Source organism: Paenibacillus cookii, from assembly GCF_018333375.1.
Classification (GTDB): domain Bacteria; phylum Bacillota; class Bacilli; order Paenibacillales; family Paenibacillaceae; genus Paenibacillus_AQ; species Paenibacillus_AQ cookii.
The window spans coordinates 227,947-458,632 of record NZ_BORW01000001.1 but is presented as its reverse complement, the minus strand read 5'-3'; the positions used below and the strand labels follow the sequence as shown (position 1 = coordinate 458,632).

Here is a 230,686-nt window from a genome sequence, read left to right as displayed (position 1 = left end):
GAAAAATCCGTTTGAAGTCGGCGCCAAGGTGGTCGTCCCCCTGCTCAAGCAGCGGGGAATCCACCGTTTGGATGCGGTGATCGTCACGCACGGAGACCAGGACCATGCGGGGGGCTTGCAGGCGGTTTTGGATCAAATCCCGGTAAAGGCCTTTCTGTTCAACGGAACGCTTTCAGGAACGAAGTCCTTCGACAAGCTGATCGGTACGGCCCTGGAGCGGCGCATTCCCGTGTATGCCGTCCATCAGGGCATGAAGCTGAAGCCGGACAAGCATACGGAGCTTGCCTTCATTTCGCCGATGCTGGACGGCGCGGAGCAGGAAGAGGTTCCGGTGGAAAAAAGCCAAAACCATCTATCGGTGGCGTTTGTGCTGACCATGAACGAAAGGAAGCTGCTGTTTACGGGCGATATGGACCAGGCTGCCGAAGAGGACGTGCTCGGTTGGGCCGGCAGCGGCGTTCAAGCGGCATCGGACCCGCGCTCGTCCGGTGATGCCGGCGGGGCCGATCGGCCCGGCGAAGGCATCGATGTCATCAAAATCGCCCATCACGGCAGCAAGTCGTCCACCGGCGAGGAATGGCTCCGGCATTGGCGGCCGAAAGCCGCGGTCATATCGGCGGGCGTGAACAACTTATACGGCCATCCGCATGCCGATGTCGTGCGGCGGATCGAACGCGATGGGGCCCGCTTGTTCCGGACGGACCAAAACGGCGAAGTCCAAATGCGGATCCGTGCCGAAGGCATACAAATCCGAAGCAAATTCGGTCCTTTCCGCCAATGAATTCCAGCAGGGCGTACAAGGCCCGGACACATGACGGAATTGACACCAATACGTCAGGAAATCGTTCCGATTCTGACAAAATCTTAAAGAATTAAAAGGGAAAAACTCGTAAAATGGATGAGTTGCGTAAGCGATCATGTTTCTTGGTGACGGGCTCACTAGAATTTGGTATCCTTAATTGGGGTTTGCCATCTTCTTTTTCCGAAGAAACGAGACCCGACACCTTCTTACGTACATAAGATATATCGGCCTTATCCATGTATAGAAAAAAGTTGGTTACAAATTGCAACAATTTGACACACTTGCACGTCTGTTAGATTGCAGGGAGAGGGGGATCCTTTGTGGTAGAGCAGGGACTCATAAGAGCCGCTCAATCGGGCGATCGCGACGCTCTAATCACCCTATTAAGAGAAATTGAGCATCAAGTGTACCGCACAGCCTACTATATTTTAAACGACGAACAGGATGCGATGGACGCTTCCCAGGAAGCGCTCATCCGCATCTACACGAAAATCGGCTCCTATGAAGAAAAGGCGCAGTTCAAAACCTGGGTTCAACGGATCGTGACCAACATTTGCATCGACAAATTCAGGCGCACGAAACCGACGGTTTCCATCGATGAGCATGAACTGGTTTTTCAGGACAAACAGAACGTGGAACGCACCGTCATGTCTTCGTACCTGGCCCAGGATATCAAGGAAGCCATCGACCAGCTGCCGGATCATCATAGAAGCGTGATCGTGCTAAGGTATTTGCAGGATTTTTCTTACAATGAAATTGCCGACTGCCTGAACCTTCCGCTGAACACGGTGAAGTCTTACCTGTTCAGGGCCAGGCAGCAGCTCCAGAATATGCTTCAAGAGCATCAGAAAGGTGGTGTATCAGGATGAAATGTCCAGAGGTGGTGGAGTGGATGCACCGTTATTTGGATTATGATTTAAGCGAGGAAGAAACCGTGCAGCTGTATGAGCATTTGAAACATTGTCCTGAATGTACGGAAACCTTTCGGATGCTGAAATCATTGTCCCGGGATCTTGAGGATTTGCCGAAGGTAACGCCCAAATTCAGCATTGTCGACGCCATCATGCCGCAACTGGAAGCCATCGACCAGGCCCGTCAGGAAAAAAGCGCTTCCCGCGAAGAGGAGCCTGCCGAGATGGTACCGGTACCCGCGCGTCCGGCGCGCAAAAGCAAATTCCGCAATTCGATCGTCGGACGTACGGCCATGGGGGCCGTAGCCGCGGTGATCATTTTGGGAGTGGCGATCTATAATTATTCTCCGAAACATCTGTCGACCGCGGAAGAGCCTGCTTTCAAAGAAGCGGGGCAAAAAACGGCCGAAAGCGCGACTTCGTCTGCCGATTCCACGACGGGCAGCGGCGGCGAGCGGCAGGATGTCGAGCCTAAACAGGAAATGCTCTACAGAAGCGACGGCGGCAGCGAGCCTGCGCAAGAAGATGCCGGCGCAGGCGATAGCGGCATGACGGAAATGAAAGCGCAGGACGCTTCCCCTCCGGAAGAGCCTGCGAAGGAACAGCCCGCCCGGTCCGAAACGCCTGCGGATCAGCAGAATTCCAAGGATGCCCGCAGCGCGGGCACGGAAACCGAAGCGACTGCTCCGAAAGACGATGCGGCGGCTAAAAAGCAAGTTCCCCCGGGAGACCTGAAGCCGAAACAAAACTACGCGCAGAAACCTGCCGAAGACGCGGCCAACCAGGATAAAACGGCGGCGAATCAAGATAAAGCCGCGGCGAATCAGGATCAGACCGCCGAGGATCAGGGAAAAGCGACCGCTTCGGGAAATGCGGGCGGCGACGGCGGGGCCAGCGGGGCCAGCGGGGCCAGCCAAGATTCAGCGCAAGGCCAAGCGGTCGCGCCGGATCATCCGGACCAGGAGAAGTCCCTCGCCGATGAAAAAATAACCATGGGCATCAGCTCGATCAAAACCGCGGCGGTCCAGATCAATTCTCCGGACGGCAAATACGCGGCTTCCGTCGAAGACCGCAAGCTGGTCATTTATGCCCTTTCGGATCAGGACGGCCAGAAGAAGGCCGTCAAGACCATCGACCTGCCGGGCAACTGGGTAACCGGGGTCTGGTCTGCGGACAGCACGGTGTTTACTTACCAAACGGCCGATGACCAAGGAACGACGACGAGCAAAACCTATCGCGTCGACGACTCGAAGGTTTCGAATCCTTGACGAGGAATCCATGGGAGACCAAAAATTAGAGATACAAACATGCACCAATACAAGAGATATGGAATAGGATATACCGACAGCATTGAACCAGGATCGTCGTGTAACCACTGGCGGCGGGGTTTCTAGAGCCCTGCCAAGCCGGTGTTTATCATAGATGAGCTGGGACAGGGGGGCCTTCCTGCGGAGGGCCCCTCTGCTGTTTTCCCGGGCCTGGATTTTTGTTAATATAGTTAAGCAGGCCAAAACTTAAGCAGAGTTACATAGATGAAAGGGGGCTTAAGTATGGATGTGAAAACCGCGGTAAAGGCCGTGAAGCAGGGGGATATCTCTCCCGTGTACCTGTTGTACGGAACGGAAAAATACCAGATGAACGAATTTGTGTCTTTTCTCGTGGAGCAGACGATTTCCAAAGAAGAACGCGACTTTGCGCTTGTCCATTACGATTTGGCGGATACGCCCCTGCAGCAGGTGGTCGAAGAGGCGGAGATGGTGCCTTTTATGGTGCCGCGCAAGGTGATCCTCGTGCAGGATGCCTCCGTTTTTACGGCGGGCAAAGATCAGGGCAAAGTGGAGCATCGTCCGGAATCGCTCCTTGAATATATGAACAACCCGGCGGAATACAGCATCCTCGTTTTTATCGTAAACCAGGAGAAGCTTGACGAGCGCAAAAAGATCGTGAAATCCGTCAAAAGCAGCGGCGCGCTTTTATCGTTTATGCCGCTTGGCAGCGAAGATTTGCTGAAATGGGTCGGCAAAAAAGCGAAGGAGCAGGACTGCACGTTTGAAGAAGGGGCCGCGGAGCTCGTCATCCGCAATGCGGGTACCCAGCTGCAGACGCTCGCCGCCGAGATCGACAAGCTCTGCTTGTACGCGGGCAAAGGCGGGATCATCCGCACCGACATGGTAGACCAATTGATCGCGCGCAGCACGGAACAAAACGTGTTTGCCCTTGTGGAGGATATCGCCAACCTAAGGGTAGACCGGGCGCTTTCGATCTTTTACGAGCTGCTGAAGCAGAAGGAAGAGCCGATCAAAATCGCCGCGCTGATCGCAAGGCAGTTTCGCATCATTCTTCAGGTCAAGGACCTGGCAGGGCAAAGTTTTTCCCAGCAGCAAATCGCTTCCCAGCTTGGCCTCCATCCCTACGCCGTCAAAATCGCCGGGGAGCAGGCACGGAAGTTTCAGGCGGCCCAGCTGAAGCAGATTTTGAGCCGTCTCGGCACGCTGGATTACCAAATGAAAACCGGAGCCGTCGACAAGGTGCTGGGCTTGGAATTGTTTTTGCTCAGATTGGCGGCATAAAAACGAAAGCGCAAAAAGGCTGAGGCCGATCGGTTACGGAAACCGGGACGGCTGACCGGCCTTTTTCGCGTTTGCTTAAGAAAAGTCGCGGCCGCCCATCCTTCCGCCTAAACGGCTATGGGCTTGCCGGCTGTTTCAAGGTAATGATCGTGCACTCGGGCACGCTGTCCAGGCGGGACGGCAGGCGGGTGGTGCCGATGCCCCGGTTGACGTACAGCTGCAAGGGCCTGCGGCTGTCGGCATGGAACGTATATAGCCCTTCGGTATACTTGCGGGCAAGCGGCGGAGTATATAGCGGGCCGTATCCCGGCAGCTGAACCTGGCCTCCGTGGCTGTGGCCGGACAACTGAAGGTCTACCGGATATTTGCCCAGCCGGTCGGCCACGTCAGGCTCATGGGCAAGCAGTAGGACGAAGGCATTCCGGTCGATCCCGCTTAACGTCTTGGTTAGATCGGGGGAGCCGAGCAGAAAATCGTCGACCCCTGCCACGACAAGCTTGCTGCGGCCGATGGACAGCGTTTGATGTTCGTTTACGAGCAGCTTGAAGCCGCTGTATGCCATGATGCGGGCGTAAGGACGTTTGGCGCCGCCTCCCTGGTCATGGTTCCCGTATACGGCAAATTTGCCAAGCGGGGCGTTCATTTGCGATAATATCGGAGCGATAGCGCCGGAAACGGGATCGTTTGCGAAGTTGTCGATGAGGTCGCCCGTGAATACGATCATGTCCGGCTTCAGTCCATTGATGCGGGTGACCAGGCTTTGCAGCTTGTCCGGCGAATAGAAGCGGCCCAGATGGATGTCGCTAATCTGAACGATGCGGATCCCGTCCAGGTCGGGGGTAACGGACGCTGCGCCGATGCTTACGTTCTGGAGGCGGAGTAGATTGGGTTCCGTATATCTTGCATAATAGAAGACGGATGCGGCCGCCAGAAGCAGCAAAGCGGCGATCCCATGGAACCATGCGAAGGTTGCGGTTTTTTTAGGTTGATGTTTCATAGGAATCCTTCCTTTCGACGACCAATATACCGGAGCCGCGTTACATGAATGTGACGGAGAAGGCGGCTCCCCTGAAAGGAGATTGCTATGCGGATTTTGATTGCGGACGACAACCGGGATATGCTGCGGATTTTGAGGGCATATTTCGAAAAGGAAGGTTACGAGGTGCAAACGGCCGAAGACGGGGAAGAGGCCTTGGCGGTTTTTTACCGCAAGAGAATCGATCTTGCCGTTTTGGACTGGATGATGCCGAAGTGGAGCGGGCTGGACGTATGCCGGGAAATCAAAGCCCGGTCGGATAAAAAAGTGTTGATCTTAACCGCCAAAAGCGAGGAAGAAGATGAGCTGAAGGCGCTCAGCATCGGAGCGGACGAATACATCCGCAAGCCGTTTCACCCGAAAATTCTCGTTCTCCGTGCCAAAAAGCTGCTGGGAGACGAAAAGGGAATGCGCTACAGGTCGCTTCGAATCGATCTTGAGGGCAGCAAAATATATAAAGATGGCGCGGATTTGCAGGTCACCAAAACCGAATTCGAGCTGATGTGCTGCTTGGTGCGCCATAAAGGCAGGATATTGTCGAGGGACCAACTGCTTGATCTGGTGTGGGGGTTCGATTATTTCGGCGACGCGCGAACGGTGGACACCCATGTCCGCAGGCTGCGGGAGAAGGTCGGCGATCATCTGATCCAAACGCACCGGGGACTCGGCTACAGCGTGGAGGCCGACGATGAATAAGCTTGGCCGCAAGCTGTTTTTGAGCATCGCGTCCGCCGTCCTGCTTATTTTTGTCTTGTTTGTGCTGCTGGCGAACCTGTTCATGCCCAAATATTATATATACAAAACGAAGGAACAGCTCGGGGAAGCCGTGAGTGCGATTTCCGGGCTGCCGGGGCCGCAGTGGACCGAGGCGATTCCGCAGCTGGAGCGGCAGTACCGCGTGACGATCGTCTATGACGACTGGCGGAAGCGGGAAAACGACTTGAACGAATCGCTGCAGCAGCAGCTGACGAAAAAGAAAGTGACGCTGAGCAAGTTTTGGGTGACGGACGCCTCGCTGAAGAAGGCGATCGCCGGAAGCCGGGTCAACAAAATATACGATCAGGGCAAGCTGAAATCCAGCTTTTACGCCGGCTTGATCCGCAAGGACGACTCCATCGTCCTGGTCGGGTCGTCGATGGCTTACGTCAGCGAGGCGATCGGGATGATCAACGAATTCATTTTGATCCTGGCGGTCGGTTCGGTCCTGATCATCGTCCTGACGGTTTGGCTTTTGTCGTACCGCATGACAAAACCGCTGAAGGAGCTGGGGCAGGTCGCGAAGGATATCTCGGAGCTCCGCTTCCGGAAAGCCCGGGTCGGCGCCCGGGACGAAATCGGCGAGCTGGCGGAAAGCATCAACGCCATGAGCGACAAGCTGAAGGCGGCGCATGCCGATTTGTCCCGAAAAAACGCGAGCCTGAAACGGTTTATGGCCGGCATGACGCATGAGCTCAAAACGCCGGTTTCGCTCATTCAGGCTTATGCCGAAGGCATGCAGGACGGGCTGGACGACGGCAGCTACGCCGCCACCATTTTGCGCCAAAACGAGGGGCTGGCGAAGCTCATCGACGAGTTTTTGGACTTTGCGAAAATCGAAAGGGACGAGCTAGAACGGCGGCCGGTGGCGGTAAAGGAACTGTTCCGCGAATGCGCCGAAACGTTCTCCATCGAGCTTGCGGCGAAACGTTTGAAGCTGGCCCTGCGCGACGATTTGCCGGGAAACCCGTGCATCGAGGCGGACCCGGATCAAATGCGGATGGTATTTCGGAATTTGATCGGCAATGCGGTAAAATACGCGGCGGGCGAACGGATCGACGTATCGTTCGGAAAGCTTGGGGATGAAATCGAACTGCGGATCAGCAACCGCTTTGCGGGAGAGATCGCCGACGCCTCCCGGCTGTGGGAGCCCTTTTACGTGGAGGAAAGCTCGCGGCATAAAGAGTTGTCGGGAACGGGCCTCGGGCTTGCGATCGTCAAAACCGTTTTGGACCGGCACGGCTTCCGCTGCCATGCGGAGACGGAGGATCAAACGATCCGTTTTTATATCGGTTTCAAGGAAAAAAGCCCTCGTTCCGCTTAAAGCGGGCGAGGGCTTTCCAAGCCTCATACCGGGCAGCCAAGGAAAGCGCTTTAGTGATTTATCGCCCTAGAGGACGAAGGCGTTTCCGTTTGGCGGCTGAATCGTCCGGACCACAAGGCAAGGCCCATCGTCAGCAGCAGCAAAATGCCGGTCAGCAAAAAGACGGTATGGATGCTGAACACGCCGCTGATGGCGCCGCCCGCAAGCGGGCCGAGCATGCCGCCCAGCTGGTTCGACGTCTGGCTCAAACTGAAGGCCCTGCCGCGGAATTCGGCCGAAGTCGCCCGTACCACCAGGCCGTTGAGGGCCGGGAATACCGCGCAGAAAAAACATCCGTACAAAAACCGGACGACCGAAAACGCCCAAATGTTATGGAAAGGAATTTGCAGCAGCGAGCCGACGCCTCCCGCAAACAATCCGATCAAAAGCACCTTCTGAAAGCCGATTTTATCCGCAAGTTTCCCCCAGCGGGAAGCGAACAGGATGCTGGCGATGCCGACCAGGGAAAAAATGATGCCGGCCAGAATCGAGGCGTCGGAAGCCGAATGGCCGATCTCCACGATATAAAGCGGGAGCACCGGTTCGATGGTCATGACCGAAAACTGCGTAAACATCGTCAGCAGCAGCACGACCAGAAGCAGCTTGTTATCGGCGGCCAGCTTGATCGTGCTCAGCACGGACACGCGTCCTTTGCCGGGAACGAATTTTTCTTCCTTGACGTAAAAGATGACGAGCAAAGTGGCAAGAAAACAAAGCACCCCTGCGCTGGCGAACGCCAAGCGGTTATCGAACAGCTTCGACAGCACGCCGCCCAACAGCGGCCCCATGATGCTGCCCGTCGCCGTCGCGGTCGACATCGTGGAAAGGGCGTAGCCGACTTTATGTTCGGGCGTGTTGGTGCCGACGATGGCGATCGCCCCGGGGATGAAGCCGGAAAGCAGGCCCTGCAGAATCCGCAAGATGAGCAGCTGCACCGGGCTGGTCACGAACGAAGTCAGGATATAAATGACGCACAGGACGAAACCGGCGCGAACGATCATCGCCTTGCGGCCGTATTTGTCGCCGACGGCGCCCCAGAACGGGGAGGATAGCGCCCCTGCCAAAAACGCGCTGCTGAACAGCAAGCCGGACCACATTTCAACGTTTTCGGTCGTGCCGATTTGGATGAGAAAGATCGGGAGAAACGGAACCACCATGGAGAAGCTTGAAGAGACGATAAAAGAACCGAACCATAACACCCATAAGTTTTTCTTCCAGATTTCCATTGCTCGTCAACCTCCTGACTTGATGAGTGGGCTTGATTGCAAGAAAAATGTATGTACGGGATATTGAATCAAAAAGTCCTGACCAGCTGGGTTGGCTGTTCAGGACTTTTCATTTTCATCGTATGGATAGCGCACCTTATGCTTGTGCAGTCAGGGCGTTCAGTTTTTGCGCCAAGCGGGATTTCTTGCGGCTTGCAGCATTTTTGTGGATGAGACCTTTTGTCACAGCCTTGTCCAGCTTCTGGGAAGCGGCTTGAACTGCAGCTTTAGCAGCTTCAACTTCGTTATTAGCCAGCGCGGCATCAGCGGCTTTCACGGCTGTGCGGAGCGCGGATTTTTGGGAAGCATTAAGCGCACGGCGTTTTTCGTTCGTTTTTACGCGTTTAACGGCGGATTTAATGTTTGGCATTGCATTCACCTCCTGTAAGGCATTCGAGAACTTCAAATGGTTCACAACTTAAAATAGTTTAGCATGGGGTACCGCAAAAAGCAATACTAAGGCTTGCATAATCGGAGGCCGCCTCCCGCACACTATAACGAAAAAGGCAAAGGAGGATGATTTTGAGATGGAATTGGATCTGCAAAAATACAACGTGCGCACCGATCTGGCGGTGGACGCCAGAGAGCTTGCCGCGAAGCAATATCCGGATTCGATCCCGGGCGTGGATGAAGAGGTATCGGAAAAGGACGGGATCAAGGTGACCCGGCTGAACGTGCTGACGGACGAAGGTTCGCAAGCGATCGGCCGCATCAAAGGCCATTACGTGACGCTGGAGGTACCTGGACTTCGGAACGGCGATACCGGTTTGCAGGAACGGGTGACGGAGGCTTTTGCCAGGGAGTTCGAGGACTTTCTGACGCTGATCGGCATTCAAAAGAAAGACACCGTGCTTATCGTCGGCCTGGGAAACTGGAATGTCACGCCGGACTCGCTCGGCCCGCTCGTGGTGGAGAACGTGCTGGTGACCCGCCAATATTTTGAGCTGATGCCGGATCAGGTCGCGCCGGGTTACCGCCAAATCAGCGCGATCGCGCCGGGCGTGCTCGGCATTACGGGCATCGAATCGAGCGAAATCGTTCAGGGCATCGTCGACCGGACGAAGCCGGACCTGATCATCGCCATCGACGCGCTGGCCTCCCGTTCGCTGGAACGGGTGAACACGACGATCCAAATCGCCGATATCGGCATCCACCCGGGTTCGGGCATCGGCAACAAGCGGCGCGGCTTGACCAAAGAGGTGCTCGGCGTTCCCTGCATCGCCATCGGCGTGCCGACGGTATGTTATGCTTCGACGATCGTCAACAACGTGATGGAAATGATGAAAAAGCATTTTGGCGGGAACCAGAACCAGACGCGCGAAATCATGGGGCTGCTCGACAGCATCTCCGAAAACGAGCGGCTGGCCCTGGTCAAAGAGGTGCTGGAGCCGCTTGGCCATGACCTGATCGTCACGCCGAAAGAAATCGACGAATTCATCGAGGATATCGCCAACATCGTGGCCAGCGGATTAAACGCCTCGCTGCACGAGGCCGTGGATCCGGGCAATTCGGGGGCCTACACCCACTAAGGCCGGTCGGCCGTTTGTCCGTTACGAACGAATCAGGAAGCCTGCGAATCTATCGCGGCTTCTTTTTTTTCTCGCAAATATATCATTTTTGGTTCTAGCGAATCTTCCGGGCTCATAGTTTTGAAGTATAAGAGAGTTCAGGAGGACGACACAATGAGAAATGGATTTCGACTGTGGAATATCCGCAAATGGAGAACGAAGATGCTGCATATGCTGTCGATGGGGCGGACGTTTTTGCTGCTGATGCTCGGGTCGTTTCTATTTTTTGTCATGCTGGGGCTGGGCGGGATGGCGGAAAACAAATTGAACACCTCCCCCGTTTCGTCCATGAAAGGTTTTGCGGGATCGCTGTCCAGCGGGTTTTTTATGGACATGCTGGGGATGGAGGTGCCGCATCTGGATAAGGAAAAGGGAACGTCGGCGTTTTCGGGCGAAAAAATGACCACCTTCGTGTTTCAAATGCTGACGAGCGTGAATCCCCGCGATCCGAAAAGCCTGCTGGCCAAGGAAATGCCGGGCATGGGGACGACCGATCCGGTGCTGCTGAGAAGCGCCTCCGGCAACCAGAACTTAGACCCGCCCGAAGATTTCCATCTGCCGCCCGAACCCGAAACGGAGGGCAAAAGCGAGCAGCCGTCCAAAGCAGAGGAACCCAAAGAGGCGGAGAAGCCGCCGGCGAAAGAGCCCGAGCCCGGCGCCAAAAAAGAGCCCGGAAATCCGGGAGCGGCCAAGCAGGAGCCGAAAGGGCAGGACAAAGCGCAGACGCCGCCCGCCGCAAACGCAGGCAAAAAGGTCGTGATGATCTACCACTCGCACCCGAGAGAGGCGTATAACCCGCTGCTGGGCAAAACCAGCGACAACCCGAGCTCCACGTCGCCCGACAAAAACGTCATGCTGGTCGGGAAATACGTGGCCGACAAGCTGGATAAGATGGGGGTAGGGGCGATCCATTCGCAGAAGGATTATATGTCGGCCGTTGATAATTACAATTATAACTATTCATATAAATATTCCCGTCAAACGGTTAAAGAGGCCATGGCGCAAAACAGCGGGCTTGCCTACTTGATCGACATCCACCGGGATTCCCAAAAACACGGGAAAACGACAACGTCCATTCATGGAAAAAATTATGCCCAGGTGTTTTTCATCATCGGCCACGCCAACAAAAACTGGCGGAAAAACGAGGCGTTCGCCAATGCCATCCACGAGCGTTTGGAGAAATCGTATCCGGGAATATCGCGCGGAGTTTGGGGCAAAACTTCATCTCAAGGCAACGGCGAATATAACCAATCCCTGTCGGAGCACAGCATTTTGATCGAAGTCGGCGGCATCGACAGCACCGAGGAAGAATTGAAGAGAACCGCGGACGTCCTGGCGCAAATGATCGCCGAAGTGTATTTCAAGGAACAGAAAGCGGAGAAAGCCAGCGCCGACAAGTCGGGTTCCGCGCAAAAAGCAGGGTCCGGCAGTTAATCCAAAGCGAAGACGGAAATGGATGGAAGGAGAGACCGGTCATGTCGAAATGGGCGAAAAGAATTTGGATGGTGGGCGTTTGGGCCGGCATCGGCGTGCTGGTCGGCATGCAGCTCGCAAGCTCCGGCGGGCCCGCCCCCGACTCCGGGAAAAACCCGGCATACGCAAGCACCCAAGCCGCGGCGGCGGGCAATGGACAAGCCCCTGCGCCCAAAAGCTCGAACCGTTTCAAGGTCGAGGAAAAAGAGCCCGAGCAGGTCGAAGCGAAGGAAGACGGCCCGCAAACGCCGGAGCAAATTCTGTCGCCGGAGACGGGCAAACCGACGGTGGACGTTCTGGCGGACAAAACGGCCGGGCTGCTGCAAAATCTATCGCAAAAAGGCATCCGGCTGGTCGTCTCCGTCTTCGATTCCATCACCGAGTAATTCCGGCCCGCCAGTGGGATTGCCCGCCTTTATTTCAACTGCTATAATGAATTGATTGACACATCAGGCTGTTTTGGGGGTAGGGCATGACAGACGTACAAGCAAGGCAAAAAAATATTCGGAATTTCTGCATCATTGCACATATAGACCACGGCAAATCGACGCTCGCCGACCGGATTTTGGAGTACACCGGCGCGCTGACGTCCCGTGAAATGCAGGATCAGGTGCTCGATCAGATGGATTTGGAACGCGAACGCGGCATTACGATCAAGCTGCAGGCCGTACATCTTACATACAAGGCGGATGACGGCCAGGAATATTTGCTCAATTTGATCGACACGCCGGGACACGTCGATTTTACCTATGAAGTGTCGCGAAGCCTCGCCGCATGCGAAGGCGCGCTGCTCGTCGTGGACGCCGCGCAGGGAATCGAAGCCCAGACGCTGGCCAACGTGTATTTGGCTTTGGACAACAATTTGGAGATCATTCCGGTCATCAACAAAATCGACCTGCCGAGCGCCGATCCGGACCGCGTCAAGCAGGAAATCGAAGACGTCATCGGCCTCGACGCCAGCGAAGCCGTGCTTGCTTCGGCCAAGGCGGGAATCGGGATCAAGGAAATTTTGGAGCAGATCGTCAAGCAGGTTCCGCCGCCGTCCGGCGAAGCGGATGAGCCGCTGAAGGCCCTCATTTTCGACTCGCATTACGACCCGTACAAAGGCGTCATCGTTTATGTCCGCGTCGTCAACGGCAGCATTAAAGCCGGCTCCAAAATCAAAATGATGGCGACGAACAAAACGTTCGAGGTCATCGAAGTCGGGGCGTTCAAGCCGCGGATGACGATCGTGGACGAACTCAAGGTCGGCGACGTCGGCTTCATCGTGGCCGGCATCAAGCATGTCGGGGATACCCGGGTCGGCGATACCGTCACGGACGCGAAAAACCCGACGCCGGAGCCGCTGCCGGGCTACCGCAAAATCAATCCGATGGTGTACTGCGGTTTGTACCCGATCGAAACGTCGGAATACAACGATTTGCGCGAAGCGCTGGAGAAGCTCCAGCTGAACGACGCGTCGCTCAGCTTCGAGCCGGAAACCTCGAGCGCCCTCGGCTTCGGCTTCCGCTGCGGATTCCTCGGACTCCTTCATATGGAGATCATCCAGGAGCGCATCGAGCGGGAGTTCAACATTCCGCTCATCACGACGGCGCCGAGCGTTATTTACCGCGTTACGCTGACGAACGGCGACGTCATCGAGATCGACAACCCGTCGAACTATCCGGAAATCGGCAAAATCGATTCGGTGGAAGAGCCTTACGTCAAAGCGGCGATCATCGTGCCGAACGATTACGTCGGTACGGTCATGGAGCTGTGCCAGGGCAAACGCGGCGAATTCGTGAACATGGAGTACCTGGATACGACCCGGGTCACGATCACGTACGAAATCCCGCTGTCGGAAATCGTATACGATTTCTTCGACCAGCTGAAATCCGGAACCAAAGGGTACGCCTCGTTCGACTATGAAATGTCGGGGTACCGGAAATCCAATCTCGTGAAAATGGACATTTTGCTGAACGGCGAGCAGGTGGACGCTTTGTCGTTTATCGTGCACCGCGACCGGGCTTACCAGCGCGGGCGGGTCATTTGCGAAAAGCTGCGCGAGCTGATTCCGCGCCAAATGTTCGAGGTGCCGATCCAGGCCTCCGTCGGAACGAAGGTCGTGGCCCGCGAAACCGTCAAAGCGATGCGCAAAAACGTCCTTGCCAAATGTTACGGCGGCGACATTTCGCGGAAGCGGAAGCTGCTGGAGAAACAAAAGGAAGGCAAAAAACGCATGAAGCAGGTCGGCTCCGTCGAAGTGCCGCAGGAAGCGTTCATGGCCGTCCTGAAAATCGACGACAACTAAGTTCAATGTGACGGAAGAGCCGCTGGAGCGGCTTTTCCCATGATTATAGGGCGTATTCGTTTTCATTCCCGAAAAAGGATGCGCCGGTTTCGGAGCTTTAGCCCTACGGGGTTGGGGCTTTTTTAAAATGTACAGAACAAGGAGGGAATTGAACCATGACAGCATTACAGCCGCAAACGGCGAGCGACCGATCCCAAGGAACACCGAAACCGCAGGCGGTCTATCTTCACATTCCCTTTTGCACGAACAAGTGCTTTTATTGCGATTTCAATTCCTACGTGCTGAAAAATCAGCCGGTCATGGAATATTTGCAGGGGCTTGAACGCGAAATGGAACGGACGGTCAAGGAGGTTCCGCCGGGCGTCATCCGGTCCGTTTTCGTCGGCGGCGGCACGCCGACCGTGCTGAAGCCGGACGAGATGGCCTACTTCCTGAAGACGGTCCGCACCTATTTTCCGGATTGGGCCGAAGACATCGAGTTTTCGATGGAGGCAAACCCGGGTACGACGGACCTCGAAAAGCTGTCGGTCATGCGCGAAGGCGGCGTCAACCGCGTCAGCTTCGGCGTGCAATCGTTCCAGAACGAGCTGCTTCAGGGCATCGGGCGCATCCATGATACGGACGACGTGTACCAAAGCCTCGAAAACGCCCGCAAAGCCGGCTTCGAAAACCTGTCGATCGACCTGATGTTCGGCCTGCCGAACCAGACGGTGGACATGCTTGCCGAAAGCGTGGAGAAAGCGCTGGCGCTCGACCTGCCGCATTATTCCATTTACAGCCTGAAGGTCGAGGAAAACACGCTTTTCCATACGATGTACAAAAAAAACCAGCTGCCGCTCCCAAGCGAAGACGAAGAGCTGAAAATGTACCTTCTATTAATGGAGCGGATGAAAAAAGCCGGCTACGTGCAATATGAGATCAGCAATTTTGCCAAACCCGGTTATCACAGCCGCCACAACATGGCGTATTGGCTGAACGAAGATTATTACGGGCTTGGGGCGGGGGCCCACGGCTATGTCGGGCGCCGGCGCCACATGAACATTAAAGGCGTCAACCCGTATACGGAAGCGACGAAGGAAGGGCTGCCGCGGCTGGAGTCGTTCGAGGTTTCCCGCGAGGAAGCGATGGAGGATTTCATGATGGTCGGCCTGCGCGTGCTGAGCGGGGTGTCGAACCGCCATTTCGAGGAGCAGTTCGGAGTCCGGATCGAAGACGTGTTTGCGGAGCCGCTGCATAAAATGCTGGATGCGGGTCTGCTCGAACCGACGGATGCGGGATACCGCCTCAGCGAAAAGGGGCTCTTGTTCGGAAACGACGTATTCGGCGAATTTATCGGGTATTTGACGGTCGAAGAATAGGCTTGCGCTTCTATACGCGATGTTGTATATTTATTCATATTATAAAACAGCGACGCGTAGAGGATGCGCAAAAGTCCCCGGGCCCTAGCCTGCTTTGCTCCATCCTCGAATAGGAGGAGAAGTAGGATGCCGGCTGTAGTGACGTGCAGGGTTGCGGTCCCGAAGGATATCGAGCCGCTTTTTCAGATGATCGATGGATATGCGAAAAAAGGGATTATGCTGCCCCGGTCCCGCAAGGTGCTGGAGAAGCAGCTCGACCAGTTCGTCGTGGCGGAAGTGGACGGCACCGTCATCGGCTGCGGCTCGTTATGCCGCCTCGGAAACGACTTGGTCGAAATCCGGTCCTTGGGGATCATGGACGGGTACAAGGGACTCGGCATCGGTTCGATGCTCGTAAACAAGCTGACCGAGGAAGCCAGACGGCAGGGCATTCCGAAAATCATGGCGTTGACGTACGAGGTATCCTTTTTCGTGAAAAACGGCTTTTCGGTCGTGGAGAAGGAGATCTTTCCGGAAAAGGTGTGGACCGACTGCGTGAACTGCAGCAAGCAGTCCTGCTGCGACGAGATCGCCGTGCTGAAGATGCTGGATTAATACCGTTTATGGAGATCAAACGTGGACCGCTTTCAAGCAAACCCGGTGTTCAGGGTTGCGAGGAAGCGGTTTTGTTTCAGGTGCGGGACTTGACCGTGAAGAATGGAGACCAGGGCGCCTTAAACCGCCAATCGTGACGCAAGCACAGAATCCCCCGCACATGCCGAACCGACTTGACAATGCTCAGGTCAGTTTGGTATTTTTGTAGTAGTGGTTAGCACTCGTTAGAGTCGAGTGCTAACGATGCAAAATGAACGACCAAAGGGAGGGGAAGACATGCTAACCGAACGCCAAAGATTAATCCTGAATGCCATCGTGGACGATTACATCCGTTCTGCGGAACCTGTCGGCTCGCGCAGCATATCGAAACGGGGAGATGTCGGCTTTAGTCCTGCGACCATACGGAACGAAATGGCTGATTTGGAGGAGCTTGGTTTTTTGGAGCAGCCACATACATCGGCCGGGCGCATCCCTTCTCATAAAGGTTATCGATATTACGTGGACCACCTTGATCCGACGTACCAGAATTTTTCCGCCGAGCTGCGCACGCTGCGCGCTTTTTTCGCGGAAAAGCTGAACGCCACGGAGCAGGTGATCCAGCATGCGGCCATGATTCTTTCCAATATCACCAACTACACTTCCATCCTGCTTGGGCCGGAAGTTTTTCATACGTCATTGCGTCATTTTCAGCTGCTTTCCTTAAACGAAACGACCGCAGTGGCGATTATCGTGACCAGCACGGGCCAGGTCGAAAGCAAAACGGTGTCCGTGCCGCCAGGCGTTTCCGTTTCGGAGATGGAAAAAGTGGTGAACCTGCTGAACAGCAAACTGGTGAACGTTCCGCTCTACAAGCTGAAAACGAGGCTCTATCGCGAGCTCGGCCAGGAAATGCAGCGTCATTTGACCAATTTCGAAGAGATCATGAGCATCCTGGACAACATATTCGTCGAAGAAGAGTCCGACCAGCGCGTGTATTTGAGCGGCGCGACGAATATGCTTACGCAGCCCGAGTTCAAAGACGTCGAGAAAGTGAAGGATATTTTGGATCTTCTTGAAGAGACGCCGACGCTGACGAAAATGATGGCTTCGATGCAGGGGGCGGCCGGGGTTCAGGTGCGGATCGGCACCGAAAACGACCACGAGGCGTTTGCCAACTGCAGCCTGATCACGGCGACTTATTCGCTGGACGGGGAAGCGCTTGGAACGATCGGCATTTTGGGCCCTACGCGGATGGAATACGCCAAGGTGATGAGCCTGCTCGGCATTTTGTCCAAGGATCTGACCGCGATGCTGTCGAAGCTGAATAAATAAGGGAGGCTGGAAGACGGATGAGTCAAGGTCAGCAGCCGGTGCGTGAAGGCGAGGAACGTTACGCTTCGCTGCTTAACAACAGCAACGCCGTTCGCGCCGTCACCTCGGCGGTCGAAGGAACCCTCGGACCCAAAGGGCTTGACGTCATGCTGGTGGGAGACCGCGGGGAAGTGATCATTACCAACGACGGGGTAACCATCCTCGATAAAATGGACGTCAGCCATCCTGCGGCCAGGCTCCTGATCCAGGTGGCCCGGTCGCAGCAGCAAAAAGTCGGAGACGGCACGACGACGGCCACCGTCCTGGCCGGAGCGCTCGTTCAGGAAGGCGTCGCCCAAATCGTCAAAGGGGTGCCTGCATCCAAAGTCGTGGCCGGCATGCAGCAGGGCGTCCGCATGGCGGCCGATTCCCTCCGGAGCAGGGCGAGGGAGATCGGCGACCTGGACGATCCTTTGCTCGCCAAAGCCGTCTATGTTGCCGGCAGGGAACGGGAGGAGATCGTCTCGCTTGTCATGGAAGCAGCCGGGATCGTCGGGCTGCGCAAGCTGAGAGATCCTTCCTATTCCCTCGCCGAGGCGGTTACGGCCCACGAAAAAGGCAATAATGAAGTATTTGAAGGACTTCTGCTGAGACAGGCGCCTTTGTATCCGCATGATGCCCCGGATCTTTCCGATACCCGCATCCTTATTTTGCACGATGCGCTCGAGCCGGAAACGTTGGATGAGGAAGTGTTGACGACCGAGGCCGGTTTTGCCCGCTATATGGAGCTGCGGGAACGATTTGCCCGCGATTTGCATGTGCTGGCGGAACTTGGCGTTGGCCTGATTTTGCTTGAAAAGGGAATACATCCGGATGCCGAGCAGTTCTGCATGGACCACGGCATCATGGTGGTTCCCCGGGTAAGCCGGAAGGACCTGGCCCGCGTCAGCCTGATGACGGGAGCCGTGCCGCTGCGGCGGACGGCTTTACATAAGGAGCCGGAGTCGTTGTCAAGACAGCTCGGCTTTACTCCGCAGGCGCGTTACGACGAACAGCTGGAGCGCGTACGGATCCGCAGCGGCGGACAGAAGGAAGACCCTGTCGTCACGCTGATCGTCGGGGCCAGCACGGCCGAGGTCGTCGGCGAAGCGGCCCGGATTGCCGCGGATGCGGCCTCCGCGCTGCAGGCGGCCATCTCCGGCGGGATTCTTCCCGGCGGCGGGACCGCGGAGCTTGCCGTTTCCTACGAGCTGGAGCGCCGACGCGAGGCGGTGAAGGGGATGGAAGCCTACGGCATTGCCGCCGTGGCCGCCGCCCTGCGCAAGCCTATGGCTCAAATTCTATTGAACGCCGGCTACAATCCGCTCGAAAAAATGGAAGAGGCCCGTGCCGCGCAGCTGGCTGAACATTGCGACGGCATGGGCATCGATTGCGATACCGGGCTTGTCATCCATTACGAGGATCAAGGCATCGTCGATCCCGCGCTCGTTAAAATCCATGGACTGCTGACGGCCGGCGAAGTCGCGGCGGCCGTGCTGCGCATTCATAACGTCATCAAGATGAGAGGCAGCCGAAATGAATGAACGTCGCTAAAGAGTCGCTAAAGAAAAGTAAGTTCGACGCCAAAAAAGATAGAGCATATTAAGGAGGTGAAGACATCTTGAAAGAAAACCAGCAATTTCAAGAAAACGAAAACGAATTGAATGAAAACCAAAACATCGAGGAAGCGGCCGAACAAGAAAAAGCGGCTGCCGAGGCGGGCACAGATGCTTCTTCTGCGGAAGAGGAACATGCGGGAGCGGTTGACCCGGCGCAGCTTCAAAGCGAGGTACAGCGTCTTCAATCGCTTGCCGACGAATATCAGCAGCGCGCACTGCGGACCCAAGCGGATTTTGACAACTTCCGCAAACGGACCTTGAAGGAAAAAGAGGATTTTGCTAAATACGCTTCCTCCAAGCTGATTACGGAACTGCTGCCGATCATCGACAATTTTGACCGGGCGATTTCCGCTGCCGGCGACAATGCCGAGATCGAATCTTTCGCCAAGGGCGTGGGCATGATTTTCCGCCAGCTCGAAGGCGTGCTGAAGGCTGAAGGCCTTGAAGCGATGGATTCGGTAGGAAAGCCGTTTAACCCCGAATTCCATCAAGCGATCATGCAGGTGGAAAGCGAAGAATACGAAGAAGGCATCGTCGTTGAGGAAGTCCAAAAGGGCTACATGCTAAAAGATAGAGTGCTGCGACCGGCCATGGTCAAAGTCAGCATGTAATTCGGCGGCTTTTGAATATAAAGCGTCTGATTCATAAATGAAGGAGGATATTTTCTCATGAGTAAAGTTATCGGTATTGACCTTGGAACAACCAACTCCTGCGTAGCCGTGATGGAAGGCGGCGAAGCAGTCGTAATCCCGAACCCGGAAGGCGCGCGCACGACCCCTTCGGTCGTCGGTTTCAAAAAAGACGGCGAGCGCATCGTCGGCGAAACGGCAAAACGCCAGGCCATTACGAACCCTGACCGTACCATCATCTCCATCAAACGCCATATGGGCTCCAACCACAAGGAAGTCATCGACGGCAAAGAATATACGCCGCAAGAAATTTCGGCGATGATTTTGCAGAAGCTGAAATCCGATGCCGAAGCCTATCTGGGACAGCCGGTGACCCAAGCGGTCATTACGGTTCCTGCATACTTTAACGACAGCCAGCGCCAAGCAACGAAAGACGCGGGCAAAATCGCGGGCCTGGAAGTTCTCCGGATCGTCAACGAACCGACGGCGGCAGCGCTGGCCTACGGCCTCGAAAAATCGGAAGACCAAACGATCCTGGTTTATGACCTTGGCGGCGGTACGTTCGACGTATCCATCCTGGAACTGGGCGACGGCTTCTTCGAAGTAAAAGCGACCAGCGGCGACAACCACCTGGGCGGCGACGACTTCGACCAAGTCATCATCGATTACCTCGTCAACGAGTTCAAAAAAGAACAGGGCATCGACCTGAGCAAAGACAAAGCGGCCGTTCAGCGTCTGAAAGACGCGGCGGAAAAAGCGAAAAAAGAACTTTCCGGCGTACTGACCACGACGATCTCCCTGCCGTTCATCACGGTCGTCGACGGCGTTCCTCAGCACTTGGAAGTGAACCTGACCCGGGCCAAATTCGAAGAGATCTCCGCAGACCTCGTCGAACGTACGCTGGGTCCTACCCGTCAAGCGCTCAGCGATGCGGGCATGACTCCGAACGACATCGACAAAGTCGTGCTTGTCGGCGGCTCGACGCGTATTCCTGCCGTTCAGGAAGCGATCAAAAAACTGACGGGCAAAGAGCCTCATAAAGGCGTAAACCCTGACGAAGTCGTCGCGCTGGGCGCAGCGGTGCAAGCCGGCGTGCTGACGGGCGACGTCAAAGACGTCGTATTGCTGGACGTAACTCCGCTGTCCCTCGGTATCGAAACCGCAGGCGGCGTATTCACGAAAATGATCGAGCGCAACACGACGATCCCTACAAGCAAATCGCAGATTTTCTCTACGTACGCCGACAACCAGCCAAGCGTGGAAATCCATGTGCTGCAGGGCGAACGCCAAATGGCGGCCGGCAACAAAACGCTGGGACGCTTTATGCTTGGGGACATCCCTCCGGCACCTCGCGGCGTGCCGCAAATCGAAGTTACGTTCGACATCGACGCGAACGGGATCGTCAACGTGTCCGCTACGGATAAAGGCACGAACAAAACGCAAAAAATCACGATCACTTCTTCCAGCGGCCTCAGCGACGAGGAAGTGGAACGCATGATGAAAGACGCCGAGGCGCATGCCGAGGAAGACCGCAAACGCAAAGAATTGGTTGAAGCGAAAAACAACGCCGACCAGCTCGTATATTCCACCGAAAAAACGATCAAGGACCTCGGCGACAAAGTCGATGCGGCGGAAGTGGAAAAAGCGAACGCAGCCAAAGACAAAGTGAAAGCGGCGATCGAATCCGACGACCTCGAGCAAATCAAAAAAGCAACCGAAGAGTTGACCGAAATCGTGCAGCAGCTTTCCGTGAAGTTGTATGAGCAAGCGGCTCAGGCTCAGCAAGGCGCAGAAGGGGCTCAAGGCGGCCAGGAAGGCGCAGCTAAAAAGGACAACGTCGTCGACGCGGATTACGAGGTTGTTGACGAGGATAAAAAACAAGGTTAACCTTAAGAAAGTTATGTTCAGGAAGGGAAGGTCAAAGCCGGGGCATCCCAGGTGCTTCGGCTTTCCTTTTTCCATGAGCGGCATATTCCAGAGGACACAACGGGGGTGGAAGAGTGGCTGATAAGCGTGATTATTATGAGGTGCTTGGCGTCGGCAAAAACGCTTCGGAAGACGAAATCAAAAAAGCTTACCGCAAGCTGGCCCGCCAATATCACCCGGACGTCAACAAAGCGGCTGACGCCGAAGCCAAGTTCAAGGAAGTCAAGGAAGCTTATGACGTGCTCAGCGACAGCCAAAAACGCGCCACTTATGACCAGTACGGACATATCGATCCGAACCAGGGCATGGGCGGAGGATTCCAGGGAGCGGATTTTGGCGGCTTCGGCGACATTTTCGACATGTTTTTCGGCGGCGGCGGCCGTCGCGACCCGAATGCGCCGCAGCGGGGGAATGACCTTCAATATACGATGACCATCGAATTCAAGGAAGCGGTATTCGGCGTGGAAAAGGATATTACGATTCCGCGCACGGAAAACTGCGACACCTGCCACGGAACCGGCGCCAAGCCGGGCACGAAGCCGCAAACCTGTTCCGTGTGCCACGGCTCCGGCCAGCAGGAAGTGGTACAAAACACGCCGTTCGGGCGCATGGTGAACCGCCGCAGCTGTTCGAACTGTAACGGCACCGGCCAGATCATCAAGGATAAATGCTCGACTTGCGGCGGCAGCGGCAAAGTGAAAAAGCAGCGCAAAATTCATGTCAAAATTCCTGCCGGCGTGGACGACGGCGCCCAGCTCCGCATGACGGGCGAAGGCGAAGGCGGCCTGCGCGGCGGCCCTTCGGGCGACCTTTACATCGTCATTCGGGTCAAATCCCATGATTTCTTCGAACGCGAAGGGGACGACATCTACTGCGAAATTCCGCTGACCTTCGCCCAGGCCGCGCTTGGGGACGAGATCGAAATCCCGACGCTGACGGAAAAAGTGAAGCTGAAAATTCCTGCGGGCACCCAAACGGGAACTTATTTCCGTTTGCGGGGCAAAGGCGTTCCGCGCCTGCGCGGCATCGGGCAAGGCGACCAGCACGTGAAGGTCGTCGTCGTTACGCCAAGCAAGCTGAGCGATGAGCAGAAAGAGCTGCTTCGCCAGTTTGCCGCCCTTGACGGCGAGCAGACGCACGAGCATGAACAATCGTTTTTCGACCGCATGAAACGCGCTTTCCGCGGGGAATAATGGATATATACGCACGACGGGGAACCGGCCATTTGTTGGCCGGTTTTTTTCGTGTCCAAAGCCGGCTAGCCGCGCTTTCGTCGGAATCCGGCGCATATTCGGTCCGCATAAGGCAAAATCTAACCAAAGGCAGGAAAGCCTATGCAACAGCCAAGGAAGACATACGACAGGCAGGTGAGCGTTTTGAGCGAAAAAAATATTTTGGCTTATTTCAAAAGCCCGGAAGAAGCCGAAAGCGTGTCCCGGAAGCTGCAGTCGCTGCGCGTCGTGGACATGTCGATCGACCGCTTCAGCATGTACCCGGGGACCGACCCTTATGGGGACCGGAACCTTACCGGCATGGACAGCCTGAGCTCCGTGACGTTCGGGAACACGATCGGCGGCGATGCCGGGGTGCTGGCCGCCACGAACACGTCGGCCAGCGGCATGAGCGACGGGGGCCAGGGAGGTCCGACCGGACGGGATATTTTGCTGACCGTCGTGGTCGAGGAAGAATCCTTCGATAAAGCGATGAAAATTATCGAAGAAGCGGGCGGATTTGTGTAACTTTTCCTAAGGATGGCTGTCTTGAAGACACGTTTACCAATTCGAAAGAGGTGCGAAATAGTGGCAAGCCGTGATAAAAAGGGACGCATTATGACCAAAACGGAAAAAATCAAGGAACTGATGTCCATGAAAAACGAAGACGTCGAATTTTCCGGGGCGCTTGCCGACGCGGACGACGTGGAAGCGATCCGCCGCAGCGAAGCCGCCGACGAGCGCCAGCTGCGCAAGATGGATGACGGCTGGACCTCCCCCAAACCTTGATGCGGGAATCCGCCTCGATAACCGTGCACAAGCTGACAAAGCCTGGGCGCGGTTATTTTTTTATCAGCTGAATCGAAGGTTAACGGCTAATTTCCTTAAAATTTTGTACTCGGCAGCCCATGTATAGTACAATAAAAGCTATGCACGAGTTGAGGAGGAAGATGAATTACGATGTTATGGCATGAAATGACGATACATACGACAGAGGAAGCCGTGGAGATGATTTCCAATTTCCTGCATGAAGCCGGGGCAGGCGGCGTTTCGATCGAAGAATCCGGTTCGTTGAACAAAAAGCGCGACACGTCTTACGGTCAATGGTACGAGGTGCCGCTTAACGATATTCCTGAAGGACAGGCCGAAATCAAAGGATATTTTTCGGAAGAATCCAAGGTGGAGGACATTTTGGAGGAAGTGAAGCATAGAATCGAAGGGCTGCGCGAGTTTGGGATCGATCCGGGAGATGTCCGTTACGAGATCAAAACGGTCAACGAGGATGATTGGGCGACGGCCTGGAAGCAGTATTTCAAGCCGCTGCGCGTTTCCGACCGGCTGACGATCAAACCGACCTGGGAGGAATACGAGCCGGAGCATGAAGCCGAAAAAATCATCGAGCTGGACCCCGGCATGGCATTCGGCACGGGCACCCATCCGACGACGGCGTTATGCCTGCGGACGCTGGAGAAGGTGATCAAAGGCGGAGAAGAAATCATCGACGTCGGAACGGGTTCGGGCATTTTGTCCATCGGGTCGGTGTTGCTCGGGGCAAAACATGTGCTTGCCCTGGACCTGGACCCCGTGGCGGTATCCAGCGCGCGCGAAAATACGGCCCTGAACGGCATGGAGCGGCAGATTACGGTAAAAGAAAGCGATCTGCTGGGGCTGCTAAGCGGCGGCGACGGAAGCGAACTGGGGATCACGCTGCCGGTCGATATCGTCGTGGCCAACATTTTGGCCGAAATCATTTTGCTGTTCATCGATGACGTGTATCAGGCGCTTAAGCCGGGCGGCGTTTATATCGCGTCGGGCATTTATAAAAATAAAGTGGAAATCGTACAGCAGGCACTTGAGGATTCCGGTTTTGCCATTGAGGACGTATGCCGCGATGAGGACTGGGTCGCATTTGTAGCTAGAAAGAGGTCATGATGGATTTTTTGAACAAAATACTCAGCGTACCGCTCGAACAGCTCCCTTTTTATTTGGTCGTGCTGGTCATCGCCTTTACGGTGCATGAATTTTCGCATGCTTATTTTGCCAATAAATTCGGCGACCCGACGGCGAAGCTGCTGGGCCGGGTTACGTTAAATCCCGCGGTTCACTTCGACCTGCTCGGGATCATTTTGCTCCTGATCGCCGGCTTCGGCTGGGCGAGGCCCGTTCCGGTCAACCGCGACAATTTCAAAAGCCCGCGCTTGATGGGCGTGGTCGTGTCGGCCGCAGGTCCTTTGAGCAACTTTTTCCTGGCGGTCATCGGCACGTTCATCTATTCGCTGCTCATCAGCACGGGCGTGCTGGCGTCGATTTCGAATGAAAAGCTGCTGGAAGCGATCATGATGTTTTTCCAGCTGTTCGGACTGATGAACTTTTTCCTGTTTTTGTTTAACCTTATTCCGCTGCCGCCGCTGGACGGCTACCGGATCGTGGAGGATCTCGTTCCGCGCCGCGTAAGGGGCAAGCTGCAGCAGGTGGAGCAGTGGTCGGTGTTCATCTTTTTGCTTATTTTGTTTATCCCGGTGCTGCAAAGATATACGATTTCGCCTCTCTATCAGTTGGCAAGGGATTTGTATTACCACTTCATGCAGGTCTTTTTGCATATTTTGTCATAGGCCGGGGGCGCCCGACCGGTAAACATGTACTGGTCATCGGGCGGGCAAATGTTGTATGATGAGGATTGTGATTTTTTTAAATTCAGGATTTTTGCAAAATCTTCAATAGGATGTTGATGACATGCAGCGGTATTTCGTATCGCCTGAGCAGTTCAAGGAAAATACAGTGGACATATCCGGCGAGGATGCGCGCCATATTTCGAAGGTCATGCGCGGCAAAAGCGGGGATCAGTTCATCGTCAGCGACGGCGTGTCCCGCGAGGCGCTCGTCGAAATTGCGTCGATCGAATCCGGCACGGTCACGGCGGCCATCGTCCGGCCGCTGGAGATGACGCACGAACCCGCCGTGAAGGTAACGGTTGCGCAGAGCCTGCCGAAAGGGGACAAGATGGAGACCGTCATCCAGAAATGCACCGAAATCGGCGCGGTTTCCTTCGTTCCGTTCATTTCGGAGCGGACGATCGTCCAGTACGATGCCAAAAAGGAATCCAAGCGGCTGGAGCGCTGGAACAAAATCGCGAAAGAAGCGGCCGAGCAAAGCCACCGGAATACGGTTCCGCGGGTGGAGCAGCCGCTTGGCTGGAAGCAGCTTTTGGCGACGTTCCGCAACTACGATGCCGTTTATTTTTGCTATGAGAAGGAAGAAGGCCTCCAACTGCGGGATGCGTTGAAACCGTTCATCGGCGTTATGCCGGCGGACCGTTCGCCGCGCGTGCTGCTCCTCGTGGGTCCCGAAGGCGGGTTCAGCGAGGAGGAATGCCGTCAGGCGGAGGAAACGGGAGCGGCCAGCGTCGGTCTCGGCAAACGGATCCTGCGCTGTGAAACAGCGGGTATGGTTGCCCTTGCATGCATACTTTACGAATCCGGAGAAATGGGGGGAGTTTGAAAATGCCATCCGTTGCATTTTACACATTAGGTTGCAAAGTTAATTTTTACGATACGGAAGCCATCTGGCAGCTGTTCAAAAAAGAAGGCTACGAGCAGGTGGATTTCGAACAGACCGCAGACGTTTATTTGATCAATACATGCACCGTAACGAACACCGGTGACAAGAAGAGCCGGCAGATCATCCGCCGTGCCGTGCGCCGCAATCCCGAAGCGATCATCGCGGTAACGGGCTGCTACGCGCAAACGTCTCCGGCCGAAATTATGGACATTCCGGGCGTCGATCTCGTCATCGGCAACCAGGACCGCGACAAAATCATTCCGTTCGTGAATGAAATCCGCGAAAAACGCGAGCCGATCAACGCCGTGCGCAACATCATGAAAAACCGCGTGTTCGAGGACATGGACGTTCCGAGTTTTGCGGACCGGACCCGCGCTTTCCTGAAAATCCAGGACGGCTGCAACAATTTCTGCACGTTTTGCATCATTCCGTGGTCCCGCGGTCTGTCGCGCAGCCGGGATCCGAAAAGCATCATCACCCAGGCGCATCAGCTGGTCGAAGCGGGCTACAAAGAAATCGTGCTGACCGGCATTCATACGGGAGGTTTCGGCGACGACCTCGAAAACTACCGTTTATCGGACCTGCTGTGGGATTTGGACAAGGTGGACGGGCTGGAGCGGATCCGCATCAGTTCGATCGAAGCCAGCCAAATCGACGACAACATGCTGGACGTGCTGAACCGCTCGTCCAAAATGTGCCGTCATCTGCATATCCCGCTGCAGGCGGGAGACGATACCGTCCTGAAACGGATGCGCCGGAAGTACACGACCGAGGAGTTCTACAATAAAATGCAGATGATCCGCCAGGCGATGCCGGACGTCGGCATTACGACGGACGTCATCGTCGGTTTCCCGGGGGAAACGGATGAAATGTTCCGGAACGGTTACAATTTCATGAAGGAGATCAATTTCTCCGAGATGCACGTGTTCCCGTATTCCCAACGGAACGGCACGCCCGCTTCGCGGATGCAGGACCAGGTCGACGAGGAAATCAAACACGAGCGCGTGCGCGAGCTGATCAGCCTTTCGGAGAGCATGCAGCTCGCCTATGCGGAAAAATTCGTCGGCCAAGTGCTGGACGTCATTCCGGAAGGCTCGAAAGAATCGCATGGCCCGGGCAAAATGCACGGCTTCAGCGACAACTACCTGCAGCTTGTTTTTGACGGCTCCGAGGATCTTCAAGGCCAGGTCTGCCGGGTGAAAGTCACCAAAGCAGGCGTGCATGAATGCGAAGGCCAGCTTGTCCGCGTTTTGGACGGAGCTACCGGCGCAGCGATGTAAACCAGGAACCAAATGGATTGAAAAACAAGGATTTCATTTCCGGTGCAAACAAGGAGGTGGAATCCTTGTTGCACTATGGCTTCGGCAAGGGAGGAATCGGGATGGCCAGAACGGAGATTTCGGCGGGCGGCGTCGTATACCGCTGCGAAGGAGACCGGCTGATGGTGCAGCTCATCACGGATCGTTACGGCAAAATTTCGCTCCCGAAAGGGAAAATGGAGCCCGGCGAGACCGTGGAGCAGACCGCGCTGCGGGAAATCGAAGAAGAAACGGGAATCAGGGGAGAAATCGTTGCTCCCGTGGATATCATTAAATATAAATACATTCACCCGGTCCATGGCGAAGTGGACAAGGAAGTCCATTATTATCTCGTCGAAGCCAAAAGCGGCATCTTGCGCCCGCAGGTGGAGGAAATCAGCGGCGTCTCCTGGTACGATCCGAAGGAAGCGTGGAGCAGGCAGGAACAAGGCGGTTACGACAACAACGACGTCATCGTCCGCAAGGCGCTTGCCCGCCTCGGCATTCAGGTCTAAAGGGCATCAAGGGCAGGCCGCCTTTTTGGAGGATCCTCGGGGACTATCCGTGAAAACGGATTTTTTTCCACGCCGGCAAATAACATAACGGGAGCGCGACGAGCGAACAAAGGATGTTGAACAGCGTTTGGGCATGGGCAATCTGGGCGCCGCTCTCGGCGGACAGCCAGGACACCGCAAGCTGCAGCTGCGGGATGAAGGGCATAAACAGCAGCGCGCCGCCCACGTTGAGCACGACATGCGTCCAGGCGACGAATTGGCCGGATTTCGTGCTTCCGACCGCTGCAATGACGGCGGTTACGCAAGTGCCTACGTTCGCGCCGAGCACGATGCCGATCCCGACGGCCACCGGAAGCGTTCCGGACGCCGCCAGCACGATCGCCAGGCCGATGACGGCGGCGCTGCTGTGCATAAGCGCGGTTAAAGCCGCGCCCGCAGCGAGGCTCCACCACAGGTTATGCGTGGATTGGGCGATAAACCATCCGAACAGTCCGGATGTTTCGAGGGAAGGCCCGATCATCTGCATGACGCGGATGCCGAGCATGACCATGGCAAAACCGGCGGCGGCCAGCGCCATCAGCTGTATCGGCATAAAGCGCCCCGTTTTGCCGCTTTTCCCAAAAAGCCCGTACTCGTCGAACAGGACCGCGGCCGCCCACACGACGATGGAGACGCCAAGCAGCGGCAGCGCGATTTGGCCGATCTGCAGGCCGATCAGCTCGGTCGTGATGCATGTGCCGATATTGCTGCCGAGAATGATGCCCAGCGTCCGGTCGAATGAAAGCAAGCCGGCATTGACGAGTCCCATCGTGAGCACGGTCACGGCCGTGCTGCTTTGGAGCACCGCCGTAATGCCGGTGCTGAACAGCATGCCTTTGAGCGGGGAGGCGGTCGCTTTTTGCAGGAAGGACGAAAGCAGCGGTCCGGCCCAGCTGCCCAGCGCGGCTTCCATCACTTTCATCCCGGCCAGGAAAATGATCAGCCCGTACACGACGGGGAAAATCATCGTATGAAACATGGGTAAGGTTCTCCTTTGCGAATTCTTGTCCATGTATTACGTATATGTCGCTGCCTGGACAACCATGACACGGGAGGCCGGGGAGCAAACCTTTAGGATCAAGAAATAGACATGAGTAGGAGTGGACATGTTGGCAACTGTCGTTCTTCATAAAAACCGCAAAAAAAGGCTGGAGCAGGGTCATCCCTGGATTTTCAAAAACGAAATCGAGTCGGTTCAAGGCGATCCGCAGCCGGGGGACCTGGTCCAAGTCGTGAACCATCAAGGCCGCTATTTGGCGACCGGTTATTACAACCCGGCATCGCAGATTACCGTGCGCGCCGTTTCCTACCGCGAGATCGAAGCGATGGACGAGGACTTTTTCGCCGAGCGGTTCCTTGGCTGCCTGAAGCACCGGGAGCGCTTCCTGGACGAAGGAAATGCTTATCGCCTGGTGTACGGGGAGGCCGATTTCCTCCCGGGACTCATCGTGGACCGGTTCGATGACGTGCTGGTCATTCAGCTCTTGACGCTGGGCATGGATATCCGGCGCAAGGAAATCGTCGGCGCCTTGGCTAAGGTGATGAACCCGCGCGGCATCTATGAACGGAGCGATGTACCGATCCGGGAGCTCGAAGGGTTGGAGCAGACGAAGGGGCCCCTCTACGGGGAATGCCCGAGATACGTTACGGTCCGGGAAAACGGGCTGCTGATCCGCGTCGATATCGAAGAAGGGCAAAAAACCGGCTACTTTTTCGACCAGCGGGAAAACCGCGCGTCCATCGAGCCGCTGATGACCGGCTGGGGCGAACGCAGCGGGATCGAGGTTCGGGAAGTCGAAGAAAACGGGCAACGGGTCCGGCGTCCGGTCAACAAAAGCGGCAAGGTCGTCACGTTCCCTTACTGGGACGGCGCGACGGTGCTGGAATGTTTTTCGCATACCGGCAGCTTTACGCTTCATGCCTGCAAATACGGGGCCAAAAAAGTGACCTGCCTGGACATCTCCCAGCATGCGATCGACAGCGCGCGGGAAAACGTGGAGCTGAACGGCTTCGGCGACCGCGTGGAGTTCGTCGTGGATGACGCGTTCCAGTATCTCCGGTCGCAGGTCAAAGGGCTGGAGGAAAGACAGATCCGTTCCGCCGGCGCAGGGAAGATCGACACCTCGCAAAAAATGACCGCGGGGGGCGGCAGAACATGGGACGTCGTCATTTTGGACCCGCCAGCCTTCGCGAAAACGAAAAGCGCCGTAAAAGGCGCCTGCAGAGGATACAAGGACATCAACCTGCACGGCATGAAGCTGGTGAACGAAGGCGGGTACCTGGTCACGGCAAGCTGCTCGTACCATATGCGCCCCGATTTGTTCCTGGAAACGATCCGGGAGGCTGCGGCGGATGCAGGGAAGATTCTGCGTTTGATCGAATGGCGCGCCGCCGGGAAAGACCATCCGCAAATTTTGGGCGTCGATGAAGGACACTACCTGAAGTTTGCGATTTTCGAAGTGAGAAGCAAAACCTTTTAATCGGGAAGATACCGGACTGCCGTTTTGAATCCGAGAGGATTCGGCGGCGGTTCTTTCTTTTTTTGCAAGAAAATAGGAGCTTCGAAAAAATGCGGCCTGCAGCGCTTTTTTGCAAATACTGGACGTTCAACCTTGGCGGAAATTTAGTGGTAAAATAGGAGAAGCGCTCTGCACGGCAGAGCTAACGGCTGCAGGGCTACCGGCGTGGATGTGATCTTTGCAAACATACGTTCTATTTTGAGCTGTGTATGATATACTGGAAGGTAGATTTGGAGCAAAATCCATAGTTTTTTATTTTACATAGATGAAGGGGGAGGAACATGCCGGTTCATTTTCTGATCGGACGATCGGGCAGCGGCAAAACGACGGCCATATTGGATCAAATTTCCGCCAAACTGGAGGCCGAGCCGCAAGGGAATGCGATCATTTTGCTCGTTCCGGAGCAGGGTTCGTTCCAGGCCGAACACGGGCTGGTTACGTCGGGGCGGATCAAGGGGAGCGTCAGGGCCCAAGTGCTCAGCTTCCGCCGCCTCGCGTACCGCGTCATGCAGGAGACCGGGGGAACGGCGCGCGTCGGCATCAGCGACGAAGGCAAAAAAATGCTGCTGTACAAAATCATACAGCGCCGCAAGGACGAGCTGAAACTGTTTGGGGCCTCGGGCGAGCAGCTCGGGTTCGTCGGCAAGCTCGGCGACGCGTATACCGAGATGAAGCGGTATTGCGTCGATGCGTCCGCCGTCGGGCAGCTGCTGGAGCAACTGCCGCCGCAAGGCGTCACGCCGATCCTTCGCAGCAAGCTTGAAGATTTGTGGACGGTATACAAAGATTTCGAGCAGGAAATGTCGCCGCTGTATATCGACGAGGAAGACAATTTGATCCGTTTGACCGAAGCGGTGAAGGACTCCGCCTATTTGCGCGGAGCGGAAATATGGATCGACGGGTTCCACGGCTTTACTCCGCAGGAGCTTTTGGCGGTCGGCCAGTTGATGCTACATGCCCGGTCCGTCACCGTTTCCTTGACGCTGGACAAACCTTACGACGGCGCGCGGATGCCGCATGAGCTCGATTTGTTCCATCCGACCGCCACGACCTATGTCAAGCTGAGGGGCATGGCGGAAGAATTGGGCCTGGACATCGACGATACGGTGCTGGCTCCGCCCGTGCCGCCGCGTTTCGCGGAAAGTCCGATGCTTGCCCATTTGGAGCGGGGGTACGATCGCCGCCTTCGCTACGAGGCGAACGCCGGCCAAAGCGGCGAAGCGATTTCGATCCATCCCGCCTCCAGCCGGCGGGCGGAGGTCGAAGGAGCGCTGCGGGAGATGCTTCGGCTGTCGCGCGAGGAAGGCGTACGCTTCCGCGAAATGGCCGTGTTCGTGCGCAATCTCGCGGATTACGAGCATCTCGTCATGCCGCTTTTCCACGATTACGGCGTTCCGGTATTCCTTGACCAGAAAAGGAGCGAGCTTCACCATCCCCTTGCCGAGTTCATTCGCGCCGCGCTGGATGTGGTCCGGCGGTTCTGGAGGCATGAGGACGTGTTCCGCTGCGTCAAAAGCGACCTGCTTCTCCCGCTTGACGGGTCGCTGACGCGCGAAGACATGGACCGCTTCGAAAACTATGCGCTCGCTTGCGGGCTTCAGGGCTACCGCTGGACGGACGGAAGGCCGCTCAAGGCGGTCCCGAGCCTGTCGCTGGAAGAAGGGGGATCTGCGCGGCCGAAGACAGCCGAAGAGACGCTCGAGCTGATGGAACGCTGCCGGGCGGCGGTTACCGGGCCGCTGGCTGCTTTCGAGAAACGGATGAAACGCGCCAAAACGGCACGGGAGATGTGCACGGCCGTTTACGGGTTGCTTGAGGACGCGGGCGTTCCCCGGAAATTGGACGCGTGGAACCGCGAAGCGCTGCTCGGCGGCCGTCCGGAAGCGGCCAGGGAGCATCGGCAGCTTTGGGGCGAGGTGCTGGATTTGCTGGATCAGATCGTCGAGATGATGGGGCCGGAGAAAATGGCGTTCGACCTGTTCGCGGGCATGCTGGAGACCGGGCTCAGCGAGCTGAAGCTTGGACTCGTTCCCCCTTCGCTTGATCAGGTGCTCGTGGGAACGATGGACCGGACCCGCACGAGCGGCGTCAAATACGCTTTTTTGCTCGGGGTGAACGACGGGGTCATTCCGGCGGTGTTCCAGGAGGACGGCGTCCTTACCGAACAGGAAAGGTCCGTGCTTGCGGATGCGGGCATGGAACTGGCCCCCGGCATTTCGCGCCGCCTGCTGGATGAACGCTTCCTGATCTATAACGCCTTGACTTCCGCCAGCCGGCATGTCTGGATCAGTTATCCGGCGGCGGACGACGAAGGGAAGGAGCTGCTTCCTTCGGAAGTCGTCCGCCATTTGGCGAAAATGTTTCCGCACCTTCAGGCACGGCCGCTTTTGGCCCAGCCGGGAGCGGAACAGCCCGCTTCGGAGCATGAAGCCTTCATCGAACATCCCCGCCAGACGCTGAAACATCTGATCGTGCAGCTGCGGCGATGGAAACAGGGCATGAACATGCCGGAGATATGGTGGAACGCCTACAACTGGTATTTAACCGATCCGCAGTGGCGCGGACCGCTCGACATGCTGCTCCGTTCGCTGTTTTACCGCAACGGGACGAAGCCGCTTTCGGCCGGCACCAGCCGCCGGCTGTACGGCAGCAAGGTCCGCACGAGCGTGTCGCGGATGGAGAGGTTCGTGGCGTGCCCGTTTTCGCATTTTGCCTCCCATGGGCTAAAGCTGAGGGAGCGCCAGCTGTACCGGCTGAAGGCGCCGGACATCGGTCAGCTTTTTCATGCCGCGCTAAGCGAAATGGCCGTCCGGCTGAAGGAGCAGAACCGCAGCTGGGGAAGCCTGACGGCGGAGGAATGCCGAAGGGAAGCGGAACTGACGGTGGAACGGCTCGCTCCGATGCTTCAGGGCGAAATTTTGCTCAGCTCGAAGCGCTACGGCTACATTTCAAGGAAGCTGAAAAACATCGTCGGCAGAGCCTCCGTCATTTTGGGCGAGCATGCCCGCCGCGGCAGCTTCGAGCCCGTGGGGCTGGAGCTTGATTTCGGGCCGGGGAAACCGCTGCCGCCGCTGACCTTCAAGCTGGAGAACGGTTCCGTGATGGAAGTCGTCGGCCGAATCGACCGCGTGGACCTGGCCCATGGGGAAAACGGGCTTTTGCTGCGGGTCATCGACTACAAATCCGGGCATAAGGACCTGAAGCTGCATGAAGTGTATTACGGACTTGCGCTGCAAATGCTGACGTATTTGGACGTGCTGCTGACCTATGCGGAGCAGTGGCTCGGCAGCAAGGCGCTGCCGGCAGGGACGCTGTATTTTCACGTGCATGACCCGATCCTGCAGTCGGCCAACAGCATGACGATGGAGCAGGCGGCGGAAGAGCTTCTCAAACGGTTCAAAATGAAAGGGCTGCTGCTTGCCGACCGGGAGACGGTGTCCTTGATGGACGCTTCCTTGGACAAGGGGCATTCGTCCATTCTGCCGGTGGCCGTCAAAGCGGACGGCAGCTTCTACAGCAGCGCGTCCGTGGCAACGCCGGAGCAGTGGGACGATTTGCTGGCTTCGGTCCGCCGCAGCATTGAAAGCATCGGAACGAGGATTACGGAGGGCGACGTGCGGATCGAACCGTACCGCATCCAGCAGGAAACCGCCTGCACGTTTTGCCCGTTCAAGCCGGTATGCCAATTTGACGAGACCGTCGAAGGCAACCACTACCATCTGCTGGGCAAACCGGATAAAACGCAGGTATGGGAACTGTTGTCCGAGCATAAAGGAGGAGAAACGTCTTGAGCTTAAAACCGAAACCCGAAGGCAGCATATGGAGCGACGACCAATGGAAGGCGATCGCCGAAACGGGCGACGACATCCTTGTGGCCGCTGCGGCCGGTTCCGGCAAAACCGCCGTGCTCGTGGAACGGATCATCCGTAAAATAACGGACGAGGAGCAGGGATTCAGCGTGGACCGCCTGCTCGTGGCAACCTTCACGAAGGCGGCTGCCGCGGAGATGCGGGACCGGATTCGCGAAGCGCTGGACAAGGAGCTGGAGAAGGAGCCGGACAACGTGCATTTGCGCCGTCAGCTTTCCCTTCTGGGCCGGGCGTCGATCACGACGCTCCACTCCTTTTGCCTCGAGGTCATCCGGCGTTACTACCAGATGATTCCCTTGGACCCGAATTTCCGGATCATCAACGAAAACGAAGCGGAGCTGATGCGCCAGGAGCTGCTCGAGGAGCTTTTCGAGGAAAAATACGGCGAGGAAGCGGACGGCAGCGATTTTATCCGTCTGGTGGATTGGTTCAGCGGGGAGCGCAGCGACGACGCGATGCATCTGCTGGTGCAAAAGCTCTACGATTTTTCCCGCAGCCATGCCTGGCCGGATCAGTGGCTGCGAAGCATGGCCGAAGCCTTTGCGGTTTCGGATGCCGCCAGCCTCGGAGAAACCGCCTGGGTGCGCAGCATTTTGCAGGATGCCCGCCTGGCGCTGGCCGGCGCGGAAGGCCTCCTGCGGCAAGCGCGCGGACTGGCGTTGGCTTCCGGAGGACCGGCCCCGTACGCGGATAACCTGGACGCCGATCTGGACATGGTCCGCGGCCTGCAAGAAGCGTTGGATCATCGTCCTTGGGAAGAACTGTACGGGGTGTTTCAGGGGATTTCCTTCGGCAAGCTGAAAAGCGTGCGCAAGGACGATACCGATCCCCGGCTGCAGGAGCGCGTGAAGGAACTGCGGGATACCGTCAAAAAAACGCTGACCGATCTGCGGGGCGCGTTGTTTGGCCGCCCGGCCGAATCCTTTTTGGCGGAAATGAACGAAGCGGCCCCGCTGATGCGGGAGCTTGCGGAGCTTGTGATTCAGTTCGGCAACCGGTTCGAAGCGGAAAAACGGAAGCGGGGGGCCGTGGATTTCAGCGATCTGGAGCACTATTGCCTGCGGATTTTGCTGCATCCCGATTCGACGCCGGAGCGTCCGATGCCTTCCGATGCGGCGGTTGAATACCGCGAGCAGTTTGACGAAGTGCTGCTTGACGAATATCAGGATACCAACAGCGTGCAGGAGACGATCGTCGGGCTGATTTCAAGGGAACAACCGGGAAACCGATTTATGGTCGGCGACGTGAAGCAGAGCATCTACCGTTTCCGACTGGCCGAGCCGGGGCTGTTCCTGGATAAATACCGAAGCTACGGCAGCGAAGGCGGAAGCGGAATCCGCATCGACCTGGCGCGGAACTTCCGCAGCCGGATGGAAGTGGTTGACGCGGTCAACGTCATCTTCCGCCAGATCATGAACGAAACCGTGGCCGAGATCGGCTACGACGAGCGGGCCGAGCTTGTATACGGGGCTTCGTTTCCCGAGCCGGAGGAAGCGGCGGCGGATCCGTATGCGCCCGAGCTTCTGCTGATCGACCGTGCCGGCAGCGGGCCGTCCGAGCAGGAAGAGGCGCAGGCCGGCGAGCAGGACGGGTTGATGCAGGAAAGCGAAGTGCAGGAAATGGAGACGGCCCAGCTTGAAGCAAGGGCCATTGCCAAAAAGATCAGGCAGCTGATGGGCGACACGTCCGCCAAGCCGCTGCTCGTTTACGACAAGGGCCTTAAAGAAATGCGGCCGGTGCGTTACGGCGATATGGTCATTCTCCTGCGTTCCGCCTATATTTGGGGGCCGCTGATGATGGAGGAGCTGAAGCAGCTCGGGATTCCCGCCGACGGCGAGCAGGCCCGCGGTTATTTTCAGGCGACGGAAGTGGAAGTGATGTTGTCCCTTCTGCAGGTCATCGACAATCCCATGCAGGATATTCCGCTCGCCGGCGTACTCCGTTCCCCGATCGTCGGCTTGACGGAGGAAGAACTTGCGCAGATCCGGCTGGTTCGAGGCGGATCGTTCTACGATGCGCTGACGGCTGCCGCTTGGCCCGGTACGGCGTCCGCCGGAGACGAGGCCCGTAGGGAGCTCCTGCTTGCGGAAGCGGAGGCGGCTGCATCCTCGGAAGCCGCGCCTTTCCCTGCGGATCGCGCGGAGGCCAAGGGGGACGCCGGAGCGATCGGAGCCGAAGCCGCTGACGGCATCCCGGCTGCTTTGCAGCAAAAAATCCAAGGGTTCGCGGAGCAGCTGCAAAACTGGCGCGACGCCGCGCGCAGAATCAGCCTCGGGGATTTGATCTGGCAGGTTTACCGGGAGACCGGATACCTCGATTGGGTCGGGGGACTCCCGGGAGGCGCCGAGCGCCAGAACAACCTGAAAGCATTGCACGACCGGGCCGTCCAATTCGAACAGACGACGGCATCCCGGGGATTGTTCCGGTTCCTGACCTTCGTGTCCCGGCTGCGCGACCGGGGCGGCGACCTCGGCGGCGGCAGCGGCACCGAGCAGCGGGACAACGCCGTACGGATCATGACCATCCACAAAAGCAAAGGGCTCGAGTTTCCCGTCGTGTTTTTGGCGGGCATGTCCAAAACCTTCAACCAACAGGATTTGAACGCTCCGTTCCTGATGCATAAGGAACTGGGTTTCGGGCCCAAATTCGTGGACGAGGAGAAGCGGGTCAGCTTCCCGACGCTCCCGAACCTCGCGATCCGCCGCCGCTCCCAACTGGAGCTGCTGGCGGAGGAAATGCGCGTGCTGTATGTCGGGCTGACGCGCCCGAAGGAGAAGCTGTACCTGATCGGGACGATCAAGGACGTCGGCAAAAAGGCGTCATCCTGGGCCCAGGTGCTTGAGCAGCGCGAATATACGCTTCCGGATTATTTGCTCGCCAGGGGGCGCAGCTACATCGACTGGGTGGGTCCGGCGCTCATCAGGCATCCGGGAGCCGGCAAGCTTCGGGAGCTGGCGGAAACGGACGCCGCTCCCCCGCCGGTCCTCGCTTCCGATCCCTCCAGGTGGAGCGTATCGGTGCTTTCTGCGGACGAGCTTTCGCTGGCGGCGCTCGGCGGCTGGGAAGAGGAGGAGGCATCCTCTCCCGACAGGAAACAGCGGCTGCAAGCCATGATGGAACGCCGGCCGGTGGAAGCCGCGGAGAGCGGGGAGGCCCGCGGCGAGTCCTGGGTATCGGAACGCTTGACCTGGCGGTATCCTTACGAAACCGTGACCCGGCTGTCCGCCAAAACCTCGGTGTCCGAAATGAAGAAGCTGTTGACGCTGCAGGACCAGCCGTCCGAAAATTGGATGGAGGACGAGATGCTTCGCCGGGAAATCTCGGACGGTCCGGAACTTGTTGCGGCGGCCACGCTTCCGCTCAGACGGCCGAAATTCATGGAACAAACGGCGCTGACGCCGGCGGAGCGCGGCACGGTGTACCACACGCTGATGCAGCATATACCGCTGGACCGGGGCCATGTCGACGCCGAGACCGTCAGGGAAACCGTAAGCCGTTTGGTCGAACACGAGCTGCTGACGCGCGAGCAGGCGGAGGTCATCCGGCCGGAAGAAGCGGGCATGTTTTTTGCCGCGGAGGTCGGAAAGCGGCTGCTGGCCGCCGAATGGACGGCCCGGGAAATGCCGTTCAGCTACGGCATGCCCGCGGAGGAAGCCCATCAAGGGCTGTTCACGCAGCAGGCGGGCCTGCATCCGGACGAGCCCGACTTGTTCGAGGCCTCCGCTTTAAACGGAGAAACGGTGCTGATCCAAGGCGTGGTCGATTGCCTGTTCCGCCATGACGGCAAGCTGGTGCTGGTCGATTATAAAACGGACAGGGTGCTCGAGCATCGGGGGGGAATCGACGGGCTCACCGAACGGTATCGATTCCAGCTGAACCTGTACGCCAGAGCGCTGGAAGACATTTTGCACGAGGAAATCGCCGAGAAATGGCTGTACTTTTTTGACGGCGGACATGCCGTCCGCTTGTAGGATCAAGTTTGCGCATGCCCAATTTGATAGATGTCAAGTTTTGCACATGGGAAAGGGGAGAACGCCGCATGCGGATACTGCATACCGGAGACTGGCATTTCGGAAAAACGCTCGAAGGCCGCAGCAGGCTGAAGGAGCAGGAGAATTTCGTGGACGAGCTCGTCCGCATCGCCAATTGGCAGCAGGCGGATTTGATCTTGATGGCGGGAGACGTCTACGATTCCGTCAATCCGCCCGCGGCCGCGGAGCAGCTTTTTTACGAGGCTTGCGCGAAGCTGACGGAAAACGGGCGGCCTTTGGTCGTCATCTCCGGGAATCACGACCAGCCTGAACGCGTTTCTTCGGTATCGCCTTTGGTGGCGCGCCAGGGGATTACGCTGATCGGGCTGCCCGTGGCCGAGGCGGTGACGGTGGGCGTTTCCCGGACGGGGGAAATCGCCAAAATCGCCGCGCTGCCTTATCCTTCCGAAGCCAGGCTGAACGAACTGCTTTCGGCGGAAGGCGGGGAAGAAGAGCTGCGCAAGGCGTACAGCGCCCGCGTAGGCACGCTCATGAAGAAGCTTGCCGGACAGTTTACGCCCGAAACCGTCAATCTGGCCATGAGCCACATTTACGTGCTGGGCGGCTTGGAATGCGATTCCGAACGCCCGATCCAGGTAGGCGGCGCGTATACGGTCGACCCGTCGGCTTTGTCGATCGGGGCCCAGTACACGGCGCTCGGTCATCTTCACCGCCCGCAGGCGGTGAAAGGGGAGGGCATCATCCGGTACAGCGGCTCTCCGCTTGCTTACAGCTTTTCGGAAGCGGGTCAGGCCAAGTCGGTCATGATGATCGACGTTGCGCCTGGAGGCGCGCCTGCGCTGGAGGAGGTGCATCTGTCCTGCGGCCGCCCGCTTGTGCGGTGGAAAGCCAAGGGAGGGCTCGAAGAAGTGCACCGGTGGCTGGATGAAGGCAGGGATGCCGACGCTTTTATCGATCTTGAAATATCCCTTAACGAGTCGTTGTCGCTCGGAGAGATCCAGCGCCTGCGCAGAAGCCGGGACGGCTTCGTACATATCCGTCCGATCTATCCGGAAATGGAGCGGGAAGAGCTTCGGCAGGAACGTTCCGGGCTCCCGGTGTCCGAGCTGTTCCGCAGGTTTTACCAGCGGCAGACCGGCGGGGCCGAGCCGGAGGACGAATTGGTGCAGATGTTTCTCGAGCTCGTGGCGGAGGACGGGAACGCGAAGGAAGGTGAGGCCGAATGAAGCCGATTCAATTGAAGCTGTCCGGGCTGCAGAGTTACAGGGAGATGCAGCAGATCGATTTCGAGGATTTATGCGACATGGGGCTGTTCGGCATCTTCGGGCCGACGGGAAGCGGCAAATCCACGCTGCTTGACGCGATGACCCTCGCACTGTACGGCAAAGTCGAACGGGCGGCGAACGGGACGCAGGGGATCATGAACCATTCGGAGGATTCCCTGTTCGTTTCCTTTTGTTTCGAACTGGCTTCCGCCGAAGGCAAGCGGCGCTTCCGGGTCGAACGCAGGTTCAAAAGGACGGGCGACCTTTCCGTCAGCAACACGCTCAGCAGGTTTATCGAGGTCACGGAGGAAGGCGAGCAAGTCATTGCCGACAAATTGGCCGAAGTCACGCGCTGCGTGGAAGAGAGAATCGGACTGAAAATGGACGATTTCACGCGGGCCGTCGTGCTGCCGCAGGGCAAATTCGCGGAGTTTCTTTCCTTGAAAGGCAGCGAACGCCGGCAAATGCTGCAGCGGCTTTTTCACCTGGAGCAGTACGGGGACCAGCTGGGCATGAAGCTGAGCCGCCGGATCAAGGAAAACGACGGCGCGCTGAAAGCCGTGGAAGCGGAGCAGCAGGGGCTTGGCGAAGCGGGGGAAGAAGCCCTTCAAGCGGCGGAAGACCGTTTGGGCGAGGCCGTAAGGCATGCGGGAGCGACCCGGATCAAACTACAGGAGCTGAACGCGGAAGCCGAAAAAAAAGGGAAAATCCGCGAGCGTCAGCTCGAAAAAGAACGGAAGCAGGCCAAGCTGGAGCAATTGCAGGCTCTGGAACCGGAAATGCAGCGGCTCGAACAAAAGCTGGCGAAATCGGCCGCGTCGTCGTCCATGATGCCGTCGCTCGCTTTATGGAGGGAAAGCCTGCAGGATTGGAAGCAAAAAGAGGCGCTTGCGGCGGAGCTGGAAAGGGCGGCCGCCGAGGCGCAGCGGGAAGCGGAGCAGGCCGGCGCATCCGACGATGCGGCCCAGCAAGCGCTGGCAGCCGGGGAACCGAAGCTGCTGCAGCGGAAGGAACAATTGGAGCAGGCAGTTCTGCTTCAGAAGGAAAGGGACGAGCTCAAGTCGCTGTACGAGCGGCTCCATCGCCAGCGGAAGGAAGCGCAGGACGGAATGCTGGAGCTCCGCCAGCTGCTATCCAAGGAGCAGGAGCTGTTGAAACGGGGCGAACAGAAGCAGGCGGATCTCCAGGAAAAGCTGGGCGAGTTGGAAGTGACCGCCCAAGAACGCTCCTTGCTGCATAAGGCGCTGGAGCTCCGGCAATTGCTCCGTTCCGCCGAAGACCGGTTGATGAAAGCCCGCCGTGAATACGGGGAGCAGCAAACTAAGGCGGCATCGGCAAACGAGCAGCGGCGTCAGGCGGAACGCGAGCTCGTTATGCTGCAGGAGCGCGAACGGCAGTTGTCGGCCGGCATGTCCTCGCTGCTGTCGCAGGCGGAGCAGGCGAGCCGGCAGACGGAGCAATCGCTGCGCGATGCGGAACATGCCGAGCATCGGCTCCGGGAGGAGTTGAAGCATCGCCAGCTCCGAAGCCTGTCGGCCGCGCTCGCGGCGGAATTGCATGATGGACGGCCCTGCCCGGTATGCGGTTCCTTGGAGCATCCGGCGCCCGTTTTGGCGGAGGACGCCGATGCTGCACAAGAGGAGCATTCGCTGCAGCTGCTTCAAGAAGCAAAAAGCCGGCTGCAGGAGGTAAGGTATGCCCTGCGGCAGCTGATTCACGAAGTTTCAAGCCTTCCGGGCGCTTCCGCCTCTTCCCTGGCAGACTCTGGCACGGCTCTCGCCGCGGCTGCAACGGAAGAGGGGACGGCTGAAGCCGCAGATGATTTCGCCGCCGTTACCGCCTGGGCCGAGCGCGCAGACGAACTGGAACGTGCACGGGAATCGCTTGGCGCGGCGCTGCTCCGCGTAAAACAAGAGACGTCCGAGCTTAGCGAAAAACGCGAAACGCTGCGCCGGCAAACGCTGAAGCAAGAAGCCGCGGCCGAAGCGGACGCCGCCTTGCTGAAGCGGCTGGAAGACAACGTGAACCAGCTGTCGGACGAGATCGGCGAGCTGAACGCAAGATGGTCGGAGGAACTGCCGGAGCTGCCGATCGGCGAGGTCGAAAGCCGTTGGTCGCTTCTGCAGCAGAAAGACCGCGAGGCGGAGGACGTGAAAGAGCGCCTGCGCCGCAGCGTTCCGTTCCTCGACGAGAAAAAGCAGGCGGTCCAGTCGCTCGAACGGAATTTGCTTGAGGCCGAGAAGCGGCATATTCAGCTCGATGCCGAGCTCCGGGGCAAAGAGGAGCTGCTCGCGGAAAAAGAGGAGCGCCTTCAAGCCTGGATCGGAGACCGTCGGGCCGAAGCCCTTTTGGAGGCCTGCCTGGGCGAACTGAAAGCTTTGCGGGAAACGGCTGCCGAGGCGAAGCGGCTGAGACAATCGGCAGAGCAGGCGAAACACGAAAGCGCAAAGGCTTTTGCCATGGCCAAGCAGGCCGCGGAATCGGCCGCGGCGCATCATGAAGCTGCCGGGCGGCGCTGGGAAGCGCTGCTGCAGGATTCCCCGTTCGCCACGGCGGCCGAAGTGGAAGAGTCTTACCTCTCTCCTTCGGAGGCCGAAGAGCTTGCCGCGAAGGTAAGGCAGCATCGGGAAGGAGAACGCGATTTGCTGGCGGCGATCCGCCATATCGAAGAGCAGCTGGCGGGCAGCTCCTTGACGGAAGAAGAGTGGCTGCAGGTGAGCGGCGAGCTCGCGGCGGCCCGGGAGGCCGACGAAGAAGCCCTTCGGATGAAGGCGCGGGCCGAGCGCGATCTGGAGGACGTCAAAAAGCGTCACCTCCGTTGGACGGAGCTCGAAAAGCTGCGCATGCAGCGCCAACATGAGGCCGAAAAGCTTGCCAAACTGCAATCCTGCCTGCGCGGCAACGCTTTTGTCGAATATATCGCCGAGGAGCAGCTGATGCAGGTCAGCCAGTCCGCATCCCAGCGCCTGGCGTTTTTGACCAAGCAGCGGTACGCGCTTGAAGTCGATTCCGGCGGAGGTTTCCTGATCCGGGACGACGCGAACGGAGGCGTCCGCAGGCCGGTATCCACGTTATCGGGAGGCGAGACCTTCTTGACGTCGTTGTCGCTGGCTCTGGCCTTGTCGGCCCAAATCCAGCTTCGCGGCCAATATCCGCTTCAATTCTTTTTCCTGGACGAAGGTTTCGGCACGTTGGACCCGGAGCTGCTCGAGACGGTCATTACGTCGCTGGAGCGGCTGCATAACGACCATCTTTCCGTGGGCGTCATCAGCCACGTTCCGGAGCTGCGGGCCCGCCTTCCGCGCAAGCTTGTGGTCATCCCGGCCGACCAGGCCGGCGGAGGCTCCAGAATTGCCCTGGAGCAGCTGTAGTGATCCATTTCACAGCGGCTCCTGCGAATGGCTGTTAATATCGGTTGTGGACAAGCCGACCTTCTCTTTTTCCTGGAAGCCCCTTTCCGGATTCGCGCGAATCGTTTGCTCCGGCACACGGACGACATTCCGCATGTTTTCGGTGCGGGGTTTCTTTTTTTATTTTTTTGGTTGTCCGCTATTCGTAGGCAGTAGCCGTTCGCCCAGTCGTGAATATGATGATCCTGTAAATCGCTGACTGGGGAGGATCATGAAAGTGGAGAAACTTGAGGCCAAAGAAGTATGCAAAAAACATATGTACCGGTATGTCAGAGCCACGATGTCGGACGGAAGCGTCCACGACGGTTTTATCGAGCATGTGGACGAAGAAAAGGTGTACCTTGCGGTTCCGATCGGCCATGAAAACATGCCTTACCATCATGGATATGCGAGTCCTTACGCGGACTGCTGGGATCCCTGTTACCGTGTTCCCGAACAGGAAGCCCGGGCGTTCTTCCCGTATTTTCCCTATGGCTATGGCTTCGGATATCCTTTCTATGGTTATCCGTACGGACGCCGTTTTCGGCGCCTGGCGTTGCCGCTGTTCGCCCTGACGGCGCTTTCCCTGCTGCCGTTTTATTGAGAACAGGCCGGGGGCTAAGCTCCAGGAATACATCCGGATAGCTCAAGTCAAAATGCCTTGCTTCAAGGGGCCGGGTTTCAAAGCAGGTGCTTGGACGGAGGCTTCATGCCGGACGACGTTCCGAAAAATGCTGCAGTCAAAAGGAACGCGGGTAAAAAAGCCCTCCACGATGGAGGCTTTTTTGGCAGGCATCGGCAGCAGCGAACCGTGCGGAACCTGCCGGGCCGAAGGCGGCATTTTTTGCCTGCGATGGACGGGTTCCCCCAAAATCCGGTATGATAGGAGTAAATCAAACAATACATAACGGAGGCGAAAAACGATGGACTGTCTCTTTTGCAAAATCGTCGAAGGCAGCATTCCTTCCCAAAAGGTTTTTGAAAACGAACAAATTTTGGCGTTCAAGGACATTCAACCCGCGGCGCCCGTGCATGTGCTCATCATTCCGAAAAAACATATCGCGACGATGAACGACGTGGCGGAGGAAGACCTTCCGCTGGTCGCGGAAATGCACAAGGCGGCGCAGCAGATCGCCAAGGAGCTCGGCGTGGCGGACACCGGCTACCGTCTCATCAACAACTGCGGGCCGGACAGCGGACAAGCGGTGTACCACATCCATTACCATCTGCTCGGAGGGGCCAAATTGGGCGCTTTGACGGGCATTTCGGACTCGCACGCCTAAACGGAAGGTTTCTTGAACCGTGCGGCAGGCTGACCCAAATGGAGGTTCGGTTTCGGCCGGACCGGGCCGTTTTTTTGTTGCGGGGGAAATGCCCGGCTGCCTGCGGTTGCGGATGGATGAAAGCGGCGTGAAAGGGTTTTTCTGAAAAAATGGGCGTCAAGGTTGACACCCTATTTCTATTTCACCTATAATTAAATTTGATGAACCGTGTTATTGCTCTTGGACGGTCTGGTCGGAGGGAGGGAAAACTGGTGTCTGAAACTAAAGTTCGCAAAAACGAGTCTATTGATGCTGCACTTCGCCGCTTTAAGCGTTCCATCGCTAAGGATGGTGTATTGGCTGAGGTGAAGAAACGCAAGCATTATGAGAAGCCAAGCGTAAAGCGCAAGAAAAAGTCCGAGGCTGCTCGTAAGAGAAAGTTTTAGGAGGAACTGAACTATCATGAGTCTTAGCGAACGATTGAACGAAGATATGATACAAGCGATGAAGAGCAAAGACAAGTTCAAGCTCTCCACTATTCGAATGGTTCGTTCAACGATCAAGAATCTTGAAATAGATTTGAAAAGAACTTTGGATGACAACGAAGTGCTTGATATCCTCAGTCGTGAAATTAAACAGCGCAAAGATGCCCTCCAAGAATTTAAAAAAGCGGATCGAGACGATCTTGCAGCAAATGTCGAAGCAGAAATTGAGATTATCGGTCAGTATCTTCCCGCACAGCTTTCCGAAGAAGAAATAAAAGTTATTGTACAGCAGACCATCCAGGAAACCGGTGCTTCTTCGAAAGCCGACATGGGTAAAGTGATGAGCGCGCTAATGCCGAAAGTCAAAGGCCGCTCCGACGGAAAAGTTGTGAACCAAGTGGTTCAGCAATTTCTGCAATAAAACATAACGCAAAGCACCCCTTTTTTAAGGGGTGTTTTTTCGTGTTTGGAGGATGCCGGCGGCAAAGGACCGTTCGATGGTCGAAAAAGCGCCGCGGATCCCGCAAGCAGTCTTTATGACTCCATGGTTTGGCGGGCATTTTTGTTCATAAACTGAAACGTTAAGCCTTCTGCTGCGTAATAAGTACCATATGCTGGACAGTATATTATAATCATGGTGAAAGGGGGGAACTTGGTTGGAACGATCCGAATACGGGAACAGGTTTCACAGGTGGCTGCTTCTTTTAATCATGCTGGTTTTGGGAATGGCTGCATCGTTTCCGAGCCAGGCAGGGGCCGAATCGGCGAAAATCGCGCCCGTTTACGTGATTCCGGTGGACCAAAAAATCGAAACCGGGCTCGAAAAATTCATGAAACGCGGATTTAAGGAAGCCGAAAAAATGAATGCGGGGCTGATCGTTCTCGATATCAATACGCCCGGCGGGCTGGTATCGACGGCGCAGAACATCGGAAAAATGATCCGCGAAAGCAAAATCGAAACGGTTGCATACATACGCGGAAATGCAGCTTCCGCCGGAAGTTACATCGCCTTGAACGCCGACAAAATCGCGATGTCCCCGGGAAGCATGATCGGCGCCGCCGCGATGGTGGACGGCACGGGCAAACGGGTGGAGGACCCGAAGCTGGTGGCCGCCTGGAAGTCGGAAATGGCGGCAGCCGCCGAATCAAGCGGCAGAAACGCCAAAATCGCGGCTGGCATGGCGGACATCAACATGGTGGTCGACATGCCGGAGATCGGGGAAACGAAAGAAAAAGGCGAAATTATCGCATTATCCAGCGAGCAGGCGCTAAAGGTCGGATACGCCGACAAAATTGCTTCATCGCCGGAGGAGGTCGTCTCATGGATGGGATACGCGAACGATGACCTGATCCAGGTAGAGCGTACGGGCGCCGAAAAAATCGCGGCGTTTTTGACCCATCCCGTCGTGATGACGATTTTGCTGTTCCTCGGCATCGCCGGCATCGTGATCGAACTGATCGTTCCGGGATTCGGCGTCCCGGGCATCGTCGGAGTCGCGGCTTTCGTGTTGTATTTCTTCGGGAATTACGTCGCGGGTTTCGCCGGCAACGAAACTTGGCTGCTCTTTATCGTGGGCCTGATCTTGATGATCTTGGAAATGTTCGTTCCAAGCTTCGGCATTTTGGGCGTGCTGGGCGCCATCAGCCTGGTCGCCGGCGTGGTCCGGGCCGCCTACGACACGAGCCATGCCATGGTATCGCTCGGGATCGCCTTCATTGCGGCCTTGATCGTCGTGGTGATCGTAGCGTTCATCTTCAAAGAGCGCGGCATCTGGAACCGCTTTATCCTGAAAGAATCCCTGACCAAAGAACAGGGATACGTGCCTACCGAAGCCCGGGAGTTTCTGGTCGGCAAGGAAGGCGTCAGCGTCACGCCGCTGCGTCCGGCGGGAACGGTCCTGATCGACGGCGAACGGGTGGACGTGGTGACGGAAGGGGAGTTCGTGCCGACGGATACCGCCGTGACCGTGATTCATGTCGAAGGCGCGCGCATTGTCGTAAAACCGAAATAAATCCCTTCGTTTGCGACGAATGGTGTAACATGGTAACTGCAGGAAAATCGCGGTGTCAAACCTGATCACCGCAAAAACAATGGGAGGATTCTATGTTATGACAAGTTCTTTGATCCCGATTCTGCTGATCGCAGTCGTGGCAATCATCGTATTAAGCGTATTTTTCAGCTTCTTTCCGCTTACGCTGTGGATTTCGGCCTTGGCCGCGGGCGTCCGCATCAGCATCATCACCTTGGTGGCCATGAGGCTCCGCCGGGTAACGCCAAGCCGGATCGTCAATCCGCTGATCAAAGCAACGAAAGCGGGGCTTGGGTTGAATATCAATCAATTGGAAAGCCACTATCTGGCCGGCGGTAACGTAGACCGGGTAGTCAACGCCCTGATCGCCGCGCAGCGCGCGAACATTCCGCTGGAGTTCACCCGTGCGGCAGCGATCGATTTGGCGGGCCGCGACGTGCTGCAGGCCGTGCAAATGAGCGTCAACCCGCGCGTGATCGAAACGCCGGTCGTCGCCGCCGTGGCGAAAAACGGCATCGAAGTGAAAGTTAAAGCGCGTGTAACGGTCCGCGCCAACATCGACCGCCTTGTCGGCGGCGCGGGGGAGGAAACGATTATTGCCCGCGTCGGCGAAGGGATCGTAACGACCGTCGGTTCCAGCGACGCGCATAAGGACGTGCTGGAGAACCCGGACAGCATTTCCCGCACCGTGCTTGCCAAGGGGCTGGATGCGGGAACGGCGTTCGAGATTTTGTCCATCGATATCGCGGACGTGGACGTAGGCAAAAACATCGGCGCCTATCTGCAGACCGAGCAGGCTGAAGCCGATAAGCGCATCGCCCAGGCGAAAGCGGAGGAACGCCGCGCCATGGCCGTTGCGCAGGAGCAGGAAATGAAAGCCCGCGTCGTCGAGATGAGGGCGCGCGTCGTCGAATCCGAATCCGAAGTTCCGCTGGCGATGGCCGAAGCGCTCCGGTCGGGCAAAATCGGCGTGATGGATTACATGAACCTGAAAAATATCGAGGCGGATACGCAAATGAGAGGCTCGCTCGGCAAGCTGGGCGAGGGAGATCAGAACGGCTCCCAAAATAACAAGTAGGGAATGATGCATCCATGTGGATCTTGGAAAATTTCTATTGGATCCTGATTATCTTATTTGCGGTCGTCTCCGCTTTAAGCAAAAGCGGCAAATCCAAGCAAAAACAAAATCCGCGGGGCATGCCGACGTTCGGCGGAGGCAACGGCAGGGATCGCAGGGACGCCCGGAAGGAGCCAAGGGGATTTTCGGGCTCCCCTGACGCTGCGGGCACCCGCGAAGCGGCCGATTCCCGCGGAACTGCCGCGGGCGACGCAAACCTTTCGCGTCGGCGGCATGCGGAGGCGTCCGGCCGGACTTCGCCGTTCGGCGATGCTCCGGCGGCCGGCCCGGATGATGACACCGGCGAGGGCGTGTCCGAAATGTGGCAGGACGGTCGGCCGGAAACGCTCGAAGATTCCAATGCGGCCATGCAGATGCACCTGGATCGGGTCAACGCCTCGCTGGACCGGATTGAGCAGACGGAGCCAGCGCCGTCTTTAGACCGGCAGGCGGAACAGCCGAGGCCGGTCTCGCGCCTGGCGAAGGAAGCCCGGAACGGCGTGGTCTGGGTCGAAATTCTCGGCCCGCCCCGGTCGAAACGGCCCTACGGCGGGCCAAAGTAAACCTTAGGGGCATCGAGCCTAAACCTTTCATTTAAAAAGCCTTTTCTGTTTATCGGCATCCGATCAGCAATCGGATCCGGGGCGGAAAAGGCTTTTTTCGTGCATGCGTACGAATCTTGTCCGTTTCCGTGAAACAGCCTGAAAACTCTCATAAATCGGCCGGACCGGGCATAAGTTGTAAAGTACAGGAAGGGGGAAGCCTTCGTATGACCCGGATCAGCCGCAGGCTGCGGAAATGGACAAATGAAGTGCTGGATTTGCCGCAGGACGTGTTGCTTGACCTGCCGCGGATTACCCTGGTTGGAAACAAGGAGTTGACCGTCGAGAATCACCAGGGCGTGCGTCATTTTTCGGAGAACAAAATGATTCTTTCCTTAAATCAGGGCGTGCTCGAAATCGAAGGCGCCGAACTCATGATCCGGGCGATATTGCCGCAGGAGGTCATGATCGAAGGGATCATCCGCAATATAAAATATACAGGAATGGGGGAGAGCTCATGAAAATACCTACACTTTCCGGCGTGCGCGGATGCGTACAGATCACGGTCAGGGGAGAAGGGATCAATCGCTTGATCAACGCTTTGGCGGAAGCGGGCATTCCCGTCTGGGATATCCGGCCCGCCAGCAACAACCAAACGGCAGACATGAAGCTGCTCCTGAGGGATTTTCATGCTCTTCGCCCCTTGCTGAAGCGGACAGGCTGCAGGATGCATGTGGCCCGCCGGATCGGTCTGCCTTTCCGTTTGGCCAAGCTGTACAAGCGTAAATTTTTCGCGGCCGGCATCGGCGCGTTTTTCCTGCTGCTGTTCGTTCTTTCTTCCCTGGTATGGAACATCAACGTGGTAGGCAACGAGAAAATTCCGACCGAAGATATTTTGAAGGCGGCGAAAGAGGAAGGCGTCCGGCCGTACCAGTGGATTTTCCGTTTGAAGGAACCGGACAAGCTGTCGCGCGCGCTCAGCCTCAAGCTGCCTGAAACGTCCTGGATCGGGGTGGAAAGAAAAGGAACGACGATCACCATCCAGGTCGTGGAAGCCGAAAAGCCGGAGAAGGAGCCGCTTGCCAGCCCGCGCCATTTGGTGAGCAAGTCGGATGCGGTGATCACGAGCATTTATGCCGAGCAGGGGCGTCCGCTCGTTCAAAAAAACACGCGCGTCAAAAAAGGACAAGTGCTGATATCCGGCATTTTGGGCGACGGGGAGGCCCGTTCGCAGGTCGTGGTAGCCAAAGGCGAAGTGAAAGGCCTCGTATGGCATGAATATCAGCTGGAGGTACCGCTCGTCCAGAAACGGAAAATATATACGGGAGAAAGGAAAGACAAAAGTTACCTCGTCCTCGGAAACCGCGCCATCCAGCTGTGGGGTTACGGGAAAGAGCCGTTTGCGAAATCCGAGACGCTCACCGAACGCGATCCGCTCACTTGGCGTTCCATCGCCCTTCCGATCGGTTGGATGACGGAAAAGGTCATGGAGGTTACGGAAACGCAGGAGACGCTGCAGCCCGAAGAGGCGAAAAAGTTGGGGCTTGAAGCGGCAATACGCGATATTTTGGCGAAATACGGCAACGATTCGCAGATCATCAGCCAAAAAATTTTGCATGAGAAGAGAGAGAATGGTAAAGTTTATATGAAAGTGCTTTTTGAGGTGGAAGAAAAGATTGCCGAAGAACTTCCCATAGTTCAAAGTCAAGGAGAATGAGGCTATTTGTCAGAAAAAAACCACAGCGCGCAAATTTCATTGCATAGTGCAGGCGAAGGCCTGTCCATTTTCGGACCTCAGGATATGTTTTTGAAGATGATCGAAGCGCAGATCCCGGCCCAGATCGTCTCCCGGGAGGCGGAAATCACGATCCGCGGGGAACTGCGGGACGTGCAGGTGGTCGAGCATCTGTTCGAAGTTCTGCTTGAGCTCGTCCGGAACGGTTATATCCTTTCGGAACGGGACGTCGCCTATGCCATCGACCTTGCCAAGGATTTTCGGGCCGACCAGCTGCTCGATCTGTTCAAGGGAGAAATCACGACCACGTTTCGCGGCAAGCCGATCCGGGTCAAAACCATCGGCCAGAAGCACTATGTAACGACCATCCGCAAGCGGGACATCGTGTTCGGAATCGGGCCTGCCGGTACGGGGAAAACCTATCTGGCGGTCGTGTTGGCCGTTGCCGCTTTGAAGGAAGGCGCCGTCAAACGCATCGTGCTCACGCGTCCGGCCGTCGAGGCGGGAGAAAGCCTCGGATTTCTGCCGGGGGATTTACAGGAAAAGGTCGACCCGTATTTGCGTCCGCTTTATGATGCCCTGTACGACGTGATGGGCCCGGAGCAGACGGCCAAAGCGCTCGAAAGAGGACTGATCGAAATCGCGCCGCTCGCCTATATGCGCGGCCGTACGCTGGACGACTCCTTCATCATTTTGGACGAAGCCCAGAACACCACCCCTGAACAAATGAAAATGTTTTTGACCCGTCTCGGCTTTGGCTCGAAAATGGTCATCACCGGCGACGCGACGCAAATCGACCTGCCGCGGGGCAAAAAATCCGGGCTTATCGAGGCGAAACATATACTGGAAGGCATCGAGGAGATCGGCTTCGTTCATTTCGCCGAGCAGGATGTCGTCCGTCACTCTCTCGTTCAAAAAATAATCACTGCTTACGACAAAGCTGCAGAAAATCAAGATTAGAGGGGATTATCTTTATGACTTCGAAAGAAACGTCATCAGGCAAATCTTTCTCAATGAAACATGTCGGCTGGAAACATAGCGCAGGGACCCGCTATGTTCTCTTTTTATGTCTGGCTGTGCTGTTTTATGTCAGTCTGGCTCCGAATCTGCTCCCGGAACGGTACAACATTCAAGTAGGGGCGCGCAGCGAGAAAGAAATCCGGGCGCCGATGCAAATCCCGAACAATAAGGCGACGCTGAAGGCGCAGGAGCAGGAAGCGGAACGCGTGCAGCCGATTTATACGATCGTGACGGTGCCGAACGAAAATCTGGTCGTGTCCATTTTGGATCGGATCGACCGGCTGAACCAGGATGACCAGGTATCCCGCGAAGATAAAATCGCCATCTACAAGCTTGAAATCCCGCAGCGGGCCAAGGACTTTATTCAAAATTTCGTCAATTCCAACCGGTCGTCGGCGAACTACTCGGACAAGCTGCTGGATGAAATGCTGAAGGTGACCAACCAGCAGAGCTATAAAATTCCGGAAGAGACGTTCATCAAAATTCCGCGGCTCACTTCCCAGGACATCGCCGAAATGAAACCCGTCGCCCGGGAGATCGTATCCCGCCTGACCAACGACCAGGTCGTCGAGGCGCAGGCGGCCCGCGCGAAAGTGGCGGAGCTCGTCAGCGCCAGCACGCTCAACCAGCGGACGGCCAGGGAGGTCGTGCAGGAGCTGTCCAAGCTTGCCATCACGGCGAACAAATTCTACGATGAGGAAGCGACCAAGGAAGCCAAGGTGCAAGCGAGGGAAAACACCCAGCCGGTGTACATCAAGCAGGGCGACGTGCTGGTCGCGAAAGGGCAGCTGATCACGGAAGATTTGTACAATCTGCTCGACGACAACGGTTTGCTTAAAAACGAAGTCAATTATTGGCCTCAGCTGGGGCTGCTCCTGCTGTCTTTGCTGATGTCCGGGGGCCTGCTGCTGTTTATCCGGCAGACGGACCCGAACAAATTCAAGTACAACAACTCGCAGCTTCTGATGCTTGTACTGATCTTTATTATTACCGTCATCACCATGCATTTGGCCGGCATCCTGCAAAGCACGGAAAGGCCTTACATCGGATACGTCGCTCCCGTGGCGATCGGAGCTACGCTCGTGACGCTGCTGCTGGACATGACGCTGGCGTATTTTTGCTCGATGTTGTTCTGCATTTTGGCCAGCGTCATTTTGAACGTGCATCAGGGACAAATGTTCGACTTTACCTTCGGATTTTTTTCGCTGGTCGCATCGGTGGTGGCGATCTTTTCGATCCACCGCGCGAGCCAGCGGTCCACGCTGCTCAAGGGCGGCATTATGGTCTGCCTGTTCGGTTCGCTGTCGGTATTCATCATGACCGTGATCGGAAGCGGCGGCCAATGGAATCAGATCCAGACGCTTTACGCGATCGGTTTCGCTTTTGCCGGCGGCCTGCTCACCGCCATTTTGGCGATCGGGCTGATGCCGTTTTTCGAAGTCACGTTCGGCATTTTGTCGGCGCTGAAGCTGGTCGAGCTGTCCAACCCCAACCATCCGCTGCTGCGGAAGCTGCTGACGGAGACGCCGGGCACCTATCACCACAGCGTGATGGTCGGCAATCTGTCCGAAGCCGCCGCGGAGGCGATCGGAGCGGACGGGCTGCTCTGCCGCGTGGGTTCGTATTACCACGATATCGGGAAAACCAAACGGCCGAGTTATTTCATCGAAAACCAGAACAATATGGGGAACCCGCATGATAACCTGGACCCGAAAATGAGCAAATCGATCATCATCGCCCATGCGCGGGACGGGGTGGAAATGCTGAAGGAATATAAAATTCCGAAGCCGATCCGGGATATCGCCGAGCAGCACCACGGCACGACGTTCCTCCAGTATTTCTACCACAAGGCGCTCCGCCTGGCGGAAGAGCAGGGCAAGGAGCCCGATTTTACCGAGGAGGATTTCCGTTATCCCGGCCCGAAAGCCCAGTCCAAGGAATCGGCCGTCATCGGCATTGCCGACAGCGTGGAAGCGGCGGTGCGTTCCTTGCGGAACCCGACCGTGGATCAGGTGGAATCGATGATCGAAAAAATCATCAAAAGCCGGCTGGACGATCACCAATTCAATGACTGCGACTTGACGATGAAGGAACTGGACATTATCGCCAAAACGCTAAAAGAAAGCGTCATGGGGATCTTCCATTCCAGGATCGAATATCCGGAAGAAATCAAAAAGAACAAAACGACTGAAGAAACGAGAAGGAGCGGTTAGAACATGGGACTGCAGCTAGCATGGACGAACGAGCAGCAGGAGCTTGCGATCGGCGACGAACTGATCGCGACGCTCGAGCTGCTGCTGCAAAAAGCGGGGGAGGCCGAAGGCATCCGGGAAGGCGAAGTGGCGCTGACGTTCGTCGATGACCAACAAATTCATGAACTGAATAAGGAGTACCGCGGCATCGACCGCCCCACGGACGTGCTTTCCTTTGCCATGAACGAACATACGGACGAAGAGCTGGACATCGTTTACGAGCTGGAAGAGGGAGAAGAGCTCGCGGATCTGCCCGAAATGCTCGGGGATATTATCATTTCCGTGAATCGCGCGCAGGCGCAAAGCGAAGAATATGGACATTCCCTGGAACGTGAAATCGGATTTCTGTTCGTTCACGGATTCCTGCACCTGCTGGGCTACGACCATCAGGACAAAGAAAGCGAAGCCGAAATGATGGGCAAACAGGAAGCGGTCCTGGCCGAAGTGGGGCTTACGCGTTAATGCCGAAAAGGACGTTTTGGGCCGCGTTCGGATATGCGGCGCAAGGGATTGTTTACGCGCTGCGGACGCAGCGCAACATGAAAATCCATGCGGCGGCGGCCGTGGCCGTCATAGCGGCGGCAGCGCTGCTGCATGTATCGTGGGAAAGATGGGTCGCGCTTTTGTTTGCGATTGCGCTCGTCATGGCCCTGGAACTGGTCAACACGGCGCTGGAATCGGTGGTGGATTTGGCGTCGCCCGAACTCCATCCGCTGGCCAAAGCGGCCAAAGATACGGCTGCCGGCGCAGTGCTGCTGGCAGCTGTTTTTGCCGCCATCACCGGGGTGATCGTGTTTTATCATCCGGTGGTAGGGCTTTTAGGCTGGGGCGGAACCCATCAATAGTTTTTCGGAATTCGAAGGAGGATCATCCATGGAATCAGCATTGTTATTGCAAGAAGCGATTAAAGCGCGCATGAACGCCTATACGCCGTATTCCCATTTTGGCGTCGGCGCTGCGCTGCTCGATCAGGAAGGACATGTCCACCATGGCTGCAACGTCGAAAACGCGGCGTTCGGGCCTACCAACTGCGCGGAACGTACGGCATTGTTCCGTGCGATCGCCGACGGGCACAAAGCGGGAAGCTTTCAGGCGATTGCCGTCGTCGGAGATACCGAAGGGCCGATTTCCCCTTGCGGCGTGTGCCGGCAGGTGCTGCTCGAACTGTGCAAGCCGGACATGAAAGTCATCTTGGGGAACCTGAAAGGCGACATGATGGAAACGACGGTAAGCGAGCTGCTTCCGGGGGCTTTTGGTCCTTCGGATCTGGATCGTGCCAAGAAGTGATATAAGCAACATTCTTTTTTTGGGGCCCGTTTCCGCGGCCGGGTTCGGTTCGTCCGTCCCGGCATTCGCGGATTCAGGGCCCCGGACGGTCTTTCGCGAAATGCGGATCATTGAAGGAGGTCATGTGTCAATATGGCGAAACCGGTATTCAAATCCGGCTTTGTGGCAATCGTGGGCCGGCCGAACGTAGGCAAATCCACGCTGATGAATCAGGTCATCGGACAAAAAATCGCGATCATGTCCGACAAGCCGCAAACGACGCGCAATAAAATCCACGGGGTATACACGACCGAGGAAACCCAGATCGTATTTCTCGATACGCCCGGCATTCATAAGCGCCAATCGAAGCTTGGCGATTACATGAACCAAACCGCGCTCAATACGCTGAAGGAAGTGGAGGCCGTATTATTCCTGGCCGACGTTTCGGAAGGATTGGGCGGCGGGGACCGGTTTATTATCGAACAGCTGAAGGGTGTAAAGACGCCGGTCATTCTCGTGCTGAACAAAATCGACAAAATCGAGCCGGATGCGCTGCTTCCGATCATCGACGAATACAGCAAGCTGCATGAGTTTGCGGAAATCGTGCCGATTTCGGCTTTGAGCGGCAACAACGTGAACCGCCTGCTTGAACAGGTGGAAAAGTACTTGCCCGAAGGCCCGCAGTATTATCCGGCCGACCAGGTAACGGACCATCCGGAGCAATTTGTTTGCGCCGAGCTGATCCGCGAAAAAATTCTGCATATGACCCGCGAGGAAGTGCCGCATTCGATTGCGGTAACGATCGAGGACATGCGCGTGCAGGAGAACGGGGTCGTATACATTTCGGCCGTCATTTTCGTCGAAAGGGATTCCCAAAAAGGCATTATCATCGGGAAGCAAGGCGCCCTGCTCAAGGAAGTCGGCAAACAAGCCCGGCAGGACATTCAAAATTTGCTGGGTTCGAAGATATTTTTGGAATTGTGGGTCAAAGTAAAAAAAGACTGGCGCAACCAGGAACGCGTGCTTCGTGACCTCGGCTTCCACCGCGACGCCTAACCGGCGGCGCCCGCCCTCATCTGGCAGGAATTGCTTTACATAGATCCGGTTCGTTCGCCGCATCCTATTTTTGAAGATGCAGACGCCATTTCCAAAGAAAGGATGAATACGAATGCGAGACTTTTCGTGGAAGTATTTTGCGATGACTGGAGATGTGGATGCTTACCTGCTCTATAAGGAATACGCGGGCATGTCGGTAGAGGAAGCGGCCGCGGCGCCGGAGATGGCGGCAGCGGAAGAGACGGGGAATTATGAAGAAAACGAATGATTTGTGGCTGCTCCGGGAATGGCTGGGGGAAGAGGCATGCTATACAGGGTGGAAGGGATCGTCATCCGCAGCATGGACTACGGCGAAGGGAACAAAATCATTACGATTTGCACCGAAAACTCGGGCAAAGTAGGCGTGCTGGTCCGCGGGGCCAAAAAAGTCAAAAGCCGCCACGCTGCTTTAACGCAGCTGTTTACGGAAGCGGAATACGTCTTTTTCAGGAACGGAACGGGCCTTGGAACGCTAAATTCCGGCGAAATCATGAACTCGCATCACGGCCTGAGGCAGGATTTGATTTTGGCGGCGTATGCGTCCTATGCCTGCGAGCTTCTTGACAAGGTCCTGCAGGACGAGGAAACGGGAAGCTTTTGGTATCAGCAGTTAAAGGCTTGCCTGAATGCGCTGGAGGAAGGCAAAGATCCCGGAATTATCATCAATCTGTACGAAATGAAAATTCTTCAGACGGCGGGATACGGACCCGAGCTCCTTTCCTGCATTTCTTGCGGCAAGGATTTGAGCGAAGACGACCATGCGTCCGTAAGCCCGAGATTGGGCGGCGTATTGTGCCGGTCCTGCAGGCATCTGGATCCGCCGGCGATGAGCCTGTCGCCCAAGAGCTTGAAGCTGCTGCGGCTGTTCGCCAGGCTCGACCTTCGGAGACTGGGCCACGTCGACGTCAAAGACGAAACGAAAGCCGAGCTTAAAGCCGTTATGCGCGCTTTTATGGACATGCAGCTCGGACTTAAACTGAAGTCGCAAAGCTTTTTGGATCAGATGGAAAAGTACGGACTGTAACGATGTTGACTTCTCTTTGGGAATCCGGTAATATATATAAAGTTTCTATTCATTGTCTGACATGCGTTGAACGGAAGAGTAGTGGATTTCGGATTCCCAGCAGCGAACCGGGGACGGTGCGAGCCCGGTGGAACGGATTCATGAAAGGCAGCCGGGAGCATGAGATGAAATCGGCTAAAAAGTGGATTGCGGTTCTCCGGTAACGGGAACGGCAGTCAAGTAGGGTGGAACCGCGGGAATGACAGCTCTCGTCCCTATGTCTGTGTTTGCAGGCATGGGCGGGAGCTTTTTGATGTCCCGGTGATGGCCTGCAGCGGATGAAGCAAGCTGACAACCATTGCAATGCCATGATTAGTAAAGGAGAGGCTCATATGAACTTTCAGCAGATGATTTTGACCCTGCAGCAGTTTTGGGCAGCACAGAATTGCATTATCGTGAATCCTTACGACACGGAAAAAGGCGCCGGCACGATGAACCCGATGACCTTTTTGCGGTCGCTGGGACCTGAACCGTGGAAGGTGGCATACGTCGAGCCTTCGCGCCGTCCTTCCGACGGACGTTACGGCGAAAACCCGAACCGTTTGTACCAGCACCACCAGTTCCAGGTCATCATCAAACCTTCGCCGGATAACATCCAGGAACTGTACCTGGAAAGCTTGAAGGCGCTGGGCGTGGATGCGCTGCACCATGACATCCGCTTTGTCGAGGATAACTGGGAGAACCCGTCGCTCGGCTGCGCCGGCCTTGGCTGGGAAGTATGGCTTGACGGGATGGAAATTACCCAGTTTACGTACTTCCAGCAGGTGGGCGGGATCGAGACGCATCCGGTATCCGTCGAAATCACGTACGGCATGGAACGCCTCGCGTCCTACATTCAGGAAAAAGAAAATGTGTTCGATCTGGAATGGGTGGACGGCATCACTTACGGGGATGTGTTCCATCAGCCGGAATACGAGCATTCGAAATACACGTTCGAAGTGTCCGACGTCAAAATGCTGTTTACCCTTTTCAACATGTACGAACAAGAAGCCAAAAAAGCGATGGATCAAAACCTCGTGTTCCCGGCTTACGATTACGTGCTGAAATGCTCGCACACCTTTAACCTTCTCGATGCCCGCGGCGCCATCAGCGTTACCGAGCGAACCGGCTATATTACCCGGGTGCGCAACCTGGCCCGCCAGGTCGCGGCGACGTACGTGGAGGAACGCGAGAAGCTCGGCTTCCCGCTGCTGAAGAAAGGAGGCGACCTGTAATGGCTAAGGATCTGTTGTTTGAAATCGGTCTGGAGGAAGTGCCTGCGCGCTTTTTACGGGCCGCAATGGAGCAGTTGAAGGAAAAAACGGTTCAATGGCTGGAACAATCCCGTTTGTCCCACGGTGCCGTAGAGGCTTCTGCCACCCCGCGCCGTTTGTCGGTGCTCGTGCAGGACGTGGCCGAGAAACAGGACGACGTGGAGGAAGAAGTCAAGGGCCCTTCCCGCAAAATCGCCCAGGACGAAAACGGAAACTGGAGCAAAGCGGCGCTAGGCTTCGCGCGCGGGCAAGGCGTGGATCCGGAACAGTTTACCTTTAAGGAACTGAACGGCGTCGAATACATCTACGTGACCAAAAGCAGCACGGGCGTCGATACGGCATCCATTTTGGCCGAAGGATTGCTTGGCATTTTGTCTTCGATGAACTTCCCGAAAAACATGCGTTGGGGAAGCTACGACTATAAATTCGTCCGTCCGATCCGCTGGCTCGTCGCCATGTTCGGCTCCGACGTCATCGATTTGGAAGTGACCGGCGTAAAATCCGGCAACGTGACGCGCGGGCACCGTTTCCTCGGAACCGAAGCCGTGCTTTCCGATGCTTCCGAATACCGGGAAGCCCTCCGTTCCCAGCATGTCATCGTGGACGTGAAGGAACGCGAAAACATGATCCTGGAACAAATCGGAAAACTCGCGCAGGAGAAAAACTGGAAAATCGCCATCAAGGACGATTTGCTCGAGGAAGTTCTTTTCCTGGTCGAAACGCCGACCGTATTGTTCGGAACGTTCGATCCGTCGTTCCTGAACATTCCGCAGGAAGTGTTGATTACTTCCATGCGGGAGCATCAGCGTTATTTCCCGGTGCTTGACGAACAGGGCAAGCTGCTGCCGTTTTTCGTGACGGTGCGCAACGGCGACGACCGTTCGCTCGACGTCATTGCCAAAGGAAACGAAAAGGTGCTGCGCGCACGGCTGTCCGATGCGAAATTTTTCTACGACGAAGACCAAAAGCTTGAAATCAAGGATGCGCTGTCCAAGCTGGAAAGCATCGTCTTCCACGAAGAGCTCGGCACGGTGGGCGACAAAGTCCGCCGCATTCGCAAAATCGCCGACCAGCTGGGCGAAGCGCTGCAAATCTCCGGAACGGAGCAGGAATACGTCAGCCGCGCAGCGGACATCTGCAAATTCGACCTCGTGACGCAAATGGTATACGAGTTTCCGGAACTGCAGGGGGTTATGGGCGAAGACTACGCGCGCAAGGCCGGAGAAAACGAAGCGGTCGCCAAAGCGGTTTTCGAGCATTACCAGCCGCGTTCCGCGTCGGACGATTTGCCTGCTTCCCTGGTAGGTTCGATCATCAGCATCGCGGATAAAATCGACACGATCGTGGGCTGCTTCTCGATCGGCATCATCCCGACGGGATCCCAGGATCCGTACGCCCTGCGCCGCCAATCCCAAGGGATCGTTCAAATTCTGCTCGCGAAGCAAATGCCGCTGACGCTTTCGCAAATTTTCGGCATCGCCATCGACGTTCATGCCCAATTCCGGGAGATGAAACGCCAGGGCAGCGAAATCCGCAAGGACCTTGAGGAATTTTTCGGCCTGCGCGTGAAAAAGCTGCTGTCCGAAAACCTCCGTTACGACGTCGTTGACGCCGTCATTGCCGCAGGATTCGACGACGTGATGTCCATCGTGTCCCGCGGGGATGCGCTGATGAACGCCGTTGAAGGCGGAGACGAGTTCAAAACGACGGTCGAGTCCTTCAACCGGGTAAGCAATCTCGCCGCGAAGGCTTCCAAGGCTGCGGTCAGCGAAAGCTTGCTTCAGGAAGAGGCGGAAAAGGAACTGCACGCCGCTTGGCTGCAAGTGCAGAAGCCGTACTCCACCGCTCTTGAACAGCGGGACGGGGCCAAGGCGCTGGGCATTTTGGGCGAACTGAAACCGGCCATCACGAATTTCTTCGATGCCGTCATGGTCATGGCCGAAGACGAAAAAGTCCGGGCCAACCGCTTGGGACTTCTCGCGCAGATCGATCAGGGCTTAAAGCAGTTTGCCGATTTTAACAAGCTTGTCTGGTAGGATATAGATTCGCCGAACGTACGGAACGGGAAAGCACCCAGTGCTGGCCTGTTCCGTATTTTCGGAAAGCTGTCAGAAGTTGTTATTGGGCCGCAAGAAGGATTTTGGCATCCATTGGGCGTATATTACGTATATACGAGTATGGCAAACCATGATTACAGGGTGATATATTCTGGCTGATATGCATACGATCCACATCGTCGTCGACGGGGACGCCTGTCCCGTAAAGCGTGAAATTGGCGAGACAGCTAGAGCCTTCCGCATTCCTGTGCTGATGGTTTCTTCTTATGACCATTTTATCGAGGCCGAAGAGGGCGTCCAAACGATCCAGGTCGACCGCAGCGACCAAAGCGCGGACCTGTACATCGCCAACCACATCCAAGCCGGGGACGTCGTCGCCACGCAGGACTACGGTTTGGCCGCGCTTGCCCTTGCGAAAGGCTGCCATGCGATATCGTTCCGGGGGCAAAGCTATACGCGGGAAAATATCGAATTCATGCTCGATCGGCGCCATCATCAGGCCAAGGCCAGGCGAAGAGGCAGCTACGGCAAAGGCCCTAAACCGATGACGCAGGCGGACAAATTGCTTTTTCAACAGAAACTGACAAAACTTTTGCGCAGATTGCAGGAGAATGTTTAACAGTAGCGAATAATATTTTACGTGCCAAAAAGAGATGAAGGTGGTTTGGATGAATGCCGGACATGGCAATATACCGGAAAAAGTGATCGATGCGGTGCTGGACAAGCATGATATCGTCGATACGGTAAGCAGGTACGTTCATCTGACCAAGCAGGGGAAATACATGAAAGGCCTCTGCCCGTTTCATTCGGAGAAAACCCCCTCTTTTACGGTGACGCCGGATCGGCAGATTTTCTACTGCTATGGCTGCGGCAAGGGTGGAAATGCCATCAAATTCAGGATGGAAATCGAAGGGTTATCCTTTCCCGAGGCCGTCAAACTCATGGCGGAAGAAAGTCATATCGAACTGCCGGAAGGACCAGGGGCTGTCGTGATTCCTCCGAATCCGGAGCGAGACCGTCTGCTACAGGCCTACGAGTGGACTGCCAAATTTTATCACTATTTGCTCAAAAACACGGAGCATGGCAAAGCGGCGATGGACTATTTGCGTTCGCGCGGCTTTAACGACAAAATCATCGATCAGTTTCAGATCGGCTATGCCCCGGACCGTTGGAATACGATTGTTCAGTTTCTGACCAATCGATCCTTCGATTTGCAGGAGATGGAAAAAGGCGGGCTGTTGTCCAAGCGAAGCGACGGGGAAGATTATATCGACCGCTTTCGGGGCCGCGTCATGTTTCCGATCTGCGACCGCAACGGCAAAGTCATCGCTTTTGCGGGCAGGGTGCTCGGCGACGGACAGCCGAAATATTTGAATTCGCCCGAAAGCAAGCTGTTCAACAAAAGCCGGATTTTGTACAATCTTCATCAGGCCAAACCGTCCATCCGCAAGCTGCGGCAAATCGTATTGTTCGAAGGATACGGCGACGTGATTTCGGCTTGGGAAGCAGGCGTGCAAAACGGCGTGGCCACCATGGGCACCTCGCTCACGGAAAGCCATGCGGCCATGATGAAAACGATGGCGGAGGAGGTCGTCGTTTGTTACGACGGGGACCGGGCCGGACAAGCTGCTGCGATGAAGGCCATTCCTCTTCTGGAGGGAGTCGGTCTGAGGGTGAAAATCGCCGTCATTAACGAAGGCCTCGATCCGGACGAATTCATCCGGAAATACGGCGGGGACCGCTTTCAACGCCAGATCATCGACGGAGCGGTTTCAACGACGAAATTTAAGCTTATACATCTGAAAAAAAACCATATACTGCTAGAAGAAGACGGGAAAATCGCGTATACGAAGGAAGTGCTTCCGATTATCGCGGGACTGCCTTCATCGACCGAGCGGGAAGTTTATTTAAAGGAGCTTGCCGCGGAGCTTGAGCTTTCCTTCGAAAGCCTGAAGCAGGATTGCAACGAGATCCGCCAATCCATGTTAAAAAACGCGCCGGATGGGGATAATAACGACAAAAGGTGGAATAATGGTAGGCATAAAAAAGGTCAGGTGTCCGCACCTGTTTTACTGCCGGCATACCATACTGGAGAACGGCGCCTTTTGGCCATGATGCTGCAGGATGCCGAAGCCGCGAGCTACGTGCAAAAAAGGCTCGGCGACGCATTTAACATTGATGATCATGCAGCGATTGCTGCTTATCTATATGCCTATTACGCACAGGGCAAACCCCCGGATATCAGCCGCTTCATGTCGTTTTTGCACGATGACCGCCTGGAGAAGACCGTTAGCTCCATCTCTATGATGGATACTCCGCCGGAGTGGAACGTGCAGGAGCTTGAGGATTGCATCCGGGAAGTACAGAAAGTTCCGCAGAAAAAACAGATCGACAAGAAAAGAGAAGAAATGATCATTGCCGAGCGTTCAGGGGACTTTTTGCGTGCTGCACAAATTGCAAGTGAGATTATAGCCCTAGAGAGACAATAAAGAACAGGCTTGAATGTTTCTAGGGAGGAGGGAGTCGAGTTATGGCGAATGATCAGCATACTGAACTAGAGACAGAGTTTACGCTTGATCAGGTAAAAGACCAGCTGATTGAACAGGGTAAAAAAAGATCTTCTTTGAACTACAAAGACATTATGGAGAAACTCTCTCCATTTGATCAGGACGCTGAACAGATTGACGAATTTTATGAACAGCTCGGCGATCTGGGCATTGAAGTGGTCAACGAAAGTGATGAAGACGACAACCCTCTTCACCATCCGTCCGATGATCACGAGGGCGGAGACAGTGACGATTTCAACTTTGACGACGACCTGTCCTTGCCGCCAGGCATCAAAATCAACGACCCCGTCCGGATGTATCTGAAGGAAATCGGCCGCGTGCCGCTCCTTTCGGCAGACGACGAGGTGGAACTGGCGAAACGGATCATGAACGGGGACGAAGAAGCGAAACGCCGGCTTGCGGAAGCGAACCTGCGTTTGGTGGTCAGCATCGCGAAACGTTACGTCGGCCGCGGCATGCTGTTCCTCGATTTGATTCAGGAAGGCAATATGGGCCTGATCAAAGCGGTCGAGAAGTTCGACCATAATAAAGGATTCAAATTCAGTACGTATGCAACCTGGTGGATCCGTCAGGCGATCACCCGCGCGATTGCGGACCAGGCGAGAACGATCCGGATTCCGGTTCATATGGTGGAAACGATCAATAAGCTGATCCGGGTATCCCGTCAGCTGCTGCAGGAATTGGGGCGCGAACCGACGCCGGAAGAAATCGCGGCCGAAATGGAGCTCAGCGTAGAGAAGGTTCGGGAAATCATGAAAATCGCCCAAGAGCCGGTATCGCTTGAAACGCCGATCGGCGAAGAAGACGATTCGCATCTTGGCGATTTTATCGAGGATCAGGAAGCGCTCGCTCCAGCGGACGCTGCAGCTTACGAGCTTCTGAAGGAACAGCTGGAGGACGTGCTCGATACGTTGACGGAACGCGAGGAAAACGTTCTTCGTCTCCGCTTCGGCCTCGATGACGGCCGGACGAGAACGCTGGAGGAAGTGGGCAAAGTGTTTGGCGTCACGCGCGAACGCATCCGCCAAATCGAAGCCAAGGCGCTGCGCAAACTGCGCCATCCTAGCCGCAGCAAACGGCTGAAAGATTTTCTCGAATAAGTCCATGTTCAGACCTTCTGCCGCATGCGCAGACAGGTCTTTTTTTTCGCCTTTTTGCCGATAAAGGAAAATAGGATTCGCGGTTTTTCTTGCTTTTAGAACTATTTCCTTTATTTGTTGTTTTTATTTTAGCGCTTTTTCCAAGCCAATGCAAATGAGATGACCCGATGACTCTGGGCCATCCCTACTAGAGCCGATCCTTTCGGCTTCGTGCATTTGCAGGATGCGCACGGGTTTGATACGGTATAAAAAGGATATAAAAACCAAAAAAAGATGCGTGGGTGCGATATGAAATTATCAAGAAGACTAGAGACGATCATGAAGCTCATACCAAAGGAATGCGCGCTGGCGGACATCGGTTCGGACCATGCGCTGCTGCCCGTGGCCGCGGTGCAATCCGGGCGGGCCGTCCGGGCCGTGGCCGGAGAAGTGAACGACGGGCCGTTGCAAGCCGCCGCCAAACAAGTGGCGGAAGCCGGCCTTACGGACGTCATTTCGGTCCGCAAGGGCGATGGCTTGGCGGTCATCGAAGCGGGTGAGGCCAACGTCGTGACGATTGCGGGCATGGGGGGCAGCCTGATCGCGAACATTCTGGATCGCGGCGAGGACAAGCTCGAACAAGTCGAACTGTTGATCCTGCAGCCGAACGTCGGCGAGGACATTCTCCGCCGGTGGCTCATGGAACATGGCTGGCTGCTGACGTCCGAATGCATTTTGGAAGAAGACGGGAAGATATATGAAATTTTGACCGCGGTTCCCGAACTTTCGGACCAGCGAATCAGCAATCGCCTTTTATATGAAGACCAGGAATGGCCGAAAAGCGGCGGCGAAGGCACCTTTACGGTGACCCGGGACCTTCTGCTGCGCATGGGGCCTTGGCTGCTCAAGGAGCCGACGCCGGTTTTGATCGACAAATGGAACCAAGAGCTGGATAAGCTGCAGGGCATTTTGGACTCGTTGTCCGTCTCGAAACTGGAATCCGCGGCACTAAAAGCAAAACAGGTGCAGATGGAGATGGATCAGATCAAGGAGGTACTCGCATGTTTGCAAAAGGACAGACCGTAATTCAATATATGGAGCAGCTGGCTCCCAAACATTTGGCTTATCCGGACGACAAGGACCGGATCGGGCTCCAGCTTGGAACGCTGCAGAAAGAAATCCGCACGGTTATGGTCGCGCTGGACGTCAACGAAGAGGTCGTCGATGAGGCGATCCAAGCGGGGGCCGATTTGATCATTGCCCACCATGCGATCATTTTCCGTCCTTTAAGGCATATTCAAACCGATTCTCCCGCAGGGAAAGTATATGAGCGGCTCATCAAGCATGATATAGCCGTATACATCGCGCATACCAATCTAGACAACGCCGAATGGGGCATGAACGATTGGATGGCGGAAGCGCTTGGCATCCAAAACCCCGTGCCTGTCGACGAAACCCAGCGGGAACAGCTGTACAAGCTGGTCGTGTTCGTGCCGGCGACCCATGCCGACCAGGTCCGTGAGGCGGTGCTGAATGCAGGTGCCGGATCGATCGGGAACTACAGCCACTGCAGCTTTAACGTCGACGGTACCGGAACCTTTTTGCCGCAGGAGGGTACGAACCCCTTCCTTGGTTCCGCCGGCAACATGGAGCAGGCCGCGGAAGTGCGGATCGAGACGATCGTGCCGCACGGCATCCGCGGCAGCGTCATTCAGGCGATGCTTAAAGCGCATCCTTACGAAGAGGTCGCTTACGACGTGTACCCGCTTGATTTGAAAGGGAAGGCATACGGTCTTGGCCGAACCGGGAAGCTGGAGTCGGAGATGACGCTGGCCGCGTTTGCGCAGGTCGTCAAGGAAAAGCTGGACGTGCCTCATGTCCGCGTTGTCGGCGATCCCGACCGGATCGTCAAAAAGGCGGCCGTTATCGGCGGATCGGGCAGCAGATATTACCAGGCGGCCCGTTTCCGCGGGGCCGACGTGCTCGTCACGGGCGACGTCGACTACCATACGGCGCAGGATGCATTGGCTGCCGGGATCGCTTTGATCGATCCGGGGCACAATGCCGAAAAAATCATGAAGGCAAAGGTTGCGGATTGGCTGCAGGAGCAGCTGGGCAAACATCGGTACGACACGAAAGTGATCGCGTCGGCCGTCAATACCGAGCCGTTCCGCTTCATGTGAATTCGCATCCAGGCGAAATCCTCCAATGCTTCCAGACAGTTGAGGATTGAAACGAATTCGAATTCCTAGTATACTATAATATAGTTGTCCGGAAAGTTTGACAGACAATCGCTGGCGGCGCGTAAGGCGCCGCGAGAGGAAAGTCCGGGCTCCATAGGGCAGGGTGCTGGATAACGTCCAGTCAGCGCGAGTTGAAGGATAGTGCCACAGAAATGGACCGCCGATGGCCGCTCATCCGAGCGGATCAGGCAAGGGTGGAACCGAGGTGTAAGAGACCCCGAGGAACGCTGGTGACATCGTTCCTGGTAAACCCCACCTGGAGCAAGACCTAATGGAACGCAGCTTCTTACTGAAGCAGCCTTTGCCCGAGGCGCGTTCGGGTTGGTCGCTTGAGCCAATCAGCAATGGTTGGCCTAGATAGATGATTGTCGCTTATCTGCGGGAGGGTAGTTCCCGTCCGTACCGCAACGAGCACAGAACCCGGCTTACGTAAAACTTTCCAAACTGCAACAACTGTATCATTCATTTGAACTCGTTTGAAGGCGGCATGTCCGGTTGTACCGGAATGCCGCCTTTTTATGTCCGATGGAATTTTGCAACATTCTGATTTATAACCATTTATCATTTTCGTACCCCCGCGGGGAGCCTGAGTCGGCTAGGAAGCCAAGGGCCCCATTGCGGCGGGTTTTTTATGCTGCTTTCTTTTCCGGGTCTGAAAGACGAGCCTGATTTAGTCAAACACCTCGTAAACAAGGGCATTAGTACAAACAGAGGCGAATCAACCATAATAAACTGTACTAAATCACGAAAGGAGCTGCTTATCCATGTATAACAACTGCTTCCACTGTCCGCCAACGGACCCGGTTTATACAGATCCATCCGTCGTTTACCAGGATTATTATTATCCTCAAATCGTTCCTGTCGTCCACACGGTTCAAATCGTGAAAAGACATCATTGCGTACCCGTACCCAAGCATATTTGCAATTATGTCGTGAAAGACGAATATACGGGCCCTGTGACGACAAGCATGAAACGCAATTCTCGGGGCGGCAGACGTTAACCCCGCACTCCGCATTCGATGGGCTGACCTGGCAAACGGCCGGGCTTGACTTCAAGTTTTGCCACCCGAAACATCGATTTGGTCCGAATAAGATATGAACAAAAAAAGCAATCCGCCGTGAAGGGCTGATTGCTTTTTTTTGAAAGCCGTATAGGCGCATGCGGATTCCGTAACCCGCTTCCAAGCTTACGGGCTCGGTTGAACGACCGACTCCATCTTTTTTTGAACATGCTGCGGCCAGAACTGGAGCGGCGCTTCCGTCGTTCCTGCGGCTTGCAGCGCTTTATAGATGTCGATCAATCCGTAGCCGTAATATTTATCTTTTCCTTTGGGTCCAAGATCCACGGTGCTGCTGCGCATGATGTCCATCACCTGTTTGTTGGTGAGGTCCGGATTCTGGGAACGGATTAAGGCGGCCATGGCAGCGACATGCGGGCTTGCCATCGAAGTTCCCGACAAGGCCGCATACTGGTTCCCCGGATAGGTGCTGGCAATGCTGGTTCCGGGGGCCGCCACATCGATGTAATCCCCGTAGTTCGAGTACGATGCGCGCTTCAGGTTGGAGTCGGTCGCCGCAACGGCGAGCACTTCCGGATAAGCTGCCGGATAGCCCGGACGTTCCGTATTGTCGTTTCCGGAGGCGGCGACGAGCACGACGTCCTTATCGAAGGCGTATTTGACGGCATCGTGCAGAAACTGCGAATCCGCGTAGTTCCCCAGGCTCATGTTGATGACCTTAGCGCCGTTGTCGGCCGCCCAGATGATGCCTTCGGCAACCGAATAGGTCGTGCCTGAACCCGATTTGTCGAGCGCTTTGACCGGAAGCATTTTGTTGTACCAGCTGATGCCTGCAACGCCTTCGTTATTGTTGACCAGCGCGCCGATGATGCCCGAGACATGCGTTCCGTGGCCGACGTCGTCCATCGGGTCGGATGCCGGGTCAATCACGTTGTATCCGGTCATCAGCTGGCCCTGCAGGTCGGGGTGATCCAAATCGACGCCGGTATCCACGATCCCCACGATCACGTCGCTGCTGCCGCGGGACAGATCCCAGGCCTGGTTCGTTTCGATGGCGGGCAGGTTCCATTGGTATTTTGCGAACAGCAGGTCGTTCGGCACGTTGGGCAGGCTGCTTGTTTTCTCCTTGATTTTGTCGTTGGTCATGTACAAATAGTGGGGTTCGACATATAACGGATTCCAGTTTTTCAAAAAGTACGATTTGAGCTGGCTGTAGTCCATCCCGCTGGCATGGAACACATAAGCGTAACCCAGTTTGCGCGAGGATTCCGCGCGAAGCTCACCCATGATACGGTTCATCTCTTGCCGGGTAGGATCCTGGCGGAAACGAACGACGATTTCGTTTTCATAAAAATGGCTCGCTTTTTCGTTGTCGTGCCCCGTACGGACGGTAATGTCCCGCAGCGTATCGGCATGAACCGATTCCACCTTGTATTTTCCCTCTTTCGGGTACGGGATGAGCCGCAGGTTTTTTTTCTGGTGGTTTGCCACTTCGGTCAATATTTTTTGGTTCATCAGGGCGATCACGCCTTGCTTCGGCTTGTTCTTGGAGGGTTCGGCGATCACGAAATATTGTTTTCCGTCCAGTTTGAAGGAAGGCGATTCGTAGGAACGCTGCTGATGGATGCTGCTTTCGGCCTTGCTCAAATATCCCTTCAGCGTTTTCCTGTCATCGGCGCTCCAGTCGTTTTTGGCGGCGTCGTATACGCGCTGTTTGCCGTGTTTGGCTTCCTGCCATATAATCATGGTAAAATGATCATGCGATTTCTGCAGCTTTCGGATATCGTCCGTAATTTGCGCCGGACCCGCATCGCCGAGTCTTTCGATCATCGAAACCAAATGCTGCTTGGCATCCAGGCGGGTTAACCGGTCCGTTGAATCGATGTCTTGCGCCATCAAGCTATGCTTGGACATATGTTCCTGCTTCGGGTTCGGTACGACCGGCTCCGAAGCCTGCTTGCGGGTATGGGTATCGGCGGAATGGGGCACCTGCATCACGAGAAGCAGCGCTGCGGCCGCTGCGGCAATGCCGATGCCCGCCCAAGTGCGACGGGACATAAGATAAACCTCCTGAAAATGAAATTACCTTTATCGTGAGGAAAGAAGGGGCATTTTATTCTTGCGTTCAGGGTAGGCTGTTTTTGTCCGGGCGTTTCCTTCAAAAGGGATACCGCTTTACCATAATTTGTGTTAGGATAGTACATGGAAAAATGATGCTGTAAAGCGGTTTATTTGTATGATGCCAGTATTTGGACTGAAGGAACCATTAAGGGGGAGCAAATTAGCGATGTCAGCAGGTAATGTTCAAAAGTTGTGTGAGACGACGAAGGAGAAGCTGAAGTATGCGATCGAAAAGCTGGAGGTATTTCTGAACGAACATTCGCTTCCGCAGCTGGCCGCAGACGCCAACGAGGAAACGGTTCATTTTTACAAAGGGTTTTTGTCGGATTTGCGCCATCTGCTCGTATTTTGCGAGGTTTCTTCGGAGAAGCTTGGGGTCGCGCTGCGCCGCGCCAATTTCGACGCCGAATTCGCTGAGAAAGCTCTCTATAACGTATATCACCACTGCGTGAATAACTTTTTTTACCCGAAAAGCGAAAGCTATTCCGAGGATGGCCGCTACGCTTACACCGGGCAAGACGCGATCCGTTTCCGCGTGAAACCTGTGCGTCCGGTGCGGGACATTATTCTGGACATTACGAAAGTGTTCGAAGACCTTAGAGACGACCTTACCTATTATGAAAGCGACTATTTGACGGAGCGCAGAATGCAAAACCAGCGTTCCCATGCATAAAACCGCCAATCGAGTGCGAACATGCAAAAGCGAGCCCGGGGAATTCCGAGACTCGCTTTTTTGTATGCCCGACGCTAAGTGCTCAATTATAATACGGCCAGCCGTCCGCATCCCAGTACAAATCGCTGATGAGCAGCTTCGGCGCCCCGTTCTCCGCCGCGCTGTACGCATGCCGGGCGATGACGTTCGTGCCGTTCACGTCTTGTCCACCGGGCCCGATCCAAGCGACGTTGCCGCTGTCGATGACGGTAGCCCCGCCGTTTTTCATATCGACCCCGTTTTTGTCGTAGAACGGTCCAAGCACGCTTTTGGAACGGCCGACCGCCACTTTGTAAGTGCTGTCAAGGCCGGAGCAGCATTTTCCGATCGATACGAACAAGTAATAATAGCCCGTATCGCGGTTGTATACGAGATTCGGCGCTTCGATCCCTCCCGATTTGGTGGCGATCCGGTAGGAATTGCCCGTCGGTTTCATCGTATCCTTATTGATGGCCGTGATGTAAATTCCGTTGCTCCAGGAGCCGAATACCATCCATAGGTTTCCTTTTTCGTCCTGCGTCACGTTGGGGTCGATCGCATTGTAACTGGAAGCGTCATTCGAATACATGACGAGTCCCTGGTCTTTCCATATCCCCCCGGAAATCGAATTTGTCGTGACGAGGCCGATGGCGGATACTTTGGAACCGAACGTGGAGATCGCATAGTACAAATAATACGTCCCGTTGTAATAAAAAATGTCGGGCGCCCAAACGTCCAATCCCGCTTGATTCGGCACATAATTGCTCCACCAGGCCGGCTTTTCCTTGAAGATCGGGAGCGAGCGCTGATAGTTTTTCCCGTCGGTGGAGTAGAGGACCTGAATGCCTGATCCGGTACTGAAAACCCAGTGGGTTCCCGTGCCGTTCTCCACGATGTAGGCCGGGTCGTGAACGTTGGTGTCCCCCGTCAAATTCCAGGTTGAAGCGCTTACAGGAACGATCGTTTGAAGAAGAAGCATGGCAGACAATAACAGAGAGGCAATGATTTTTTTCTTTTTCGGCATGTTGGCAAGACTCCTTTCCGTTTTTAGATACTTTACTAAAATATAAAATGATTTAATCTTTATTGAAATTTACATCAAATTGGAAACGCTGTCAACGAGAAAATGAAGTTCCGTCTTTCCTTGCCATACATGCCCCGGCCATCCTTGATTTATATACTCCGGCCAGCAACTGACAAGGGCTTTGCGGTATATATGACCGTTCGCAAGGAGACAATGGTAGGTGAGGTGACCTAAACATGAATGATCCAAGAACCATTGTCCGATGCAGCGTCAGCAACTGCAGTTATTGGGGCGAGCAAAACGTCTGCAAAGCCGAACAGATTCTGATTGAAATCGACAAACATGCTTCCGCGAAGTACAGCGAAGAGTTCGGGCACGAGCATTTCGCCGAGCATAAGGACTATGCTCCGAATTCTTCCGCTACCTGCTGCCTGACGTTCAAACCGAAATCATCTTAACCGCAGTCCGCATTTTCACCAACCAGTTGCAGGGAGGTATTCCGATGGACGATTTACGCCAACATGAAGAGCAAGAGCAGCCGCAAAAGGAACAAGAGCTTGAGCCGAAACGGGAACGCCAGGATTTTCCGCGCCGCGACAACCACCGGGAGGAATATGCCGCCGAAGTTGCGCCGCCGAAGTCAACCCGTTACGAAATCGACGAGAGCACCGATGGGGAGCAGGAAGATACTTGGGGCAGAACAGCCGGCTACATCAGCGTAGCTTGCGGCGTCGTATCCCTGTTTATGTGGTCCATCGTTCTCGGACCGATTGCCGCGGCAACCGGCTTCTACGCTTACTCCAAAGGAAAAAAAGCGTGGGGAGCCTGGGGCATGGGGCTTGGGATTTTGGCTACGATCAGCTATTTTGTCCTTATTCCGTACGCAAGATAATTTGCCGGCCAAGACCGAAGGCGTCCTTCCTGCTGCAAGCAGCAGAGGGGCGCTTTTTTATGGATGTTGATCCGTTTTCGGATGGAAGAAGGAGAATTGTCAAAATACATAATATTTCGCGGAAATATGGCGTACATCGCCGGTAGCATGATAAAATAACGTAAAGCACTCCATTACATTGATGAAAATGAGGTTATGTTAGCATGCAGATCGATTCGGCAACCGCGAAGCAGCCGTCTTCGCTTCAGGATACCAGCCGTATTCAAAATCGGGACGAGCTTATCCAAGAGATTCTGCAGAGCGGGAGCGGCTCCGGTTTTGACGTCATGTTGAAGCAATACGTGCAGTCGTCTATAGATGGTACATCAAGCAGTGATGCGTCGGTTCACCCCAAGGCGCCCGGCGTGACGTACAGCGACGGATTGTTGTGGCAGCAGCTAAGCCCGTCGGCAAACGCGGAGGCCTCGGACATCCGCCCGGAAAGCCGGCATGCCGTGCAAAAGTCGGGCCCGACGGCCTATGACGACCTGATCCGGGAGGCCAGCCGCAAATACGGCGTCGATGAAGCTTTGATCAAAGCGGTGATCGACACCGAGTCTTCTTTTAATCCGAACGTCGTGTCGTCGGCCGGGGCGAAGGGTCTGATGCAGCTGATGGACGGAACCGCCGCCGGACTCGGCGTCACCGATCCGTTCGATCCCGCCCAAAACATCGATGCGGGCACGCGTTATCTTTCTTATCAGATCAAGCGGTTCGACGGACAGGTGAACATGGCATTGGCCGCATACAACGCCGGGCCGAACCGGCTCGCCAAGCTCGGGGTATCGACCGATGCGCAGCTGATGGACAAACTTGACATGCTTCCGCTGGAGACGAGAAAATATATCCGCAAGGTTGCGGATGCGCGCTTAAAATACGAAGCATAAAACGATAGGCAAACTCAATACGGGATCAAACGGGGGAAAACGGGTTACGGACTTCATTTGGCAAAACGAACCTTCCGTTTGATCTCTTTATATTGTCCGGAAAATACGCATGGGAGGGTGAGTGAACATGGTATATTGGGATCATGCGGCCAGCACGCCGCCATATGACGAGGTCATCCAAACGATGGCCGAGGTCATGAAAAAACATTACGGCAACCCATCCTCCATCCACCGCATGGGGGAAGACGCGGCGAAGCTGATCAAAAGGGCGCGGGAGGTATGCGCGGCGTCCCTCGGCGTGAAACCATCCGAAATCGTTTGGACCTCGGGCGCGACCGAAGGCAACAACATGGCCATCAAAGGGGCGGCGATGCAATACGCGGGCCGCGGCAAACATATCGTCACGACGTCCATCGAGCATCCTTCCGTTTACGACAGCTGCCTTGCGCTGGAGCGTCAGGGATTCGAGGTGACGTTTTTGCCCGTCGACGGCAAGGGAAGGGTCGATCCGGCCGAGGTTGCGTCCGCGGTCAGGAAGGACACGATCCTGGTCAGCGTCATGCATGTGAACAACGAAACGGGAGCCGTTCAACCGCTTGAGGAGATCGGGCGGGCGGTAAAAGAAGCCAACCCTTTGACGGTGTTCCATATCGACGGGGTGCAAGGATTCGGGAAGCTGCCGGTACGGTTGGAGGCGTGGAGAGCCGATCTTTATACGTTATCGGCCCACAAAATCCGCGGTCCGAAAGGAACGGGCATCCTGTACAAGCGGGAAGGGATTTCCCTTCATCCGCTTTTGACGGGAGGTAAACAGGAATCGGGCATGCGGGCCGGGACCGAAAATATCCCCGGCATCGTGGCGACGGCGAAGGCGATGCGGATGGCCTCCGAGCAAACCGAGACGTTTATGGCGCGGGTCGGGGCGTTGCGGGACGAGCTTATGGCTTGGATCCGCACCCAGCCCTGCCTTGAGCTGAACAGCTTCGAGGAAGGGGCTCCGCATATCGTCAATATGTCTTTTCCGGGGATGAAAGGCGAAGTGCTGCTTCACTCGCTGGAGGAGCACGGGGCGCTCGTTTCGACCAAATCCGCCTGCTCGTCGAAAACGGCAGAGCCCAGCAAGGTGCTGCTGGCGATGGGGCGGAGCGCGGATGCCGCTTCGAGCGCCGTCCGGATCAGCATGGGATTGACCAATACGCATGAGGAGCTGCAGCAGCTGATCCGCGCGTTAAGCGATGCGGTAAACCGGCTGCAGCCGTTAAGACAGGAAGGAATGAATTAATTTGAAATACGATATGCTGCTTCTCCGTTTCGGAGAGCTTACGTTAAAAGGAAGAAACCGGAACCGTTTTGAAAATACGGTGTTAAAGCACGTCAAATCGGTGCTTCGCCCGTTTCCGGCCGCAACGATCCAAAAGGAATACGGCAGATTGTACATCGTGATCAACGGCGAGGACTCGGAGTCGATGATCAAGGAGCTGAAAAAAGTGTTCGGCCTTTATTCGGTCAGCCCGGTTATCGTCTGTCCGTCGGAGCTGGACGCCATCGTCGAGACAAGCACCTCCTTTTTGAAGCAAATGCCGCTGAAAGACGGCACGACCTTCAAGGTTTCGGCCCGGCGGGTATGGAAAAAGTTTCCCTACTCCTCGCATGAAATGAACCATTTGGTGGGAGCTCCGCTGCTTCAGGAATTCGAACAGCTCAAAATCAGCATGAAGGATCCCGAATTGGAGCTGCGGATAGAAATCCGCGAGACCGGCACGTATATTTTCTGCGAAGTGATTCCCGCGGCCGGCGGCTTTCCGCGCGGAAGCAACGGCAAAGCCATGCTGCTGCTTTCCGGGGGCATCGACAGCCCCGTCGCCGGTTATTCCGCGATGCGCCGCGGCTTGGAAGTGGAGGCCGTCCATTTCTACAGCTATCCTTTCACGAGCCGGAAGGCCAAAGAAAAAGTGATGGAGCTCGCCAAGGTGCTTTCGGGCTACTCGGGCCGAATCAAAATCCATCTCGTTCCGTTTACCGAAATCCAGACCTCTTTTACGACCGTCGGCCAGGATAATTTGATCATAACGCTGATGCGACGCTCCATGTTGCGGATCGCCACCATGCTGGCAGAACGAGAAGGCGCGCTTGCGATCGTGACCGGCGACAGCCTCGGACAGGTTGCGAGCCAGACGCTGCCGAGCATGAACGTCATCGGCCGCGCGACGGAGCTTCCGCTCTTGCGTCCGCTGGTCACGATGGACAAAAACGAAATCATGGACATCGCCAAGCAAATCGGCACGTATGATCTTTCCATCCTGCCGTATGAAGACTGCTGCACGCTTTTTGTGCCGAAGTCTCCGACGACCAACCCGAACCTGCACGTGGTCGAAAGGATCGAGGCTTCGCTGGAGAATCTGCCGACCATGCTGGAGGATGCGGTACGGCGCACCGAATCGGTCGTGCTGACGCCAAGGTCGGTCATTGAAACGGACCGCGACGAGGAAACCATCCAGGAAGATTGGTTTTAAGCTTCCTATATGCCAAAAGCCGCCCCGGGCGTATGCCTGGGACGGCTTTTTTGCGTCAAACGCGGCTTGCTTTCGCGTACTCAACCGAATGAATTTTCGTTTTTCTTTTTCCGCTGGTCCGACCGTTTTTTCAAAAATCCGGCTGTCAGCACGCCGATAATGACGACCGCCATAAATGCGATCCGGATCGCCGGATGGTCTTCGAAGAAGGGATGGATCCGTTTTTCTTCCGTGATCATTTTGGACGCGGTAAACCCTAACACGGCCGATCCCAGATAGATGATCCAGGTGAAACGTTCGATCAATTTGATGAACAGCGTGCTGCCCCATACGACGATCGGCACGCTGACCAGCAGGCCGAGGATGACGAGCACGATATTTTGGTCAGCTGCACCGGCAACCGCGATGACGTTGTCCAGTCCCATCGCCGCATCCGCCACGATGATCGTCCGTATCGCTCCCCACAGCGTGCGCCCCGCTTTAATATCGGTGTGGTCGTCATCGTCCACCAGCAGCTTGTAGGCGATGCCGATCAGCAGGATGCCGCCGACCAGAAGCAGCCACGGGATTTTGAGCAGCCACACGACCACGATGGTCGCGACGATTCGAAGAAGGACAGCGCCTCCGGTTCCATAAAAAATAGCCTTTTTCTGCGTCGAGGACGGCAGGTTCCTCGCAGCCAGGCCAATGACGATGGCGTTATCGCCAGCTAAAATGAGATCCAAAAACACGATATTGACCAATTTGGCCAAAAAAGGCAGTACAGCTTCCACATCGGGTCACTCCTCGTCATGACTGTAAACGGAGCCTGATAAATCGGATTCATTATAGGATAATTTTTGAACGATAGTCAAGCATAGCTTGGACGCCGAAGGCATAGGAGTAAGTGTGGGGGTGTTGACCGTTGGATTCGATATGGCTGCTTGTCCAAATCCTGATGATCAATTTGGTGCTAAGCGGGGATAACGCCGTCGTCATTGCGCTGGCGAGCAAAAATTTGCCGCCGCGGCAGCGGAAGCAGGCGGTATGGTGGGGCGCGCTCGGCGCGGTCGCCCTCAGATGCGTCCTGACGTTCGTCGCCGTCCTTCTGCTGAAGATTCCGTTCGTTCAGGCAGGAGGAGGCGCGCTTTTGTTCTGGATCGCGTACAAGCTCCTTGCAGACGACAAAGAGGACGTACGGATGGGCGACTCCGCATCGATGTGGAAGGCGGTGCGCAGCATTTTGGCCGCGGATTTCATCATGAGCCTCGATAACGTGCTGGCTCTGGCGGGCGTGGCCAACGGTGATTTGGCCCTGCTCGTCATCGGGATCGCGATCAGCATTCCGATCGTCGTTTTCGGGAGCAATTTGATCGTCGGGATGCTGCACCGTTATCCCGTGCTCGTTTATTTAGGGGCGGGCATCCTGGGCTACACCGCCGGAGAGATGCTGCTGCAGGACTCCCGGACGGGAATGCTGCTTTCGTCCCTCATGCCCGAGCTGCACAAGCTGGTACCCGCGCTGCTGACGGCGCTGATCATAGCCGCCGGAGGGTTCCGGAGGCTGTCGCTCCGCCGTTCATAGCTTACCCGCAAAAGCCGGTTCATACCGGCTTTTTTTGTTTGAGGATTTTTACAATTTCCATCACTTCGGCTGTAAAAAATTTACGGGACGAATATGGTTTTTTCGTTCTATTTCAGATAAACTAATGGTGAAAAGATGTCGTTTGCTGCAGAAACGAAACGCAAAGGTACAGGAGAAAAGAGGGTGGAGAAAATGTCCTCCAAAAACGATGTAAGGCTTGGGCTGTTTATCGTGATTGCCGGGGTTGTCATTTTGTTGGGGAAATTGGGCGTGTTCGGTTTTTTGGGACGCACCTTATGGCCGTTTGCGATCATCATCGTCGGCTTGCTGCTTCATCTGCTGTTTTTCGGCAAAAGGGCGCGGGCGTACGTGCTGATTCCGGGCGGCGCGCTGGTCGTATACGGTTTGCTGTTCGCCATTTGCAATTTTTGGGGGTTCGACCTGCTGTCGTATCTTTGGCCGATGTTTTTGCTCGGCATTGCCGTGGGCGTGTACGAATACCATATGTTCGAGTCGCCCAAACCGGAGGGCGTCCTGCTGATCGCGCTGTTTCTCGGCGTCGTGTCCTTGGTGCTGCTTTTCTTTACTTTGCTGCATACCGGGGCGATTTACGTGCTGGCCGTCCTGCTCATCGCGCTGGGCATATGGTTCATTTCGGGCAAAGGGAGATCCCGCGGCAACAAGTGGAACCGGGGCTGGTAGTAAATACAAAAAGCTTGTTTTTTTCTGAAATTTCACTATAATATAAGGGATATGTTGAAGCGTCGGCATTACCGCCCGGCGCTTCTTTTGGTGAAAGACATTCCGCATTGATTTGAAAGGGAAAGGATCTGGATAAACGTCATGCATTCAAGAGATAAAATCCGCAACATTGCAATTATTGCCCACGTTGACCATGGTAAAACGACGCTGGTAGACCAGCTTCTGCAGCAATCCGGCATTTTCGGGGAGCACGAGCATTTGCAGGAGCGGGCTATGGACTCCAACGATTTGGAGAGGGAACGCGGGATTACCATTTTGGCCAAAAACACGGCGATTACGTATAAAGATTATTTGATTAACATTGTCGATACCCCGGGACACGCCGACTTCGGCGGCGAAGTGGAACGGATCATGAAAATGGTCGACGGCGTGCTTTTGGTGGTTGACGCCTATGAAGGCTGCATGCCTCAGACCAAATTCGTGCTTCGCAAAGCGCTTGAGCAAAACCTGACCCCGATCGTCGTCGTCAACAAAATCGACCGTCCGGCAGCGCGCCCGGCGGAAGTGATCGACGAAGTGCTCGATCTGTTCATCGAACTCGAAGCCAACGACGATCAGCTTAATTTCCCCGTAGTGTACGCTTCCGCCCTGAACGGCACATCAAGCATGGATGCAGAAAAGCAGGATGAAAACATGCTTGCCTTGTACGAAACGATCATCGACCATATTCCGGCTCCGACCGAAAAAGTGGATGAGCCGCTGCAATTTCTCGTGACTTTGATGGACTACAACGAATATCTCGGCCGCATCGCGATCGGACGCGTCAACCGCGGCATCATCAAGCAAGGACAATCCGTGACGGTCATTATGCGCGACGGCAAAAGCAAGACGGCCCGCATCGAGAAGCTGTTCGGCTTCCAGGGCTTGAAAAGGATCGAAATCGAAGAAGCCGGAGGCGGGGACATCGTGGCCATCGCCGGCATCAAAGACATCAACATCGGCGAAACGATTGCCGACCCGCAGCATCCGGAAGCATTGCCGGTGCTTAAAATCGACGAGCCGACGCTGCAAATGACGTTCCTCGTCAACAACAGCCCGTTCGCGGGACGCGAAGGCAAATGGGTCACCTCCCGCAAACTGCGCGAACGTCTGATGAAGGAGCTTGAAACGGACGTCAGCCTGCGCGTGGAAGAAACCGACAGCCCGGATGCGTTCATCGTTTCCGGACGCGGCGAGCTTCACCTCGGCATCTTGATCGAAAACATGCGCCGCGAAGGATACGAGCTGCAGGTATCCAAACCGGAAGTCATCGTGCGCGAAATCGACGGCAAAAAGATGGAGCCGATCGAACGCCTCATGATCGACGTGCCTGAAGAAAGCATGGGCGCGGTCATGGAAAGCCTCGGTTCCCGCAAAGCGGAAATGGTGAACATGGTCAATAGCGGAAACGGACAGGTGCGTTTGGAATTCCTGATCCCTGCCCGCGGCCTGATCGGCTACCGCACCCATTTCCTGACGCTGACGCGCGGATACGGCGTGATGAACCACGCATTCGACAGCTACGGACCTCTGCACAGCGGCCAGGTCGGCGGACGCCACCAAGGCGTGCTCGTATCCAGCGAGACCGGGACAAGCACGTTCTACGGCATGATGAGCGTCGAGGACCGCGGCATCCTGTTCCTGGAGCCGGGCACCGAAATTTACGAAGGCATGATCGTCGGCGAACATAACCGCGATAACGATATCGTCGTCAACATCTGCAAGGAGAAACAGCTCACAAACGTGCGCTCGGCGACAAAAGATGATACAGTAAAAATGAAGACGCCGCGCATTTTCTCGCTAGAGCAGGCGCTGGAGTACCTGAACGACGACGAGTATTGCGAAATTACGCCGAAGTCGGTCCGTCTCCGCAAGAAAATTTTGAACAAAAGCGAACGCGAACGTGCCGAGAAGCATCGCAAAATGGCCGACGCCAATCTGTAATGAACGAATGGGCCGGTCCGCCGGCCCGTTGCCGAAAGGAGTGTACCGCACATGCAAGCCTGGTTTGCATCGCATCCAGTCGTGTCTTACATTATCATTTTCGTGTTGATTACGTACGTCTACAATAAAGTGTTCCGCGTCAAGCAGAAGCTTCCCCTGCTGAAGGAAATATTGCTGTATATCCTGATGGCGCTCGGATCGGGGATGCTGCTCATCTTCCAGCATGACAAGCTTCCGATCATCCAGTGCCTGCTTGTTGCGGTAGCCCTGATGCTTCTGGTGCGCGTCCGGTATTTCGTGGAAGGCCGCCAGAAAAAGAAGGCGGAGGCAGCAGCAAAAAGAGGTTAATCCGCTGCAACCCTTGCGGCTCTTTTGAAACTTTTTTCGCGGCGTCGTCGTTTATAGAGAGAATAACTCAAAATAAATGAAAAAGGTGTTTGAGATGAGTCCCAGCAATAATCATTTACCTCCACGATCTCAAAGTGGCAGCAGACAGAGCAAACAGCCGCCTAAAAAGAGAAAAAAGAAAAGCGGATTAAGAACATTTTTGAAATTGGTGTTGAGCGTGGTCATTTTGGCCGTGCTATCCGTAGGCGGTTACGCCGGTTACCTGTATTTCGAAGCCGAAAACGGCGTGCTCAACACCGGAAACAACAATCCGGTTCCGCCCGAAAAGTCGGCTAAAGTGAAGCCGGTGACGATGCTGCTGCTCGGCACGGATTACCGTCCGAAAACAGGCACGCATCTGTCCGACGTCATCATGGTGACCGCGTTTAATCCGGATACCAAAACGGTAACGGTCGTTTCGCTCCCGCGCGACACGAAGATCGAGCTTAAAGGCTATAAGTCGAATAAGGCGAACGCCTATTATCCGATTTTCCTGTCGAAGGAGAAGGAATCCGGCGTCAAAGCGACAGACGAAATGAAAACGATGATGAGCAAGTATATGGACATTCCGATCGACTACGTGACGGTTTTGAATTTCCAAGGGTTCCGGGATGCCGTGGACGCTTTGGGCGGCGTGGACATCAACGTCGATGCCGACATGTGTTACCGCGACACCGCCGACGGCACGAATATTAACCTGAAAAAAGGCGAGCAGAAGCTTGACGGGACGAAAGCGCTGGATTACGTGCGTTACCGCAAATCCAACTGCCGTCCGAAGACGAAAGCTTCCGACGATTTTGACCGCAACCGCAGGCAAAACGAAGTGCTGCACGCGCTGATCGACAAAATGCAAACCTTCAAGGGCGTAACGAGCCTGGGCGGAGTTCTGAAAGCCATGGACAAAAACATGGAAACCGACATCGAAAACGATCAGCTTAAAAACATGATCGCCACCTACTGGAAGGTGAATAAGGAAGACGTCAAGTTCATGCCGATTACGGGCACGTGGAGAAGTCCTTACGTTTACGTGAACGACGAGGAGCTTGACAAAGCAAAACAGGCGCTGAAAGACGAAATGGCGGGGAAAGGCAAACTTGTCCAGGCGGACGGCGCCGAAAACGCGAATCCCTAAAACTTGGGTGCAATATTTGCGAAGCCACCTAATATAATAGAGTACACTGGAACCTGTACAGGAGGTCGGTAAAGATGTCCGAAGCAGTTGCACGTTGCACTCATCCGTTATATGCCATCCAACCGAAAGCAGCAGCTGCCGGCCTGCCGGTTCATAAGCAGGACGCCGTTGCTTGCGTCCGCATGCGAATAATGAAAAAGCCTAGTGAGCATCTCACTGGGCTTTTTCTTCATTTCGCGCGGAAAATGTTGCGTTTTGCGGAATTTTCCCTCGGGTCATTAGCGGTTAGGCGTCGGAGCAGCCGGTGTAGTTCCGTTGTTCCGCGGCTTGACGTCCTTAGGAAGCTGGGGAACGATTCGTCCGACGATGTCGGCCAGCTCGGAAGCGAAGCCGGAGACGGGTTCGCCTTTCCGGATATGCTCGCCGATCTCTGCGATTCTGTGCGACAAATCCATGTCGGCGGTCACGAGCGCGTTTTTCCCGCGCGGATCCTTGCGGAGCGCTTCGGCAACCGAATATTTGATGTTTCCTACGCGGGAGCGGGTAAGGTTGCCGTCCACGTCGATGCCGACGACCGCCGTGTTGCCGAACACGACCGCATGCGCCTTTTTGACGCCGGCCACGCGTTCGGCCAAAGCTTCCAGATGGTTTTTGATCGACAAATCCGCTGCATGGTCTGTCGTATGATCGGCGGCATTGTCGGTTGATTGCAGCCTAACCCGGTTATCGTTGGCAGAGGCGGCCGCCGGACCTTGTTTATTTTGAGGAGAGGGTGATGCGTTTTTGTTCTGAGCGTTGTTACAGCCGCTAATGACAGCCAATGCCAGCACGACAAGCAGAAGCATTCTCATATGTGATCGTCCTTTCCAGGTCATAGATTCTAATGGCGAATTGTAACTTAGGATGTCCATGACGGAATAATTTATGTGTTCATTATGAGTTTGGTGGAGGGAGAAAGTATGAGAAAAATTTTTGTGCTCGATACCAATGTGCTGCTTCACGACCCCAAAGCGATTTATGCTTTCGACGAGCATGAAGTCGTCATTCCCGCCGTGGTGCTGGAAGAGATCGATTCCAAAAAACGCAATGCGGACGAAATCGGCCGCAATGCGCGGACCGTGTCGCGCTTGCTCGATCAGCTGCGGGAAGTCGGGCATCTGCACAGCGGGGTTGAATTATACAACGGCGGCCGCCTGAAGGTGGAACTGAATCATCGAAGTTTTCTCAAGGTGCAGGAGATGTTCGGGGAAATTACCAACGACAACCGCATACTCGCCGTGGCCTTGAATTATCATATGGAAGAGGGCGAAAAAGAGGATCCCTCCGAAGTCGTGCTCGTCAGCAAGGACGTGCTGGTCCGGATTAAAGCCGACGTGCTGGGCCTCAATACGCAGGATTATTTGTCGGACCGGACGGCGGGACCGGACGATCTTTACGCAGGCAACCTCAAGCTGAAGGTGCATCCGTCGGTGATCGACGAATTTTATTCGTACCGCTTTTTGCCGGTCAAGCCGCTCCAGCTTTCCTATCCGCTTCATCCGCATGAATTCGTCATTCTCAAGGATGAAATGGGCAGCACGAAATCGGCGTTGTTAAAGGTGAATGCCGAGGGCACCCGGCTGGAGCCGCTGTATTTGAGTAACGACCCCGTATGGGGCATATGCGCCCGAAACGCCCAGCAGCGCATGGCCCTGGAGCTGCTGCTGAACGACGACATTCCGCTCGTCACCATCACGGGTAAGGCGGGCACGGGGAAGACGCTGCTGGCGCTGGCGGCGGGGCTGATGAAAGTGGAAGACGAGCACAAGTACAAAAAACTGCTGATCGCCAGGCCCGTCGTGCCGATGGGCAAGGATATCGGATATCTCCCCGGGGAAAAGGACGAGAAGCTGCGTCCATGGATGCAGCCGATTTACGACAACCTGGAGTTTTTGTTCGATACGAAAAAATCGGGCGACATCGACAAAATCCTGATGGGGCTCGGCAGCATCCAAGTCGAGGCGTTGACCTACATCCGCGGCCGGTCCATCCCGGGGCAGTTTATCATCGTGGACGAAGCGCAAAATTTGTCCCGGCATGAAGTCAAAACGATCGTATCCCGGGTCGGGGAAGGAAGCAAAATCATCCTGATGGGCGATCCCGAACAGATCGACCACCCGTATCTGGACGCATCCAGCAATGGCCTGACTTATATCGTCGAAAAGTTCAAAGCCGAAAACATCAGCGGTCATATTACGCTCGAAAAAGGGGAACGCTCCAAACTGGCCCAATTGGCGGCGGATTTGCTGTAGAGGAATGCAAAGCGGCATAAAGTCCTGGATCATCTGCCCGTCATGGAGCATAGGATCCAGGGCTTTTGATCATGTTGAACGGGAAGAGTCAATCATTTCCAACAAAAAGTAGGACAAGCGCCCTACCTTTTTGATAAACTATGAGTGGTGGATGAAGCAATTCTCCGAGGAGGCGGGGCTGATTTGAAGCGGAAAAATTACTGGTTTTTGTTTGCCATCCTGCTGCTGTCATTGACGAGCTTGTCGCAGGGCCAAAATTTGACGTCCGACAGCAGCCGCGGCGAAGAGAGAAAAACGAGCGTCTGGAATCCGCAGCCTGCCTCGCCGGAGGATACGGACCCCAAGCCGATCCGGGTCGTCACCCATGTCAATGAATCCGATTTCAATACATTGCTCGATTTGAACAAGGCTTTCGTCAGCGAAACCGGAATACAGGTCGAACTGAAAAACATGCCGGATGCCGACGCCTACCGACAGCTGACGGCAGCGCTGAAGGTCGGCGAAGGGCCGGATATCATGCTGGTCAACAGTCCGTGGATCCATCCGCTGGCGCTCGGCGGTTACATATTGCCTGCAGAATCCTATCAGAGCAGCACGACGGGGAGCGACGTCATCAGCCCGGTTTCCCAAATGCTTGAATGGAACGGTTATCAGTGGGGCGTGCCGCTGGACATGGACCCTTACGTGCTGGTTTGGCGGAGGCAAGCTGCTTTGCCGGGGAGCGGCGACGCCTTGCCGGGAGACAAGGAATGGAAGGAATTTGCCGCCAAGCTGGAAAGCCGCAAGGATAAACAAACGATCGCCCTTCCTTCGGGGGACGCGTATGCTTTTGCGGCTTTCATGGGGGCTTTCGGGACGGAGAATCCGGTCAATCCTTCGGACGAAGCGATGGAAGCCATCATGAAACTCCGGCCCTCCATCCGGTTCATCCCAAGCGGCGACATGCCAAAAGCCTGGTCGAGCCTCAGCGAAGGGGGACTTGCCTTGATGTCCGTACCTTACTCTGCTGCCTCCCAGGCGAACGTGGATCGTATGGGGTTCCGGGTGCCGGAGCGGCTGTACGCGGCCAATCCGTTTTTGCTGCGCGGGCGGTCCTTCGCCGTATCCTCGCAGATCGAGGATCCCGGCAAAGCCGCCGGCTGGATCGCCTATATGACGTCGGATACGTCCCTGAACCTGTGGACGGATTCCACGGGATATTTGCCGGTCCGTAAAAAAGTGTATGCGCAGGACGGTTTCCCGCCGGCCACACCGCCGCTTTCGCTCGACCGTCTGCTGCAGCCAAGCGAAGGCGGGGCTTTGGACCGTTCGCTGCAGTCGAAATGGAACGATTTTGCGGCTGCCGCGAAGCTTTTCCTTTCCGGCAAAAGCACCGACGTGCAGTACAGGGAGGCCATGGGCGGACGCCCGAATGAAAAAGCTTCGGAATGATGTCTCCGAGGCAATCTACATGGACAGCTTTAAGGTCACATGCAGAACCTGATCCGTACTGCTGACTTCCGTCGCTTTGACGAACGATACGATTTGCTGCGGATAAAAGCCGAGGTCGAATTCGCTTTCGAGCTGGCGGCAGGTCGTGTCGGGCAGCTCCAGTCCGTTGAACACGAGCTTGTCGACATGGAACAGGATCGAGTTTTCGGGTTCGTTTTCGATGCTGTAATGCCCTTCGACCTGCAGGGTCAACGTGCCGCTTTTTCCTTCCGCCACCACTTTGCCGTCCCGGAAACGGAAAGCGAAATTTTTGAAAAGCTCGTTTTTGCTGACCAGAAATTCGTTCAGGTCTTTTTCCTGGACTTCGATCGTATACGTGGTGCCGTTCGTCCGAATGGCGCCTTTTTTGCTCTGGATAAATTCGGGCAAATCGTTCATGGCCGACGCAAGCGCCGAGAAGTAACGCTTCACCTCGTAAATCCCGATGTTTTCCCAATAGGCCGTAAACTCCGAAATCATTTTTTTCATCGCTTCCGGATCGCTGCTGTCGGCCAGATCGCCGTCTAGCTCCTTTTGGAGCGCAAGCACGCGTTCTTTCTGGCGTATGAGATTGTTTTTGATTTGTTCCAGCTGGCGATAGGAATCCTCAAGCCGCCGCTTCGTTTCCTGAATGCCGGCGTACTGGGACCGATAAGCATCCAGCACCGTTTTGTCCTGATCCATGATCATGTCGTAAAAGTCGTATATTTCGAGAAGTTCGCCGATGCTTTGGGCCGACAAAAACATGGCGAGCAGATTGTCCCTTTCGCCCATATAATAAGCCCTGACGACGGCGCCCGCCCGTTCTTGACGGCTTTCGATTTGTTTTTCTTTCTCTTCGAGCTGGATTTGAAGCTCGTCGATTTCTTTTTGCGTTTTTCCCTGCCGGCTTGCGATCCGCTCGATTTCATGGTCGATTTCCACGATCGAAAGCCCTTTTTGCAGCAATTGCTGCTGCTCCGCATCCTCCGGAATTCCGGGGTCAGCTAGTAGCGTCCGCTGCGGATGCAGCAGGGAGAGGAGCAAAATCGGCACGATCAGAACCAACAGCCGTTTTTGCCTCAAGATGCCCTTCACAGATTTTCCCCCCTCCAGGCAAGACCTAAAACAACGTGATTGCCAGTCCCATTGTCAACTATATGCATGGGCAGTCCATTTCATAATCCCGATCGAGGCTTCGACCGGATCAAAAATGAAAGTTGCGCCTTGGCGGCCCGAGTGCAAAAGGACGGGAAGCAAAGAAAAAAGACGGTCCGGCAACGGTGTCGGATCGTCTCTTTTTGGTCATTCTTCATACCGATTGATCGGGAACCGAATTACAGCGGCAGACCCATTTTGAAGACTGTCCAGTAGCTGAAACCGGTGAATGTCACGATCATGTAGGCCCAGAAGAGGTAAATATAGGTTTTTTCCGTAAATTTCAGATAACCCAAAATCATGAAAAAGGCAGTTTGCACGAAAAAGAGCAGCGCCATCTCCACCATGTCTCCGGCATATGCCATCAAACCGATCGCGAGCGTAAAGAAGCCAAGTACTCGAAACATGCGTGCCATGCAGGTATCCCCCTCTCTTATGTACGGTCGTAGCTTTACTACACATCATTATAACGTTATCCCAAAAGGGTGTAAACGAAAAGTCATGAACAATTGTGAACTTTTTTCCTTCCGTCATCCTTATTGTGATCATTGATATGGAAAGTATTCAAGGAGCGGCAAGCAGAGTCGAATTTCCGGCAGAAGGAGTATGAGCCCCTTAAAATTTGGCAATACAATTTAGTATCAAATAGATTCTATGAACTCTATGAGAAGCATAGAAATGGAAATAAGCAGCTGTAATACCTCATCAAACCATACGGAAACCAAGGGGTTTGAGGACGGTTATTTTAGGATGTTGTTAGGAGGGTTTTGTTGCATGACAGCAGTAAGACAAGATGCGTGGAGTGCCGAAGACGATCTTATTTTGGCGGAGGTGACCTTAAGGCATATCCGCGAGGGGAGCACGCAGCTGGCCGCATTTGAAGAGGTCGGCGAAAAAATCGGCAGAACTCCCGCCGCTTGCGGATTCCGCTGGAACAGCTGCGTCCGCAAAAAGTACGAGGAAGCCATCAGCCTGGCGAAATCGCAGCGGCAAAAACGAAGCTATTACAAAAAACAACCCGCCAATACCGGGCTTCAGGTTGCGGGCCTGGGACTCGAAGCCGAAGCCGGTTATTACAAAGTGGAAGGCGCAAGCGAGGAGTCGCTGTCGATTGATGCCGTCATCCGCTTTTTGCGCCAATGGAAGGGGAATTTGCAGGAGAACGGCCGCCAGCTGAAAATGCTCGAGAAGGAGCTTCGCGAAAAAGAAGAAGAAATCGCCCATTTGAGAAGAATCAACGAGCAGCTGAGCAAGGAAGTGAACGAGGTCCAGACGGACTACCGGGTTGTCAATGACGATTACAAGGCGCTGATCCAAATCATGGACCGGGCGCGTCGGCTTGCTTTCTTGACCGAGGAAGAGGAAGAGCTGAAAACCCGCTTTAAAATGGACGCAAACGGCAATCTTGAACGGATTGAATAGGCGTTAACATCATCAAGCCGTCACCCGAAGCACCCGTCCGGAACCGCTGGGGTCAAAACAGCGCCGAACGGGTATTTTCGCGGCAAGGGGAGACCGAAGAAGTCTGTGCTGAAGAAGCATCAGACTTTTTTCTCGTTTCGGGGAGCGGCCATGGGATATAATGACGGTAGCAGGAACGGCATGTTCCCTGCACACACACAAACAGGACAAGCAGGTGGGGTAAACGATGATGATCGATTTGATCGGGGGCGGCTCCCTCGGCCTTTTATACGGCGGAAAACTTGCGGCGGCAGGCGCCGACGTGCGGTTATGGTGCCGGACGCCGGAGCAAGCGGCCAAGCTTGCTTCCCGGGGCATCACGATTCGGGATGCGGACGGAGGGACCGAGAGTCAAGCGAAAGCCGGCTCTTTTTTCGCGGGCCCGTTGGAAGGGTTTGCCGAGGCGTGGACCGCAAGGCCGGGACGCTGGATTTTGCTTATGACCAAACAAAAAGACACCGAAGAAGCGAGCCGGATGTCGGCCGGCAGGCTGGCATCGGGAAAACGGGCGACGGATCATCCGCCGGGCGTGGTTTGTTTCCAAAACGGATACGGGCATATGGAAAAGCTGGAAAAGCTGCTTCCCGGCTGGCCGCTGTATGCGGCGGTGACGACGGAGGGCGCCAAGCGGGCGGACGCCTGCGAAGTGGTGCATGCAGGAGCGGGAACGACATGGCTCGGACCGGCCGGACGGGAGCACGCGCGCCATATGGAGGAACGTCCCGAAGAATTGGTCCAAATGCTGCAAAAAGCAGGATTTTCGGCAGTTTTAGCGAATGACATCGATAGAAGAATTTACCGTAAACTGTTGGTCAATTCGGTCATCAATCCGCTTACCGCGCTGTGGAATGTTCCGAACGGGGAACTGCTCGCTTCATCCGAACGATTGCGGACGATGAGCATGCTGCTTCAAGAGGCGCTCGCCGTTTACGATGCATCCGGAATCGCTTGGGAAGAAGACATTTGGGACCAGATTCTGGAGGTTTGCAGGGCCACGGCCGGCAATATCTCGTCGATGCTGAAGGATGTCAGAAACGGGGCGGAAACCGAAATCGACTGGATCAACGGGGCGGTGATCGGTTTGGCGAACCAGGCCGGCGTGCGGGCTCCGCTTCATGAGCTTATGGTCGGTTTGGTGAAAGGGCTGTCGATTCGAGAGGAGTGATTCATTTGGATTTCCTGAAAAATTCGTTTATCTTTTTGAGCATTCTCCCGTTTTTTCCTTTTTTGCTCGTATACTTTACCCACTACCGGTGGAAACATAACAAAAAAGCTTCCCTGAAAGTGGCCATGGATGTCACGACCCTGTTCCTGATCATCTCGGTTTCGGCGCTCTTTAATTTGACTTTTAATTCCAGCTTCGGTTTTTATCTCATTTTGCTGCTTTTGCTGATTGGCGTCGGCCTTGTGGGCAGCGCGCAGAACCGCCTCAAAGGCCGGGTCGACGTCCAAAAAATGGCAAAGCTGATCTGGCGGATGTCTTTTGTCATCATGAGCTTCAGTTATCTTTTATTTACAATTATTGGGATCGTTAAATACATATTCATAACAATGTCTTAGAAAATATGCAGAAATAAAAATGACCACAACGGCATCATGCTTAGATATTCAAGGTGTTAACTTTGGTGTTGGGTATAGATTTTTTTGACCACTGGTTGTATAATCATTTACCATACACTTAATAACCTTAGGGGGACTACATCATGAGAAGGAAAACACTATTAACCCTACTAACGATGCTCCTTGTTGTGGGAACCGTTCTTGCGGGCTGCGGCTCGAAGAATGCCGGCGGCGGCTCCAAGGAAAACGCCTCCGCTGCCAAAGATCAAATACTCCACATGAACCTCAGCGCAGAACCGCCGACGTTCGATCCGGCGCAAGCGCAAGATTCCCAGGCTCATACCGTGCTCAACATGATGTACGAAGGCCTGGTCCGCTTGGATGAAAACAGCAAACCAGTCCCTGGCGTAGCCGAAAAATGGGATATTTCTTCCGATGGACTGAAGTATGTTTTCCACCTCCGCAAAGATGCGAAATGGAGCAATGGCGACCCGGTAACGGCGAAGGACTTCGTCTTTGCTTGGCAGCGCGTGCTCGATCCGAACACGACTCCAGCTCCGCCTTACGCATATCAGCTGTATTACATTAAAGGTGCCGAAGAGTACAACAACAAAAAAATGACCGATTTCAGCCAGGTAGGCGTCAAAGCGACCGACGACCATACGCTGGAAGTCACGCTGAAAAACCCTACGCCTTATTTCCTGGGCCTGACTTCGTTTTACACGTTCTATCCGGTTCACCAATCCGTGAAGGATAACCCGAAATGGGCCGCGGATCCAAAAACGATGATCTCGAACGGTCCTTTCACGCTCACGACTTGGACAACCGGGCAAAAAATCGAAGTATCGAAAAACGCGAACTACTGGGACAACAAGGACATTAAGCTGAACAAAATCACGATGTCCCTTTCCAACAGCGGCGCGACCGAGCTTTCCAGCTACAGAAGCGGCCAGTTGGATTACGCGGGCATGCCGAACGGCGAGATTCCTACCGACCAAATGCCTGCCGTGAAAAAACAACTGCAAAACGAGCTGAACCTGAAACCGATCGGCAGCGTGTACTACTATCAGTTCAACGTAACCGCGAAGCCGTTCGACAACGCGAAAATCCGCAAAGCTTTTGCCATGGCGATCAGCCGTCAAGAAATCGTCGACAAAGTGACGCAAAGCGAAGAAAAGCCGGCTTTCGGATTCGTTCCTCCGGGCATTGCGGGCGAAAAGGAAGAATTCCGCACGGAGCATAAAGACGACTATTTCACCGAAAACATGGACGAAGCGAAAAAACTGCTGCAGGAAGGCATGAAGGAAGAAGGCTACACGACGCTTCCGCCAGTGACCTTGATCTACAACTCCAGCGAAAAGCATAAAAAAATCGCTCTGGCCGTGGCGGACATGTGGAAGAAAAACCTCGGCGTGACCGTTCAGACGGAAAACCAGGAATGGGGCGTGTTCCTCAAAAACCGCAGAAGCCTGAACTACCAAATTGCACGCGCCGGCTGGAGCCCGGACTACAACGATCCGATGACGTTCTTTGACCTGTGGACTTCGAAGAGCGGCAACAACGACATCGGCTTCAAAAACAAAGAATACGACGCGCTTGTCAGCGATGCTTTGGCTTCCTCCGACAACGCAAAACGCATGGATGATTTCGTCAAAGCTGAAAAACTTTTGATTCAGGATCAACAAGTGCTGTTACCGATTTACTATTACACCAACGTAGCACTGATCAAACCGAACCTTAAAGGTGTAATTATCGATTACGCGGGTGGCGTAGACTTTACGCGCGCTTATTTCGAGTAAATGTTAGTGTAAAATGGGAAGGTAATTCGGGATATATATGTGGATCATCCATATATATCCCGTTTTTTTTGCATGGGATATGCTTGAGGTAGATATTTCTTCAATTAGTAATAAATAGATTGGACAAAAGCGCCTCGGATTCTTTAAAATCGAATTATATCGATAATTGTCGAAAAATGTAGAAAAAAATGCGGGGAGGGTTAAATCGGGCATGGTTCGTTATGTAGCCAACAAGTTCTTTTACATGCTGGTGTCGTTGTTCATTTTGATATCAGCCACCTTTTTTCTGATGAAAGCCATACCTGGGGATCCTTTTATGTCCGAGAAAAAGGTTCCGCCTGAGATCCAAGCCCGTCTCATGGAGCAGTACGGTCTCGATAAACCGGTATATGTGCAATATTTTAAATATTTGGGCGATATTGCCACGGGGGATTTCGGCATATCGATGAAACACCAAAACCAAGAGGTAACGGATATCATTTTGCAGACCTTCTCGGCTTCCCTGAAGCTTGGCCTGATCGCGATCGTCATATCGGTCATCATCGGGATCTTGCTCGGGATGCTCGCGGCCCTGTACCACCGAAAGCTGATTGACAACGTGGCCATGATCCTTGCCGTTTTGGGAATCGCGGTACCAAGCTTCGTGCTTGCGTCCCTCATCCAGTTTATATTCGGCGAAAAGCTCGGATGGTTCCATGTCATGGGCTTCGACGGCCCGCTCGATTATGTGCTGCCCGTCGCCGCTTTGTCTGCGCAACCGATTGCCTTTATCGCGCGTTTGACGCGTTCCAGCATGCTTGAAGTGCTGCATGCCGACTACATCAAGACAGCCAAGGCGAAAGGCCTGAACTGGATGGCGATCATGTTCAGACACGTCATCCGCAACGGCATTTTGCCGGTGGTGACCTACATCGGTCCGATGACCGCCAACATCATTACGGGTTCGGTCGTCATCGAACAAATCTTCGGCATCGGCGGCATCGGCAAAGTGTTCGTCGAGTGCATCACGAACCGGGATTACACGATGATCATGGGCGTGACCATTTTCTACGGCGTGCTGCTCATGCTGGCGCGTTTCATTACGGATATCGTTTATGTGCTGGTTGATCCTCGCATTAAATTGACCGGCGGGAAGGAGGGATAACGGTGGCAGCGAATGAGACAACTTTCACGAGCGTGAGCGCCGAGCTGACGCCGGAGGACTTCCGGAAAATCGGCGTCGACGAAAAACAGGCCGAGATCATTCAACGGGAAAGCATATCGGCATGGAAAGACGCGTGGCAGCGGCTGAGCAAAAACAAATTGGCGATGGCCAGCCTTGTCGTGCTGCTGCTCATCGTCCTGGCGGCGATTTTCGGTCCGATGTTCGCGCATTTCGATTCTTCGACCAACGACCTGCTGAACACGAACCAGCCGCCGTCCAAAGAGCACTGGTTCGGCACCGACGATTTGGGACGCGACATGTTCGTGCGGACCTGGATGGGCACGCGGATTTCCCTCATCGTCGGTCTGGCCGCGGCACTGATCGATTTGCTGATCGGCGTCATCTACGGCGGGATCATGGGTTATTTCGGCGGACGCGTCGATGCTATCATGAATAAATTTTCGGAGGTATTGTACTCCATTCCTTATATGCTCGTAACGATTTTGCTGCTGGTGGTCTTTGAACCAAGCATCGGCACGATCATTTTGGCCCTGACGATTACGGGGTGGATCAACATGTCCTGGATCGTCCGCGGCGAGATCATGCAGCTCAAAAACCGGGAATTCGTGCTTGCTTCCCGTTCCATGGGCGCAGGCTCCGGCCGGCTGCTGTTCCGGCACCTGCTGCCGAACGCGGTGGGACCGATCATCGTTACGCTGACGTTGTCCGTGCCGAACGCGATTTTTTCCGAGGCGTTCCTGAGCTTCCTAGGTCTCGGGGTGCAGGCGCCAAGAGCGTCGCTCGGCTCGATGATCAACGACGCGTTGACCGGCTGGATGTATTATCCTTGGCGGATGCTGTTCCCGGCGATCATTATCAGCTTGACCATGCTTGCGTTTAATATTTTCGGTGATGGCCTCCGCGATGCGCTCGATCCGAAACTGAAATAACAGGAGGTGAGATCATGGATCCGATTTTACAAGTAAAAGACCTGCATGTCTCCTTTAAGGTCAAGGGCGGAGAGGTGAAAGCCGTTCGCGGCATGAACTTCGAAATCGGCAAAGGGGAAACGGTGGCGATCGTGGGCGAATCCGGTAGCGGAAAAAGCGTCACGGCCCAAACGATCATGCGCCTCATTCCGTCCCCGCCGTCCCAAATCAAAAGCGGTGAAATCATTTTTCAGGGCGAAGATATCCTGAAAAAGACAAATAAAGAGATGGAAGCGATCCGCGGCAAAGATATCGGCATGATCTTCCAGGATCCGATGACTTCCCTCAACCCTACGATCAAAGTAGGCAGACAAATCACGGAAGTGCTGATGAAGCACCAGAAAATGACGAAAGCCGAAGCCAAGGAGCGCGGCATCGAAATGCTGAAGCTCGTCGGCATCAAAAACCCGGAGGAACGTTTCGGGCAATACCCGCACGAGTTCTCCGGCGGCATGCGCCAGCGCGTCATGATCGCGATCGCGCTGGCCTGCAATCCGGCGCTGCTGATCGCGGACGAACCGACGACGGCGCTGGACGTGACGATTCAGGCGCAAATCATGGACGTCATGAAGGATATGCAGAAAAAATTCGGCACCTCCATCATTTTGATTACGCACGACCTTGGCGTCGTGGCCGGCATGTGCGACCGCGTCATCGTCATGTACGCCGGCGAAGTGGTGGAGACCGGAACGAAATGGGAGATATTCAAAAACCCGCAGCACCCGTATACGAAAGGGCTGCTTCGTTCCATGCCGCGGCTGGACCAGAAGAAAAACGAGCCGCTCATTCCGATCATCGGCACTCCGCCGGATCTGATCAAGCCGCCGATCGGGTGCGCGTTTTGCGCGCGCTGCGACGAGGCCATGAAGGTCTGCGAGCGCCTCAACCCGGGCGAAACGGTATTCAGCGACACCCAGTCGGCGCGCTGCTGGAATCTGCATGAAATGGCGAAGGAGGTTCGTTCGTCATGAAAGAAAACCATTTGATCGAAGTCGAAGGCTTGAAAAAATATTTTAACGTCGGAAACGGCAAAATCGTCAAAGCGGTCGACGATCTCAACTTCTATATCCGCGAAGGCGAAACGCTCGGGATGGTCGGCGAATCCGGCTGCGGCAAATCGACGGCCGGCCGTACCATTCTCCGCTTGTACGAGCCGACCGCCGGAAGCGTCCGGTTTAACGGCACGGACATTTACAAGCTGTCGCCAAGCAAAATGAAGGCGATGCGCCGCGACATGCAAATGATTTTCCAGGATCCGTACGCATCGCTGAATCCGCGGTTTACCGTATCGGACATCATCGGCGAAGCGCTGGACATCCACAAGATGGCGGGAAGCCGCAAGGAACGGAAGAAGCGGATCGAGGAGCTGCTGGACATGGTCGGTTTGAATCCGGACCACGCGACGCGTTATCCGCATGAATTTTCGGGGGGCCAGCGCCAACGGATCGGCATCGCCCGCGCGCTTGCGGTCAATCCGAAATTCATCATCTGCGACGAGCCGATTTCCGCGCTGGACGTCTCCATCCAGGCCCAGGTGGTCAACCTGCTGCAGGAGCTGCAGGACCGTCTCGGCTTGACGTATTTGTTCATCGCGCACGACCTGTCCATGGTCAAGCATATCAGCGACCGCGTCGCGGTCATGTACCTCGGCAAAATGGTCGAGCTTGCGGACAGCGAAGAGCTGTATGCCAACCCGATCCACCCGTACACCAAAACGCTGCTGTCGGCGATCCCGATTCCGGATCCGGAAATCGAGGAGAACAAAAAGCGGCTCGTGATGAACGACGGATTATCGGGGCCGATCCATTCGGCCAAGGACGGAAATGCAGCGGCGGAGGAAGACACCCGGCTGGTGGAAGTATCCAAAGGCCATTGGGTAGCCGCTCCTTACGCCTAAGCTTCGATGAGGCTGCCGCCGGTTTGAACCGGCGGTTTTTTTTCGTTTGGGCATGGCATACCGGAGAAAGAAGAGTTATAATAATGAAACTGTAACTATTTCGGAAGCATTTGCTCAGGAGGCATGGAAGCTTCCTTCCGATTTCTTTGACGCATGCTGGATCTTTGGTTACAATCAAGGAAGATTTTTGGCAAGGATGCACATATTAAACGAACGATTCAAACAGGTACGATAATAGGAGGCAGACCTCATGAATGTAGTATCGGATTCGCTGAAGAGCGGCTCGGCTCTTGCAGATGATTATATAAACCGCTATGCGCGGGTACAGGATCTGTACGGCGCGGATTTCCGCGACGAAGAGGCCTGGACGCGCCGCGCGGAATGGCTGGATGCATCCGAAGAAACCCGCATCGACAGAAAAGCCCTCGCGGCCTGTCTTCGACAATACAATAAGAAGCATAACGACCATCAAGAGGTACATAAGTCGCTCGATTTGCTGGAGCGGGCGGGTACGCTTGCCGTCGTTGGCGGACAGCAAAGCGGACTGTTTACGGGTTCGCTGCTTGTCGTCTATAAGGCGCTGACCATCGTGCTTGCCGCGAGGGAAGCGGCGGAGCGGCTGCAGCGTCCCGTCGTTCCGGTATTCTGGATTGCAGGCGAAGACCATGACTGGGATGAAGTGAACCATACCCATGTCATGACGCCGGAACTTCAAATCGCCAAAATCAAAATGGACGCGGCTCCAGGTCCGCGCGGGCCGGTGAGCCAGATCCGGGTAACCGGGGAGCAATGGAAACGATCGCTGGACCATTTGGCCAACCTGCTGCCCGACAGCGTCAACAAACCGGCCATCATGGACCTGCTGCATCAAACCGCGGAATCCTCCGGCAATTTGAGCGATGCTTTCGCCAAACTGCTTGGCCGGTTGTTCGGCGAATGGGGCCTGATTTTGCTGGATTCGGCGGATCCGGAGCTGCGCCGGCTGGAGATCCCCGTTTTCGAACGCATCATCCGGCACAATGACGAGCTCGGCGACACGTATCAAGCCGCCGCCGCGAACATAACGGGCAAGGGGTATCCGCTTCAGGCCGACGTCACGGCGGATTGCGCCAATCTTTTTTATGTTTATGAAGGAAACCGGCTGCTGCTGCATAAACATAACGGGACCTTCGCGGACCGCAAAGGCATCGTCAGCTTCACGAAGGAACAACTCGAGCTTGAGCTTGCGAACCACCCGGAACGGTTCAGCAACAACGTTTTGACGCGGCCGCTCATGCAGGAATCCTTGCTTCCGGTGCTGTGTACCGTGCTCGGACAGGGTGAGATTTCGTATTGGGCGATTACGAAAGGAGCCTTTTCCGAGCTGGGATTGCAGATGCCGATTTTGCTCCCGAGAATGTCCTTCACGTTTATTAGCGGATCGGTGCGGAAATACATGGACCATTTCGGCCTGACGTTCCAGGACGTCCAGCACCGTTTTGCCGAGGCGCGCGAGCGCTGGCTGAACGCCCAGGCGGACCTGCATATCGAACCGAGGTTCGAAGAGGCGCGCGCGGCTTTCGAGAAGCTGTATGACCCGCTGATTCAAGAGCTTGGCACGATCCAGTCCGGGCTGCTGCCGCTCGGGGAGAAAAACAAGGACAAAATCCTCGAGCAAATCGCCTATCTCGAACGCAAGACAAAGCAGGCGCTTGAAAAGCGGCATGAGGCGGCGCTCCGCCAGTGGGACTCGATCGCCGCATCCCTGTTCCCGAGCGGCAAACCCCAGGAGCGGGTCTATAACGTTTTCTACTATATAAACCGGTACGGCTTCGGATGGATCCAAGACCTCATGGACAGCTGTACGCGCTACGCGGCGGAACATCAAATCATTGAAATGTAGAAAAACAATTTACGACGAGGAGGTTTTTCATGAGCACGTTGTCCTTGAAAAACAGCATTGTAAAGGATATGTCTTTGGCCCCGGAAGGGCATCTGAAAATCGATTGGGCTTCGGCGCATATGCCGGTATTGAATCAAATCCGCAAACAATTCGAAGCGGAGCAGCCGTTCAAAGGCCTTAAAGTGACGATTGCGCTTCACCTGGAAGCCAAAACCGCCTATTTGGCGAAAGTCGTGCAGGCGGGAGGCGCCGAAGTGACGATCACGGGCAGCAATCCGCTTTCCACGCAGGACGACGTGTGCGCGGCGCTGGTGGAAGACGGCGTGACGGTGCTGGCCAAATACAATCCCGATCCGGACGAATACAAAAGCTTTTTCATTCGCGCCCTGGAAACGAAACCGGATCTGATCATCGACGACGGCGGAGACCTGGTCACGATCCTGCATTCGGAGCGTCCGGACCTGCTCGCGACGATCCGCGGCGGGGCGGAAGAAACGACGACGGGCATCATCCGCCTGAAAGCGCTGGAGAAGGAAGGTTTGCTGAAGCTGCCGATGGTGGCCGTAAATGACGGATACTGCAAATATCTGTTCGACAACCGTTACGGCACGGGGCAATCGGTCTGGGATGCGATCAACCGTACCACCAACCTCGTCGTTGCCGGCAAAACGGCCGTCGTCGTCGGTTACGGCTGGTGCGGCAAAGGGGTGGCGATGCGCGCCAAAGGACTCGGCGCGAAGGTCATCGTGACCGAAGTCGACCCGATCCGCGCCGTGGAGGCCCATATGGACGGCTTTGAAGTGATGCCGATGATCGAAGCGGCAAAACACGGCGATTTCTTCGTGACTGTAACAGGCAACCGCGACGTGATTGCGGGAGAGCATTTCGACGTCATGAAGGACGGGGCGATTTTGTGCAACGCCGGCCACTTCGACGTGGAAGTCAACAAAGTGGACATGGCCAGCCGGGCGGCATCGATCCGGACCGTCCGCCGCAACATTGAGGAATACGAGCTGAAGGACGGGCGCAAGCTGTATCTGCTGGCGGAAGGACGCCTGGTCAATCTGGGCGCGGGAGACGGGCATCCGGCGGAAATCATGGACATGACGTTCTCGCTGCAGGCGATGTCCCTGAAATACGTCAACGACAACTATAAGACGATAGGCAATAAGGTACTGAACGTGCCGCTGGAAATCGATCGGCAGGTAGCTCGCTACAAGCTTGAAAGTTTGGGCATCGGAATCGATGCGTTAACCCAAGGACAGATCGAATACTTGGACAGCTGGACAACGCAAGAGTAAAAGGAAATTTATGGACGGTTTTTCTATTCCCATAAACCCCTTGAATCCTTATGGATCAAGGGGTTTATCCGTTTTTCCGGGAAGGGCTTCTGGTTTTGTATCCAAAAAAAAGCAAGTGCCCGGAAGGATTTTGATTTTGGGTGGCGAATCTAGTATCCTTAAGTGGTGGAAAGTGGTGCAAAGTGGGGATTTGGGGTAAGGAGTTGAGTGGCCGAATGTTTATGGGGGAGTTTCAACATAGCATCGACGATAAGGGCCGTTTGACGATTCCTGCCAAATTCCGCGAGCTTTTGGGCGCATCCTTTGTCATCACCCGCGGCTTGGACCAGTGTCTTTTCGTTTACCCGATGAACGAATGGAGCATCCTCGAGCAGAAGCTCAAATCGCTCCCGCTCATGAAATCCGATGCCCGCGCGTTTACCCGCTTCTTTTTCTCGGGAGCGACGGAATGCGAGTGGGACAAACAGGGAAGGGTAAATTTACCGGGCAATCTGCGCGGGTACGCCGGACTCGAGAAGGAATGCGTGGTCATCGGCGTGTCCAATCGCGTGGAAATTTGGAGCAAGGATACCTGGGAGGCTTATTTTCAGCAGTCCGAGGGCACGTTTAACGAAATTGCTGAAAAGCTGGTCGATTTTAATTTTGAATTGTAATAAGTCTGGAGGGCTGCAGCTTGTTTCATCACATCACGGTGCTTAAAGAAGAAGCGACAGAAGGGCTGCACATTAAACGAGACGGCATTTATGTCGACTGTACGCTTGGCGGGGCGGGGCACAGCTCCCTGATCGCATCCAAGCTTGGAGAATACGGCAGGCTGATTGCGCTGGATCAGGACGACTGGGCGCTGAATAACGCCAGGGAAAGGCTGGCTCCTTACGAGGACAAGGTTTCCTTGGTCAAAACGAACTTCCGCCATTTGGAGGACGCGCTAAAAGAATTGGCGGTGCCGATGAAAGACGGCATACCGCAGGTCGACGGCATTTTGTACGATCTGGGGGTATCCTCGCCGCAGTTTGACGAAGGGGAGCGCGGCTTCAGCTACAATCACGATGCTCCGCTCGACATGCGCATGGACCGATCGTCGGACCTGACGGCCTGGCATATCGTCAATGAATGGCCGGAGCAGGAAATCGCAAGGGTTTTGTACCGGTACGGGGAAGAAAAATTTTCCCGCCGCATCGCGAAGTTCATTATCGAACACCGCAAAGAGGCCCCTATACAAACGACGGGACAGTTGGTCGATATTATTAAAGAAGGAATTCCCGCGGCCGCGCGCAGAACCGGCGGGCATCCGGCGAAGCGGAGCTTTCAGGCGCTGCGGATCGCCGTCAACGACGAACTCGGGGCATTCGAGGAATCGCTCCATCAGGCCGTTCGGTGCCTGGCGCCCGGAGGAAGGGTGTCCGTCATTACGTTCCATTCCTTGGAGGACCGGATTTGCAAGCAAATTTTTAACGGCTATGTCGGCAAATGCACCTGTCCGCCCGATTTTCCGATGTGCGTCTGCGGCGGGAAAGGCGAGCTGAAGCTGGTGAACCGGAAGCCGATCGTTCCCGGCGAAGAGGAGCTCGGACTAAATCCGCGCGCACGTTCGGCGAAGCTGAGGGTGGCCGAAAAACTATGAACGACAGCAAAGGCTTTTTACGATACAGGCTCTATGCTTGCGAAAGCGTAAGACTATGATGAAGGGGAAGAAGACATGGCCTATACCCGTGGTAACTTGGCAGTAAAAGAACAAGCACAGACAAAGCGCAAATCTCCCGGTTACCGGGAAAAGACGATGGTGATCACCCGCCGAACCTATCTTCCGGTCAAAGAGAAACTGCTTTATCTGTTCACGATCGTCGTATGCGTCATGATCGCAAGCCTGGTCATCTGGCAAAACGCGAACATCTACGGGCTGAACAAAGAATACCAGAAGATCGAAAAATCGATCAAGGCGTCGAAACAGGAGATCAGCAGGCTGACGGTCGAAAAGCAGCAGCTGGAAGTGGGAATCCGCGATAAAGCGAAGCAAATGGGCTTCGAGGAAACAAGCGACCAGCAGGTCATCCATGTCGAACGCACGCCGATCTCCGCCAAAAGCGGGGACGCAACAAACGGTTCCGGCACCGACAAAAAACAGGGTTTGTGAGGTTGGATCATGGTTAAAAGAATAAAACTTCGCACTTTGTTACTAGGAGGATTCATCACCCTCCTTTTTGTTGTTTTGTTTATTCGCATGTTTACGCTGCAAATCGTTCAGGGCGCGGACTGGCACGAGAAGGGAGTCGCCAGGTGGGAGAAGCAATCGAAAATCCCGGCGGAGCGGGGCACGATTTCCGACCGGAACGGGGACGTGCTGGCGATTAACGCCCCGGCCTATACGGTCGTGGTCAGCCCGCAAGCGCTCCATGCCAACGGCCTGACGGACATGGTCGTGGACGGGCTTCATCAAATTTTGGGCAAAAACGTGGACGAGCTGAAGGCGCTGGTGAACGCGAAGGACAGCAAAACCGGCGAATACGCCAAAAGCCGCGAGGTCCGCAACGAGGGCTGGAAAATCGACGAAAGCAAAAAAAAGCAAATCGATCAGTTGAACGACAAGCTGAAGGAAGAGCTGAAAAAGAACAAAAAAGGCCAGGAAACGGGCCTGGGCACGATCAAGGAATCCAAGCGCTATTATCCGAAAGGCACGCTCGCCTCCCACATCCTCGGGTATACGGACCGTGAAGGCAAGGCGGTAGCCGGATTTGAATACATGTTCAACAAGGAGTTGGAAGGGAAGCCGGGCAAACTGAAATACGAATCGGACACGTCCGGCGACAAGCTTCCCAACTCGAACGAAATCTATGAACCTGCCGTCAATGGTAAAAATTATAAGCTGACGATCGATAACCAGATCCAGTATTATATCGAAGATGCCATGAAAGAAGCGTTCAATGAATACAAGCCGATCAGCATGACGGTCATTGCCGCCGATCCGAAAACGATGCAGATCTTGGGGATGGCCAATCTGCCGACCTTTGATCCGAACAAGTATTGGAAAACGGAGGACCCGAAAGACTTCTATAACTATGCGGTAAAAGCGACGTACGAGCCGGGTTCCACGTTCAAGATCGTCACGTTGGCCGGGGCAGTGCAGGAAAAGCTGTTTAATCCGAACGCGTTCTACAAATCCGGAACAATCAGGGTGCCGGGCACCCACCAGGACCTGCACGACATTAAGCGTTCAGGCTGGGGAACGATCTCTTATCTGGAAGGGGTTAAACGTTCCAGTAACGTGGCTTTTGTTAAGCTAGGGGAAATGCTGGGCAAGGAACGGCTATTGAAGTATATCAGAGATTTCGGCTTCGGCGAAAAGACGGGCATTGATCTGCCGGGTGAAGTATCAACGAAGATCAATCTGCCGGGTCCCGTCGAAGTGGCCACCGCTTCTTACGGCCACGGCGTATCGGTCACGCCGATCCAGCAGCTTGCGGCGATCAGCGCCGTAGCGAATGGGGGCAAACTGTTAAAACCGCAGATTGTTAAAGAAGAAGCGGATCCGAATACCGGAACCACCAAAACATTTTCGCCTTACACTGTACGCCAGGTCATTTCGCCGGAAGCCGCCAAAGAAACGAGTTATTACCTGGAGCAGGTTGTTGCTGACCGGAAAGACGGCACGGGGAAAAATGCATACATCGACGGTTACCGCGTAGCAGGTAAAACGGGAACGGCTGTCAAAATTGTAAATGGCAAATACGATTATTCCAAATCAGTCGTGTCCTTTATCGGCTTCGCGCCGGTCAACGACCCGAAAATCGCGGTCATCGTCATCATCGACCAACCGAACGATCCGACCGTTGGCGGCGGCAAGGCGGCGGCTCCGGTCTTCAAAAAGATCGTTTCGCAGTCGCTGCAGTACATGGGGGTTCCTAGAAGCGTCGAAAAGAAAGATGAGAAGGACGAAAAAAATAACGCCATTCAAGCGCAAAACCGCCGGCCTGCTCCCGATTTGACGAACAAAAACCTGAAGGACGCGGAAAAGCAGCTCCTCAAAGCGGGCATCGCTTTCGATACGTTGGGCAAAGGGGCGACGGTGGTCAAGCAGTTTCCGGCCAAAGGGACGCCGCTTAGTCCGGAACAACGGATCTACTTGTTTACCCAAACCGACAACGTCATGGAGGTTCCCGACCTTACGGGCGAATCGCTGCGCGATGCCCTGGATGTTCTGACGTTGATGAAAGTACAGGTAAACGTTAGCGGCGAAGGATATGTCGCCAGCCAGAAAGTCACGAACCAGAACGGGAAACGGACGGTGCAGCTGACGTTAAAGCCGGCGGATGCGCTGGACGAAAGCAAGGACGGGGACGACGACAACTCGGATAAGGATGACAAAGATCGGCAAACCGGCAAAAACGAACAGGCCGGCGGGGGGAACCAATCTTCATTGGGAAGAACCAACGGCGTCAACAAAGATAACTGAAAAATTCGGATAAAACCTGTCATTTCAGGGCAGCTTGTTCTATCCCCTGTTTGTCCAGAATACTTATGTTAGGAATAACGGACATGACGATCTGGATAAGCAGGGAGGAATAAGAGTGAAAGTTTCGAACGTGACGCGCAGACGCAGACTTCTCGTAAGCTTGGCCGTTCTTTGCTTGCTGTTTGCTGCTATAATAGTAAGGCTTGCGTATGTCCAACTGGGCAAAGGAGCGGAACTCTCGGCGAAAGCGGAGGAAAACTGGAGAAGGCAAATTCCGTCCGTCGCCAAACGGGGCGAAATCCAGGACCGGAACGGCGTGCCGCTGGCTTACAACATCAGTTCGCCTACGATTATGGCGGTGCCGGTTCAGGTCAAAGATCCGGACAAAACGGCAAGGCTGCTTGCGCCTTTGCTCAGGATGACGGAGGAAAAGATCAAAAGCTTGGTCACAAAAAGATCGATGAGTGTGAAACTTCAACCCGGCGGACGCAAAATTACGATGGAGCTTGCTCAGAAAATTCGTGATTTAAACCTGCCGGGTATCGTTGTTGCCGAGGACAATAAGCGGTATTATCCTTATGGGGATCTTGCGAGCCATATTCTCGGCTTTACCGGAATCGACAACCAGGGCTTGACCGGCGTCGAGCAAAAATACGACAGCAAGCTGAACGGCATCCAGGGCAGCATCTCGTATCTGTCGGACGCCGGCGGCCGCATCATGCCCGGTTCGTCGGAAAAATACGACGCGCCGAAGGACGGGCTGACGTTAAAGCTTACGCTCGAAAAGTCGATCCAATCGATCATGGAGCGGGAGTTGGATCAGGCCATGGTGCAGTATCAGGCCAGGGGCGCCTGGTCCATCGCCATGAATCCGAAAACGGGCGAAATTTATGCGATGGCGAGCAGGCCCGGATACGAGCCGGGAAATTACAAGGAATATGCTTCCGAGGTCATTAACCGCAACCTGCCGATCTGGATGACCTACGAACCGGGTTCGACCTTTAAGATCATCACGTTAGCCGCGGCGCTGCAGGAAAAGAAAGTCGACCTGAAAAACGAACGTTTCTTCGATCCGGGGTACATCAAAGTCGGCGGCGCCACGTTAAAGTGCTGGAAGCGCGGCGGCCACGGCAGCGAAACCTTCCTGCAGGTGGTCGAAAACTCCTGCAACCCGGGCTTCGTCACCTTGGGCAACCGGCTCGGGAAAGACACGCTGTTCAAATACATCCGCGATTTCGGCTTCGGCGCGAAAACGGGCATCGACTTGAACGGCGAGGAAAACGGGATTTTATTCAAGCCTTCCCGCGTCGGACCGGTCGAACTGGCGACCACCGCTTTCGGACAGGGCGTATCCGTCACGCCGATCCAGCAGGTGGCAGCCGTCTCGGCGGCCATAAACGGCGGGTATTTGTATAAACCGTACGTGGCGAAAGCATGGGTCAATCCGGATACGGGCGAGGTCGTCAGCGAAAACAAACCGCAGCTGGTCCGGCAGGTGATCTCCGAGGAAACGTCGAAGCAGGTGCGCGAGGCGCTGGAAAGCGTCGTGGCCAACGGCACCGGACGCCCGGCCTTCATCGACGGCTACCGGGTCGGCGGCAAAACGGGGACCGCGCAGATCGTCGTCAACGGACGGTACTCCGCCACGGAGCACATCGTGTCGTTTATCGCTTTCGCGCCGGCGGACGATCCGCAAATCGTGGTCTACACGGCCGTCGACAATCCGGCGGGCATCCAGTTCGGGGGCGTGGTCGCAGCGCCGATCGTGCAAAACATTTTGCGGGATTCCCTTCAGGTTTTGAAGGTGCCGCCGCGCAAGGATCAGCTGCCGAAAGCATACAAATACGGAGACACGCCGATCGTTACCGTGCCGGATCTGGTCGGGGCGACCGTGCAGGATTTGTACGAAGATCTGAACATGAATTTCGTGCTGTCCAAATCGGGCACCGGCAACACGGTCGTCAGCCAGGCGCCGAAGCCGGGCAGCCGGGTGGAACGCGGGTCGACCATTCGCATATACATGGGGGCCGATCCGGAGCTGAAGGAACAGGACAAAGCTCCCAATTAGAGGTCTTAATCATCGCGGCAATGGACGATAATAGAAACTAGAGCGAGGGATATGTAATGAAACTGAACGAACTGGCTTCAACACTAACAATTGCAAAAATCAAAGGAAGCGGGGACATCACCATCACCGGTCTTCAGACCGACTCGCGCAAAGTGGCGCCCGGGGACGTGTTTATCTGCTTGCCCGGGCATACGGTGGACGGCCATGATTATGCCGGGCAAGCGGCCGAAAAAGGCGCCTCGGCGCTTGTCGTCGAACGCGAGCTGGACATCGACCTTCCGCAGGTCATCGTCAAGGACTGCCGCTACGCGATGGCGGTGATGGCGGACGCGTTTTTCGGCTCCCCAAGCTCCCACATGAAAATGATCGGCGTCACCGGAACGAACGGGAAAACGACGACCACCTACCTGATCGAAAAGATGATGAACGACCACGGAATCCACACCGGCTTGATCGGCACGATCCAAACCCGTTACGGGGGCCGCACGTTCCCGATGTCCGGCACGACGCCGGAGGCGCTGGAGCTGCAGCGATCCTTGGACGACATGTCCGCCAACGGCGTACAATGCTGCGTGATGGAGGTTTCCTCCCATGCGCTGGAGCAAGGGCGGGTAAAAGGAACCGACTTCCGTACGGCCATTTTTACGAACCTGACCCAGGACCATCTGGACTACCATAAAACCATGGAAGAATACAGAGCCGCGAAAGGCCTCTTTTTCTCCCGGCTCGGCAACAAATTCGGCCGTCAAGCCAGCGAGCGGAAATTCGCCGTATTAAACGCCGACGACGAAGCATCGAAATATTTCGCCAAAGTGACCGCCGCCGAGGTCATTACATACGGCTTGGACGAAAAAGCCGACGTGCGCGCTTCCGACATCTCCATCACGGCCCAAGGCACGTCGTTCCATGTGGACACGTTCCGCGGCAGCGCCGACATCCAGCTGAAAATGGTCGGCAAATTCAACGTATACAACGCGCTTGCGGCCATTACGGCAGGGCTGCTCGAGGGGCTCGAGCTGGACGGCATCAAGCGCAGCCTGGAATCCGTGCCGGGCGTCGACGGACGCGTGGAGGCCGTGGACGAAGGCCAGCCGTTTGCGGTCATCGTGGATTACGCGCATACGCCGGACGGCCTGGAGAACGTGCTCAAAACCGTCAAAGAGTTCGCCAAGGGACGGGTCATTACCGTGTTCGGCTGCGGCGGCGACCGCGACCGCACGAAACGCCCGGTGATGGGCAAGCTTGCCGCGAAATACAGCGATTTCGTCATGGTTACTTCGGACAATCCGCGGACCGAAAATCCGGACCTGATCCTGAAGGACATCGAGGCGGGGCTCGCCGAAGATGCCGTGCCTCAGGACAAATACCGGCTGATCGTGGACCGGCGGGAGGCCATACAAAAGGCTATTGAAATGGCAAGCCCGGACGATGTAGTATTGATTGCGGGGAAAGGTCATGAGACCTACCAAATCATTGGACATACGAAATACGATTTTGACGATCGGGTCGTGGCCAAGGAAGCGATAAGGGGTATGAACAAGTGATTACGAAGAAGTTGGGCGAAATAGCGGTCATGTGCGGGGGAACCCTGGCGCATGACCATGATTGTGATATACGGGTTGAGGGGGTCTTTACGGATTCCCGCAAAATCGAAGCCGGCAGGCTGTTCGTGCCGCTGGTGGGCGAAAAATTCGACGGCCATGCCTTTGCCGCGGCAGCGCTTGAAGGCGGCGCATGCGCCGTGTTATGGCAGCGGGACCGGGGCCTTCCGCCGGAAGGTCCCGCCATCGTCGTGGAGGACACGCTTGCCGCGCTGCAGGCATTGGCCAAGGCTTATTTGGCCGAAGTCGGATGCCGCGTCGTCGGCATCACGGGCAGCAACGGAAAAACGACGACGAAGGACATGGTATACGCGCTGCTCGGAACTTCCTTTAAGGTTCATAAAACCGGCGGGAATTTCAACAACCATATCGGGCTGCCGCTGACGATCCTGGAAATGCCGGAGGATACGGAAATCGCCATTCTCGAAATGGGCATGAGCGGCCGCCATGAGATCGAGGCGCTGTCGGCCATCGCCTCCCCCGACGTGGCCGTCATTACGAACATCGGCGAAGCCCATCTCCTTCAGCTCGGATCGAGACACGAAATCGCCCGTGCCAAGGTGGAAATCATCAGCGGCATGAAACCGGGCGGCCTGCTGGTTTACCATGGCGACGAACCGTTGATTCCGCTGGTGCTCGGCGAGCCGGAGACGGTAAAACCCGAAGGGCTGAAAACCTTCACGTTCGGCATGGATCCGGACAAAAACGACGATTATCCGACGGGCATGATGTTCCATGCGAAAGGCGTCATTTTCACTTCCCATCGTCATCCCGAGGAAGGTCTTGACCTGCCGCTGCTGGGACAGCATAACGTCATCAATTGCCTTGCCGCGCTTGCGGTGGCGGATCACTTCGGCATCGGGAAGGAGCAGATTCGCGAGGGATTGTCCGGGCTGCGTTTGACGGGGATGCGGATCGAGCAGATGACGGCGCCGAGCGGTCTTACCGTGCTCAATGACGCCTACAATGCCAGTCCGCTCTCGATGAAGGCGGCCATCGACGTGCTGGACAGCCTTAAAGGCCACCGCAAGAAAATTGCCGTTCTCGGGGACATGCTTGAGCTTGGGCCGAAAGAGCTCGAGTTTCATGCCGAAGTCGGAGAATATGCCGCGGACGGCAAAGTCGACATGCTGTATACGTACGGAACGCTGTCGGCGGAAACCGCAAAAGCCGCCAAAAACAAACGTCAGGATATTCCGGTCTATCATTTTGCCGATAAAAAGGAACTCGCCGCCCATCTTGCCGGGCAGGTACATCCGAAAGACATCGTGCTGATTAAGGCTTCGCGCGGAATGAAATTGGAAGAAATAGTGGATGCTCTTGTCGATCAAGACTTGCATAACTAAACATACGGAGGGGGTGAATCCATGGATTATCAATTGCTGCTGCTGACGATCGGAGTTTCGTTTATTCTCGCAATCATTGCCGCTCCTCTCCTGATTCCGCTGTTGAGGCGGCTGAAGTTTGGACAGCAGGTACGGGACGACGGCCCGCAAAGCCACTTGAAAAAAGCCGGTACCCCGACGATGGGCGGCGTCGTGATCATTTTGGCGTTTACGCTGTCTTTCTTGAAGTTTTCGGTCATAAATACCGATTTTTATGTCATGCTCGTCGCCACGCTAGGTTTTGGCCTCATCGGATTTCTCGATGATTATATCAAAATCGTGTTCAAACGTTCGTTAGGTCTGACGGCGCGCCAGAAGCTGGTCGGCCAGCTGCTGTTTGCGGCCATCATGTGCGTTTTGCTCATTCAAAACGGGCATAGCACCGCGATCCACGTGCCGGGAACTTCCTTTTCGTTCGATTGGGGCGGATGGTTCTATTATCCGTTTATCGTTATCATGATGCTTGCCATCAGCAACGCGGTCAACTTTACGGACGGCGTGGACGGCCTGCTTTCCGGCGTGAGCGCCATCGCGTTTGCGGCTTTTGCCCTGGTGGCGATGCAGGCGACGTCGCTGTCGGCAGCCGTTTGCGCCGCGGCGATGATCGGAGCGGTACTCGGCTTCCTGGTGTTTAACGCGCATCCGGCCAAAGTATTCATGGGCGACACGGGCTCCCTCGGCATCGGCGGAGCGATCGGCGCGATTGCGATCGTGACCAAAACGGAGCTGCTGTTCCTTGTCATCGGCGGCGTGTTCGTCATCGAGATGTTATCCGTGGTGCTGCAGGTCGCATCGTTTAAAACGAGAGGCAAACGCATATTTAAAATGAGTCCGATCCACCACCATTTCGAATTGTCGGGATGGTCGGAATGGCGCGTCGTCATTACGTTCTGGCTGGTGAGCATCGTACTCGCGGGCATCGGACTTTACTTGAACAAGGGGTTGTAGAATATGAAGCATCCAGAATCGTACAGGGATCAGGAAGTCGTCGTGCTCGGCCTTGCCAAAAGCGGTGTACAAGTTGCCAAGGTCATGCACGCTTACGGCGCGAAAGTGACGGTCAACGACCAAAAAGATAGAGATCAATGCCCCGAAGCCGGGGAACTGGAGGCGCTCGGAATTACCGTCATTTGCGGCGGTCATCCGGCCGATCTGGTTCATCCCGGTATTTCTCTGCTTGTCAAAAATCCGGGCATTCCTTATAAAGTAGGTCCGGTGCAAAAAGCGCTCGAGCTCGGCATCGAAATCGTAACCGAAGTCGAGGTCGCCTATCATATTTGCAGCGCGCCTATCATCGGCATCACCGGCTCGAACGGCAAAACGACGACGACGACCTGGGTCGGAAACATGCTGGAAGAAGCCGGCCTGCGCCCGATCGTGGCGGGCAATATCGGAACGCCGCTTTGCGAAGCCGCTCAACATGCGGACAGCGGCAACTGGATGGTAACCGAGTTGAGCAGCTTCCAGCTGAAAGGAACGAAGGCATTCCGTCCGCGTATCGGATGTTTGCTGAATGTGGCGGAAACGCATCTCGACTACCACGGAGATATGGAGGATTATGTCGCCTCCAAAGCGAAAATGTTCGCCAATCAGGGAGAAGGAGATACCGCCGTCCTCAATTGGGATGATTCCACCTGCCGCGAGCTCGTGCCTTATATCAAGGCGAAACTTCTGCCGTTCTCTACGAACGAAGAATTGGCAGAAGGCGTCTATGTCAGCCCGCCGTTTATCCAGGGCGCAGAGGACGATTTGCCGCGGAAGATCGTGTACCGGGATGAACATGGCCGCCTGACGGAGATCATCCCCGTGGAGGAAGTCGGTATTCCGGGCCGTTTCAACGTTGCAAATGCGGCGGCCGCCTGCGCGATCGCCATCGCCGCAGGCGTCCCCGCAAACCGGTTAAGGGGTCCGCTGTCCTCCTTCCGCGGCGTGGAGCACCGCCTGGAATACGTGAAGGATTTGAACGGAGTCGCCTACTACAATAACTCGAAGGCGACCAACTCCAAAGCGACGATGATGGCTTTGACATCCCTTCATCGTCCGATCGTTTTGATCGCCGGGGGGCTCGATCGGGGTTCGGATTACATGGAGCTGGTGCCGGCATTGTCGGAACGCGTCAAAGCGGTCATCGCTTTGGGCGAAACGGCGCGGAAAATCGCCAAGGTATCGGAACTTGCCGGATTAAAGCATATCGTCGTCGTCGATAATGAGGATGACGCCGCCGGCACGCTGCGCGCAGCCGTCAAGGAAGCCGCAGCCGCCGCAGAACCGGGGGATATCGTGCTTTTGTCTCCTGCCTGCGCCAGCTGGGACATGTTTGCTTCCTATGAGGAGCGTGGACGCATTTTTAAAGAGGCGGTGCATAATCTTTAAGTAGGGGGGTGGATAAGCCCCTACTTTTTTGCAAAAGGTGGCCTCTTCATGAACAAGACACGCCCGGCGCCGGACTTGTGGCTGTTTCTATGCATTATGGGACTGCTCGCGATCGGCATCATTATGGTATACAGCGCAGGTTCGGTACTGGCTTTACACGAACACGGAGACTCCTTCTATTTCGTCAAACGGCAGCTGCTTTTTGCCGGACTTGGGCTGGTAGCGATGTTTTTTACGGCCAATATCGATTTTCGGGTCTGGAAAAAATACGCCAAAATCGCCTTGATCGTCTGCTTCGTGCTGCTGGTCATCGTGTTGATACCGGGGATCGGCGTCGTTCGCGGCGGCGCGCGCAGCTGGCTGGGCATCAGCTCGTTCGGGATCCAGCCGTCGGAGTTTATGAAGCTGGGCATGATCCTGTTCCTTTCCAAATGGCTCAGCAGCGACGAATGGGACATTACGAAGTTCGGCAAAGGTCTGATGCCGCCGCTCGGGTTGGTCGGACTGGCCTTCGGCCTGATCATGCTCCAGCCGGATTTGGGGACGGGAACGGTCATGATGGGAGCGGCGATGATGATCATTTTTACGGCCGGAGCGCGTCTTGGCCATTTGGGGATGCTGGGATTGGCCGGAGCCGCAGGCTTCGTCGGCCTCATTCTTGCGGCGCCTTACCGGCTGAAGCGGATTACCGGATTTCTCGACCCTTGGTCCGATCCGCTCGGTACGGGGTATCAAATCATCCAATCTTTGTACGCCATCGGGCCCGGAGGGCTTGGCGGTTTGGGACTTGGCATGAGCCGCCAAAAGTACAGCTACGTTCCGGAACCGCAAACGGACTTTATCTTTTCCATTTTGGCCGAAGAGCTGGGGTTCATCGGCGGATTGATCGTACTTCTGCTCTTTTTGGTTCTGGTGTGGCGGGGCATGCGCATCGCCATGACGATACCGGATCGTTTCGGCAGTTTGTTTGCGGTAGGCATCGTCGGCATGGTTGCCGTACAGGTCATTATCAATATCGGCGTCGTGATCGGGCTGATGCCGGTAACGGGCATTACGCTGCCGCTGATCAGCTATGGCGGCTCGTCGCTGACGCTGATGCTGACCGCTCTCGGCATTTTACTTAATCTATCAAGATACGCGAGGTGATCGGCATGCGCGTCGTGTTAACAGGCGGAGGAACCGGGGGACACATCTACCCGGCTATCGCCGTTGCGAGGCAATGCGAAATCGAAGATCCGGATTCAAAATTTTTATATATCGGCGGTACCAAAGGTTTGGAAAGCACGCTGGTTCCGCAAGAGCAAATCCCGTTCCAATCGATCGAAATTACGGGCTTCCGCCGCAAATTGTCGGCCGAAAACATCAAAACGGTGATCCGATTTTTGAAAGGCGTCAAGGCGTCCAAGCGGATGCTAGCCGAATTCAAGCCGGACGTGGTCATCGGCACGGGCGGTTACGTCTGCGGTCCCGTCGTTTACGCCGCCGCCAAGTTGGGCATCCCGTCGATCATCCATGAACAGAACGCCATCCCGGGGTTGACGAACAAGTTTCTGAGCCGGTACGTCAGCACGGTCGCCGTCAGCTTCGAAGGATCGGAGCGCTCTTTTCCTAAAGCCAAACGGGTAATTTACACGGGGAATCCGCGGGCAACCACCGTGCAGTCCGCCAACAAGGAGCGCGGTTTCGCATCGCTGGGCATTCCGATGGACAGCTCGGTCGTGCTTGTCGTCGGCGGCAGCCGCGGAGCGAAGGCGATCAACGATGCCATGATCGAAATGGCGCCGCAGCTTGAGAAGCTGAAGCATATTCACTTTGTTTATGTGACGGGCGAACATTATTTCGAAAAAACGCGGGAGGAGATCCGAAGCAGGCTCGGCAGCATGCCCAATCATCTGCATGTGCTTCCGTACGTGCACAACATGCCCGAGGTGCTGGCGGCCACGTCTCTCATCGTCAACCGGGCGGGAGCTTCTTTTCTTGCCGAAATAACCTCGCTCGGGATTCCGTCCATCCTGATTCCATCCCCGAACGTGACGAATAACCACCAGGAGGCCAACGCGCGGCAGCTGGAAAAGGCCGGAGCCGCAAAGGTCATTTTGGAAAAGGATTTATCGGGAAAAAGACTCTTTCAATCTATTGAGGATATCATGGGCGATTTTCAGGTGCAGAGGGAGATGTCGGGGCAATCGAGAAAGCTTGGAAAGCCCGACTCCGCGAACTTGATCGTCGAAGAGATGCGCCGGCTCGCATCGGGGCGGTGAAAGGGGCTGGGCGATTGTCACACACTGGTCGCGCGCGACATAAGATACTCTATAATCGTGACAATCACCAACCCGAACGCCGGCCCCGCCCGAACCTGCGCGGAAAAAAGCCGCAGCTTTAGGTCCGAAGCTGGAACGTTGATATAGCGGAAATCCCTTTTGGTCAGGAAGATACCGGCTGGTTGTCATCAAGCCGCACCGCGAAAAACTGTAACCATGCTAAGCCGCCGGAGCTCATGGGTCTGATGTGTCACGCAAAAACAAGTCCGCTGAAAGATTGCACTGGATGTTAGGCCGGTCAATGACAGCAGAGGACGATCTCATCCTGTAGCATTCATTTTACGAAACCGAAATCTCGAAGCAGGCACCATCGGCAAATGCCTGCTAGGGAGAATGCGGCGGTTGAGGGGTAAACTCGGAGGTGATACATTGGACAAATTGGTGATTGAGGGTGGAAAATCCCTGTCAGGAACCATACGTATCCATGGAGCAAAAAATGCCGCATTGCCTATTCTGGCAGCGAGCTTGCTGGCCGCAGGCAAAGTTCAGCTGAGCAATGTCCCCCGTCTGCTGGACATTGACGTGATGCTGGACATCCTGGAACGGATCGGCTGCACGACTTTGCGTGATCAGGAGACGGTTGCCTTGGATACGTCGTCCGCCAATTCGTTTCATGTACCGGAAGATTTAATGAAACAAATGCGCTCCTCTATTTTTTTGATGGGGCCTCTGCTTGCGAGATTCGGGGAGGTTGCCGTCTATCAACCCGGCGGCTGCGCGATCGGAGAGCGCAAAATCGACCTGCATCTCCGGGGACTTCAGGCGCTCGGCGCCGATATCGAGGAACTTGAGCAGAGAATCATTTGCAAGGCCAGCAAACTCAAGGGGGCGGATATCCATCTGGACTTTCCGAGCGTGGGCGCAACCGAAAACATCATGATGGCCGCCGTTCTGGCGGAAGGCACGACGACCATCACGAATGCGGCGCGCGAACCGGAGATCCAGGATCTGCAAAACTTCCTGAACGCGATGGGCGCGAACATTATCGGAGCCGGTACGGATACGATCACGATTCAAGGCGTAAGCAAGCTTACCCCGTGTTCGTATAACATCATTCCCGACCGGATCGTAGCCGGAACCGTGATGATTGCCGCCGCGGCCACGAGGGGCAACGTCACGCTGACCCACTGCAACCCGGCCCATCTGTCGTCCTTGATCCACGTCCTCAAGCGGGCCGGTGTTCAAATCAGCACCTACAATGATATAATAAACGTGAGCAGCATGAGCCGTCCGAAGGCCGTCGAACGCATCGTCACATCGCCTTATCCGTCTTTTCCGACCGACTTGCAATCCCAAGTCATGGTGCTGCTCTCGCTTGCCGACGGCTTCAGCGTCATGAAAGAGACGGTATTCGAAGGCAGGTTCAAGCATGTCGATGAATTGACGAGAATGGGGGCGGACATACACACCGACCTGAACTGCGCATTCATCCGCGGCGTGAAGCGGCTGTACGGCGCCACGGTCGAAGCTACCGACCTGAGGGCAGGAGCGGCGCTGGTCATTGCCGGACTGGCCGCCCAAGGCAAAACCATCGTCGAGCAGGTGCATCATATCGACAGAGGATATGAACATATCGAGCAGCTCTTTCAAAAGCTGGGAGCTGATATCCATCGGTTTTCGCCGGTGCCCAAATCGCTAGATTTAGCAAATTAACACCAAGCTTATCCCCTCCCTCCCGCGAGAGGGGATAAGAGGTATTTTGTGGAGAGAATCCTATGCCCAAAGCTCATATTCCCGTTTTAAAAGAGAACAAGCCCAAAAAAAGAGCAAGCCGGAAAATCATAGCCATTTTGCTGCTTTTGTTTATCGCGATCCTGGTTATCTTGTTCTTCCGTTCGCCGGTAAGCCAGGTGACGGAGATCCAATTTACGGGAAGCACGTTTTCCTCGAGGGAGCAGCTTTTGCAGGCCAGCGGCCTGAAGGAGGGCAGCCAATATTTCGGCGTTTCGCCTTCCGAGGTCGAACAGCGGCTGCTGAAAATCACATCGATTCAAAAAGCCGTGGTGGACAAGCAATATCCCGGCAAAATCAACGTCAGGATCGAAGAATATCCCACCGTCGCTTATGAACTGGGCGAGGGGGGACGTTTGGAAGCCATTCTTGCGAACGGTTCGAAATTGGCCGTGAACAGCATCGGCATCGCCGTGGAAAAGCCGATCTTAACGAAATGGAGCCCAAACGATCCGAACAAGGCGGAACTGTGCAAAGTGCTGGGGAAAATTCCAAGCGAGCTGACGTCGGACATTTCGGAGATCATCCCGTCGCCGACGGCTTCCTTTCCGGATCGGATCAAGATGTATACGCGGTCCCGTTTTGTCGTGATTACGGCCGTCTCTCTTTTGAGCGACAAAATCGAATATTTGAACCAGGTCATCGAAACGGCTGAGCCGGGAACGATCACGATGCTCGAAGCCGACACGTATACGCCTTTCGAGCCTCCGGCCGATGCGGACCCGGACGAAAATGACACTACTCACGGCCAATAAAAAATGCTACAATTAATTTTATGGGTTATCTTATACCGTTTGAACTAAAAATGGTTTATTTCATCTATTCATCAACGCGAATTTGACGTGCGGAAGACGAGGATTCCTTCGTTTTTCGCACTTGGACATCTCCCTCTTTTTTCTTTTGATTTTTACCCTGTTATACTAAATGTTGGCAGTCGAAAAATTTGTAGAAAAAAGAGGGAAAGAATATTCTATGTTGAATATGTAAAAACGAGTGTTTTAAACATGGGGAAGATACTTTAGAAAACAGGAGGTGCCACGGTTGAGCAACAATGACATCATTGTTAGTTTGGACATCGGTACATCCAAAGTTCGTGCTATTATTGGGGAAGTGAATAATGGAACCTTTAATATTATTGGAGTTGGATCTGCCGACTCGGAAGGAATTCGCAAAGGTGCAATTGTAGATATTGACCAGACTGTACAATCCATCCGCAGTGCCGTTGATCATGCGGAGCGTATGGTCGGTATTGAAATATCGGAGGTATACGTCGGCATTTCGGGCAATCATATCGGACTTCAATCAAGCCACGGCGTCGTGGCGGTATCGAACGAGGATCGGGAAATCGGCGAGGAGGACATCGAACGCGTGCTTAAAGCCGCCGAAGTGGTCGCCCTTCCGCCGGACCGGGAAATCATTGATGTAGTTGCAAAACAATACGTCGTAGACGGCTTGGAGGGAATTCAGGATCCGCGCGGCATGATCGGCGTCCGCCTTGAGGTGGAAGCGATCATCATTACCGGCGCTAAGACCGCGATACATAATTTATTGCGCTGCGTTGAAAAATCAGGCCTGAAAATCAAAGATTTGGTGCTTATGTCGCTTGGCGCAGGCCAGCTCGCATTGTCGAAGGACGAGAAAACGATGGGTTCCGTCCTGGTCGATATCGGTGCGGGATCCACGACGATCGCCATTTTCGAAGGCGGCACGATGGTTTCGACCTCGACCCTGCCGATCGGCGGCGAGTTCGTGACCAACGATATCGCCTACGGACTTCGGACGCTGACGGACCAGGCGGAGAAGGTGAAGCTCAAATACGGCTGCGCGTTAATGGCCGATGCCGCGCCTGACGTCACGTTTAAGGTGGTCCGCATCGGCAGCAACGTGGAGAAGGAATTTACCCAAGAAGATCTGGCGGCCATCGTCGAACCTCGGGTACAGGAAATTTTCCATCTGGTCCGCGAAGAAGTCAAACGCCTCGGTTACTCCGAGCTTCCGGGGGGATACATCCTTACCGGAGGTACCGTATCGATGCCGGGCGTATTGCAGGTTGCCCAAGGAGAACTCGCCGCATCCGTCAGAATTGCCGTGCCGGATTACATCGGCGTCAGGGACCCTGGTTACACCAGCGGCGTTGGTATTTTACATAACGTCATCCGCAGTATCCGCATGCGCGGCGGCAGCAGCGCAAACGTGAGCAGTGCGGGCAACAAGAAGACAGTGAACCGCCCAAAAGCGAGTCCTGCCACGAATCCGGAGACTGTCCAAAAACCAGGCTTTATTGAACGATTGAAAAATATTTTCAGTGATTTCATATAAGCAGGTTCCATTTGAATGAGTGGACGGGCCATCCATGCACTATGAGGGGGAGATGGGAGAATATGTTGGAATTTGATTTTGAAATGGAGAGCTTGGCGCAAATTAAAGTAATTGGCGTGGGCGGCGGCGGCAGCAATGCCGTAAACCGAATGATCGAAAACGGCGTTCAAGGCGTCGAATTCATTACGGTGAATACGGACGCTCAAGCTTTGCATATGGCCAAATCGGAACATAAACTGCAAATCGGGGATAAATTGACCCGCGGCCTGGGTGCCGGAGCCAACCCTGAAGTAGGGAAAAAAGCGGCTGAGGAGTCGCGCGATCTGATCATGAATACCCTCAAAGGCGCCGACATGGTTTTTGTTACCGCAGGCATGGGCGGAGGTACCGGTACGGGAGCCGCGCCGGTGATCGCTGAAATCGCCAAGGAATGCGGAGCATTGACCGTCGGCGTGGTCACGCGCCCGTTTACGTTTGAAGGCCGCAAGCGTTCCACCCAGGCTGAGCTGGGGATCGAAAGCCTCAAAGAAAAAGTCGATACGCTTATCGTTATTCCGAATGATCGGCTTTTGGAAATCGTCGACAAAAAGACGCCGATGCTGGAAGCATTCCGGGAGGCCGACAACGTGCTGCGTCAAGCGGTTCAAGGCATTTCCGACTTGATTGCGGTTCCTGGCCTGATCAACCTCGACTTCGCCGACGTCAAAACGATCATGACTGAACGCGGTTCGGCTTTGATGGGGATCGGTTTGGCAACAGGGGAAAACCGCGCAGCCGAAGCCGCACGCAAAGCGATCATGAGCCCGCTGCTCGAAACTTCGATCGAAGGGGCGCGGGGCATTATCATGAACATTACGGGAGGCACGAATTTGTCCCTTTATGAAGTCAATGAAGCGGCCGAAATCGTAACCTCCGCATCCGATCCGGAAGTCAACATGATCTTCGGTGCCATGATTGAAGAAAGCATGAAGGATGAAATCAAAGTCACCGTGATTGCGACAGGGTTCGAAACCCGGGCCATTCCTGCGCCGCAAGCCCGCAAACAACAACCGGGAGCTGCCGCACCGACCGAACAGGCCGAATCCCGCAACAACACGCAGAACCTTCGTCCGTTCGGCAACCAGACCAGCGGCGACCAATTGGACATTCCGACGTTTTTGCGGAACCGCTCGCGTCAAAACAAGGACTAATTCCATACCGATAACGAAAAGACCCGCAAGCCATCGCTGGATGGAAGCGGGTCTTTTTTATTGCATGTTGGAGCATTTGAATACGTCTCGGAGTAGTCCAACCGGCAGCGTCCGGTGGATGCTGGTCCTGATTCAAGGGGAATTCAATTTTTTTACATCGGCCGCCGCTTGAGCAGGATAGGATTGATTGATGGCTCCGTTCGGGATCGAAATGCCGATATGATCCCTGATCTCCACGGCATGATAATCCGCCGGGCTAACCGTAAGCCAGATCGCGTTGGGCATCACTTCCTCCAAAATCCGATTGAGCGGCGTGTGCCGATCCGGAACCTTGTCGCGAACCGCCAAAACTCTCCCGTCTTCTTTGGCCACGACGTAACCTTCCTTAACGTCCCAGCGTTCATCGGCTGCGCGATCCGGCAAGGGAGGGCCAGCTACCCATGCCAGGAGCACGAACAGCCACATCATGATTTTGCTCATCGTTTATTTCTCCGCACGAACGATTTTCAGAACGTATTGCTGCGCTTTTTACCCTAACGAACGGGGAGGCCGGAAAGTTTCAGCCCATGGCGAGGAGTTTCCTTTCTGGTTTGGCGGGTTCGCAACGGCTGCGGCACCCAGGATACACGCCAGCGAACCGCCTCTCAAAAAGCAGCGGGACTCGACAAAAAAAGTTGAAGTCCGGCCCCCAATTTTAGACAGACTTTGGATAGGGATCTTTTTATACTAAATACATCTCCCAAGTCCAAAGCCACGATAAAGCGAATCATATCAAAGCTAGTCATATCAATTTCCGAAAGAATCCATGATAAGCAGGCAGGTGATGGGGCTGGTTGTTTATATTGATCTGATTTTCATCACCAATCTGTTGATCGACGGCGCCCTGCTGTGGCTGACCGCCTGGATGAGAAAGCAGCGGCTGCGCTGGTGGCGGCTTGCGGCGTCGTCAACGGTAGGCGCGATGTACGTCGTCATGATGTTCCTGCCCGAACTTTCCTTTATGTATACTTTTATGCTCAAATTCGCCTTGTCACTGTTGATGCTCTGGATCGCTTTCGGATTCGGAAGTCTGCAAAACTATATCCGGAACACGGGAGCTTTTTATATGATCAACTTCGCGGCAGCCGGCGGCATCATCGGAATCCACTATTTGCTGAAGAACACGGGAGAAATTTTTAACGGCATATGGTTTACGGCTTCCGGGGGGCTTTCGTTTGAGCTGAAAATCGGTTTTTGGTTTACGTTCATTACGTGTTTCGGGGTGCTTTTATGGTTTAAATTCGTTTATTCCACGCGCCGGAAACTGGAGAGCAGGCAAGCCTACATGGGAGAAGTAAGCGTGACGATCGGAGGGTTTACCGTGAGCTGCAACGGGTTGCTTGACACCGGGAACCAGCTGTCGGATCCGCTGACGCGAACCCCCGTCATGGTCATGGAGGCATCGCTCTGGAAGGAAAAGCTGCCCACCGCCTGGCTGCAGCGGCTTGCTGAGGGAGAACCGGACAAACTGCTGCTTGAGCTGGACGCTGCCGAATTCGAATGGCGGGATCGGCTTCGCCTGGTACCGTACCGGGGCGTAAACCGGGGGTCTGCCTTTATGCTGGCGATCAAACCGGACGCCGTGGACATCCGAATCGGGAATCAGACAAGCCGTGCCGCGAAGGTGTTGATCGGACTTGACGGCGGCCAATTATCAGGCGACAAGTCCTATCAGGCCATCATTCACCCGGAGCTGGTGCAGGAGGAAAACGTCGTGAATTCCGAGGCGCAGGTGCCGGTTAACCCGACGTCGATCCATTCGTAGCGGTGGAAGCGGGATTAAAAATGCTGCAAGCCCTTGCCAGGCTGACGTTCTGGGAGCGAAATGATGCCTATGGTATGCTAGTTCTATTTTTGGAGCGTTGAAGAGGAAACGGAATGAAGCTATACGAAGACAGTTTTCCTTTGGAAAACTAGGCTAATTGCTTACGAAGTCAAATTTCCCTTCGGGAAATTTTTAGGAGGACGACAAATGCTTGTAAAATGGCGATTGATCGCGCAGCTGCAATATTATCGATTCCTTTTTCTGCTGGGACTGAAAAGCGAAGAAATCTACTATATCGGCGGCAGCGAGGCGCTCCCTCCCCCGCTGACCCGGGAGGAAGAGGAGTATCTCCTGCAGCGGCTCCCGACGGGGGATGCGGCAATCAGGTCGATGCTGATTGAGCGCAATCTGCGCTTGGTCGTCTACATTGCCCGCAAGTTTGAAAACACCGGCATCAACATCGAGGATCTGGTGTCCATCGGCGCCATCGGGCTGATCAAGGCGGTCAACACGTTCGACCCCGAAAAAAAGATCAAGCTCGCCACTTACGCATCGCGCTGCATCGAAAACGAAATATTGATGTATCTGCGCCGCAACAGCAAAATCCGCAGCGAGGTTTCTTTCGACGAACCGCTGAACATCGATTGGGACGGCAACGAACTGCTCCTGTCCGATGTCCTTGGAACCGAAAACGATACGATCTACCGCAATATCGAGGAGCAGGTCGACCGGAAGCTGCTTCACAAGGCGCTCGAAAAGCTGACCGACCGGGAGCGCACGATCATGGAGCTGCGTTTCGGCCTTCAGGACGGCGAAGAAAAGACGCAAAAAGATGTTGCGGATATGCTCGGGATTTCCCAATCCTACATATCCAGGCTCGAAAAAAGGATCATCAAAAGACTCCGCAAGGAGTTCAACAAGATGGTGTAGCAAATTTTTGCAAGGAATAAAATGAGCCCCCAGGGAGATAATGTACATTAATGTTTCTCCTTGGGAGGTAAATCATCATGACCCGAAACAAAGTCGAAATTTGTGGTGTGGATACCGCTAAATTGCCGGTCCTCACCAACGTGGAAATGCGGGAATTGTTCCACTCCTTGCAGCAACACAACGAACGGTCAGCCAGAGAAAAGCTCGTGAATGGCAATCTGAGATTGGTGCTCAGCGTCATTCAGCGCTTCAACAATCGGGGGGAATTTGTCGACGATTTGTTTCAGGTAGGCTGTATCGGACTGATGAAGGCTATTGATAATTTTGACTTGTCGCAAAACGTGAAATTTTCGACCTATGCGGTTCCGATGATCATCGGCGAAATCCGCAGGTACCTGAGGGACAACAATCCGATCCGGGTCTCGAGATCGCTGCGCGACATCGCCTACAAGGCGCTGCAGGTGCGCGATTCCCTGACCAACCAAAATTCCCGGGAACCGACGATTTTCGAAATTTCCGAAGTGCTCAACGTGCCCAAAGAGGATGTCGTTTTTGCCCTGGACGCGATCCAGGATCCCGTGTCGCTGTTCGAACCGATTTACCATGACGGCGGCGATCCCATCTATGTGATGGATCAAATCAGCGACGACAAAAACAAGGATGTGCAGTGGATTGAAGAAATTGCCCTGCGCGAAGCGATGCAAAGACTAGGCCAGCGGGAAAAAATGATTCTTTCCATGCGCTTTTTCGAAGGCAAAACCCAAATGGAGGTCGCCGACGAAATCGGCATTTCCCAAGCTCAGGTGTCCCGTTTGGAAAAATCGGCCATCCAGCAAATGCAAAAGCATGTGAAATCGTAACCTTAAAAATTGAATATTGAGGATTGGCTTGAAGCGTTTTTGCTGCGTTCTTTTTGCCAAGCCTATAAACCTAAAAGCGATCCGTTCCGGGTCGCTTTTTTAGATGGATCGTCCACCAGCGTCGGCTCTCCATCAGACTATGTGAAATGTCGCATTTTCATGCGTGCGCGGCCTTCTAAAATCTTTGGGCGGAAGGCGTGCCGGTTGTATCTGATCGGAGCATCGGCATGGCCGGGCAATTTTCAAAAAGAAGGGCATTTTGCCCAAAGGGAACATATACATATATCAAGATGAGGTAGCGGATATTCAGGCACGGAAACTTAGGAGGAAAAGGGGCTGCGGACGTTGATTTCAGAAAAACAATCGGTGGGGATTCACATGAAAATATCCGATTTTCAAACCAAAGACGTCATCAATATCGTAGACGGCAAACGGCTCGGACAAATCAGCGATCTGGAGCTGGATCTCCGCCAGGGCCGAATCGAGGCGATCGTCGTGCCTAGCTACAATAAATTCTTGGGGCTGTTCGGCGGAGGGGCGGACCTCGTGATTCCATGGCAAAACATCGTCAAAATCGGGTCGGACGTCGTTCTGGTCAAAATGGAGGAACTCAAAACGCTGCCAAACGAAAAAGATGCTTCGTCTTACGGGGAACGGCAGGAACGGGACCGCCGAAATTACAGGGATTTGTGAGGGCTGATGTGGTACACTGGAAGTTGAGGTGAATAGGAATGGAACCGTTTGTGTTGAAAGAGGAGCAAGGGCATCCGGCGCTTTTTATGTTGGAGCCCTGGATGAGCCGCTATGACGGTATCAGTGCCGGGTTTACCGGACGGAACGGAGGCGTCGGCCAAGCGCCTTACGATTCGTTGAATTGCGCTTTTCACGTCGGCGACCGTCCCGAGGACGTCATCTCCAACCGCAAGCTTATTGCAGGCCGGCTCGGATTCACGCTCGATGCATGGACATGCGGGGAACAGGTCCACCGCGCCGATATCGCGATCATTGACGAACGTTTGGCGGGGGCGGGAAGCCTGAGCCGGGAATCCGCCGTTCAGGATACGGATGGGCTGTTGACCAACGTACCGGGCGTGCTGCTGACGTCCTTTTATGCCGATTGCGTGCCTTTGTTTTTTTATGATCCGGTAAAAGAAGTTGCCGGGTTGGCGCATGCCGGCTGGAAAGGAACGGTAGCCAAAATCGCGGCCAACATGGTTGAGCACATGCAGGAATATTTTGGAAGCCGGACGGAAGATATCAGGGCTGCGATCGGCCCGTCCATCGGATCCTGCTGCTATGAGGTAGATGGAAAAGTTATGTCTTATGTCCATGATTTAGAAAAAGATTTCCTGGGTAATGACGAATATTCCGTTTCGGATTGTTACATAGCCAAAGAAGACGGCAAATACATGCTCAACTTGAAAGAATTGAATCGACACATTATGATTAAAGCAGGAATATTGCCGACACATATCGAATGTACATCATGGTGTACGAGCTGTCGTAACGATCTGTTTTTCTCATACCGGAAGGATGGGGGAACGACAGGACGAATGGCGAGTTGGATCGGGCTAAAAGAGAGGTGAGCCTTCCATGACGTTGGAAGAGCGGATACAGGAAGTCAATAAACGCATTGAACAAGCGTGTCTGCGTAGCGGCAGAGCGCCCCAGGAAGTAAAAACCGTTGCGGTAACGAAGTACGTTTCGGCAGCGATGACGGCGAAGGTGCTGGACGGCGGGCTGGAGCACATCGGAGAAAATCGGTGGCAAAACGCCCAGGATAAATGGGAGGCGCTCGGCCACCGGGGAACATGGCATTTTATCGGTCACCTGCAGACCAATAAAGTGAAGGACGTGATCGGGAGGTTCGAGTACATCCATTCGCTGGACAGGCTGTCGCTTGCGAAGGAACTCGAGAAGCAGGCCGCCGCGCGAGGGCTTACAGTCAAAACCTTTTTGCAGGTCAACGTTTCCGGGGAAGACAGCAAATACGGCTTGGCTCCCGGGGAAGCGGCATCGTTTTTGCAGGACAGTCAAAGCTTTTCCCATATTAAAGTGATCGGATTGATGACGATGGCTCCTTTTGAAGACGATGCGGAAGCAACCCGTTTCGTTTTCAGGGGGCTGCGCGAGTTAAGGGATGAATTAAACCGCAAGGGCATTACGCGGGAACCGTTAACGGAGCTTTCCATGGGCATGTCTAACGATTTTGAAGTGGCGATCGAGGAAGGAGCGACTTGGATCCGCTTAGGCAGCATTTTAGTAGGGAAAGAGGAGGGGGAAGGATGAGCGTTATGAATAAATTCATGTCTTTTTTGGGGTTGCAGGAGCAGGAGGAAATCGTGGAGCGGGAACAGATCCCCGTTGAAGAAGAAGTTGAAACTCCGCCGGTGGAAACACGTAGAAACCCAAGGGGAAACAATGTGGTTAGCATTCATTCGCAAAAAAACGTCAAGGTCATCCTCCACGAACCGCGTTCCTATGACGAAGCCCAGGAAATCGCCGATCATTTGCGGTCCCATCGGACCGTGGTCGTCAACCTGCAGCGCGTCCGCACCGACCAGGCGCTCCGGATCATCGATTTTCTCAGCGGAACGGTTTATGCCTTGAGCGGCAGTATTTCCAAGGTCGGGGGGAATATCTTTTTATGTACCCCGGATACGGTCGAAATCTCTGGCACCATTTCCGAAATACTTGCGGATGAACATGATTACAACAGAATGAGGTGAGCCGATTTTGGCCGAAATAATTACGATCGTGCAATATCTGTTTCAAATTTATTTTTACATGATTATCGTGTACGTGCTGATGTCTTGGCTCCCGAACCTGCGCGAAAGCTTTATCGGCGAGCTTCTGGGCAAGCTGGTGGAGCCGTACTTGTCGCCGTTTCGCCGTTTTATTCCTCCGATCGCGGGCATGCTTGACATTTCGCCGATCATTGCGCTGCTGGTGCTGCAATTCGCCGAGCGGGGCGTCATCGCGATACTGCTGTATTTTTGGGCGTGAGTAAGCGATGAAGCTGGACATTTACGAGCATTTTCATCCCGACGAACGCGAGTTTGTGGACCGGGCCTGGGAGTGGGTTGTGAACGCGGGCCAATACCATGAGACGAGGCTGACGGATTTTCTGGATCCAAGACAGGCATTTATCGTGGAATCGCTGGTGAATCGCCATCCGGACGTGCATGCGCGGTTTGACGGAGGGTACGGGGAGGCGGAACGGAAACGGGCGCTGATCGCCCCGGACTACCGCGATTTGGACGCGGAGGACATGAAATTAAAGGTGCTTAGCATCGATTCCGCGGATCAGAAGTTTCTGTCGCTGGAGCACGGCGATTATATGGGTTCGATTTTGGGCCTTGGCATCAAACGTTCCAAAATCGGCGACATCCATGTGCTGGAGCACGGCTGTCACACGGTGGTTTGCGAAGAAATCAGCGCTTTTCTGGACATGAACCTGAACCAGGTGCACCGCGTGCACGTTCAGAGCGAAATTTTGCCGATCGAGCAGCTTCGCACGAACAAGGTGACGCTGGAGCCGATGGATATTACGGTTGCGTCGCTGCGCCTTGACGGGATCGCCTCCGACGTGTACAGGCTCAGCCGGAGCAAAGTGCTGATCCCGATTCGGGCCGGACGGTGCCGCGTGAACTGGAAAACCGTCGAGGACCCGTCGGCACCCCTGAAAGCCGGAGACGTCGTATCGATGCAGGGGTTCGGACGTTTCAAGGTGCTTGAGGCGGGGGACGTAACCAAAAAAGGACGCTACCGGGTTAAAATAGGTAAATTTGTGTAGACTCGCAGCAGGAAATAGGTTATTCCTGTCGAAATGTAATTCAAGCGAATGCTAATCAAATCATTTACTTCGGCCGATACATTCCAAGTGGGCTGTATCCAGATCCGTTTGATAACACAGGGAGACCTGGACATTCTTAGGAGGTGCACATCTATGCCATTAACGCCGCTCGACATACATAACAAGGAGTTTTCCCGCAGGCTCCGGGGCTATGACGAGGATGAAGTGAATGAATTCCTCGATCAGGTCATCAAGGATTATGAGAGCGTCATCCGTGAAAACAAGGAACTTCATAATCAGCTGATGTCGTTGCAGGAACGGTTGGACCATTTCCTCAATATCGAAGAGACGCTTTCGAAAACGATCATCGTGGCGCAGGAAGCGGCCGACGAGGTCAAAAACAACGCCAAGAAAGAAGCCCAGCTGATCATTAAAGAGTCCGAGAAAAACGCGGACCGGATCATCAACGAGTCGCTGGCCAAGTCGCGTAAAATCGCGATGGAAGTGGAAGAATTAAAAAAGCAGGCTTCCATTTACCGCACCCGTTTCCGGACGCTGGTGGAAGCGCAGCTGGAGCTTTTGAGCCAGGAAAGCTGGGATGCCTTGGAATCGTCCGGCGAATCCCGGAGTACGCGAGAAGCTAACGAAGTGTACTAGGCTTCTGCTTGGTTGACTTTTGATTCAAAAAGGGCTATAACTATAGTCATATCGGTTGTCGCGCGAAGTGGCGGCAGCATTTGAATGCATATGGATTCCATGATGGGATAAGTAAGCTTTGGATATGTTCTCCAGAGAGCCGGCGTTTGCTGAGAGCCGGCGTTCAGACCGAAGCCGAAGATCCTCCCGGAGAAGCGAAGCTGAAGCGTTAGCGTTAACGTGCGTAAGCCGAGCCGGCATGCCGAACGTTATATCGGCTCCTTGCTGACGGCGGATTTGGGTTGATGAATATCCGGTAAGGCGAGGACTTGAGGAGTCGTTCAGGAGAGCTTGTTTCTCCATGAGCGGAATTAGGGTGGTCACGCGAGCAGAAGCCTCGTCCCTTTTAGGGATGAGGCTTTATTTGTGTTTGTTTTATCGAATCCCCCTAAATTCTACCGAATCCCCCTAAATCCCCCTTTCCAAAGGGGGACCCCAGAGGGCGCTGCCCTCTGGACACCCGAAAGTTCGGCGCAGGGAGGGGGAGTGGCGCACTAAAGCTGCTTTTGGTGGTATGCCCGGTTCTTCCTCAGCTCCCTTGCGGTTCGCTATCGGGAACCTTTCATACGTGCGATGGGTGTGGCGCACTACAGGGGCTTTTAGAGGTGTGCCCGGTTCTTCCTCAGCTCCCTTGCGGTTCGCAATCGGGAACCTTCCATGCGTGCGATGGGTGCGGCGCACTACAGGGGCGTATGGAGGTGTGCCCGGTTCTTCCTCGACTCCCTTCGGATCGTCATCGGGAACCTTCCATGCGTGCGATGGGTGCGGCGCGCTACAGGGGCTTTTGGAGGTGTGCCCGGTTCTTCCTCGACTCCCTTCGGATCGTCATCGGGAACCTTCCATGCGTGCGATGGGTGCGGCGCGCTACAGGGGCGTATGGAGGTGTGCCCGGTTCTTCCTCAGCTCCCTTGCGGTTCGCTATCGGGAACCTTTCATACGTGCGATGGGTGTGGCGCACTACAGGGGCGTATGGTGGTATGCCCGGTTCTTCCTCAGCTCCCTTGCGGTTCGCAATCGGGAACCTTTCATACGTGCGATGGGTGCGGCGCACTACAGGGGCGTTTGGAGGTGTGCCCGGTTCTTCCTCGACTCTCCTTCGGAATCGTCATCGGGAACCTGCCATGCGTGCATGGGTGTGGTGGAAAGAGTAACTTTTTGTTTGTGAAACTAGAGCGCGCATCCGTTAAGCGTGCCCCGTCTTTGCGAAAGCAAAGAACGGGGCGAAAAGCGGGTATCACATAAAAAGAATCAAAGTCCATACTCTGTGACTCCCTCGACCCATTTCGGGAGTCCAGAGGGCGGAAGCCCTTGGGGTCCCCTAAAAGTTTTCCGAAGGAAAACTCACTTCGAAAGCGTCCGCTTAGAAGGGGGATTTAAGGGATGGGAATTTCCTTCGAAGGAATTACATGAAAGGATGAATATGATGTTAAAAGTCGATGTCAAAGAAAAAGCGCGCACACGCGACCTGCGCGTGCTGAAGAAATGGAACGAGGAAGACACCTTCCGCAGATCGATGGAAAACCGCAAAGGCAGACCGAACTACGTGTTTTACGAAGGTCCGCCGACGGCGAACGGCGCTCCGCACATCGGGCACGTTCTCGGCCGCGTCATCAAAGACTTTATCGGCCGCTACCAAACGATGAAAGGCTACCGCGTCGTCCGCAAAGCGGGCTGGGATACCCACGGCCTGCCGGTCGAACTCGGCGTGGAAAAACAGCTGGGCATCTCCGGCAAACAAGAGATCGAAAAATACGGCGTGGAAGAATTCATTAAAAAATGTAAAGCCAGCGTATTCGAATATGAAAAACAATGGAGAGAGCTGACCGAGGCCATCGGCTATTGGACCGACCTGGATCATCCGTACATCACGCTTGAAAACAACTACATCGAAAGCGTGTGGAACATCCTCGCGACCATCCATGATAAAGGCCTGCTGTACCGCGGTCACCGCGTAAGCCCGTATTGCCCGTGCTGCCAAACGACGCTCAGCTCCCACGAAGTGGCCCAAGGCTACGAAGACGTCAAAGACTTGAGCGCCACGGCCAAATTCAAGCTGCACGACAGCGGCGAATACGTGCTTGCCTGGACGACCACCCCTTGGACGCTGCCGGCTCACGTTGCACTCGCGATGAATCCGGATATGGATTATGCGCGCGTGCAAAAAAACGGCGAAGTGTACATCGTGGCCAAAAATCTGGTCGAAGACGTGATGAAAGAAGATTATCAGGTGCTGTCCACGCACAAAGGTTCCGAGTTTATCGGAAAAACCTACACGCCGCCGTTTACGTACATTAATCCGGAAAAGGGCAACCTGATCGTCGGCGCTTCGTTCGTCACGGACGCAAGCGGTACCGGTATCGTCCATATGGCGCCTGCGCACGGTGAAGACGACTACAGAACCTGCCGCGAAAACGGCATCAGCTTCGTCAGCGTCGTCAATGCCCAAGGCCGTTACACCGATGAGGTTACGGATCTGGCCGGACGTTTCGTGAAGGATTGCGATTTGGACATTGTAAAAATGCTTTCCGAAAAAGGGCTGCTGTTCAGCAAGGAAAAATACGAGCATAGCTATCCGTTCTGCTGGCGCTGCAAATCCCCGCTGCTGTATTACGCGATGGAAAGCTGGTTCATCGAAACGACGGCCGTCAAAGATCAGCTGATCGCCAACAACAACGGCGTCGAATGGTTCCCGGGCCATATCCGCGAAGGACGTTTCGGCAAATTCCTCGAGGACCTGGTGGATTGGAACATCAGCCGGAACCGTTATTGGGGTACGCCGCTGAACGTATGGGTATGCGGTTCCTGTAAAAAAGAATACGCCCCGCACAGCTTTGCGGACTTGAGAGAGCGTGCGACCACGGCTCTCCCGGACGACTTTGAGCTGCACAAACCTTACGTGGACGAAGTGAAAGTCAAATGTCCGCACTGCGACGGCGGCGTGATGGAACGCACCTCCGAGGTCATCGACGTATGGTTCGACAGCGGTTCGATGCCGTTTGCGCAGCATCATTATCCGTTCGAAAACGAGAGCACCTTCGAAGAGCAGTTCCCTGCCGACATGATCTGCGAAGGGATCGACCAAACCCGCGGCTGGTTCTACAGCTTGCTGGCGGTATCCACCCTCTTTAAGGGCGTAGCGCCTTACAAAGCGGTTATCGCGACGGGCCACATCCTGGATGAAAACGGACAAAAGATGTCCAAATCCAAAGGCAACGTCATCGATCCTTGGGATATCATCAACGAATTCGGCACGGACGCGTTCCGCTGGGCATTGCTGGCCGACAGCGCGCCATGGAACAGCAAACGGTTCTCCAAAGGCATTGTCGCGGAAGCCAAGTCTAAAGTCGTGGATACGCTCGTGAACACCCATTCGTTCCTGACGTTGTACGCAAACATCGACGGCTACGATCCGGCCGAGCATCCTTTCAAGCCATCCGACAACAAGCTCGACCGCTGGATCCTGTCCCGCTTGAACAGCCTGATCCAATTGGTCGACAAAGGACTTGCGGTCAACGACTTCCTGAATTCGGCAAAAGGCATCGAAGGGTTCATCGACGAGCTCAGCAACTGGTACATCCGCCGTTCCCGCGACCGTTTCTGGGGCAGCGGCCTGACCGAAGACAAACTTGCCGCATACGGCACGTTGACGCATGTGCTGCTGACGCTTTCGAAATTGATGGCGCCGTATACGCCGTTCCTCTCCGAGGACATTTACACCAACCTTGGCGGAGGCGAAAGCGTGCATCTGGCGGACTTCCCGCAGGCCGACGAATCGCTGATCGACAAAACGCTTGAAGCGGACATGGAAGCGGCGCGGCAAATCGTCGAGCTTGCCCGCAACGTGCGGAACGAAACCGGCATCAAAACGCGTCAGCCATTGTCCGAGCTGATCGTATCCATGGACCGTTCGTTTGACGCGGCCGGCTACCAGGAGATCATCAAGGAAGAAATCAACGTCAAAAATCTCGTGCTTGAAACGAGCGACAGCGGGTTCGTCGATTTTACGCTCAAAATGAATTTGAAAGTCGCCGGCAAAAAATACGGCAAAAACATCGGCTTCCTTCAAGGCTTCCTGAAAGGCTTGTCTCCGGAGGAAACGAGAGCGGCCGTGCAATCCGGAGGCATCCACGTGACCTCTCCGGAAGGCGAAGAGCTTCAGATCACCGCCGACGAATTGCTCGTCGAAAAACATGCCAAGAGCGGATTCGCGTCGGCCTCCGGTTACGGCATCACGGTTGCCTTGAACACCGAGATCACGCCTGAGCTCGAGCAGGAGGGCTGGGTCCGGGAAGTGGTCCGCGCCGTGCAGGATTACCGCAAAAAGCTGGATCTGCCGATCGAAAAACGCGTCACGCTCGTTTTGGACGCGGACGAAGAGCTGACCGGGGCGATCCAAGCCTTCGACCATGTGCTTCGCGAAAACGTGTTGGTCAAAGACGTCGTATTCGGTCAAGAAGCCGGCATGGAAACCGTCGAATTGGCAGGCAAAACGCTTGGCATTCGCATCGCTGATTGAGGCCTGTTTAAAAAATAAAGCCCCAAAGAGGCTTCCTTGCTGAATGAGAGGCAGGCTTTAGGCAAATAATAGCAGTCAAAAGGAATAAACGAGCCTTAAGGCGCCGGATCGCTCCGGCGGCTTGCAGGCTCGTTTGTTTTTCTTCGCGACAGCTTTTATGAAGGGGAAGTCATCTATGGTCAATGATGAGAATACAGGCGGATCTGCGGCCGAAAAAGAGCAGTTGAACCGGATCTACCAGCTCACGGCCCAAATCGCAAGCGAGATGGAAAAGTCGCGCATCGCCGACTACACCCAGCTTCTTCACAAGCCTTTGCGTTTGATCTGGCTTAATCTGCTATCGGGAACGGCGCGCGGGGTCGGGATCGCGATCGGGTTCACTTTTTTTGCGGCCACCATCATTTACGTGCTGCAGGTATTGGGCGCACTGAACTTGCCCATCATCGGGGACTATATCGCGGATATCGTCCGCATCGTGCAGCGCCAGATGGAACTGAACACCTATTAACCGAGGGTGGGGTCACCCTTTTAAAGCTAGAGGAGAAAATCCTCTTCGTCCTCTTCTTCTTCCGCCAGCTGGTACATGTCGATGCCTTCGCCCAAGTCCATGTATTTTCGGTATTGGTGGTTCCGGACGATATCGATCAAATTGCCGTACATGTCGGTGGCGACGAAAGCTTCCATCGGTTCGACGCATCCTTCAAGCTCTTCGGACGCTTCGATCTCCATGTCATTATAACTGTGGACGTCGTTATCCTCGGCATAGGCCGGCGTATTGGACGTACCGAAGTTTTCGACCGCCTGCCAGGCGTCTTCTCCGTCAAAGCCGTTTTGGTCATCGCGTTCATCCAAGCTCGTGCGGCCGAATGGCGGCATCAGGAAATATTCCTCCACCGGCCGGTAGTCGGAAACATGGTGTTTCGGGTTATCCTCCACGCAATATTCCGTCATCGGAACGGCCTCGAGTCGTTCGTATGGGATCGGCCTGTTGCAGATCGGGCAGATGCCGTACGTTCCCTGATCCATCCGTTCAAGCGCGTCGCGGATCAGCTCCATCAGGTGGTCGTCATGGTTTTGAAGCAAAAGGTCCACTTCCCGGTTGTACAAATCGGTAGCCACGTCCCCGGGATGGTTATCGATCAGCGACAGCTCGCCGGTTTGGTCCCGCATGGACTCGTCTACGCCGTATGAATCGTTTTCCTGGTCTTTTTGCTGCAAGGATTGCAACTGCTCTTCCAGCTTGGAGCGCAGATGCTTTAGCTGCGAAGCGGTAAGATGCTGCATCATCACGGGCCCCTTTCCTTTTGCGGCAACGGTATGCCGCTTGAGACAATTCCTTCTTTTGTAGAATGCGCGAAAGGCTGAGCTTTTACAGAAGGAAAATCTTCTCGGGGATGGACGTTAATGGACGATGTTTGGCGTGCTGTGCTACAATATACAGGTCTTAGTTGACGTGAAGCCGTCAAGGCCGCAAGGCCCAATTGATAAGAACGGAGTGACATGGAGCTGTGTGGTATTACATCCTCGCGATCGTCGCGTTTTTAGTGGACCAGGGGACCAAATGGATCATTGCAAAACAACTGGAGCTCGGTCAGGAAATTCCCGTGATCGGAAACTTTTTCCTGATTACCTCCAGCCGCAACCGGGGAGCCGCCTTCGGCATTCTCCCGAACCAACGCTGGTTTTTCATCATCGTTACCGTCGTTGTGGTCATCGCCATTATCTGGTACATGCAAAAGGTTAGAAAAACCTCTGCCCGCAAGCTGCTGCCTGCGGCACTCAGCCTCGTGCTTGGCGGGGCGATCGGCAATTTCCTCGATCGGGCGCTGACCGGGGAAGTCGTCGACTTTTTGATGTTCAACTTCGGAAGCTACACGTTTCCGATCTTCAACATCGCCGATTCCTGCATCGTTGTAGGCGTGGCGCTCATTATTTTGGACTCGCTGTTCGATTTGAACAAAACCACCAAAGAAGAAGGCAGCAAGGAAGGGAATGAAATCGTGTGAGTGAAGCCGATATCCGGGAATGGGTGATCGATGAGGCCTATGCAAAGGAACGGATCGACAAATACATCACGGAATCTTGGGAAGAGGACGTATCCAGATCGCAGGTGCAGCTTTGGATCGCTTCGGGGCACGTTAAAGTGAACGGCAAACCGGTCAAAGCCAACTATAAGCTGGCCGAAGGGGATGTCCTCGAAGTGACCGTGCCCGAACCCGCCGTCGTCGAAATCGTGCCGGAGGATATTCCGCTCGATATCGCTTACGAGGACAGCGACGTCGTCGTGGTGAACAAACCGAGGGGAATGGTCGTGCATCCGGCGCCCGGACATGCATCCGGCACCCTGGTGAACGCGCTGATGCATCACTGCAAGGATCTGTCGGGCATTAACGGGGAACTGCGGCCGGGGATCGTGCACCGGATCGACAAAGACACCTCGGGCCTGCTGATGGCCGCCAAAAACGATAAGGCGCATGCCTCGCTTGCCGCCCAACTGAAGGATCACAGCGTGACGCGCAAATATGTTGCGCTTGTGCACGGCAACGTCAGCCATGACCAAGGCACCGTCGATGCGCCGATCGGCCGCGATCCGTTCGACCGCAAAATGTATACGGTCACCGAAAGAAACAGCAAACACGCGGTTACGCATTTTGCCGTGCTGGAGCGGTTCGGGGATTACACGCTGCTCGAGCTGCAGCTCGAAACCGGCCGGACCCACCAGATTCGCGTCCATATGAAATTCATCGGTCATCCGCTTGTCGGCGATCCGGTCTACGGGCGCAGCAAGGGCATCAAAATGGACGGGCAGGCGCTCCATGCGAAAGTGCTCGGTTTCATCCATCCGTCCAGCGGGGAATATTTGGAATTTACGGCCGATATCCCGCAGGATATGGAAGAGCTGCTCGCCAGTCTGCGCAGCCGATGAAAGTACAAATGATACGATAATTAATCCATGGCATTCAGCCATGGATTCCTTCATATTTAGGGTAGGTTTTTTGGAACTTAGCTTAAATGGGAGATGAAGAAACAAATGAGTATCGAACAATACCAACATACGTATATTCAGCACAATTTTGCGGATCGGATTGGCGGATCCAATTATGGTAAAGATACAGCGATTTACAAATTCGAGAAGATCAAGCGCGCCAAAGCGCAGGCAAAAAAGGATTTTCCGGGCGTCGAACTGATCGACCTTGGCGTCGGCGAACCCGATGAAATGGCGGACAGCGGCATCGTCGCCAAGCTTGCCGAAGAAGCGGCCAAGCCTGAAAACCGCGGGTATGCGGACAACGGCATCCCTGAATTCAAGGTTGCGGCAGCCCATTACCTGAAGGAAGTGTTTGGCGTCGAAGGCATCGATCCCGAAACCGAAGTGCTGCATTCGATCGGTTCCAAACCGGCGCTGGCCATGCTGCCTTCGTGTTTCATCAACCCGGGCGACGTGACGATCATGACGGTTCCGGGATATCCGGTGATGGGCACGCACACCAAATATTTGGGCGGGGAAGTCTATAACGTCGAACTGACGAAGGAAAACAACTTCCTTCCGGATTTGAATGCCATCCCCGAAGATATCGCCAAACGGGCCAAGCTGTTTTATTTGAACTACCCGAACAATCCGACGGGCGCCAGCGCAACCGTGGAGTTTTTCGCCGAAGTGGTGGAATGGGCGAAAAAGCATAACGTCGTCATCGTTCATGACGCCCCGTATGCCGCACTGACCTATGACGGGTTGAAGCCGCTCAGCTTTTTGTCCGTTCCGGGGGCGAAAGACGTCGGCGTCGAGCTGCACTCCTTGTCCAAGTCCTACAACATGACCGGCTGGCGGATCGGCTTTATTGCCGGCAACCCGCTTGTCGTCAAGGCTTTCGGCGACGTGAAGGACAACAACGATTCGGGACAATTCATCGCGATCCAAAAAGCGGCCGCATACGGCTTGTACCATCCGGAAATTACCGAAAAAATCGCGGCCAAATATTCCCGCCGGCACGACATGCTGGTCGCCGCGCTGAACGAGCTCGGATTCCAGGCGGAAAAACCGAAAGGTTCCTTCTTCCTGTACGTGGAGGCGCCGAAAGGGATCAAGGGCGGCATCCGTTTCGAATCCGGCGAGGATTTCTCGCAGTATCTGATCCGCGAAAAGCTGATCTCCAGCGTGCCATGGGATGATGCCGGACATTTCGTCCGTTTCTCCGTCACGTTCATCGCAAACGGCGAGGAAGACGAAAAACGCGTTATCGGCGAAATCAAACGCCGCCTGAGCGACGTCGAATTCGAATTCTAATTGAAATATGCTATAAGCGCAAAAAAAAGCGGTCAGCCAACAGGCTGGCCGTTTTTTTATGGGGTGATGACCAAACCATACAATTGCGGCTTCTGTAACTTTTTGTTATAATTTTTCCATTGATTCATGATTGGAGGTCTTATCGATGGCAATGCGTAATTGCTCATTAGCTAGGAAGTCCTCATGCAAAGCCTGATTTCGGGGCGATACTTTGCGTGAGGTGCGATGGAATGGATTCAATCGCCCAAGCTTCATTTTATCGTTTCTAATAACGGGCTTTGCACCTTATTACATTTTTTTAATAATAATAAGGGGCTGAAGAGCTATGAGTATACCATTTATTAGAAACCATCAGTATAACGTAATTAAGAGACAAACCGAATTCCTTCTGAGAACGCTGCGAACCGTCGCGGACCGCAAAGTCCTGGAGACCGTAAGGTATCGGGCGGCTTTGACGATTACCGAAGCATTTCCTTCCTTAACGGAAGATCAGCGCCGGATGCTGGAACGAATTTCGACCTTCGAGACGGCATACGAATTCCAAAATTATCTCACCGATTTGGAAGCGTACGTGGAGCCTTATCCGCCGATTACGGAGAAGCAGATTCAGAAGTTATTTCCTAAAAGCAAGAAGCTAAAAGTGCCTGATCTGCAGGCCATCGATTTTCGATTTGTGACGTATCTCGGCTGGGTCGACGTCGCAACGAACCGATTGTTCATCGTGTATCCGCACGAAGGAAAGTTCATCGGGATCGAAGGAAGAATCACGCCGACCAACAAGAAGGGGTATTGCATGTTCTGCAACCGGCACCAGGAGCTGGCCTTCTTCACCGTCAAGACCAAAAGCGCTTTGCCGGATAACTACTCTTCCATCGGCCAGTACGTCTGTATCGATAACCCTGCATGCAATCAGTCCATTGCCGATACAGGATCACTGGAGAAGTTCATTTTCTCCGTTCTCAAATAAATCGCCAAAGGCTGCCCTGAAGGGCAGCCTTTTTAAGTGACGACGGCATTAGATGACCTGGTGCACTCCGATTGCAATCAATAGGATGCCCGCAATCCAGCTGGCGCTTTTGCCCAGGCGTTCGCCGGCGATTTTGCGGCCCGCCATCGAGCAAAGGCCGATGCAGATCAAGCTGAACAGGCCTGAAAAAAGCGACGTTTCCCAAATGTTGATGCTTGTGATCCCCGCGTCGAATCCGCCGGCCAAATTATTGATCGACAGCGCGATGCCGAGAATGACCGATTCTTTGAAATCGACGGTTTTGGACCGGTCGACATCGGCCGCTTCCGGATTTTTTAATATCTCCTGGATGGATCCCGAAGGCGTCGTTGGGCGGGGCTTCTTTTGTTCCAGCATCGGCTGCAGCATCACCCAAAGGCCGATGGCCACCAGCATGATCATGCCGATGACGTTGCAGATTTGCGGGGGCATCCACAAAGCGATCACCTGCCCGAACAACCCTCCGATCAGCGTCAGCAGAAAACCCATAAAGGCAATGACCACGCTCGCGTAAAAAGGGATTTTGATGTTTCGTACCCCGTAAGCGGCTCCGACCCCGGCATTATCGAGGTTGGACGCAAGCGCGATGGAAACCGACGAAAGCCATGGCGCAACCATATTCTCCAGCACTCCCTTTGATGAAATGATGTTCATGCATTGCCGAATCCTCATCGTATCTTATTAATTCCGGCAACAAAAAGTGACGGTATGGAACATATAATGTTGAGGAAGCGTTGAGGAAAACGCAACAAACGGTGAACGGCAAACAAAAAGGCGGTGAAACGATGGCGGCGGATCGCGAGGGCATGCAGGAGCAAAACAGGCTGGGAGCGTTAATCAAAAACGCATTGCGCGCCAAGTCGATGTCGATGCGAAAGCTGGGCGGAATCATCGGCATGGATGCGGCTTCGATTTCACGGATCGTTAGCGGCAAGCAGCGGCCAAGGCTGGAGCAGCTCCATCTGTTTGCACAACATTTGCAAATCCCGGTCCAGGAGCTGTTAGCCGCCGCGGGTTTGGGGTCCAAGGAGATGAAGGATGACATCAGCGAACTTCGGGACGCTTTGCAAGGAAGCGGCATTTGCGTGGAAAACATAACGGGGCGGATTCGCCAGGAACTGCAGAAATACGAGGCCTATGCACAAACGGATGAAGGGCGGGAAATGATTCAGGGCTCTTTTTTGAATAAGCTTGCCCAGCTTCGGAGCCGGGGGTATTATATCGACCAGTTAAGGGATTTGTACGACGCATACGAGTCGGGCGGATTGCCGGACGCCGAACGCCACATCATCGGGAGCGCGCTGCTGTATTTCGTTTTGTCGACCGACATTATACCGGACTTCAACTTTCCTTTCGGGTACATCGATGACGCGATCGCCGTCCGGATCGTGCTGGAGCGGCTCGAGTCGATGCGAAGACCGTCGTGATTTTTGCCCGCAAAAATGGTAAAGTGGTAGGTGGAAACTAGGAAACGTTTAAAAATCACTGGAGCTGATCACCCTGCTGAACCTGTGGAACCTGCTGAATCGAATGAATTGGTCCCTTTACGAAAAACATTTATCCGAGATTAGGAAAAGGATGTTTTGGATCCTTGCCGTTTTTGCGGCGTCCATGATTACGTCGATGTTTTTTGCCGGGGACGTGCTGCATTTCCTGAAAAGCCGCCCGCCGGCTTCGCTTGTCGCTTGGAACGCGTTCAGCCCGTTGGACGGCATCAAAATTTACATGTATCTGTCCGCGGCGATGTCGCTCATCGTGGCGGTTCCGTTCACGCTGTTCCAAATATGGGGATTCGTGAAACAAGGGCTGCGGAAGGATGAGCGCAGGGCGGCGCTAAAATATATTCCGGCCGCGTTTGTGCTGATCGTCGTCGGCTTTGCTTTCGCTTATTTCGTCGTGTTTCCGATGGCCTTCCGCTTTACGACGGACACGACCAAAAACCTGGGGCTGGTCGAAACCTACGGCATCGCGCAATATTTTTCTTTCCTGACGAACATCGTGGCGCCGGTTTCTTTGGCTTTCGAACTGCCGGTGGTCGCGATGTTCTTGACCCGGCTGCGCATTTTGACGCCGGCGAAACTTGCGAAGATCCGCAAGGTTTCCTATATGGTGCTTGTTTTTATCGCGTGCATGATTTCGCCGCCGGAGTTTTTTTCGCATATCTCCGTTTCGCTGCCGTTCATCGCGTTATACGAGATCAGCGTGCTGATGTCCCGCATGGTATACCGGAAGCAGCAGCGGCTGGACGTCAAATACAAGGACCGGATGAATTACGGGGCCGTTTGATAAGCGGACAAGCCGTGTAAGGCGGAAAAGGAACCGCTACCCATGAAAGCGTTAATCGATCTATAAAGGAGGTTTCATACGACATGTTGAGCGATATCGGACTGCCGGGATTCATTTTGCTGGCGCTGTTGGCGCTGCTGCTGTTCGGGCCCAGCAAACTCCCGGGACTGGGGCGTTCCGCGGGAAAAGCGCTGCGCGAGGTCAAAAGGGAAATGAACGAAATATTCGGGGATTCGAAGCCTGCGCCGCGAAAAGCCCAAGAACGGCCGAAAACGGAGGAGCCGGCAGCGGCTGCGATCCGGCCTGAGCCGCAGCAATCCCGCAATCTCCCGGAATAATATAACAGCGGCTTGGAAGACCAAAAGCCTGTTGACAATACGCGGGCCGTCTGTCATAATTCTTGTAGTTGAATGAAACGAGCTTGAAGCAAATCGCTTCAGTTCAATCCATCTGAATAAGACCTTTAATTCAGTCCCGTGAGGCTGGCAAGGTAACGTGAACCGAGGTTCACTTTTGTGGCATGCGCATGCCTGTTTTTCGCGCGGTCCACGAAAGGAATCTCTGTGTCCAAATGTCTAACGACTTTCACTCCTTGCCATGAGCGGCAAGGAGTTTTTTGCATGTTCACGGGCGATAATGTAGTCAATATCCCTTAAGCGAAAAAGGAGTGTGGGGCATGAGCAACGAGGTGCATGTCATTATGGATGAGGCGGCGATCCGCCGCGCACTGACACGGATTGCACACGAAATACTGGAACGGAACAAGGGGATTGAAAACTGCGTTCTGATCGGCATCAAAACGAGAGGCGAGTTTCTGGCGAAACGGCTTGCGGGCAAAATACTGGAGATCGAAGGCACGCCGGTCCCTTGGGGAGCGATCGACGTAACGGCGTACCGCGACGATCAGAAGAAGGGCGATCCGCAAGCCTCCAAGGACGTGAATCAAGAGCTTAACGCTCTCCAAATACAAGAGAAAAAAGTCATTTTATTCGACGACGTGCTGTATACCGGCCGGACGATCCGGGCCGCGATGGACGCGCTGATGGATTGCGGCCGGCCGCAAATGATCCAGCTCGCGGTGCTGGCGGACCGGGGACACCGAGAACTGCCGATTCGGCCGGATTATATCGGGAAAAACGTGCCGACCTCGAAACAGGAACAGATCGAAGTGGCGCTGTCGGAAACCGACGGCAAGGACGAGGTAACGATCTTTCAAAACCGGGAGGAGAAATGACCATGATGACGATGACGAAGCTGAAGGAACGGAGCCTGCTTGGTCTGAAGGATCTCAGCCGCGGGGAAATCGAATCCATCCTCGACCGGGCCGCCTACTGGGCGGCTCGGGAGGAAAAGCTGATTCCGGTCCTGAACTCGCGGTTTGTGGCCAACATGTTTTTCGAAAACAGCACGAGAACGCGGTTTTCCTTCGAAATGGCCGAAAAACGGCTTGGCGCGCAGGTATTGAATTTCGCGGCTGCGGCATCGAGCGTGGAGAAAGGTGAGTCGATATACGATACCGTCAAAACGCTTGAATCGATGGGGATCGACGCCGGGGTCATCCGGCTGAAGCCGGTAGGCGTGCTTCAAGAGCTGGCCGGGAAAATTTCGGTGCCGTTGATCAACGCAGGGGACGGAAACAACGAACACCCGACGCAGGGACTGCTGGATCTGTTCACGATGAAAAGAAGGTTCGGCACGCTGCAGGGACTGACGGTTTCGATCATCGGGGACATCTCGCACAGCCGGGTGGCCAGGTCGGATCTGTGGGCGCTGCAAAAGTTCGGCGCCGAAGTCAAATTCTGCGCGCCGCCGAACATGCAGGCACCGGAGCTTGACGCTCCATACGTAAGCATGGATGAAGCATTAAAATCGGATGTTGTAATGATGCTGAGGGTTCAGCTTGAACGCCATGAGACGGGCATGCTGAAATCGGCAGAGGAATATCGGGCACAGTACGGATTAACGGAAGAACGGGCGGCTAAGCTTTCCCGACACACGCTGATCATGCACCCTGCCCCCGTGAACCGGAACGTTGAGATCGACGACTCGGTCGTTGAATGTGAGCAATCGGCCATATTCACGCAGATGAGCAACGGGGTTCCGGTACGGATGGCAGTCATGGAAAGAGCGTTATTGTAGGCGAAGGCAGGAATTTTCACGCCATTGTATTAATAAATATACACAAAATTGAATGAATATTATACAATAGATTGGAAGCCACAGCGCCAATCAACGAGCGGAGGTAAACAGCATGCATATTATCAAGAACGCCAGCGTGTTGAATGAGCAAGGCGAACTTACGAAAAAACATATCGTTCTCGAGGACGGAGTCATCCGTGCCTTGATCGACGGGGACTCCGATTGGCAGCCTGCCGAAGGCGCGGAAGTCACGGACGCCGCCGGGAAACTGGTAACGCCGGGCCTCATCGATATGCACGTTCATTTGCGCGAGCCTGGCTTTGAACATAAGGAAACGATCGAAACCGGAAGCCGTTCGGCGGCCAAAGGCGGCTTCACGACGATTGCCTGCATGCCGAACACCAAACCGGTGACGGATAATCCTGAAACGGTGCAGCTGGTGCTGGATAAAGCCCGCGAAGCGGGGCTCGTCAAGGTGCTGCCTTATGCGGCGATCACCGTCCGGGAGCTCGGACGTGAGCTGACGGACTTTGCCGCGCTCAAGGCGGCCGGAGCCATCGGCTTTACGGATGACGGCGTGGGCGTTCAAAACGCGCAAATGATGAAAAATGCGATGCGTCTGGCGGCCGAGCTGGATATGCCGGTCATCGCGCACTGCGAAGAAAACTCGCTGGTCGAAAAAGGCTGCGTCACGGAAGGCAAGTTTGCCGAAAAGCACGGGCTCGTCGGCATCCCGAACGAATCGGAAGCGATCCACGTCGGGCGCGACATTCTTCTCGCCGAAGCGACGGGCGTGCACTACCATGTATGCCATGTCAGCACCGAGCAGTCGATCCGCCTGATCCGCCAGGCCAAATCGATCGGCATCAACGTCACCGCGGAGGTGTGCCCGCACCACCTGCTGTTGTCGGACGAGGACATCCCGGGGCTGGATGCCAACTGGAAAATGAATCCGCCGCTCCGCTCGCCGCGCGACGTGCAGGCATGCATCGAGGCGCTGCAGGACGGAACGCTCGACATCATCGTCACGGACCATGCGCCGCATACCGAAGAGGAGAAAGCCAAAGGCATGGAAATGGCACCGTTCGGCATCGTCGGGTTCGAAACGGCATTCCCGCTGCTTTACACGAAATTCGTGGCCATGGGACAATGGGATCTTTCCTTCCTTGTACGCCGCATGACGTCCGATCCGGCGAGAGTGTTCGGGTTGAATACAGGAAAGCTGGCGGAAGGAGCTCCCGCGGACTTAACGATGATCGACCTCGAGTCCGAAAGGGAAGTCGATCCGCAAACCTTCGCTTCGAAAGGGCGCAACACGCCCTTTACCGGTTGGAAGCTGAAAGGCTGGCCGGTGAAAACATGGGTGGACGGAAAAGTGGTGTGGGCTGAATAACGGCCCGGATTTTCAAGATAGATTCATAGCGCGTTTTCTTGAACAGAAAGAGAAAGTACGTATTTGACAGAGGAGTGAGTAGAATGCAGGCAAGATTGCTTCTGGAGGATGGAACACTGTTTACAGGCAGTGCATTCGGAGCCGAAGGGGAAAAAACAGGCGAGGTTGTATTCAATACGGGGATTACCGGCTACCAGGAGGTGCTGTCCGATCCGTCCTACTGCGGGCAAATCGTGACGATGACCTATCCCTTGATCGGAAACTACGGCATTACGCGCGACGACTTCGAGTCCGTGGCCCCGTTCGTGAACGGGTTTGTCGTGAGACGGCATGAAACGGTGCCAAGCAACTGGCGCGCGGAATACAACGTCGACAACCTGCTCAAAGAATTCGGGATCGTCGGCATCAGCGGCATCGATACGCGCATGCTGACCCGCATGATCCGCCAGCACGGAACGATGAGAGGGATCCTCACGACGTCGGCTGCATCGGTGGAAGAGCTGAGAGAACGCCTGGCGGCCAGTCCGATTCTGACGAATCAGGTGGCTACGGTGTCTACCAAACATGTGTACAGCAGCCCGGGATCGAGAGAGCGGATCGTACTCGTGGACTACGGCGCCAAAACCGGCATTCTGCGCGAGCTGACCGCCCGCGGATGCGACGTGGTGGTCGTGCCGCAGGACACGACGGCCGACGAAATCCGCCGCCTCAATCCGGATGGCATCCAGTTGTCCAACGGCCCCGGGGATCCGAAAGATGTGCCGCATGCGATTCGGACGATCCAGGAACTGCTCGGCGAATATCCGATTTTCGGCATCTGCCTCGGACATCAGCTGTTCGCGCTCGCTTGCGGCGCCGATACGGAGAAGCTGAAATTCGGACACCGCGGCGGCAACCATCCGGTCAAGGACCTGAAAACGAACCGCTGCTACATCACTTCCCAAAACCACGGCTATACGGTCAAAGAAGATTCGATCGCAGGCACGGAGCTTGAAGTGACGCACATCAACAACAACGACAAAACCATCGAAGGCTTGAAGCATAAAAAATATCCGGCATTCACCGTGCAGTATCACCCGGAAGCAGCGCCGGGACCGTACGACAACGGCTATCTATTCGATCAATTCCTTGACATGATCAGAGAACATAAACAGCAAAACCCGGCAAACCCGCGTCAGGCTGAACTGGCTGCAGCCGCGAAAGGAGAACGTTAATTATGCCACTTAACAAACAACTTAAGAAAATCCTCGTTATCGGCTCGGGCCCGATCGTCATCGGCCAAGCGGCGGAATTTGACTATGCGGGCACGCAGGCCTGCGAAGCCCTGAAAGAAGAAGGCGTGGAGGTTGTCCTGATCAACAGCAACCCGGCTACGATCATGACCGACACCAACATGGCCGACAAAGTCTATATCGAACCTATTACGCTGGACTTCGTGACCCAAATCATCCGCCAGGAGCGTCCGGACGGACTTCTGCCGACGCTTGGCGGCCAAACCGGCCTCAACATGGCGGTGGAGCTTGCGAAAGCGGGCATCCTGGAGCAGGAGAACGTGAAGTTGCTCGGAACGCAGCTGACCTCCATCGAAAAAGCCGAAGACCGCGACCTGTTCCGCGAGCTGATGCGCGAGCTGGAGCAGCCGGTTCCGGAGAGCACGATCGTGACGACGCTCGAAGAGGCGCTGAAGTTCGCGGATGAGGTCGGATATCCGGTCATCGTTCGTCCGGCTTACACGCTCGGCGGAACGGGCGGCGGCATTTGCGCGACCGAAGAGGAGCTCCGCGAGACGGTTTCCTCCGGCATCCGCTACAGCCCGATCGGACAGTGCTTGATCGAGAAGAGCATCGCGGGCATGAAGGAAGTCGAATACGAAGTGATGCGCGACGCCAACGACAACTGCATCGTCGTCTGCAACATGGAAAACTTCGACCCTGTCGGCGTCCATACGGGCGACAGCATCGTCGTGGCTCCAAGCCAAACGTTGTCCGACCGCGAATACCAAATGCTGAGATCGGCGTCCCTGAAAATCATCCGCGCCCTGAACATCGAAGGCGGATGCAACGTGCAGTTCGCGCTCGATCCGCACAGCTACCAATATTACGTCATCGAAGTCAACCCGCGGGTCAGCCGCTCGTCGGCGCTCGCTTCCAAAGCGACCGGTTACCCGATCGCGAAGATGGCTGCCAAAATCGCGCTCGGTTACACGCTCGACGAACTCGTCAATCCGGTAACCGGCCAAACCTACGCATGTTTCGAGCCGACGCTGGATTACATCGTCAGCAAAATCCCGCGCTGGCCTTTCGATAAATTCATTCATGCCAACCGCAAGCTCGGAACCCAGATGAAAGCGACCGGCGAGGTTATGGCGATCGGACGGACGTTCGAGGAATCCATTCACAAAGCGATTCGCTCCCTCGAGATCGGCGTACACCGCTTCTACCTGAAAGGCGCCGAGGAACTGAGCGAGGACGTGTTGAAAGAACGCCTCGTCAAAGCCGACGACGAGCGCATCTTCCTGATCGCCGAAGCATTCCGCCGCGGCTATGATTTGCAAACGGTCCAGGATTTGACCAAGGTGGATTGGTGGTTCCTCGATAAGCTGCAAGGCCTGATCGCTTTCGAAGCCCAAATCCAGCAAAAAGAACTGACGCCGGAAACGCTGTATGAAGCCAAGCGTCTCGGATTCACCGACCGGGCAATCGCCGAGCTGCGCACGCTGGCATCCGCGGACAGCTACACGAAGGAATCGGAAGTGCGCGAGTACCGCCTGCAGCAGGGATTGCGTCCGGTATACAAAATGGTAGATACGTGCGCGGCCGAGTTCGAGGCCTCCACGCCATACTACTACTCGACGTATGAAACGGAAAACGAAGTGACGGCATCGAACAAGGAGAAAGTGGTCGTCCTGGGCTCGGGACCGATCCGGATCGGGCAAGGGATCGAATTCGACTACTCGACGGTGCACGCGGTTTGGGCGATCCAAAACGCGGGCTACGAAGCGGTGATCATCAACAACAACCCTGAAACGGTATCGACGGACTTCAACACGTCGGATCGCCTGTACTTCGAGCCGCTGTTCTTCGAGGACGTCATGAACGTCATCGAGCAGGAAAAACCGATCGGCGTCATCGTGCAGTTCGGCGGACAAACGGCCATCAACCTGGCGGGACCGCTGAGCGCGGCAGGCGTTCCGATTCTCGGCACAAGCCTTGAAAGCATCGATGAAGCCGAAGACCGCAAAAAATTCGAAGCGCTGCTCTCCCGCCTCGATATCGCCCAGCCGAAAGGCAGCACGGTGACGTCGGTGGACGAAGCCGTCGGAACGGCGCAAGCGCTTGGTTATCCGGTGCTCGTAAGACCTTCTTACGTCCTGGGCGGCCGGGCGATGGAAATCGTATACTCCGACGCCGAACTGCTGAGCTACATGGAAGAAGCGGTCAAAATCAATCCGGAGCATCCGGTCCTGATCGACCGTTACATGCTGGGCAAGGAAGTCGAAGTCGACGCCATCTGCGACGGCGAAACGGTCGTCATCCCGGGCATCATGGAGCATATCGAACGCGCAGGGGTACACTCCGGCGACTCGATCGCGGTGTATCCGCCGCAGCACCTGGAACAGCATCTGAAAGATAAAGTCGTCAGCATCACGACGCGCATCGCCAAGGAACTGAAAACCGTCGGCCTGGTGAACATCCAGTTCGTCATCTACCAAGACGAAGTCTACGTGATCGAAGTCAACCCTCGTTCCTCCCGGACGGTGCCGTTCCTGAGCAAAGTAACGACGATCCCGATGGCGAACCTCGCCACGCAAGCGATCCTCGGCAAAAAGCTGAAGGATCTCGGCTACGAAGAAGGCATGTGGCCGGAAAGCGACTACGTCTCGGTCAAAGTGCCGGTATTCTCCTTCGCGAAGCTGCGCCGCGTCGAGCCGACCCTCGGTCCCGAAATGAAATCGACGGGCGAAGTGATGGGACGCGACCTGCAATATGCCAAAGCGCTCTACAAAGGCTTGATCGGCGCAGGCATGAAGATTCCTTCCACCGGCGCGATCATCGTGACCGTCGCCGACAAGGATAAAGAGGAAGCGGTCAAGCTCATGAAAGGCTTCAGACGCCTGGGCTACAAAATTTACGCGACGGGCGGAACGGCGCAAGCGCTCACCGAAGCCGGCATCCTCGTGACGACGGTGCAAAAATTGAGCGACGGCACGCCGAACATTCTCGACCTGATCCGCAACGGCGAAGCGCAGTTCGTCTTCAATACGCTGACGAAAGGCAAAACGCCGGAACGCGACGGATTCCGCATTCGCCGCGAAGCGGTCGAAAACGGAGTCGTATGCATGACCTCGCTGGATACCGTCAGAGCGCTTCTGAATATGCTGGATACGATCAACTTCTCGTCCCAAGCCATGCCGGCATTTGCCGTACGCTAGGGGAGGGCCGAGATCAATGGATGAACGTTACAGGGAAATGGCGGGCCGCTTAATCGTGGCCCTCGATTACCCGGATGCGGGTCAAGCCGCGGCATTGCTGCGGGAGCTTGAAGGCATCCCTTGTTACATGAAGGTGGGCATGCAGCTGTATTACGCTGCAGGCCCTGATTTTGTGCGCGATTTGAAAACCCGGGGATACAAAGTATTCCTCGATCTGAAAATGCATGATATCCCCAACACGGTCAAGGGTGGAGCGGAAAGCATCACCCGCCTTGGCGTGGACATGTTTAACGTGCATGCCGCGGGCGGCAAGGACATGATGAAGGCGGCGCTGGAAGGCGTCGGCAAGGCGCTTGCTTCGGACAGCTCTTTGGATAAACCCCTCGTCATCGCCGTCACTCAATTGACCAGCACGGGGCAGGACATGCTGAACCAAGAGATCGGCATTCCCGGTACGGTGAGGGATGCGGTCATCCGGTACGCGGAATTGACCCAAGCCGCCGGACTTGACGGGGTCGTGGCGTCGGCGCAGGAAGCCGGCGACATTGCGGCGGCATGCGGTACCGATTTTATTACCGTGACGCCGGGCATCCGCCCGTCAGGCAGCGAGCAGGGCGACCAGAAACGCGTTCTGACGCCCGGGGAAGCCATCCGGAACGGAAGCAGCTATATTGTGGTAGGGCGGCCGATTACAGCCGCAGAGAAGCCGAGAACGGCAGCAGAACAAATCATTAAGGAGATGTTGGAAGCATGACGAACCTTGCAGAAATCCCTGGCCGAATCGCAGCGTATTTGCTGGAGATCGAGGCGGTGGCGCTGCGCCCGAAACAGCCTTTTACGTGGACTTCCGGCATCAAGTCGCCGATTTATTGCGACAACCGCTTGACGATGTCGTATCCGGAAATCCGCGAATATATCGCGGAATCGTTCGCCGCGGTCATCCGCGAGCAGTACCCGGATACCGAAGTCATCGCCGGAACGGCGACGGCGGGCATTCCGCATGCCGCCTGGGTGGCGCAGAAGATGAACCTGCCGATGGCATACATCCGCGATAAAGCCAAAGGCCACGGCAAAGAGAATCAAATCGAAGGCAGCATCAAACCGGGGCAAAAGGTCATCGTCATCGAAGATTTGATTTCGACCGGCGGCAGCTCGATCAAGGCGGCCCAAGCGGTGAAGGAAGCGGGAGCCCGGCCGCAGGCCGTGCTGGCGATCTTCAGCTATCAGCTCGACAAGGCCGTGCAAGCCTTTAACGAAGCGGGGATTCCGTACCAAAGCTTGTCCAACTATACCGCGTTGATGGAAGTCGCTCTGGAAAAAGGAACGATTCAACAAGACGATGTCCAAGCGCTTCAAGCGTGGAGAGCGGATCCTTCGTCGTTCGGCGCGTAAAAACCGTGAGAGCAGCCTTCCGAGGCTGCTTTTTGCGTGCCAACGGAAAAACCCCCTGCCTTTTTGCATAAGGAAAGGGGGTTTTCATTTTTGTGCCTGCAATGGGACGGATCGTTAGTGAATGGCGCTTTTTTCGAAATTGCCGCCAAGCACGTCCGATACATGTTCGATCGCAATAAACGCTTTCGGATCGATTTCCTGCACGACCGATTTCAGCTTGGCCAGTTCGAGACGGGTGACGACGCAATAGATCATTTGCGTATCTTCCCGGGAATAACCGCCGCGCGCGTAGATGAACGTCGTGGTGCGTCCCAGCCGATCCTGGATCGTTTGGGAAATCTCCTCGTATTCGCTGGAAATGATCGTCACCGATTTGGATTCGTTGAGGCCTTCGACCACGATATCCATCACTTTGGAAGCCATATAATACGTAAAGATCGAATACATCGCGGAATCCCAGCCGAATACGAAACCGGCGATGATAAAAATGAACACGTTCATGATCATGATGATTTGACCGACGGGAATGCGGGTTTTTTTCGAAAGCAAAATGGCCACGATCTCGGTTCCGTCAAGGGAGCCGCCAAACCGGATCACCAGGCCGACGCCCAGGCCCAAAATCAGTCCGCCGAACAGGACGGCAAGTATTTTTTCATTCGTAAACGGGCTGACATGATGAAGCAGCTGCGTGGTGACGGACATGACGACGATGCCGTACAAGGTGGAAATGGCGAAGGTTTTGCCGATTTGCTTGTAACCTAAGAATAAAAACGGAAGGTTGATGATAAAGAGGAAAATGCCGAGCGGGAGCGCCGTGATTTTGGACAATACGATCGAGATCCCGGTAATGCCGCCGTCGATGATATCGTTCGGAACGAGAAAGACCTCGAGCGCGACAGCCATTAAAATAGCCCCCGCGGTGATGAAGACGAATTTTTTCAACAATTCAACGGGAGTGAGTTTCCTGTGTGTTTTTGCCATTCCAATTCCTCGCTTCCAGAAAAGTTTTATTAAACAGAATCAATTTCATAAAAGATTAAAAATACGGTAAACGAAACGATCTATAGACATACCAAACGATATATGAGCTATAATCGTCTTGATTGAACCAGCTAACGGCATTATGGAATTGATTCAAACTAAGTTAATATTATAAATTAATTTCGAAATAATCTCAAAGAAATATGGAAAAATGCATGACGAGCCCGACTTCCGGCAACAATAGCCATCGATACCGATGATGATGCCTGAAAGGAGGAAAACACATGCAATGGGTTTATTTCGGCAAACTATACAAATCGAAATTCCAGGCGGGCTGCCTCGCCAAAAGGCTGGAGCAAAACGGCTGGATTTACGGCTACGACGACCCGCGTCTCGTGGAGATATTCCGTTCGCGCAAAGGGAGATACGGCGTGCGATTCATCCCATAAGCCGCCTCGTTTTGGCCTTGCCATCCCCTTCGTATAAATTTCCTGCAAAAAATACTTGACGTATCTTATACTTATGCTGTATATTAATTCTTGTCGCTATTTATTACGACTTAACGACGCGGGGTGGAGCAGTCCGGTAGCTCGTCGGGCTCATAACCCGAAGGCCGCAGGTTCAAATCCTGCCCCCGCAACCAAATTACAGCCATTATCATGGATCGATCACATACTTTGATCAGGGCCCTTAGCTCAGTTGGTTAGAGCGGTCGGCTCATAACCGACTGGTCGGGGGTTCGAGTCCCTCAGGGCCCACCATATGAAGTTTCATCCGCATTTGCCGGGGTGGCGGAATTGGCAGACGCACAGGACTTAAAATCCTGCGGTAGGTGACTACCGTACCGGTTCGAGCCCGGTCCTCGGCATTACAGACCTCAGCCTTGCGCTGAGGAGCTATTTTTATAGCTCGTACATAGGAAACCCTGCGTGGTAAAGATACCATGCCAGGGCTTTTTTTATATCTTTCCGTGACACGCGGCTATTGCAGGCGCAAAAAGCACGTAATCCGGCCGAAACTCGCCTAAGCCTGGATTTTGATTTGATCCTTTTTCCCGCGCCGTGGTACACTCGAATTTGGCATTGATATGCGTCGGCAGCCGCTTTTTGAGGTTCATATATTTATAGGCACATCAGGGGAGAGGAGAATGGGGAATGTTTAACAACGATTGGGACGAGCAGTTGAAGGAAGAAGTGGAGAAGCCGTATTTCAACGATTTGCGGTACGCGCTTGCCCGGGAATATAAATTGCATACGGTATACCCGTCCAAGGAAAATTTGTTTCAAGCGTTAAAGCTGACGCCGTATGAAGACACCAAAGTAGTCATCTTGGGACAGGATCCTTATCACGGGCCGGGACAGGCCCACGGGCTCAGCTTTTCCGTCATGCCGGGGGTGAGAATCCCGCCGTCGCTCGTCAACATCTACAAGGAACTGCACAGCGACCTTGGCGTTCCGATTCCGAATAACGGCTATCTCGTCCCTTGGGCGAAGCAGGGAGTGCTGCTGCTCAACACGGTGCTCACGGTCCGCGAGGGGCAGGCGAACTCCCATAAGGACCTCGGGTGGGAACGGTTTACGGATGCCGTCATCGAAAAGCTGAACGAACGGGACAAGCCGGTCGTCTTCATTTTGTGGGGCAGCCATGCGCAGAAAAAGGGGGCTTTTATCGACCGGAGCAAACATCTGGTGCTGAAATCCGTCCACCCCAGCCCGCTTTCGGTACACCGCGGATTTTTTGGCAGCCGCCCTTTTTCCAGAACGAACGAATTTTTGGAGTCGCACGGCATGGAGCCGATCGACTGGTCGATTCCGGATCTGTAACGAGACGGCTTTCGAAGCGGGCAGCGGCCCGCTTTTTTCTATTCCATCACATCCTCGACCTTTTCGGAAAGGAACAGCTTGTACACCCGGACGATGATGATTTTGGCGACGATATATGCCGGAATGGCCAAAATGATGCCGAGAATGCCGGAGATGTCGCCGCCGATCAGCAGCAGCACGATAATCGTGAGCGGATGGATGTCCAGTCTTTTTCCGTAAATGATCGGGGTGAGCAGGTTGTCCTGGATTTGCTGCGCAACGATGATGACGACTAGCGACCAGACCGCAACGGCAGGCGAATCGATAAAGCCGACGATCACGACGGGAATGGCGGCGATGACGGCCCCGACGTAAGGGATCAGGTTCAGCACGATCGAGATCAGCGCCAGCAGCAGCGAATAAGGCAGTCCGATGATCAAAAAGCCGATATACATCAGCACGCCGAGCATGATGTTCAGGAGCACGCGCCCCACGATGAAGTTGCTGAGCGCCGCATCGATCTCCTGCAGCACTTCGCGGCCTTCCTGCCGGTATTTCCGGGGAACCAGGTGAAGAAGGATCGGCCCCAGTTTGCTGCTTTCTTTCAGCATGTAGTACAACACGATCGGCACGGTAGCGATGATGACCACGACATTGGACAACACGGAGATGAAATCCGATACCGAATTGGTTACGGCCGTGATCAGCTTGTTTAAGTATTGGCTCAAGCGGTTCATCAGATCGGACTCGCTCGGAATGAGCCTCGCGACGAAACGGTTATGCTGCAGCTGGTCGAGCTGCTTCTGCATTCTTTCCACGAAAAACGGCGCGTTATCCGCAAAATTGATCACCTGCTCACGTAGCGTCGGCCATACAAGGATGCTGAACAACACGATCAGCCCGGCAAACACGAGATAAATCAACAGGATCGACAATGGCCGCGGCCAGCGGTGCTTTTCCAAAAAATTGACGATCGGCCGCAGCAGATAATACATAAAACCCGCCAGCATGACCGGAATAATCATAATGTTGAACAAAAGAACCAACGGATTGAATATGAAGCTGACCTTCGAGCCTAAATAGATGATTAACAGCGCAAAAATCAGCCCAAGGCAAGTGCGAAAATATTTGCTTTGCGGCAAACGAATCCCCCCAGTTTGGCATAGACGTCAAGCAGCCTTTTGCTATCTATTTCCCTTTAACCAAAATGGATGCTTTTTATTCATGCAAACGGCATCCGCTGGAAGCAAATGTTCATTCAAGGCTAAAAAATAAGTGCTAACGTCCAAACCATCGGCCAAAAGGCCTCATACGCTAGGGATGAGCAATGGATGAAGGAGGGAGTACGATGGGTGAAGTGGTTGGCGGAGGTTACGGATACCCTGGCGGAGTATTCCGTTCGACGGCTGCAATTCTGGTTCTCTTCATTCTGCTTGTCATTATTACGCGCGCAATCGTGTATTGATGACCCGGCACTTGGCATCCTGGCGAAACATCGCCAGGGTGTTTTTGCGTTCCGGCGGGGGATGTCCGCACGCTTGCATCAATAAATGATCCGGCGATGGACTTGTACGGGCGTTCCGTATGCGCGGCTCAAGCGGCGGGCCTCCTCGGTCACCTGGACAAGCATCTCGTGAAGGCGCTGGCTGATGGGGCGAATCGTTTCCTTTACCTCTCCATGCACGATAACGTCGAATACGATCATTGTTTTTTTCAGCTCCTCAAGTATTCTTTTTCCCGGGTCTGTAATCATGATAGAATATGGTTGTTAACAGGCCATGAAATGGAGCAGCAAGTTATGTTAATTTTCCACAATACCACTGGAGAAGGTAGATCGGGGAGGCTGAAGGAAATGGGAAACGTCGTTAATTTTGCGCACAGGGGCTCATCCAAAATTTGTCCCGAAAACACGATGGCGGCTTTCAGAAAAGCGCTGGAGCAAGGGGCGACCGGCATCGAAACGGATGTGCAGCTTACGAAAGACGGGCATATGGTGCTGATTCACGATGAAACGCTGAACAGGACGACGACCGGCACCGGCTGGGTGAAAGACCACACGTTAGAGGAATTGAAAGAGCTGGATGCGGGCAGCTGGTTTCATCCCGATTTTCGGGGAGAGCGCCTTCCGCAGCTCGACGAGCTTTTGGAACTGGCCAAAGGCGGCGGGACGATCATCAATATCGAGCTCAAAAACGGGGTCGTGCCTTACGAGGGGCTTGAAGAGAAAGTGATCCAAAGGGTGCGGGATTACGGGCTGAGCGGCCAAGTCGTGATCTCCAGCTTCAACCATTACTCCTTGCTGCTCTGCAAACAAATCGCCCCGGAAATCCGGACCGGCATCCTTTATATGGAAGGCCTCTACGAACCATGGGCATATGCCGGCACGCTGCAGGCCGACGCGCTTCATGCTTACCACCGCGCGGTGCTGCCCGAATTCGTGGCTGCCGCCAAAGCGGCGGGAAAAGCGTACCACCCGTTTACCGTCAATGACCCGGACGAAATGCGGAGATTGTTGCAAGCCGGCGTGGACGGAATCATTACGGATTATCCGGATCGGCTTGACGCTTTGCTGGCGGAGGAAAAATAATAAAACGAAAATAAACCGGATCCGCTGCGGATGCCGGTTTTCTTTTCGCTATGGGATCATCACGGAAGACGATCATGCGCTGGAGGAACCGCGGAGAAAAGAGGTCAAGACTCTTCCTTTTTATGTCTGGCCGCTTCTTCCGAGCCTTCCTCCCAAATTTCCTCGATCATGCTGGTCGAAGAGGGATTCTCGCGTTCGGGCTCCGGAATCGGATCTACACCGGGGAATCTTTCCTCCTCCTCATGGCTGCAATGTTTATCCATACCAATCCACTCCTTTTTTAGATATCGGAAGGATGCCGCATAGGTCCATAGGATGTTCCGAAAAGGGTTTCCCTATGCGGGAGGCGGCGTGGTGGACCTTAACCGCTGCGTCCTATGTAATATAAACGGATGGACCGGGTACGAAACAGGGCGCGGGGGAAAAACAGCCCAAGAAAAAAGCTGCTGCATCGCTGCGGCAGCGCCGTTCATGCGTTGGATTTGAAAACGATCAGGCGCGATACGTGGCACACTTCGTCGATGGGGATCCAGAAATGACCCAGCGGGGTGCGCATTTTTAATGTTGCGGGATCGTTGGACGGTTCAGGGATGCCCGTTAAGGTACTGCCGTCCACGCTTTTGACGAAAATCGTATGCCCGTGTTTGATGGCTAACTCGATGACCTTTTCCATGCGACTATTCTCCTGTAAATACAGACTATCGAATCATGTTCTAGTTCTATCATACGGGAAAAGTTGCAGGTTATAAAGTTCTTTTTTTATAGTTTTTAAGACAATAGACCTAAGCGACGAACAGGGTATGTTACATATTCATGCTGCATATTAAAAAAACGTATGTTCTGTGCTACCTAATGATCACTAGATCGGAAACCTTCTATATGAAACCAATCCATGTCCAGGCCGGAAAATACGCTTGGAAGCATGGCTAAAAAGAAAGATCGCGGCGATAAGTTCATGCTTGACCATTTTTCATTCCCCTGTGTATACTTCTTCTTAACAAATGTTCTCAATCGCGTAACATTTGTTCAACATACAACAAAAAGGGGAGAGTGTTGTTTTTGAATTTTAAAATGAAAGCGAAAACAATGGTAGTCACGGGGCTGCTATCCACGTTGTTCGCCACGTCGGCGTTCGCGGCGCCGCTGCATCCGGTGCAGCATACCGATTGGATGCAGGAAAAACATATTGTAAACGGTTTCGAAAAAGGGGACCTGATGCTGGCGCAGCATATTTCCCTCGGGGAAGCGGTCGCTTTGTTCGCCAGAATCCAGGGTGAGCAGGCAAGCACGCCGAAAGGGTACTGGGCAGCCAATTATTTGGATTGGGCCGCTAAAAAAGGCGCCATTACGAAAGAAGAGACGGATCAGGGAAGAACGTATCCTTCCTCCGAAAAATTGGCGAAAATCGCCAAGGCGCTTGGAATCGATTTGAAGCTGGCGTCCGGAACGCAGGTGACCCGCGGCGATTTCATCAATGCCCTCGGCGAAGCCGTTACGGAGCATATCACGATCGCGCATACGAATGACGTGCACGGCCATATCCAAGAAAATGCGAAAGACAAAGAGTTCGGTTACGCCAAAATTGCCACGCTCGTCAAACAATGGCGCGAAGAAAACAAAAACTTCCTGTTGATGGACGCGGGCGACACGTTCCAAGGAACGATCTACTCGAACCAATTCAAAGGCGAATCCATCATTCCGATCCTGAACAAACTCGGTTACGAAGCCATGACCGCAGGGAACCATGAATTCGACTTCGGTTATGAGCAGCTGCTTAAATTGCGGGACAAGCTCGACTTCCCGATGATTAACGCGAACGTGTTCAAGGCGGACGGCACAAACCTGCTGATTCCTACATACACCGTTGAAGTCGGCGGCCAAAAAATCGCCTTCATCGGATTCGTGACGGAGGAAACGCCGATCGTTACCCATCCGAACAACGTCATCGGCCTTACGTTCAAAGATCCGGTCGAAATCGCCAAGAAGCTGGTTCCGGAAATGAAGGCCCAAGCGGATCATGTGGTCGTCGTATCGCATATCGGCGTTGAAAAAGACAGAGAAATCGCGAAAAATGTATCGGGCATCGACCTGATCATCGGCGGGCATTCCCATACGCCGCTCCGTACGCCTGAAAAGGTAAACGGCACCTACATCGTGCAGGACTGGGAATACGGAAAATCGCTGGGACGCGTGGACTTATACTATTATAATAAAGATTTGGTCGGATTCAGCGGCGGATTGGTCGAATACGACGAAAGCGTCAAAGCCGATCCCGAAATCGAGAAGCTGGTTCAGGAGGTCGTGAAAAAGGTTGACGATGCGATGAACGTGGTCATCGGGAAAACCGAAGTCGATCTTCACGGCGAAAGAACCGAGGTGCGCGCGGTCGAGACGAATTTGGGCAACTTCATCGCCGACGCGATCATTGAGAAGACCAAAACGATCAAAGGGCACGAAGCCGACGTGGCTTTGGTCAACGGCGGCGGCATCCGCGCCAGCAAAAAAGCCGGGGACTTGACGAAAAAGGACCTGTATTCGATCCTTCCGTTCCCGAACACGTTGACGGTGGTCAAAGCGACGGGGGCCGACATCAAAGCGGCGCTTGAGGTATCGGTCAAAGGCGTGGAGAAAAAAGACGATCTTCCGGGCTCCTTCCTGCAGGTCGGCGGATTGTCCTACGTCTACGACGTGGCGAAGCCGGTAGGGGAGCGCGTCCTGGAAGTGAAAATCGGCGGCCAGCCGCTTGACCCGAACAAAACGTACACCGTGGCGACAAACGACTTCATTACGTCGGGCGGGGACGGATATTCGATGCTGAAAAAAGATGAAGTGCTGAACACCGGATATACGTTCTATGACGTCGTGGAAGAATATTTGGAAAAGGTCAAAGTGATCAGTCCGAAAACGGAAAACCGCATCGTCGAGAAAAAATAGAAGAGTTAAACAAAAAGGGGGCCGGCCTGCATGCCGGTTCCTTTTTAGGTTTGGGGGACGAATAAGAAAAGGCGAGCGCTTTCAAAGGCGGTTTCGTGACCAGACTTCTATTGACGACTCGTGGTCTTTGAGTGGTTCTTGTTCTGCTTTGAACGCCGGACCGTCTAGGTCTGTTTGTGCCATAGCATCTGCCGCGGGATAAGTTTCCTTGGCTTGATCCTTTGGAGCGATGTTCGCCACTGGATCTGCTTGGTCGTATCGTTCTAGTGGTCAGCATCCGAAACGCTTCGGCCGACTTCTGGGCGAAGACAAGCGGCGGCTCAATGGACTTGAAATGGATGAACATGAGTACGGGGTTCGTTAATAGCCAGTGATTGTGTATCGCCGTTACTTCAATTCCGCGCTGGCGGAGAGCGGAGACGAACGGATTAATTTCTTCCTGCAAAATAACGGTTTCACCCAAATTGAGCGCATTTCCGCGGCTGTCCAAGTCTTCAAACGAGAAAAAAGCAGCGATGGCCAGAACCGATTTTGTTCTTCTCCCTTGAATCAACGGTTGAAGGTTGCTACGAACTCTTGTCACGGTACAAACGCCATTTGCGACTTCCGCCGTCCCGCCTAAAATGCTTGCGAACTTTGAGCATAGCGAGTTTTGAATGGACATACGAATATACCTCCTTTTCAAAGATGGTATATTATATGAAATTTTAATAGTTTCGCTCGGTATAAAAATACTATGTATCCATATTTCCGCAAAAATATAAGAGTTGCTAGTTTTATATGAAAGGGGCTCATTCCGCTCGCCAATGCAGGTTTTACAGTGGGCATATTCCTGAAGACAAAATAAAAGAAGCCTTGGTATACCAAGGCTTCTGGAGATGATCTGCAGTGGGCTCGAACCACTGACCCCCACCCTGTCAAGATGGTGCTCTCCCAGCTGAGCTAGCAGATCGTATCGAAGAACAATTTATATATTACCAGGGAACAAGGGGAGTGTCAACAACTTTTTTTCATATGAATGAAAACCATGAATAGATCATGGCAAAACCCGGGAAAACTGATGACAAAGCCCGTGGTCCAGCGATTGGCGTTTCGAAACGGGCAAAAAGGTTATATAACTCAGTAAACCGGCTAAAGGAGTGGCCTCTCATGCCAAAAACATGGCGGTACAAAATTTTGGGCTGCTGTCTGATCGTGCTGCTGTCGGGCTGTTCGGCGTTTCAGTCCAGCGCGGATCGCGGCGATGACTCTCCGGTCATGATAGATATCTACGACCCTTCGGTTCCGGAAGACGTGTATTCCAAGGGAGAAATTACGCCCCCGTAGTCATGCGGCAGCAGGCAAAAGAGGCAGCGGCCGCTGCCTCTTTTTATTCTTCATCCCATTTGCGGGAATAGCCCTTTTTTGTCACATAAATAAAAGAATAGATCAGCACGGCCGACATGACTGCGCAAAGAAAGATCGTAAATCCCATTCCCATATGGCCCATCCGGCTCCTCTCCGTGATATACCTCCACTATACATGAAATTCATTTTTTTGTATAATAATCGAACCGTGTTTTTGGCAATGGAAGCGGTAAAACGGACACAACGAAAGACGAAAGAGGGGTTTCATCATGGCTGCCGAAATCATCACTGTAACGACGCCGGAACTGCTGCAGCAGGGACTGGACATCCGGAAAAAGGTATTCGTCGAAGAACAAAACGTTCCCCTGGACCTTGAAGTCGACGAGTTCGATACGATCAGCGACGACGTGCACCATCTGTTGGTGCAGGATGAAAACGGGGACTACGTCGCCACGGGGCGTTTGATTTACTACAACAACGAAACGGCTAAAATGCAGCGGATCGCCGTGCTTAAGGAGCATCGTCAAGGAGGCTACGGCCGCATTCTGCTAATGGCGCTCGAAAACCGGGCGCGCGAGCTGGGGCTCGCCTATGCCCTTTTGGACGCGCAATGCCAAGCCGAAGGTTTTTACGCCAAGCTCGGTTACGAGACGATTTCCAAAGAGCCCTTCGACGATGCCGGCATTCCCCATGTCCGCATGAAAAAAACGCTGTAAGGCGAATAAAGGCTTCATTGCCGGGAGATGCTAAGACATGCCCGCATTTTGGGGCATCTCACGCGTAAAGGAGCGGATGACCATGGGAAATCCAGGCCGTGAAACGTTTATCGCCGTGCAAAAAAACGGCGACGGCGATTTGACTGCTTTCAAAACTTCGACCGGACGCGTCTTGAAATACGATGAGGCGCTGCAGGAAGTCAAAGCCGGAGCGATTGCCGGCGTCAACGTGTTTAAAGGAAGAGACGGGGAAATGTATATTCGCGGCGACGCGGATGGCGATCCATCGAACAATTTGGATCATTTGCCCCGTTTTGAATAAGACGGCAAGCTAAAAAAGCCGGTACAAGCATGATGAATGCCTGTACCGGCTTTTTGCCGTGCAGGGGACGGATTAAACCGAGTATATGCGCCCCTGTTCGATAAACGCCATGCCCCCGGTTTTGCCGACGAAGTCGTCTTTGTTGTCCGCGTAATGCATCAGATAGGTTATGCTGCGGATCTGCTCCGGCAGCCTCATCAGTTCGTCAAGCGTCGTGTGAACTTCGCCCGGGCCTTCAAGCTGGCAGTCGTGCATAATCATGCGGCAGCCGCGCCGCTCGACAAGCTGCTGCAGCAGACCGGGATCATAGACCATATCCGCGCTGTAAAACAGCCGTTCGTTGATAAACAGGGAATAGCTGTTTTTGCCGGGGATATGTCTGGTCGGGATGAGTTCGACCCGAATATGCCCGGAAATGTCGTAGGCCTGTTCAGGCGCAAGCGGGCAGACCTCGAACAGATCCTCGAGGCACGTGATCTCCCCCTCCTGGTAAAGTCCTCCCCGGAGCGAATGCTCCCAGAGCGCCGTGACCAGCGTCTCGGCTATGTACAGTTTGATTTTGCGTTTGTAGGTGAATTTCATCTTAAACGCGAGCTCCTCCAGTCCGCCCACGTGATCCGCGTGGATATGGGTAATGAGGACGGCGTCCACGTCATCGAAGGATTTGCCGAGCCGGTGCAGCGCAAGCGGGGCGGTGACCCCGCAATCGATGAGAAGGGTGAAAGCCCCGTCCGTAAGCAGGGCGTTGTTGTTGAAGTATGTTTTGGCAAAGGCGCTGCCGGTGCCGATCATTTGCAGTTCCAAATTCAAGGAATACACCTCCCGTGATGTCTCAGAAATCATTATATACCATAGGTTCCACTTTCGGTCCGTTCTCCATACAATGCAGCAAAGGCTTTTAGGAAATGGGGAATCAGGCATGGTCAAGTCAAAAGGCAAAAAACCGGCGCAAGCTAAAGGGGAAAAAGTATATAAAGGCATGAGGCTGGTGACGTCGGAGGTGTGCGAGGCGTGCAAAACGCCATGCGCGCGCGGAATGGCTTACGCTGCCCGCATGAGGGAGCCGGGCGCCGTCGGCAAAGGCGTGCCCTGCATATTAACGAAAGTGAAATGACCGTATTTGGCCAAGGGCAACCTGCGTGTTTACGCAGGTTTTTTCGTGCTGGCGAGGAAGAGGGACATGGCGGGCTATTTTAAGCGCGAGGTTTTTGTAACTTAAGACAGAGACCCGAAATTTTGGTTTCAAAAATTTAACCTCATAAAGGGAAGTTCCGACCGCAACTTGCACATTTACTTTTAGTATATATATACAACAGCATGAAGGAAATGGAGGGAATGAAAGGATGAGAAGCTGGAAAAAGATTTTGGTATGCGTCTTTGCCTTCTCCCTGATGGGCGGCTCCGTCATGTTCGCGGATTCGGTGACCCAGAAGATCAAAGTTTGGATCAACGGTCAGGAAGTGCAGGACGGCGGTTACGTGATCGACGGCAAGACCTATGTGCCCATCCGGGAGTTTAACGGCGTGGTGACTTGGGACGGTGATTCGAACCAGGTAAAATTCATCAAGCCGAATGTACATATTTTCCTATTCAATGGCGATACCGTATTCGGTAACGTCAACAAAGGCAAGCTGAAATTCAACGTATTCTGCCAGGTCGACAGTTTGGCGGATCATGTGTCGTCCGTCAAAGTCGCCATCACCGATCCGTCCGGACACGTCAAGGATATTCAGACGCAGGATTTGGGGAGCAACCAAAAAGACAACTTCTGGTTCCGCACCTACGATTTTACGTACGATTTCAAAGTCGCCGGAAAATACAAGGTCGGATTCTACATCAAAGCGTCCAAAAACGCCGATTACCAACTCGTTGCCGAAAAAGTAATCACCGCTCTGAATTAAAAACCCGTTTTTGGAATAGGATAAATTGACCAGAGCCTTCCGACATGATACGATACGAAGGTATGACTATATAACCTAAAGCGAGGTTTTTGTAATGAGCGATCACACACATGAGCACGGCGATGCATGCGGCCATGACCATGATCACGATCATGAGCATGAAGAATTTGTTTTGACGCTGACCGACGAGCAAGGCAACGATGTAGAGATGGTTCTTGTTGAAACGTTTGACGTTGGCGAGAATTTGTATGCGCTGCTGCTCGAGCGTGAAAATCCGGAAGCTGACGGCATCATTCTGCGCGTGGAAGAAGAAAACGATGAGATGATGCTTTACAATATTGAAGACGAAGAAGAATGGAATGCCGTGGAAGCGGCTTACAACGAGCTTGTTGCCCAGCAGGAAGACTGATTCTTCGGGAAGCCTCCAGAGCATAAAGAAACCCGGTGCCGCATTTGCGGTACCGGGTTATTTTGCTCGCGCCCAAGTTTTGCTGGCGTCCTTGTTTAAAAAATAGGGTCGGTTTCCACGATCACCTTGACGTTTTTGATGTAACGGTCTTCCGGGCCTTTCACGGGCAGGCCGACGTCGACGTGGTCGATGATGTAATCGATGTTGTCCTGGGAAATGACTTCGCCGGGCAGCAGAATCGGGATTCCTGGCGGGTACACGTAGATGAACTCGGCGATGATCCGGCCGGCGGATTCCTTGAACGGAATCACCTCGGTGTCCCCGTAGAAAGCATCCCTTGGGATGAGGGAAAGCTGGGGGATTTCCGGGATTTTGACGATCAATTCGTTGGCCTCGTTCACTTTGTAATACGTCTCCGACAGCTTGCGGAGCGCGGTAAGCAGGATCGATACCGTTTCCTCGTTATCGCCCGGGGTGATCAGGCAGAGGATGTTGTACATGTCGCTCAGTTCGACTTCGATGTTGTAGTGCTCGCGCAGCCAGTTTTCCGTTTCGTAACCGGTGATGCCCAAATGGCGAACGTGAATCGTCAGCTTGGTCGGATCGTAATCGAACGTCGCTTCGCCTCCGAGGATTTCGTCTCCGAAGCAGTACAAGCCGTCGATTTCGTTGATGCTGCGGCGGGCTTTTTGCGCAAGATCGATCGTTTTTTGCGCCATGGCGTGGCCGTTAATGGCCAGGTTCCGTCTGGAAGTGTCCAGCGAGGCCAGCAGCAGGTACGAGGTCGAGGTCGTCGTCAGCATGCTGATGATCGTTTGCACGCGCTGCGGATTGACGAAACCGTGTTTCGTATTCAGATTGAGCACCGAGCTTTGCGTCATGGATCCCCCGAGTTTGTGAACGCTCGTTGCCGCCATATCGGCGCCGGCTTCCATGGCCGACATCGGCAGGTCCTCATGGAAATGAATGAGCACGCCGTGGGCTTCGTCGACAAGGACGGGCACGTTGCGGCTGTGGGCCAGGTCGACGATTTCCTTCAAATTGGCGCATACGCCGAAATACGTCGGGTTAATGACCAGGACCGCTTTGGCGTCCGGATGGCGATCCAGGGCACGCTGGACGGATTTGGTCGTAATGCCGTGGTCGATGCCCAAGTTTTCGTCGCGTGCCGGAGACACGAACACCGGCTTGGCGCCGGAGAAAATGATGGCCGACATGACCGATTTGTGAATGTTCCGGGGGACGATGATTTTATCGCCCGGGGAGCATACGGACAGGATCATCGTCATGATGGCACCGCTTGTCCCCTGTACGCTAAAATAAGTATGGTCCGCGCCGAAAGCGTCGGCGGCGAGCTTCTGCGCTTCTTCGATGACGCCGGTCGGCTGATGCAAATCGTCCAGCGGCGCGATGTTGATTAAATCTATGGATAGGGCGTTATCGCCGATAAACTCCCTGAATTCGGCGTCGGTTCCCATGCCCTTTTTGTGTCCGGGAATATGAAATTGTACGGGATTGCTTGCCGCGTGTTCCTTCAAAGCAGTAAATAGCGGCGTACGGCGGTGGTCCATCGTATGCTGTCACAACCTTTCATCTGTTAAAATTACAAGGATGAGTATAGCAAAATGGGGGGCGATTGCAAGCATGCATTTCGCGCCCCGGTGAAATTCCGGGAAGAATTTGGGGTACATTATAAATATGCGTTATTTTAGGGGAATTATTGCAAATCATGAGTAGAGGATGTGAGACCATGCCGCCGATCGCGGGAGCAGCCGCCGTAAAACGGCTCAGATCCCCTTTTTTCGTTGGGCTGCTCATCATTATATTTTTAGTCGAGTTCATGAAGGGTTCGCTGCTGGTCGCCGTGCTGCCCGTCTACATGAAAAATTCGCTCGGTCTATCCGCGCATACCATCGGAATCGCGTTTTCCCTCCAATACATCGGCGATAACCTGTTCAGAAGCCCGTTCGGCTGGATCGGGGAGCGGCTCGGGTACCGGAAAACGATGGCCGGAGCGTTGATCATGACGGTGATCGCCCTTTGCATGATCGCGTTTTTTTCGGGAGCGTTCTGGCTGTCGCTGGCCTGTTTTATTCTCGGGCTGGGGACGTCGCCGCTGTGGCCGACCGCCATGACGGGAACGACGGAAATATCGGGGCCGCAGGGCAGCAATGGGCAGGCTCTGGGCACGCTGGAAATGGCTTCGCTGGCCGGCACGGGGGCCGGTCCGATCGTCATGAATTTTTTGATGGACCGGACGGAGAAAAATTACCATACCGCTTTTTTGATTTTGATCGGGGTCGGCATCGTTTTGGTGTTGGTCGCGCTGCTGCTGCCGTCGAAAGTGAAAATCCCGTTCCAAACGGCGGCCGCGGCCGCCACCGCAACGGGCAAGGGCATGTTTGCGGTTTTGGCAGGGAAGCTCGCCCATCTGGGAGCAAGCGTCAAATCGACGCTGCGCGAAGTCCGGACGACGCTGAAGGTAAGCTGGATGGTCTATCCCGCGCTGTTCCTCCAATCCTTCGTCATCGGGCTTTTGAGCCCGGTCATCACTTTATACGTGCAAAACGAGCTGCGCATTTCCCCGAACATGTACAGCCTGCTGCTGATTGCGGGGGGAGGAATTACGGTGCTGGCCTTGATCCCGAGCGGGAAGCTGATCGACCGTTTCGGAACGGGACCGTTTTTGAATGCGGGATTCCTGCTGGCTGCCTTTTCGCTGAGCTTTTTTTCGATCGTGCGTTCCCTGCCGCTGGTTTTCGTGTTCGTATGCATCGTCGGCATCAGCTACGCGATGATCCTGCCCGGATGGAACACCTTCGTGTCGCATTTGGTTCCGAAAGGGGAGCGCGGGGCGGTGTGGGGGTTTTTCCTTACGCTCCAGGGGTCGGGGATGGTCGTGGGCCCGGTCGTATCCGGACAGCTGTGGGACCGGCTCGGGCATTCGTCGCCATTTCTGGCGAGCGCGGTCGTGATGGCAATGCTGTTCGTGATCCATCTGGTTCTTTCGCGGCGCATGAAGGCCGGGGCGCAGCTTTCGTAAGGGGCGCCCAGTTCGCGCCGAAGGGCTCGCCCTTTAGCAAAAAAAGCTGCATCCGGAACGGCGATTCGCCGAACACGGATTGCAGCTTTTTTAAACACCATCAGGCTTTATGTTTCGTTTCGCGAAACGGAATCACCGCCTGTCAATAGACGGCGAAACGTATGCGCTCGCCTAAAATGCCATTTTGTAAAGGGGAAGCAGCGTTTCGAAGGTCGACTGGATGACGGAGACGAGCTCCGGTCCGTTTTCCAGCACCGCTTCGCCTTTCGGAATGCGGAGACCGCAGAGCACTTCGGCTTTTTTCACCTTTTCCAGCCTGTCCGCCATCTCCGAGAAAGCTCTGGGACTCATGTCCGCATGGGGGGTGAAGCCCGGATCCATATGATCCATGGACCAATAGAAATGGGCCGGCAAGCTTTGGATCACTTGGCTGCGGTTTTTCTTCAGATGTTTCGCGAACGTGACCTTGTTCGGGCTTTCGTAAATGACCGCAAAAATGATGAACAGATGGGATTCGAACATCCCTACCTGGAAATGGGGCAGCGCTTTATACCCTCTTTTGCTGGCGGCCCAGGCCACCCACGTGTCATTCGGGGGATTGATGGTGCGGCGCGCGTGTTTGGCAACATGGGGGAACATTTCCTCGCCGCAAAGGGCGGACAAAAACGGGGCCATTTCGCGGCCGAGCTCCTCCAGCTTCGGTCTGACGTTCGCAATCAAAGCTTCCATGCGGGGTTCGAGACCGGGAACGTTGAATACTTCGAAATCCTTGGAATGAAATCCTTCAAACGGCATGATGCGCCTCCTTTTATGCAATGGGTTGATGTCTATTTTAAGGCCGACCGCGTGTCGTTGCTGCCTGTTTGGCAGAGGCGGGGAGCGGGTAAAAATAGTCAATAAACCAAGTTACCGTTACATAAGATAAAGTATAAAATAGAACAAAGACTTTTTTCAACGTAATCAGGACTTTGCAACATCGGCTGCAAGCAAGCATCTTTGGTTATTTGCAAACCCTTTAGTCGCAGGTTGTTCGTCAAAGGCGGTCCAAAACTGAAGGAGGGAGTGCCGTGAACAAAAGCTATGAAGTGGAGTACTGCAATCTGGAGCTTCGGTTTAACCGGCGGCATATTCAGGACCTGATTAAGGATTTGATACAGGAAGGTTACTCCCTGTACTGGAGCGAAAACGAATCGCTGTTCATCGTTTCCGTCAGAACGGGGCGCAAACTTGTCAAGCTGCGGTTCAACCGGACCAAAAACGGCTACAAAATGGTCGGGGATTACGTGATCCGCGACGCCAAACTGGCGGAGTGGATGGAGAAGCTGATCGAGGATACGCGGGGCCATGCAGTGGTCAAACGGTTCAAGGACCGCCAGATTTTGGTGGAAAGCATTTTATTCGGCGAAGTCATCCGTTTGGTTGAAATATCCGGATACCAGCAAAGGGTGCTGTATCAAAAGGGGCCGTTCATGACAGAGCAGGAGATCTCGAAGCTTTATTTCTCGAAGGAAGGCGAAATGAGGCTGCTGCTTCTCCGGCTGGAAGTGGATGACGAACTGGAGCGCCTTCACGAAGCGCTTCAGAACGGAGATGAAGATAAAGCGGAGCTTTGCCGCAAAAAGCTGGCCGATCTTTCCCGGCAGCTGCTGATGCTCGAATGGTAACGCATACGCTGGTAAAGGCGGGAGGAGCCTAATGGGCGGGGACATTTCCGCAAATAGAAAAGCAAGTGACGAAAAGCACCTCTGCAGACTGCGGGGTGTTTTGTCACGAGATGTTTACATCGTGGGGTTCACTTTCGCGCGTAAACACGCTAAAATAGGTGTATTCATTTTTTCCAAAAAAAAAGGCAAAGGATGGAGGACCATATGTCGAAGCAACAAATCGGTGTCATTGGCCTTGCGGTCATGGGCAAAAACTTGGCTCTCAACATTGAAAGCAGAGGCTTTACCGTTTCCGTATTCAACCGTTCCCCGGAGAAAACAGAAGCCCTTCTCGAAGAAGCGAAAGGCAAAAACCTTACGGGAACCTTCTCCATGGAGGAGTTCGTGGAGTCGCTGGAGAAACCCCGCAAAATTTTGATCATGGTACAAGCCGGCAAAGCGACGGACGCGACCATCGAGCAATTGATCCCGCTGCTGGACGAAGGCGATATCATCATCGACGGGGGCAACGCTTACTTCCCGGATACGCAGCGCCGCAGCAAAATGCTTGAAGAAAAAGGCTTCCGCTTTATCGGTGCAGGGGTTTCCGGCGGCGAAGAAGGGGCTCTCAAAGGACCTTCGATCATGCCAGGCGGACCAAGAAGCGCTTACGAGCTTGTCGAGCCGATCCTGACATCGATTTCCGCCAAAGTGAACGGCGAACCTTGTTGTACATATATTGGTCCGGACGGCGCCGGCCATTACGTGAAAATGGTGCATAACGGCATCGAATACGGCGACATGCAGCTCATTTGCGAAGCTTACCACCTGCTGAAGGATGCGCTGGGCCTCGGCGCGGAAGAACTGCACCAAATTTTCAGCGAATGGAACAAAGGGGAGCTTGACAGCTACCTGATCGAAATCACGGCCGACATCTTCTCGCATAAAGACGAAGAAACGGGCAAACCGATGGTGGACGTCATCCTTGACGCGGCCGGCCAAAAAGGTACCGGAAAATGGACGAGCCAAAGCTCCCTGGATCTCGGGGTTCCGCTGTCCATGATTACCGAATCGGTATTCTCCCGCTTCTTGTCCGCCATGAAGGAAGAACGCGTGGAAGCAAGCAAAATCCTGAACGGTCCGAAAGCGGAAGCGTTCCAGGGCGACAAAGCCGAATTCATCGAAAACGTGCGCAAAGCGCTGTTTGCGAGCAAAATCGTATCCTATGCCCAAGGGTTCGCCCAACTTCGCGTCGCTTCCGACGAATACGGCTGGGATCTGAAATACGGCGACCTGGCCAGAATCTGGCGCGGCGGCTGCATCATCCGTTCCCGCTTCCTGCAAAACATCACGGACGCTTACGAGAAAGATCCGGGCCTGAAAAACCTGCTTCTCGATCCGTTCTTTAAAGACATCATCGAAAACTACCAAGACGCATGGCGCCAAACGGTGTCCGCAGCCGTCAGCCGCGGCATTCCGGTGCCGGGCTTCGCGAGCGCGCTGGCTTATTTCGACAGCTACCGCACCGAAAGACTTCCTGCGAACCTGCTTCAGGCGCAGCGCGACTACTTCGGAGCGCATACGTTTAAGCGCGTCGACAAGGAAGGCGTCTTCCACCATAACTGGATCCAGGAATAGGAAGCCGGTATTCGGCTACGACCGCTCCGGGCGATCCGCAGGGACAAGCCCGTGCATGGCCTCCTGAAGGCAAATCCGGATGCGTTCGTCCTGCGCATGGCCCGCCGCGGAGCGGTGCAGCAGAAGCAGCGCGGCTTCGCCGAAGTATTGAAAATTTTGCAGTAAACGTGGCTTGGGGAGTTCCAGCAGCGCTGGTTCGCCTTGAGCCACTTTTTGTTGCACGTAATGCAAAACCCATAACATGTCCTCCCGGCACAAAATATGCCTCGGGTCCGCGATCTGTTTGATTTTTGACAACGTTTCGGGCGAATGGGAACGGGATTCTGGCATGACGGATACGACCACTCCTTACAAAACTCCGAATTTTCCACAACATCGTTTCGCTTGGCGTCAGAATTATAGGTCCATGGCATGTATATGCTAGACTGGCAGAAAATAGACTGATCCGGGGCAATCCCGTGTCCGTACGGCGATGACGGGCAAACGACTGCATGGATCGGGCTTGCGGACAAAGGGAAACCGCGATCGTTTTGCGAGATTGTCGAAAGTTTTTGGCCTGTGGTATGATATGAAAAAGCTTGAGATTGAATGGAAACAAAAGGGGTGCTCTATTGAACCAGACGGAACAAAATATCATACTGATCGGAATGATGGGGACCGGAAAGTCGACGGTTGGCGAAATTTTGGCCGAGAAGCTGGGGTATTCGCTGGTCGATCTGGATGCGTCCATCGTGGCTCAGGAAGGAATGACCATTCCCGAAATGTTCGAGCTCCGCGGAGAACCTTATTTTCGGAATGCCGAAACTAGCGCCTTGCGAAACGTGTTGTCTTCGGGCGGGCGGAAGGTCGTGGCCACCGGGGGCGGATGCGTCCTGCGCGAGGAAAATCGCGAGCTGATGCTTCAAGGCGGATTCGTTGTGGCCTTGACGGCGGAAGCGGAAGCCATCGTCGAACGGGTTAAGGGGGATCAAAACCGGCCGCTGCTTGCCGGCGGCGCCGAGGAACGGATCCGGACGATTCTGGAGGAGCGGAAAGACGCGTATCGTTTTGCCCACTTCACGGTGGATACCAGCCGGATCGGGGCCGATGAGGTGGCGCTAAAAATTTTAACGCATTACCGCGTCTAAGCCGTTTTGTGTTAAGATAGGGGCAAGAGGTTTTTTGCGAAGGGCGATTTCGCCTGCGCATTCTAGCGGCACGAGAGGCGGCCGGATAAACCAAAAAACGGCAGGTCCGCAAGGACTGCCGCTTCGATGCAGGCTTATGCTTCGTCTTCGTTCCACTGAAGCATGCCGCCGGTCATGTTGATGCATTCGATGCCAAACTGCTGCAGGTATTGGCAGGCCCTCATGCTGCGGCCGCCGCTGCGGCAAATCAGGATGACCTCGCCTTCCTTCGGGATTTCATCCAGGCGTTCCGGGATTTGCCCGAGCGGGATATGCTTCGCTCCGCTGATCATGCCCTGCGCGACTTCATCGTCTTCGCGGACGTCGATCATCTGGAGGGATTCGCCTGCTAGAAGGCGCCGTCTTACTTCGGACGGTTCTATTTCACGAATGGACGTCATGGGAATTAACCTCTTTTCCGTAGTTTTGATAAGCCAGGGTTTTGCCGAAAGCTTTGGCTTTTCGCAAAAACCTTATGTAATTATGTTTATGATAACCAAGCTTTAAATGGGCTGTCAAATCGCATTTGCATCCCGGTTAGAGCGTGAACTAATTCGAGAAGGAGACATGGGGCATATGGATTTGATTGTAAAACCGACACCGCGGCTGCAGGGAGAGATCGGCGCGCTTTCCTCCAAAAACTATACGACGAGGTACCTTTTGGTCGCGGCGCTGGCCGAAGGAACAAGCACGGTGTATTATCCGGCCCGCAGCGAAGACAGCGACGCGATGCGCCGCTGCATTCAGGATTTGGGAGCCGTGCTCGTCGAAGACGAGGAAAAAGCGGTCATTACCGGCTTCGGCCGCCGTCCGCGGGACGTCAAGGAACTGAACGTCGGCAATGCCGGCGCCGTCCTCCGCTTTCTGATGGGCATCGCTTCGCTTTGTCCGGACGTGACGTTCGTGAATACATATCCCGATTCGCTCGGCAAACGTCCGCATGACGACCTGATTTCGGCCCTGGAGCAAATGGGGGTTCAGGTGGAGCATAACGACGGCCGCCTGCCGATCCGTATCCGCGGCGGAAAACCGAAAGGCGGGCGCATTCAAGTGTCCGGCTCCGTCAGCTCCCAGTATTTGAGCGCGCTGTTGTTCCTGACGCCGCTCCTGGAAGAAGACAGCGAAATCGAAGTGACCGGCGATCTGAAATCGAAGGTCGTCGTCGGCCAGACGCTTGAAGTGTTGGAGCAGGCGGGCATCGTCATCCATGCAAGCGACGATTACATGCGGTTCCGCGTTCCGGGCAACCAATCCTATCAGGCGAAAACGTATACGGTCCAGGGCGATTACCCGGGTTCCGCCGCCGTGCTTGCCGCCGCCGCGGTAACGGAGTCGGACGTCCTCGTGAAACGACTGCCGGTGGAAAGCAAGCAAGGGGAACGGGCCGTGGTCGACGTGCTGCGCATGATGGAGGCGCCCCTGACGCATGAAAACGACGAAGTGCACGTGAAGGGCAACGGAAAACTCAAGGCGGTCGAGTTCGACGGCGACGCGGCAACCGATGCGGTGCTTGCGATGGTGGCCGCCGCCGTGTTTGCGGAGGGAACGTCCCGGTTTTACAACGTGGAGAACCTCCGTTACAAGGAATGCGACCGCATCACGGATTATTTGGCGGAGCTCCGCAAAGCCGGAGCCGACGTGGAGGAGCGCCAAGCCGAAATTATCGTCCACGGGCGTCCGGAAGGCGTCGAAGGCGGCGTGGAGATCAACGCCCATTTCGACCATCGCGTCATCATGGCGCTGACGATCGTCGGGCTGCGCGCCAAGCAGCCGCTGACGATCAAGGACGCGCATCACGTCGCCAAATCCTATCCGCAGTTTTTTGACCATATGAAGGCGCTTGGGGCCCAGGTCGAATGGGTAAAATAAAACAGTTTCCATATCCACCCGCATATATTAAGGAAAGAAGGGATCAGACATGGCTTTCGAAAATCCGACGCGCGACGAAATCAGGGAAATTCTGCAGCAGGCCGGAAATATAGCCGTCGTCGGTCTGTCCGATAAACCGGACCGGACCTCCTACATGATCGCCGAGGCGATGCAAGGCCGCGGCTACCGCATCATCCCGGTCAATCCGAACGCGGCGGGACGCCAAATTTTGGGCGAAACCTGCTATGCTTCGTTGAAAGATATTCCCGAGCCGGTAGACATCGTCAACGTGTTTCGCCGAAGCGAATATTGCGCGGACGTTGCGCGGGAAGCGGCCGGGATTCATGCGAACGTGTTATGGCTGCAGCTCGGCATCGTCAGCGATGAGGCGGCGGCTATCGCCGGGCAGAGCGGCATGAAAGTCATCATGGACCGCTGCATCAAAGTGGAAGAGGCGATCACGCAGCCGGACCGGTCTGGGCACCGTTAATTCGGCCTGCGAGGCCAGGCATCTCCGGGATTTGCTTCCCGGGGATGTTTTTTTGCCCGTTCAGGGCGCTTGTCCGCTTGGTCGGAATCTTGCAAATCCTTTTTGACAAAATGTCGATCTAAGCTTACCATTTGAAATAGCGCAGATTTTGCAGGAACCGGTAAGCATGGCTTTGCAATTTCTGATCTGTTTTTGAAAGGAGAGTGCCTTTCTTGAATTGGCTCGGATCACTGCAGCAGCTCGGAAGAGCGGTTATACTGCCCACGATGGTCCTTCCATCAGCCGCCATTTTGCTGAGCGTAGGCAGTCTTCCCTGGGCCGCATGGGGTCTTCCTCACGTCGCTGAGGTATGCACGTGGGCCGGACAGGGCATCTTCTATTTCCTCCCGTATCTGTTTGCGGTCGGCGTCGCCTGGGGGCTTTCGAACCAAGCCGGGCCGGCGGGACTAGCGGCGCTTGCGGGCATGTTTATCTACGACCAGATCACGCGGCATATGGGCGGCGGCAATATACAGCCCACGACGCTGATCGGCGTGCTTTTCGGGATATTGTCGGGCGTCGCCTCGAACCGATACAAGCATATCAAACTGCCTGAAGCGGTGCAGTTTTTTGGCGGTTCAAGGTTTGTCCTTCTGTTCATGGGGTTGTTTTCGACGCTGTTTTCCTGGGCGCTGCTGTTCATCACCCCTTATTTGCAGAAGGGGCTGGACGAGCTGACGCTGCTCATGAACCATTTGGGCGGATTCGGCTTGTTTTTGTACGGCATTTTGTACCGGGTTCTGACGGCGTTTGGGCTGCATCATCTGCTCAACAACATTTTCTGGTTTCAGGCGGGGTCCTATCAGACTCCTTCTGGAAATATCGTGCAGGGCGACCTGCCGCGCTTTTTTGCGGGCGACCCGACGGCGGGCGGCTATATGGCGGGGTTGTTCCCGATCATGATGTTCGCGCTGCCGGCCATCGCGCTTGCGATCATCCAGGAAGCCCGCGAGGACTTGAAGCCGAAGATCAAAAAGACATTTTTGACGGCGGCGCTCGTATGCTTTTTAACAGGGGTGTCCGAGCAGATCGAATTCGCGTTTTTGTTCGCGGCGCCGTATTTGTTCATTTTGCACGCGGTGCTATCCGGGGCGGCCATGTGGCTTACCTACGAGCTGGATATCCATCACGGCTTCTCCTATTCGGCGGGGGCCATCGATTTTTTCCTGAACCTGCATCTGTCCCATCACGCCTGGCTGCTCATTCCGATCGGCATCGGCTACGGTTTTGTCTATTATTTTCTGTTCCGGTGGGCGATCCGCAGGTTCCAGATTCCGACGCCCGGCCGGGAGGAAGGTTCGAACCTCGAGGATTGGGCGGGGAGCATTCCCTACCAGGCGCCGCTTATTTTGGAAGCGTTGGGCGGCAAGGACAACATCGTACAGGTGGAATCCTGCATTACCCGGCTGCGGCTGACCGTCAAAAACGACAGGCTCGTGGACGGCAATGCGTTAAAGCTGCTCGGGTCGGCGGGCCTCATCAAGCTTGGCGGAGGAAACGTCCAAGTGGTGTTCGGCACGTATTCCGAACTGATCCGCGAGGAAGTCAACAAACTGCTCCAGCGGGACCTGCCGCGCGTGCTTTTCAGCGCGCCGGTGCAGGGCCGGATGCTTCCGATCGAGGAAGTGCCGGATCAGATTTTCGCGGCGAAGCTGGTCGGCGACGGGGTCGCCTTCATGCCGGAGCGCGGGGAACTGGTCTCGCCTGTTTATGGAACGATCGTGCACGTTTATCCTACGATGCATGCCATCGGCATCTCGACGCCGGACGGCCTCGAAGTGCTGCTTCATATCGGGATCGACACCTCCCAGCTTAAGGGAGGGCATTTTTCGGCGGTCGTGAAGGAAGGGGATGCCGTCGAGCCGGGTCAGCTGCTCGTCAAATTCGACCTGGCCTACATCAAGGCCCATGCGACATCGATCGCGACGCCGATGGTCATTACGAATCCGGACCGCGTCAAATCCTGGAGCTTCGCGCCGTTCAAAACGGTCAAAAAAGGACAGACGTCGGTCATGTCCGTAGTATTACACGACAGAAATGTTGGAGGTTTGGAAACATGATTCAAGGTATCGGAGCATCTGCCGGCATCGCAATTGGAAAAGCATTCGTCCTGCCGAACTGGGAATGGGATCTGCCCGAAACCGGCATAGACGCAGTTGATCTGGCCAATGAGTTTGAGCGGCTGTATGAAGGGATACGCACCTCCAAAAACGAAATCGAATATATCAAAAACGAGTTCCGCGATATCGTCGGGGAAGAGGAATCCAGCATCTTCGATGCGCATTTGGCGATTCTGGACGATCCCGTGTTCATGAACGAAATCCAGGGCGTCATCGAACGGCAGTACAAGGCGGCCGAAGTCGCGGTGAAGGAAGCGATCGACCACTTTGTTACGATGTTCGACCTGCTGGACGACGAATATATGAAGGAGCGGGCGATGGACATCAAGGACGTCGGCAACCGCCTGTTGAAGCATCTGCTTGGCGCGCCGGAAATTACGCTTCCTTCGGATACGCAGCCTTACGTGCTTGTCGTGAAGGAGTTGTCCCCGTCCCAGCTCGCCCATTTGAATCCGGCCCATGTCCTGGGCGTCGTCACGATGGTGGGCGGCAAAACGTCCCACGCCTCGATCATGGCACGGGCGCTTGGCATTCCGCTCGTGGCCGGCATCGAGGGGAAACTTGCCGAACCGATTCAAACGGGGGATCTGATCGTGATGGACGGCGATTCCGGCAAGCTGTTCGTCAATCCGGACAAAAAAACCGTCGACCAGTTCGAATGCACGCGGGTGGAGCAGCAGGTCCGCAAGGAACGGCTGGAGCTGCTCGCCTCGGTCGAAGCCGTCACGAAAGACGGCACGGAGATGCGTTTGTCGGCCAACATCAGCTCGGTAAAGGAACTCGACATGGCCGTGAAATACGGGGCCCTTGGCGTGGGGCTCTTCCGGACGGAGTTTTTGTACATGGATCGCGCGAACTTCCCGAGCGAGGAGGAGCAGTTCCAGGTTTACCTTCAGATTGTTCGGAAAATGGAGGGACGCCACACGGTCATCCGGACGCTGGACATCGGCGGGGATAAGCAGCTCGATTATTTTCCGCTGCCGCAGGAGGACAATCCTTTCCTCGGCTTCCGCGCGATCCGGATCAGCCTGGAACGCCAGGAGCTTTTCCAGACGCAACTGACGGCGATTTTGCGCGCTAGCGCCTACGGCAAAACCAAAATCATGTATCCGATGATTTCCTCGGTGGATGAAGTGAGACAAGCCAACGAGATTTTGCGCCGCGCCATGGCCGATTTGGATGCAAGGGGCATTCCGTACGATCCCGAGATTCCGGTCGGTGTCATGATCGAAGTCCCTGCGGCCGTCACGATCGCGGATTTGATCGCCAAGGAATGCGATTTTTTCAGCATCGGCACGAATGACCTGGTTCAATACGTGCTCGCGGTGGATCGGATGAACGAACAGATCGCCCATATGTATCATCCTTACCACCCGGCGATCCTCCGCATGCTGCGCACGATCGTGGAAGCGGCGCGCGATGCGGGCATTCCCGTCAGCGTGTGCGGGGAGATGGCGGGGGACGAACGTTCCATACCGCTCTGGATCGCGCTAGGCGTTCACGATTTGAGCATGTCGATCCAATCGCTGCTCCGGGTGAAGCACCGGATTTTGAACACGTCGGCCCAAGAGGCGCGCGCTGTCGCCGAGGAATGTTATAAGCTGACCACGAACGGCGAAATCGAAAGGCTGCTGACCGAATTTAACGAATCCAGCCGTTTCGAGAACCAAGCGCGCCGGAAGGATGAAGGAAAAGACACCCACGTTTCGTGAGGTTGAAGCTGCAATCGATTAATGATAAAAACGCATGAAACCCCGCATTCATTTCGAGTGCCGGGTTTTTTTTCGGCGAAAAGTGACAGGCTTCGGAAAAGCGAAGGGCTTTCATCTCCGCTCCCGTTCTTCCGCTAACTGCGAGCTGTCTTTCTGAAGGTTACATCAACCGGATACCAATTCTGCTGGGAACCGGCCGATATGAAAGAGATGGGCTTTTTGGTAAATAAAACAGCTGGCCCAAGCAGGGAGGAATCGCGGCCTGCAGAGGCGAATACCAACATCAGCCGGTATCGGCACTCATCCGAGTAGACAGATAGAAGAGAGAGATTGAGGTGGGGTATTGTGTCAATGAAATGCAACTGCGAGCAAAGCCTGAAACTGGAGCTTCGGACGGTCAAATACAGCCGGAGCGTGACGATCCGCCATGTCCCCGTACTGGTTTGCGATCAATGTATGACGTACGAACTTATACCTTCCATGCGGTCGGACTTGAAGAGATGCATCGATTTGCTGGGGTCCGATCCGGGAAAAACGAGCTTTTCGATGACGGACCACCATGAACTGGCCGGCGTCATTTACGACGTGCTGGCCGATGAGGATTGTCCCGATGACAGGCTGCACGCAAAATTCGAAGACGAAATCGAGGGGCGGATCAACCTCCTCTTGGATATGTATAGATTGGCCGAGGGCATGCGCGACGATCAATGGGTATCGGACATACGCCAGCGCCTTTCGCAGCTGTCTGTCATCCTGCCGGAAATGAATGTATTTCATGCCGATGTATGAAAACAAAAAAATTTCAGAATTATTTTCATAGTTCGTTGGATTTTTCACGAAGTTTTTGATACGATAGAAGGAGGAATGAATCGAAAAAAGGAGATGTATATCAAATGGCGACGATGACCAAACTGACTACTAGCCAGCAGCTGCATTCCGCATTGGCTGCTTCGGACGAAAAGCCTTTGCTCCTGTTCAAGCACAGCACGCGCTGCCCGATCAGCGCCGGGGCCTATCAACAGATGATGTCATACTTGCAAAACGAGCCGAACGAAGCCGTAGAATACGCATTAATCCATGTGGTCGAGGATCGCCCGGTCTCGCTGGAAGCGGCGGATCTGCTTGGCGTGCAGCATGAATCCCCTCAGGTGATTCTGGTCAAAAATCAGGCGCCGGTCTGGCATACATCTCATTCTCATATCACGGAAGATGCTTTGAAACAGCACCTGAAAGGATAGTAAAGCGTTATCATTGCAGAATGCGACAATTTGTCGTATCATAATTTTAATGGGTTGACGAGTGAAAATTTATTGGCAATGGAGAGAAGGAATTTGACGGTAACCATTTACGATGTGGCACGTGAAGCAGGCGTATCGATGGCAACGGTATCGCGGGTTGTAAACAACAACCCCAACGTGAAGCCTCAGACCCGGAAAAAAGTATATGAAGCAATCGAACGTTTGGGATATCGCCCTAATGCGGTGGCAAGAGGCCTTGCCAGCAAAAAAACGACGACGGTCGGGGTAGTCATTCCCGATATCTCGAACTCTATTTTTGCGGAAATCGCCCGGGGCATCGAAGATATCGCCAACATGTACCACTATAATATCATTTTGTGTAACGCCGATAAGAAGAAGGAAAAAGAAATTCGCGTCATCAACACGCTGCTCGAGAAACAGGTCGACGGCTTGCTGTTCATGGGCGGAACCGTAACGGAAGAGCATATTCAGGCATTCCAAACCTCCGCCGTACCGATTGTGCTTTGCGCGACGCGGGATGAACAGGGAACCTATCCTTCCGTGGATATCGACCATGAAGCGGCGGCATTTGACGCTGTCAACACGCTCATCCGCCACGGCCACCGCGAAATCGCGATGATCAGCGGCACGCTTCAGGACCCTGCCAACGGGTACTCCCGTTTCCAAGGGTACAAAAAAGCGCTGGAGAACGCGGGAATCGAATACCAGGAGGACCTTGTCCGCATCGGTAACTACCGCTACGAGTCCGGCGTCGAAGCCATGAAATATTTCCTCGGGCTGAAGAAAAAGCCGACGGCTATCTTTGCGGCAACGGACGAAATGGCGATCGGCGCCATTCACAGCATCCAGGACGAAGGGCTGAAAGTGCCTGACGATTTCTCCGTGATCAGCGTCGACAATACGCGTATGGCTTCCATGGTTCGTCCGCTGCTGACAACGGTTGCTCAGCCGATGTACGATCTTGGCGCGGTGGCCATGCGTCTGCTGACCAAGCTGATGAAAAAGGAAAACGTGGACAACCCCCGGGTTATTTTGCCGCATGAGACGATTTTGCGTTTATCCGTCAGCCACGTGAACGAATAAGAAATAGAAACGATATGAAAAAGGTTATGTTACGCTGAAAAAAAGCTTCCTTGCGGGAGCTTTTTTTCACATATCGGTCTGGAAACCGAAATTTAGGAAAAGGGAGAATGCAAGATGCCGGAAACAATCGGAATCATTGGAGCGATGGACGAGGAGGTCGAGCTGCTGCTGGCCGGGATGAACGGCTCGGAAACGGTGGAGAAGGCCGGAGTCCGCTATCATAAAGGGACATTCCACGGCAAAAACGTCATCGTCTGCAAATCGGGAGTCGGGAAAGTGAACGCCGCGGTGACGACGCAAATTTTGATCGACTTTTTCGGCGTATCGAAAGTGTTGTTCACGGGCGTCGCAGGCGCCGTTCATCCGGAGCTTAACATCGGCGACATCGTCATTTCCTCCGAATGCCTTCAGCATGATATGGACGTGACGGCGCTCGGTTTCGAACGCGGGGTCATCCCTTATCAGGAGGTTTCCGTTTTTCAAGCCGACAAGGCGCTGGTCGCGCTTGCCGAAAAGGCGTGCAGCACGCTTGGCGAAGTGAATTTCCGCGTCGGACGGGTGCTCTCCGGCGATCAATTTATCGCCAGCGTGGAACAGGTCTCCTGGTTCTATGAACATCTGCAGGGGGCGTGCGTCGAGATGGAAGGGGCGGCGGTCGCCCAGGTTTGTTACATGAACGGCGTGCCGTTCGTGGTCATCCGTTCCATGTCGGACAAAGCCGACGGTTCGGCGCATGCCAACTTCGCCGAGTTTACGGTGGCGTCTTCGCGCCGTTCGCATGCCATTTTGGATGATATGCTTCGGCAAATGTAAAATCGGCTCATCAGCGAACAAGCTGCCCGGCAAGGTTGGCCCCAACCCCGGGCGGCTTGTTTGCCGTTGGAAGATGCGGCGGACCAGAAGAGGGGGGCTGCCGGCCATTGAGCGCATAACAAATAAGCCGTCCCGGACGAGAGCGGCGCTCGGCAGGGGACAGCCGTGTGTTTTATGAGATGGATTTTGCCAAAGCTCGGGCTAATACATGAAACGCTGCTGAAAACGGATGCGGTCGAACTGCTCCTTCGACGAAATCGGAACATCCCGGCCGATCCGGACCATAAGGCAGTTGGCCGGATGCGAGCAAATTTCCGGATCGTCGGTCGCGTACCAGACCATGTCGACGACCTTCATCAGCCGTTCCATCATTTTGCGGTAATCCCATACGTTCAGCCCGCTGCTTTTTAAATCCCAATGCCAATAATATTCCGTCGTGAACACGATATATTGTTCCATTTGCCCGCCTTCGAAGGCGGTTTTGATCATCTTCTGGCCGAGGCCCAGCGACCGGTAATCGTTGGCCACCTCGATGGCGCCAAGCTCGATCAAATCCTCCATATGGCCTTGGGACCAGCGCTCTTGCTCGTCCGGATAATGGAAGGTGACGTAGCCGACGATGATGTTTTCCTCGCGGGTGATGATGATCCTTCCCTCCGCAAGCCCGGCGATTTCGATCAGCGCTTCGTGCTGGTCTTTCGGACGGCGGAACGCATCGAGGTCGGGGTGCATGGTTAACTCGGACAATCTTCCGGGCGGCACGGGGCCTTCAACGACCAAGCAGCGCTCGCCAAGAGGCACGGTTTCGACATGGTACAATTTCAGGTGTTCCATCTGGACGCTCCTTTCGGCTTCTAACCTACTTATAGCAAAAAAACAATTAAATGAAAAGCGATGGCAGGAATTTTCATCCTATGTTATAATGATTTCTGACAAAAAACAGTCACAATTTTTGATCTTTACATCTGCCAGACCTGCTGTATCATGTTTTTCGCTTATCGGAATCATCGGAAAAAGGTTTTGAAGACTGATTGCGTGTGTATGTTGTCATTATGGCATGAACTCATACAAATTGTAAGCGCTGCCCTATCAATTTTTGGGAGAAACAGAGGGAGGATGAAAGAAATGGATCAAAATCAAAACGAAATTTTACCAAGCGTCGCCACAACGTCCAACCTGGGCGATTATGAAGAAGCCCGCTCGAAATTCCAATGGGAGGAAGTCGAGAAGCACTTCAGCTGGTACACGACCGGGAAGGTCAATATGGCGTACGAGGCCATCGACCGTCACGTTGCGGAAGGCCGCGGCGACAAAAAGGCTTTGCTCTATAGCGACGCTGCGCGGGACGAAAGTTATACCTTCGGCGATTTGAAGGAGCAATCCGACAAGTTCGGCAACGTTCTCCGCAAATACGGGATCGGCAAAGGCGACCGGGTGTTTATTTTTATGCCGCGCAGTCCTGAACTCTATTTTTCTCTCATGGGCATTCTGAAAGTGGGTGCCGTCGTCGGCCCGTTGTTCGAAGCGTTTATGGAGACGGCCGTTAAAGACCGTCTGGAAGACAGCGGCGCGGTAGCGCTCGTCACGACAAGCCAACTGCTTGGCCGGGTCAAGCGCGACGAGCTGCCTGAGCTGAAGCATATTTTCGTGGTTGGGGACCAAGTTGAGGAAGACGGACAAATTCATGATTATTTCGGCGAAATGAAAGAAGCTTCTTCCGACCTTTCCATCGAATGGCTCGACCGGAACGACGGCTTGATCATGCACTACACTTCGGGTTCGACCGGGAAGCCGAAAGGCGTCTACCATGTGCAAAATGCCATGATTCAACATTATTACACGGGCAAAATGGTGCTGGACCTGCGCGAAGACGATATTTATTGGTGTACCGCCGATCCGGGCTGGGTGACGGGCACGTCGTACGGCATCTTCGCTCCGTGGCTGAACGGCGCAACGAACGTTATTCGCGGCGGACGCTTCAGTCCACAGGATTGGTACGGCACGATCGCTAAAAATAAAGTAACGGTATGGTACAGCGCTCCTACCGCATTCCGGATGCTGATGGGCGCAGGGTCGGACATCATTTCCCAATTCGACCTGAGCAGCCTCCGCCACGTGCTTTCCGTCGGGGAGCCGCTGAATCCGGAGGTTGTTCGCTGGGGACATAAAGTCTACGGCCAGCGCATCCATGATACGTGGTGGATGACGGAAACCGGAGGGCATTTGATCTGTAACTATCCATCGATGGCGATCAAGCCGGGATCGATGGGCCGTCCGATTCCAGGCGTGGAAGCCGCGATTCTCGACGACAACGGCAACGAGGTTCCGCCGTATACGATGGGCAACCTGGCCATCAAAACGCCTTGGCCGTCCATGATGAATCAGATCTGGAATAACCCTGCCAAATATCAGGAATATTTCCGGATCCCGGGCTGGTACGTTTCCGGCGACTCGGCTTACATGGACGAAGACGGGTATTTCTGGTTCCAGGGGCGCGTCGACGACGTCATCAACTCCTCCGGCGAACGGATCGGACCGTTTGAGGTGGAAAGCAAGCTCGTCGAACATCCGGCGGTAGCCGAAGCCGGCGTCATCGGCAAGCCCGATGCTACCCGCGGCGAAATCATCAAAGCGTTTATCTCGCTCCGCGAAGGTTATCAGGAATCCGAAGAGCTGAAAAACGAAATTTATAAATTCGTGAAAGAGGGACTCTCCGCCCACGCGGCGCCGCGTGAGATCGAATTCCGCGACAAGCTGCCGAAAACGAGATCCGGCAAAATCATGCGCCGGGTGCTCAAGGCTTGGGAGCTGAACCTGCCGACAGGCGACCTGTCCACGATCGAGGATTAATCGCATAAACCGTTTATCCAGGAAGCACCGGATCATTCGTTCCGGTGTTTCTTTTTGTTGGGAGGGGATATCCCTGAGCAGGCGGTTTACCGGATTGCAGCCGTTCGATGGCCGGGGAAGCAGGGGGTTAGGGTGGGGCGGGACGGAGCGTTTTCTGGGAAATTGACTTTAAAACGTAGAAAAAAAGCTTACCCTGCGATTTGCAGAATAAGCCTTGGATGGCCGTCATTTTTTCTCGAAATACGAGGCCGGGGATGGAGGGGATTCCCCCGCCGAATTAACGGCCGTGACCCGGAAATAACCCGCTACCGGCGCCGCTGCTGCATATTGGAAGCCGGGCTCGCGGCTGGAGCCGATTTTGGAGTAGGACCCATTGGGTTTCTCGCTGTAATAAACGTAGTATTCCGTCACCTTTTCCTCAGGACGGGACGGATTCCATTGGAACAGGATGCCGTTTTCCAGCGGCGAAATCTGCAGGCTTACAGGCGAAGCAGGCGCCTGCAGCTGCGCGTCCGAACCCGTAACGGATTGGCCCGGAATTTGCTGGCCATTGGCGCCCGGATCGAGCGATGTGCCCGGGTCGACCGATGTGCCTGGAACGATCGGAGCGCCGGGGTCCGTGATTGCGCCGTTGTCTCCAGGGAGCCCGATCATTCCGTCGCCGAGGCTGCTTACCGTTGCGCTTGGCGCCGATTCTTTGCCTGCGACATCGACCGCCGTCACATAAAACGCGGAACCGGCATCGGCAGGGCTGGTGAATGAAGTCGCATTGCCCGCCAGCACGATTTTGCCCGTATTTTGGAAAGCGCCGCCGTTTTGGGACCGGTACAGCCGGTATCCGACGACATCCGATTGCCCGGATGGATTGAACGTAATCGTTGCGCTGCTGCCGTTCAATGCCATTCTGACGTTGCCTGGCGCAGCCGGAGGAGCGCCGTCATCCACCCGCGGATCGATTTCGGTCGGCATATCCTCGCCGGCATCGCGCGGAATATAGTAGGAAAGCGGCTCATGGCCTCCGCGCATTTTGGCGAATGCGGCTTCAAGCTCCTTGATGAGGTCCGGAATCGGTTTCTCGCGTTTAATGACGACCTTTTCCTTCAGCATATCCTCAGGCGTTCCATCCTTCGGAATGTAGTTGACCCCGTTGTACGTGATGTATTTGACTTTGGCGATGGCGTCATCGCTTGCTTTAGGCACGTATTTTACGTTAAACAGATCGGTCACGAATTTATCGGTTAAGGAAGTCGGCAGTTTACCGCTATAGGCCGAAACCGTCTTGGAAACGATGCCTTCGGGTTTATCGAATTTCGCCGTCTTGAACAAATCCGCTTCCTTTTCAGCGACTTCGTTCATGATCAACGTCCATATGGACTGGGCCCGCTTTCTGGCCGATTTGGTCGTCAGCGTGTTTTTCGGCTCCTTGTAGCCTACCCATACGCCAAGCGTGACGTCAGGCGAATAACCCATAAACCAAACGTCGGCATAGTTTTGCGTGGAACCGGTTTTCCCGACGATCGGGATTTGTTTGAAATGCTTGTAGTTTTTGCGGACAACATCGCCGGTTCCGTCCGTAATGACGGTGCGTAGCATATCGGTCATCAGATAGGCGGTCTGCTTCGAAAATGCCTGCACAGGCTTGGATTCATGCTGGTAAACGATGTTGCCGTTCGAATCGACGATTTTTTCGATCATATAAGCATCGTTGAACGTACCCTGGTTGGCGATGGCGCTGTAGGCGTTCGTCAGCTCTTCGACGGTGACCCCGTACTTCAGACCGCCCAGGACGCCCGTTTGGGCCGAATAATCCTCTTTTTGGATCGTCGTGATGCCGAGCTTTTTGGAAAAAGCCCATGCCGCGTCGATGCCGACGACATTGTTATACAGCTTCAAGGCGATCGTGTTCACGGACTTGTTCAACGCTTTCCGCGCCGTCATCAATCCGCTGTAACCCGAAGTCGAGTTTTTCGGGATGTGGAATCCCTTTTGGCCGTCCTTCAGAATGATCGGGGCGTCGTCCAGGATGCTTGCGGGCTGGATGGCGCCGGATTCGATGGCAGGCAGATAAGCGGCGATCGGTTTCATGGTCGACCCCGGCTGGCGAACCATCTGCGTGGCGTAGTTCATCTGTTCTTTGTTGAAGTCCCGGCCTTCGAGCATGCCCAAAATGGCGCCCGTCTTGTTGTCGATCATCATGGCGGCCGTTTGCTCAGGACCTTTCGTTTTGCTGTCCGGTCCGAAGTTATCCTTGTTTTCGCCGATTTTATGCATCGAATTATAAACGCGTTTATCGATGGTGGTGTATACGCGGTATCCGCCGGTCTTCAGCTGTTGATTTGCCGCCTCGAGCAAATCGCTGTCTCTTTCGGACGGATCTTCCGGGTCTTTGCCCGCGTTTTTCAAATTCAGCTCCATCAAAATTTCCGAAGCCTGGCGTTCGGTCTCCATCATCAGGTAAGGGTAGGTCGAATACGCCTTTTCGACGCGGGGAGCGAGCGCCTTGCGGATATCGAAGGCCATCGCTTCCTTGTACTGGGCTTCCGTGATTTTGTTTTCCTCCAGCATGCGGCGCAGCACGAGGTGCTGGCGGTCCAGCGCCCGCTTGAAGGCGTCCGGATTGAAATCGCCCTTGGAATTGTAAGCGGAGTACCGGGTCGGAAGCTGCGGCAACCCCGCAAGGTAAGCGGCCTGAGCGACGTTAAGCTGATTCAGATCATTGATATTAAAAATGCCCTTTGCAGCTGCTTTGATTCCGTACAAGTTGTATCCGCTGGCGCCCTTGCCGAAAGGCACCTTATTCAGGTAAGCGGTCAGAATCTCTTCTTTCGTCATGAACCGCTCCAGGCGGAGCGCAAGCAATATCTCCTTGATCTTCCGGTCATCGGTCTTGTCGAGGCTCAGGAAAACGCGTCTGGCCAACTGCTGCGTCAATGTGCTGCCGCCGGTTTGGACGGATTCTTTCAGCACCTTTTGCCTTACGGCACGCAGCGTGCCCTTCATGTCTACGCCATTATGTTCAAAAAAGTGGTTGTCTTCTATGGATATGACGGCATCGATGACTAATTTCGGAATTTGCTTGTATTCGACGGGACGCCGGTCTTCATCCGTGCGGATTTGACCGATGGGCGTCTGTTGGTCGCGAAAATAAGCAAAGCTGGTGATGGCGTTTTCACCCATTTTCTGATCGATCAGTTCCCTGGAGCGGACGGGTTCGTCTTTGACGATATAAGCGACGTAACCCATGGCGGTGCCTCCGACGAACAGGGCTCCCATCAGTCCGACGACAAACAGCCAGAGGATGACCAGGCCCGTGACCCGGGCGTAGGACCGCCTCGGTTTCGTGGCTGGCTGCTTATCCGGTTTTTTATTGTTATTTTCAACCATTCGCGTGCGTTCCTCCTTTTAACGGAACTATTATAGCATAATTTGCGGATTTTGAATGCAGGGAGCGAATGAGGGCTTTTTTTCGTGAGATTTGACATATTTGAAGGGCAAATCGTACAAAGCAGGCGAGCAGAAAAGTTCGCGAAAAAAGCAAAAAGCCCGGAACCGAAGGTTCCAGGCTTTCTTTAAGGCAAAGATTAACGGTTGTAGAATTCGACGATTTGTTTTTCGTCGATGTCTTGGGAAAGCTCAGCGCGTTCAGGCAAACGGATGTATTTGCCTTCCATTGCCGCATCGTTGTATTCCAGGTAGCCTGGAAGATGGCTGCGGTTTTCCAAAGCTTCTTTGATGGAAGAGAGGCCGCGGCTTCTTTCGCGAAGACCGATTACGTCGCCGATGTTCACCATGTAGGAAGCAACGTTGACTTTTTTCCCGTTAACGGTGATGTGACCGTGGGAAACCAGCTGACGAGCGCCTGCACGGGAGTTGGCGAAGCCAAGACGGTAAACGAGGTTGTCCAGGCGGCTTTCCAGCAAGAACATGAAGTTTTCGCCGGCGATCCCTTGCATTTTTTGAGCTCTGTGGAAAAGGGTGCTGAACTGTTTTTCACCCAAACCGTACATGTGGCGCAGTTTTTGCTTTTCAGCGAGCTGCATGCCGTAGTTGCTCATTTTTCTCCGTTGGTTAGGACCGTGTTGTCCCGGAGGGAACGGGCGTTTCAATTCTTTGCCTGTACCGCTCAGGGAGATGCCCAAACGGCGGCTCAGTTTAAATTTAGGACCAGTGTAACGTGCCATGTTATAGTAGACTCCTTTATTTTCAAATATTAATGTGAAATAGGGCTCTATTTGCGCCGGGTTAGTTGATTGTGTTAGCCTTATCGGCAGTAACACCTGATTGAAAAGTTCAGCCGCTGTTCGATCAGCAACAAACCGCGAGAGGGTGACACAACGTTACGCCCAAATTCAGACTGAATACAGTCTTGTTCATCAATAGATTTTAAACGAATGCTCATGGCAAAGTCAAGTCCTGAGAAATATCGAGAAACATCTAATTTTGTCGATAGGCCTATGGTCCTAAAAAAGTAGGACAAAATCTCTGAAATTTTGATGCAAAATCGGTTTGAAGAGAGTAGAATAAGGGTATTATGAAAGTTTTTGAAGATTTACCGCTTATTTCGACCACCATGGTGCCGTGCGACACCTTTTAACACGGTGTAAAGGAGCGCCTGCTAATGCCAGAACATCAACAGGATTTTTCCAAACATCAAAGTTTGTTTCAGACCCATATCGAAACGGCGTCTCCGAGCGAGTCTTCTCATTTATGGTTGAAGGAGATGGACATCACCGGCCATGACTTGCCTTACGTTCGGGAGGTCCTGCAGCAATCCTTCGAGGATTGGCGAAAGGAGACGGGGGCGCTGCCTTTTTCGCAGCAATCCGAATGGGCCGTCGCCGATCACGAGGGCGCTTACGCATGCGGCGAGACGGCGGTCCATGAACTGCTTGCCGCGCATTGCCCGGACCTTTTGAAGCGCTGCCTGGCATCGCATGAAACGGTTTGCGGCGATATCGGACCATCCGGCCGTTATGGATTCGCCGGACGAACGGTATGCCTCGTGCCCATACTGTCGCGGAACGGGCAGCTGCTTGTTGCCGTGCTTGCTTGCGTGCTTCCGAAGGACGGAAGCAGCGGAGGGACCGATGCCGTCCATGCGACCGCGCTGCATTACCGCTCTTGTTTTTTCAGACGCTATGAATACATATTCGTGTCCGACGTCATGAAGGTTCAAAAAAATGCGGAACGCGAGGCCAGCCGCAGATCGATCCTGTTCCAAATCATGCAGCGGATGCATGACCAAATCGACGTGGATACGGTGATCACCGAAGTGCTCGACAGCATCGCGATCCTGTATCCTTCCATTGAGCTCAGCCTCATGATGTCCCAGGATCACGAGCACCACAACCCGAGGGTGAGGCCGCTGGTGTTCCACCCGTGGGGCGAAGACATTTGCGTGCGGGCTTTTATGGACGGAAGATTGACGGTTCAGGAGGGCATGGAGGGACGGGATGAGGCCGAGATCGCCATTCCGTTCGGGGGCAAGCAGGGCATTTACGGCGTGTTCCATCTGAAAATGACCCGCGAACTGAAGGAAGATCTGGATCTGCAGCTCATTACGATGATGATCGATACCGCCGGCAACGCCTTTGAAAATGCCAAGCTGTACGAGCAATCCAATTTGCTGATCCATGAGCTCCGGCTGATCAACGAACTGACGCAGCGGCTTAATCAAAGCCTGCAGCTCGCGGACATCTACAAACTCGCGACGGGGGAACTGCTCAATATTTTTAACGCGGATTATTGCTGCTTCCTTCAATTGAATGAGGAACGAAACATGCTCGAGGTCATGTCGTGCAACGAGCCGTCGCTTTCGCGGGACCTTTTCAGCAAAGATTACGGCTTCGGCGGACTGGTATACGAAAAAAAGGAACCGATCATTTTATCGGATTACCATTTGAACACCAAGGTATCGTCCAAACTGATGGAAGTGACCGGTTCGCAATCGCTGATCGCTACGCCGTTAAGCGTCAACGGCAAGGTGATCGGAGCCGTTTTGCTGACGCATCGCAGCCCGCATTTTTTCTCCTACGACAATTACCGCCTGCTCCAAACGCTGGCCAGCCATATCGGGCTGTCCGTCAGCAACGCTCTGTTGCATGCCGAGCTCAGGCGCATGGCGAACCGCGATATGCTGACCGACATGTATGCCCGACATTATCTCGACGAAGCGATCCAGGATTCGCAGGCCAAAGATTTTTGCGGCTCCCTGATCGTCGTGGACATCGACCAGTTCAAGCAGGTCAACGATACCTACGGCCATCAAAAAGGCGACAAAATTTTGAAGCAGGTCAGCGAAATTTTGAAAACGTCCATCCGGCCCGTCGATATTCCCGCAAGATGGGGCGGCGAAGAACTTGCGGTATATTTGCCGCAGCTCGGCCTTCATCAGGCGATGAAGGTGGCGGAAACGATCCGGACGCGGGTGGCGCGGGAGACCAATCCCGGCGTGACCGTGTCGAGCGGCATTGCCGAATGGTGCATCCTCGACAAGCACATCAGCGTGGACAGCCTGTTTTACAGAGCCGACATGGCGTTGTACCGCGCCAAAAACAGCGGGCGCAACCAAATTCAAATCGAAGACATGCACGAATGAGAAAGAGCGATCTGTGCCAAGCAGCAGGCGCTCTTTTTTTTGCGCAAAGATAATCGTTCGGGGGCGTCCCGGGCGGCCCGTTTTCGGACGACGGCTGCATAATCGTTTGCGGCACAGGCAAGCCTAAGCCCAAAAGTCCGAGAAGAGGGATGCCTTATGAAAAAAAGGAGATTCTGCCGCGGCTTCGCCGTATGGCTGTGCATATGTTTGGGGTTGACGGGGTGCGGCATGTTCCAAAACCAAAAAAGTCCGGAAGCGTGGTTCAAGCAGACGCTCGGCGGGTTAGCCGGCATCGATTCCTTCAAGTTTAGCGGGGAAGCGGCCGTACGAACCCAATCGGAAAAGGGCTTTCGGGAAAGCTTGGCCTACGAGGGGATCCTGACCGAACACGACAAGCTGACGATCCGCAGCATGCTGCCTGCGCAAGCCGCCGGCAAGAATGCATCGAATGCGATGCGAACCAGCAGCTACCATGCGGCCGAATCCGGATTCCGGCGGCAGGACGGCCATTGGGTTCATCTGTTCAGCGAGGGCAGCGCGGCGCTGGGCACCTCCTTGGCCCGCTTTAATCCGCTCGCGCAACTCGACGCGATCGACAAGCTGCCGAAGCAGATCAGGGAGGCTTCGGGAGCGGCCCGCGGAACGAAGGTGCTCCGGATCGAGCTTACCCCGCCGGCCGCCAAACAGTGGCTTGCCGAGCAGCTGGAAACCGAGATGGATGCGGTCCGGAAGCAGGCAGAGGAATCCGGCCAGGGGCTTTCCGCCAAGGAAAAGCGCCGGCTGACCGACGTATGGAACAAGGGTAACGGCCAAATGAAGCAAATGCTCGAACACGCGGAAGTCGAAATGGTGTATTATTTGACGATCGACAAACGGACCGGCTTTCCGGTCAAGCTTTCTTCCGAGAGCGATATACGCTACCTCAATCTGCATCATCGGGAGGAACATGAACAGATGGTCAACGACGTCGCTTTTCACCCATGACGGGGGTGCGGCTCCTTTGGTCGATGGATTAAACATACCGCTAGACGCCGCGGTTCATCCCGCGAAGTGGGCCGATCGGCGTTTTCTTACTGTTTGAAGCCGGAAGAAAGTGCTACAATAGAGGACGAATAAATTAACCTTTGTTCAAAAAAATATACTGCACGGATTTTTAGGAGGAATAAACAGATGCGAGATCCTAGAATTCAGAAGCTTGCCGAAAACCTGGTGGGTTATTCGGTAAACGTACAGCCGGGCGAAAATGTCCTGGTCGAAATGATCGGCTCGGAGCGGGATTTGCTGAAAGCCGTGATCGAAGAGGTACATAAACGCGGGGGCAACCCGTTCGTCGAATTGACGGACAGAGGGGTGCAGCGCGCGATGCTCATGAACGCAACCGAAGAAATGGTTAAAACGTGGGCGGAATACGATTTGGAACGCATGAAAAAAATGGACTGCTACATCGGCATCCGTTCCGGCGAAAACGTAAACGACCTCGCGGACGTGCCGGACGACAAAATGCGTTTGTTTAACCGCCTGTACAATCATCCCGTTCACAGCGGGCAGCGCGTCAACCATACGAAATGGGTCGTTCTGCGCTATCCGAACGCGAGCATGGCGCAGCTGTCCAATCAAAGCACCGAAGCCTTCGAGGATTTCTACTTCGACGTGTGCAACCTGGATTACGCCAAAATGGACAAAGCGCAGGATCCCCTGGCCGAGCTGATGAGAAAAACGGACAAAGTCCGGATCGTCGGTCCGGGCACCGATTTGACGTTTTCGATCAAAGGGATCGGGGCGACCAAATGCGCGGGCGAAAAAAACATCCCCGACGGCGAAGTGTACAGCGCGCCCGTCCGCGATTCCGTCAACGGCACGATCAGCTACAACACCAGCACCGTATATCAAGGCATCACCTTCGAAAACATCAAGTTCACGTTTAAAGACGGAAAGATCGTCGAAGCGACAAGCAACGATACCGAGCGCTTGAACCAAATCCTCGATTCCGACGAAGGCGCCCGTTACATCGGCGAGTTTGCGATCGGTTTTAACCCGTACATCCTGCATCCGATGAAGGATACCCTGTTCGACGAAAAAATCGCGGGCAGCATCCATTTTACGCCGGGGCAAGCCTACGAGGATTGCGACAACGGCAATCGTTCGTCGATCCACTGGGATATCGTTTTGATCCAGCGCCCGGATTACGGCGGCGGCGAAATTTATTTTGACGACGTGCTGATCCGCAAGGACGGACTGTTCGTAATCGACGAACTGAAAGGCCTCAACCCCGACCAGTTGGTGTAATCTTCGAAAACGAACCAGAAATCCCTTGCACAGGAAAGCGGATTCAATGTATCATGAAATTGGCAGCATGAATATAATACCTGATACCAAAAGCTACGGAGGGATCACAATGTCCAGTAATAACGCAGCTGTAGTGGAAATCGCCCAAACAGCGGGCAAGTTTACTTCTTCCATTGTGCTTCAGGCAGACAACAAGTACATTGATGTCAAAAGCATTCTGGGTTTGTTTACGACCCTTGTAAGCAATAAAGGCTATGAACTCCATGTTCATGGACCGGATGCGGATGAGGCGAAAGCGGCTATGAAAGAAGTATTCGCGAAACACGGCCTGAAAGTCGAAGTCGTAGAAGAATAATGATTCTAAAGAAAGCGTTCTGCCCATGCGGCAGGGCGCTTTTTTTAAGCGGTCTTTCACGAACATGCAAACTATTTTTCCCAATGATGCTTCGGATTAAAGCGGTCCGGTTTGGGCGAAGGTGCGCCGGTGGACGTTTTTATTACGATGTTCTTGTATTGGGCTCTGATTTCGTCTAATATTAAAGAAGAGAACAAGGGTGTGACTTTTGGACATAGGGGGGAAGATGCATGACTTCTTCTGAGCTGCAGGAACAGTTGAACATGAAAGCAATCAGTCTTCTACAAGAAGATGCAGATAAAATACAGAAGCTTATCGAAGTACAAATGGAGAATCTGGCAACCCGCTATTGCCCTCTCTATGAGGAAGTGCTGGACACCCAGATGTACGGATTTTCGAGAGAAGTCGACTTCGCGGTCAGAGCAGGGCTGCTCCCCGAGGCGGCAGGCAAACAGCTTGTCAGCCAGCTCGAACGCAATTTGGCGATCCTTTACGAGGCGCTGAACAACAAGAAGGCGGAATAAGCCGGTTCTTTTTTTCAGGTCCAAAAACGTTAAAAAGCATGAACTCCTTGAACGGAGTCCATGCTTTTTTTGTGCGCCGGCACGTTACACCATAAAAAAGGAAACGCCGAGAATGACATAAACGACCAGCAGCAGCAAACCTTCGTACCAGTTGGTTTTGCCGTCCTGGATGATCGATTTGGCGATAAATACCGAGACCCCGATGGCCAGCAGTTCAATGACCGAAAATACGAGGTTCATGGTGTTGCCGAAGAAAAAGCTGGCAAACACGAGCACGGGCGCTACAAACAGGGCGATCTGCAGGCTGCTGCCCACGGCGATTTCGACGGCCGCGCCGATTTTGTTTTTCATAGCCAGCATAATCGCCGCGCTGTGTTCGGCAGCGTTCCCGATGATCGCGACAAGGAAGGCACCGACAAACAGCTCGCTCAGGCCGAATTTGCTCGTAAACGTCTCCAGCGTCCCGACAAGCCATTCGCTGACAAACGCGACCATGACGGTGGCGATAATCAGGTAAAGGATCGATCTGCCCTTGGACCACTCGGGCCCATGCTCATGCGGCAGCTCCTCGTTTTCCGTCACGTCGGCGAGGTAATCCTTATGCGTGATCATGGAAAAAATAAGCCAGAAAATGTACGCCACGATCAGAATCCCTGCTACGATCAGGCTCAGCATCTTGGAATCGCTGGTCGTGATGGCATGCGTGTTCAGGAACACGGCCGGAACGAACAAAGAGATAACCGCCACGATCATCAGCGATCCGTTCATGCCGGCCAGCGAAACGTTGAAACTCTGGATCTTGAATTTCAAGCCGCCTGCAAAAATGCTTAATCCAAGCACCAGCAGCAGGTTGCCGATGATGGAACCGGTCAAGCTCGCCTTCACCATATCGAACAGCCCTTCTTTGACGAGAAAGATGGCGATGATCAGCTCGGCTGCGTTACCGAATGTTGCATTCAGAAAACCGCCCAAGCGCTGGCCGGCATAGTGGGCGACGCTTTCCGTCGCTTTCCCCAGGAAGCCTGCCACAAAGATGACGGAGATGGCTGCGAGAACGAACTGAATCGTCGAATCCCAGCCCCCGTAGTGGGCGACCCCGCTCAGGACGAAGAATGCAATCAGCAGAAAAGGGCTCAACCATTTTTTCAATTTTCGACACCTCGAGATATGTAGGATGAACATTCTTTCTCAATATACCCAAAACATGCTAAGTTGTAAACAAATCGGCGGTCCGATATTTGCTTTTGATTCCCGTAGGATTTACAATAATTGATAATGAGGCGAAGGAGGAAGGGGAATGACTGAACAACTTCAATTGGAGTCCGGAACGATCCGGATCGCAGATGATGTCGTATCGAAAATTGCCGGATTGGCTGCGCTCGAAACCCCTGGCATTGCCGCCATGTCGGGCGGATTGTCGGAAGGCTGGGCCAAGCGCCTGAGCGGCAAAAACGTGCAGAAAGGCGTTACCGTGGAGGTCGGGCAGCTCGAAGCCGCGATCGATTTGCGGATCATCGTTTTGTATGAAACCCCGATCCACGAGGTATGCCGCATGCTGCAGCAAAATGTCCGCACGGCGGTGGAGAGCATGACGGGACTGCGGGTCGTGGAAGTAAACGTCAAGGTCGAAGGCGTCGCCTTCAAGGACGATGAAATCGAGGACGTTTCGACACGCGCGAAATAAAACGGCCAAACAGAGCCGCAGGATGGCATCACCCTGGATCGAACCGAAAAAAAGAGACTACACGGATCTCCGGTAGTCTCTTTTGATTTGCACGGACTTGACGACTTCCTGTTTGGCAGGCTGGTTCACCGATCGCGAAATGCTCAGCATGATTCCCATGGCAAACATCATGATCAGCAGGGAGCTGCCTCCGTAACTGATGAACGGAAGGGTAACCCCGGTCAAAGGGATGGTCTGCGACACCCCGCCGATGTTGACGAAGGCTTGGATGGCGAACAGCCCCATGACGCCGATGCCCACGAGCGTTCCGAAAGGATCGGGACACCTGAGCGCGATGATGATGCCCCGCCATAGAAAATAGACGTAGACCAGCAGGAACAGGCTTGTCCCGATAAAGCCGAATTCCTCCGCCATGACCGGAAAAATAAAGTCGTTGTACGGATTTTTGATGTAATTCAGCTTTTGGATGCTTTTGCCGAAGCCGGTGCCGGTCACTTGGCCGTTCCCGATCGCGGTCAAAGACTGAATCAGGTTATAACCCGTATCTTCGGGATCCTGGTAGGGATCGATCCAAGCCATGATCCGTCCCATCTTGTAATTGCTCGACTGCGTCTGCGGCGCATCGCTATGCGTGATCGATTTGATCAGGGAATTGGCGCCGAGCACGAGGCTCGCTCCCAGAACGACCAGGAGGAACGATCCGAGCATATGTTTCAGGCTGGCGCCTCCCGCATAAATGATGAGCGCGCTTGTCGCCACGAGGATCAGGGTGGAGCCCAGATCCGGCTGCATCATGATAAGCCCGGCCACGAAGCCGACGATGACCATGACGGGAATATAACCCGTCCGCAAATCCCTGAAGCGCTCTCCCTTTTTGACGATCAAAGCGGAAAGATACAGGATGATCGTAATTTTGGCGAGCTCCGTCGGCTGGATCCCGAGTCCGGCGATCTGCAGCCAGCTGCGGGCGCCATTGATGCCGCTCGTAAAGGGCACGAGCACCAGCAATATGACGGTGAAGAAAAACATCGGCACGAACAGCTTTTTATATTTGGTGTAGTGGATGTTCATCGCCACAAACATGACAACGGTGCCCAGGAGGGCCCAAATGAACTGTTTTTTCGTGAAATAAAGCGGGTCATGATTGAATTTCTCGCTGGAAATGGTGAGGCTTGAACTGGCACTAAACACCATCACCAGCCCAAAACCGACCAACAGAAAAGTAAGGATTAGCAGCTGAAAATCCGGCGCCCCTCTTTTCCTCAGTTGGGGTTTCTCTTGAGTCATAAAGGGCCTGCCCTAAGCTTCCAGCGCAGCTTTGAATTGCTGGATTTTTTGGTTGGCGACGTTAAGAATTTTGGAAGGAATCGGCGTCTCGTATTCCAGCCCGTGGGGGAACGTCGCTTTTCCCATGTAAACGGCTTCGATTTCGAGCACGGCGTGCGGCTTTTCCAGCTTTCCTTCGACGGCGCGCGTGTTCATGCGCAGGAAATATTCCGAGTTCGTGTCTTTATCCTCGATTTTATAATCGTATGTAGCCCGGGTGTATTCCCACTGCCAGCGCACGAATCCCGTTTTTTCAGCTACTTCGTCCAAAAATGCCAGGTCGCTTTTCAGACCGACAAGTCCCGTATTTTCAAAAATCATCCTACAAAATCCTCCCTTTAATTGCCTGTAAAGTTCTTTACTCATGATATTATGTTTCAAGCGCTTGTGCAAGCTTTGTCGGCGCGCGGGACATACCCCGTCCGGCCGGTTTCTGCTACAATGGAAAAAAGGCATTGTGGCCGGAGAGCGGAAAACAATGCGGTAGACATTCTTTTTGGCGAGAGGACGTGTGTACATGAAAGAAGAGGCAATACTGGACGCGCTGCAGCCGCAAATGGTGGAATGGAGGCGCTTTCTGCACCGAAACCCCGAGCTTTCGTACCATGAACGGAAAACGTCGCAGTTCGTGGCCGGCAAGCTGCGGGAGCTCGGGCTGGCCGTATCGACCGAGGTGGGCGGCGGCTACGGCGTCGTCGGCGTTTTGAAAGGCGGCAAGCCCGGCAAAACGGTGGCGCTCCGGGCCGACATGGACGCACTGCCGATCCAGGACGAAAAAACATGCGAATATGCTTCGGGGGTAGCCGGCGTGATGCACGCATGCGGCCATGACGGCCACACGTCGACCCTGCTTGGCGTCGCTGCTTATTTCAGCCGGCGGCAAGCGGACGTTGAAGGGGAGATCCGCTTTATTTTCCAGCCGGCGGAAGAGGTTTGTCCGGGAGGCGCCCGCGGCATGATCGATGCCGGCGTTCTCGATGGGGTCGACGTGATTTACGGGGTCCATTTGTGGACGCCGTTTGCGGCCGGGACGGCGGCAAGCGCGCCGGGACCGCTCATGGCGGCGGCGGACGAATTTTTTATCGACATCACGGGCAAGGGCGGGCACGGAGGCATGCCGCACGTGACGGTCGACAGCGTCGTGGCGGGGGCGGCGGTCGTCATGCAGCTGCAAAGCATCGTCAGCCGGACGGTCGATCCGCTCAAGCCGGCGGTCGTGACGATCGGCACCATCCAGGGCGGCAGCGCGCAGAACGTCATTGCGGAATCCTGCCGCATTACGGGAACGGTCCGCACCTTCGACGAAGAGACGCGCCTGCTTATCCGCAAGCGGATTGAGGATATCGCCCGTTTGACGGCCGAAACCTACGGCGCCAAGGCAAACATCGAATATCTTATGGGATACCCGCCCCTCGTGAATGACGAGGAGGAAACCGGCCGTTTCTTCCGCGTGGCGCCGGGCGTGTTCGGAGAAGGGCAAGTCAGCGAGTGCGCCAAAATCATGCCTGCCGAGGATTTTTCGTATTACCTGGAGCGGGTCCCGGGGTGCTTCATGTTCGTGGGAGCGGGCAACGAAAGCCTTCAGGCGGTTTATCCGCATCATCATCCCCGGTTCGATTTCGACGAATCGGCGATGCTCGCCGCGGCCAAGCTGCTTGTATCGATGACGCAGTCCTATCAGGGCTGGGAATAAGCGGAGGCGGGTTCCGGCTTGAGGGCACCGCAATGCAAGAATAGCCTGGGGATCAATGGGAAAACATAAAGGTATCCGAAAAACGAAGTTCACTTCCTGCGTTAGGAGGTGGACTTTTTCCATATGGAAAGGAGCCGAAGATGAACGATCTTAAAGCCTGCATCGTCCAGCGCGACCGGACGGTGCTGCTGGAATGCGCCCATCCCGGATTCGAGGCGGCTCGGGAGAAGCTTGCCCGGTTTGCGGAGCTTGTGAAAAGCCCCTCCGCTTTCCATACCTACAGAATTACGCCGCTATCCTTATGGAACGCGGCCGCTTTGGGCTGCACCGCCGAGGATATTGCCGCCGACCTGGAGTCAATTGCGCGGTGGGGGCTGCCGGCGGGACTGCTGCAGGAAATCCGCGGGCTCGTCTCAAGGTACGGCAAATTGATGCTGGAAAGGGAAGCGGACGGCGAAGGGGACGCGCTGTGCCTGACGGCTGCCGACAGCCGGCTTCTGGACGAAGCGATCGCGTCCCCGGCATTGTCGGAACTTATGCTCGACCGCATCTCGCCAGTCCAAGCCCGAATTTCGGCTGCCGCGAGGGGCCGCCTGAAACAGGAGCTGATGCGCTATGGGTTCCCCGTGCTGGATTTGGCGGGGTATCACGAAGGCCAGGCGCTGCGGCTTCAGTGGCAAAATGGCGGCGAAGGAAAGCCGTTTGCCCTTCGGAGCTATCAGACGGAAGCCGTTGAGGCGTTCGAAGGCGTAACGGGCAGCGGCGGCAGCGGCGTATTGGTCCTTCCCTGCGGGGCGGGCAAGACCATCATCGGCATCGCCGCGCTTGAAAGACAGCAGTGCGAATGCCTCATCCTGACGTCGAACACCACTTCCGTCGAACAGTGGATTCGCGAATTAACCGAAAAGACGACGCTGAAGCCGGATCAAGTGGGCCAATATACCGGCGAACGGAAGGAAGTGAAGCCGGTTACCGTCGCCACGTACCAAATTTTGACCCACAGGCGTTCCAAGGAAGGCGAATTCGAGCATATGAAGCTGTTTAACGAGCGGAACTGGGGGCTCATCATATACGATGAAGTCCATTTGCTGCCGGCCCCGGTGTTCCGTGCGACGGCGGAGATCCAAGCCACGCGCAGGCTGGGGCTGACGGCGACGTTGGTCAGGGAGGACGGATGCGAACAGGACGTCTTTTCGCTCATCGGTCCCAAACGGTACGAAATGCCGTGGAAAGAACTCGAGGCCAAAGGTTGGATCGCCCGGGTCGAATGCAGCGAAATCCGCGTTCCGATGGATGCCGCGCTTCGGGAAAAGCATGCTTACGCCGAAGGCAAAGAGAAATTCAGGCTTGCCGCGGAGAACCCCGGCAAAACGGCCATCGTCGCCGATCTGCTGAAGAGGCATCCGCAAGGGGGCGTTTTGGTGATCGGGCAATATCTGGACCAGCTGCAAGCGCTCGCCGCCGCGATCGGCGCGCCGCTTATCAGCGGCAGGACGCCGCAGCGCCAGCGGACGGCCTTGTTTGCTTCGTTCCGGAAGGGGGACACGCCCGTGCTCGTCGTGTCCAAGGTTGCGAATTTCGCCGTAGACCTTCCGGACGCATCGGTCGCGATCGAAGTGTCGGGGAGCTTCGGATCAAGGCAGGAGGAGGCGCAGCGGCTAGGACGGATTTTGCGTCCGAAAGCCGGGGACAACCGGGCGTATTTCTATACGCTCGTGACCGAAAACAGCAAGGAAGAGGAGTTTGCCGTCAAACGCCAAATGTTCCTCGTCGAGCAGGGGTATGAATATGCGGTCCATTCCGCAAGGGAGGTGCGTTCGGGAACATGAGCATCAACGATTCGTCCGAATGGAATGAATGGCCCAGCCAGCTCGCCGAATGCGAGGCCGAGCTGTTAAAGGGGCTGGCCGGCCGTTTTGCGGGTCAGCCGTTCGGCGAGCCGGCATGGGAGGAAATCGGCGGCATGGCCCGCAGCGGGGCGGAGCTGAAGCTGTCGTTTCTCCGCCTCCGGAAACGCGGATGGGTCCACGCCGTCAAAAAAGCTTGGGGCGAACGGCTGTATTACATTCCGGCGGAAAAGCTGATCCGGCTGCTGCCGGCCTTGTATGCCCCGCCATGTGCAGGCGCCGCCGCATCAGGGCTTAACATCCGGCGGGAAGCGGGCCCCGGCCTCGCGCTGGACCTGCTGCATGCGCTGGCCTACGTCGCGGACCAGGGGCTTCCGCTGACAGCCAAAGGGACGGTGCACAAAAAAAGCTTGCAGAAGCTGCAGGAGCCGCTTTTTTTAAGCCATGAACACGTAAGGCGGCTCTCCCTGCAGTATGCGCATCAAGATGCGTACGAACCGGCCATTGCCGTCGTGCTTGACCTGCTGTTATGCATGGGATTCATAACGGATAGGGACGGAGCATTCCGGCTTGATGAGCAACGCCTTGGCGAATGGCTCAGCTTGTCGGAGCATGAAATGAACCGCATTCTGCTTCGAACCGCGATCGAGCGGTACGGGCCAAACGATGCCGGCATGCAGCTGTTCCGGTATTTCATTTGCCTCCTTGCGGGACCCGAACGGGAATGGATCGACGTTCCGGCGCTGCTGCGGTGGATGGAAGGCGAAGGGATGCTGAATGCGGCGGATGCAGCCGGCCAAGCGGAAGCTTGGCTTTGCGCCCTTGCCGGATTCGGCTGGGGAGACGTGGCGGAGGCGGATAACGGAGATTGCGCATTCCGGTGGACCGTCGATTCCCGGCGTTTGCTGTTTGAGGACGGCGGAGAAAACGGGGAGGACGACGCGCGTTTTTACGTCCAGCCGGATTTTGACGTCATATGCCCTCCAGGCGTCCCGTTTTATCTGCGCTGGAAGCTGCTGGCCTGTACCGAATTGGTGCAATGCGACCGGGTGTCCGTGTACAAACTGACGCGGGCGGGTACGGCCAAAGCGGCAGAAAAGGGGTTCGGGGCGCCTCAAATATTAAGCATGCTGGCCCAAGGCTCCGCCGCCGAAATTCCGGCGCATGTCGCGGCAGCGGTGGAGCAGTGGGGCAAGGAAATCGGCCGGACCCGGTTCGACGAGGCGCTTCTGCTGACCTGCCTGACCGAGGAGGAAGCCGACCGCATCGCCGCGCATCCCCGGCTCGAAGGCGAGCTGACGCGGATCGGGCCTAAACACTTTATGGTCACAACCTCCGAAACGGGCAAAATACGCAGCATGTTGGAAGGCATGGGGCTGGCTCCGCTTAAAAGGGTCGGCAACGGCGACGGTAAGCCCCCCGCGTATCCGCTGATCGGCGATGAACCGAAGCCGGAAGCCCGGGAGCGGTTGATGCCGGGTCGTTATTACGAGGCACAAGGCATCGTCTATTCCGGCCGCAACGTCCGATTTTTCGATCCGGATCACGACATTCCCGAGCCGGTTTCCTTGTTTCCGGGATATGAGCGGCTTCCGGCAAGATGGCTTCAAGATTTCCGGAGCTACCACAGCTCCACCGCGCAAAGCATCGTCGAGCAGGCTCAAAGCTGGCAAACTAGGGTTTTGCTGAATCTGGGGGGAAAGCGTGCGGAATTCGCTCCGACGGCGGTATATTCGGCTCCCTGGAGGGCGGAGGGCGTTCTGCACGATTTGGAAACCGGGACGTTCGAGCGGCGCGAGCTTGCGGCCGAAGACCTGGGAGAGCTGCGACTGATCGTTCCCCAGCTCGACGGGGAGACGACGTAGTGCCGAAATCCCTCTTCTTAAGGAAGACGGGTTATGATATGATAGAAGAGTCCACTTGACGACAAGTGGAACTTTTAAGGAATTGGGATGAATTTTCATGAGCGTATCAGAAGTGCAGACAATGGACATGGCTGCCGTACTGATGAACGCCTATGAATTAGGCGATATGATCAATCAGTCCGTCGAGGTGTCTGATTATTTATATTGGAAGCAGCGCGTTGACAGCAATCCTGAAATCCAGGAGCTGGTCCGCCTGCTTGCGAAGAAGAAAGAGCTCTTCGAGGAAACCCAGCGTTTCGGACACTTCCATCCGAACTACCACAGCGCGAAGGATGAGGTGAAGGCCGTCGAGGAACAGCTGGATCAGTTTGAGGAAGTCGTACGCTTTAAGCAAGCGGAAAAGGAGCTCGACGATCTGCTTCACCAGATGTCCGAAATGATTGCGTTTTCCGTATCGGACACGATTAAGGTGCCAAGCAACGATCCGCTTCCGAAACGCGGCTGCGGCGGCGGGGGCAAATGCGGCTGCGGCGGTTAAGCTGTAGACAGGGAACATAAGCGAGGTGGGAAAAGATGTTTGCAGAACGGACAGGTTATATTATATGGGTGACGGATGTCAAGGCGGCCAGAAATCTTGAAAAGTATGGAACCGTTCATTATATTTCGAGGCGCATGCATTATGTGGTGATGTACGTCAACGCGGATCGGGCCGAAGAAACGGCCAAAAACATTCGCAGGCTTTCCTATGTGCGAAAGATTGAGCGCTCCTACCGCAACGAGATCAAAACGGAATATACGAAAGACGTTCCCGACAAAACGAGATTTTATGGCCTATAATATCGAAAGGGGCCCGTTCTTTCAGCGGGGATGACCCCGGTTTCCCATCGAACATAAGACGTTTTTTCGCAAAAGCAGCCTAACGGCTAGCAGCCTAACGGCTGCTTTTTTTTTATTCCGCGCTTCGGAAAGCAGCTTCTACGGGGAGGTCCCGGGCGTTCGAACGTTTCGAACGGGATGGGAGCGGTTTGCGGCCTTCGAGGCATGCCTTGTTGCAAGCTGCCGATATTTAGTCGGAGAGCCATCTGGAATTCTATTAATTTTAAGACTTTTTTACTTGTGCAACCAGATGTTGTGATGTAATATAATAGGTAAATATATCTAGACTGAAAGTCCTATGTGGTGGAGAGTGATGTTCCATGCGCGACAGAGGAATGGAAAGGTGGAGCACCTATGAACCATTCTACGTTGTCCTGGGCGATAAAAAGGTTGCTGACATCGTCATAACCAATCATGCAAAAACGAGATATAACGACCGCATCGAGCGCGGGGATCACCAAACGGACGACATTGCGGCATGGATGTGGGAATGCCTGAAACAAAGCCGGATGCTCCCCTATTACCGGAATGAACAGGACGTCTATCTGATTGACGAGGATTTGGTCGTCGTTGCGGAATTTACCGAACTCGAAGGCGAATTTGACATCAGCGGCAATCCTTTGCATAAAATGATCGTGGTTACGTTTTTGGGACGGATGTCCGAAACGATCGAATTAAGAGATTTGAAGTCCTATTATTCCTGGCTGCGCCATTCCCGAAGAATGACGCTCATCAAAAACACCCGAAAACGCAGATAGATTATTTACATAACGGCTGTATGGCAGGCATGGGTCCGACTTTTTCGGACGCATGCCTTTTTTACGGTTCGGCTCGCGAATCCTTGCTTATATTAAGGAAGTTTCCCGTCGCGCAAGATCCGTTTGCGGTTGATTTGGCGGCAGCTGCCCGAATCCTTTACAATAAATACAAGACAAAACGATGTGGAGGAATGCTCAATGACTGTTGCAACGGGAACATGCGACCTGCATACGCACACGCTGGCGTCGGACGGCATGCAGAGCCCCGCGGAAAACGTCCGGCTTGCCCGGGATAAGGGGCTTGCGGCGATCGCCATCACCGATCACGATACGGTCGCGGGCGTGAAGGAGGCGATGGAAGAAGGCGTCCGCAGCGGCGTCACCGTCGTCCCCGGCGTCGAAATCAGCACCCGCGCAAGCGGAAAAGACATTCATGTGCTCGGGTATTACGTCGATTGCGGAAATGAACTTTTTCTGCAGCGGCTGGCCGACCTGCGGAATACGCGGGACGAACGCAACGCGAAAATGATCGCGAAGCTGCGTGAGCTGGGCGTGGACATTACGATGGAAGAGGTCATCGCCGGGCTCGGGAGGGAACTGGGTCCCGATGAGACCGTTGCCCGCCCGCATATAGCGGACGTGCTGGTCGGCAAGGGATATGCCCGCGATATGCGGGATGCTTTTGACAAATATTTAGGGGAAAATGCCCCTGCGTACGTTTCGGTTCCGCGGATTTCGCCCGATGAAGCGTGTTCTTGGATCCGCGAAGCCGGAGGAACCCCGGTGCTTGCCCACCCGGGAATTTACGGCGACGATGGGCTGGTCAGGGAAATATTGGAACAGGCCCGGCCTGCGGGCATCGAGGTCTTTCATTCGGATCACGGGCCCGAGGACGAGAAACGCTATCAGGCCATGGCGGATCAATACGGGCTGATCGTGACGGCCGGCTCCGATTTCCATGGGGCAAGGCAGGGCGTCGTGTTCCACGGCGAGATCGGCAACCGGACGGTTTCGGCAAAGGTGCTTGAACAGCTCCGGCAAGCGTCCGCAGGTTTCGGGTTACGTTAATAGAGGCTCATCACGGAAAAAAGCTGCGCGTTTCTGCTTGGGAAAGCAGGAGCGGCAGCTTTTTTAACGGGTTCCGGCATTCGTGATTATTTTAGCGCGTTGGCGAGACTTTTGATCCGTTCCTCATCCGGCGTGATGACCAGCGTTTTTTGATGGTCGTAGATGACGAATCCGGGTTTGGCCCCGTTTGGCTTGTGGACGTGACGGATCAGGGTGTAATCGACGGGAACGCTGCTGGATTCTTTCGCCTGGCTGTAATAAGCCGCAAGCATGGCCGCCTCCTCGAGCGTCCGGTCACCGAATTCGCTGCTGCGGATCACGACATGGGAACCGGGAATGTCCTTCGTATGCAGCCAGGTATCCCCCGAGGCGGCCAGCTTGTTGGTCAAATATTCGTTTTGCAGGTTGTTTTTGCCGACGTAAATTTCGACGCCTTCGGACGAGGTGAACACATGCAGCGTCGGACGGTCGTTTTTTTTCTTTTTCTTCGTCTTTTTGCTGCGGTCGCGGAGGTAGCCCTGCTGGATCAGCTCCTCGCGGATTTCGTCGATGTCGCTCATGGACGCGTAGGACAGCTGCTGCAGCAGCTCGTCCATGTAGCGGATTTCTTCCTTCGTTTTCTCCAGCTGCTCTTGAATGACGACGAGGCTGTTTTTGTATTTGTTGTATTTTTTGAAATACCGCTGGGCGTTGTCCGACGGCGTCAGCAGCGGATCGAGCGGGATGGAGACCGTCTTTTGCTCCTCATCGTAAAAATTGACGAGTTCGGCCGTTTTGTCGCCTTTTTGGATCGTATGCAGCGAAGCGAACAGCAGCTCTCCATAAATCCGGTACCGGTCGGCATCGTCCGCCTCGGCCAGATCCTTGTGCAGGTAGTCGAGTTTTTTGATGTTTTTGGAGCGTTCGTTTTGCAGGAAACGAAGCAGGTCGCTCACCTTTTGCTTGACCGTGTCCCGTTCGGCTTTTTCCCCGAAATAATCCTCCATGCAGGCGCTGATCGAGTCGTAATGTTTGATCTCGTCCGCCAGCAGCGTCAGGTTGACGGCGGAAAACACCATTTTGCCTTTGGCGTTCGCTCCGGAGACCGGCTTGTATTCGTGTTTACGGACAGGTTCCATCACGGAGGTGAAAGCATCCCATAAGGCGGCGCACCGCTCATACGTTTCGTCCTCGCCCGCTTGAGGGTCAAATACGGCCCCTGTCCCGGCGCGGTGCGCGATTTCCTGGGCGACCAGAGGACTCACCCCGCTGAACGTATCGACGATCCAGGCAACGGGGTCCTGGGCGCCGGAGCATTTGACGAAAAATTCTTTGCGGTCCGCTGCCAGCGGGTCGAGCTTATGTTGCTGCGGCGGTTCGGTGTAGGCAAACCCCGGCATGACGATTCGGTAGCTGCTGATGCTGGGCGTGACGTGATGAATGCCGTCGAGGATGGTTTCGCTCGAATGGTCGGTCAAAATGATGTTGCTGTGGCGTCCCATCAGCTCGACGACGATTTTTTTGGTGGATACGTCCCCGAGCTCGTCGCGCTGGCGGACCGTCAAATGGATGATCCGCTCCATGCCGACCTGGCTGATGTCTTCGATGATCCCGCCCTCGCAATGTTTGCGCATGAGCATGCAGAACATCGGCGCTTCCTGCGGATTCATGAAGCTCCGCTCCGTGAAGTGCACCCGCGGGTACGTCGGATTCGCCGACAGCAGCAGCTTGGCGTTGCCCTCGCGCGTGCGCAGGTGCAGCAGAAGATCGTGGTCTCCGGGCTGGTATATTTTGCTGATGCGGGCTCCCCGGCATTTTTCCAGCTCATGCACGATCGCCCTTGTTACGATTCCGTCCAATGACATGTTTTATATTCTCCCATCTATCATTTATGTAAGTCGTTGGCTTGATTGCGGTCGATTGATCCGGATTTTGCGTGATTCGGTACGGCCGATCGACGGATTGCCGCAAAATCCTCGTTTCAAAACCCGTCCTCTCTATGATGCCATAGTTTGCCCAAAAACTTAAGAGGCCGCTTCTGTGATATTTCAGGCCCTGTCCGAATACATTTACGTTAGAACAGGTGGAAAAGCTGTCGGCCACTTGCCGGCGGCAGCACAAAGAGCGGGAGGGAAAGGGAAGCATGGAACAAAAAGCATGGCATCAGATGAATGCCGAAGATCTGCAGCAGGTTCTGGGCGTCCAGCCGCAGAGCGGCCTGACGGAAGAACAGGCTGACGAGAGAAGGAAGCAGCACGGGAGCAACGAGCTGTCCGAGGGCAAAAAGATCTCTTTATTCGCGCTGTTTTTGAACCAGTTCAAGGATTTTATGGTACTGGTGCTGATGGGGGCCACGCTCGTGTCCGGCCTGTTGGGCGAATATCTGGATGCCGTTACGATTATTGCCATCATTTTGCTGAACGGGGTGCTGGGATTCGTCCAGGAATTCCGGGCCGAGCGTTCCCTGCGCGCGCTGAAGCAGCTGTCGGCCCCGTCCGCCAAAGTGCTCAGGGAAGGCAGGGTCGTCTCGATCCCTGCGAAAATGCTTGTGCCGGGCGACGTCATCCTGCTGGAGAGCGGCGACCGGGTTCCCGCGGACGTGCGGTGGCTTGAAACGAGCAGCTGCTACGTCGAGGAGTCGGCGCTGACGGGCGAATCGGTTCCGGTCGGCAAGCACAGCCAGGTCATATCGGAACCGGAGGTGCCCCTGGGCGACCAGAAAAACCTCGGATTCATGGGCACGATGATGACCCGCGGCACGGCGAAAGGGATCGTCATCCGGACCGGCATGGATACGGAAATGGGCAAAATCGCGGACCTGATCCAAAATACCGACACTCAGCAAACGCCGCTGCAGCACCGGCTCGAGCAGCTCGGCAAACTGCTGATTATGCTGGCCTTGGGCTTGACCGTGATGGTCGTCGTGGCGGGCATTTTGCATGGACAGCCTGCCGTAGGCATGTTCCTCGCCGGCGTCAGCCTTGCCGTCGCCGCCATACCGGAGGGGCTGCCGGCCATCGTGACCGTCGCTTTGGCTCTCGGCGTGCAGCGCATGATCAAACGAAAGGCCATCGTCCGCAAGCTCCCTTCCGTGGAGACGCTGGGCTGCGCGTCCGTCATTTGTTCGGATAAGACAGGCACTTTGACCCAAAACAAAATGACCGTCACGCGGCTTTGGGTCGGCGGCCGGGATCTGGAAGTGACGGGAGACGGCTATGCGCCTACCGGCCAGATTCTCGAAAAGGGAAAAAACATCGACGTCCGCAACGATCAAGCCTTGCGCCGGCTGCTGCAAATCGGCGCGTTATGCAATAACGCGGAAATTTACGAGGTGCAGCAAACGGAGCCGAAAGGCAAACGGAAAGGAAAAGAGGAGCCTGCCGGCCCCGTTTGGGGGCTGAAAGGGGATCCGACCGAGGGCGCGCTCATCACGTTGTCCTCCAAAATGGGCATGACCCCGGAATCTTTGTCCGGTTTGTACAAGCGCGACCAGGAATTCCCTTTCGATTCCGAGCGCAAGCTGATGTCCGTCGTGGTCAGCCACCAGGGCGGCCGGCTGCTGTGCACGAAAGGGGCTCCGGACGTCCTCCTGAACCAGTGCGCTTACATATTATGGGAGGGCAACGTGGTGCCGTTCACCGCGACCTTGAAGCAAAAAGTGCTGGCGGCCAACGAACAGATGGCTTCGAACGCGCTGCGGGTGCTTGGAGCCGCTTACCGCGAAGTCCGGGCGCATGATGCGTTAAGCAGCGAAAAGGAAGCCGAAACCCAGCTCGTGTTCGTTGGTTTGGCCGGCATGACCGACCCGCCGCGGCGCGAGGTGCGCGACGCGATCAACACCTGCCGCCGCGCCGGCATCAAAACGGTCATGATTACCGGGGACCACGGCACGACGGCCGAAGCGATCGCGCATCAGCTCGGCATCATGCCCCGCGGCGGGCTGGCCATGTCCGGACAGGATCTGAACCGGATGGACGACGCGGAGCTGGATGCGAAAGTGGACAACATTTACGTCTATTCCCGCGTCTCGCCGGAGCATAAGCTGCGGATCGTCAAGTCGCTGCAGCGCAAAGGCCATGTCGTGGCCATGACGGGCGACGGCGTCAACGACGCCCCGGCGATCAAAGCCGCCGACATCGGCATCGCCATGGGCATTACGGGAACGGACGTGACGAAGGAAGCTTCGGCGCTCGTGCTGAGCGACGACAACTTCTCCACCATCGTGGCGGCCATCGAGGAAGGGCGGAGCATTTACGAAAATATACGCAAATTTATCCGCTACCTGCTGGCATCGAACGTCGGCGAAATTTTGACGATGTTTTTCGCGATGATGCTGGCGCTGCCGCTCCCGCTGCTCCCGATCCAGATTTTGTGGGTCAATCTGGTGACCGACGGCTTGCCGGCGATGGCGCTTGGCGTCGATCAGCCGGAGAAGGATTTGATGGAGCATAAACCGCGCGGCGCGAGAGAAAACATCTTCGCGCGGCGGCTCGGCTGGAAAATCATCAGCCGCGGCTTTTTGATCGGATTTTGCACGCTGGGCGCCTTCTGGCTGACGCTGCGGGTCGACCCGGGCAATGCCGGACAAATCGCCAAGGCGCAGTCCGTTGCGTTCGCGACGCTCGTTTTGGCGCAGCTCATCCATGTATTCGACTGCAGAAGCTCGCGGTCCATTTTCCACCGGAATCCGCTGCAAAACAAGTATTTGGTGCTGGCGGTGCTCTCTTCGGTCGTCCTGATGCTCGGCGTCATGTACATCGAAGCGCTGCAGCCGATTTTCAAAACGGTTCCGCTCGGGTTCCGCGAATGGTCCATCTCGATCGTGGCCGCAGGCATCCCGACCTTCCTGATGGGCGCTGGCAGCGTATGGGGCGGCCGGCGCTCGAAACGCAGACGTTTCGTGGCGAAAAGTACAAATATTTCGGCATAAAGTTTATACAATTCCGCCATGCCTTAAGCTATGCTTAGGAGCAGTAAAACAAGCAAAACTTAAGGAGTGGCACCATCCGATGGAATTTACGAAAATGCATGGTCTTGGCAATGACTTTATTGTGATATACGGCGAGCAGGCTCTTCCGGGCAATGCGGCGGAGCTTGCCGTCCAATGGTGCGACCGCTATTTCGGGATCGGAGCCGACGGGCTCGTCTACATCCTGCCTTCCGAGCGCGCCGATTACCGGATGAGGATCATCAATTCGGACGGAAGCGAGGCGGAGCAATGCGGCAACGCGATCCGCTGCGTGGCCAAATACGTTTACGACCACGGGTACGTCCAAAGGGAAGAAATTACGATCGAAACGCTCGGAGCCGGCGTGCAAAAGGTCGTCATCCAGGCGGAGAACGGCAGGGCCGCCACGGTAACCGTGGACATGGGCGAGCCGGTGCTGGACGGGCTGCAGATTCCGACCACGATCGACTCGACGCCGGTGGTGGACGTGCCGCTGGAGGCGGACGGGGAGACCTTCCGGTTTACGGCCGTCTCGATGGGCAATCCGCACTGCGTGATTTACGTCGAGGATGCGGTCCGTTTCGATCTCCACACCTGGGGGCCGAAGCTGGAAGTCCATCCGTATTTCCCGAAAAAAGTGAACGTCGAATTTGCGACCGTAGCGGACCGGAAAACGATCGACATGCGCGTTTGGGAGCGGGGAGCGGGTCCTACCCTTGCCTGCGGCACGGGAGCTTGCGCGACGCTCGTTTCTTCGGTGCTGAACGGGAAGACGGACCGCGAGGCGGAAGTGCGGTTGAAAGGCGGAAGCCTCTTCATCAAGTGGAATGAGGAGGACAACCGGATCTACATGACGGGTCCTGCCGCGTTCGTCTTTACGGGCGAAGTCTCGGCTTGATGCCGAAAACGATAGCCGAAAGCTTGCCGGAGCCCCGGGATGGGAGCCGCCGGCAAGCTTTTTTCTTTGAGGGCGCATCGATCGGATGCGCGATGCGCCGACAGCTTGCGTCCCGGCTTCAAGCGCCGTCCTCTTTTTTTGAATTCCCTGCGAACCAGTGGGAATTTGAAGGCATTTGTGATACATTAGATGAAAAATAAGGGTTGGGGGAATAGTTGATGAAGCCGGATTTGCGAGTGGCATTGGACGATAAGGTGCTTGTCGGGGATGGAGCGATGGGCACGTTTCTATATCAAATGGGTTTTCCTGTGGGGATTTCATACGAGGAGCTGAACTTAACCTCTCCGGAGGTGATCCGGGACGTTCACCGGCGCTACGTTCAGGCGGGCGCGCAGGTGCTCGAGTCCAATACGTTTTCGGCCAATTACGATAAACTGTCCAAATACGGCCTGGAATCGAAGGTCAGCGAAATCAACCGGGCGGGCGTGCGGATTGCGCGCGAAGCGGCCGGCCCGGGCGGCTACGTCGTCGGGGCGGTCGGATCCATCCGCGGCGGCAAGCGGACGAATATTTCAAGCGGCGAACTCAAAAAGTATTTCGAGCAGCAGCTGCAGGCGCTCCTCGCCGAAGGCGTGGACGGCGTCATGCTCGAAACGTTCTACGACGTGGAGGAATTGGTGCTTGCCTTATCCATCACGCGCCGTTTAACCGACGTTCCCGTCATTTGCCAGTTTGCGGTCGAGGACGTCGCCAGAACCTTGGACGGCTACACGATGCCCGACGCTTTCCGGATCGTGCAGTCGGAAGGCGCCGACATCATCGGCTTTAACTGCCGCACCGGGCCGAACGGGATTCTGAGCGCGATCAAGGCGCTTGACGGCCGGCTCCCTGCGCCGGTGTCGGTTTACCCGAATGCGGGCGTCGCCGATTACGTGGACGGGGAATACCGCTACGGGGCGGGACCGGAATATTTCGGCCAGATGGCCGTCCAGTTTGCCGATTTCGGCGCCCGCATCATCGGCGGATGCTGCGGCACGACGCCGGCCCATATCGAAGCGATCGCCAAGGCGCTCGCGGAATACGTGCCGCAGCCGGCCGTGTACGAGCCTATTCCCGAGCCGGAGGCCCCGCTGACCGTTTGCGAACCGGAACCGGAAACGCCTTCGGGGAACCGCGAACCGAACCTGGTCGAATTGGCCAAGCAGCGCCACACGGTCATCGTCGAGCTTGATCCGCCGCGCGATCTGGACATTTCGAAATTCATGAAAGGCGCGCACCGGCTGAAAGAGGCCGGAGCCGATGCGCTTACGCTCGCGGACAATTCGCTTGCCGTGACGCGCATGAGCAACATGGCGCTCGGACATCTCGTCCAGGTTGAAACCGGGCTGCGCCCGCTTGTCCACATCGCTTGCCGCGACCGCAACCTGATCGGAACCCAGTCGCACATGATGGGGTTCGACGCCCTTGGCATTGACCATGTCCTGGCCGTGACCGGAGACCCTGCCCGCTTCGGTGATTTGCCCGGCTCCAGTTCGGTATACGACTTAACGTCGTTCGAAATCATCCGGATGATCAAGCAGTTGAACGAAGGCATCGCTTTCTCCGGCAAACCGCTGAAGCAAAAAGCGAAGTTCGTCGTGGGCGCCGCGTTTAACCCGCACGGCAAGCATCTGGACAAAGCGGTGGCCCGGTTGGAACGGAAAATCGCCGCAGGCGCGGACTATATCATGACCCAGCCGGTGTACGATCCGGAACTGATCCGGGCGGTAGGCGAAGCCACGAAACATCTGGATACGCCGATCTTTATGGGAATCATGCCGCTGGCGAGCGGAAGAAACGCGGAATATTTGCACAACGAAGTGCCCGGCATTCAGCTTTCGGACGATGTCCGCAGCCGGATGGCCGGACTCGAAGGGGAAGAAGGCAGGGCGATGGGCGTTCAAATCGCGAAGGAGCTTCTCGACGTCGCGATGGATCATTTCAACGGGATCTATTTGATGACTCCGTTCATGTTGTATGAAATGAGCGCCCAGCTGATCGAGCACGTATGGGCAAGATCCGGCCGCCAATTGTCCCCCTTGTTTCGTTGATCGTAATCAATTACAATAGTGTAATGGATGTGGTGCCGATGTCTTTTAGCATGACCGGATACGGTCGATCCGCCCTTCAGCATGGAGGGCATAAAGTGGTATTTGAAGTGAAGTCCGTCAATCACCGCTACTGCGAAGTCGTGCTTCGTCTGCCGCGTGAGTGGACTTGCTTCGAGGACGCTTTGCGGAGAACGGTGCAGCAATACGTCAAGCGCGGGCGCGTCGATGTGTTCGTCACGAAGGAAGAGGGCGACGATCATGCTCCGCATGCCTTGCTTAACGAACATGCCGTGAAGATGTACTTGAAGGCGGCGCAGGATCTTTCACAGCGTTACGGCCTCGACGGCGAACTGACTGTGAAGGATTTGTTGTCTCTGCCCGACGTTTGGATATCGCCCGAGCACGGAGCCTCGCCGGGTGAACCCGACGTGGACGAGTGGGGGCCGGTTCTCGAAAAGGGACTGCGGGCCGCTTTGGAAGGACTTGCGGCGATGCGAAGCATGGAAGGCAAACATTTGGCGGCGGACGTGGAGCAGCGCTTAAGCAAGCTTCAGGCCCTGCACGCCGAAATGCTGCAGCTGGCGCCTACAGTAGTCGAGGATTACCGCAATAAGCTCAAACAAAGGCTGTCTGATCTTAATGACGGTTCGTTTGCCTTTGATGAACATAAATTTGGCATGGAAATTGCAATTTTCGCAGACCGTTCCAATATAGACGAGGAATTGATACGTCTGCAGAGCCATTTTGAGCAATGCAAGGGTTTGCTTCGTGCGGATGAACCGGTCGGAAGAAAACTGGATTTTCTGATTCAGGAAATGAACAGGGAAGTCAATACGATTGGATCGAAGGCCAATCATCTGACTCTGGTAAACCGTGTTGTCGAAATGAAGGCGGAGCTGGAAAAAATTCGCGAACAATTGGCCAATATAGAATAAAAGGCGCTTTCGACATAAAACAGACAAGAGTCAAATGTATAGGGGGAAGAACCTGATTATGGCAATCAAACTCATTAACATCGGCTTCGGGAATATTGTATCGGCTAACCGAATCATTTCCATTGTAAGCCCTGAATCAGCACCCATTAAACGAATCATTCAGGAAGCGAGAGACCGTCATATGTTGATCGACGCGACATACGGACGCCGGACCCGTGCCGTAATCATTACGGACAGCGATCATGTCATCCTGTCCGCCGTACAGCCCGAAACGGTGGCTCACCGTCTGTCCAGCAAAGACGACGATCATGACGAATAACGAGTTGGGGAGTATTATGTCAAAAGGATTATTGTTTGTATTGTCCGGACCATCCGGAGTTGGAAAAGGAACCGTCTGTACCGCGCTGAGAGGCAAACTTCCGGAACTTGTGTACTCCGTTTCGGCTACGACCCGGAGCCCGCGGCTCGGCGAGGAAGACGGAGTGAATTATTTTTTCAAAACCCGCGAGCAGTTTATGAATATGATGCAAAACAACGAGCTGCTGGAATATGCTGAATACGTAGGGAACTATTACGGCACTCCGCGCGATTTCGTGGAAAAAACGCTCGAGAGCGGCAAGGACATTATTTTGGAGATCGAGGTGCAGGGCGCGCTGCAGGTGAAAGAGAAATTCCCCCAAGGCGTCTTTATTTTCCTGCTGCCGCCGTCCCTGGACGAGTTGAAAGACCGTATCGTGGGCCGCGGCACGGAGAACCAGGCGACGATCGACCACCGGATGTCGGTGGCGGTTGACGAAATCGGCCTGATGGAGCATTATGACTATGCCGTCGTCAACGACGAGATCGATTCCGCATGCAAGCGAATAGAATCCATTATCGTAGCCGAACATTGTAAGGTGAAGCGGTAGGGACTAACGGCTTGCAACATATTTTACTTTGGACAAAAAGAGGTGGCAGTAACGTGTTGTATCCTTCGATTGATGAAATGATGAACAAAGTCGACAGCAAGTATTCGCTGGTGGTCGCTGCATCGAGACGCGCCAGACAGCTGCGCGAGGGAGAAAAAACCGAACTGAAAAACCCGCGCTCCCATAAGTTCGTGGGCGTGGCGCTTGAGGAAATCTACAACGACCTGATCAAGATCGTGCCTGAGCCCGAAGCCGAAAAGGACGAAATCAAAAAACCTTAAGGCCCAAGGGACGCATGGAACGAAGTCGGCCTTCAGCGGTTGCTTCAATTCAATCTATAACCGAAGGGGGAGACGGCATGTTCTCCTGACCTTCGCGTCCATAGACACGGGAACGAATACAACCGCAAGGTTGTATTTTTTTTAAGAACCCTCATGAGCGGTCTTCATACAACTGCAATTGGAACCCCGCAAAGGATAGGAACAAGATTGGCATACAGTCTCCGCTTTGTGGGGATGTTTTTTCTCTATTCCGAAGCGAAAGAAGGCGGTTAACATGTTAAACGGAAAAACGATCGTGCTGGGCGTTACCGGCGGGATTGCGGCTTATAAGGCGGCAAGCCTGTGCAGCAAGCTGGTCCAAAAAGGAGCGGACGTGCATGTCATCATGACATCCTCGGCCAAGCAATTCATCACGGAGCTGACGCTGCAAAGTTTGTCCAAAAACGCGGTGTTCAGCGATACGTTCGACGAAAGGGATCCGGCGGTCGTATCGCACATCCGTTTGGCGGATGCGGCCGATCTGGTGCTGATCGCACCGGCAACGGCCAACATGATCGGCAAGATGGCCCACGGTCTGGCGGACGATATGCTGTCGACGACCCTTCTCGCAACGACTGCGCCGGTCATGCTTGCGCCGGCAATGAATGTACATATGTACGGGCATCCTGCCGTTCAGGAAAACATGAAAACGTTGGAGCGGCGGGGCGTCATGATGATCGAACCCGGGGAAGGGCTGCTTGCCTGCGGTTACGTCGGCAAAGGGCGGATGGAAGAGCCGGAAAGCATCGTGGCCGTGGTGGAGAAATATTTTGCGGACAAGGAGCAGGCTGGGCCCGGTCTTTTGCAGGGGAAAAAGGTCGTCGTGACTTCAGGGGGGACGATCGAACGCATTGACCCCGTCCGTTATATCACCAACGATTCCTCGGGAAAAATGGGATTTGCGATCGCCGAGGCCGCGCGCGCGATGGGAGCCGACGTGCGTTTGATCTACGGGCGGACCGACGTGGCGCCTCCGGCGGGGATCGATACCGAACACGTCCAGTCCGCGGAAGAGATGTACCAGGCCGTGCTGAAGCATTTTCCGGATAGCGACCTGGTCATCAAAGCCGCCGCGGTGGCGGACTACCGTCCGGCGGTAGCGGCGAGCAGCAAAATCAAGAAAAAAGGCGACACGATGACGCTGGAGCTCGTGAAAACGGTGGACATTCTGGAAACGCTCGGCAAAAGCAAAACCCATCAGTTTTTGATCGGGTTTGCCGCGGAAACCCATGACGTCGAAGCGTATGCCAAGGATAAGCTGCGCCGGAAACATTGCGACCTGATCGTCGCCAATGACGTGACGGCGGAAGGGGCGGGCTTCCGTTCGGATACCAACATCGTACAGGTTTTTGATGCGGACGGGTTGGTCGAAAAGATGCCGGTCATGACCAAAAACGAAGTGGCGCGGAGGCTGCTCGCGATTGCGGCCGAGCGGATGAGTGAAGCGGGGAACCGATGATGCTTCCGCAAGTGGCAAAAGTCATCGTCGATGTGCCGGTGAAGGATACGGACCGTCCGTTCGACTATTTGATTCCGGAATTGATGCGGTCGTGGCTTGAGATCGGGAGCCGGGTCGGGGTTCCGTTCGGCCACAGGACGGTTCAGGGGTTCGTGGTCGATCTGCAGGATCGGCCTTCGCCCGGCGGAATGCGCCTGAAAAACATCCAGGAGGTTCTGGACGTCGTGCCTCCGTTGTCTCCCGAACTCGTCAAGCTTGCGGAATGGATGAGCCAAAAATACGCCTGCCGTTTCATTACCGCGCTACAGGTCATGGTGCCGACGGCGCTGAAGGGCAAGGCGGAGCGGTACATCTCGCTTGGGGATCCGGAAGGGCAACCGGAGGAAGAGGACGAGTATTCGCTGGTGCGTGTCGTCGCCGAACCGACGGAAGAAGCAAAAACGATCATGGCCTACGTCGCGCAAAAGGGAGAGGTGCCGGCCCAGCAGCTCAGCCGCATCTTCCCGGATAGCGCCGAAACGATCAAATCGCTGCTGCGAAAAGGAATTTTGCAGGAGAATCAGAGCATCAAGGACAAGCTGCAAAAGAAAATGCTCAAAGCGGTCGACCTCGCCGTCGATCCGGACGAGGCGTTGGCGGCGCTCCCGCAATTTCCGGCCAAGGCGCAGCGGCAGCGGGAAGTGCTGCAGTTTATTCTCGAGATGAAGGAACTGCTCCCCCTTCCGCTTAAAGAGGTGCTTAAGGCGCTTCAGGTCTCGGCGGCCACCGTCAAGGGGCTTGCGGACAAGGGATTCGTTGCGATCGAGGAGATGGAGGTGTTCCGCGATCCGTATCGCGGACGCCGCTTCAAGCCGACGGAACCGCTTCGCCTGAACGACGAGCAGCAGCACGCGTATGACCGGATCGTCGACTCGCTGGATGCACGACGCCACGGGGTTTTCCTTTTGCACGGCGTCACCGGCAGCGGCAAAACCGAAATTTATTTGCAGACGATCCAGCATTGCATCGAACAGGACCGGCAGGCCATCGTCCTTGTCCCCGAAATTTCGTTGACGCCCCAAATGGTGGAACGGTTCAAGGGTCGCTTCGGCGACCAGGTCGCCGTCATGCACAGCCGCCTCTCCGGCGGCGAGCGTTACGACGAGTGGCGGAAAATACGCGAGGGCAAAGTCAAGGTAGCGATCGGGGCGCGTTCCGCCATTTTTGCGCCGTTCGACCGGATCGGCCTGATCATTATGGACGAAGAGCATGAGACGTCTTATAAGCAGGAGGAAAGTCCCAAATACCACGCTCGGGACGTCGCGGTCAAAAGGGCCCGGCAATATGGGGCCGCCGTCGTGTTGGGATCGGCGACGCCGTCGCTCGAAAGTTATCATGCCGCCCGGTCCCAGGCGAACGACGAGTTTGCGCCCATGCTGCTGGAAATGAAGCGGCGGGCGCTCGGCAACGAACTGCCGGCGGTGCAAATCGTCGACATGCGGGAAGAGCTGAAGGAGGGCAACCGCTCCATGTTCAGCCGCTCCCTGCATCAGGCGATCGAAACCCGGCTCCAGCGCGGGGAGCAGATTGTGCTGCTCCTCAACCGGCGCGGCTATTCGACCTTCGTCATGTGCCGCAGCTGCGGTTACGTGGCGGGTTGTCCCGAATGCGACATATCCCTTACCTACCATCAAAAATCGAATAATCTCCGCTGCCATTACTGCGGTTACGCGGAGCCCGCGCCGTCCGTCTGCCCGGAATGCGGAAGCGAACACATCCGTTATTTCGGGACCGGCACGCAGCGGGTCGAAGAGGAACTGGCCAAACTGTTCCCCGGCATCCGGGTCATCCGGATGGACGTCGACACGACGACGGAAAAAGGATCGCACGAAAAGCTGCTGAAGCAGTTCCGCGACAAAAAAGCCGACGTCCTGCTCGGCACCCAAATGGTCGCGAAAGGGCTGGATTTTCCGGACGTGACGCTCGTTGGCGTCATTACCGCGGATTCGGCGCTCAATCTTCCCGATTTCCGGGCGGGGGAAAAAACGTTCCAGCTGCTGACGCAAGTCGCGGGCAGGGCGGGAAGGCACCAGCTGAAAGGGGAGGTGCTGATCCAGTCCTACACGCCGGACCATTATTCGATCATCCATGCCAGCGGCCATGATTATCTGGCTTTCGTCAGGGATGAGCTAAAGCACCGCCGCAACCTGCATTATCCGCCGTATTGCCGGCTGATCCTGATCACGCTGACGCATGAGCAGCTGCCGCTTTTGGTGCGCATGGCGGAAAACATGGTATCTGTGCTTCAGGGAAAAGCAAGGCAGCGCGGCTGGTTCGGCAGCCTGGACCGGCTGACCGCCGACGCGTTTGACGTGCTGGGACCGGTGGCCTCCCCCATTCCGAGGATAAAAAATAGATACAGGTTTCAATGTATGGTAAAATGGCGTGGGAATATCGATGCCGTCGGCCTCGTCCGCGAATCGGCCGAGCAGCTGGAAGAGACGGCGCATAACCAGCAGCTGCAGATCAGCATTGACGTAGACCCGCAAATGCTGATGTAATCGGCGCGGCATAACGTTGAAAGCGAAATGAAAACCATTAGGATTACAAAATCCGTACATGAATAAGCATAAGGAAGGTGTCATCATGGCAATCCGCATTATCGTAAAAGAACCCGATGCCGTGCTCCATAAAACGGCAAAAGAAGTAAAAGAGATCACCCCGAACGTAAAAAAACTATTAAACGATATGGCCGATACGATGTACGACGCGGAAGGCGTAGGCCTTGCGGCGCCGCAGGTGGGCATTCTGAAACGCCTGATCGTCGTGGACGTGGGCGACGAACACGGCTTGATCAAGATGGTCAATCCGGTCATCGTCGACAAGGAAGGCGAGCAATTCGGACCGGAGGGCTGCCTGAGCATTCCGGGCTACAACGGCGACGTTCGCCGCGCCGAGAAGGTGACGGTCAAAGGGCTGGACGAAAACGGCAACGAGATCACGATTACGGGCACGGGGCTTTTATCCCGCTGCTTCCAGCATGAGATCGACCATCTGGATGGCGTTTTGTTTACGGACATCGCCGAAAAAGTGTACGAATACGTGCCTGAACGTTCCGGAAGGGAGTAATGCTTCATGAATATCGTATTCATGGGGACGCCGGCTTTTGCCGTTCCCAGCCTGCGAATGCTGCTTAGCGAGGGATACAACGTCGTTGCCGTGGTCACCCAGCCGGATCGGCCCCAGGGGCGCAAAAAAGTGCTGACGCCTACGCCGGTCAAGGAAGTCGCTTTGGAACACGGCATTCCCGTGCTGCAGCCTCAGCGCATGCGCAGCCCCGAAGCGGTCGCGGAGCTTGCGGCCTACAAGCCGGATTTGATCGTTACGGCCGCCTACGGCCAAATCCTTCCGAAAAGCGTGCTGGATCTTCCGGCGAACGGCTGCGTGAACGTGCACGGATCGCTTCTTCCCAAATACCGGGGAGGGGCTCCGATCCAGCGCTGCATCATCAACGGCGAAACCGAAACGGGAATCACGCTGATGTATATGGCCGAAGGCCTCGATACCGGGGACATGATTGCCCGGGTCAAAGTGGCGATCGACGAGGAGGACACGTCCGGCACGTTGTTCGAGAAGCTCAGCCTTGCGGGCGCGGAGCTGCTCAAAGAACAAATGCCGGGGCTGGCAAACGGCCGCGTCGAAGCCGAAAAGCAGGACGAGAGTCTCGCGACGTACGCGCCGAACTTGAAACGCGAAGACGAAAAGATCGATTGGAGCGCCTCCACGCGCGATATATACAACCAAATCCGCGGGCTGGTGCCTTTTTCCGGCGGCTTTGCCTTGTGGAACGGCGAGGTGTTTAAGGTGTGGGCTTCCCGGAAGGCCGACAAGGCGTCGAAGGACGCCGCTCCGGGAACGGTGCTGCAGCTTGCCGAGCAGGGAATCGAGGTTAAAACCGGAGACGGCTCCCTGTGGCTGACGCGGGTGCAGCCAAGCGGCAAAAAGCAGATGGATGCCGCAGAATTCGCGCGCGGCAAAACGATGGCGCCGGGGACGGTGTTGACGTGAGTGCAGGAAAACGTCAGGGCAAGCCCGCCGCTTCGGCGCGGGAGGTTGCCCTTGATGTGCTGACGCGGGTCGAAGAAAACAAAGCCTACAGCAATTTGCAGCTGAATTCGGCCCTGCAGCGGGCTTCTTTGCCGCGCGAGGATGCAGGGCTGGCGACGGAGCTGGTCTACGGGACGATTTCCCGTCTGAATACGCTGGACTATTTTTTGGAACGGTTCGTCACGAAAGGTATCCAGAAGCTGCAGCCGTGGGTCCGGAATTTGCTCCGGCTGAGCTTGTACCAGCTGATGTACCTGGACCGCATTCCTCCCCACGCCGCCGTAAACGAGGCGGTCAATCTGGCCAAGCGCCGGGGACATCAAGGAATATCCGGCATGGTGAACGGGGTACTTCGCAGCGTCCTGCGCAGCAAAGACGAGCTGGTCCTGCCAAGCGGCCTGCCGCCGGCGGAGCGCATTGCGCTTGAGCATTCCCATCCGCTGTGGCTGGTGGAACGTTGGATCGACGAATACGGGGAAGGCGCCGCCGAAGCCATATGCCGCGCGAACAACGAACCGCCCGCGGTAAGCGTGCGGGTGAACACGACCATGATCAGCCGCGAAGGCATGCTGGCCGAGCTGGAACAAGCGGGCGTAAAAGCCGCTCCATCGGCCCTTTCCCCGGAAGGCATCCTGGTCTACGGCGGCGGCAACATGGCCCTGACGGACTGGTACCGGGACGGCCAAATTTCGATCCAGGACGAAAGTTCGATGCTGGTCGCCGGCGCCGTCGCTCCCGAACCGGGGATGCGGGTGCTCGATTGCTGCGCCGCTCCGGGCGGAAAAACGGCCCATATGGCCGAGCTGATGAAGGACCGGGGCGAAATCGTGGCCAACGAGCTGCATGAGCATAAGCGGAAGCTGATCGAAGCCCAGGCGGAAAGGCTCGGTTTAGGAAGCATCCAGGCGGTGACGGGCGATGCGCTCGAGCTCGCCCGGCGTTATCCCGCGGATTCCTTCGACCGGATTTTGCTTGATGCCCCTTGCTCGGGACTTGGCGTCATCCGGCGCAAGCCCGATTTGAAGTGGACCAAAACCCCGGACGACATCGGCGAAATCGCCGCCCTGCAGCGGAAGCTGCTAGATTCGGTTTCCACCCTGCTGCGCGTCGGAGGCATCATGGTATACAGCACCTGCACGATCGGACGGGAAGAAAACGAACAAGTGGTCCGCCATTTTTTGGACACCCATCCGGGGTTCGGGCTGCCGGAGGATTCCGGCGGGACTTGGGGCAAGCTGCATTCGGACGCCGAAGGGGCGGGCGTGCAGATCATGCCTCAGGATTACGGCAGCGACGGTTTTTATATCGCGAGAATCCGGAGATTCTTTTAAACTGTAAAATCGCAAGGTATAAAGAGATGGTACAGCCTATTGATCCCGCTCGGCCTAAGCTTGGCGGGTTTCTCTTTTACCGCTACTTTTATTTGTGTTAAAATAGGAAGAATGAGAAACAATATGCATATGAATGATAAAGACAGGTGTGGTGAAATGAAGCCTTTTATATACGATTTGAACCTGGACGACCTCCAGGAATGGGCCAAGGAAAACGGCGAACCCGCGTTTCGCGCCGGCCAGATTTTTGATTGGCTTTACGTGAAAAGGGTGAATAACTTTCAGGAAATGACCAATTTGTCCAAGGAGCTTCGCGCGAAGCTGGAGGATCAGTTCGAATTCGTGACGCTCAAGGAGATTACCAAGCTGGAGTCCAAAGACGGAACGGTCAAGTTCCTGTTCGGCCTCCACGACGACCATGCGATCGAGACGGTCATCATGAAGCATAACTACGGCAACAGCATTTGCGTGACGACCCAGGTCGGCTGCCGCATCGGCTGCACGTTTTGCGCTTCGACCTTGGGCGGTCTCAAGCGGAACCTGACGGCCGGCGAAATCGTCGCCCAGGTGGTTCAGGCCCAAAAAATACTGGACGAAAAAGGCGAACGCGTCAGCAGCATCGTCATTATGGGCTCCGGGGAGCCGTTCGAAAACTACGAGGCCACGATGAAGTTCCTTCGGATCATGATCCACGAAAAAGGGCTGAACATCGGCCAGCGCCATATTACGGTGTCGACGAGCGGCATCGTGCCGAACATTTACAAGTTTGCGAATGAGGATACCCAGATCAATCTGGCCATTTCCATCCATGCCCCGAACGACATGCTGCGCTCCAAGCTGATGCCGGTCAACCGCCGGTATCCTTTCGAGGACGTCATGGAGGCGCTGCGGTATTACCTCGCGAAGACCGGCCGCCGCATCACGTTCGAATACGCCCTGATCGGCGGCGTCAACGACCAGCCGGAGCATGCGGCCGAGCTGGCGAGCGTGCTGAAGGACATGCTGTGCCACGTGAACCTGATTCCGGTCAACCACGTGCCTGAACGCAAGTACGTCCGTACCTCGCGCAACGACATTTTCAAGTTTCAAAGAGTACTCGCGGAAAACGGGGTCAATGTAACGATCAGACGGGAGCAAGGCCACGATATCGCGGCTGCATGCGGACAACTGCGTGCGAAGCATATGGAGTTGAGGTGAGTGAAACTTGATTAAAACAGTTCATGCCAGTAACATAGGCCGCGTCCGATCGGTAAACGAGGACTCGGTCTGGATTGGCCACCTTTCGCAAGGGTATACGATCGGCATCGTCGCCGACGGGATGGGCGGGCATCAGGCCGGAGACACGGCCAGCCGCCTTGCCGTCGACACGATTGCGGAGGATTTGTCGACGCTGGAAAAAGGGATGTCTGAAGAAGGTTTGAGCGCGGCCGTCAGCGACGCGATCCTGCATGCCAACGACGTCATTTACAATGAAGCATCCAAAAATGAAAAATATCACAATATGGGCACGACCGTCGAGGTGCTGCTGCTCCAGGAGCGTTCCGGCGTCATCGGGCATATCGGCGACAGCAGAGCCTACAAAATTGTAAATGGCGAAGCCATTCAGATTACGGAAGACCATACGCTTGTCAATGAACTGTATAAAAGCGGCCAGATCAGCCTTGAGGAAATGAAAACCCATCCGCGCCGCAACGTCATCATGCGCGCTTTGGGCACCGATCCCGAGGTGTCCGTCGATCTGTATCCTGTCACGCTGGCTGCCGGAGAGGTGCTCCTTCTGTGCAGCGACGGGCTCAGCAGCCTGGTAAGCGGCGAACATATCGCCCAAATTTCAGGCATGCAGAACGTTTCGCTGGAAGAACGGGCGGACCGTCTCCTGCAGCTGGCACTTCTAGCCGGAGGCGATGACAACATTACCGTCGCCCTGTTTGAACTTCAACAAGATGAAGTCTCCGGGCAAAGCATAAAGGAGTGGGATTCATGATCGGACACGAATTGGGCGGCCGTTATGAAATTATTGAACGTATCGGCGGCGGCGGGATGGCCCTGGTCTACAAAGCCCATGATTTGCTATTGGGCCGCAACGTTGCCGTCAAGGTGCTGCGCCAGCAGTTTGTGCACGATGAGGAGTTTATCCGCCGGTTCCGCCGCGAGGCGCAGTCGGCCGCTTCCTTGTCCCATCCTAACGTGGTCAGCATTTACGACGTGGGGCAGGAAAACGAAATCCATTACATTGTCATGGAATACGTCGAAGGCCATAATCTAAACGAAATCATCAAGGAACGCGCGCCTTTGCAGGTGGAAGAGGCCGTCCGGATTGCGTCCCAAATTTGCGATGCGCTGGATCATGCCCACCAGAACCAGATCATTCACCGGGACATCAAACCGCATAACATCCTGATCGGCCGAAACGGCAGGGTCAAAGTGACGGATTTCGGGATCGCCCGGGCGGTCACGTCGACGACGATCACCCAAACCGGTTCGGTCGTCGGTTCCGTGCATTATTTCTCTCCGGAGCATGCCAAGGGCGTGACGACGGGAGAGAAATCGGATTTATACTCTTTAGGCATCGTACTCTATCAAATGCTGACGGCCCGGCTTCCGTTTCTGGGAGAAAGCCCGATCAGCGTGGCGCTTAAGCATTTGCAGGAGGAGTTCGAGGAGCCGCGCGACGTGAATCCCCTCATTCCGCAAAGCGTCGAAAACATCATTCTCAAATCGATGCGCAAAAATCCGCAGGAGCGGTACCAGAGCGCCAAGGAAATGCTGCATGACCTGGATACCTGCCTCTCCCCGGAGCGCAGGAACGAGGAAAAACTCGATTTTTCGGACGTGGACGACGAGGATCGCACCCGCGTCATTCCGGCGATCAAACCGCAGCATATCGGTCCGACCCCGGTGAGGTCGAGGCAGCTTCCTTCCGAAGACCGGGAGGAGCGTCATGAGCCCTCCGACCCGGCCGGCAAACGGAAAAAATCAAAAAAGCCGATCCTTTGGATCAGCTTGACGCTGTTGCTTCTGCTAGCCATGACGGCCGTCGTATTATACGTGAATCATAAGTTGGTCGTACCTAATGTGATCGTCCCGAAAGTCATTGGCCAAACGGAGGCGGATGCCCGCAAAATGCTCAACGATCGCGGGCTAGAAGTCGATCCAAACATCATCCGCGCGTATAAGCCGGATGTTCGCGAAGGCATCGTATATAATCAGAGCCGGAGTGAAGGGACCGAGGTCAAAAAAGGGTCGCTCGTTCAGCTTTCGGTCGGAAGCGCCAAACCTTTGAAAAAGATGCCTGACCTCAAGACGTTACCGGTTGATGACGCGATAAAGAAACTGATCGATCAAGGATTTAAAGAGGATAACATCGACACCAATGAGGAAAACAGCGATAAGCCGGCGGGCACCGTCATTTCCCAGGTGCCGGGTGCAAACGCCGAAGTCGATCCCGATAAAGATCATGTCGCCCTGACGGTCAGCAAAGGACCGAAGCAGGTGCCGATGCCGGACCTGATCGGCAAAACGCAGGATAAAGCGGCGCAAATGCTGGAAAAAGCCGGACTCAAGCTGGACCCGAACATCCAGCAGGAAGCAAGCTACACGGTGCCGAAAGGCACGGTCGTCGCCCAATGGCCGTACGATCCGGGCACGCCGGCCGATCCGGATGAGAAAATCCAGATTACCGTAAGCTCGGGGTATCCGGCCGACGCGATCAAATACACCTATAACGTTCCTGTCCTTCCTGAGGAGGAAGGCAAAAATACCAAGGTCCGCATCGAATACGCGGATGCTTCCACCAACGGGGAAACGAAAGAATGGGGAACCAAAAACATCAACTCGATGCAGGTATTCCCGGTCGAGGTGGTGGTCGGGCCGTCCAAAGACGCTACCGTCAGGGTCGTCCGCAACGGCCAGCTATTCGACACCTACACCGTGTATTACACGGATGTGAAGAACGGAACGGTTCCTGATATCGATATCGTGCTTTCGAACAATACCGGGGATGAACAGGACATTCCGGAGGAGCCCGCGGATGAAAACAAAGGCGGGGACGAAACGACCGGGATGACGCCTCCGGGCTGGAAGCACGGCAACCCGGGCAAGGGCAATAAAAAGAAAAACGAAAACGTAATTTATCAACAAAACCATTAAGGCCGCCCTCAGCGGCGGTCCTTACGGAGAAAGTGAGGCCTTTCATGTATGCCTGAAGGAGTTATCGTGAAGGCGTTAAGCGGATATTATTATGTCAAACCACTCGAAAACGGAATGGCGGCTTCGGGAGGCGGGGATGCGATCCAATGCAGGGCGCGCGGCATTTTTAAGAAAAAGGGCGTGACCCCGCTGGTAGGGGACCATATCCGGTATTCCCATACGGAAAACGGAGAAGGCGTGGTGGATGAAATTTTGCCGCGCCGCTCCGAGCTGATCCGTCCCCCGGTCGCCAACGTGGATTTGGCTGTTCTGGTATTTTCGGTGCGCGAGCCCGATTTGAATCTCCAGCTGCTGGACAAGTTTCTGGTTCATATCGAGCACGCCGGTCTTGATACGGTCATCTGCTTGACCAAACAGGATCTTCTGGCCGAAGCGAAAGGGGAGGATCCGGTCGCTTTGGTCCAATCGCTGTACGAAAATATCGGATATCAAGTCATCGTATCGAGCTCACGCTTAGGGCTGGGAACGGAACTGCTGACGGAACGATTGAAGGGGCAAATCAGCGTGTTTTCGGGGCAGTCGGGAGTAGGCAAATCGTCTTTGCTGAACCGGCTCGTTCCCGGACTCGAGCTGGAAACGAGCGCCATCAGCATGAAGCTTGGACGGGGGAAACATACGACCCGCCATGTGGAGTTGATCGAGCTTCCAGGCGGCGGCTTTGTGGCGGATACGCCGGGCTTCAGCCAGCTGGACTTTTTGGAGCTTGGCGTCGAGGAGCTCTCGACCTGTTTTAGGGAGTTTGCCTCTTTGGCCGAGGGATGCAAATTTCGCGGCTGCAGCCATACCCACGAGCCGGGCTGCAAAGTTCGGGAGGCTGTGGAAAACGGCCACATTGCAGCGAGCCGCTATGAGCATTATGTGCAGTTTTTAACGGAAATGAAAGATAAAAAGCGGAGGTATTAACGGAAATGATTAAAATAGCGCCATCGATATTGTCAGCAGATTTTGCCCGGTTGGGGCCGGAGGTAGCGGCTGCGGAAGCGGGAGGAGCGGACTGGATCCACGTGGATGTCATGGACGGGCATTTCGTTCCGAACATCACGCTCGGGCCGGCCATCGTCAGCGCCATCAAGCCGCATACGAGCCTGCCTCTCGACGTTCATTTAATGATCGAGCGTCCGGAGGCATACATCGCTGATTTCGTCAAAGCCGGCGCAGACGTAATTACCGTTCATGCCGAGGCTTGCACCCATTTGCATCGGGTCATCCATATGATCAAAGAACACGGAATCAAAGCCGGGGTTGCCATCAATCCGGCCACTCCGGCTTCGGTCATCCAGGAAGTGCTGGAGGACGTGGACCTGGTGCTTGTCATGACCGTTAACCCGGGTTTCGGAGGACAAGCCTTCATTCCGCGTACGGTCCATAAAATCCGCCAGATTCGCCAATGGCTGAACGAAGCTTCGCGTTTTGACGTCCATATCGAGGTCGACGGCGGCATTACGAGCGAAACGGCGCCTCTGGTTGCGGAGGCCGGCGCGGACGTGTTGGTCGCGGGCAGCGCCGTTTACGGCAAAAAGGACCGCGAGGCGGCCATTCGGGCCATCCGTGCCAGCGCGCAAAAGGGATAAACGGATCTGGGCGGTTTCACTTGTCTGCCTGTGTCATAGGTCATGCTTTTGGTGCATACATTGGTTACATGAGCAGGGTTCTCATGTAACCTTTTTTTTGTTCGTTTCTGCAGTGAACGCGCAAAAGGCATACCATACGCGATAAACATGAGAATATGGGGAGGGTGGAATATGAAATTTTATACGTTTAAGCTGCCAAAGTTTTTGGGAGGATTCGTAAAAGCTCTTTTAAACACATTTCATAAAAGCTGAAGACTCCTTATGGTATGCCGCTGATGCAAAAAAACCTCTGACGCAAGGCGGCATGATTCACACCGAATAGGGCCAAAGGCATTAAAAAAGCACCTGCTGTTAAACAAGGTGCTTTTTGCTTATATGCTATTCTTAAGGTCTAAGAAAGTGTAAATCGTCCGGAGGCTTGTCTAAAGTCATAGATTCCGCCTCCTATAAGCGGTTCGTCTTCGGTAAAAAGACGTTTTCTTAAGAATACAGAATGCAGGGCCTCAAGCTGCGCAGCATGTGACGATTCTGTATTCGCAAGAAAAACCCCCGCGCAGGGCGCGACTTTCATGACGTAAGTACGACGACGAATTACACGCGGGTAACTTTACCGGATTTGAGCGCACGAGTGCTCACATAAACGCGCTTAGGTTTGCCGTCAACAAGAATACGAACTTTTTGCACGTTCACGCCCCAAGAACGACGGTTACGGTTGTTAGCGTGAGATACATGGTTACCGCTTCCTGGCTTCTTGCCAGTCACATAACATTTGCGAGACATAGATTACACCTCCTTGTTCCAAACACCTGCATAAAACAATACTTGTATATCATATCACAGCAAAAAATGCTTCGTCAACCGCCAGTCAAAACATTTATTTCTGGCGTCTCTTATAGTACAATGATGAATAGCCCATAATGGTTTAATATGGGACGCTTCATTATATATGCATCATCGGGAATTTTGTAAAATCATGAACGAAATTGGCGAAACGAAAACGCGGATACGACGTATGTATAAGGACGCCATTAGCTAGGGATCAAGCTAGGAAGGGGATTTATCATTGAGTAAGCGTTCTTTGAATGGGACAGATTTTACCGCAATGGTATTGGCCGGAGCGGAGCAGCTGCAGCAGCATGCAGAGCATGTCAATTCTCTTAATGTATTTCCGGTGCCGGACGGCGACACGGGAACGAACATGAATCTGACGATGAGCGCAGGTGTGACTGAGTTAAAAAGAAATCATTCCGACTCGATCGGACACAGTGCGGGGGTTTTGTCCAAAGGACTGCTGATGGGTGCGCGCGGAAACTCCGGCGTTATCACATCCCAGCTTTTCCGGGGGTTTGGCCGCTATGCCGCGCCTTACGATGAACTGAATGCAATGCAGTTTGCAGCGGCCCTGCAAACGGGCGTGGACGCTGCGTATAAAGCCGTCGTGAAGCCTGTGGAAGGCACGATTTTGACCGTTGCCAAGGAGGCTGCCAAACATGCCGTATTTTGCGCGCGGCGGACGAATGACGTTACCGAGCTGATGGAGCAGGTGCTTCTCAAGGCGCAGGAGACGTTATCCCAGACGCCGGAGATGCTGCCTGTACTGAAGCAGGTCGGCGTCGTGGATTCGGGGGGACAAGGCCTTGTATATATTTATGAAGGCTTCCTCCGTTACCTGAAGGGAATCCAGGGGAATGCCGAGTTTGCGGGCGCCGCGATCGCAAGACAAGCACCGGCGGCTGCGAAGCCGGAGGCGGCATCGGCGGTTTTGAACTCCGCGGCGCACGCGTTCGCGGAACGGCCGGAGCTGGCCCAATCCAAAATCGAAACCGAAGACATCGAATATTTGTACGATATGGAGTTTTTCATCAACCGTCAGCTTGGCGGCCAAGCGGCATCATTCGACGAGGATGAATTCCGGAAAGCGTTGTCAATAAATGGGGATTCCATCATTATTATTGCGGACGACGAACTGATCAAGGTTCATGTCCATTCCAAAGCGCCGGGCGACGTGCTGAATTTGGCGCTTCGTTACGGTGAAATTACGCAAATCCATATTTTGAACATGCGCGAGCAGCACCGGGATCTGTTGACGACGGGCCTCGATATTGCGCCTATGCCCGAGTTGTTCGCCGGCTTGCCGGCCGATCCTGTCGAACATTCGCGCGAGCAGGCACCTGCGACGCCTCCGGCGGATGAACTGGCGCCTTACGGCTTTATCGCCGTCGCTTCGGGCCAAGGCATCGCCGATATTTTCAAGAGCCTCGGCGTCGATGTCGTGTTGTCCGGCGGACAAACGATGAACCCGAGCACGGAGGATTTCGTCAAAGCGATCCGCTCGATTTCGGCGCAGCATGTTTATATTTTGCCGAACAATTCCAATATCGTGCTTGCCGCGGAACAGGCACGGGAGCTGCTTGAGGACGAGCGCAGCGTCACGGTCATTCCGAGCAAGAGCATTCCGCAGGGAATTTCGGCCGCGTTTGCGTTTTCCGAAGAAGAAACTTCGGATACGAACACCGGCAGCATGATGGATGCGATCGCGCGGGTCAAATCCGGGCAGGTCACCCATGCGGTGCGCGATACCGCAATCGACGACATCAACATCAAGGCCGGGCAATACATCGGCATCGAGAACTCGAAGATCGTAACGGCTGCCGACAGCATTTTGGCCGCATGCCAGGAGCTTTTGTCCAAAATGCTGATCAACGGCGACGAAATCGTGACGGTACTCGCGGGAGAACAAACGGATTCCAGCCTGACCGCGGAGCTTGCGGACTGGATCGGCGAGAATTATCCGGACGCGGAGGTCGAGGTTCATCAAGGCGGACAGCCGGTGTATTATTATCTTTTCTCCGTCGAGCCCTAATTACTTTTTACACAGGTTAGGTTTAGAATAAACCTCTAAAGGAGGCCACACGCATGGCTCATCCGGTCATTGTGACGGACAGCACCGCTGACATACCGGAGGAACTGGTCAATAAATACGACATTCACGTCGTTCCGCTTCGCCTTATGTTCGGCGAGGAAACTTTTGAGGACGGCGTCGACATTTCGGCCGAAGTGTTTTATAAAAGGCTTGTGCAATCGGAGCAGCTGCCTACGACATCGCAGGCTTCTCCCGCCGATTATATCGAAGCTTACCAAAATTTGATGAACATGTTTCCGGACAGCCCGATCATTTCTTTTCACATTTCGTCAGGGCTCAGCGGGACGTACCAGTCGGCGCTGCTGGCCAAGTCGATGCTCGATGATCCGCCTTCCATTCATGTCGTGGATTCCAAATCGGCTTCTTACGGCTTCGGGCTTCTTGTCGTTCATGCGGCCCGGCTTGCCGCCGAAGGGAAAACCGCGGCGGAGATTCTGGATGCGGTGGAACAGGTTCGCCGGCAGCGCAAGCTGTATTTTCTCGTCGATACGCTCGAATATTTGCAAAAGGGCGGGCGGATCGGCAAAGCGGCTGCCGTCATCGGCAACCTGCTGAACATCAAACCGATTCTCTCCATCGATGAAGAAGGAATCATTTATGCGGTGGAAAAGGTCAGGGGCCGCAAAAAAGCGATATCCCGCATGATCGAACGTTTTCAGGCAGATTTGGGCGGGATCCGAAACATTAACGTGGCCGTAGGCCATACGGCGGACCCGGCTTCGGCCGATCCGGTGCTTGAGGAACTGTCGCGGCATTACAACCTCGGTGAGGTCGTGCTGACCAATATTGGTCCGGTTGTCGGCACCCATGTCGGTCCCGGAACGCTGGCCGTGTTTATCTGGCCGAATTAAAATGAGGGATGGGAAATGAGTCTTAGTTTGGATCAAATTTCAATCCGTCAGGTGCGCGGCGTGAGTGCTCTCAAAGAAGGAGAGCTTCACGCCTTTGGCATCTTTACGGTAAAAGATTTGCTTGAATATTATCCTTTTCGTTACGAGGATTACCGCCTGCGCTCGCTCAGCGAAGTGAAGGACGGCGACAAAATCACCATTCAAGCCAAAATTATGGGCGTTCCGGTGCTGCAGCGCTACGGGCGGAAATCGAGGCTAACGTGCAAAGTGATGGCCGAGCAGTGGATGTTTACCGCCGTTTGGTTCAACCGGCATTTTTTGCGCGACCAGCTGACGAGCGGACGGGAAATCGTGCTTGTGGGCAAATGGGACCAGAAGCGCATGCAGCTTACCGTGTCGGAATCGGAATTTCCGGATCAAGGGGCCTGGCGCAGCGGAACGCTGCAGCCGGTCTATTCGGTCGGCGGGAAGATCACGCAAGCGTGGATGCGCAAAACGATCGGACAAGCGTTAACCCAATACGGGGACATGATTCCGGAAATCCTTCCTCCTGCCATCATGCAAAAATACGATTTTATGCCGCGAAAAAGGGCAATCGCCACGATCCATCAACCGCAGGATTCGCGGGAAGGGCAGCAGGGCCGGGAACGCATGGTTTACGAGGAGTTGTTTTTGTTCCAACTGAAAATGCATGCTTACCGGGCGCTGAACCGGCGCAGGATGGACGGCATCGTGCATACCGTGGACAATAAAACGATGCGCGAATTCGTGCGGAGCCTGCCGTTTGAGCTGACGGACGCGCAGAAGAAGGTGGAGCTGGAGATTTTGCAGGATATGCGTTCCCCGTACTGCATGAATCGGCTGCTGCAGGGCGACGTCGGTTCGGGCAAAACCGTCATTGCCGCGATCGCTTTATACGGGGCGGTCCGTTCCGGGTTTCAAGGTGCGCTGATGGTGCCGACCGAAATTTTGGCCGAGCAGCATATGCGTTCCCTGCAAAAGCTGTTTGAACCGTTTGGCATTACGGTAGGTCTCCTGACCGGCAGCGTGACCGGACGCAAGCGCAAAGATCTGCTGGCTTCGCTGCAAATGGGCATGACCGATATCGTGGTGGGCACGCATGCGCTGATCCAGGAGGATGTGTTTTTTCGTCAGCTTGGCCTGGTCGTCACGGATGAACAGCACCGGTTCGGGGTCAATCAGCGCAGCATTTTGCGGCGAAAAGGCTACAACCCCGACGTGCTGACGATGACCGCCACGCCGATTCCGCGGACGCTGGCGATTACCGCTTTCGGCGACATGGACGTTTCGACGTTATCGGAGCGTCCTAAAGGCCGGATTCCGATCACCACCTACTGGGTGAAACATGACATGATGGACCGCGTGCTTAAGTTTATTTCCAAGGAAATAGACCAAGGCCGGCAGGCCTATCTCATTTGCCCTTTGATCGAGGAGTCCGAAAAATTGGATGTGCAAAACGCGATCGACCTGCATATCCAAATGCAGCAGGCATTCCCGAATACCCGAGTCGGTTTGCTTCACGGCCGGATGACGCCGGCCGAAAAAGAAGAAGTGATGCGGTCCTTTAACGCAAACGAAGTTCAGCTGCTGGTCTCCACGACGGTCGTGGAAGTAGGGGTGGACGTGCCCAATGCCACGCTGATGGTCATTATGGACGCCGACCGTTTCGGCCTGTCCCAGCTTCACCAGCTGCGCGGCAGAGTCGGCCGCGGTCAGCATGCCTCTTACTGCATCCTGATTGCCGATCCGAAGTCCGAAGTCGGGCAGGAACGGATGAACGTCATGACGGAAACGGACGACGGTTTTGAGGTGTCGCGCCGGGATTTGGACCTGAGAGGCCCGGGCGATTTTTTCGGAACGAAGCAAAGCGGTTTGCCGGAATTCCGGCTTGCCGACATGGTCAGCGACTTCGCGGTGCTCGAAAAAGCGCGGGACGATGCGTCCCGGCTCGTGGCGGACAGCGAGTTTTGGACGTCCCCGGCGTATGCCGGACTCCGGGACTATCTGCAGCAGGAACAGATATTTCAGGGAGATTTGGTAGATTAGGCACATGGGACTGGCCCCCCGTCATATACTTAGTTGAATTGGAATTTGACGGGAGGTGCCAATGTTTTGGGTTATCAGCAGTATGGAATCAGTCCTGCATTAGTGGCAAGAGTCAAGCAAAAAATGAAAAATCCGGCGACCAAAGAGCGGATCAAAGGCATTCTGGAAGGCGTCAGCAAGTTTGACCTGCAGGATCCGGCAAAGGTTCAGCGTCTTGTGAAATCGGCGTCGGGAATACTTAAGGAACCTTTATCTTCTGCTGAAGAGCAGCAAATCATACGGTTTGTGCTGGCGCAGCGGATTGATCCGAATAACACCTTCCATTTGATCAAGCTTTGGGGCATGTTCCGTTGATGGGAGTCGAAACGCCAAAAAGGCCTATAAGGGGATACCGCGTGCTGGTATTTTCCTCATAGGTCTTTTTGTTTGCATAGTTGGTCCTGCCGCGGTCAAAAATAATGACGTGGAAGGCAGCCGTTGTTCAGGATTTCGCGACATTCGCGCATGCGAAGAAGCCTGACTGACATGATTCATTAGCAATCCGTGTTCGATTCATCATCATTTATACCCAGGAGGTCAAAGGCATGAAAAAATGGATGACATTGGGACTAACCCTGTTGCTCGTTTTTGCGCTCAGCGCCTGCGGCAGCAAAACGAATAACAACACCGCGGGCAACAACAACGCAGGTACCGCGGGAGGAACAACGGGAGGCGCAGCAGGGGGAGCTCAGGACATTAAAGTGACGGCAACCAACTTCCAATTTGAGCCTGCGGAAATCCGGGTCAAAAAGGGAGACAAAGTGAAAATTACGCTCGTCAATAAAGAAGGCGCGCACGGCCTGGAAATTCCCGACTTTAAAGTCAACCTGCAAAAGGACGGCTCCGCCGAATTTACGGCCGATAAACCGGGGGAACACGAATTCCACTGCTCCGTGATGTGCGGCGCGGGCCATGACAACATGGTCGGCAAAATCATCGTCGAATAAATCGGCGTCATAGCAACCAAAACCAAAAGACCGTCTGCGGCAGCCTTTCTCCAAGGCTGAGGGACGGTCTTTTGATTTGGCGGCCCTGTAAATGGGGCAACTTCGCGATCTCCGCGTCACGAGCTTTTTTCGATGCAGAGCGGCGAATCGTTTTTGACCGAATTAACGGCCGTGCTGACGGGATAGGCTTCCATTTCGTCCGCCGGATACGGCACGAGCAGCTGCTGAAGCTCCCTCGGATCGGCCGCCCCCCTTTGCACCCAGCGCAGCTCGTCTTCCTGCCGTAAAATGACGGGCATCCGGTCGTGAATCGGCTCCATCAGCTCGTTGGGTTTCGTCGTGATGATGGTACAGGTCGCGATTTTCGTTCCGTCCTCCTGCACCCAAATATCGTATAGTCCGGCCATGCTGAACAAGTCGCTGCTTTTGAGCCTGATCCGGTAAGGCTGTTTG

At 54.9% G+C, this 230,686-nt stretch carries 211 protein-coding genes, 4 tRNA genes, 1 other RNA gene and 1 other annotated feature (2 of these 217 running past the window's edge); of the genes, 182 read left to right on the top strand and 34 right to left on the bottom strand.

The annotated features are described in order from the left end of the window. The 4 genes from KI367_RS02295 to holA all read left to right on the top strand — a co-directional run. Window positions 1–781, top strand: partial view of a ComEC/Rec2 family competence protein gene (locus KI367_RS02295; RefSeq protein WP_212947267.1) — the 3' portion only. The gene continues 1,883 nt to the left of window position 1, outside the view; only the last 781 of its 2,664 coding nucleotides appear in the window; its start codon lies off the left edge, out of view; it ends in the stop codon at window positions 779–781. Window positions 782–1,122: 341 nt separating this feature from the next. Further along, window positions 1,123–1,671, top strand: a complete 549-nt coding sequence (locus KI367_RS02290; RefSeq protein ID WP_036715245.1) for an RNA polymerase sigma factor — start codon at window positions 1,123–1,125, stop codon at window positions 1,669–1,671. After that, a complete protein-coding gene (locus KI367_RS02285; RefSeq protein WP_212947265.1) occupies window positions 1,668–2,981 on the top strand; it encodes a zf-HC2 domain-containing protein in 1,314 nt (437 codons plus the stop codon). The genes KI367_RS02290 and KI367_RS02285 overlap by 4 nt, the downstream gene beginning before the upstream one ends. A 282-nt stretch (window positions 2,982–3,263) precedes the next feature. Next, a complete protein-coding gene (gene holA / locus KI367_RS02280; RefSeq protein WP_212947263.1) occupies window positions 3,264–4,283 on the top strand; it encodes a DNA polymerase III subunit delta in 1,020 nt (339 codons plus the stop codon). Window positions 4,284–4,398: 115 nt separating this feature from the next. Here the strand turns inward: holA and KI367_RS02275 are convergent, their stop codons facing one another. Next, window positions 4,399–5,280 carry a metallophosphoesterase gene (locus KI367_RS02275; RefSeq protein WP_212947260.1) on the bottom strand — a complete coding sequence of 294 codons (882 nt, stop codon included), beginning with the start codon at window positions 5,278–5,280 and terminating at the stop codon, window positions 4,399–4,401. A gap of 87 nt (window positions 5,281–5,367) precedes the next feature. Between KI367_RS02275 and KI367_RS02270 the strand changes: the two genes are divergently transcribed. Further along, window positions 5,368–6,015, top strand: a complete 648-nt coding sequence (locus tag KI367_RS02270) for a response regulator transcription factor (protein ID WP_212947258.1) — start codon at window positions 5,368–5,370, stop codon at window positions 6,013–6,015. Beyond that, complete coding sequence (locus KI367_RS02265) at window positions 6,008–7,399, top strand: sensor histidine kinase (RefSeq protein WP_212947256.1); 1,392 nt, start codon at window positions 6,008–6,010, stop codon at window positions 7,397–7,399. The genes KI367_RS02270 and KI367_RS02265 overlap by 8 nt, the downstream gene beginning before the upstream one ends. A 50-nt stretch (window positions 7,400–7,449) precedes the next feature. On the opposite strand, the gene KI367_RS02260 is transcribed toward KI367_RS02265, so the two are convergent. Continuing rightward, window positions 7,450–8,664 (bottom strand): MFS transporter, encoded by a 1,215-nt coding sequence (locus KI367_RS02260; RefSeq protein WP_036715250.1) that lies wholly within the window; start codon window positions 8,662–8,664, stop codon window positions 7,450–7,452. Between the two features lie 136 nt (window positions 8,665–8,800). Beyond that, window positions 8,801–9,073 carry a 30S ribosomal protein S20 gene (gene rpsT / locus KI367_RS02255; RefSeq protein WP_036715251.1) on the bottom strand — a complete coding sequence of 91 codons (273 nt, stop codon included), beginning with the start codon at window positions 9,071–9,073 and terminating at the stop codon, window positions 8,801–8,803. A 157-nt stretch (window positions 9,074–9,230) separates the two neighbouring features. On the opposite strand from rpsT, the gene gpr reads away from it, so the two are divergent. The 18 genes from gpr to KI367_RS02165 all read left to right on the top strand — a co-directional run bounded on the left by gpr (window position 9,231) and on the right by KI367_RS02165 (window position 28,071). Then, complete coding sequence (gene gpr, locus KI367_RS02250) at window positions 9,231–10,232, top strand: GPR endopeptidase (protein WP_036715252.1); 1,002 nt, start codon at window positions 9,231–9,233, stop codon at window positions 10,230–10,232. Between the two features lie 153 nt (window positions 10,233–10,385). After that, window positions 10,386–11,705, top strand: a complete 1,320-nt coding sequence (locus tag KI367_RS02245) for a stage II sporulation protein P (protein ID WP_212947255.1) — start codon at window positions 10,386–10,388, stop codon at window positions 11,703–11,705. Between the two features lie 41 nt (window positions 11,706–11,746). Then, window positions 11,747–12,130, top strand: coding sequence for a hypothetical protein (locus KI367_RS02240; RefSeq protein ID WP_212947253.1), 384 nt, complete (start codon window positions 11,747–11,749; stop codon window positions 12,128–12,130). Between the two features lie 86 nt (window positions 12,131–12,216). Continuing rightward, window positions 12,217–14,034 carry a translation elongation factor 4 gene (gene lepA / locus KI367_RS02235; protein WP_212947251.1) on the top strand — a complete coding sequence of 606 codons (1,818 nt, stop codon included), beginning with the start codon at window positions 12,217–12,219 and terminating at the stop codon, window positions 14,032–14,034. A 155-nt stretch (window positions 14,035–14,189) separates the two neighbouring features. Then, the gene (hemW, locus tag KI367_RS02230; RefSeq protein WP_212947245.1) at window positions 14,190–15,392 is read left to right on the top strand and encodes a radical SAM family heme chaperone HemW; all 1,203 of its coding nucleotides are present in this window, start codon (window positions 14,190–14,192) and stop codon (window positions 15,390–15,392) included. Between the two features lie 126 nt (window positions 15,393–15,518). Beyond that, window positions 15,519–15,986, top strand: coding sequence for an N-acetyltransferase (locus KI367_RS02225; RefSeq protein WP_212947244.1), 468 nt, complete (start codon window positions 15,519–15,521; stop codon window positions 15,984–15,986). A 276-nt stretch (window positions 15,987–16,262) separates the two neighbouring features. After that, the gene (gene hrcA / locus KI367_RS02220) at window positions 16,263–17,297 is read left to right on the top strand and encodes a heat-inducible transcriptional repressor HrcA (protein WP_036712360.1); all 1,035 of its coding nucleotides are present in this window, start codon (window positions 16,263–16,265) and stop codon (window positions 17,295–17,297) included. Window positions 17,298–17,314: 17 nt separating this feature from the next. After that, window positions 17,315–18,859: a TCP-1/cpn60 chaperonin family protein gene (locus tag KI367_RS02215; protein ID WP_212947243.1), complete on the top strand. Its 1,545-nt coding sequence runs from the start codon at window positions 17,315–17,317 to the stop codon at window positions 18,857–18,859. Between the two features lie 77 nt (window positions 18,860–18,936). Further along, on the top strand, window positions 18,937–19,545 hold the full coding sequence (gene grpE / locus KI367_RS02210) for a nucleotide exchange factor GrpE (RefSeq protein WP_212947242.1): 609 nt from the start codon (window positions 18,937–18,939) through the stop codon (window positions 19,543–19,545). 57 nt (window positions 19,546–19,602) lie between these two features. Next, the gene (gene dnaK, locus KI367_RS02205) at window positions 19,603–21,450 is read left to right on the top strand and encodes a molecular chaperone DnaK (RefSeq protein ID WP_212947241.1); all 1,848 of its coding nucleotides are present in this window, start codon (window positions 19,603–19,605) and stop codon (window positions 21,448–21,450) included. 113 nt (window positions 21,451–21,563) lie between these two features. Beyond that, window positions 21,564–22,682, top strand: coding sequence for a molecular chaperone DnaJ (dnaJ, locus tag KI367_RS02200; RefSeq protein WP_212947240.1), 1,119 nt, complete (start codon window positions 21,564–21,566; stop codon window positions 22,680–22,682). A gap of 183 nt (window positions 22,683–22,865) precedes the next feature. Then, window positions 22,866–23,228, top strand: a complete 363-nt coding sequence (locus KI367_RS02195; RefSeq protein WP_212947238.1) for a hypothetical protein — start codon at window positions 22,866–22,868, stop codon at window positions 23,226–23,228. Between the two features lie 90 nt (window positions 23,229–23,318). Next, entirely contained in the window at window positions 23,319–23,489 is a 171-nt protein-coding gene (locus KI367_RS02190) for a YfhD family protein (protein ID WP_246536537.1), read from the top strand. Window positions 23,490–23,660: 171 nt separating this feature from the next. Further along, entirely contained in the window at window positions 23,661–24,632 is a 972-nt protein-coding gene (gene prmA, locus KI367_RS02185) for a 50S ribosomal protein L11 methyltransferase (RefSeq protein WP_036712345.1), read from the top strand. Then, window positions 24,632–25,312, top strand: a complete 681-nt coding sequence (locus tag KI367_RS02180) for a site-2 protease family protein (protein WP_212947236.1) — start codon at window positions 24,632–24,634, stop codon at window positions 25,310–25,312. Before prmA ends, KI367_RS02180 begins: the two co-directional genes overlap by 1 nt. Window positions 25,313–25,433: 121 nt before the next feature. Further along, on the top strand, window positions 25,434–26,198 hold the full coding sequence (locus KI367_RS02175) for a 16S rRNA (uracil(1498)-N(3))-methyltransferase (RefSeq protein WP_036712341.1): 765 nt from the start codon (window positions 25,434–25,436) through the stop codon (window positions 26,196–26,198). 2 nt (window positions 26,199–26,200) lie between these two features. Continuing rightward, the gene (gene mtaB / locus KI367_RS02170) at window positions 26,201–27,538 is read left to right on the top strand and encodes a tRNA (N(6)-L-threonylcarbamoyladenosine(37)-C(2))-methylthiotransferase MtaB (RefSeq protein ID WP_212947234.1); all 1,338 of its coding nucleotides are present in this window, start codon (window positions 26,201–26,203) and stop codon (window positions 27,536–27,538) included. Window positions 27,539–27,639: 101 nt separating this feature from the next. Further along, entirely contained in the window at window positions 27,640–28,071 is a 432-nt protein-coding gene (locus KI367_RS02165) for an NUDIX hydrolase (RefSeq protein ID WP_212947225.1), read from the top strand. 43 nt (window positions 28,072–28,114) lie between these two features. Here the strand turns inward: KI367_RS02165 and KI367_RS02160 are convergent, their stop codons facing one another. After that, the gene (locus KI367_RS02160) at window positions 28,115–29,089 is read right to left on the bottom strand and encodes a Na/Pi cotransporter family protein (RefSeq protein WP_212947223.1); all 975 of its coding nucleotides are present in this window, start codon (window positions 29,087–29,089) and stop codon (window positions 28,115–28,117) included. 130 nt (window positions 29,090–29,219) lie between these two features. On the opposite strand from KI367_RS02160, the gene KI367_RS02155 reads away from it, so the two are divergent. The 31 genes from KI367_RS02155 (at window position 29,220) to KI367_RS02005 (ending at window position 67,211) form a co-directional block, all read left to right on the top strand. Beyond that, window positions 29,220–30,590 (top strand): class I SAM-dependent rRNA methyltransferase, encoded by a 1,371-nt coding sequence (locus KI367_RS02155; RefSeq protein ID WP_212947221.1) that lies wholly within the window; start codon window positions 29,220–29,222, stop codon window positions 30,588–30,590. 320 nt (window positions 30,591–30,910) lie between these two features. Further along, window positions 30,911–34,420 (top strand): helicase-exonuclease AddAB subunit AddB, encoded by a 3,510-nt coding sequence (gene addB / locus KI367_RS02150; protein ID WP_212947219.1) that lies wholly within the window; start codon window positions 30,911–30,913, stop codon window positions 34,418–34,420. Further along, window positions 34,417–38,469: a helicase-exonuclease AddAB subunit AddA gene (addA, locus tag KI367_RS02145; protein ID WP_212947217.1), complete on the top strand. Its 4,053-nt coding sequence runs from the start codon at window positions 34,417–34,419 to the stop codon at window positions 38,467–38,469. Before addB ends, addA begins: the two co-directional genes overlap by 4 nt. A gap of 68 nt (window positions 38,470–38,537) precedes the next feature. Beyond that, window positions 38,538–39,716, top strand: coding sequence for an exonuclease SbcCD subunit D (locus KI367_RS02140; RefSeq protein WP_212947216.1), 1,179 nt, complete (start codon window positions 38,538–38,540; stop codon window positions 39,714–39,716). Then, window positions 39,713–43,126: an AAA family ATPase gene (locus KI367_RS02135; RefSeq protein WP_212947215.1), complete on the top strand. Its 3,414-nt coding sequence runs from the start codon at window positions 39,713–39,715 to the stop codon at window positions 43,124–43,126. Before KI367_RS02140 ends, KI367_RS02135 begins: the two co-directional genes overlap by 4 nt. Before the next feature lie 256 nt (window positions 43,127–43,382). Further along, window positions 43,383–43,748 (top strand): hypothetical protein, encoded by a 366-nt coding sequence (locus KI367_RS02130; protein WP_036712383.1) that lies wholly within the window; start codon window positions 43,383–43,385, stop codon window positions 43,746–43,748. A 319-nt stretch (window positions 43,749–44,067) separates the two neighbouring features. Then, window positions 44,068–44,427 (top strand): histidine triad nucleotide-binding protein, encoded by a 360-nt coding sequence (locus KI367_RS02125; protein WP_036712330.1) that lies wholly within the window; start codon window positions 44,068–44,070, stop codon window positions 44,425–44,427. Between the two features lie 251 nt (window positions 44,428–44,678). Next, window positions 44,679–44,852 (top strand): 30S ribosomal protein S21, encoded by a 174-nt coding sequence (gene rpsU / locus KI367_RS02120; RefSeq protein WP_036712328.1) that lies wholly within the window; start codon window positions 44,679–44,681, stop codon window positions 44,850–44,852. Between the two features lie 16 nt (window positions 44,853–44,868). Then, window positions 44,869–45,312: a GatB/YqeY domain-containing protein gene (locus KI367_RS02115; RefSeq protein WP_036712327.1), complete on the top strand. Its 444-nt coding sequence runs from the start codon at window positions 44,869–44,871 to the stop codon at window positions 45,310–45,312. 304 nt (window positions 45,313–45,616) lie between these two features. Continuing rightward, entirely contained in the window at window positions 45,617–46,903 is a 1,287-nt protein-coding gene (locus KI367_RS02110) for an NfeD family protein (protein WP_373316193.1), read from the top strand. A gap of 97 nt (window positions 46,904–47,000) precedes the next feature. Continuing rightward, complete coding sequence (gene floA / locus KI367_RS02105; RefSeq protein ID WP_212947214.1) at window positions 47,001–47,999, top strand: flotillin-like protein FloA; 999 nt, start codon at window positions 47,001–47,003, stop codon at window positions 47,997–47,999. A gap of 14 nt (window positions 48,000–48,013) precedes the next feature. Beyond that, window positions 48,014–48,601: a hypothetical protein gene (locus tag KI367_RS02100; RefSeq protein WP_212947213.1), complete on the top strand. Its 588-nt coding sequence runs from the start codon at window positions 48,014–48,016 to the stop codon at window positions 48,599–48,601. A 206-nt stretch (window positions 48,602–48,807) separates the two neighbouring features. After that, window positions 48,808–49,101: a sporulation protein YqfC gene (gene yqfC, locus KI367_RS02095; RefSeq protein WP_212947212.1), complete on the top strand. Its 294-nt coding sequence runs from the start codon at window positions 48,808–48,810 to the stop codon at window positions 49,099–49,101. Continuing rightward, a complete protein-coding gene (gene yqfD, locus KI367_RS02090) occupies window positions 49,098–50,297 on the top strand; it encodes a sporulation protein YqfD (protein WP_036712320.1) in 1,200 nt (399 codons plus the stop codon). Before yqfC ends, yqfD begins: the two co-directional genes overlap by 4 nt. A gap of 6 nt (window positions 50,298–50,303) precedes the next feature. Beyond that, the gene (locus tag KI367_RS02085) at window positions 50,304–51,275 is read left to right on the top strand and encodes a PhoH family protein (protein ID WP_036712318.1); all 972 of its coding nucleotides are present in this window, start codon (window positions 50,304–50,306) and stop codon (window positions 51,273–51,275) included. A 14-nt stretch (window positions 51,276–51,289) separates the two neighbouring features. Further along, window positions 51,290–53,548, top strand: coding sequence for an HD family phosphohydrolase (locus KI367_RS02080; protein WP_212947210.1), 2,259 nt, complete (start codon window positions 51,290–51,292; stop codon window positions 53,546–53,548). A 3-nt stretch (window positions 53,549–53,551) separates the two neighbouring features. Next, window positions 53,552–54,049 (top strand): rRNA maturation RNase YbeY, encoded by a 498-nt coding sequence (gene ybeY / locus KI367_RS02075; RefSeq protein ID WP_036712317.1) that lies wholly within the window; start codon window positions 53,552–53,554, stop codon window positions 54,047–54,049. Continuing rightward, the gene (locus KI367_RS02070) at window positions 54,049–54,432 is read left to right on the top strand and encodes a diacylglycerol kinase family protein (protein ID WP_036712316.1); all 384 of its coding nucleotides are present in this window, start codon (window positions 54,049–54,051) and stop codon (window positions 54,430–54,432) included. The genes ybeY and KI367_RS02070 overlap by 1 nt, the downstream gene beginning before the upstream one ends. 28 nt (window positions 54,433–54,460) lie before the next feature. Further along, entirely contained in the window at window positions 54,461–54,874 is a 414-nt protein-coding gene (locus tag KI367_RS02065; RefSeq protein ID WP_036712313.1) for a cytidine deaminase, read from the top strand. A gap of 132 nt (window positions 54,875–55,006) precedes the next feature. Further along, window positions 55,007–55,909 carry a GTPase Era gene (era, locus tag KI367_RS02060; protein ID WP_212947209.1) on the top strand — a complete coding sequence of 301 codons (903 nt, stop codon included), beginning with the start codon at window positions 55,007–55,009 and terminating at the stop codon, window positions 55,907–55,909. A gap of 112 nt (window positions 55,910–56,021) precedes the next feature. Further along, entirely contained in the window at window positions 56,022–56,177 is a 156-nt protein-coding gene (locus KI367_RS02055; RefSeq protein ID WP_212947207.1) for a YqzL family protein, read from the top strand. 36 nt (window positions 56,178–56,213) lie between these two features. Next, window positions 56,214–56,972: a DNA repair protein RecO gene (recO, locus tag KI367_RS02050; protein WP_036712310.1), complete on the top strand. Its 759-nt coding sequence runs from the start codon at window positions 56,214–56,216 to the stop codon at window positions 56,970–56,972. Window positions 56,973–57,343: 371 nt separating this feature from the next. Continuing rightward, the gene (gene glyQ, locus KI367_RS02045) at window positions 57,344–58,225 is read left to right on the top strand and encodes a glycine--tRNA ligase subunit alpha (protein WP_212947205.1); all 882 of its coding nucleotides are present in this window, start codon (window positions 57,344–57,346) and stop codon (window positions 58,223–58,225) included. Further along, a complete protein-coding gene (gene glyS / locus KI367_RS02040) occupies window positions 58,225–60,300 on the top strand; it encodes a glycine--tRNA ligase subunit beta (RefSeq protein WP_212947203.1) in 2,076 nt (691 codons plus the stop codon). Before glyQ ends, glyS begins: the two co-directional genes overlap by 1 nt. Before the next feature lie 181 nt (window positions 60,301–60,481). Beyond that, the gene (locus tag KI367_RS02035; protein ID WP_036712307.1) at window positions 60,482–60,940 is read left to right on the top strand and encodes a YaiI/YqxD family protein; all 459 of its coding nucleotides are present in this window, start codon (window positions 60,482–60,484) and stop codon (window positions 60,938–60,940) included. 49 nt (window positions 60,941–60,989) lie between these two features. After that, a complete protein-coding gene (gene dnaG, locus KI367_RS02030; RefSeq protein ID WP_036712305.1) occupies window positions 60,990–62,810 on the top strand; it encodes a DNA primase in 1,821 nt (606 codons plus the stop codon). Between the two features lie 41 nt (window positions 62,811–62,851). Further along, window positions 62,852–63,988, top strand: coding sequence for an RNA polymerase sigma factor RpoD (gene rpoD / locus KI367_RS02025; protein WP_212947201.1), 1,137 nt, complete (start codon window positions 62,852–62,854; stop codon window positions 63,986–63,988). A gap of 288 nt (window positions 63,989–64,276) precedes the next feature. Continuing rightward, window positions 64,277–65,053 carry a tRNA (adenine(22)-N(1))-methyltransferase gene (locus KI367_RS02020; protein WP_036712378.1) on the top strand — a complete coding sequence of 259 codons (777 nt, stop codon included), beginning with the start codon at window positions 64,277–64,279 and terminating at the stop codon, window positions 65,051–65,053. Next, a complete protein-coding gene (locus KI367_RS02015) occupies window positions 65,029–66,150 on the top strand; it encodes a Nif3-like dinuclear metal center hexameric protein (RefSeq protein ID WP_212947199.1) in 1,122 nt (373 codons plus the stop codon). Before KI367_RS02020 ends, KI367_RS02015 begins: the two co-directional genes overlap by 25 nt. 92 nt (window positions 66,151–66,242) lie before the next feature. Further along, window positions 66,243–66,653, top strand: an RNA gene (gene rnpB, locus KI367_RS02010) — RNase P RNA component class A. A gap of 321 nt (window positions 66,654–66,974) precedes the next feature. Then, a complete protein-coding gene (locus KI367_RS02005; protein WP_036712301.1) occupies window positions 66,975–67,211 on the top strand; it encodes a hypothetical protein in 237 nt (78 codons plus the stop codon). A gap of 186 nt (window positions 67,212–67,397) precedes the next feature. Here KI367_RS02005 and KI367_RS02000 read toward each other — a convergent pair whose 3' ends face one another. Beyond that, window positions 67,398–69,287 (bottom strand): S8 family peptidase, encoded by a 1,890-nt coding sequence (locus KI367_RS02000; protein ID WP_212947195.1) that lies wholly within the window; start codon window positions 69,285–69,287, stop codon window positions 67,398–67,400. Window positions 69,288–69,516: 229 nt separating this feature from the next. On the opposite strand from KI367_RS02000, the gene KI367_RS01995 reads away from it, so the two are divergent. Then, complete coding sequence (locus tag KI367_RS01995) at window positions 69,517–70,023, top strand: YpuI family protein (protein ID WP_036712295.1); 507 nt, start codon at window positions 69,517–69,519, stop codon at window positions 70,021–70,023. Window positions 70,024–70,105: 82 nt separating this feature from the next. Here KI367_RS01995 and KI367_RS01990 read toward each other — a convergent pair whose 3' ends face one another. Next, the gene (locus KI367_RS01990) at window positions 70,106–71,065 is read right to left on the bottom strand and encodes a family 43 glycosylhydrolase (protein WP_212947193.1); all 960 of its coding nucleotides are present in this window, start codon (window positions 71,063–71,065) and stop codon (window positions 70,106–70,108) included. A 236-nt stretch (window positions 71,066–71,301) separates the two neighbouring features. On the opposite strand from KI367_RS01990, the gene KI367_RS01985 reads away from it, so the two are divergent. From KI367_RS01985 to thiI, 5 genes are all read left to right on the top strand, one after another. Next, window positions 71,302–71,523, top strand: coding sequence for a DUF1540 domain-containing protein (locus KI367_RS01985; RefSeq protein ID WP_036712290.1), 222 nt, complete (start codon window positions 71,302–71,304; stop codon window positions 71,521–71,523). 44 nt (window positions 71,524–71,567) lie between these two features. Further along, window positions 71,568–71,957: a hypothetical protein gene (locus KI367_RS01980; protein WP_036712287.1), complete on the top strand. Its 390-nt coding sequence runs from the start codon at window positions 71,568–71,570 to the stop codon at window positions 71,955–71,957. Between the two features lie 203 nt (window positions 71,958–72,160). After that, the gene (locus tag KI367_RS01975) at window positions 72,161–72,883 is read left to right on the top strand and encodes a lytic transglycosylase domain-containing protein (protein ID WP_036712285.1); all 723 of its coding nucleotides are present in this window, start codon (window positions 72,161–72,163) and stop codon (window positions 72,881–72,883) included. Between the two features lie 127 nt (window positions 72,884–73,010). After that, complete coding sequence (locus KI367_RS01970; RefSeq protein WP_212947191.1) at window positions 73,011–74,165, top strand: cysteine desulfurase family protein; 1,155 nt, start codon at window positions 73,011–73,013, stop codon at window positions 74,163–74,165. Window position 74,166: 1 nt separating this feature from the next. Further along, window positions 74,167–75,396 (top strand): tRNA uracil 4-sulfurtransferase ThiI, encoded by a 1,230-nt coding sequence (gene thiI, locus KI367_RS01965; protein WP_212947189.1) that lies wholly within the window; start codon window positions 74,167–74,169, stop codon window positions 75,394–75,396. Window positions 75,397–75,476: 80 nt separating this feature from the next. Here thiI and KI367_RS01960 read toward each other — a convergent pair whose 3' ends face one another. After that, a complete protein-coding gene (locus KI367_RS01960; RefSeq protein WP_212947187.1) occupies window positions 75,477–76,169 on the bottom strand; it encodes a TerC family protein in 693 nt (230 codons plus the stop codon). 131 nt (window positions 76,170–76,300) lie between these two features. Between KI367_RS01960 and KI367_RS01955 the strand changes: the two genes are divergently transcribed. The 5 genes from KI367_RS01955 (at window position 76,301) to KI367_RS01935 (ending at window position 81,164) form a co-directional block, all read left to right on the top strand. Further along, entirely contained in the window at window positions 76,301–76,960 is a 660-nt protein-coding gene (locus KI367_RS01955) for a TerC family protein (protein ID WP_212947185.1), read from the top strand. A gap of 192 nt (window positions 76,961–77,152) precedes the next feature. After that, window positions 77,153–77,662 carry a hypothetical protein gene (locus tag KI367_RS01950; protein WP_036713540.1) on the top strand — a complete coding sequence of 170 codons (510 nt, stop codon included), beginning with the start codon at window positions 77,153–77,155 and terminating at the stop codon, window positions 77,660–77,662. A 141-nt stretch (window positions 77,663–77,803) separates the two neighbouring features. Continuing rightward, window positions 77,804–79,645: a translational GTPase TypA gene (typA, locus tag KI367_RS01945; RefSeq protein ID WP_212947183.1), complete on the top strand. Its 1,842-nt coding sequence runs from the start codon at window positions 77,804–77,806 to the stop codon at window positions 79,643–79,645. Between the two features lie 51 nt (window positions 79,646–79,696). Next, entirely contained in the window at window positions 79,697–79,993 is a 297-nt protein-coding gene (locus tag KI367_RS01940; RefSeq protein WP_212947181.1) for a YlaH-like family protein, read from the top strand. A gap of 94 nt (window positions 79,994–80,087) precedes the next feature. Then, the gene (locus KI367_RS01935) at window positions 80,088–81,164 is read left to right on the top strand and encodes an LCP family protein (RefSeq protein ID WP_212947179.1); all 1,077 of its coding nucleotides are present in this window, start codon (window positions 80,088–80,090) and stop codon (window positions 81,162–81,164) included. A gap of 278 nt (window positions 81,165–81,442) precedes the next feature. On the opposite strand, the gene KI367_RS01930 is transcribed toward KI367_RS01935, so the two are convergent. After that, on the bottom strand, window positions 81,443–82,015 hold the full coding sequence (locus tag KI367_RS01930; RefSeq protein ID WP_212947178.1) for a YhcN/YlaJ family sporulation lipoprotein: 573 nt from the start codon (window positions 82,013–82,015) through the stop codon (window positions 81,443–81,445). Between the two features lie 108 nt (window positions 82,016–82,123). Between KI367_RS01930 and KI367_RS01925 the strand changes: the two genes are divergently transcribed. Together KI367_RS01925 and KI367_RS01920 are read left to right on the top strand one after the other, a co-directional pair. Beyond that, complete coding sequence (locus tag KI367_RS01925; protein WP_036713526.1) at window positions 82,124–83,455, top strand: PhoH family protein; 1,332 nt, start codon at window positions 82,124–82,126, stop codon at window positions 83,453–83,455. Window positions 83,456–83,638: 183 nt separating this feature from the next. Then, window positions 83,639–84,886 (top strand): extracellular solute-binding protein, encoded by a 1,248-nt coding sequence (locus tag KI367_RS01920; RefSeq protein ID WP_212947174.1) that lies wholly within the window; start codon window positions 83,639–83,641, stop codon window positions 84,884–84,886. 15 nt (window positions 84,887–84,901) lie between these two features. On the opposite strand, the gene KI367_RS01915 is transcribed toward KI367_RS01920, so the two are convergent. Both KI367_RS01915 and KI367_RS01910 read right to left on the bottom strand, forming a co-directional pair. Further along, window positions 84,902–86,002, bottom strand: coding sequence for a coiled-coil domain-containing protein (locus tag KI367_RS01915; RefSeq protein ID WP_246536514.1), 1,101 nt, complete (start codon window positions 86,000–86,002; stop codon window positions 84,902–84,904). Between the two features lie 239 nt (window positions 86,003–86,241). Next, entirely contained in the window at window positions 86,242–86,478 is a 237-nt protein-coding gene (locus KI367_RS01910) for a DUF2626 domain-containing protein (RefSeq protein WP_036713522.1), read from the bottom strand. A 358-nt stretch (window positions 86,479–86,836) separates the two neighbouring features. Here KI367_RS01910 and KI367_RS01905 point away from each other — a divergent pair, with 358 nt between their 5' ends. The 25 genes from KI367_RS01905 (at window position 86,837) to ftsZ (ending at window position 117,533) form a co-directional block, all read left to right on the top strand. Then, a complete protein-coding gene (locus KI367_RS01905; protein WP_036713520.1) occupies window positions 86,837–87,484 on the top strand; it encodes an RsfA family transcriptional regulator in 648 nt (215 codons plus the stop codon). 226 nt (window positions 87,485–87,710) lie between these two features. Next, window positions 87,711–88,688, top strand: a complete 978-nt coding sequence (locus KI367_RS01900) for a ketopantoate reductase family protein (protein ID WP_212947173.1) — start codon at window positions 87,711–87,713, stop codon at window positions 88,686–88,688. A 5-nt stretch (window positions 88,689–88,693) separates the two neighbouring features. Further along, entirely contained in the window at window positions 88,694–89,083 is a 390-nt protein-coding gene (locus KI367_RS01895) for a DUF3397 domain-containing protein (RefSeq protein ID WP_212947172.1), read from the top strand. 143 nt (window positions 89,084–89,226) lie between these two features. After that, window positions 89,227–90,882, top strand: coding sequence for a peptide ABC transporter substrate-binding protein (locus tag KI367_RS01890; protein ID WP_212947171.1), 1,656 nt, complete (start codon window positions 89,227–89,229; stop codon window positions 90,880–90,882). A gap of 211 nt (window positions 90,883–91,093) precedes the next feature. Continuing rightward, complete coding sequence (locus KI367_RS01885) at window positions 91,094–92,026, top strand: ABC transporter permease (protein WP_212947170.1); 933 nt, start codon at window positions 91,094–91,096, stop codon at window positions 92,024–92,026. A 2-nt stretch (window positions 92,027–92,028) separates the two neighbouring features. Beyond that, complete coding sequence (locus tag KI367_RS01880; protein WP_052147241.1) at window positions 92,029–92,976, top strand: ABC transporter permease; 948 nt, start codon at window positions 92,029–92,031, stop codon at window positions 92,974–92,976. A 14-nt stretch (window positions 92,977–92,990) separates the two neighbouring features. Next, window positions 92,991–93,986: an ABC transporter ATP-binding protein gene (locus tag KI367_RS01875; protein ID WP_036713512.1), complete on the top strand. Its 996-nt coding sequence runs from the start codon at window positions 92,991–92,993 to the stop codon at window positions 93,984–93,986. After that, entirely contained in the window at window positions 93,983–94,912 is a 930-nt protein-coding gene (locus tag KI367_RS01870; protein ID WP_036713511.1) for an ABC transporter ATP-binding protein, read from the top strand. The genes KI367_RS01875 and KI367_RS01870 overlap by 4 nt, the downstream gene beginning before the upstream one ends. Window positions 94,913–95,162: 250 nt before the next feature. Then, the gene (bshC, locus tag KI367_RS01865; protein ID WP_036713509.1) at window positions 95,163–96,794 is read left to right on the top strand and encodes a bacillithiol biosynthesis cysteine-adding enzyme BshC; all 1,632 of its coding nucleotides are present in this window, start codon (window positions 95,163–95,165) and stop codon (window positions 96,792–96,794) included. Between the two features lie 29 nt (window positions 96,795–96,823). Further along, a complete protein-coding gene (locus KI367_RS01860; protein ID WP_212947168.1) occupies window positions 96,824–98,095 on the top strand; it encodes an adenosylhomocysteinase in 1,272 nt (423 codons plus the stop codon). Window positions 98,096–98,310: 215 nt separating this feature from the next. Then, the gene (gene mraZ / locus KI367_RS01855; protein WP_036713507.1) at window positions 98,311–98,748 is read left to right on the top strand and encodes a division/cell wall cluster transcriptional repressor MraZ; all 438 of its coding nucleotides are present in this window, start codon (window positions 98,311–98,313) and stop codon (window positions 98,746–98,748) included. Window positions 98,749–98,768: 20 nt separating this feature from the next. Next, window positions 98,769–99,719 (top strand): 16S rRNA (cytosine(1402)-N(4))-methyltransferase RsmH, encoded by a 951-nt coding sequence (gene rsmH, locus KI367_RS01850; protein WP_212947167.1) that lies wholly within the window; start codon window positions 98,769–98,771, stop codon window positions 99,717–99,719. Window positions 99,720–99,794: 75 nt separating this feature from the next. Next, window positions 99,795–100,229, top strand: coding sequence for an FtsB/FtsL family cell division protein (locus KI367_RS01845; protein WP_212947162.1), 435 nt, complete (start codon window positions 99,795–99,797; stop codon window positions 100,227–100,229). A gap of 9 nt (window positions 100,230–100,238) precedes the next feature. Further along, window positions 100,239–102,545 (top strand): penicillin-binding transpeptidase domain-containing protein, encoded by a 2,307-nt coding sequence (locus KI367_RS01840; protein WP_212947160.1) that lies wholly within the window; start codon window positions 100,239–100,241, stop codon window positions 102,543–102,545. Between the two features lie 115 nt (window positions 102,546–102,660). Then, window positions 102,661–104,613, top strand: coding sequence for a stage V sporulation protein D (locus KI367_RS01835; RefSeq protein ID WP_212947158.1), 1,953 nt, complete (start codon window positions 102,661–102,663; stop codon window positions 104,611–104,613). A 56-nt stretch (window positions 104,614–104,669) separates the two neighbouring features. Continuing rightward, window positions 104,670–106,157, top strand: a complete 1,488-nt coding sequence (locus tag KI367_RS01830; RefSeq protein WP_212947157.1) for a UDP-N-acetylmuramoyl-L-alanyl-D-glutamate--2,6-diaminopimelate ligase — start codon at window positions 104,670–104,672, stop codon at window positions 106,155–106,157. Further along, window positions 106,157–107,560: a UDP-N-acetylmuramoyl-tripeptide--D-alanyl-D-alanine ligase gene (locus KI367_RS01825; RefSeq protein WP_281422478.1), complete on the top strand. Its 1,404-nt coding sequence runs from the start codon at window positions 106,157–106,159 to the stop codon at window positions 107,558–107,560. Before KI367_RS01830 ends, KI367_RS01825 begins: the two co-directional genes overlap by 1 nt. 21 nt (window positions 107,561–107,581) lie before the next feature. After that, window positions 107,582–108,547, top strand: a complete 966-nt coding sequence (mraY, locus tag KI367_RS01820; RefSeq protein WP_212947153.1) for a phospho-N-acetylmuramoyl-pentapeptide-transferase — start codon at window positions 107,582–107,584, stop codon at window positions 108,545–108,547. Window positions 108,548–108,550: 3 nt separating this feature from the next. After that, window positions 108,551–109,972, top strand: coding sequence for a UDP-N-acetylmuramoyl-L-alanine--D-glutamate ligase (murD, locus tag KI367_RS01815; RefSeq protein ID WP_212947151.1), 1,422 nt, complete (start codon window positions 108,551–108,553; stop codon window positions 109,970–109,972). A 48-nt stretch (window positions 109,973–110,020) separates the two neighbouring features. After that, a complete protein-coding gene (gene spoVE / locus KI367_RS01810; RefSeq protein WP_212947149.1) occupies window positions 110,021–111,118 on the top strand; it encodes a stage V sporulation protein E in 1,098 nt (365 codons plus the stop codon). A gap of 5 nt (window positions 111,119–111,123) precedes the next feature. Continuing rightward, a complete protein-coding gene (gene murG, locus KI367_RS01805; RefSeq protein WP_212947147.1) occupies window positions 111,124–112,233 on the top strand; it encodes an undecaprenyldiphospho-muramoylpentapeptide beta-N-acetylglucosaminyltransferase in 1,110 nt (369 codons plus the stop codon). 429 nt (window positions 112,234–112,662) lie between these two features. Next, a complete protein-coding gene (murA, locus tag KI367_RS01800) occupies window positions 112,663–113,946 on the top strand; it encodes a UDP-N-acetylglucosamine 1-carboxyvinyltransferase (RefSeq protein ID WP_212947145.1) in 1,284 nt (427 codons plus the stop codon). 62 nt (window positions 113,947–114,008) lie between these two features. Next, the gene (locus tag KI367_RS01795; protein ID WP_212947143.1) at window positions 114,009–114,779 is read left to right on the top strand and encodes a cell division protein FtsQ/DivIB; all 771 of its coding nucleotides are present in this window, start codon (window positions 114,009–114,011) and stop codon (window positions 114,777–114,779) included. A gap of 286 nt (window positions 114,780–115,065) precedes the next feature. Beyond that, on the top strand, window positions 115,066–116,343 hold the full coding sequence (gene ftsA / locus KI367_RS01790; RefSeq protein ID WP_212947142.1) for a cell division protein FtsA: 1,278 nt from the start codon (window positions 115,066–115,068) through the stop codon (window positions 116,341–116,343). A 62-nt stretch (window positions 116,344–116,405) separates the two neighbouring features. Then, the gene (gene ftsZ / locus KI367_RS01785; protein ID WP_212947140.1) at window positions 116,406–117,533 is read left to right on the top strand and encodes a cell division protein FtsZ; all 1,128 of its coding nucleotides are present in this window, start codon (window positions 116,406–116,408) and stop codon (window positions 117,531–117,533) included. Window positions 117,534–117,665: 132 nt separating this feature from the next. Here the strand turns inward: ftsZ and KI367_RS01780 are convergent, their stop codons facing one another. Then, window positions 117,666–118,013: a DUF3221 domain-containing protein gene (locus KI367_RS01780; protein ID WP_212947138.1), complete on the bottom strand. Its 348-nt coding sequence runs from the start codon at window positions 118,011–118,013 to the stop codon at window positions 117,666–117,668. Window positions 118,014–118,362: 349 nt separating this feature from the next. On the opposite strand from KI367_RS01780, the gene spoIIGA reads away from it, so the two are divergent. From spoIIGA to KI367_RS01720, 12 genes are all read left to right on the top strand, one after another. Continuing rightward, entirely contained in the window at window positions 118,363–119,337 is a 975-nt protein-coding gene (spoIIGA, locus tag KI367_RS01775; protein ID WP_212947453.1) for a sigma-E processing peptidase SpoIIGA, read from the top strand. Window positions 119,338–119,544: 207 nt separating this feature from the next. Continuing rightward, window positions 119,545–120,267, top strand: a complete 723-nt coding sequence (sigE, locus tag KI367_RS01770) for an RNA polymerase sporulation sigma factor SigE (protein WP_036713496.1) — start codon at window positions 119,545–119,547, stop codon at window positions 120,265–120,267. 77 nt (window positions 120,268–120,344) lie between these two features. Beyond that, the gene (gene sigG / locus KI367_RS01765) at window positions 120,345–121,127 is read left to right on the top strand and encodes an RNA polymerase sporulation sigma factor SigG (protein WP_160044661.1); all 783 of its coding nucleotides are present in this window, start codon (window positions 120,345–120,347) and stop codon (window positions 121,125–121,127) included. Between the two features lie 378 nt (window positions 121,128–121,505). Next, window positions 121,506–121,820, top strand: a complete 315-nt coding sequence (locus KI367_RS01760; RefSeq protein ID WP_036713528.1) for a YlmC/YmxH family sporulation protein — start codon at window positions 121,506–121,508, stop codon at window positions 121,818–121,820. 38 nt (window positions 121,821–121,858) lie between these two features. Further along, on the top strand, window positions 121,859–122,713 hold the full coding sequence (gene pgeF, locus KI367_RS01755) for a peptidoglycan editing factor PgeF (protein WP_212947136.1): 855 nt from the start codon (window positions 121,859–121,861) through the stop codon (window positions 122,711–122,713). Between the two features lie 7 nt (window positions 122,714–122,720). Then, entirely contained in the window at window positions 122,721–123,416 is a 696-nt protein-coding gene (locus tag KI367_RS01750) for a YggS family pyridoxal phosphate-dependent enzyme (protein ID WP_212947134.1), read from the top strand. Beyond that, window positions 123,413–123,856 (top strand): cell division protein SepF, encoded by a 444-nt coding sequence (locus KI367_RS01745; protein ID WP_212947127.1) that lies wholly within the window; start codon window positions 123,413–123,415, stop codon window positions 123,854–123,856. The genes KI367_RS01750 and KI367_RS01745 overlap by 4 nt, the downstream gene beginning before the upstream one ends. 4 nt (window positions 123,857–123,860) lie before the next feature. Then, window positions 123,861–124,133: a YggT family protein gene (locus KI367_RS01740; protein ID WP_036713492.1), complete on the top strand. Its 273-nt coding sequence runs from the start codon at window positions 123,861–123,863 to the stop codon at window positions 124,131–124,133. Window positions 124,134–124,140: 7 nt separating this feature from the next. Then, window positions 124,141–124,923 (top strand): YlmH family RNA-binding protein, encoded by a 783-nt coding sequence (locus tag KI367_RS01735; protein ID WP_212947125.1) that lies wholly within the window; start codon window positions 124,141–124,143, stop codon window positions 124,921–124,923. A gap of 153 nt (window positions 124,924–125,076) precedes the next feature. After that, complete coding sequence (locus KI367_RS01730) at window positions 125,077–125,580, top strand: DivIVA domain-containing protein (RefSeq protein WP_212947123.1); 504 nt, start codon at window positions 125,077–125,079, stop codon at window positions 125,578–125,580. 90 nt (window positions 125,581–125,670) lie between these two features. Then, window positions 125,671–125,967: a binding site (T-box leader), on the top strand. A gap of 1,075 nt (window positions 125,968–127,042) precedes the next feature. Then, window positions 127,043–130,135 (top strand): isoleucine--tRNA ligase, encoded by a 3,093-nt coding sequence (ileS, locus tag KI367_RS01725; protein ID WP_212947121.1) that lies wholly within the window; start codon window positions 127,043–127,045, stop codon window positions 130,133–130,135. Window positions 130,136–130,310: 175 nt separating this feature from the next. Next, window positions 130,311–130,643 carry a DUF5665 domain-containing protein gene (locus KI367_RS01720; RefSeq protein WP_373316191.1) on the top strand — a complete coding sequence of 111 codons (333 nt, stop codon included), beginning with the start codon at window positions 130,311–130,313 and terminating at the stop codon, window positions 130,641–130,643. A 26-nt stretch (window positions 130,644–130,669) separates the two neighbouring features. Here the strand turns inward: KI367_RS01720 and KI367_RS01715 are convergent, their stop codons facing one another. Continuing rightward, complete coding sequence (locus tag KI367_RS01715) at window positions 130,670–131,419, bottom strand: TraR/DksA C4-type zinc finger protein (protein ID WP_036707765.1); 750 nt, start codon at window positions 131,417–131,419, stop codon at window positions 130,670–130,672. A gap of 224 nt (window positions 131,420–131,643) precedes the next feature. Here KI367_RS01715 and lspA point away from each other — a divergent pair, with 224 nt between their 5' ends. The 4 genes from lspA (at window position 131,644) to KI367_RS01695 (ending at window position 135,387) form a co-directional block, all read left to right on the top strand. After that, window positions 131,644–132,141: a signal peptidase II gene (gene lspA / locus KI367_RS01710; RefSeq protein WP_036707570.1), complete on the top strand. Its 498-nt coding sequence runs from the start codon at window positions 131,644–131,646 to the stop codon at window positions 132,139–132,141. Beyond that, entirely contained in the window at window positions 132,138–133,061 is a 924-nt protein-coding gene (locus tag KI367_RS01705) for an RluA family pseudouridine synthase (protein WP_036707572.1), read from the top strand. Before lspA ends, KI367_RS01705 begins: the two co-directional genes overlap by 4 nt. A gap of 105 nt (window positions 133,062–133,166) precedes the next feature. Next, window positions 133,167–134,420 (top strand): LL-diaminopimelate aminotransferase, encoded by a 1,254-nt coding sequence (locus KI367_RS01700; RefSeq protein ID WP_036707574.1) that lies wholly within the window; start codon window positions 133,167–133,169, stop codon window positions 134,418–134,420. A 325-nt stretch (window positions 134,421–134,745) separates the two neighbouring features. Then, on the top strand, window positions 134,746–135,387 hold the full coding sequence (locus KI367_RS01695; RefSeq protein WP_212947120.1) for a FusB/FusC family EF-G-binding protein: 642 nt from the start codon (window positions 134,746–134,748) through the stop codon (window positions 135,385–135,387). 48 nt (window positions 135,388–135,435) lie between these two features. Here KI367_RS01695 and ytaF read toward each other — a convergent pair whose 3' ends face one another. Next, window positions 135,436–136,080 carry a sporulation membrane protein YtaF gene (gene ytaF / locus KI367_RS01690; protein WP_246536511.1) on the bottom strand — a complete coding sequence of 215 codons (645 nt, stop codon included), beginning with the start codon at window positions 136,078–136,080 and terminating at the stop codon, window positions 135,436–135,438. An 80-nt stretch (window positions 136,081–136,160) separates the two neighbouring features. On the opposite strand from ytaF, the gene KI367_RS01685 reads away from it, so the two are divergent. The 10 genes from KI367_RS01685 (at window position 136,161) to pyrE (ending at window position 147,068) form a co-directional block, all read left to right on the top strand. Beyond that, entirely contained in the window at window positions 136,161–136,853 is a 693-nt protein-coding gene (locus KI367_RS01685) for a DUF1232 domain-containing protein (RefSeq protein ID WP_212947117.1), read from the top strand. A gap of 103 nt (window positions 136,854–136,956) precedes the next feature. Further along, window positions 136,957–137,712, top strand: a complete 756-nt coding sequence (gene tatC, locus KI367_RS01680; RefSeq protein WP_036707579.1) for a twin-arginine translocase subunit TatC — start codon at window positions 136,957–136,959, stop codon at window positions 137,710–137,712. Window positions 137,713–137,795: 83 nt separating this feature from the next. Continuing rightward, complete coding sequence (locus KI367_RS01675) at window positions 137,796–138,050, top strand: twin-arginine translocase TatA/TatE family subunit (protein ID WP_212947116.1); 255 nt, start codon at window positions 137,796–137,798, stop codon at window positions 138,048–138,050. Window positions 138,051–138,388: 338 nt separating this feature from the next. Next, the gene (pyrR, locus tag KI367_RS01670) at window positions 138,389–138,946 is read left to right on the top strand and encodes a bifunctional pyr operon transcriptional regulator/uracil phosphoribosyltransferase PyrR (RefSeq protein ID WP_036707585.1); all 558 of its coding nucleotides are present in this window, start codon (window positions 138,389–138,391) and stop codon (window positions 138,944–138,946) included. Between the two features lie 2 nt (window positions 138,947–138,948). After that, window positions 138,949–139,851: an aspartate carbamoyltransferase catalytic subunit gene (locus KI367_RS01665; RefSeq protein ID WP_036707588.1), complete on the top strand. Its 903-nt coding sequence runs from the start codon at window positions 138,949–138,951 to the stop codon at window positions 139,849–139,851. Between the two features lie 112 nt (window positions 139,852–139,963). Beyond that, window positions 139,964–141,244, top strand: coding sequence for a dihydroorotase (gene pyrC / locus KI367_RS01660; RefSeq protein WP_212947115.1), 1,281 nt, complete (start codon window positions 139,964–139,966; stop codon window positions 141,242–141,244). Between the two features lie 83 nt (window positions 141,245–141,327). Beyond that, window positions 141,328–142,458: a carbamoyl phosphate synthase small subunit gene (locus tag KI367_RS01655; protein ID WP_036707593.1), complete on the top strand. Its 1,131-nt coding sequence runs from the start codon at window positions 141,328–141,330 to the stop codon at window positions 142,456–142,458. A 2-nt stretch (window positions 142,459–142,460) separates the two neighbouring features. Further along, window positions 142,461–145,676 (top strand): carbamoyl-phosphate synthase large subunit, encoded by a 3,216-nt coding sequence (gene carB / locus KI367_RS01650; protein ID WP_212947114.1) that lies wholly within the window; start codon window positions 142,461–142,463, stop codon window positions 145,674–145,676. A 16-nt stretch (window positions 145,677–145,692) separates the two neighbouring features. Further along, the gene (gene pyrF / locus KI367_RS01645) at window positions 145,693–146,430 is read left to right on the top strand and encodes an orotidine-5'-phosphate decarboxylase (RefSeq protein WP_036707596.1); all 738 of its coding nucleotides are present in this window, start codon (window positions 145,693–145,695) and stop codon (window positions 146,428–146,430) included. Beyond that, window positions 146,427–147,068 carry an orotate phosphoribosyltransferase gene (gene pyrE / locus KI367_RS01640; RefSeq protein ID WP_036707599.1) on the top strand — a complete coding sequence of 214 codons (642 nt, stop codon included), beginning with the start codon at window positions 146,427–146,429 and terminating at the stop codon, window positions 147,066–147,068. The genes pyrF and pyrE overlap by 4 nt, the downstream gene beginning before the upstream one ends. A 114-nt stretch (window positions 147,069–147,182) precedes the next feature. On the opposite strand, the gene KI367_RS01635 is transcribed toward pyrE, so the two are convergent. Then, a complete protein-coding gene (locus tag KI367_RS01635; RefSeq protein ID WP_036707601.1) occupies window positions 147,183–148,049 on the bottom strand; it encodes a YitT family protein in 867 nt (288 codons plus the stop codon). A gap of 284 nt (window positions 148,050–148,333) precedes the next feature. Between KI367_RS01635 and KI367_RS01630 the strand changes: the two genes are divergently transcribed. The 5 genes from KI367_RS01630 (at window position 148,334) to KI367_RS01610 (ending at window position 149,872) form a co-directional block, all read left to right on the top strand. Then, a complete protein-coding gene (locus KI367_RS01630; RefSeq protein WP_197069924.1) occupies window positions 148,334–148,498 on the top strand; it encodes a hypothetical protein in 165 nt (54 codons plus the stop codon). 117 nt (window positions 148,499–148,615) lie between these two features. Then, a tRNA-Met gene (locus tag KI367_RS01625) sits at window positions 148,616–148,692 on the top strand. A gap of 41 nt (window positions 148,693–148,733) precedes the next feature. Continuing rightward, window positions 148,734–148,810: transfer RNA gene (locus tag KI367_RS01620), tRNA-Ile, on the top strand. A 21-nt stretch (window positions 148,811–148,831) separates the two neighbouring features. After that, window positions 148,832–148,917: transfer RNA gene (locus KI367_RS01615), tRNA-Leu, on the top strand. 286 nt (window positions 148,918–149,203) lie between these two features. Further along, complete coding sequence (locus tag KI367_RS01610) at window positions 149,204–149,872, top strand: uracil-DNA glycosylase (protein WP_212947110.1); 669 nt, start codon at window positions 149,204–149,206, stop codon at window positions 149,870–149,872. A gap of 38 nt (window positions 149,873–149,910) precedes the next feature. Here the strand turns inward: KI367_RS01610 and KI367_RS01605 are convergent, their stop codons facing one another. After that, window positions 149,911–150,993 carry an AI-2E family transporter gene (locus KI367_RS01605; RefSeq protein ID WP_212947108.1) on the bottom strand — a complete coding sequence of 361 codons (1,083 nt, stop codon included), beginning with the start codon at window positions 150,991–150,993 and terminating at the stop codon, window positions 149,911–149,913. Between the two features lie 206 nt (window positions 150,994–151,199). Here KI367_RS01605 and KI367_RS01600 point away from each other — a divergent pair, with 206 nt between their 5' ends. Further along, window positions 151,200–151,316, top strand: a complete 117-nt coding sequence (locus KI367_RS01600; RefSeq protein ID WP_081992136.1) for a sporulation protein YjcZ — start codon at window positions 151,200–151,202, stop codon at window positions 151,314–151,316. A gap of 78 nt (window positions 151,317–151,394) precedes the next feature. On the opposite strand, the gene KI367_RS01595 is transcribed toward KI367_RS01600, so the two are convergent. Then, complete coding sequence (locus KI367_RS01595; protein WP_156124511.1) at window positions 151,395–151,556, bottom strand: mechanosensitive ion channel protein MscL; 162 nt, start codon at window positions 151,554–151,556, stop codon at window positions 151,395–151,397. Between the two features lie 147 nt (window positions 151,557–151,703). Between KI367_RS01595 and KI367_RS01590 the strand changes: the two genes are divergently transcribed. Further along, window positions 151,704–152,438 carry a glycerophosphodiester phosphodiesterase gene (locus KI367_RS01590; RefSeq protein WP_212947106.1) on the top strand — a complete coding sequence of 245 codons (735 nt, stop codon included), beginning with the start codon at window positions 151,704–151,706 and terminating at the stop codon, window positions 152,436–152,438. A 104-nt stretch (window positions 152,439–152,542) separates the two neighbouring features. Here KI367_RS01590 and KI367_RS01585 read toward each other — a convergent pair whose 3' ends face one another. After that, window positions 152,543–152,701 carry a hypothetical protein gene (locus KI367_RS01585; protein ID WP_212947104.1) on the bottom strand — a complete coding sequence of 53 codons (159 nt, stop codon included), beginning with the start codon at window positions 152,699–152,701 and terminating at the stop codon, window positions 152,543–152,545. 206 nt (window positions 152,702–152,907) lie between these two features. Then, window positions 152,908–153,111 (bottom strand): hypothetical protein, encoded by a 204-nt coding sequence (locus KI367_RS01580; protein WP_036707612.1) that lies wholly within the window; start codon window positions 153,109–153,111, stop codon window positions 152,908–152,910. 398 nt (window positions 153,112–153,509) lie between these two features. On the opposite strand from KI367_RS01580, the gene KI367_RS01575 reads away from it, so the two are divergent. After that, window positions 153,510–155,372 carry a bifunctional metallophosphatase/5'-nucleotidase gene (locus KI367_RS01575; RefSeq protein ID WP_212947443.1) on the top strand — a complete coding sequence of 621 codons (1,863 nt, stop codon included), beginning with the start codon at window positions 153,510–153,512 and terminating at the stop codon, window positions 155,370–155,372. Here the strand turns inward: KI367_RS01575 and KI367_RS01570 are convergent. After that, window positions 155,332–156,036, bottom strand: coding sequence for a DUF1259 domain-containing protein (locus KI367_RS01570; RefSeq protein ID WP_212947102.1), 705 nt, complete (start codon window positions 156,034–156,036; stop codon window positions 155,332–155,334). The two genes, KI367_RS01575 and KI367_RS01570, sit on opposite strands and share 41 nt — an antisense overlap. 215 nt (window positions 156,037–156,251) lie before the next feature. Then, window positions 156,252–156,324: transfer RNA gene (locus KI367_RS01565), tRNA-Val, on the bottom strand. Window positions 156,325–156,521: 197 nt separating this feature from the next. On the opposite strand from KI367_RS01565, the gene KI367_RS01560 reads away from it, so the two are divergent. The 3 genes from KI367_RS01560 to KI367_RS01550 all read left to right on the top strand — a co-directional run bounded on the left by KI367_RS01560 (window position 156,522) and on the right by KI367_RS01550 (window position 157,757). Then, window positions 156,522–156,698, top strand: coding sequence for a hypothetical protein (locus KI367_RS01560; RefSeq protein ID WP_156124513.1), 177 nt, complete (start codon window positions 156,522–156,524; stop codon window positions 156,696–156,698). A 290-nt stretch (window positions 156,699–156,988) separates the two neighbouring features. Continuing rightward, window positions 156,989–157,435: a GNAT family N-acetyltransferase gene (locus KI367_RS01555; RefSeq protein ID WP_212947100.1), complete on the top strand. Its 447-nt coding sequence runs from the start codon at window positions 156,989–156,991 to the stop codon at window positions 157,433–157,435. An 82-nt stretch (window positions 157,436–157,517) separates the two neighbouring features. Then, the gene (locus tag KI367_RS01550) at window positions 157,518–157,757 is read left to right on the top strand and encodes a DUF3892 domain-containing protein (RefSeq protein ID WP_036707615.1); all 240 of its coding nucleotides are present in this window, start codon (window positions 157,518–157,520) and stop codon (window positions 157,755–157,757) included. A 72-nt stretch (window positions 157,758–157,829) separates the two neighbouring features. Here the strand turns inward: KI367_RS01550 and KI367_RS01545 are convergent, their stop codons facing one another. After that, window positions 157,830–158,567 carry an MBL fold metallo-hydrolase gene (locus tag KI367_RS01545; RefSeq protein WP_036707618.1) on the bottom strand — a complete coding sequence of 246 codons (738 nt, stop codon included), beginning with the start codon at window positions 158,565–158,567 and terminating at the stop codon, window positions 157,830–157,832. Window positions 158,568–158,676: 109 nt separating this feature from the next. Between KI367_RS01545 and KI367_RS01540 the strand changes: the two genes are divergently transcribed. From KI367_RS01540 to KI367_RS01530, 3 genes are all read left to right on the top strand, one after another. Then, complete coding sequence (locus tag KI367_RS01540; RefSeq protein WP_036707620.1) at window positions 158,677–158,871, top strand: hypothetical protein; 195 nt, start codon at window positions 158,677–158,679, stop codon at window positions 158,869–158,871. A 229-nt stretch (window positions 158,872–159,100) separates the two neighbouring features. Beyond that, window positions 159,101–159,658, top strand: coding sequence for a stalk domain-containing protein (locus tag KI367_RS01535; RefSeq protein ID WP_212947099.1), 558 nt, complete (start codon window positions 159,101–159,103; stop codon window positions 159,656–159,658). Window positions 159,659–159,752: 94 nt separating this feature from the next. Beyond that, window positions 159,753–160,067 (top strand): DUF1292 domain-containing protein, encoded by a 315-nt coding sequence (locus KI367_RS01530; protein WP_036707624.1) that lies wholly within the window; start codon window positions 159,753–159,755, stop codon window positions 160,065–160,067. 95 nt (window positions 160,068–160,162) lie between these two features. Here KI367_RS01530 and KI367_RS01525 read toward each other — a convergent pair whose 3' ends face one another. Next, entirely contained in the window at window positions 160,163–161,638 is a 1,476-nt protein-coding gene (locus tag KI367_RS01525; protein WP_212947098.1) for an aminotransferase class I/II-fold pyridoxal phosphate-dependent enzyme, read from the bottom strand. Window positions 161,639–161,796: 158 nt separating this feature from the next. Between KI367_RS01525 and KI367_RS01520 the strand changes: the two genes are divergently transcribed. Beyond that, window positions 161,797–163,110, top strand: coding sequence for an MFS transporter (locus KI367_RS01520; protein WP_246536506.1), 1,314 nt, complete (start codon window positions 161,797–161,799; stop codon window positions 163,108–163,110). Window positions 163,111–163,281: 171 nt separating this feature from the next. Here the strand turns inward: KI367_RS01520 and KI367_RS01515 are convergent, their stop codons facing one another. Next, on the bottom strand, window positions 163,282–163,905 hold the full coding sequence (locus KI367_RS01515) for a YktB family protein (RefSeq protein ID WP_212947097.1): 624 nt from the start codon (window positions 163,903–163,905) through the stop codon (window positions 163,282–163,284). A 272-nt stretch (window positions 163,906–164,177) separates the two neighbouring features. Between KI367_RS01515 and KI367_RS01510 the strand changes: the two genes are divergently transcribed. Both KI367_RS01510 and gnd read left to right on the top strand, forming a co-directional pair. After that, complete coding sequence (locus tag KI367_RS01510) at window positions 164,178–164,774, top strand: YkzI domain-containing protein (protein WP_036707625.1); 597 nt, start codon at window positions 164,178–164,180, stop codon at window positions 164,772–164,774. Window positions 164,775–164,966: 192 nt separating this feature from the next. Continuing rightward, window positions 164,967–166,391, top strand: coding sequence for an NADP-dependent phosphogluconate dehydrogenase (gnd, locus tag KI367_RS01505; RefSeq protein ID WP_331480104.1), 1,425 nt, complete (start codon window positions 164,967–164,969; stop codon window positions 166,389–166,391). Window positions 166,392–166,406: 15 nt separating this feature from the next. Here gnd and KI367_RS01500 read toward each other — a convergent pair whose 3' ends face one another. Next, window positions 166,407–166,721, bottom strand: a complete 315-nt coding sequence (locus tag KI367_RS01500; RefSeq protein ID WP_036707780.1) for a hypothetical protein — start codon at window positions 166,719–166,721, stop codon at window positions 166,407–166,409. A 281-nt stretch (window positions 166,722–167,002) separates the two neighbouring features. On the opposite strand from KI367_RS01500, the gene KI367_RS01495 reads away from it, so the two are divergent. Further along, window positions 167,003–167,518: a shikimate kinase gene (locus KI367_RS01495; RefSeq protein ID WP_036707626.1), complete on the top strand. Its 516-nt coding sequence runs from the start codon at window positions 167,003–167,005 to the stop codon at window positions 167,516–167,518. 134 nt (window positions 167,519–167,652) lie between these two features. Here KI367_RS01495 and KI367_RS01490 read toward each other — a convergent pair whose 3' ends face one another. Next, window positions 167,653–167,958 (bottom strand): rhodanese-like domain-containing protein, encoded by a 306-nt coding sequence (locus KI367_RS01490; RefSeq protein WP_212947096.1) that lies wholly within the window; start codon window positions 167,956–167,958, stop codon window positions 167,653–167,655. Between the two features lie 175 nt (window positions 167,959–168,133). On the opposite strand from KI367_RS01490, the gene aroA reads away from it, so the two are divergent. From aroA to KI367_RS01450, 8 genes are all read left to right on the top strand, one after another. After that, complete coding sequence (gene aroA, locus KI367_RS01485; RefSeq protein ID WP_212947095.1) at window positions 168,134–169,426, top strand: 3-phosphoshikimate 1-carboxyvinyltransferase; 1,293 nt, start codon at window positions 168,134–168,136, stop codon at window positions 169,424–169,426. A gap of 49 nt (window positions 169,427–169,475) precedes the next feature. After that, window positions 169,476–169,916 (top strand): CoA-binding protein, encoded by a 441-nt coding sequence (locus tag KI367_RS01480; RefSeq protein ID WP_212947094.1) that lies wholly within the window; start codon window positions 169,476–169,478, stop codon window positions 169,914–169,916. A 212-nt stretch (window positions 169,917–170,128) separates the two neighbouring features. Continuing rightward, complete coding sequence (locus tag KI367_RS01475; RefSeq protein ID WP_212947093.1) at window positions 170,129–172,015, top strand: glucose PTS transporter subunit IIA; 1,887 nt, start codon at window positions 170,129–170,131, stop codon at window positions 172,013–172,015. Next, complete coding sequence (gene ptsP, locus KI367_RS01470; RefSeq protein WP_212947092.1) at window positions 172,012–173,787, top strand: phosphoenolpyruvate--protein phosphotransferase; 1,776 nt, start codon at window positions 172,012–172,014, stop codon at window positions 173,785–173,787. Before KI367_RS01475 ends, ptsP begins: the two co-directional genes overlap by 4 nt. Window positions 173,788–174,132: 345 nt before the next feature. Further along, window positions 174,133–174,576 (top strand): hypothetical protein, encoded by a 444-nt coding sequence (locus KI367_RS01465; RefSeq protein WP_156124515.1) that lies wholly within the window; start codon window positions 174,133–174,135, stop codon window positions 174,574–174,576. Between the two features lie 104 nt (window positions 174,577–174,680). Further along, a complete protein-coding gene (gene ytxJ / locus KI367_RS01460) occupies window positions 174,681–175,025 on the top strand; it encodes a bacillithiol system redox-active protein YtxJ (RefSeq protein ID WP_036707638.1) in 345 nt (114 codons plus the stop codon). Between the two features lie 93 nt (window positions 175,026–175,118). Further along, the gene (gene ccpA, locus KI367_RS01455; RefSeq protein ID WP_212947090.1) at window positions 175,119–176,129 is read left to right on the top strand and encodes a catabolite control protein A; all 1,011 of its coding nucleotides are present in this window, start codon (window positions 175,119–175,121) and stop codon (window positions 176,127–176,129) included. 114 nt (window positions 176,130–176,243) lie between these two features. Next, complete coding sequence (locus tag KI367_RS01450) at window positions 176,244–176,942, top strand: 5'-methylthioadenosine/adenosylhomocysteine nucleosidase (protein ID WP_212947088.1); 699 nt, start codon at window positions 176,244–176,246, stop codon at window positions 176,940–176,942. A 201-nt stretch (window positions 176,943–177,143) separates the two neighbouring features. Here the strand turns inward: KI367_RS01450 and KI367_RS01445 are convergent, their stop codons facing one another. Then, window positions 177,144–177,776 carry a GNAT family N-acetyltransferase gene (locus KI367_RS01445; RefSeq protein WP_036707640.1) on the bottom strand — a complete coding sequence of 211 codons (633 nt, stop codon included), beginning with the start codon at window positions 177,774–177,776 and terminating at the stop codon, window positions 177,144–177,146. Window positions 177,777–178,067: 291 nt separating this feature from the next. Here KI367_RS01445 and acsA point away from each other — a divergent pair, with 291 nt between their 5' ends. Next, the gene (gene acsA, locus KI367_RS01440) at window positions 178,068–179,792 is read left to right on the top strand and encodes an acetate--CoA ligase (protein WP_212947086.1); all 1,725 of its coding nucleotides are present in this window, start codon (window positions 178,068–178,070) and stop codon (window positions 179,790–179,792) included. Between the two features lie 225 nt (window positions 179,793–180,017). Here acsA and KI367_RS01435 read toward each other — a convergent pair whose 3' ends face one another. After that, a complete protein-coding gene (locus KI367_RS01435; RefSeq protein WP_212947084.1) occupies window positions 180,018–183,176 on the bottom strand; it encodes a penicillin-binding protein 1A in 3,159 nt (1,052 codons plus the stop codon). Between the two features lie 197 nt (window positions 183,177–183,373). Continuing rightward, entirely contained in the window at window positions 183,374–183,973 is a 600-nt protein-coding gene (gene rpsD, locus KI367_RS01430; protein ID WP_212947082.1) for a 30S ribosomal protein S4, read from the bottom strand. Window positions 183,974–184,410: 437 nt separating this feature from the next. Between rpsD and KI367_RS01425 the strand changes: the two genes are divergently transcribed. The 5 genes from KI367_RS01425 (at window position 184,411) to KI367_RS01405 (ending at window position 189,555) form a co-directional block, all read left to right on the top strand. Continuing rightward, on the top strand, window positions 184,411–186,390 hold the full coding sequence (locus tag KI367_RS01425) for a sensor domain-containing diguanylate cyclase (protein ID WP_212947075.1): 1,980 nt from the start codon (window positions 184,411–184,413) through the stop codon (window positions 186,388–186,390). Between the two features lie 156 nt (window positions 186,391–186,546). Then, complete coding sequence (locus tag KI367_RS01420) at window positions 186,547–187,374, top strand: hypothetical protein (RefSeq protein ID WP_036707651.1); 828 nt, start codon at window positions 186,547–186,549, stop codon at window positions 187,372–187,374. 186 nt (window positions 187,375–187,560) lie between these two features. Then, complete coding sequence (locus KI367_RS01415) at window positions 187,561–188,676, top strand: aminopeptidase (protein WP_036707653.1); 1,116 nt, start codon at window positions 187,561–187,563, stop codon at window positions 188,674–188,676. A gap of 109 nt (window positions 188,677–188,785) precedes the next feature. Beyond that, on the top strand, window positions 188,786–189,031 hold the full coding sequence (locus KI367_RS01410) for an HPr family phosphocarrier protein (RefSeq protein ID WP_036707782.1): 246 nt from the start codon (window positions 188,786–188,788) through the stop codon (window positions 189,029–189,031). Between the two features lie 230 nt (window positions 189,032–189,261). Continuing rightward, window positions 189,262–189,555, top strand: coding sequence for an Fpa/YlaN family protein (locus KI367_RS01405; RefSeq protein WP_036707656.1), 294 nt, complete (start codon window positions 189,262–189,264; stop codon window positions 189,553–189,555). Between the two features lie 84 nt (window positions 189,556–189,639). On the opposite strand, the gene cax is transcribed toward KI367_RS01405, so the two are convergent. Then, window positions 189,640–190,704 carry a calcium/proton exchanger gene (cax, locus tag KI367_RS01400; RefSeq protein ID WP_212947073.1) on the bottom strand — a complete coding sequence of 355 codons (1,065 nt, stop codon included), beginning with the start codon at window positions 190,702–190,704 and terminating at the stop codon, window positions 189,640–189,642. A gap of 148 nt (window positions 190,705–190,852) precedes the next feature. On the opposite strand from cax, the gene KI367_RS01395 reads away from it, so the two are divergent. Then, window positions 190,853–191,239: an Asp23/Gls24 family envelope stress response protein gene (locus KI367_RS01395; protein ID WP_212947071.1), complete on the top strand. Its 387-nt coding sequence runs from the start codon at window positions 190,853–190,855 to the stop codon at window positions 191,237–191,239. Window positions 191,240–191,296: 57 nt separating this feature from the next. Here the strand turns inward: KI367_RS01395 and ftsW are convergent, their stop codons facing one another. Both ftsW and KI367_RS01385 read right to left on the bottom strand, forming a co-directional pair. Then, window positions 191,297–192,526 (bottom strand): putative lipid II flippase FtsW, encoded by a 1,230-nt coding sequence (gene ftsW / locus KI367_RS01390; RefSeq protein WP_212947069.1) that lies wholly within the window; start codon window positions 192,524–192,526, stop codon window positions 191,297–191,299. 12 nt (window positions 192,527–192,538) lie between these two features. After that, window positions 192,539–192,886: a YugN family protein gene (locus tag KI367_RS01385; protein ID WP_036707659.1), complete on the bottom strand. Its 348-nt coding sequence runs from the start codon at window positions 192,884–192,886 to the stop codon at window positions 192,539–192,541. A 196-nt stretch (window positions 192,887–193,082) separates the two neighbouring features. Between KI367_RS01385 and KI367_RS01380 the strand changes: the two genes are divergently transcribed. The 7 genes from KI367_RS01380 (at window position 193,083) to KI367_RS01350 (ending at window position 200,672) form a co-directional block, all read left to right on the top strand. Continuing rightward, window positions 193,083–194,258: a M20 family metallopeptidase gene (locus KI367_RS01380; RefSeq protein WP_212947067.1), complete on the top strand. Its 1,176-nt coding sequence runs from the start codon at window positions 193,083–193,085 to the stop codon at window positions 194,256–194,258. Between the two features lie 140 nt (window positions 194,259–194,398). Then, window positions 194,399–196,087 carry a DNA repair helicase XPB gene (locus tag KI367_RS01375; protein WP_212947065.1) on the top strand — a complete coding sequence of 563 codons (1,689 nt, stop codon included), beginning with the start codon at window positions 194,399–194,401 and terminating at the stop codon, window positions 196,085–196,087. Next, on the top strand, window positions 196,084–197,970 hold the full coding sequence (locus KI367_RS01370; RefSeq protein WP_212947063.1) for a helicase-associated domain-containing protein: 1,887 nt from the start codon (window positions 196,084–196,086) through the stop codon (window positions 197,968–197,970). Before KI367_RS01375 ends, KI367_RS01370 begins: the two co-directional genes overlap by 4 nt. A gap of 97 nt (window positions 197,971–198,067) precedes the next feature. After that, window positions 198,068–198,508: a YlbF/YmcA family competence regulator gene (locus KI367_RS01365; protein ID WP_036707668.1), complete on the top strand. Its 441-nt coding sequence runs from the start codon at window positions 198,068–198,070 to the stop codon at window positions 198,506–198,508. 35 nt (window positions 198,509–198,543) lie between these two features. Further along, on the top strand, window positions 198,544–198,807 hold the full coding sequence (locus KI367_RS01360; RefSeq protein ID WP_036707670.1) for a YlbG family protein: 264 nt from the start codon (window positions 198,544–198,546) through the stop codon (window positions 198,805–198,807). Window positions 198,808–199,166: 359 nt separating this feature from the next. Beyond that, window positions 199,167–199,604 carry a hypothetical protein gene (locus tag KI367_RS01355; RefSeq protein WP_036707673.1) on the top strand — a complete coding sequence of 146 codons (438 nt, stop codon included), beginning with the start codon at window positions 199,167–199,169 and terminating at the stop codon, window positions 199,602–199,604. Between the two features lie 198 nt (window positions 199,605–199,802). Further along, window positions 199,803–200,672, top strand: a complete 870-nt coding sequence (locus KI367_RS01350; RefSeq protein ID WP_036707675.1) for a PHP domain-containing protein — start codon at window positions 199,803–199,805, stop codon at window positions 200,670–200,672. An 86-nt stretch (window positions 200,673–200,758) separates the two neighbouring features. Here the strand turns inward: KI367_RS01350 and KI367_RS01345 are convergent, their stop codons facing one another. Further along, entirely contained in the window at window positions 200,759–202,516 is a 1,758-nt protein-coding gene (locus KI367_RS01345; protein WP_212947061.1) for an Rqc2 family fibronectin-binding protein, read from the bottom strand. A gap of 278 nt (window positions 202,517–202,794) precedes the next feature. Between KI367_RS01345 and KI367_RS01340 the strand changes: the two genes are divergently transcribed. The 18 genes from KI367_RS01340 (at window position 202,795) to spoVM (ending at window position 223,658) form a co-directional block, all read left to right on the top strand. Beyond that, a complete protein-coding gene (locus KI367_RS01340; RefSeq protein WP_212947058.1) occupies window positions 202,795–205,581 on the top strand; it encodes a calcium-translocating P-type ATPase, SERCA-type in 2,787 nt (928 codons plus the stop codon). 79 nt (window positions 205,582–205,660) lie between these two features. Continuing rightward, window positions 205,661–206,497, top strand: coding sequence for a diaminopimelate epimerase (dapF, locus tag KI367_RS01335; RefSeq protein ID WP_212947056.1), 837 nt, complete (start codon window positions 205,661–205,663; stop codon window positions 206,495–206,497). A 218-nt stretch (window positions 206,498–206,715) separates the two neighbouring features. Next, on the top strand, window positions 206,716–208,587 hold the full coding sequence (locus KI367_RS01330; RefSeq protein ID WP_212947048.1) for a bifunctional homocysteine S-methyltransferase/methylenetetrahydrofolate reductase: 1,872 nt from the start codon (window positions 206,716–206,718) through the stop codon (window positions 208,585–208,587). A gap of 38 nt (window positions 208,588–208,625) precedes the next feature. Next, window positions 208,626–209,522 carry a YicC/YloC family endoribonuclease gene (locus KI367_RS01325; RefSeq protein WP_036707681.1) on the top strand — a complete coding sequence of 299 codons (897 nt, stop codon included), beginning with the start codon at window positions 208,626–208,628 and terminating at the stop codon, window positions 209,520–209,522. Between the two features lie 58 nt (window positions 209,523–209,580). Beyond that, window positions 209,581–209,841: an extracellular matrix/biofilm regulator RemA gene (remA, locus tag KI367_RS01320; protein ID WP_036707683.1), complete on the top strand. Its 261-nt coding sequence runs from the start codon at window positions 209,581–209,583 to the stop codon at window positions 209,839–209,841. Window positions 209,842–209,857: 16 nt separating this feature from the next. Next, window positions 209,858–210,430 (top strand): guanylate kinase, encoded by a 573-nt coding sequence (gene gmk / locus KI367_RS01315; protein ID WP_036707686.1) that lies wholly within the window; start codon window positions 209,858–209,860, stop codon window positions 210,428–210,430. A 53-nt stretch (window positions 210,431–210,483) separates the two neighbouring features. After that, the gene (gene rpoZ, locus KI367_RS01310) at window positions 210,484–210,711 is read left to right on the top strand and encodes a DNA-directed RNA polymerase subunit omega (protein ID WP_036707689.1); all 228 of its coding nucleotides are present in this window, start codon (window positions 210,484–210,486) and stop codon (window positions 210,709–210,711) included. Window positions 210,712–210,985: 274 nt separating this feature from the next. Then, window positions 210,986–212,209, top strand: a complete 1,224-nt coding sequence (gene coaBC, locus KI367_RS01305; protein ID WP_212947046.1) for a bifunctional phosphopantothenoylcysteine decarboxylase/phosphopantothenate--cysteine ligase CoaBC — start codon at window positions 210,986–210,988, stop codon at window positions 212,207–212,209. Continuing rightward, complete coding sequence (gene priA, locus KI367_RS01300) at window positions 212,209–214,749, top strand: primosomal protein N' (RefSeq protein ID WP_246536504.1); 2,541 nt, start codon at window positions 212,209–212,211, stop codon at window positions 214,747–214,749. The genes coaBC and priA overlap by 1 nt, the downstream gene beginning before the upstream one ends. 85 nt (window positions 214,750–214,834) lie before the next feature. Continuing rightward, entirely contained in the window at window positions 214,835–215,317 is a 483-nt protein-coding gene (gene def, locus KI367_RS01295; RefSeq protein WP_212947042.1) for a peptide deformylase, read from the top strand. A 6-nt stretch (window positions 215,318–215,323) separates the two neighbouring features. Continuing rightward, window positions 215,324–216,256: a methionyl-tRNA formyltransferase gene (gene fmt / locus KI367_RS01290; protein ID WP_212947040.1), complete on the top strand. Its 933-nt coding sequence runs from the start codon at window positions 215,324–215,326 to the stop codon at window positions 216,254–216,256. After that, window positions 216,253–217,626 (top strand): 16S rRNA (cytosine(967)-C(5))-methyltransferase RsmB, encoded by a 1,374-nt coding sequence (gene rsmB / locus KI367_RS01285; protein ID WP_052146829.1) that lies wholly within the window; start codon window positions 216,253–216,255, stop codon window positions 217,624–217,626. The genes fmt and rsmB overlap by 4 nt, the downstream gene beginning before the upstream one ends. Window positions 217,627–217,782: 156 nt before the next feature. Continuing rightward, complete coding sequence (rlmN, locus tag KI367_RS01280) at window positions 217,783–218,823, top strand: dual-specificity RNA methyltransferase RlmN (RefSeq protein ID WP_036707690.1); 1,041 nt, start codon at window positions 217,783–217,785, stop codon at window positions 218,821–218,823. A 7-nt stretch (window positions 218,824–218,830) separates the two neighbouring features. Then, window positions 218,831–219,610 (top strand): Stp1/IreP family PP2C-type Ser/Thr phosphatase, encoded by a 780-nt coding sequence (locus tag KI367_RS01275; protein ID WP_036707692.1) that lies wholly within the window; start codon window positions 218,831–218,833, stop codon window positions 219,608–219,610. Then, window positions 219,607–221,775, top strand: a complete 2,169-nt coding sequence (pknB, locus tag KI367_RS01270) for a Stk1 family PASTA domain-containing Ser/Thr kinase (RefSeq protein ID WP_081992145.1) — start codon at window positions 219,607–219,609, stop codon at window positions 221,773–221,775. The genes KI367_RS01275 and pknB overlap by 4 nt, the downstream gene beginning before the upstream one ends. Before the next feature lie 48 nt (window positions 221,776–221,823). Beyond that, on the top strand, window positions 221,824–222,738 hold the full coding sequence (gene rsgA / locus KI367_RS01265) for a ribosome small subunit-dependent GTPase A (RefSeq protein ID WP_212947038.1): 915 nt from the start codon (window positions 221,824–221,826) through the stop codon (window positions 222,736–222,738). Between the two features lie 5 nt (window positions 222,739–222,743). After that, window positions 222,744–223,406 carry a ribulose-phosphate 3-epimerase gene (gene rpe / locus KI367_RS01260; RefSeq protein WP_212947036.1) on the top strand — a complete coding sequence of 221 codons (663 nt, stop codon included), beginning with the start codon at window positions 222,744–222,746 and terminating at the stop codon, window positions 223,404–223,406. A gap of 171 nt (window positions 223,407–223,577) precedes the next feature. Further along, window positions 223,578–223,658: a stage V sporulation protein SpoVM gene (spoVM, locus tag KI367_RS01255; protein WP_036707696.1), complete on the top strand. Its 81-nt coding sequence runs from the start codon at window positions 223,578–223,580 to the stop codon at window positions 223,656–223,658. 339 nt (window positions 223,659–223,997) lie between these two features. Here the strand turns inward: spoVM and rpmB are convergent, their stop codons facing one another. After that, window positions 223,998–224,186: a 50S ribosomal protein L28 gene (rpmB, locus tag KI367_RS01250; RefSeq protein ID WP_081992147.1), complete on the bottom strand. Its 189-nt coding sequence runs from the start codon at window positions 224,184–224,186 to the stop codon at window positions 223,998–224,000. Window positions 224,187–224,469: 283 nt separating this feature from the next. Here rpmB and fakA point away from each other — a divergent pair, with 283 nt between their 5' ends. The 5 genes from fakA (at window position 224,470) to KI367_RS01225 (ending at window position 230,233) form a co-directional block, all read left to right on the top strand. After that, window positions 224,470–226,269, top strand: coding sequence for a DAK2 domain-containing protein (gene fakA, locus KI367_RS01245; protein WP_212947034.1), 1,800 nt, complete (start codon window positions 224,470–224,472; stop codon window positions 226,267–226,269). Between the two features lie 53 nt (window positions 226,270–226,322). Then, window positions 226,323–227,180 (top strand): DegV family protein, encoded by an 858-nt coding sequence (gene fakB, locus KI367_RS01240; protein WP_036707699.1) that lies wholly within the window; start codon window positions 226,323–226,325, stop codon window positions 227,178–227,180. 15 nt (window positions 227,181–227,195) lie between these two features. Continuing rightward, on the top strand, window positions 227,196–229,247 hold the full coding sequence (gene recG, locus KI367_RS01235) for an ATP-dependent DNA helicase RecG (RefSeq protein WP_212947029.1): 2,052 nt from the start codon (window positions 227,196–227,198) through the stop codon (window positions 229,245–229,247). Window positions 229,248–229,313: 66 nt separating this feature from the next. Further along, window positions 229,314–229,601 (top strand): stage VI sporulation protein F, encoded by a 288-nt coding sequence (locus KI367_RS01230; protein WP_036707702.1) that lies wholly within the window; start codon window positions 229,314–229,316, stop codon window positions 229,599–229,601. 230 nt (window positions 229,602–229,831) lie between these two features. Beyond that, window positions 229,832–230,233: a cupredoxin domain-containing protein gene (locus KI367_RS01225; protein ID WP_212947027.1), complete on the top strand. Its 402-nt coding sequence runs from the start codon at window positions 229,832–229,834 to the stop codon at window positions 230,231–230,233. A gap of 116 nt (window positions 230,234–230,349) precedes the next feature. Here KI367_RS01225 and KI367_RS01220 read toward each other — a convergent pair whose 3' ends face one another. Then, on the bottom strand, window positions 230,350–230,686 hold the end of the coding sequence (locus tag KI367_RS01220) for an SOS response-associated peptidase (protein ID WP_212947025.1). Its footprint extends 338 nt past the window's final position; the window shows 337 of its 675 coding nt (coding positions 339–675); its start codon lies beyond the right edge, outside the window; the stop codon is at window positions 230,350–230,352.

Bases quoted from the DNA above. Each gene is read 5' to 3' on its own strand.
- KI367_RS02285 (WP_212947265.1), top strand. From the start codon at position 1,668: ATGAAATGTCCAGAGGTGGTGGAGTGGATGCACCGTTATTTGGATTAT.
- holA (WP_212947263.1), top strand. From the start codon at position 3,264: ATGGATGTGAAAACCGCGGTAAAGGCCGTGAAGCAGGGGGATATCTCT.
- KI367_RS02275 (WP_212947260.1), bottom strand. From the start codon at position 5,280: ATGAAACATCAACCTAAAAAAACCGCAACCTTCGCATGGTTCCATGGG.
- KI367_RS02270 (WP_212947258.1), top strand. From the start codon at position 5,368: ATGCGGATTTTGATTGCGGACGACAACCGGGATATGCTGCGGATTTTG.
- KI367_RS02265 (WP_212947256.1), top strand. From the start codon at position 6,008: ATGAATAAGCTTGGCCGCAAGCTGTTTTTGAGCATCGCGTCCGCCGTC.
- KI367_RS02260 (WP_036715250.1), bottom strand. From the start codon at position 8,664: ATGGAAATCTGGAAGAAAAACTTATGGGTGTTATGGTTCGGTTCTTTT.
- rpsT (WP_036715251.1), bottom strand. From the start codon at position 9,073: ATGCCAAACATTAAATCCGCCGTTAAACGCGTAAAAACGAACGAAAAA.
- gpr (WP_036715252.1), top strand. From the start codon at position 9,231: ATGGAATTGGATCTGCAAAAATACAACGTGCGCACCGATCTGGCGGTG.
- KI367_RS02245 (WP_212947255.1), top strand. From the start codon at position 10,386: ATGAGAAATGGATTTCGACTGTGGAATATCCGCAAATGGAGAACGAAG.
- KI367_RS02240 (WP_212947253.1), top strand. From the start codon at position 11,747: ATGTCGAAATGGGCGAAAAGAATTTGGATGGTGGGCGTTTGGGCCGGC.
- lepA (WP_212947251.1), top strand. From the start codon at position 12,217: ATGACAGACGTACAAGCAAGGCAAAAAAATATTCGGAATTTCTGCATC.
- hemW (WP_212947245.1), top strand. From the start codon at position 14,190: ATGACAGCATTACAGCCGCAAACGGCGAGCGACCGATCCCAAGGAACA.
- KI367_RS02225 (WP_212947244.1), top strand. From the start codon at position 15,519: ATGCCGGCTGTAGTGACGTGCAGGGTTGCGGTCCCGAAGGATATCGAG.
- hrcA (WP_036712360.1), top strand. From the start codon at position 16,263: ATGCTAACCGAACGCCAAAGATTAATCCTGAATGCCATCGTGGACGAT.
- KI367_RS02215 (WP_212947243.1), top strand. From the start codon at position 17,315: ATGAGTCAAGGTCAGCAGCCGGTGCGTGAAGGCGAGGAACGTTACGCT.
- dnaK (WP_212947241.1), top strand. From the start codon at position 19,603: ATGAGTAAAGTTATCGGTATTGACCTTGGAACAACCAACTCCTGCGTA.
- KI367_RS02190 (WP_246536537.1), top strand. From the start codon at position 23,319: ATGACCAAAACGGAAAAAATCAAGGAACTGATGTCCATGAAAAACGAA.
- prmA (WP_036712345.1), top strand. From the start codon at position 23,661: ATGTTATGGCATGAAATGACGATACATACGACAGAGGAAGCCGTGGAG.
- KI367_RS02180 (WP_212947236.1), top strand. From the start codon at position 24,632: ATGGATTTTTTGAACAAAATACTCAGCGTACCGCTCGAACAGCTCCCT.
- KI367_RS02175 (WP_036712341.1), top strand. From the start codon at position 25,434: ATGCAGCGGTATTTCGTATCGCCTGAGCAGTTCAAGGAAAATACAGTG.
- mtaB (WP_212947234.1), top strand. From the start codon at position 26,201: ATGCCATCCGTTGCATTTTACACATTAGGTTGCAAAGTTAATTTTTAC.
- KI367_RS02165 (WP_212947225.1), top strand. From the start codon at position 27,640: ATGGCCAGAACGGAGATTTCGGCGGGCGGCGTCGTATACCGCTGCGAA.
- KI367_RS02160 (WP_212947223.1), bottom strand. From the start codon at position 29,089: ATGTTTCATACGATGATTTTCCCCGTCGTGTACGGGCTGATCATTTTC.
- addB (WP_212947219.1), top strand. From the start codon at position 30,911: ATGCCGGTTCATTTTCTGATCGGACGATCGGGCAGCGGCAAAACGACG.
- KI367_RS02140 (WP_212947216.1), top strand. From the start codon at position 38,538: ATGCGGATACTGCATACCGGAGACTGGCATTTCGGAAAAACGCTCGAA.
- KI367_RS02135 (WP_212947215.1), top strand. From the start codon at position 39,713: ATGAAGCCGATTCAATTGAAGCTGTCCGGGCTGCAGAGTTACAGGGAG.
- KI367_RS02125 (WP_036712330.1), top strand. From the start codon at position 44,068: ATGGACTGTCTCTTTTGCAAAATCGTCGAAGGCAGCATTCCTTCCCAA.
- KI367_RS02115 (WP_036712327.1), top strand. From the start codon at position 44,869: ATGAGTCTTAGCGAACGATTGAACGAAGATATGATACAAGCGATGAAG.
- KI367_RS02110 (WP_373316193.1), top strand. From the start codon at position 45,617: ATGGCTGCATCGTTTCCGAGCCAGGCAGGGGCCGAATCGGCGAAAATC.
- floA (WP_212947214.1), top strand. From the start codon at position 47,001: ATGACAAGTTCTTTGATCCCGATTCTGCTGATCGCAGTCGTGGCAATC.
- KI367_RS02100 (WP_212947213.1), top strand. From the start codon at position 48,014: ATGTGGATCTTGGAAAATTTCTATTGGATCCTGATTATCTTATTTGCG.
- yqfC (WP_212947212.1), top strand. From the start codon at position 48,808: ATGACCCGGATCAGCCGCAGGCTGCGGAAATGGACAAATGAAGTGCTG.
- yqfD (WP_036712320.1), top strand. From the start codon at position 49,098: ATGAAAATACCTACACTTTCCGGCGTGCGCGGATGCGTACAGATCACG.
- KI367_RS02080 (WP_212947210.1), top strand. From the start codon at position 51,290: ATGACTTCGAAAGAAACGTCATCAGGCAAATCTTTCTCAATGAAACAT.
- ybeY (WP_036712317.1), top strand. From the start codon at position 53,552: ATGGGACTGCAGCTAGCATGGACGAACGAGCAGCAGGAGCTTGCGATC.
- KI367_RS02070 (WP_036712316.1), top strand. From the start codon at position 54,049: ATGCCGAAAAGGACGTTTTGGGCCGCGTTCGGATATGCGGCGCAAGGG.
- KI367_RS02065 (WP_036712313.1), top strand. From the start codon at position 54,461: ATGGAATCAGCATTGTTATTGCAAGAAGCGATTAAAGCGCGCATGAAC.
- era (WP_212947209.1), top strand. From the start codon at position 55,007: ATGGCGAAACCGGTATTCAAATCCGGCTTTGTGGCAATCGTGGGCCGG.
- KI367_RS02055 (WP_212947207.1), top strand. From the start codon at position 56,022: ATGCGAGACTTTTCGTGGAAGTATTTTGCGATGACTGGAGATGTGGAT.
- recO (WP_036712310.1), top strand. From the start codon at position 56,214: ATGCTATACAGGGTGGAAGGGATCGTCATCCGCAGCATGGACTACGGC.
- glyQ (WP_212947205.1), top strand. From the start codon at position 57,344: ATGAACTTTCAGCAGATGATTTTGACCCTGCAGCAGTTTTGGGCAGCA.
- glyS (WP_212947203.1), top strand. From the start codon at position 58,225: ATGGCTAAGGATCTGTTGTTTGAAATCGGTCTGGAGGAAGTGCCTGCG.
- KI367_RS02035 (WP_036712307.1), top strand. From the start codon at position 60,482: ATGCATACGATCCACATCGTCGTCGACGGGGACGCCTGTCCCGTAAAG.
- dnaG (WP_036712305.1), top strand. From the start codon at position 60,990: ATGAATGCCGGACATGGCAATATACCGGAAAAAGTGATCGATGCGGTG.
- rpoD (WP_212947201.1), top strand. From the start codon at position 62,852: ATGGCGAATGATCAGCATACTGAACTAGAGACAGAGTTTACGCTTGAT.
- KI367_RS02020 (WP_036712378.1), top strand. From the start codon at position 64,277: ATGAAATTATCAAGAAGACTAGAGACGATCATGAAGCTCATACCAAAG.
- KI367_RS02015 (WP_212947199.1), top strand. From the start codon at position 65,029: ATGTTTGCAAAAGGACAGACCGTAATTCAATATATGGAGCAGCTGGCT.
- KI367_RS02005 (WP_036712301.1), top strand. From the start codon at position 66,975: ATGTATAACAACTGCTTCCACTGTCCGCCAACGGACCCGGTTTATACA.
- KI367_RS02000 (WP_212947195.1), bottom strand. From the start codon at position 69,287: ATGTCCCGTCGCACTTGGGCGGGCATCGGCATTGCCGCAGCGGCCGCA.
- KI367_RS01995 (WP_036712295.1), top strand. From the start codon at position 69,517: ATGTCAGCAGGTAATGTTCAAAAGTTGTGTGAGACGACGAAGGAGAAG.
- KI367_RS01990 (WP_212947193.1), bottom strand. From the start codon at position 71,065: ATGCCGAAAAAGAAAAAAATCATTGCCTCTCTGTTATTGTCTGCCATG.
- KI367_RS01985 (WP_036712290.1), top strand. From the start codon at position 71,302: ATGAATGATCCAAGAACCATTGTCCGATGCAGCGTCAGCAACTGCAGT.
- KI367_RS01980 (WP_036712287.1), top strand. From the start codon at position 71,568: ATGGACGATTTACGCCAACATGAAGAGCAAGAGCAGCCGCAAAAGGAA.
- KI367_RS01975 (WP_036712285.1), top strand. From the start codon at position 72,161: ATGCAGATCGATTCGGCAACCGCGAAGCAGCCGTCTTCGCTTCAGGAT.
- KI367_RS01970 (WP_212947191.1), top strand. From the start codon at position 73,011: ATGGTATATTGGGATCATGCGGCCAGCACGCCGCCATATGACGAGGTC.
- KI367_RS01950 (WP_036713540.1), top strand. From the start codon at position 77,153: ATGTCCTCCAAAAACGATGTAAGGCTTGGGCTGTTTATCGTGATTGCC.
- typA (WP_212947183.1), top strand. From the start codon at position 77,804: ATGCATTCAAGAGATAAAATCCGCAACATTGCAATTATTGCCCACGTT.
- KI367_RS01940 (WP_212947181.1), top strand. From the start codon at position 79,697: ATGCAAGCCTGGTTTGCATCGCATCCAGTCGTGTCTTACATTATCATT.
- KI367_RS01935 (WP_212947179.1), top strand. From the start codon at position 80,088: ATGAGTCCCAGCAATAATCATTTACCTCCACGATCTCAAAGTGGCAGC.
- KI367_RS01930 (WP_212947178.1), bottom strand. From the start codon at position 82,015: ATGAGAATGCTTCTGCTTGTCGTGCTGGCATTGGCTGTCATTAGCGGC.
- KI367_RS01925 (WP_036713526.1), top strand. From the start codon at position 82,124: ATGAGAAAAATTTTTGTGCTCGATACCAATGTGCTGCTTCACGACCCC.
- KI367_RS01910 (WP_036713522.1), bottom strand. From the start codon at position 86,478: ATGGCACGCATGTTTCGAGTACTTGGCTTCTTTACGCTCGCGATCGGT.
- KI367_RS01905 (WP_036713520.1), top strand. From the start codon at position 86,837: ATGACAGCAGTAAGACAAGATGCGTGGAGTGCCGAAGACGATCTTATT.
- KI367_RS01900 (WP_212947173.1), top strand. From the start codon at position 87,711: ATGATGATCGATTTGATCGGGGGCGGCTCCCTCGGCCTTTTATACGGC.
- KI367_RS01890 (WP_212947171.1), top strand. From the start codon at position 89,227: ATGAGAAGGAAAACACTATTAACCCTACTAACGATGCTCCTTGTTGTG.
- KI367_RS01885 (WP_212947170.1), top strand. From the start codon at position 91,094: ATGGTTCGTTATGTAGCCAACAAGTTCTTTTACATGCTGGTGTCGTTG.
- KI367_RS01875 (WP_036713512.1), top strand. From the start codon at position 92,991: ATGGATCCGATTTTACAAGTAAAAGACCTGCATGTCTCCTTTAAGGTC.
- KI367_RS01870 (WP_036713511.1), top strand. From the start codon at position 93,983: ATGAAAGAAAACCATTTGATCGAAGTCGAAGGCTTGAAAAAATATTTT.
- bshC (WP_036713509.1), top strand. From the start codon at position 95,163: ATGAATGTAGTATCGGATTCGCTGAAGAGCGGCTCGGCTCTTGCAGAT.
- KI367_RS01860 (WP_212947168.1), top strand. From the start codon at position 96,824: ATGAGCACGTTGTCCTTGAAAAACAGCATTGTAAAGGATATGTCTTTG.
- mraZ (WP_036713507.1), top strand. From the start codon at position 98,311: ATGTTTATGGGGGAGTTTCAACATAGCATCGACGATAAGGGCCGTTTG.
- KI367_RS01845 (WP_212947162.1), top strand. From the start codon at position 99,795: ATGGCCTATACCCGTGGTAACTTGGCAGTAAAAGAACAAGCACAGACA.
- KI367_RS01840 (WP_212947160.1), top strand. From the start codon at position 100,239: ATGGTTAAAAGAATAAAACTTCGCACTTTGTTACTAGGAGGATTCATC.
- KI367_RS01830 (WP_212947157.1), top strand. From the start codon at position 104,670: ATGAAACTGAACGAACTGGCTTCAACACTAACAATTGCAAAAATCAAA.
- mraY (WP_212947153.1), top strand. From the start codon at position 107,582: ATGGATTATCAATTGCTGCTGCTGACGATCGGAGTTTCGTTTATTCTC.
- murD (WP_212947151.1), top strand. From the start codon at position 108,551: ATGAAGCATCCAGAATCGTACAGGGATCAGGAAGTCGTCGTGCTCGGC.
- spoVE (WP_212947149.1), top strand. From the start codon at position 110,021: ATGAACAAGACACGCCCGGCGCCGGACTTGTGGCTGTTTCTATGCATT.
- murG (WP_212947147.1), top strand. From the start codon at position 111,124: ATGCGCGTCGTGTTAACAGGCGGAGGAACCGGGGGACACATCTACCCG.
- KI367_RS01795 (WP_212947143.1), top strand. From the start codon at position 114,009: ATGCCCAAAGCTCATATTCCCGTTTTAAAAGAGAACAAGCCCAAAAAA.
- ftsZ (WP_212947140.1), top strand. From the start codon at position 116,406: ATGTTGGAATTTGATTTTGAAATGGAGAGCTTGGCGCAAATTAAAGTA.
- KI367_RS01780 (WP_212947138.1), bottom strand. From the start codon at position 118,013: ATGAGCAAAATCATGATGTGGCTGTTCGTGCTCCTGGCATGGGTAGCT.
- sigE (WP_036713496.1), top strand. From the start codon at position 119,545: ATGCTTGTAAAATGGCGATTGATCGCGCAGCTGCAATATTATCGATTC.
- sigG (WP_160044661.1), top strand. From the start codon at position 120,345: ATGACCCGAAACAAAGTCGAAATTTGTGGTGTGGATACCGCTAAATTG.
- KI367_RS01760 (WP_036713528.1), top strand. From the start codon at position 121,506: ATGAAAATATCCGATTTTCAAACCAAAGACGTCATCAATATCGTAGAC.
- pgeF (WP_212947136.1), top strand. From the start codon at position 121,859: ATGGAACCGTTTGTGTTGAAAGAGGAGCAAGGGCATCCGGCGCTTTTT.
- KI367_RS01750 (WP_212947134.1), top strand. From the start codon at position 122,721: ATGACGTTGGAAGAGCGGATACAGGAAGTCAATAAACGCATTGAACAA.
- KI367_RS01745 (WP_212947127.1), top strand. From the start codon at position 123,413: ATGAGCGTTATGAATAAATTCATGTCTTTTTTGGGGTTGCAGGAGCAG.
- KI367_RS01735 (WP_212947125.1), top strand. From the start codon at position 124,141: ATGAAGCTGGACATTTACGAGCATTTTCATCCCGACGAACGCGAGTTT.
- KI367_RS01730 (WP_212947123.1), top strand. From the start codon at position 125,077: ATGCCATTAACGCCGCTCGACATACATAACAAGGAGTTTTCCCGCAGG.
- ileS (WP_212947121.1), top strand. From the start codon at position 127,043: ATGTTAAAAGTCGATGTCAAAGAAAAAGCGCGCACACGCGACCTGCGC.
- KI367_RS01720 (WP_373316191.1), top strand. From the start codon at position 130,311: ATGGTCAATGATGAGAATACAGGCGGATCTGCGGCCGAAAAAGAGCAG.
- KI367_RS01715 (WP_036707765.1), bottom strand. From the start codon at position 131,419: ATGCAGCATCTTACCGCTTCGCAGCTAAAGCATCTGCGCTCCAAGCTG.
- KI367_RS01700 (WP_036707574.1), top strand. From the start codon at position 133,167: ATGAGTATCGAACAATACCAACATACGTATATTCAGCACAATTTTGCG.
- KI367_RS01695 (WP_212947120.1), top strand. From the start codon at position 134,746: ATGAGTATACCATTTATTAGAAACCATCAGTATAACGTAATTAAGAGA.
- ytaF (WP_246536511.1), bottom strand. From the start codon at position 136,080: ATGAACATCATTTCATCAAAGGGAGTGCTGGAGAATATGGTTGCGCCA.
- tatC (WP_036707579.1), top strand. From the start codon at position 136,957: ATGAATTGGTCCCTTTACGAAAAACATTTATCCGAGATTAGGAAAAGG.
- KI367_RS01675 (WP_212947116.1), top strand. From the start codon at position 137,796: ATGTTGAGCGATATCGGACTGCCGGGATTCATTTTGCTGGCGCTGTTG.
- pyrR (WP_036707585.1), top strand. From the start codon at position 138,389: ATGAGCAACGAGGTGCATGTCATTATGGATGAGGCGGCGATCCGCCGC.
- KI367_RS01665 (WP_036707588.1), top strand. From the start codon at position 138,949: ATGATGACGATGACGAAGCTGAAGGAACGGAGCCTGCTTGGTCTGAAG.
- pyrC (WP_212947115.1), top strand. From the start codon at position 139,964: ATGCATATTATCAAGAACGCCAGCGTGTTGAATGAGCAAGGCGAACTT.
- KI367_RS01655 (WP_036707593.1), top strand. From the start codon at position 141,328: ATGCAGGCAAGATTGCTTCTGGAGGATGGAACACTGTTTACAGGCAGT.
- carB (WP_212947114.1), top strand. From the start codon at position 142,461: ATGCCACTTAACAAACAACTTAAGAAAATCCTCGTTATCGGCTCGGGC.
- pyrF (WP_036707596.1), top strand. From the start codon at position 145,693: ATGGATGAACGTTACAGGGAAATGGCGGGCCGCTTAATCGTGGCCCTC.
- pyrE (WP_036707599.1), top strand. From the start codon at position 146,427: ATGACGAACCTTGCAGAAATCCCTGGCCGAATCGCAGCGTATTTGCTG.
- KI367_RS01635 (WP_036707601.1), bottom strand. From the start codon at position 148,049: ATGGCAAAAACACACAGGAAACTCACTCCCGTTGAATTGTTGAAAAAA.
- KI367_RS01630 (WP_197069924.1), top strand. From the start codon at position 148,334: ATGCAATGGGTTTATTTCGGCAAACTATACAAATCGAAATTCCAGGCG.
- KI367_RS01610 (WP_212947110.1), top strand. From the start codon at position 149,204: ATGTTTAACAACGATTGGGACGAGCAGTTGAAGGAAGAAGTGGAGAAG.
- KI367_RS01600 (WP_081992136.1), top strand. From the start codon at position 151,200: ATGGGTGAAGTGGTTGGCGGAGGTTACGGATACCCTGGCGGAGTATTC.
- KI367_RS01595 (WP_156124511.1), bottom strand. From the start codon at position 151,556: ATGATCGTATTCGACGTTATCGTGCATGGAGAGGTAAAGGAAACGATT.
- KI367_RS01590 (WP_212947106.1), top strand. From the start codon at position 151,704: ATGGGAAACGTCGTTAATTTTGCGCACAGGGGCTCATCCAAAATTTGT.
- KI367_RS01585 (WP_212947104.1), bottom strand. From the start codon at position 152,701: ATGGATAAACATTGCAGCCATGAGGAGGAGGAAAGATTCCCCGGTGTA.
- KI367_RS01580 (WP_036707612.1), bottom strand. From the start codon at position 153,111: ATGGAAAAGGTCATCGAGTTAGCCATCAAACACGGGCATACGATTTTC.
- KI367_RS01575 (WP_212947443.1), top strand. From the start codon at position 153,510: ATGAAAGCGAAAACAATGGTAGTCACGGGGCTGCTATCCACGTTGTTC.
- KI367_RS01570 (WP_212947102.1), bottom strand. From the start codon at position 156,036: ATGTCCATTCAAAACTCGCTATGCTCAAAGTTCGCAAGCATTTTAGGC.
- KI367_RS01560 (WP_156124513.1), top strand. From the start codon at position 156,522: ATGCCAAAAACATGGCGGTACAAAATTTTGGGCTGCTGTCTGATCGTG.
- KI367_RS01555 (WP_212947100.1), top strand. From the start codon at position 156,989: ATGGCTGCCGAAATCATCACTGTAACGACGCCGGAACTGCTGCAGCAG.
- KI367_RS01550 (WP_036707615.1), top strand. From the start codon at position 157,518: ATGGGAAATCCAGGCCGTGAAACGTTTATCGCCGTGCAAAAAAACGGC.
- KI367_RS01540 (WP_036707620.1), top strand. From the start codon at position 158,677: ATGGTCAAGTCAAAAGGCAAAAAACCGGCGCAAGCTAAAGGGGAAAAA.
- KI367_RS01535 (WP_212947099.1), top strand. From the start codon at position 159,101: ATGAGAAGCTGGAAAAAGATTTTGGTATGCGTCTTTGCCTTCTCCCTG.
- KI367_RS01530 (WP_036707624.1), top strand. From the start codon at position 159,753: ATGAGCGATCACACACATGAGCACGGCGATGCATGCGGCCATGACCAT.
- KI367_RS01525 (WP_212947098.1), bottom strand. From the start codon at position 161,638: ATGGACCACCGCCGTACGCCGCTATTTACTGCTTTGAAGGAACACGCG.
- KI367_RS01520 (WP_246536506.1), top strand. From the start codon at position 161,797: ATGAGTAGAGGATGTGAGACCATGCCGCCGATCGCGGGAGCAGCCGCC.
- KI367_RS01515 (WP_212947097.1), bottom strand. From the start codon at position 163,905: ATGCCGTTTGAAGGATTTCATTCCAAGGATTTCGAAGTATTCAACGTT.
- gnd (WP_331480104.1), top strand. From the start codon at position 164,967: ATGGAGGACCATATGTCGAAGCAACAAATCGGTGTCATTGGCCTTGCG.
- KI367_RS01500 (WP_036707780.1), bottom strand. From the start codon at position 166,721: ATGCCAGAATCCCGTTCCCATTCGCCCGAAACGTTGTCAAAAATCAAA.
- KI367_RS01490 (WP_212947096.1), bottom strand. From the start codon at position 167,958: ATGACGTCCATTCGTGAAATAGAACCGTCCGAAGTAAGACGGCGCCTT.
- aroA (WP_212947095.1), top strand. From the start codon at position 168,134: ATGGATTTGATTGTAAAACCGACACCGCGGCTGCAGGGAGAGATCGGC.
- KI367_RS01480 (WP_212947094.1), top strand. From the start codon at position 169,476: ATGGCTTTCGAAAATCCGACGCGCGACGAAATCAGGGAAATTCTGCAG.
- ptsP (WP_212947092.1), top strand. From the start codon at position 172,012: ATGATTCAAGGTATCGGAGCATCTGCCGGCATCGCAATTGGAAAAGCA.
- ytxJ (WP_036707638.1), top strand. From the start codon at position 174,681: ATGGCGACGATGACCAAACTGACTACTAGCCAGCAGCTGCATTCCGCA.
- KI367_RS01450 (WP_212947088.1), top strand. From the start codon at position 176,244: ATGCCGGAAACAATCGGAATCATTGGAGCGATGGACGAGGAGGTCGAG.
- KI367_RS01445 (WP_036707640.1), bottom strand. From the start codon at position 177,776: ATGGAACACCTGAAATTGTACCATGTCGAAACCGTGCCTCTTGGCGAG.
- acsA (WP_212947086.1), top strand. From the start codon at position 178,068: ATGGATCAAAATCAAAACGAAATTTTACCAAGCGTCGCCACAACGTCC.
- KI367_RS01435 (WP_212947084.1), bottom strand. From the start codon at position 183,176: ATGGTTGAAAATAACAATAAAAAACCGGATAAGCAGCCAGCCACGAAA.
- rpsD (WP_212947082.1), bottom strand. From the start codon at position 183,973: ATGGCACGTTACACTGGTCCTAAATTTAAACTGAGCCGCCGTTTGGGC.
- KI367_RS01425 (WP_212947075.1), top strand. From the start codon at position 184,411: ATGCCAGAACATCAACAGGATTTTTCCAAACATCAAAGTTTGTTTCAG.
- KI367_RS01420 (WP_036707651.1), top strand. From the start codon at position 186,547: ATGAAAAAAAGGAGATTCTGCCGCGGCTTCGCCGTATGGCTGTGCATA.
- KI367_RS01415 (WP_036707653.1), top strand. From the start codon at position 187,561: ATGCGAGATCCTAGAATTCAGAAGCTTGCCGAAAACCTGGTGGGTTAT.
- KI367_RS01410 (WP_036707782.1), top strand. From the start codon at position 188,786: ATGTCCAGTAATAACGCAGCTGTAGTGGAAATCGCCCAAACAGCGGGC.
- KI367_RS01405 (WP_036707656.1), top strand. From the start codon at position 189,262: ATGACTTCTTCTGAGCTGCAGGAACAGTTGAACATGAAAGCAATCAGT.
- KI367_RS01395 (WP_212947071.1), top strand. From the start codon at position 190,853: ATGACTGAACAACTTCAATTGGAGTCCGGAACGATCCGGATCGCAGAT.
- ftsW (WP_212947069.1), bottom strand. From the start codon at position 192,526: ATGACTCAAGAGAAACCCCAACTGAGGAAAAGAGGGGCGCCGGATTTT.
- KI367_RS01385 (WP_036707659.1), bottom strand. From the start codon at position 192,886: ATGATTTTTGAAAATACGGGACTTGTCGGTCTGAAAAGCGACCTGGCA.
- KI367_RS01380 (WP_212947067.1), top strand. From the start codon at position 193,083: ATGAAAGAAGAGGCAATACTGGACGCGCTGCAGCCGCAAATGGTGGAA.
- KI367_RS01375 (WP_212947065.1), top strand. From the start codon at position 194,399: ATGAACGATCTTAAAGCCTGCATCGTCCAGCGCGACCGGACGGTGCTG.
- KI367_RS01370 (WP_212947063.1), top strand. From the start codon at position 196,084: ATGAGCATCAACGATTCGTCCGAATGGAATGAATGGCCCAGCCAGCTC.
- KI367_RS01365 (WP_036707668.1), top strand. From the start codon at position 198,068: ATGAGCGTATCAGAAGTGCAGACAATGGACATGGCTGCCGTACTGATG.
- KI367_RS01360 (WP_036707670.1), top strand. From the start codon at position 198,544: ATGTTTGCAGAACGGACAGGTTATATTATATGGGTGACGGATGTCAAG.
- KI367_RS01355 (WP_036707673.1), top strand. From the start codon at position 199,167: ATGCGCGACAGAGGAATGGAAAGGTGGAGCACCTATGAACCATTCTAC.
- KI367_RS01350 (WP_036707675.1), top strand. From the start codon at position 199,803: ATGACTGTTGCAACGGGAACATGCGACCTGCATACGCACACGCTGGCG.
- KI367_RS01345 (WP_212947061.1), bottom strand. From the start codon at position 202,516: ATGTCATTGGACGGAATCGTAACAAGGGCGATCGTGCATGAGCTGGAA.
- KI367_RS01340 (WP_212947058.1), top strand. From the start codon at position 202,795: ATGGAACAAAAAGCATGGCATCAGATGAATGCCGAAGATCTGCAGCAG.
- dapF (WP_212947056.1), top strand. From the start codon at position 205,661: ATGGAATTTACGAAAATGCATGGTCTTGGCAATGACTTTATTGTGATA.
- KI367_RS01330 (WP_212947048.1), top strand. From the start codon at position 206,716: ATGAAGCCGGATTTGCGAGTGGCATTGGACGATAAGGTGCTTGTCGGG.
- KI367_RS01325 (WP_036707681.1), top strand. From the start codon at position 208,626: ATGTCTTTTAGCATGACCGGATACGGTCGATCCGCCCTTCAGCATGGA.
- remA (WP_036707683.1), top strand. From the start codon at position 209,581: ATGGCAATCAAACTCATTAACATCGGCTTCGGGAATATTGTATCGGCT.
- gmk (WP_036707686.1), top strand. From the start codon at position 209,858: ATGTCAAAAGGATTATTGTTTGTATTGTCCGGACCATCCGGAGTTGGA.
- coaBC (WP_212947046.1), top strand. From the start codon at position 210,986: ATGTTAAACGGAAAAACGATCGTGCTGGGCGTTACCGGCGGGATTGCG.
- priA (WP_246536504.1), top strand. From the start codon at position 212,209: ATGCTTCCGCAAGTGGCAAAAGTCATCGTCGATGTGCCGGTGAAGGAT.
- def (WP_212947042.1), top strand. From the start codon at position 214,835: ATGGCAATCCGCATTATCGTAAAAGAACCCGATGCCGTGCTCCATAAA.
- fmt (WP_212947040.1), top strand. From the start codon at position 215,324: ATGAATATCGTATTCATGGGGACGCCGGCTTTTGCCGTTCCCAGCCTG.
- rlmN (WP_036707690.1), top strand. From the start codon at position 217,783: ATGAAGCCTTTTATATACGATTTGAACCTGGACGACCTCCAGGAATGG.
- pknB (WP_081992145.1), top strand. From the start codon at position 219,607: ATGATCGGACACGAATTGGGCGGCCGTTATGAAATTATTGAACGTATC.
- rsgA (WP_212947038.1), top strand. From the start codon at position 221,824: ATGCCTGAAGGAGTTATCGTGAAGGCGTTAAGCGGATATTATTATGTC.
- rpe (WP_212947036.1), top strand. From the start codon at position 222,744: ATGATTAAAATAGCGCCATCGATATTGTCAGCAGATTTTGCCCGGTTG.
- spoVM (WP_036707696.1), top strand. From the start codon at position 223,578: ATGAAATTTTATACGTTTAAGCTGCCAAAGTTTTTGGGAGGATTCGTA.
- rpmB (WP_081992147.1), bottom strand. From the start codon at position 224,186: ATGTCTCGCAAATGTTATGTGACTGGCAAGAAGCCAGGAAGCGGTAAC.
- fakB (WP_036707699.1), top strand. From the start codon at position 226,323: ATGGCTCATCCGGTCATTGTGACGGACAGCACCGCTGACATACCGGAG.
- recG (WP_212947029.1), top strand. From the start codon at position 227,196: ATGAGTCTTAGTTTGGATCAAATTTCAATCCGTCAGGTGCGCGGCGTG.
- KI367_RS01225 (WP_212947027.1), top strand. From the start codon at position 229,832: ATGAAAAAATGGATGACATTGGGACTAACCCTGTTGCTCGTTTTTGCG.